The sequence below is a fragment of the Brenneria nigrifluens DSM 30175 = ATCC 13028 genome (assembly GCF_005484965.1).
Lineage (GTDB): Bacteria > Pseudomonadota > Gammaproteobacteria > Enterobacterales > Enterobacteriaceae > Brenneria > Brenneria nigrifluens.
In genome coordinates, this window is record NZ_CP034036.1 from 3,844,724 (window position 1) to 4,075,409 (window position 230,686).

206 protein-coding genes, 7 tRNA genes, 1 other RNA gene and 7 pseudogenes (2 of these 221 cut by a window edge) are annotated in these 230,686 nt (G+C 56.4%); 78 read left to right on the top strand and 143 right to left on the bottom strand.

Features of this window, described 5'->3' with window-relative positions:
• Positions 1-1,641: the 3' portion of a MacB family efflux pump subunit gene (locus EH206_RS18045; protein ID WP_009114317.1), read on the top strand. 312 nt of this gene lie to the left of the window's left edge; only the last 1,641 of its 1,953 coding nucleotides appear in the window; the start codon falls outside the window, past its left edge; the stop codon is at positions 1,639-1,641.
• 14 nt (positions 1,642-1,655) lie between these two features.
• Here the strand turns inward: EH206_RS18045 and cysM are convergent, their stop codons facing one another.
• The 7 genes from cysM to EH206_RS18080 form a co-directional block, all read right to left on the bottom strand.
• Positions 1,656-2,537 (bottom strand): cysteine synthase CysM, encoded by an 882-nt coding sequence (cysM, locus tag EH206_RS18050; protein ID WP_009114318.1) that lies wholly within the window; start codon positions 2,535-2,537, stop codon positions 1,656-1,658.
• A gap of 42 nt (positions 2,538-2,579) precedes the next feature.
• Positions 2,580-3,470 carry a sulfate/thiosulfate ABC transporter permease CysW gene (gene cysW / locus EH206_RS18055; protein WP_009114319.1) on the bottom strand — a complete coding sequence of 297 codons (891 nt, stop codon included), beginning with the start codon at positions 3,468-3,470 and terminating at the stop codon, positions 2,580-2,582.
• Positions 3,471-4,304, bottom strand: a complete 834-nt coding sequence (gene cysT, locus EH206_RS18060; protein ID WP_009114320.1) for a sulfate/thiosulfate ABC transporter permease CysT — start codon at positions 4,302-4,304, stop codon at positions 3,471-3,473. It abuts the gene before it with no gap.
• A complete protein-coding gene (locus EH206_RS18065) occupies positions 4,304-5,332 on the bottom strand; it encodes a sulfate ABC transporter substrate-binding protein (RefSeq protein ID WP_009114321.1) in 1,029 nt (342 codons plus the stop codon). Before EH206_RS18065 ends, cysT begins: the two co-directional genes overlap by 1 nt.
• 656 nt (positions 5,333-5,988) lie before the next feature.
• Positions 5,989-6,888: a Dyp-type peroxidase gene (locus tag EH206_RS18070; protein WP_009114322.1), complete on the bottom strand. Its 900-nt coding sequence runs from the start codon at positions 6,886-6,888 to the stop codon at positions 5,989-5,991.
• Positions 6,889-7,101: 213 nt separating this feature from the next.
• Positions 7,102-7,689, bottom strand: a complete 588-nt coding sequence (locus EH206_RS18075; RefSeq protein ID WP_009114323.1) for an RpoE-regulated lipoprotein — start codon at positions 7,687-7,689, stop codon at positions 7,102-7,104.
• 174 nt (positions 7,690-7,863) lie between these two features.
• Positions 7,864-8,289, bottom strand: a complete 426-nt coding sequence (locus tag EH206_RS18080) for a GNAT family acetyltransferase (RefSeq protein ID WP_009114324.1) — start codon at positions 8,287-8,289, stop codon at positions 7,864-7,866.
• A gap of 186 nt (positions 8,290-8,475) precedes the next feature.
• Here EH206_RS18080 and hemF point away from each other — a divergent pair, with 186 nt between their 5' ends.
• Both hemF and EH206_RS18090 read left to right on the top strand, forming a co-directional pair.
• Positions 8,476-9,405, top strand: a complete 930-nt coding sequence (hemF, locus tag EH206_RS18085; protein WP_009114325.1) for an oxygen-dependent coproporphyrinogen oxidase — start codon at positions 8,476-8,478, stop codon at positions 9,403-9,405.
• Positions 9,405-9,851 (top strand): YaiI/YqxD family protein, encoded by a 447-nt coding sequence (locus EH206_RS18090; protein WP_009114326.1) that lies wholly within the window; start codon positions 9,405-9,407, stop codon positions 9,849-9,851. Before hemF ends, EH206_RS18090 begins: the two co-directional genes overlap by 1 nt.
• Positions 9,852-9,912: 61 nt before the next feature.
• Here EH206_RS18090 and maeB read toward each other — a convergent pair whose 3' ends face one another.
• The 4 genes from maeB to grpE form a co-directional block, all read right to left on the bottom strand.
• Positions 9,913-12,192, bottom strand: a complete 2,280-nt coding sequence (gene maeB, locus EH206_RS18095; RefSeq protein WP_009114327.1) for an NADP-dependent oxaloacetate-decarboxylating malate dehydrogenase — start codon at positions 12,190-12,192, stop codon at positions 9,913-9,915.
• Between the two features lie 187 nt (positions 12,193-12,379).
• On the bottom strand, positions 12,380-12,976 hold the full coding sequence (gene nudK, locus EH206_RS18100; protein WP_009114328.1) for a GDP-mannose pyrophosphatase NudK: 597 nt from the start codon (positions 12,974-12,976) through the stop codon (positions 12,380-12,382).
• Between the two features lie 68 nt (positions 12,977-13,044).
• Positions 13,045-14,283 (bottom strand): Nramp family divalent metal transporter, encoded by a 1,239-nt coding sequence (locus EH206_RS18105; RefSeq protein WP_009114329.1) that lies wholly within the window; start codon positions 14,281-14,283, stop codon positions 13,045-13,047.
• Between the two features lie 224 nt (positions 14,284-14,507).
• Entirely contained in the window at positions 14,508-15,086 is a 579-nt protein-coding gene (gene grpE, locus EH206_RS18110) for a nucleotide exchange factor GrpE (protein ID WP_009114330.1), read from the bottom strand.
• A gap of 132 nt (positions 15,087-15,218) precedes the next feature.
• Here grpE and nadK point away from each other — a divergent pair, with 132 nt between their 5' ends.
• The 3 genes from nadK to bamE all read left to right on the top strand — a co-directional run bounded on the left by nadK (position 15,219) and on the right by bamE (position 18,369).
• On the top strand, positions 15,219-16,097 hold the full coding sequence (gene nadK / locus EH206_RS18115) for an NAD(+) kinase (RefSeq protein ID WP_009114331.1): 879 nt from the start codon (positions 15,219-15,221) through the stop codon (positions 16,095-16,097).
• Positions 16,098-16,181: 84 nt separating this feature from the next.
• The gene (gene recN, locus EH206_RS18120) at positions 16,182-17,843 is read left to right on the top strand and encodes a DNA repair protein RecN (RefSeq protein WP_009114332.1); all 1,662 of its coding nucleotides are present in this window, start codon (positions 16,182-16,184) and stop codon (positions 17,841-17,843) included.
• 190 nt (positions 17,844-18,033) lie between these two features.
• A complete protein-coding gene (gene bamE / locus EH206_RS18125; RefSeq protein ID WP_009114333.1) occupies positions 18,034-18,369 on the top strand; it encodes an outer membrane protein assembly factor BamE in 336 nt (111 codons plus the stop codon).
• Positions 18,370-18,385: 16 nt separating this feature from the next.
• Here bamE and EH206_RS18130 read toward each other — a convergent pair whose 3' ends face one another.
• Together EH206_RS18130 and EH206_RS18135 are read right to left on the bottom strand one after the other, a co-directional pair.
• Positions 18,386-18,670, bottom strand: coding sequence for an RnfH family protein (locus tag EH206_RS18130; RefSeq protein WP_009114334.1), 285 nt, complete (start codon positions 18,668-18,670; stop codon positions 18,386-18,388).
• On the bottom strand, positions 18,663-19,097 hold the full coding sequence (locus tag EH206_RS18135) for a type II toxin-antitoxin system RatA family toxin (protein WP_009114335.1): 435 nt from the start codon (positions 19,095-19,097) through the stop codon (positions 18,663-18,665). Before EH206_RS18135 ends, EH206_RS18130 begins: the two co-directional genes overlap by 8 nt.
• Positions 19,098-19,252: 155 nt before the next feature.
• Between EH206_RS18135 and smpB the strand changes: the two genes are divergently transcribed.
• From smpB to EH206_RS18150, 3 genes and pseudogenes are all read left to right on the top strand, one after another.
• Positions 19,253-19,735, top strand: a complete 483-nt coding sequence (smpB, locus tag EH206_RS18140) for an SsrA-binding protein SmpB (protein ID WP_009114336.1) — start codon at positions 19,253-19,255, stop codon at positions 19,733-19,735.
• 50 nt (positions 19,736-19,785) lie between these two features.
• Positions 19,786-20,149: a transfer-messenger RNA gene (gene ssrA, locus EH206_RS18145) on the top strand.
• Positions 20,150-20,333: 184 nt separating this feature from the next.
• Positions 20,334-20,637 (top strand): annotated as a pseudogene (locus tag EH206_RS18150) (integrase arm-type DNA-binding domain-containing protein); the annotation flags it as partial.
• 93 nt (positions 20,638-20,730) lie between these two features.
• On the opposite strand, the gene grxB reads toward EH206_RS18150, so the two are convergent.
• The 3 genes from grxB to EH206_RS18165 all read right to left on the bottom strand — a co-directional run bounded on the left by grxB (position 20,731) and on the right by EH206_RS18165 (position 22,573).
• On the bottom strand, positions 20,731-21,366 hold the full coding sequence (grxB, locus tag EH206_RS18155) for a glutaredoxin 2 (protein WP_009114338.1): 636 nt from the start codon (positions 21,364-21,366) through the stop codon (positions 20,731-20,733).
• 136 nt (positions 21,367-21,502) lie between these two features.
• Positions 21,503-22,147: a metallophosphoesterase gene (locus tag EH206_RS18160; protein ID WP_009114339.1), complete on the bottom strand. Its 645-nt coding sequence runs from the start codon at positions 22,145-22,147 to the stop codon at positions 21,503-21,505.
• A gap of 111 nt (positions 22,148-22,258) precedes the next feature.
• A complete protein-coding gene (locus EH206_RS18165) occupies positions 22,259-22,573 on the bottom strand; it encodes a hypothetical protein (protein WP_009114340.1) in 315 nt (104 codons plus the stop codon).
• A gap of 340 nt (positions 22,574-22,913) precedes the next feature.
• On the opposite strand from EH206_RS18165, the gene EH206_RS18170 reads away from it, so the two are divergent.
• The 3 genes from EH206_RS18170 (at position 22,914) to nifJ (ending at position 27,444) form a co-directional block, all read left to right on the top strand.
• Positions 22,914-23,504: an FAD-binding protein gene (locus EH206_RS18170; RefSeq protein WP_009114341.1), complete on the top strand. Its 591-nt coding sequence runs from the start codon at positions 22,914-22,916 to the stop codon at positions 23,502-23,504.
• A complete protein-coding gene (locus tag EH206_RS18175) occupies positions 23,492-23,710 on the top strand; it encodes a hypothetical protein (RefSeq protein ID WP_040343415.1) in 219 nt (72 codons plus the stop codon). The genes EH206_RS18170 and EH206_RS18175 overlap by 13 nt, the downstream gene beginning before the upstream one ends.
• Positions 23,711-23,910: 200 nt before the next feature.
• Entirely contained in the window at positions 23,911-27,444 is a 3,534-nt protein-coding gene (gene nifJ, locus EH206_RS18180) for a pyruvate:ferredoxin (flavodoxin) oxidoreductase (RefSeq protein ID WP_009114343.1), read from the top strand.
• A 102-nt stretch (positions 27,445-27,546) separates the two neighbouring features.
• Here nifJ and EH206_RS18185 read toward each other — a convergent pair whose 3' ends face one another.
• Together EH206_RS18185 and EH206_RS18190 are read right to left on the bottom strand one after the other, a co-directional pair.
• Positions 27,547-27,822 carry a type II toxin-antitoxin system MqsA family antitoxin gene (locus EH206_RS18185; RefSeq protein ID WP_009114344.1) on the bottom strand — a complete coding sequence of 92 codons (276 nt, stop codon included), beginning with the start codon at positions 27,820-27,822 and terminating at the stop codon, positions 27,547-27,549.
• 92 nt (positions 27,823-27,914) lie between these two features.
• Positions 27,915-29,246, bottom strand: coding sequence for an aminotransferase class I/II-fold pyridoxal phosphate-dependent enzyme (locus EH206_RS18190; protein ID WP_009114345.1), 1,332 nt, complete (start codon positions 29,244-29,246; stop codon positions 27,915-27,917).
• A 145-nt stretch (positions 29,247-29,391) separates the two neighbouring features.
• On the opposite strand from EH206_RS18190, the gene EH206_RS18195 reads away from it, so the two are divergent.
• The 6 genes from EH206_RS18195 to EH206_RS18220 all read left to right on the top strand — a co-directional run bounded on the left by EH206_RS18195 (position 29,392) and on the right by EH206_RS18220 (position 35,199).
• Positions 29,392-30,372 carry a substrate-binding domain-containing protein gene (locus tag EH206_RS18195; RefSeq protein WP_009114346.1) on the top strand — a complete coding sequence of 327 codons (981 nt, stop codon included), beginning with the start codon at positions 29,392-29,394 and terminating at the stop codon, positions 30,370-30,372.
• A gap of 1 nt (position 30,373) precedes the next feature.
• Complete coding sequence (locus EH206_RS18200) at positions 30,374-31,168, top strand: deaminated glutathione amidase (protein ID WP_009114347.1); 795 nt, start codon at positions 30,374-30,376, stop codon at positions 31,166-31,168.
• 73 nt (positions 31,169-31,241) lie between these two features.
• Positions 31,242-32,135 carry an ABC transporter substrate-binding protein gene (locus EH206_RS18205; RefSeq protein WP_009114348.1) on the top strand — a complete coding sequence of 298 codons (894 nt, stop codon included), beginning with the start codon at positions 31,242-31,244 and terminating at the stop codon, positions 32,133-32,135.
• 48 nt (positions 32,136-32,183) lie between these two features.
• Positions 32,184-33,104, top strand: coding sequence for an amino acid ABC transporter permease (locus EH206_RS18210; protein ID WP_009114349.1), 921 nt, complete (start codon positions 32,184-32,186; stop codon positions 33,102-33,104).
• Positions 33,097-33,906 (top strand): amino acid ABC transporter ATP-binding protein, encoded by an 810-nt coding sequence (locus EH206_RS18215; RefSeq protein WP_009114350.1) that lies wholly within the window; start codon positions 33,097-33,099, stop codon positions 33,904-33,906. Before EH206_RS18210 ends, EH206_RS18215 begins: the two co-directional genes overlap by 8 nt.
• A gap of 210 nt (positions 33,907-34,116) precedes the next feature.
• Positions 34,117-35,199, top strand: coding sequence for a L,D-transpeptidase family protein (locus EH206_RS18220; RefSeq protein ID WP_040344100.1), 1,083 nt, complete (start codon positions 34,117-34,119; stop codon positions 35,197-35,199).
• Between the two features lie 59 nt (positions 35,200-35,258).
• On the opposite strand, the gene EH206_RS18225 is transcribed toward EH206_RS18220, so the two are convergent.
• Complete coding sequence (locus tag EH206_RS18225) at positions 35,259-36,269, bottom strand: AI-2E family transporter (protein ID WP_009114352.1); 1,011 nt, start codon at positions 36,267-36,269, stop codon at positions 35,259-35,261.
• Positions 36,270-36,759: 490 nt separating this feature from the next.
• Complete coding sequence (locus tag EH206_RS18230) at positions 36,760-37,152, bottom strand: hypothetical protein (RefSeq protein ID WP_009114353.1); 393 nt, start codon at positions 37,150-37,152, stop codon at positions 36,760-36,762.
• 703 nt (positions 37,153-37,855) lie between these two features.
• On the opposite strand from EH206_RS18230, the gene acs reads away from it, so the two are divergent.
• On the top strand, positions 37,856-39,823 hold the full coding sequence (gene acs / locus EH206_RS18235; protein ID WP_009114354.1) for an acetate--CoA ligase: 1,968 nt from the start codon (positions 37,856-37,858) through the stop codon (positions 39,821-39,823).
• A 109-nt stretch (positions 39,824-39,932) separates the two neighbouring features.
• Positions 39,933-40,253, top strand: coding sequence for an RpnC/YadD family protein (locus EH206_RS18240; protein ID WP_009114355.1), 321 nt, complete (start codon positions 39,933-39,935; stop codon positions 40,251-40,253).
• A 105-nt stretch (positions 40,254-40,358) separates the two neighbouring features.
• Here EH206_RS18240 and EH206_RS18245 read toward each other — a convergent pair whose 3' ends face one another.
• From EH206_RS18245 to EH206_RS23110, 26 genes are all read right to left on the bottom strand, one after another.
• Positions 40,359-40,619: a helix-turn-helix domain-containing protein gene (locus EH206_RS18245; RefSeq protein WP_040343422.1), complete on the bottom strand. Its 261-nt coding sequence runs from the start codon at positions 40,617-40,619 to the stop codon at positions 40,359-40,361.
• A 100-nt stretch (positions 40,620-40,719) separates the two neighbouring features.
• Positions 40,720-42,879, bottom strand: coding sequence for an efflux RND transporter periplasmic adaptor subunit (locus EH206_RS18250; protein ID WP_071778490.1), 2,160 nt, complete (start codon positions 42,877-42,879; stop codon positions 40,720-40,722).
• Positions 42,880-42,881: 2 nt separating this feature from the next.
• Positions 42,882-44,222: an efflux RND transporter periplasmic adaptor subunit gene (locus tag EH206_RS18255; protein ID WP_009114358.1), complete on the bottom strand. Its 1,341-nt coding sequence runs from the start codon at positions 44,220-44,222 to the stop codon at positions 42,882-42,884.
• On the bottom strand, positions 44,219-44,965 hold the full coding sequence (locus EH206_RS18260) for an efflux RND transporter periplasmic adaptor subunit (RefSeq protein ID WP_009114359.1): 747 nt from the start codon (positions 44,963-44,965) through the stop codon (positions 44,219-44,221). Before EH206_RS18260 ends, EH206_RS18255 begins: the two co-directional genes overlap by 4 nt.
• Positions 44,965-46,677, bottom strand: coding sequence for a TolC family protein (locus EH206_RS18265; RefSeq protein ID WP_009114360.1), 1,713 nt, complete (start codon positions 46,675-46,677; stop codon positions 44,965-44,967). Before EH206_RS18265 ends, EH206_RS18260 begins: the two co-directional genes overlap by 1 nt.
• A 62-nt stretch (positions 46,678-46,739) precedes the next feature.
• A complete protein-coding gene (locus tag EH206_RS18270; protein ID WP_009114361.1) occupies positions 46,740-56,072 on the bottom strand; it encodes a beta-propeller fold lactonase family protein in 9,333 nt (3,110 codons plus the stop codon).
• A gap of 37 nt (positions 56,073-56,109) precedes the next feature.
• Entirely contained in the window at positions 56,110-57,753 is a 1,644-nt protein-coding gene (locus EH206_RS18275) for a TadE/TadG family type IV pilus assembly protein (RefSeq protein WP_232216532.1), read from the bottom strand.
• Positions 57,743-58,342, bottom strand: a complete 600-nt coding sequence (locus EH206_RS18280) for a TadE/TadG family type IV pilus assembly protein (protein WP_009114363.1) — start codon at positions 58,340-58,342, stop codon at positions 57,743-57,745. The genes EH206_RS18275 and EH206_RS18280 overlap by 11 nt, the downstream gene beginning before the upstream one ends.
• The gene (locus EH206_RS18285; RefSeq protein WP_009114364.1) at positions 58,332-58,832 is read right to left on the bottom strand and encodes a TadE/TadG family type IV pilus assembly protein; all 501 of its coding nucleotides are present in this window, start codon (positions 58,830-58,832) and stop codon (positions 58,332-58,334) included. The genes EH206_RS18280 and EH206_RS18285 overlap by 11 nt, the downstream gene beginning before the upstream one ends.
• Positions 58,833-58,837: 5 nt before the next feature.
• Positions 58,838-59,686 (bottom strand): tetratricopeptide repeat protein, encoded by an 849-nt coding sequence (locus tag EH206_RS18290; RefSeq protein ID WP_040344107.1) that lies wholly within the window; start codon positions 59,684-59,686, stop codon positions 58,838-58,840.
• A 90-nt stretch (positions 59,687-59,776) separates the two neighbouring features.
• Positions 59,777-60,736 (bottom strand): type II secretion system F family protein, encoded by a 960-nt coding sequence (locus EH206_RS18295; RefSeq protein ID WP_009114366.1) that lies wholly within the window; start codon positions 60,734-60,736, stop codon positions 59,777-59,779.
• Between the two features lie 19 nt (positions 60,737-60,755).
• Positions 60,756-61,736: a type II secretion system F family protein gene (locus EH206_RS18300; RefSeq protein WP_009114367.1), complete on the bottom strand. Its 981-nt coding sequence runs from the start codon at positions 61,734-61,736 to the stop codon at positions 60,756-60,758.
• An 18-nt stretch (positions 61,737-61,754) separates the two neighbouring features.
• Positions 61,755-63,152, bottom strand: coding sequence for a TadA family conjugal transfer-associated ATPase (locus EH206_RS18305; protein WP_009114368.1), 1,398 nt, complete (start codon positions 63,150-63,152; stop codon positions 61,755-61,757).
• Positions 63,153-63,178: 26 nt separating this feature from the next.
• On the bottom strand, positions 63,179-64,378 hold the full coding sequence (locus EH206_RS18310; RefSeq protein WP_009114369.1) for a CpaE/TadZ family protein: 1,200 nt from the start codon (positions 64,376-64,378) through the stop codon (positions 63,179-63,181).
• Between the two features lie 14 nt (positions 64,379-64,392).
• Positions 64,393-65,055 carry a CpaD family pilus assembly lipoprotein gene (locus EH206_RS18315; RefSeq protein WP_009114370.1) on the bottom strand — a complete coding sequence of 221 codons (663 nt, stop codon included), beginning with the start codon at positions 65,053-65,055 and terminating at the stop codon, positions 64,393-64,395.
• A gap of 45 nt (positions 65,056-65,100) precedes the next feature.
• Positions 65,101-66,525, bottom strand: coding sequence for a type II and III secretion system protein family protein (locus tag EH206_RS18320; RefSeq protein ID WP_009114371.1), 1,425 nt, complete (start codon positions 66,523-66,525; stop codon positions 65,101-65,103).
• Positions 66,526-66,607: 82 nt separating this feature from the next.
• Positions 66,608-67,558 (bottom strand): Flp pilus assembly protein CpaB, encoded by a 951-nt coding sequence (cpaB, locus tag EH206_RS18325; protein WP_009114372.1) that lies wholly within the window; start codon positions 67,556-67,558, stop codon positions 66,608-66,610.
• A gap of 46 nt (positions 67,559-67,604) precedes the next feature.
• Positions 67,605-68,159 carry an A24 family peptidase gene (locus EH206_RS18330; protein ID WP_009114373.1) on the bottom strand — a complete coding sequence of 185 codons (555 nt, stop codon included), beginning with the start codon at positions 68,157-68,159 and terminating at the stop codon, positions 67,605-67,607.
• A 5-nt stretch (positions 68,160-68,164) separates the two neighbouring features.
• A complete protein-coding gene (locus tag EH206_RS18335) occupies positions 68,165-68,389 on the bottom strand; it encodes a Flp family type IVb pilin (protein WP_009114374.1) in 225 nt (74 codons plus the stop codon).
• A gap of 231 nt (positions 68,390-68,620) precedes the next feature.
• Positions 68,621-70,078, bottom strand: a complete 1,458-nt coding sequence (locus tag EH206_RS18340; RefSeq protein ID WP_009114375.1) for a sensor histidine kinase — start codon at positions 70,076-70,078, stop codon at positions 68,621-68,623.
• Positions 70,056-70,766, bottom strand: a complete 711-nt coding sequence (locus EH206_RS18345) for a response regulator transcription factor (protein ID WP_009114376.1) — start codon at positions 70,764-70,766, stop codon at positions 70,056-70,058. The genes EH206_RS18340 and EH206_RS18345 overlap by 23 nt, the downstream gene beginning before the upstream one ends.
• Before the next feature lie 330 nt (positions 70,767-71,096).
• Complete coding sequence (locus EH206_RS18350) at positions 71,097-72,743, bottom strand: Na+/H+ antiporter (protein ID WP_009114377.1); 1,647 nt, start codon at positions 72,741-72,743, stop codon at positions 71,097-71,099.
• A 294-nt stretch (positions 72,744-73,037) separates the two neighbouring features.
• Positions 73,038-74,387, bottom strand: a complete 1,350-nt coding sequence (locus EH206_RS18355; RefSeq protein ID WP_009114378.1) for an NCS2 family permease — start codon at positions 74,385-74,387, stop codon at positions 73,038-73,040.
• 775 nt (positions 74,388-75,162) lie between these two features.
• Positions 75,163-76,086, bottom strand: a complete 924-nt coding sequence (gene lpxP, locus EH206_RS18360; protein ID WP_009114379.1) for a kdo(2)-lipid IV(A) palmitoleoyltransferase — start codon at positions 76,084-76,086, stop codon at positions 75,163-75,165.
• Between the two features lie 351 nt (positions 76,087-76,437).
• On the bottom strand, positions 76,438-76,656 hold the full coding sequence (gene cspA, locus EH206_RS18365) for an RNA chaperone/antiterminator CspA (protein WP_009114380.1): 219 nt from the start codon (positions 76,654-76,656) through the stop codon (positions 76,438-76,440).
• A gap of 363 nt (positions 76,657-77,019) precedes the next feature.
• Positions 77,020-77,187, bottom strand: coding sequence for a hypothetical protein (locus EH206_RS23110; protein ID WP_156803281.1), 168 nt, complete (start codon positions 77,185-77,187; stop codon positions 77,020-77,022).
• A 228-nt stretch (positions 77,188-77,415) separates the two neighbouring features.
• Between EH206_RS23110 and EH206_RS18370 the strand changes: the two genes are divergently transcribed.
• The 3 genes from EH206_RS18370 to pfkB all read left to right on the top strand — a co-directional run bounded on the left by EH206_RS18370 (position 77,416) and on the right by pfkB (position 80,861).
• On the top strand, positions 77,416-78,030 hold the full coding sequence (locus tag EH206_RS18370) for an EAL domain-containing protein (RefSeq protein WP_232216536.1): 615 nt from the start codon (positions 77,416-77,418) through the stop codon (positions 78,028-78,030).
• A gap of 630 nt (positions 78,031-78,660) precedes the next feature.
• Complete coding sequence (locus tag EH206_RS18375; protein WP_009114383.1) at positions 78,661-79,371, top strand: EAL domain-containing protein; 711 nt, start codon at positions 78,661-78,663, stop codon at positions 79,369-79,371.
• Between the two features lie 542 nt (positions 79,372-79,913).
• Positions 79,914-80,861, top strand: coding sequence for a 6-phosphofructokinase II (gene pfkB, locus EH206_RS18380; RefSeq protein WP_009114384.1), 948 nt, complete (start codon positions 79,914-79,916; stop codon positions 80,859-80,861).
• A 55-nt stretch (positions 80,862-80,916) separates the two neighbouring features.
• Here pfkB and EH206_RS18385 read toward each other — a convergent pair whose 3' ends face one another.
• The 4 genes from EH206_RS18385 to EH206_RS18400 all read right to left on the bottom strand — a co-directional run bounded on the left by EH206_RS18385 (position 80,917) and on the right by EH206_RS18400 (position 85,340).
• Positions 80,917-81,222: a chaperone modulator CbpM gene (locus EH206_RS18385; protein ID WP_009114385.1), complete on the bottom strand. Its 306-nt coding sequence runs from the start codon at positions 81,220-81,222 to the stop codon at positions 80,917-80,919.
• A gap of 2 nt (positions 81,223-81,224) precedes the next feature.
• On the bottom strand, positions 81,225-82,175 hold the full coding sequence (cbpA, locus tag EH206_RS18390; RefSeq protein ID WP_009114386.1) for a curved DNA-binding protein: 951 nt from the start codon (positions 82,173-82,175) through the stop codon (positions 81,225-81,227).
• Positions 82,176-82,396: 221 nt separating this feature from the next.
• The gene (locus tag EH206_RS18395; protein WP_009114387.1) at positions 82,397-84,601 is read right to left on the bottom strand and encodes a TonB-dependent siderophore receptor; all 2,205 of its coding nucleotides are present in this window, start codon (positions 84,599-84,601) and stop codon (positions 82,397-82,399) included.
• 665 nt (positions 84,602-85,266) lie between these two features.
• A tRNA-Gly gene (locus tag EH206_RS18400) sits at positions 85,267-85,340 on the bottom strand.
• 270 nt (positions 85,341-85,610) lie between these two features.
• Between EH206_RS18400 and EH206_RS18405 the strand changes: the two genes are divergently transcribed.
• Complete coding sequence (locus tag EH206_RS18405; RefSeq protein WP_009114388.1) at positions 85,611-86,789, top strand: 5-methyltetrahydropteroyltriglutamate--homocysteine S-methyltransferase; 1,179 nt, start codon at positions 85,611-85,613, stop codon at positions 86,787-86,789.
• An 80-nt stretch (positions 86,790-86,869) separates the two neighbouring features.
• Here EH206_RS18405 and lysS read toward each other — a convergent pair whose 3' ends face one another.
• The 5 genes from lysS to xerD all read right to left on the bottom strand — a co-directional run bounded on the left by lysS (position 86,870) and on the right by xerD (position 93,027).
• Positions 86,870-88,387 carry a lysine--tRNA ligase gene (lysS, locus tag EH206_RS18410; protein WP_009114389.1) on the bottom strand — a complete coding sequence of 506 codons (1,518 nt, stop codon included), beginning with the start codon at positions 88,385-88,387 and terminating at the stop codon, positions 86,870-86,872.
• 9 nt (positions 88,388-88,396) lie between these two features.
• A protein-coding gene (gene prfB, locus EH206_RS18415) for a peptide chain release factor 2 (protein WP_009114390.1) occupies positions 88,397-89,495 on the bottom strand; the annotation gives its coding sequence in 2 pieces (ribosomal slippage) (positions 88,397-89,419 and positions 89,421-89,495; 1,098 coding nt in all).
• 98 nt (positions 89,496-89,593) lie between these two features.
• Positions 89,594-91,327, bottom strand: coding sequence for a single-stranded-DNA-specific exonuclease RecJ (recJ, locus tag EH206_RS18420; protein ID WP_040344116.1), 1,734 nt, complete (start codon positions 91,325-91,327; stop codon positions 89,594-89,596).
• 7 nt (positions 91,328-91,334) lie between these two features.
• Positions 91,335-92,051: a bifunctional protein-disulfide isomerase/oxidoreductase DsbC gene (gene dsbC, locus EH206_RS18425; RefSeq protein WP_009114392.1), complete on the bottom strand. Its 717-nt coding sequence runs from the start codon at positions 92,049-92,051 to the stop codon at positions 91,335-91,337.
• Between the two features lie 76 nt (positions 92,052-92,127).
• Positions 92,128-93,027: a site-specific tyrosine recombinase XerD gene (gene xerD, locus EH206_RS18430; protein ID WP_009114393.1), complete on the bottom strand. Its 900-nt coding sequence runs from the start codon at positions 93,025-93,027 to the stop codon at positions 92,128-92,130.
• Between the two features lie 317 nt (positions 93,028-93,344).
• Here xerD and EH206_RS18435 point away from each other — a divergent pair, with 317 nt between their 5' ends.
• Both EH206_RS18435 and fldB read left to right on the top strand, forming a co-directional pair.
• A complete protein-coding gene (locus EH206_RS18435; protein WP_009114394.1) occupies positions 93,345-94,670 on the top strand; it encodes an MFS transporter in 1,326 nt (441 codons plus the stop codon).
• A gap of 122 nt (positions 94,671-94,792) precedes the next feature.
• Positions 94,793-95,311: a flavodoxin FldB gene (gene fldB / locus EH206_RS18440; RefSeq protein WP_009114395.1), complete on the top strand. Its 519-nt coding sequence runs from the start codon at positions 94,793-94,795 to the stop codon at positions 95,309-95,311.
• Between the two features lie 6 nt (positions 95,312-95,317).
• Here fldB and rlmF read toward each other — a convergent pair whose 3' ends face one another.
• The 3 genes from rlmF to sdhE form a co-directional block, all read right to left on the bottom strand.
• Positions 95,318-96,268 (bottom strand): 23S rRNA (adenine(1618)-N(6))-methyltransferase RlmF, encoded by a 951-nt coding sequence (gene rlmF / locus EH206_RS18445; RefSeq protein ID WP_009114396.1) that lies wholly within the window; start codon positions 96,266-96,268, stop codon positions 95,318-95,320.
• 65 nt (positions 96,269-96,333) lie between these two features.
• Positions 96,334-96,699 (bottom strand): protein YgfX, encoded by a 366-nt coding sequence (locus EH206_RS18450; RefSeq protein WP_009114397.1) that lies wholly within the window; start codon positions 96,697-96,699, stop codon positions 96,334-96,336.
• Between the two features lie 19 nt (positions 96,700-96,718).
• Positions 96,719-96,985, bottom strand: a complete 267-nt coding sequence (sdhE, locus tag EH206_RS18455; protein WP_009114398.1) for an FAD assembly factor SdhE — start codon at positions 96,983-96,985, stop codon at positions 96,719-96,721.
• 216 nt (positions 96,986-97,201) lie between these two features.
• Here sdhE and ygfZ point away from each other — a divergent pair, with 216 nt between their 5' ends.
• The 3 genes from ygfZ to EH206_RS18470 all read left to right on the top strand — a co-directional run bounded on the left by ygfZ (position 97,202) and on the right by EH206_RS18470 (position 98,804).
• Positions 97,202-98,188, top strand: a complete 987-nt coding sequence (gene ygfZ / locus EH206_RS18460; protein ID WP_009114399.1) for a tRNA-modifying protein YgfZ — start codon at positions 97,202-97,204, stop codon at positions 98,186-98,188.
• 141 nt (positions 98,189-98,329) lie between these two features.
• Positions 98,330-98,572, top strand: coding sequence for a DUF4160 domain-containing protein (locus EH206_RS18465; RefSeq protein ID WP_009114400.1), 243 nt, complete (start codon positions 98,330-98,332; stop codon positions 98,570-98,572).
• Positions 98,556-98,804 carry a DUF2442 domain-containing protein gene (locus EH206_RS18470; RefSeq protein ID WP_009114401.1) on the top strand — a complete coding sequence of 83 codons (249 nt, stop codon included), beginning with the start codon at positions 98,556-98,558 and terminating at the stop codon, positions 98,802-98,804. The genes EH206_RS18465 and EH206_RS18470 overlap by 17 nt, the downstream gene beginning before the upstream one ends.
• 104 nt (positions 98,805-98,908) lie before the next feature.
• Here EH206_RS18470 and trhA read toward each other — a convergent pair whose 3' ends face one another.
• The gene (trhA, locus tag EH206_RS18475; RefSeq protein WP_009114402.1) at positions 98,909-99,556 is read right to left on the bottom strand and encodes a PAQR family membrane homeostasis protein TrhA; all 648 of its coding nucleotides are present in this window, start codon (positions 99,554-99,556) and stop codon (positions 98,909-98,911) included.
• Between the two features lie 311 nt (positions 99,557-99,867).
• Between trhA and EH206_RS18480 the strand changes: the two genes are divergently transcribed.
• Positions 99,868-100,476, top strand: coding sequence for an HD domain-containing protein (locus EH206_RS18480; RefSeq protein WP_009114403.1), 609 nt, complete (start codon positions 99,868-99,870; stop codon positions 100,474-100,476).
• Positions 100,477-100,556: 80 nt separating this feature from the next.
• Here EH206_RS18480 and EH206_RS18485 read toward each other — a convergent pair whose 3' ends face one another.
• The 12 genes from EH206_RS18485 to budA form a co-directional block, all read right to left on the bottom strand.
• Positions 100,557-101,864 (bottom strand): ABC transporter substrate-binding protein, encoded by a 1,308-nt coding sequence (locus tag EH206_RS18485; protein ID WP_009114404.1) that lies wholly within the window; start codon positions 101,862-101,864, stop codon positions 100,557-100,559.
• Positions 101,857-102,945 (bottom strand): ABC transporter ATP-binding protein, encoded by a 1,089-nt coding sequence (locus EH206_RS18490; protein ID WP_009114405.1) that lies wholly within the window; start codon positions 102,943-102,945, stop codon positions 101,857-101,859. Before EH206_RS18490 ends, EH206_RS18485 begins: the two co-directional genes overlap by 8 nt.
• Entirely contained in the window at positions 102,936-103,769 is an 834-nt protein-coding gene (locus tag EH206_RS18495) for a phosphodiesterase (RefSeq protein WP_009114406.1), read from the bottom strand. The genes EH206_RS18490 and EH206_RS18495 overlap by 10 nt, the downstream gene beginning before the upstream one ends.
• Positions 103,770-103,779: 10 nt before the next feature.
• Entirely contained in the window at positions 103,780-104,625 is an 846-nt protein-coding gene (locus tag EH206_RS18500; protein WP_009114407.1) for a carbohydrate ABC transporter permease, read from the bottom strand.
• On the bottom strand, positions 104,615-105,487 hold the full coding sequence (locus EH206_RS18505) for a carbohydrate ABC transporter permease (RefSeq protein ID WP_009114408.1): 873 nt from the start codon (positions 105,485-105,487) through the stop codon (positions 104,615-104,617). The genes EH206_RS18500 and EH206_RS18505 overlap by 11 nt, the downstream gene beginning before the upstream one ends.
• A 227-nt stretch (positions 105,488-105,714) precedes the next feature.
• Positions 105,715-108,588, bottom strand: coding sequence for an aminomethyl-transferring glycine dehydrogenase (gene gcvP / locus EH206_RS18510; protein WP_009114409.1), 2,874 nt, complete (start codon positions 108,586-108,588; stop codon positions 105,715-105,717).
• Positions 108,589-108,651: 63 nt separating this feature from the next.
• Positions 108,652-109,044, bottom strand: coding sequence for a glycine cleavage system protein GcvH (gene gcvH, locus EH206_RS18515; RefSeq protein WP_009114410.1), 393 nt, complete (start codon positions 109,042-109,044; stop codon positions 108,652-108,654).
• Between the two features lie 62 nt (positions 109,045-109,106).
• Complete coding sequence (gene gcvT, locus EH206_RS18520; RefSeq protein WP_009114411.1) at positions 109,107-110,210, bottom strand: glycine cleavage system aminomethyltransferase GcvT; 1,104 nt, start codon at positions 110,208-110,210, stop codon at positions 109,107-109,109.
• 372 nt (positions 110,211-110,582) lie between these two features.
• Positions 110,583-112,049 (bottom strand): alpha/beta hydrolase, encoded by a 1,467-nt coding sequence (locus EH206_RS18525; protein WP_009114412.1) that lies wholly within the window; start codon positions 112,047-112,049, stop codon positions 110,583-110,585.
• A gap of 91 nt (positions 112,050-112,140) precedes the next feature.
• A complete protein-coding gene (fhuF, locus tag EH206_RS18530) occupies positions 112,141-112,935 on the bottom strand; it encodes a siderophore-iron reductase FhuF (protein WP_009114413.1) in 795 nt (264 codons plus the stop codon).
• 145 nt (positions 112,936-113,080) lie between these two features.
• A complete protein-coding gene (alsS, locus tag EH206_RS18535) occupies positions 113,081-114,760 on the bottom strand; it encodes an acetolactate synthase AlsS (RefSeq protein WP_009114414.1) in 1,680 nt (559 codons plus the stop codon).
• A gap of 39 nt (positions 114,761-114,799) precedes the next feature.
• Complete coding sequence (gene budA / locus EH206_RS18540; protein ID WP_009114415.1) at positions 114,800-115,582, bottom strand: acetolactate decarboxylase; 783 nt, start codon at positions 115,580-115,582, stop codon at positions 114,800-114,802.
• A gap of 129 nt (positions 115,583-115,711) precedes the next feature.
• Between budA and EH206_RS18545 the strand changes: the two genes are divergently transcribed.
• Positions 115,712-116,605, top strand: coding sequence for a LysR family transcriptional regulator (locus EH206_RS18545; RefSeq protein WP_009114416.1), 894 nt, complete (start codon positions 115,712-115,714; stop codon positions 116,603-116,605).
• A 106-nt stretch (positions 116,606-116,711) separates the two neighbouring features.
• A complete protein-coding gene (locus EH206_RS18550; RefSeq protein WP_009114417.1) occupies positions 116,712-117,002 on the top strand; it encodes a DUF1435 domain-containing protein in 291 nt (96 codons plus the stop codon).
• 41 nt (positions 117,003-117,043) lie between these two features.
• Here the strand turns inward: EH206_RS18550 and EH206_RS18555 are convergent.
• The 5 genes and pseudogenes from EH206_RS18555 to EH206_RS23655 form a co-directional block, all read right to left on the bottom strand.
• Positions 117,044-117,130: transfer RNA gene (locus EH206_RS18555), tRNA-Leu, on the bottom strand.
• A gap of 46 nt (positions 117,131-117,176) precedes the next feature.
• Positions 117,177-117,263, bottom strand: a tRNA-Leu gene (locus EH206_RS18560).
• Between the two features lie 82 nt (positions 117,264-117,345).
• Positions 117,346-117,432 (bottom strand) — tRNA-Leu (locus tag EH206_RS18565).
• 117 nt (positions 117,433-117,549) lie between these two features.
• Positions 117,550-117,756 (bottom strand): annotated as a pseudogene (locus EH206_RS18570) (LysR substrate-binding domain-containing protein); the annotation flags it as partial.
• Complete coding sequence (locus EH206_RS23655) at positions 117,683-117,880, bottom strand: helix-turn-helix domain-containing protein (RefSeq protein ID WP_369750598.1); 198 nt, start codon at positions 117,878-117,880, stop codon at positions 117,683-117,685. The pseudogene EH206_RS18570 and the gene EH206_RS23655, both read right to left, overlap by 74 nt.
• 75 nt (positions 117,881-117,955) lie before the next feature.
• On the opposite strand from EH206_RS23655, the gene EH206_RS18575 reads away from it, so the two are divergent.
• Positions 117,956-118,948: an aldo/keto reductase gene (locus EH206_RS18575; protein WP_009114418.1), complete on the top strand. Its 993-nt coding sequence runs from the start codon at positions 117,956-117,958 to the stop codon at positions 118,946-118,948.
• 3 nt (positions 118,949-118,951) lie between these two features.
• On the opposite strand, the gene rsmC is transcribed toward EH206_RS18575, so the two are convergent.
• Complete coding sequence (rsmC, locus tag EH206_RS18580) at positions 118,952-119,995, bottom strand: 16S rRNA (guanine(1207)-N(2))-methyltransferase RsmC (RefSeq protein WP_009114419.1); 1,044 nt, start codon at positions 119,993-119,995, stop codon at positions 118,952-118,954.
• A gap of 130 nt (positions 119,996-120,125) precedes the next feature.
• Here rsmC and EH206_RS18585 point away from each other — a divergent pair, with 130 nt between their 5' ends.
• Positions 120,126-120,563 (top strand): DNA polymerase III subunit psi, encoded by a 438-nt coding sequence (locus EH206_RS18585; protein WP_009114420.1) that lies wholly within the window; start codon positions 120,126-120,128, stop codon positions 120,561-120,563.
• Positions 120,508-120,951, top strand: a complete 444-nt coding sequence (gene rimI / locus EH206_RS18590; RefSeq protein WP_009114421.1) for a ribosomal protein S18-alanine N-acetyltransferase — start codon at positions 120,508-120,510, stop codon at positions 120,949-120,951. Before EH206_RS18585 ends, rimI begins: the two co-directional genes overlap by 56 nt.
• A gap of 524 nt (positions 120,952-121,475) precedes the next feature.
• On the opposite strand, the gene EH206_RS18600 is transcribed toward rimI, so the two are convergent.
• A complete protein-coding gene (locus EH206_RS18600; protein ID WP_009114422.1) occupies positions 121,476-123,716 on the bottom strand; it encodes a TonB-dependent receptor in 2,241 nt (746 codons plus the stop codon).
• A gap of 232 nt (positions 123,717-123,948) precedes the next feature.
• Here EH206_RS18600 and EH206_RS23660 point away from each other — a divergent pair, with 232 nt between their 5' ends.
• Positions 123,949-124,191: a hypothetical protein gene (locus EH206_RS23660; protein WP_425456680.1), complete on the top strand. Its 243-nt coding sequence runs from the start codon at positions 123,949-123,951 to the stop codon at positions 124,189-124,191.
• 44 nt (positions 124,192-124,235) lie between these two features.
• On the opposite strand, the gene deoD is transcribed toward EH206_RS23660, so the two are convergent.
• From deoD to EH206_RS18630, 5 genes are all read right to left on the bottom strand, one after another.
• Positions 124,236-124,955 (bottom strand): purine-nucleoside phosphorylase, encoded by a 720-nt coding sequence (gene deoD / locus EH206_RS18610; RefSeq protein ID WP_009114423.1) that lies wholly within the window; start codon positions 124,953-124,955, stop codon positions 124,236-124,238.
• Positions 124,956-125,150: 195 nt separating this feature from the next.
• Positions 125,151-126,374 (bottom strand): phosphopentomutase, encoded by a 1,224-nt coding sequence (deoB, locus tag EH206_RS18615; protein ID WP_009114424.1) that lies wholly within the window; start codon positions 126,372-126,374, stop codon positions 125,151-125,153.
• 61 nt (positions 126,375-126,435) lie between these two features.
• Positions 126,436-127,767, bottom strand: a complete 1,332-nt coding sequence (deoA, locus tag EH206_RS18620; protein ID WP_009114425.1) for a thymidine phosphorylase — start codon at positions 127,765-127,767, stop codon at positions 126,436-126,438.
• A 65-nt stretch (positions 127,768-127,832) separates the two neighbouring features.
• Positions 127,833-128,612, bottom strand: coding sequence for a deoxyribose-phosphate aldolase (gene deoC / locus EH206_RS18625; protein ID WP_009114426.1), 780 nt, complete (start codon positions 128,610-128,612; stop codon positions 127,833-127,835).
• Between the two features lie 215 nt (positions 128,613-128,827).
• Complete coding sequence (locus EH206_RS18630; protein WP_009114427.1) at positions 128,828-129,892, bottom strand: cation diffusion facilitator family transporter; 1,065 nt, start codon at positions 129,890-129,892, stop codon at positions 128,828-128,830.
• A gap of 142 nt (positions 129,893-130,034) precedes the next feature.
• On the opposite strand from EH206_RS18630, the gene EH206_RS18635 reads away from it, so the two are divergent.
• A complete protein-coding gene (locus EH206_RS18635) occupies positions 130,035-130,361 on the top strand; it encodes a GIY-YIG nuclease family protein (protein WP_040344118.1) in 327 nt (108 codons plus the stop codon).
• Here EH206_RS18635 and EH206_RS18640 read toward each other — a convergent pair.
• Together EH206_RS18640 and ubiT are read right to left on the bottom strand one after the other, a co-directional pair.
• Entirely contained in the window at positions 130,320-130,829 is a 510-nt protein-coding gene (locus EH206_RS18640; protein ID WP_009114429.1) for a GNAT family N-acetyltransferase, read from the bottom strand. The genes EH206_RS18635 and EH206_RS18640 overlap by 42 nt on opposite strands.
• Complete coding sequence (ubiT, locus tag EH206_RS18645; RefSeq protein WP_009114430.1) at positions 130,823-131,347, bottom strand: ubiquinone anaerobic biosynthesis accessory factor UbiT; 525 nt, start codon at positions 131,345-131,347, stop codon at positions 130,823-130,825. Before ubiT ends, EH206_RS18640 begins: the two co-directional genes overlap by 7 nt.
• 306 nt (positions 131,348-131,653) lie before the next feature.
• On the opposite strand from ubiT, the gene ubiU reads away from it, so the two are divergent.
• Together ubiU and EH206_RS18655 are read left to right on the top strand one after the other, a co-directional pair.
• Positions 131,654-132,649 (top strand): ubiquinone anaerobic biosynthesis protein UbiU, encoded by a 996-nt coding sequence (gene ubiU, locus EH206_RS18650; RefSeq protein WP_009114431.1) that lies wholly within the window; start codon positions 131,654-131,656, stop codon positions 132,647-132,649.
• An 11-nt stretch (positions 132,650-132,660) separates the two neighbouring features.
• Positions 132,661-133,539, top strand: a complete 879-nt coding sequence (locus EH206_RS18655) for a U32 family peptidase (RefSeq protein ID WP_009114432.1) — start codon at positions 132,661-132,663, stop codon at positions 133,537-133,539.
• A gap of 30 nt (positions 133,540-133,569) precedes the next feature.
• Here EH206_RS18655 and EH206_RS18660 read toward each other — a convergent pair whose 3' ends face one another.
• Genes EH206_RS18660 through EH206_RS18670 form a run of 3 tightly spaced genes read right to left on the bottom strand, consistent with a single transcriptional unit; the run spans position 133,570 to position 136,810 of the window.
• Positions 133,570-134,706 (bottom strand): ABC transporter permease, encoded by a 1,137-nt coding sequence (locus EH206_RS18660; protein ID WP_009114433.1) that lies wholly within the window; start codon positions 134,704-134,706, stop codon positions 133,570-133,572.
• Positions 134,703-135,857, bottom strand: coding sequence for an ABC transporter permease (locus tag EH206_RS18665; protein WP_009114434.1), 1,155 nt, complete (start codon positions 135,855-135,857; stop codon positions 134,703-134,705). The genes EH206_RS18660 and EH206_RS18665 overlap by 4 nt, the downstream gene beginning before the upstream one ends.
• A complete protein-coding gene (locus EH206_RS18670; RefSeq protein WP_009114435.1) occupies positions 135,839-136,810 on the bottom strand; it encodes an HlyD family secretion protein in 972 nt (323 codons plus the stop codon). Before EH206_RS18670 ends, EH206_RS18665 begins: the two co-directional genes overlap by 19 nt.
• 286 nt (positions 136,811-137,096) lie before the next feature.
• On the opposite strand from EH206_RS18670, the gene EH206_RS18675 reads away from it, so the two are divergent.
• Positions 137,097-138,110, top strand: a complete 1,014-nt coding sequence (locus tag EH206_RS18675) for a luciferase-like monooxygenase (protein WP_009114436.1) — start codon at positions 137,097-137,099, stop codon at positions 138,108-138,110.
• A 221-nt stretch (positions 138,111-138,331) separates the two neighbouring features.
• On the opposite strand, the gene EH206_RS18680 is transcribed toward EH206_RS18675, so the two are convergent.
• The 20 genes from EH206_RS18680 to EH206_RS18775 all read right to left on the bottom strand — a co-directional run bounded on the left by EH206_RS18680 (position 138,332) and on the right by EH206_RS18775 (position 159,767).
• Complete coding sequence (locus tag EH206_RS18680; RefSeq protein ID WP_009114437.1) at positions 138,332-140,197, bottom strand: DEAD/DEAH family ATP-dependent RNA helicase; 1,866 nt, start codon at positions 140,195-140,197, stop codon at positions 138,332-138,334.
• A complete protein-coding gene (yrbN, locus tag EH206_RS23665) occupies positions 140,190-140,264 on the bottom strand; it encodes a protein YrbN (protein WP_099049240.1) in 75 nt (24 codons plus the stop codon). The genes EH206_RS18680 and yrbN overlap by 8 nt, the downstream gene beginning before the upstream one ends.
• Positions 140,265-140,371: 107 nt before the next feature.
• Entirely contained in the window at positions 140,372-141,256 is an 885-nt protein-coding gene (nlpI, locus tag EH206_RS18690; protein ID WP_009114438.1) for a lipoprotein NlpI, read from the bottom strand.
• A 123-nt stretch (positions 141,257-141,379) separates the two neighbouring features.
• Entirely contained in the window at positions 141,380-143,503 is a 2,124-nt protein-coding gene (gene pnp, locus EH206_RS18695; RefSeq protein WP_040343436.1) for a polyribonucleotide nucleotidyltransferase, read from the bottom strand.
• 252 nt (positions 143,504-143,755) lie between these two features.
• On the bottom strand, positions 143,756-144,025 hold the full coding sequence (rpsO, locus tag EH206_RS18700) for a 30S ribosomal protein S15 (RefSeq protein ID WP_009114440.1): 270 nt from the start codon (positions 144,023-144,025) through the stop codon (positions 143,756-143,758).
• A gap of 128 nt (positions 144,026-144,153) precedes the next feature.
• Entirely contained in the window at positions 144,154-145,092 is a 939-nt protein-coding gene (gene truB, locus EH206_RS18705) for a tRNA pseudouridine(55) synthase TruB (protein WP_009114441.1), read from the bottom strand.
• Positions 145,092-145,490, bottom strand: coding sequence for a 30S ribosome-binding factor RbfA (rbfA, locus tag EH206_RS18710; RefSeq protein ID WP_009114442.1), 399 nt, complete (start codon positions 145,488-145,490; stop codon positions 145,092-145,094). The genes truB and rbfA overlap by 1 nt, the downstream gene beginning before the upstream one ends.
• 74 nt (positions 145,491-145,564) lie before the next feature.
• Positions 145,565-148,270 carry a translation initiation factor IF-2 gene (infB, locus tag EH206_RS18715; protein ID WP_009114443.1) on the bottom strand — a complete coding sequence of 902 codons (2,706 nt, stop codon included), beginning with the start codon at positions 148,268-148,270 and terminating at the stop codon, positions 145,565-145,567.
• A 25-nt stretch (positions 148,271-148,295) separates the two neighbouring features.
• On the bottom strand, positions 148,296-149,807 hold the full coding sequence (nusA, locus tag EH206_RS18720) for a transcription termination factor NusA (RefSeq protein WP_009114444.1): 1,512 nt from the start codon (positions 149,805-149,807) through the stop codon (positions 148,296-148,298).
• 21 nt (positions 149,808-149,828) lie between these two features.
• Positions 149,829-150,281 carry a ribosome maturation factor RimP gene (gene rimP / locus EH206_RS18725; RefSeq protein WP_009114445.1) on the bottom strand — a complete coding sequence of 151 codons (453 nt, stop codon included), beginning with the start codon at positions 150,279-150,281 and terminating at the stop codon, positions 149,829-149,831.
• A gap of 220 nt (positions 150,282-150,501) precedes the next feature.
• A tRNA-Met gene (locus EH206_RS18730) sits at positions 150,502-150,578 on the bottom strand.
• Positions 150,579-150,973: 395 nt separating this feature from the next.
• A complete protein-coding gene (locus EH206_RS18735; RefSeq protein WP_009114446.1) occupies positions 150,974-151,402 on the bottom strand; it encodes an ExbD/TolR family protein in 429 nt (142 codons plus the stop codon).
• Between the two features lie 8 nt (positions 151,403-151,410).
• Positions 151,411-151,833: an ExbD/TolR family protein gene (locus EH206_RS18740; RefSeq protein WP_009114447.1), complete on the bottom strand. Its 423-nt coding sequence runs from the start codon at positions 151,831-151,833 to the stop codon at positions 151,411-151,413.
• Position 151,834: 1 nt separating this feature from the next.
• Entirely contained in the window at positions 151,835-152,761 is a 927-nt protein-coding gene (locus EH206_RS18745; RefSeq protein ID WP_009114448.1) for a MotA/TolQ/ExbB proton channel family protein, read from the bottom strand.
• Positions 152,762-152,814: 53 nt separating this feature from the next.
• The gene (locus EH206_RS18750; RefSeq protein ID WP_198008302.1) at positions 152,815-153,399 is read right to left on the bottom strand and encodes an energy transducer TonB; all 585 of its coding nucleotides are present in this window, start codon (positions 153,397-153,399) and stop codon (positions 152,815-152,817) included.
• Between the two features lie 63 nt (positions 153,400-153,462).
• A complete protein-coding gene (locus tag EH206_RS18755) occupies positions 153,463-153,873 on the bottom strand; it encodes a GNAT family N-acetyltransferase (protein ID WP_198008303.1) in 411 nt (136 codons plus the stop codon).
• 27 nt (positions 153,874-153,900) lie between these two features.
• Complete coding sequence (hisC, locus tag EH206_RS18760; protein ID WP_009114451.1) at positions 153,901-154,995, bottom strand: histidinol-phosphate transaminase; 1,095 nt, start codon at positions 154,993-154,995, stop codon at positions 153,901-153,903.
• 23 nt (positions 154,996-155,018) lie between these two features.
• Positions 155,019-156,053, bottom strand: a complete 1,035-nt coding sequence (locus EH206_RS18765; RefSeq protein WP_009114452.1) for a glutathione S-transferase C-terminal domain-containing protein — start codon at positions 156,051-156,053, stop codon at positions 155,019-155,021.
• Positions 156,054-156,094: 41 nt separating this feature from the next.
• On the bottom strand, positions 156,095-158,389 hold the full coding sequence (locus tag EH206_RS18770; RefSeq protein WP_009114453.1) for a TonB-dependent receptor: 2,295 nt from the start codon (positions 158,387-158,389) through the stop codon (positions 156,095-156,097).
• A gap of 88 nt (positions 158,390-158,477) precedes the next feature.
• On the bottom strand, positions 158,478-159,767 hold the full coding sequence (locus tag EH206_RS18775; protein WP_009114454.1) for an MFS transporter: 1,290 nt from the start codon (positions 159,765-159,767) through the stop codon (positions 158,478-158,480).
• Between the two features lie 247 nt (positions 159,768-160,014).
• On the opposite strand from EH206_RS18775, the gene EH206_RS18780 reads away from it, so the two are divergent.
• The 5 genes from EH206_RS18780 to cptA all read left to right on the top strand — a co-directional run bounded on the left by EH206_RS18780 (position 160,015) and on the right by cptA (position 166,989).
• Positions 160,015-161,166: an AraC family transcriptional regulator gene (locus EH206_RS18780; RefSeq protein WP_009114455.1), complete on the top strand. Its 1,152-nt coding sequence runs from the start codon at positions 160,015-160,017 to the stop codon at positions 161,164-161,166.
• 692 nt (positions 161,167-161,858) lie between these two features.
• Positions 161,859-162,614: a YaaW family protein gene (locus EH206_RS18785; protein ID WP_009114457.1), complete on the top strand. Its 756-nt coding sequence runs from the start codon at positions 161,859-161,861 to the stop codon at positions 162,612-162,614.
• A gap of 116 nt (positions 162,615-162,730) precedes the next feature.
• Entirely contained in the window at positions 162,731-164,401 is a 1,671-nt protein-coding gene (locus tag EH206_RS18790) for a flagellin N-terminal helical domain-containing protein (RefSeq protein WP_009114458.1), read from the top strand.
• A 204-nt stretch (positions 164,402-164,605) separates the two neighbouring features.
• Positions 164,606-165,196 (top strand): YrbL family protein, encoded by a 591-nt coding sequence (locus EH206_RS18795; protein WP_009114459.1) that lies wholly within the window; start codon positions 164,606-164,608, stop codon positions 165,194-165,196.
• A 92-nt stretch (positions 165,197-165,288) separates the two neighbouring features.
• Complete coding sequence (cptA, locus tag EH206_RS18800; RefSeq protein WP_009114460.1) at positions 165,289-166,989, top strand: phosphoethanolamine transferase CptA; 1,701 nt, start codon at positions 165,289-165,291, stop codon at positions 166,987-166,989.
• 135 nt (positions 166,990-167,124) lie between these two features.
• On the opposite strand, the pseudogene EH206_RS18805 reads toward cptA, so the two are convergent.
• The 7 genes and pseudogenes from EH206_RS18805 to rlmE all read right to left on the bottom strand — a co-directional run bounded on the left by EH206_RS18805 (position 167,125) and on the right by rlmE (position 174,087).
• Positions 167,125-168,229: pseudogene (locus EH206_RS18805) on the bottom strand (tyrosine-type recombinase/integrase).
• A gap of 210 nt (positions 168,230-168,439) precedes the next feature.
• Positions 168,440-168,526, bottom strand: a tRNA-Leu gene (locus EH206_RS18810).
• A 63-nt stretch (positions 168,527-168,589) separates the two neighbouring features.
• Positions 168,590-168,931: a preprotein translocase subunit SecG gene (gene secG / locus EH206_RS18815; protein ID WP_009114461.1), complete on the bottom strand. Its 342-nt coding sequence runs from the start codon at positions 168,929-168,931 to the stop codon at positions 168,590-168,592.
• Between the two features lie 241 nt (positions 168,932-169,172).
• Complete coding sequence (gene glmM, locus EH206_RS18820; protein ID WP_009114462.1) at positions 169,173-170,510, bottom strand: phosphoglucosamine mutase; 1,338 nt, start codon at positions 170,508-170,510, stop codon at positions 169,173-169,175.
• Positions 170,511-170,518: 8 nt separating this feature from the next.
• Positions 170,519-171,352 carry a dihydropteroate synthase gene (gene folP / locus EH206_RS18825; RefSeq protein ID WP_009114463.1) on the bottom strand — a complete coding sequence of 278 codons (834 nt, stop codon included), beginning with the start codon at positions 171,350-171,352 and terminating at the stop codon, positions 170,519-170,521.
• A gap of 123 nt (positions 171,353-171,475) precedes the next feature.
• Positions 171,476-173,401: an ATP-dependent zinc metalloprotease FtsH gene (gene ftsH / locus EH206_RS18830; RefSeq protein WP_040343441.1), complete on the bottom strand. Its 1,926-nt coding sequence runs from the start codon at positions 173,399-173,401 to the stop codon at positions 171,476-171,478.
• A gap of 56 nt (positions 173,402-173,457) precedes the next feature.
• Entirely contained in the window at positions 173,458-174,087 is a 630-nt protein-coding gene (gene rlmE / locus EH206_RS18835) for a 23S rRNA (uridine(2552)-2'-O)-methyltransferase RlmE (RefSeq protein WP_009114465.1), read from the bottom strand.
• Between the two features lie 144 nt (positions 174,088-174,231).
• Between rlmE and yhbY the strand changes: the two genes are divergently transcribed.
• Positions 174,232-174,525, top strand: coding sequence for a ribosome assembly RNA-binding protein YhbY (gene yhbY, locus EH206_RS18840; protein ID WP_009114466.1), 294 nt, complete (start codon positions 174,232-174,234; stop codon positions 174,523-174,525).
• A 128-nt stretch (positions 174,526-174,653) separates the two neighbouring features.
• Here yhbY and greA read toward each other — a convergent pair whose 3' ends face one another.
• Positions 174,654-175,130 (bottom strand): transcription elongation factor GreA, encoded by a 477-nt coding sequence (gene greA / locus EH206_RS18845; RefSeq protein WP_009114467.1) that lies wholly within the window; start codon positions 175,128-175,130, stop codon positions 174,654-174,656.
• A gap of 322 nt (positions 175,131-175,452) precedes the next feature.
• Here greA and dacB point away from each other — a divergent pair, with 322 nt between their 5' ends.
• On the top strand, positions 175,453-176,886 hold the full coding sequence (gene dacB, locus EH206_RS18850; RefSeq protein ID WP_009114468.1) for a serine-type D-Ala-D-Ala carboxypeptidase: 1,434 nt from the start codon (positions 175,453-175,455) through the stop codon (positions 176,884-176,886).
• 61 nt (positions 176,887-176,947) lie between these two features.
• On the opposite strand, the gene EH206_RS18855 is transcribed toward dacB, so the two are convergent.
• Positions 176,948-178,447: an NCS1 family nucleobase:cation symporter-1 gene (locus tag EH206_RS18855; protein WP_009114469.1), complete on the bottom strand. Its 1,500-nt coding sequence runs from the start codon at positions 178,445-178,447 to the stop codon at positions 176,948-176,950.
• 145 nt (positions 178,448-178,592) lie between these two features.
• Here EH206_RS18855 and EH206_RS18860 point away from each other — a divergent pair, with 145 nt between their 5' ends.
• The 3 genes from EH206_RS18860 to puuE are packed head-to-tail and all read left to right on the top strand — an operon-like array spanning position 178,593 to position 181,060.
• A complete protein-coding gene (locus EH206_RS18860; protein ID WP_009114470.1) occupies positions 178,593-179,309 on the top strand; it encodes a GntR family transcriptional regulator in 717 nt (238 codons plus the stop codon).
• Between the two features lies 1 nt (position 179,310).
• Positions 179,311-180,066, top strand: a complete 756-nt coding sequence (gene hpxA, locus EH206_RS18865; protein ID WP_009114471.1) for an allantoin racemase — start codon at positions 179,311-179,313, stop codon at positions 180,064-180,066.
• Positions 180,059-181,060 (top strand): allantoinase PuuE, encoded by a 1,002-nt coding sequence (gene puuE / locus EH206_RS18870; RefSeq protein ID WP_009114472.1) that lies wholly within the window; start codon positions 180,059-180,061, stop codon positions 181,058-181,060. Before hpxA ends, puuE begins: the two co-directional genes overlap by 8 nt.
• 12 nt (positions 181,061-181,072) lie before the next feature.
• On the opposite strand, the gene cgtA is transcribed toward puuE, so the two are convergent.
• The 4 genes from cgtA to rplU form a co-directional block, all read right to left on the bottom strand.
• On the bottom strand, positions 181,073-182,245 hold the full coding sequence (gene cgtA, locus EH206_RS18875) for an Obg family GTPase CgtA (RefSeq protein ID WP_009114473.1): 1,173 nt from the start codon (positions 182,243-182,245) through the stop codon (positions 181,073-181,075).
• A 280-nt stretch (positions 182,246-182,525) separates the two neighbouring features.
• On the bottom strand, positions 182,526-183,485 hold the full coding sequence (locus EH206_RS18880; protein ID WP_009114474.1) for a DMT family transporter: 960 nt from the start codon (positions 183,483-183,485) through the stop codon (positions 182,526-182,528).
• An 89-nt stretch (positions 183,486-183,574) separates the two neighbouring features.
• Complete coding sequence (rpmA, locus tag EH206_RS18885) at positions 183,575-183,832, bottom strand: 50S ribosomal protein L27 (protein WP_009114475.1); 258 nt, start codon at positions 183,830-183,832, stop codon at positions 183,575-183,577.
• Between the two features lie 19 nt (positions 183,833-183,851).
• Positions 183,852-184,163 carry a 50S ribosomal protein L21 gene (gene rplU / locus EH206_RS18890; protein WP_009114476.1) on the bottom strand — a complete coding sequence of 104 codons (312 nt, stop codon included), beginning with the start codon at positions 184,161-184,163 and terminating at the stop codon, positions 183,852-183,854.
• Positions 184,164-184,427: 264 nt separating this feature from the next.
• Here rplU and ispB point away from each other — a divergent pair, with 264 nt between their 5' ends.
• A complete protein-coding gene (gene ispB / locus EH206_RS18895; protein ID WP_009114477.1) occupies positions 184,428-185,399 on the top strand; it encodes an octaprenyl diphosphate synthase in 972 nt (323 codons plus the stop codon).
• Positions 185,400-185,422: 23 nt separating this feature from the next.
• Here ispB and EH206_RS18900 read toward each other — a convergent pair whose 3' ends face one another.
• Positions 185,423-185,794 carry a DNA-binding protein gene (locus EH206_RS18900; protein ID WP_040344121.1) on the bottom strand — a complete coding sequence of 124 codons (372 nt, stop codon included), beginning with the start codon at positions 185,792-185,794 and terminating at the stop codon, positions 185,423-185,425.
• Between the two features lie 237 nt (positions 185,795-186,031).
• On the bottom strand, positions 186,032-186,418 hold the full coding sequence (locus EH206_RS18905; RefSeq protein WP_009114479.1) for a DNA-binding protein: 387 nt from the start codon (positions 186,416-186,418) through the stop codon (positions 186,032-186,034).
• Positions 186,419-186,605: 187 nt separating this feature from the next.
• Between EH206_RS18905 and EH206_RS18910 the strand changes: the two genes are divergently transcribed.
• Positions 186,606-186,869, top strand: coding sequence for a helix-turn-helix domain-containing protein (locus EH206_RS18910; RefSeq protein ID WP_009114480.1), 264 nt, complete (start codon positions 186,606-186,608; stop codon positions 186,867-186,869).
• A gap of 80 nt (positions 186,870-186,949) precedes the next feature.
• Here EH206_RS18910 and mdh read toward each other — a convergent pair whose 3' ends face one another.
• Entirely contained in the window at positions 186,950-187,888 is a 939-nt protein-coding gene (mdh, locus tag EH206_RS18915) for a malate dehydrogenase (RefSeq protein WP_009114481.1), read from the bottom strand.
• A gap of 515 nt (positions 187,889-188,403) precedes the next feature.
• On the opposite strand from mdh, the gene argR reads away from it, so the two are divergent.
• Positions 188,404-188,874 (top strand): transcriptional regulator ArgR, encoded by a 471-nt coding sequence (gene argR / locus EH206_RS18920; protein WP_009114482.1) that lies wholly within the window; start codon positions 188,404-188,406, stop codon positions 188,872-188,874.
• 88 nt (positions 188,875-188,962) lie between these two features.
• Here argR and tsaD read toward each other — a convergent pair whose 3' ends face one another.
• Positions 188,963-189,976, bottom strand: a complete 1,014-nt coding sequence (gene tsaD / locus EH206_RS18925; protein ID WP_009114483.1) for a tRNA (adenosine(37)-N6)-threonylcarbamoyltransferase complex transferase subunit TsaD — start codon at positions 189,974-189,976, stop codon at positions 188,963-188,965.
• 440 nt (positions 189,977-190,416) lie between these two features.
• Between tsaD and rpsU the strand changes: the two genes are divergently transcribed.
• The 3 genes from rpsU (at position 190,417) to rpoD (ending at position 194,519) form a co-directional block, all read left to right on the top strand.
• Positions 190,417-190,632 carry a 30S ribosomal protein S21 gene (rpsU, locus tag EH206_RS18935; protein ID WP_001144069.1) on the top strand — a complete coding sequence of 72 codons (216 nt, stop codon included), beginning with the start codon at positions 190,417-190,419 and terminating at the stop codon, positions 190,630-190,632.
• Positions 190,633-190,772: 140 nt separating this feature from the next.
• Positions 190,773-192,527 carry a DNA primase gene (dnaG, locus tag EH206_RS18940; protein WP_009114484.1) on the top strand — a complete coding sequence of 585 codons (1,755 nt, stop codon included), beginning with the start codon at positions 190,773-190,775 and terminating at the stop codon, positions 192,525-192,527.
• A gap of 156 nt (positions 192,528-192,683) precedes the next feature.
• Positions 192,684-194,519 (top strand): RNA polymerase sigma factor RpoD, encoded by a 1,836-nt coding sequence (gene rpoD, locus EH206_RS18945; RefSeq protein WP_009114485.1) that lies wholly within the window; start codon positions 192,684-192,686, stop codon positions 194,517-194,519.
• A gap of 49 nt (positions 194,520-194,568) precedes the next feature.
• On the opposite strand, the gene mug is transcribed toward rpoD, so the two are convergent.
• A complete protein-coding gene (gene mug, locus EH206_RS18950) occupies positions 194,569-195,072 on the bottom strand; it encodes a G/U mismatch-specific DNA glycosylase (RefSeq protein ID WP_009114486.1) in 504 nt (167 codons plus the stop codon).
• 143 nt (positions 195,073-195,215) lie between these two features.
• Between mug and EH206_RS18955 the strand changes: the two genes are divergently transcribed.
• The 4 genes and pseudogenes from EH206_RS18955 to EH206_RS18970 form a co-directional block, all read left to right on the top strand.
• Positions 195,216-195,291 (top strand) — tRNA-Ile (locus EH206_RS18955).
• A gap of 593 nt (positions 195,292-195,884) precedes the next feature.
• Positions 195,885-196,040: a DUF3892 domain-containing protein gene (locus tag EH206_RS23455; RefSeq protein ID WP_232216613.1), complete on the top strand. Its 156-nt coding sequence runs from the start codon at positions 195,885-195,887 to the stop codon at positions 196,038-196,040.
• Between the two features lie 242 nt (positions 196,041-196,282).
• Positions 196,283-196,811 (top strand): annotated as a pseudogene (locus EH206_RS18965) (IS256 family transposase); the annotation flags it as partial.
• 140 nt (positions 196,812-196,951) lie between these two features.
• Positions 196,952-197,092: pseudogene (locus EH206_RS18970) on the top strand (transposase); the annotation flags it as partial.
• Positions 197,093-197,198: 106 nt separating this feature from the next.
• Here the strand turns inward: EH206_RS18970 and EH206_RS18975 are convergent.
• The 4 genes from EH206_RS18975 to EH206_RS18990 are packed head-to-tail and all read right to left on the bottom strand — an operon-like array spanning position 197,199 to position 205,074.
• Complete coding sequence (locus tag EH206_RS18975; RefSeq protein WP_009114487.1) at positions 197,199-198,242, bottom strand: Wadjet anti-phage system protein JetD domain-containing protein; 1,044 nt, start codon at positions 198,240-198,242, stop codon at positions 197,199-197,201.
• 24 nt (positions 198,243-198,266) lie between these two features.
• Positions 198,267-202,703: a coiled-coil domain-containing protein gene (locus tag EH206_RS18980; RefSeq protein ID WP_009114488.1), complete on the bottom strand. Its 4,437-nt coding sequence runs from the start codon at positions 202,701-202,703 to the stop codon at positions 198,267-198,269.
• A gap of 2 nt (positions 202,704-202,705) precedes the next feature.
• Complete coding sequence (locus tag EH206_RS18985; protein WP_009114489.1) at positions 202,706-203,602, bottom strand: hypothetical protein; 897 nt, start codon at positions 203,600-203,602, stop codon at positions 202,706-202,708.
• A 2-nt stretch (positions 203,603-203,604) separates the two neighbouring features.
• The gene (locus tag EH206_RS18990; RefSeq protein WP_009114490.1) at positions 203,605-205,074 is read right to left on the bottom strand and encodes a hypothetical protein; all 1,470 of its coding nucleotides are present in this window, start codon (positions 205,072-205,074) and stop codon (positions 203,605-203,607) included.
• A 175-nt stretch (positions 205,075-205,249) separates the two neighbouring features.
• On the opposite strand from EH206_RS18990, the gene EH206_RS18995 reads away from it, so the two are divergent.
• Positions 205,250-206,143: a BrxR family helix-turn-helix transcriptional regulator gene (locus EH206_RS18995; RefSeq protein WP_009114491.1), complete on the top strand. Its 894-nt coding sequence runs from the start codon at positions 205,250-205,252 to the stop codon at positions 206,141-206,143.
• Positions 206,144-206,631: 488 nt separating this feature from the next.
• Positions 206,632-206,790 carry a hypothetical protein gene (locus EH206_RS19005; protein WP_009114492.1) on the top strand — a complete coding sequence of 53 codons (159 nt, stop codon included), beginning with the start codon at positions 206,632-206,634 and terminating at the stop codon, positions 206,788-206,790.
• Here the strand turns inward: EH206_RS19005 and EH206_RS19010 are convergent.
• Positions 206,787-207,401, bottom strand: a complete 615-nt coding sequence (locus EH206_RS19010) for a Fic/DOC family protein (protein ID WP_009114493.1) — start codon at positions 207,399-207,401, stop codon at positions 206,787-206,789. The genes EH206_RS19005 and EH206_RS19010 overlap by 4 nt on opposite strands.
• 4 nt (positions 207,402-207,405) lie before the next feature.
• Positions 207,406-208,697, bottom strand: a pseudogene (locus EH206_RS19015) (tyrosine-type recombinase/integrase).
• Between the two features lie 495 nt (positions 208,698-209,192).
• On the opposite strand from EH206_RS19015, the gene EH206_RS19025 reads away from it, so the two are divergent.
• A complete protein-coding gene (locus EH206_RS19025) occupies positions 209,193-209,450 on the top strand; it encodes a hypothetical protein (RefSeq protein ID WP_009114494.1) in 258 nt (85 codons plus the stop codon).
• A gap of 239 nt (positions 209,451-209,689) precedes the next feature.
• Here EH206_RS19025 and spy read toward each other — a convergent pair whose 3' ends face one another.
• Positions 209,690-210,175, bottom strand: coding sequence for an ATP-independent periplasmic protein-refolding chaperone Spy (spy, locus tag EH206_RS19030; RefSeq protein WP_009114495.1), 486 nt, complete (start codon positions 210,173-210,175; stop codon positions 209,690-209,692).
• A 238-nt stretch (positions 210,176-210,413) separates the two neighbouring features.
• Entirely contained in the window at positions 210,414-210,710 is a 297-nt protein-coding gene (locus tag EH206_RS19035) for a hypothetical protein (RefSeq protein ID WP_009114496.1), read from the bottom strand.
• 235 nt (positions 210,711-210,945) lie between these two features.
• On the opposite strand from EH206_RS19035, the gene EH206_RS19040 reads away from it, so the two are divergent.
• Complete coding sequence (locus EH206_RS19040) at positions 210,946-212,949, top strand: NADPH-dependent 2,4-dienoyl-CoA reductase (RefSeq protein ID WP_009114497.1); 2,004 nt, start codon at positions 210,946-210,948, stop codon at positions 212,947-212,949.
• Between the two features lie 7 nt (positions 212,950-212,956).
• On the opposite strand, the gene rlmG is transcribed toward EH206_RS19040, so the two are convergent.
• The gene (gene rlmG, locus EH206_RS19045; RefSeq protein ID WP_009114498.1) at positions 212,957-214,096 is read right to left on the bottom strand and encodes a 23S rRNA (guanine(1835)-N(2))-methyltransferase RlmG; all 1,140 of its coding nucleotides are present in this window, start codon (positions 214,094-214,096) and stop codon (positions 212,957-212,959) included.
• A 449-nt stretch (positions 214,097-214,545) separates the two neighbouring features.
• On the opposite strand from rlmG, the gene EH206_RS19050 reads away from it, so the two are divergent.
• Together EH206_RS19050 and sstT are read left to right on the top strand one after the other, a co-directional pair.
• On the top strand, positions 214,546-215,499 hold the full coding sequence (locus tag EH206_RS19050) for a TerC family protein (RefSeq protein ID WP_009114499.1): 954 nt from the start codon (positions 214,546-214,548) through the stop codon (positions 215,497-215,499).
• Positions 215,500-215,821: 322 nt separating this feature from the next.
• Positions 215,822-217,069, top strand: coding sequence for a serine/threonine transporter SstT (gene sstT / locus EH206_RS19055; RefSeq protein WP_009114500.1), 1,248 nt, complete (start codon positions 215,822-215,824; stop codon positions 217,067-217,069).
• A 60-nt stretch (positions 217,070-217,129) separates the two neighbouring features.
• Here the strand turns inward: sstT and EH206_RS19060 are convergent, their stop codons facing one another.
• From EH206_RS19060 to uxaC, 4 genes and pseudogenes are all read right to left on the bottom strand, one after another.
• Entirely contained in the window at positions 217,130-217,672 is a 543-nt protein-coding gene (locus EH206_RS19060) for a YgjV family protein (protein WP_009114501.1), read from the bottom strand.
• A gap of 91 nt (positions 217,673-217,763) precedes the next feature.
• On the bottom strand, positions 217,764-217,964 hold the full coding sequence (locus EH206_RS23460; RefSeq protein ID WP_281280153.1) for a UxaA family hydrolase: 201 nt from the start codon (positions 217,962-217,964) through the stop codon (positions 217,764-217,766).
• Positions 217,965-218,282 (bottom strand): annotated as a pseudogene (locus tag EH206_RS23125) (mannitol dehydrogenase family protein); the annotation flags it as partial. It lies immediately after the preceding gene.
• Between the two features lie 109 nt (positions 218,283-218,391).
• On the bottom strand, positions 218,392-219,801 hold the full coding sequence (gene uxaC / locus EH206_RS19070) for a glucuronate isomerase (protein ID WP_009114503.1): 1,410 nt from the start codon (positions 219,799-219,801) through the stop codon (positions 218,392-218,394).
• A 295-nt stretch (positions 219,802-220,096) separates the two neighbouring features.
• Between uxaC and exuR the strand changes: the two genes are divergently transcribed.
• From exuR to EH206_RS19115, 9 genes are all read left to right on the top strand, one after another.
• On the top strand, positions 220,097-220,876 hold the full coding sequence (gene exuR / locus EH206_RS19075; protein WP_009114504.1) for a transcriptional regulator ExuR: 780 nt from the start codon (positions 220,097-220,099) through the stop codon (positions 220,874-220,876).
• A 462-nt stretch (positions 220,877-221,338) separates the two neighbouring features.
• Complete coding sequence (locus EH206_RS19080) at positions 221,339-222,013, top strand: DedA family protein (RefSeq protein ID WP_009114505.1); 675 nt, start codon at positions 221,339-221,341, stop codon at positions 222,011-222,013.
• Between the two features lie 2 nt (positions 222,014-222,015).
• Positions 222,016-222,396, top strand: coding sequence for an EnvZ/OmpR regulon moderator MzrA (gene mzrA, locus EH206_RS19085; protein WP_009114506.1), 381 nt, complete (start codon positions 222,016-222,018; stop codon positions 222,394-222,396).
• A 25-nt stretch (positions 222,397-222,421) separates the two neighbouring features.
• Complete coding sequence (locus tag EH206_RS19090; RefSeq protein WP_040343448.1) at positions 222,422-222,781, top strand: DUF1090 domain-containing protein; 360 nt, start codon at positions 222,422-222,424, stop codon at positions 222,779-222,781.
• Positions 222,782-222,968: 187 nt separating this feature from the next.
• A complete protein-coding gene (locus tag EH206_RS19095) occupies positions 222,969-223,274 on the top strand; it encodes an ElaB/YgaM/YqjD family protein (RefSeq protein WP_009114508.1) in 306 nt (101 codons plus the stop codon).
• A gap of 14 nt (positions 223,275-223,288) precedes the next feature.
• Complete coding sequence (locus EH206_RS19100) at positions 223,289-223,684, top strand: phage holin family protein (protein WP_009114509.1); 396 nt, start codon at positions 223,289-223,291, stop codon at positions 223,682-223,684.
• Positions 223,681-223,965 carry a YqjK-like family protein gene (locus EH206_RS19105; RefSeq protein WP_009114510.1) on the top strand — a complete coding sequence of 95 codons (285 nt, stop codon included), beginning with the start codon at positions 223,681-223,683 and terminating at the stop codon, positions 223,963-223,965. Before EH206_RS19100 ends, EH206_RS19105 begins: the two co-directional genes overlap by 4 nt.
• 233 nt (positions 223,966-224,198) lie before the next feature.
• Complete coding sequence (locus EH206_RS19110; protein WP_009114511.1) at positions 224,199-224,594, top strand: DoxX family protein; 396 nt, start codon at positions 224,199-224,201, stop codon at positions 224,592-224,594.
• A gap of 92 nt (positions 224,595-224,686) precedes the next feature.
• A complete protein-coding gene (locus tag EH206_RS19115; protein ID WP_009114512.1) occupies positions 224,687-225,688 on the top strand; it encodes a glutathione S-transferase family protein in 1,002 nt (333 codons plus the stop codon).
• Between the two features lie 128 nt (positions 225,689-225,816).
• Here the strand turns inward: EH206_RS19115 and EH206_RS19120 are convergent, their stop codons facing one another.
• On the bottom strand, positions 225,817-226,713 hold the full coding sequence (locus EH206_RS19120) for a LysR family transcriptional regulator (RefSeq protein ID WP_009114513.1): 897 nt from the start codon (positions 226,711-226,713) through the stop codon (positions 225,817-225,819).
• Positions 226,714-226,823: 110 nt separating this feature from the next.
• On the opposite strand from EH206_RS19120, the gene EH206_RS19125 reads away from it, so the two are divergent.
• Together EH206_RS19125 and zur are read left to right on the top strand one after the other, a co-directional pair.
• Positions 226,824-227,525 (top strand): pirin family protein, encoded by a 702-nt coding sequence (locus EH206_RS19125; protein WP_009114514.1) that lies wholly within the window; start codon positions 226,824-226,826, stop codon positions 227,523-227,525.
• Between the two features lie 109 nt (positions 227,526-227,634).
• Entirely contained in the window at positions 227,635-228,144 is a 510-nt protein-coding gene (gene zur / locus EH206_RS19130) for a zinc uptake transcriptional repressor Zur (RefSeq protein WP_040343450.1), read from the top strand.
• Between the two features lie 57 nt (positions 228,145-228,201).
• Here the strand turns inward: zur and EH206_RS19135 are convergent, their stop codons facing one another.
• The 3 genes from EH206_RS19135 to EH206_RS19145 form a co-directional block, all read right to left on the bottom strand.
• Complete coding sequence (locus EH206_RS19135; protein WP_040344122.1) at positions 228,202-228,411, bottom strand: CsbD family protein; 210 nt, start codon at positions 228,409-228,411, stop codon at positions 228,202-228,204.
• Between the two features lie 495 nt (positions 228,412-228,906).
• Positions 228,907-229,515 carry a transcriptional repressor LexA gene (gene lexA / locus EH206_RS19140; RefSeq protein ID WP_009114517.1) on the bottom strand — a complete coding sequence of 203 codons (609 nt, stop codon included), beginning with the start codon at positions 229,513-229,515 and terminating at the stop codon, positions 228,907-228,909.
• A gap of 110 nt (positions 229,516-229,625) precedes the next feature.
• The gene (locus tag EH206_RS19145; protein ID WP_009114518.1) at positions 229,626-229,991 is read right to left on the bottom strand and encodes a diacylglycerol kinase; all 366 of its coding nucleotides are present in this window, start codon (positions 229,989-229,991) and stop codon (positions 229,626-229,628) included.
• Positions 229,992-230,119: 128 nt separating this feature from the next.
• Between EH206_RS19145 and plsB the strand changes: the two genes are divergently transcribed.
• On the top strand, positions 230,120-230,686 hold the start of the coding sequence (gene plsB, locus EH206_RS19150) for a glycerol-3-phosphate 1-O-acyltransferase PlsB (RefSeq protein WP_009114519.1). 1,911 nt of this gene lie beyond the right edge of the window; only the first 567 of its 2,478 coding nucleotides appear in the window; it begins with the start codon at positions 230,120-230,122; the stop codon falls past the right edge of the window.

A 230,686-nucleotide genomic window follows, 5' to 3' on the forward strand; every position in this document is an offset into this window, starting at 1 on the left:
CTGGGCAACGTGGAGGTTCCCGCCATCTATGCGGGGAAAGCGCGTCAGGCGCGGCGGCAAAGGGCGGCGGAGCTGCTGGGCCGGCTGGGGCTGGAGGAACGGCTGAACTACCGCCCCAGCCAGCTTTCCGGCGGGCAGCAGCAGCGGGTCAGCATCGCCCGGGCGCTGATGAACGGCGGCAGCGTCATACTAGCCGACGAGCCCACCGGCGCGCTGGATACCCACAGCGGCAATGATGTCCTCGGCATCCTTAACGATCTGCACGCCCAGGGGCACACGGTGGTGATTGTGACCCATGATATGCAAATCGCGGAGTTTGCCCAGCGCATTATCGAGATCCGCGACGGCGAGATCATCGCCGATCGCCAGGTAAAATCATCACCGACGCCGCCCCCGCCTTTGCCCGTCGCGCCGCCGGCGGCGATATCAGCGCTTAATCAGGCCAGGGACCGCTTTATCGATGCGTTTAAAATGGCCCTGCTGGCGATGAATGCGCAGCGCATGAGAACCTTTCTGACCATGCTGGGGATCATTATCGGCATCGCGTCGGTGGTGTCCGTGGTGGCCTTGGGAAAAGGCTCGCAGCAGCAGGTGCTGGCGAATATCAGCGCCATGGGCACCAGTACGCTGGAGATTTTCCCCGGCAAAGACTTCGGGGACATGCGCTCCAGCGCGATTCAGACGCTGCGCGCCACCGATATTTCGCCGCTGGCCCAGCAGCCTTATGTGCATAGCGTCACCCCTTCGGTATCCACCAGCATCACGCTGCGCTACCGCAATATCGCCGTTTCGGCGAACGTCACCGGGGTCGGCGAACAGTTCTTTACCGTACGCGGTTACCAGCTTGACCAGGGCATCACCTTCCCGGCCAGCAGCGTGACCAACCTGGTGCAGGACGCCGTCATTGATAAAAACACCCGCGATAAGCTCTTCGCCAACGGCGAGGATCCCATCGGTCAGGTGATTTTACTCGACTCGATGCCGAGCCGGATTATCGGCGTCGTCAGTAAAAGCCAGTCCGGATTCGGCAGCGATGAAAACCTGAACGTCTGGGTGCCCTATACCACGGCGATGAAGCGCATGATAGGCCAGTCATATCTGAAAAGCATTACCGTGCGGGTAAACGACGACGTCGATCTGAGCGTCGCCGAACAGGGCATTACCCAAGTGCTGACGCAGCGCCATGGCACCAAAGACTTTTTTGTCATGAACACCGACAGCATTCGCCAGACCATTGAGAAAACCACCTCCACCATGACGTTGCTGGTCTCCATGATCGCCCTGATCTCGCTGCTGGTCGGCGGCATCGGCGTAATGAACATCATGCTGGTTTCCGTCACCGAGCGAACGCGGGAAATTGGCGTACGCATGGCGGTCGGCGCCAGAACCAGCGACATCATGCAACAGTTTTTGATTGAAGCGGTGCTGGTCTGCCTGTTCGGCGGAACGCTGGGGGTGATGCTGTCGCTGGCGGTGGGGGTGGTATTCGCCGAATTCAGCACCAACTTCACCATGGTTTACTCCAGCGGGTCGATTATCGCCGCCTTCCTGTGCGCCAGCCTGATCGGCATCATCTTCGGCTTCTTCCCGGCGCGGCGCGCGGCGCAAATGGAACCGATCCACGCGCTGGAGCGGGAGTAGCGGCGCCGTCCGGCCTAATCAAACACGCCGGTGGATAAATAGCGATCGCCGCGGTCGCAGGCGATCGCCACGATCAGGCTGCCGGGATTTTGCGCCGCAAGGCGCAGCGCGCCCGCTACCGCGCCGCCGGAGCTGACGCCGCAGAAAATACCTTCCCGGCGCGCCAGCCGACGCAGCGTTTCTTCCGCCTCCGCCTGAGACACATCCAACGTGCGGTCCACCAGGTCGGCGCGGAAAATGCCCGGCATATAGTCCGCCGCCCAGCGGCGGATGCCGGGAATATGGCTGCCTGCGGCGGGCTGCATCCCCACCGTGACAATCTCGCCGCGCTGCGCTTTCAGGTAACGGCTGACGCCGGAAATGGTGCCGGTGGTGCCCATGCTGGAGACAAAATGCGTTAATTTACCTGACGTCTGCCGCCAGATTTCCGGTCCGGTAGTCAAAAAATGGGCGAGGGAATTATCCGGGTTATTAAACTGATCGAGGTTTTTGCCCTCGCCGGCCAGCGCCATTGCTCGCGCCACATCGCGCGCGCCCTCCATGCCCGCCTCCCGGCTGACCAACACCAGCTCCGCGCCGTAGGCGCGCATCGCCGCCTGGCGCTCGTGGCTCATGTTTTCCGGCATCAGCAGCTTCAGCCGGTAGCCCTTGGCCGCCGCGATCATCGCCAGCGCAATCCCGGTGTTGCCGCTGGTCGCCTCAATCAGCGTGTCGCCCGGAGTAATCTCCCCGCGCAGCTCCGCCTGATGGATCATCGACAGCGCCGCGCGATCTTTTACCGACCCGGCCGGATTGTTCCCTTCCAGTTTCAGCCACACCTCGCTGTCCGTTCCCTGCGTCAAACGCTGCAATTTCACCAGCGGCGTATTACCAATACAATGTTCAAGCGTCGTCACGAGTTAAACCCTAAAAAAAAACCCCATCATCGGCGGTAAACGTTAATGTTGATCGGGCGGACGATTTTCCCGCCCGCGCGCCAGCTGCCGGGCAACGCGCCACTGTAACGCGCTTTTGACGAACAGCGTCAGTATCGCCATCACCGTGAGTAACGCCGCGGCGGTAAAGGCGCCGACGGTGTTATAGTCCTGATGCAGCAGTTCCACCTGCAACGGCAAGGTGTAGGTTTCGCCGCGGATCGCCCCTGAAACCACCGACACCGCGCCAAATTCGCCGATAGCCCGCGCATTGGTCAATACCACGCCATACAGCAGCGCCCAGCGGATATTCGGCAGCGTCACCTTGCAGAACATTTGCCAGCCCGACGCGCCGAGCAGCACCGCGGCTTCCTCCTCCTGGCTGCCCTGATTCATCATCACCGGCACCAGTTCCCTGACCATAAACGGGCAGGTAACAAAGATGGAGACCAGGGCGATACCCGGCCAGGCGAACATCAGTTGCACCCCATGCGCATCCAGCCAGCCGCCGACCGCCCCGTTGGTGCTGTAAAATAACAGATACAGCAGGCCGGCCACCACCGGCGAAACGGCGAAGGGGATGTCGATCAGCGTCAGCAACAGCTGCCGCCCCGGAAACTGAAAGCGCGTCACCAGCCAGGCCAGCAGCGTGCCGAATACCAGATTGACCGGCACGGCGATCGCCACCACCAGCAGCGTGAGGCCTATCGCATGCAGCATGTCGGGATCGCTCAGGTTACGCCATACGCCGCCGACCCCCTGCGAGAAAGCGGCGGCGAAAATCGATAGCAGCGGAATGACCAGCATAATCAGCGATAATATCGCCCCCAGCGTAATCAGCGCCCATTTTCCCCAGTTGCGCGACGGGCGGGCGGGACGCTTCGGTTGCTGAGTCACGGTGGAAAGATCGGCCATTTAAACGCTCCGGGTTCGCTGGCCAAAACGGTTTTGCACTACGTTGATGGCGAACAATAGCAGCAAAGAGGCCGCCAGCACCACGGAGGCAATCGCGCTGGCGGCCGGAAAATCAAACTCCTGGAGACGCATAAAGATCATCAGAGAGATCACCTCCGTCTGCCAGGCCATATTGCCGGCAATAAAAATGACGGCGCCGAACTCCCCCAGACTGCGGGCCAGCGACAGCGCGGTGCCGGTTAACAGCGCCGGGGTCAATTCCGGTAGAATCACGTAGCGAAAGCACTGCCAGCGATTCGCCCCCAGCGTTTGCGCCGCCTCTTCATATTCCGGCCCGAGATCCTCCAGCACCGGCTGCACGGTGCGCACCACAAAAGGAATGCTGGTGAACGCCATCGCCACCGTAATCCCCAGCCAGGTATAGGCGACCTTGATGCCGTATTCCGCCAGCCAGGCTCCATACCAGCCTGTGGTTGAAAACAGCGCGGCCAGCGTCAGCCCGGCCACGGCGGTGGGCAGCGCAAAGGGCAAATCCATCAGGCCGTCCAGCAGCGCGCGTCCGGGAAAGCGATAACGCGTCAGGATCCAGGCCATCAGCAGGCCGAAGCCGGCATTGAATAGCGTGGCGACCCCCGCCGACAACAAGGTAACTTTATAGGCGGCGACAACCTGCGGATAGGAGATCACCGCCCAATACCGCGCCCAGCTCATATCCGCCAGTTGCATCGCCAGCGCGCTCAGCGGTAATAACAGAATCAAACAGATAAACAGCAAACTGCTGCCCAGACTCAGCGCGAATCCCGGCAGCACCCGCTTACTTGCTACGGAAGGCATTATTGGCGACCGGCCGCCAGCAATTTATCCAGCTCGCCGCCGGTTTCAAAATGGGTTTTCATCACTTGCGGCCAGGGGCCGAACTGATCTTCCACCTGGAACAGTTTGGTAGCGGGAAAACGGGATTGCAGCGTTTGCATCAGCGCCGGGTTGTTCACCCGATAGTAAAAATCGGCGATTATCTGCTGCGCTTCCGGGCTGTAGAGGTAATTCAAATATTCCTTGGCCGCCTGCTCGGTGCCGTTGCCGGCAACGTTCTTGTCGATCCAGGCTACCGGGAATTCGGCGCGCACATTCACCTTCGGCACGATAACCTCATAGTTCTCCACGCCGTACTGCTGGCGAATATTATTCACCTCCGACTCAAAGCTGATCAGCACATCGCCGAGCTGACGCTCGACAAAGGTGGTGGTCGCGCCGCGGCCGCCGGTATCAAACACCGCCACATTGGCCAGAAAACGTTTTATCCAGTCGCGGGTTTTCGCCTCATCCCCGCCGTTGGCCTGACTGGTGGCGCCCCAGGCCGCCAGATAGGTGTAACGGGCGTTGCCGGACGTTTTGGGGTTAGGGAAAATCAGCTTAACGTCGTCGCGCACCAGATCGCTCCAGTCATGAATTCCTTTCGGATTACCTTTACGCACCAGAAAAGCCATGGTCGAGTAGAACGGAGAGCTGTTATTCGGTAAGCGGCTCTGCCAGTCGGCGGGGATCAACTGCCCGCGATCGTGCAGGATCTGCACGTCGGTCACCTGATTGTAAGTGACCACATCCGCTTTCAGTCCTTGCAGAATAGCCAGCGCCTGTTTGGAGGAACCGGCATGGGATTGCTTGATGGTCAGCGGATCGTTCGGGTGCTGCGCCAGCCACTGCTTTTCAAACCCCGGATTTAACGCGGCGAACAGCTCCCGGGAAACATCATAGGAACTGTTTAAAATCTCGGTGGCGGAGACATATCCCTGCCCGCCCAACAGTAATGACAGCGCCAGAGAACCCTTTACCAACCAGTTTGTTATCGGTTTTTTATTCATCATTTTTTCCTGCCAGAGTTATTGTCGGAATCGTTTTTTAAGAGACCAGTGTATGTGCAGGTTGGGGTCGGGCCAGGCAATTTATATAGAATATTTCGGGATTTTTAAGCACCAAAACGCATAAAAAATTGCCGGGAGCAATTTTTAACGTCGCTTGCGACGGCCCGGAGGGTCCCCACAACTCAGGGAAAGGAATGTCTGTAAGCGCAGTGAGGGTTTCGTGCGCACTAACCTCAGTCGATTTCTGCGACCGTCGAAGCACGCGCCCGACATGGGGCGGCTCAGGCGCCGCCGCCCCATGACCCCGGGCTTTTCGCGAAATGATGAACCCCGTTGGGGTTCACCCTACGGGCCAACGCAAGCGTTGTTCCATTTTGCGTTGCAAAATGGTGTCGTCGCTACGCGATGCCTTCGGCGTTCGTGACCGCTGGTCGGGCCGCCATTGACGCGGGATACTCGTCCCATCCATGGGACTCGCCCTAACGGGCCAGCACAAGTGCTGTTCAAAAACGCTCCCCGCGTTTTTGTCCGGCGCGGCACTGGCTTTCGCGGCGTCCGTGCCGCTCACCCGGCGGTCACGCCCACCTCAGCGCGATTTTTTACGCGAAGGAAAACCTTAAAAAAACAAATCGCCTGCGGGAGCGACTGGGCCGGGATTACAGCGCCAGCAGGCGCTCCAGCGACGGGGCGAAGAAGTAGCTGCCGCTCACCGCGCGGGTGAAACGCAGCATATCGTCCCGTTTGCCGTCCCGTTCGCCAAACATGCTCAGCAGCTGCTGCTCGATATTGTGCAGGCTGGCGCAGTAGGCGATGAAATAAAGCCCGTGCTTGCCGCTGGCCGTGCCGTAGGGCAGGCTCTGGCGCAGAATCTTCAACCCCTCGCCGTCTTCTTTTAAATCAACGCGGCTGACGTGCGAGGTAACCGGACGCTGTTCGGAAGAAAGCTCTTCGTTATCCTGCTTGGTGCGGCCGATAATCTGCTGTTGCTGTTCAACGCTAAAGCGCTGCCACTGCTTGAGATTGTGCTCCCAGCGCTGGGTAAAGACATAGCTGCCCCCGGCATCCGGCTGGTCGTCGGGAATGATCGCTACGCCGCGGCGGGCATCGCCCTGCGGGTTTTCCGTCCCGTCGACAAAACCGCTCAGATCGCGGTCCTCAACCCCGCGGAAGCCGTGAATTTCCTCTTCCACATGGATGGCGCCGCCAAAAGCGGCCAGCGCCGCCTGCGCCAGGCTGAAATTCACGTCGTGGCGTAATGACTGGATATGAATCAGCAGGTCGCGCTGGGTGGCGGGCGCCAGCCCTTTGCCTAACGGCGTAAAAGACTTGAGTTGCCGCGCGGAATTCCGGCAATCCAGATCGCGCCACACGTCGCTGCCAAACGCCAGCACCGCGCCCAGGCCGGCATCGGGAAATTGCTGTTGCAGTTCGATCAATGCCTGACAAAACTTTTTGCATCCCTGCCTGATGGCATCAAATTCCCCCTGGACCATGGCTTCCATAAAAATGGCAAAACGGCGATGCTCCGGCAAAATACCGCTCTGAATAGGTGTCATCTGTGCTTCCTCAATCTAAGCATGCTTCTTTGTTGTTATTTATGATGGAATTAGCTGCGATTCCGTCCGCGCAGCATCGCTATCATACCGGAAGAAATGAGGTTTTTACTTTGCTTAAACGCAAAATCGTCACAGACGCCACCTTCGCGCCTTATGGAGATCGTTTTTTGACCGGGAACCCTTGCTGCCGCTGATGCGACACCGGCAAGGCGATCAGTCGCGGGCCTGCGCATGCCAGACGATCTTGCTCACCCGCCATGTTTTGAGGATATCGTCAGGAGGCATCAACCCTTCAGGGCCGTTCCAGTCGCCGGAAAACAGGTAGCTGACGTGTTTGCTCTGCGGCGCCGCACATTCGACGCTTTGCGCATCGTCGCCCTGCCCCGGCTGACATGCGCCGAACGCCTTGCTGTATGAGTCGCTGAAGGCATCGCCGATCTTCACGCCCCACGCGCTGTCGATGGCCGCATCCATCACTTCCACTTTCCGGACGTTGCTATTCGGCTGTCCGCTGATCGTCAGCTTCACCTCTTTGCCGTCCAGCGCCTGATAAAACGCCACCAGTTGACCGTTTGCCGTGCCCATTCCGCTGCGCAGGCGATAATTGCCGTTCAGCGCTTTGTGCAACACCGGTTCGGACAATGGCGTTCCGGCATTGATATCGCCGACGCCGGCGTCCGACACCTGAAGCGAAGAGCCGAACCAGTTAAACGGCGACAGGCTGGACCAGGAAAAACCAGACGTGGAACCGCAACCGGCCAGTATCAGCGGTAATCCCAGCAACAGCGGGCGAAATCTCATGATATTTACTCCTCAATATTGGGCGGCCTTGCTTTCCAGCCGTTATATTCCGATGTGGATTGGAGTACAAGAGCGCCGGAAAGTGCCGTACAACGGCGGATAATCGGGCTTAATAATGCGGGAAGGCCCAGTCACCCTGGGCCATTGATAAGAAGATGCGCATCGGGCAGCGGATCAGTACTCCTGATCCTCAATCAGCCGTTTTCCCAGCGTGACGATGTCGGCGATTTCATAATCCAGCTTTTCATACATGCCGATCACCGCGTCGTTATCTTCACGCACCATCAGGTTGATTTTGGGGCAGCCGCGGGCGATGAGTTTCTTCTCCAGGCGGCTGATCAGCGCATTGGCGATGCCCCGGCCGCGGAAATCCGGATGCACGCCGAGATAATAGGCCGAGCCGCGATGGCCGTCATAGCCGCCCATAACGGAGCCGACCACTTCGCCGCCGACTTCCGCCACCAGAAACAGATCGGCACCGTGGTTCAGCTTGCGTTCAATGTCCATTTCGGGATCGTTCCACGGGCGCAGCAAATCGCAGCGTTCCCAAAGGGTGATCACTTCTTCAAAGTCATCTTGCCGGAATATGCGGATTTCCATCACGTTTACCACTGTGCAATTAGGTAAGGTCTGATTATCGCGTGATTTTTGTCAGACGCAATATCAAATTGCGCATGGGCCATGGAAATTCCCCGGTAAGTTCAGCGACGGGGATATTATTTATTAGGCGGCAATAATCGTTATACTGAGCGCCTTTAGCGACCCAGGACACGAGAACGTTAGCCTATGCCGAACATTCAGGCGGTAACATCCTTTCTGCGCGCGTTGCAGGACGATCTCTGCCGACAGCTCGCCGCCGCGGATGGCGCCGCGAACTTTGATGAAGACCTCTGGCCGCGCGCGGAAGGCGGCGGCGGACGCAGCCGGATATTATCCGGCGGAAAGGTATTCGAACGCGCCGGCGTCAACTTTTCCCACGTCACCGGCGGCGCATTGCCGCCGTCAGCCAGCGCGCACCGCCCCGAACTGGCAGGACGCAGCTATCAGGCGATGGGCGTCTCGCTGGTTATTCATCCGCAAAATCCCTACGTTCCCACCGCTCACGCCAACGTACGCTTTTTCATTGCCGAAAAACCGGGCGAAGAAGCGGTATGGTGGTTCGGCGGCGGCTTCGATTTGACGCCGTTTTATGGTTTCAGGGAAGACGCGGTGCACTGGCATCAGACCGCGCGCGATCTGTGCCGGCCTTTCGGCGCGGACGTTTATCCGCGCTATAAGAAATGGTGCGACGACTATTTTTATCTCAGGCACCGTAACGAAGCCCGGGGCATCGGCGGCTTGTTCTTCGACGATCTGAATACGCCCGATTTCGCGACCTGCTTCGCCTTTATCCGCGCCGTCGGCAACGGATTTGCGCCGGCCTATCTGCCGATTGTCGAGCGGCGCAAAAACCTGCCGTGGGGCGAGCGCGAGCGCGAATTTCAGCTTTATCGCCGCGGGCGCTATGTGGAGTTCAATCTGGTATGGGATCGCGGTACGCTGTTCGGGCTGCAAAGCGGCGGGCGCACCGAGTCGATTTTAATGTCCATGCCGCCGCTGGCGCGCTGGGAATATCAGTATCAACCACAACCCGACAGCCCGGAAGCAGCGCTGTACCGGGACTTTTTACCCGTCAGGGATTGGCTTGACGACAACAACAGCGGAGTAACCGAGTAATGCAGATTTGGGTCGATGCCGACGCCTGCCCCAACGTGATCAAAGAGGTGCTGTTCCGCGCCGCGGAAAGAACGGCGACGCAAACCACCCTGGTGGCCAATCAAGCATTAAAAGTACCGCCGTCGCGCTTTATCCGCACTCTGCGCGTGGCCGCCGGTTTTGACGTCGCGGATAACGAAATCGTGCGCCGGGTTGAAGCGGGCGACCTGGTGGTCACCAGCGATATCCCGCTGGCGGCGGAAGTGATCGAAAAAGGCGGCGTGGCGCTGAATCCGCGCGGCGAGCGATATACCCCGGACACCATCCGCGAACGGCTGAATATGCGCGATTTTATGGATACCATGCGCGCCAGCGGCATACAAACCGGCGGGCCCGCGACCCTCAATCAGCGCGACCGCCAGCAGTTCGCCAACGAGCTGGATAAATGGCTGCGGCAAGCCACCTAAGGCAAGATAAAAAAAGCCCGCCGGAGCGCATACTCCCGCGGGCTTTTTTAGCTCAGGCAGATTACAGCGGCTGGGTTTGCGCCTCAACCACCGCCAGCGCCACCATGTTGACGATACGGCGCACCGAGGCGATAGGCGTCAGGATATGCACTGGTTTGGACACGCCCATCAGCACCGGCCCGACCGTTACGCCTTCCGAGGACGACACGCGCAGCAGGTTATAGCTGATACGCGCCGCTTCCATATTCGGCATAATCAGGATATTGGCCGACCCTTTCAGCGGGCTGTCCGGCATCTGCTCGCGGCGGATCGCTTCCACCAGCGCGGCGTCGCCGTGCATCTCGCCGTCGACTTCCAGCTCCGGCGCCAGTTTGTTCACCAGCGCCAGGGTGGCGCGCATTTTCTGCGCGGTGGGCGAATCAGAAGTGCCGAAGCTCGAATGCGACAACAGGGCGACCTTCGGCTCAATGCCGAAACGACGCACGGTGTCCGCCGCCATCAGAGTAATTTCGGCCAGTTGCTCCGGCGTAGGATCGGAGTTGACGTAGGTATCGGCAATAAACGTATTCCCGCTCGGCAGCATCAGCGCGTTCATCGCGCCGGCCACGTGCACGCCCTCGCGGTAGCCGAACACTCTCTCCACCACGTCGAAATGCTCTTCGTAGGTGCCGATGGTGCCGCAGATCAGCGCATCCGCCTCGCCGCGCAGCACCATAATGGAACCGATCAGGGTCGGATTGCCGATAACCTCGCGCTGCGCCTTTTCCTGCGATATGCCGCGGCGCTTCATGATCTCGAAATATTCGCTCCAGTACTCTTTGAAGCGCGGGTCGGATTCGTTATTCACCACCTCAAAATCTTTGCCGATGGTCAGTTGCAGGCCCAGCTTCTGCAAACGCATTTCGATAACGTTCGGGCGGCCGATCAATATCGGGAACGCCAGCCCCAGGGTCACCAGTTCCTGCGTCGCATGCAGTACGCGCGGATCTTCCCCTTCGGCCAGCACCACGCGGCGCGGCTGCTGACGCGCCTGGGAGAAAATCGGCTTCATAAACAGGTTGGTTTTATAGACGAACTGGGTGAGTTTCTCGATATAGGCGTCGAAATCCTCGATCGGCCGCGTCGCCACGCCGGACTCCATCGCCGCTTTCGCCACCGCCGGCGCGATTTTGATAATCAGACGCGGATCGAACGGTTTCGGAATCAGATACTCCGGCCCGAACGACAGGTCCTGATCGCCATAGGCGGAAGCCACCACTTCGCTCTGTTCCGCCAGCGCCAGATTGGCGATGGCATGCACACACGCCAGCTTCATCTCTTCATTGATGGTGGTGGCGCCCACATCCAGCGCGCCGCGGAAGATGAACGGGAAACACAGCACATTGTTCACCTGATTCGGATAGTCCGAACGGCCGGTGCAGATAATGGCGTCCGGGCGCACTTCTTTCGCCAGCGGCGGCAGGATTTCCGGCTCAGGGTTGGCCAGCGCCAGGATCAGCGGGCGCGGCGCCATGGTTTTCACCATCTCCGACGTCAATACCCCCGGACCGGAACAGCCGAGGAAAATATCGGCGTCGGGGATCACGTCCGCCAGCTTGCGCGTGCCGTTATCCTCAATGGCGTAGGCCGCTTTGGTTTCTTCCATATTTTCATCGCGGCCTTGATAAATCACCCCGCGCGAATCACAGACGACAATGTTATGTTTCTGAAGTCCCAGCGCCACCAGCAGATTCAGACAGGCAATGGATGCCGCGCCGGCGCCGGAAACCACCAGACGCACATCGGAAATGTTTTTCTCCACCACGCGCAGACCGTTCAGCACCGCGGCGGTACAGATAATGGCGGTGCCGTGCTGGTCGTCGTGGAACACCGGGATTTTCATGCGCTCACGCAGTTTTTTCTCAATATAGAAGCATTCCGGCGCCTTGATATCTTCCAGATTGATGCCGCCAAACGTCGGCTCCAGCGCGGCGACAACGTCGATCAATTTATCTGGATCCAATTCGTCCACTTCAATATCGAATACATCAATACCGGAGAACTTCTTAAATAGAACGCCCTTGCCTTCCATCACCGGCTTGCCGGCCAGCGCCCCGATATTACCGAGGCCGAGCACGGCGGTGCCGTTGGAGATCACCGCCACCAGATTCCCGCGCGCGGTATATTTATAGGCGGCCAGCGGATCCTCGGCAATTTCAAGACAAGGGGCCGCGACGCCGGGAGAATAGGCCAGCGCCAGATCGCGCTGGGTAGCCAACGGTTTCGTCGGCGAAACCTGAATTTTCCCTGGAACCGGAAACTGATGAAAATCCAATGCGCTCTGTTTCAATTGATCGTCCATTGTTACACCCTTTACCTATTTTCATTATGGAGAATTAATGAGATTACAAGGGGCCAGTATAATGTGTGTGGTTTGTTAAACTTTGAAGGGCGGCAAAAAGCGGGATTTAATTTCGCTTAATATAATTAATATAATTAATTTACAACTCGATTTTGCCGCCGACGCGGGTTGTCGCTCATGCCGCCGGTTAACGTCCGGCGACTCCCCATTCGGCGAACCAGCCCTCAATATAGGCATGCTGCAACAGCATAATGGTTTTCGCGTCCTTGATACGGCCGTCTTTCACCATGTCCATCGCCTGCGCGAAAGGCAGTTCCAGCACCTCGATATCTTCATCCTCTACGCCCCCTCCGGCGTTTTCCCGCAGGGATTCATCGTACTCGGCGGCAAAGAAGTGCACCCGTTCCGTCACGCCGCCGGGCGACATATAGGCGTCAAACAGCTTTTCGACCTTGCCGATCGTATAGCCGGTTTCCTCTACCGCCTCGTTGCGAATGCACTCTTCGGGGGAATGGTCGTCCAGCAAACCGGCGCAGGCTTCCAGCAGCATGCCGCTTTCATTGCCATTCAGATAGGTGGGAATACGGAACTGGCGCGTCAGAATGACGGTGCCCTTCTCGCGGTTATACATCAGGATGGTCGCCCCGTCTCCGCGGTCGTACACTTCGCGGATCTGGCGTACCACGCCGCCGTTTTTTCTTTTTAAATCATAGATATATTTATGAAGAATAAACCAGTGGTCGGACAACAGTTTCTTTTCGATAATGGTAATTGGCGACGACATAACGGAACCCTAACAAGGAAGAATCAGTGTCCGATGATAAGACGCTACGTAGCGGAATGCACGTAGCGTCATAGCCCGAAAGCCGTACTGACGAGCAGATAAGCATTGAGCGCCACGACAATAAAAACAATCGCTTTTCCGCTATTTTGCACCAGACGGCCGTTTACCATGCTCCCCATTAATTCCCGGTTACCGGTAAATGAGAGCAAAGGAACCAGCGCCAGCGCGATACCGAAGCTCAGCACCACCTGGCTCAGCACCAGCACCCGGGTGGGATCCATCCCCGACCAGATAACGACAAAGGAGGGTAGCATGGTCACGGTACGCCGAACCCACAGCGGAATATGGAAATGAACAAAACCCTGCATCACCACCTGCCCGGCCAGCGTGCCGACCACGGTCGAGGAGAGTCCCGCCGCCACCAGGCTCAGGCCGAAAATGGTCGCCGCCGCCTGGCCCAATAACGGTTCCAGCGTCAGATAGGCGCGATCCAGATCGGCAATATCCTGATTGCCGCTAAAATGGAACGCCGCGGCGGCCGTCGCCATCATCGCCAGATTGACGAACCCGGCTATCGTCATGGCTATCGCCACGTCCACTTTAGTTGCCGCATAACGTTGCGCGCGGGTATGTTTACCCTCGCGCTGCGTCAGGGAAGAATGCAGGTAAATAACATGAGGCATGATGGTTGCGCCCAGCACGCCCGCCGCCAGAAAGACGGCGTCGGACGTCGGCAGGCTGGGGAGCGCCATCCCTTTGGCCAGCGCCGCCATTTCCGGACGCGAAAATACCAGCTCGACGATGTAGGCCGCCGCCACAAACAGCAACAGGCCGCCAATCACCATTTCCAGCGGCTTCTGCCCGCGACTTTGCAGCATGAGAATCAGAAAGGTGGCGATACCGGTCAGGATGGCGCCCTCAAGCAGAGAGACCCCCAGCAGCAGTTTAAAACCGATGGCCGCCCCGATAAATTCAGCCAGATCGGTGGCCATGGCGATAATCTCCGCTTGCACCCAGTAGGCCCAGACCACGGGCCGCGGAAAACGATCGCGAATCAGTTCAGCCAGGTTTTTACCGGTGGCGATTCCCAGCTTGGCCGACAGCAATTGGATCAGCATCGCCATGATATTGGCCCAGACCACCACCCACAGCAGGGTATAGCCATAGGCGGCGCCGGACTGGATATTGGTCGCAAAGTTACCCGGATCGATGTAACCGATCGCCGCGATAAAGGCCGGTCCCATCAAAGAAAGCTTTATCTTTCTCGATCTACGGCTGGCTGACTCGACGACACGGCTATCCGGCATAATATGCCCCTTCTAACGCTGTTGTTTTACTACCCTTACATAAACGATAATGATTATCAAGCGCATTTATAGCGGCAGTGCCGATTCTTCTGATAGCCTAAGATGATGATTCATACAGAAAATAAAAAACACCTTTTTATATCAATCAACATTAATACAGTATAAACAAAAAACCCCACGCCGGAGCATGGGGTTTGCAGCAAGGTAAATTGAATAAAACCCAATCACTCTTTCGCTTTAGATACCGCCACCATCGCCGGGCGCAGCAAACGTCCGTTCAACGTGTAGCCTTTTTGCATCACCAGCATTACGTGATTAGGCTGATGATCGGCTGATTCCAGCATCGTCATCGCCTGGTGGACTTCCGGGTTAAAGGGAACGTTAACCTCTTCAATCACTTCGATACCGAACTTGCGCACCGCATCCAGCAGCGATTTGAGCGTCAGTTCGACGCCTTCAATCACCGGCGCCAGCGCCTCGTTGGATTTATCAGCCGTATCCAGCGCACGTTCAAGGTTGTCAATCACCGGCAACATTTCGCTGGCGAACTTCTCGACGGCGAACTTATGCGCCTTTTCGACGTCCATTTCCGCCCGGCGACGGATATTGTCGGCTTCGGCGCGGGCGCGCAGTACATTATCGCGCTCACGCTGTTGCAGCTCGTTCAATTGCGCCGTCAACTCGGCGATACGCTCATCACGCGGGTCGGTCGAGCCCGACTCGGCTTCCGCTTGTTGCCCTTTTGCCGTCTCCGTTTGATCCAAGACTTGCTCGTCGGGCGTATTCTGTTCTTTACTACTCATGAAATTCTCCGCGTTTTAGCATTAATCCCGCTAGTTGCTTATTATGGGGATCAAAACCGGGGATTCAAGGGAATCAGTCACATATTGGCTGCAACCCGCTCCGGGCACATCACGCTGAGGATAACGACAGCAATGAATAAACCGTTTAATTGCATTGGCATAGTCGGCCACCCGCGCCATCCCACCGCGCTGGCGACCCACGAAATGCTCTATCATTGGCTGACCGGCAAAGGTTATTCGGTATTGATTGAACAGCAGATCGCCCGCGATCTGAACCTGAAGGATGCCCGTACCGCCAGCCTGGCCGATATCGGGCAACAGGCCGATCTGGCGGTAGTGGTTGGCGGCGACGGCAATATGCTGGGGGCGGCGCGGGTATTATCGCGCTATGACATTCAGGTTATCGGCGTTAACCGCGGCAATCTCGGATTCCTGACCGATCTGGATCCCGACCACGCGCAGCAGCAGTTATCCGAAGTATTGAACGGCCGTTATCTGAGCGAACGCCGCTTTATGCTGGAAGCGCATATCTGCCGTGCCGATCAGCCCAGCAGCATTAGCACCGCCATTAATGAAGTGGTGCTGCATCCCGGCAAAGTGGCGCACATGATCGAATTTGAAGTCTATATCGATAACAACTTTGCCTTCTCGCAACGTTCGGACGGACTGATTATCTCCACGCCGACCGGCTCTACCGCCTATTCACTATCCGGCGGCGGCCCGATCCTCACGCCCTCGCTGGATGCCATCGCCATCGTGCCGATGTTTCCCCATACGCTCTCGGCCCGGCCGCTGGTCATCAACAGCAGCAGCACCATCCGGTTAAAATTTTCCCATATCACCAGCGATCTGGAGATCAGCTGCGACAGCCAGATTTCACTGCCGATACAGCAAAAGGAAGAGGTGCTGATTCGCCGCAGCGAATACTGCCTTAACCTGATACATCCTGAAAATTACAGTTACTTCAATACATTAAGCACAAAACTCGGCTGGTCTAAAAAATTATTCTAAAATTTTCACTCACTGCTTTACTGTATATAAAACCAGTTTATACTGTATGCAATTACACCTTGTTATTACATACAGGAAATTATCATGCTGGCGCAACTCACTATCAGTAACTTCGCCATCGTGCGCGAATTGGAAATAGATTTTCAGTCAGGAATGAGCGTCATCACCGGGGAAACCGGCGCCGGTAAATCCATTGCGATTGATGCTCTCGGCCTGTGTCTGGGAAACCGTTCCGACGCCAGCATGGTAAGGCCGGAAGCCGCCCGCGCGGATATCTGCGCCCGTTTCTCGCTGGCCGATACGCTCGCCGCCCGCCGGTGGCTGGAACAAAACCAGTTGGATGACGGCAATGAGTGTCTGTTACGCCGGGTGATTGGCGCCGACGGCCGCTCCCGCGGTTTTATCAACGGCACCGCGGTGCCGCTCTCGCAACTGCGCGAACTCGGCCAGCATCTGATTCAACTGCACGGCCAGCACGCCCATCAATTACTGCTCAGACCCGACCACCAGAAACATCTGCTGGATGCCTACGCGGATGAACCCCTGTTGCTTGGCGCCATGCGGCAAATCTGGCAGCAGTGGCACCAGAGCTGCCGGGCGCTGGCGCAGTTGCAGCAGGCCGCCATCGAGCGGGAGGCGCGACGCGAGCTGCTGCAATACCAGTTGAAAGAGCTGAACGAGTTTGCCCCCCAGCCCGGCGAATACGAACAGATTGACGCCGAGTACAAGCGTCTGGCGAACAGCGGACAGCTACTGGCGCTTAGCCAGCAGACGTTACAGCTGCTCAGCGATGACGAAGAGCAAAACATGCTCGGCATGCTGCACGGCGTCAAGCATCGGCTCGGCGAGTTGGTCGCCATGGACGATAAGCTGTCCGGCGTACTTTCCATGCTGGAGGAAGCGGGGATCCAAATCAGCGAAGCCAACGATGAGCTGCGCCACTACAGCGAACAAATGGATCTCGATCCGATCCGGCTATACGAACTTGAGCAACGGCTATCCCGCCAGTTATCGCTGGCGCGTAAACATCATGTGCCGCCGGAAGGGTTGCCGACACTCCATCAACAGCTATTGGAAGAGCAGCAGCTACTGGATCAGCAGGAAAACGATCACCACGCCCTGAGTCGCGCCGTAAGCGAATATCATCAACAGGCGCTGCATATCGCCGAGCAATTGCACGTTCGTCGGCAGCATCACGCCGGTGAACTGGCTCAGCTCATCACCGCCAATATGCACGATCTGGCGATGCCGCACGGGCGCTTCACCATTGAGGTAAAGTTTACCCCCGAGCATTTAACGGCCAGCGGCGCGGACAGCATTGAGTTTTGCGTCACCACCAATCCCGGCCAACCGCATCAGCCGTTGTCCAAGGTGGCGTCAGGCGGGGAACTTTCCCGTATCGCGCTGATCATTCAAGTTATTACCGCGAGAAAAATGGATACACCGGCGCTGATCTTTGATGAGGTCGACGTGGGGATCAGCGGCCCGACCGCGGCGATTGTCGGCAAAATGCTGCGCCAGCTCGGCGAATCGACACAGGTGATGTGCGTCACCCACCTGCCTCAGGTCGCGGGCTGCGGTCATCAGCACTTCTTCGTCAGCAAACAGACCGACGGCGCGGAAACGGAAACGCTGATGCAACCGCTGGACAAACGCGCCCGGTTACAGGAACTGGCGCGCCTGCTAGGCGGCAGCGCCGTGACCAAAAATACCCTGGCGAACGCCAAAGAACTGTTGGCCGCGTAAACCCACGCCCCACGGACGGGGCCAGTCATTCCCCGTCCCCATATTTTAAACCGTCCGAAGAGATAGCCCGCTATATCAAAAAATCCCAACTTTTTTGCTTTCCCGGGGTCATACTGGGGTCTTGCAGGTTTTCAATTCAGGCAAGGTCTATTATCATCGTCAACCTATGCCCTTAAGGAATATAATCACTATGCGCTGTAAAACGCTGACCGTCGTCGCTGCGGTGGTTGTTATGCTGACTGCCGGCTGTTCCACGTTAGAGAAAGTGGTTTATCGGCCAGACATCAATCAGGGAAACTATCTGGCGCCGGGCGATGTCGCCAAAATTCATACCGGAATGACCAAACAGCAGGTCGCTTACACACTGGGAACGCCGATGATGCAGGATCCCTTCGGCAGCGATACCTGGTTTTACGTATTCCGCCAACAGCCTGGTCATGAGTCCGTAAAACAACAAACCCTGACGCTGACGTTTAATAGCGGCGGCGTATTAACCAATATCGATAACAAAGCCGCGCTGAATTAATCTGGCGCCGGGCGCCTTATTTTTTTGCGCGCTCGGCGCGCTGTCGACGCAGCTCTTTCGGGTCGGCAATCAGCGGGCGGTAGATCTCGACGCGATCGCCATCGTTAAGAATATCGCTCAGTTTTACCGTTCTGCTGTAGATACCGACCTTGTTGCTCTGCAGATCAATGTCTGCCCGTAGCTCCAGCAGACCGGATGCCGCAATCGCCTGTTCGACCGAGCTGCCTTGCGCTAACGTTACCGTGCGCAAATATTGCCGTTCCGGTAACGCATAAACCACCTCCACGCGGATATCAGGCACTGTAAACCTCTTTGGCGCGCTGCGTGAACGCCTGCACCATATTTCCCGCCATCTCTTTGAAAACTTTGCCGAAAGCGATTTCAATCATCGCATTGGTGAATTCAAAATCAAGGTGCAGTTCCACCTTGCAGGCATCATTGCTCAGCGGTGTGAAATGCCAGTCGCCGCTTAGTTGACGAAAAGGCCCACCTACCAGTTGCATATTAATATTCTGGTTATTGGTCAGGGTATTGCGCGTGGTAAATGTCTTGCGGATCCCCGCTTTGGAAACATCAACGGCGGCGGTCATTTCGTCCGGCGTAGCAGACAGCACCCGGCTACCGGTACAACCCGGTAAAAAAGCAGGATACGAAGAGACATCATTAACCAACCGGTACATCTGTTCCGCGCTGAACGGCACCAGAGCAGAACGACTTATTTTGGGCATACAATTTTCCGTGATTCATAAAACGCGCAAAATAATAGCACCGATATGCCGACAGATAAAAATTCTGCGCGCACTATCGCACAATATCATTAACAATAGCGCAGACGCATGGCGGGGATTTCATTCCCTTTTACATCCGGTATAATGACGGCACTATGACAAAGAAAAAAGCGTACAAACCCGGCTCCGCCACCATTGCGCAAAACAAACGCGCCCGCCACGAGTACTTCATTGAAGAAGAATTTGAGGCCGGTCTTTCGTTGCAAGGTTGGGAAGTAAAATCACTGCGTGCGGGCAAAGCCAATATCAGCGACAGCTACGTAACATTTATAAGCGGCGAAGCGTATCTGTTTGGCGCCACCATCACGCCGCTTAACGTTGCCTCTTCACATGTTGTCTGTGACCCGACGCGTACACGTAAACTGTTACTCAACAAACGGGAACTCGATTCTCTGATAGGGCGCGTCAGCCGTGAAGGCTACACCGTGGTGGCCCTATCAATGTACTGGAAAAACGCCTGGAGCAAAGTCAAAATTGGCGTAGCGAAAGGCAAGAAAGATCACGACAAGCGTGATGACATCAAAGAGCGTGAATGGAAATTAGACAAAGCCCGTATCATGAAGAACGCAAACCGCTAAGCCGGTGGCTTAAGTGATATAAGTTCTGGTATACTGGCGACAGTTTCTTGGGGGCTGATTCTGGATTCGACGGGATTTGCAAAGCCCAAGGTGCATGCCGAGGGGCGGTTGGCCTCGTAAAAAGCCGCAAAAAAATAGTCGCAAACGACGAAAACTACGCCCTAGCAGCTTAATAACCTGCTAAGAGCCCTCTCTCCCTAGCCTCCGCTCTTAGGACGGGGATCAAGAGAGGTCAAACCCAAAAGAGATCGCGTGGATGTCCTGCCTGGGGCTGAAGCGTTAAATTCAATCAGGCTAGTTTGTCAATGGCGTGTCTGTCCGCAGTTGGCCGGCGAATGTAAAGACTAGACTAAGCATGTAGTGCCGACGGTAGAGTAATTCCGGACGGGGGTTCAAATCCCCCCAGCTCCACCAATTTAGACACCGGTTATTACCAGATAAGGCCGGTGAAGTATGAAAAAACCGCATGGCGCAAGCCCTGCGGTTTTTTTTACGTCTGCTGGGTGCGGATACTATGGCGATCCTGTGACTTCCACAACTTTTAGGTACCCGAAAGGCAAGTACCCATCCAATGGGTACCTAAATGATGGAGGTATCTATGGCACGGTTAACAAAACGCCTCACCGATACGGAGATCAAAGCCGCCAAGCCACAGGATGCGGATTACACACTGCATGACGGCGACGGTCTGCAACTGCTAATTAAAAGCAGCGGCAGGAAGGTCTGGCAGATGCGCGACTACCGGCCTTTAACCAAAAAGCGCGCCAAACTGATTTTCGGGCCTTATCCCGAAGTCACTTTGGCAACGCCGTACAGCGGTCCGCGTCCTGCTGGTAAAAGATATTGACCCTTATGAACACCAGCTTTCATTGCGCAAGCAAGCGCTGGAAGCCGAAGCATCGCCCTCCGCGGCATATTTTTTTGACGATGGTTTCGCCCGCAAACTGGATTTTAAGGCGCATCCTTAGCACGCCAAAGGCTTGGCGGCCTGTTGTTCACATCGCCTGAGCGGTCAGCAGATCAACGTCGCTCGCGCCGGCGACGCGCTCGATATAAGCGGCGACGTTCGGACCGAAGCCAACGCCTTGCACAAGGGTCAGTGAGCGGAGGATGGGGAACAGAATAAAATCGCTGGTGGAGATATCCCGTTTATGCGCCAGCAACTGCTCAAGCTGCACGAGCTGTTGCTGAACCTGGGATAGCAGCGCGGGGGTGTCGGCCAGCAGCGCGTTCAGGTCGCCGAAGGCTTTTTCTTCCCGTTGCCGGTAAGCCGTGCGGGCTTCCCCGGTAGCGAGTTCTTTAAAATCAGCCCTGGTGAAACGCGGCACCGCCAGTTTGAAAACCGCGCCGGAGGTGGCCTGGCACCAGGCTTCAATCGCGGGATCGACGGGTTTATCCGCAATTAAAGGCGCTTTCAGGCTATCGATATAGTGAACGATATCCATACTTTCCGGCATAAAGCCGCCATCGTCTTTTTGCAGAATAGGCGCCACCTTACGTCCGACCATACGCGTCGGGGTTGCAACGTCTCCCTCCATAAGGACGGACAGTTCAAACGGAATCTCCTTTAGCCCGAAAATCATTCTGGCCCTGACGCAAAACGGACAGTGTTCATAGATAAAAAGTTTCATTGCATAGCCCCTTGATGATGTAAAACGTCAGGATACGGCTTTATCCCAACACCATATCGTCAGAGTAATACCAGCAATAAGCGGTGGTAAAGAAAATGTAGCCCGATAGTTGCGGCGCCGGCGGCGTTATTTACCTTCAGCGCAGTTCGATTAACGTCAGCGGGCCGCCGAATACCGCGCCGGTATCGATGTAGAGCTGGTTAAAAAATATCAGGGGTTTGTGAAGCGGCGTATGGCCGAAGATAAGCAGATGCGCGCCGGCGATGCGCTGGCCCTTCCCCGCCATGGCTCGGGTGATGCGGGTTCGCCCCCAGACCAGCTCATCCGCATCGACCGCCTTGCCGAACGCATAGTTATCCGACGGATAATCCGCATGAGCAATCACATAGCGGCGGCCGCCGATGTTCACCTCGATAACCAGCGGCAACCGCGCCGTACGGGCTATCCGCCGCGCCGCTAATGGTTGATCCGCTTGATTGAGCGCGGCATACCAGGAACCGCCATTGCGCGACCACAACCAGCCGTTGTCCTCATTCAGCGCCTCACGCGCCATTTGCTCATGATTGCCGCACACGGCGGTAAACCAGGGGGCATCCAGCAACGCCAGGCAGGCCATGCTTTCGGGCCCGCGATCGATCAGATCGCCCACCGAGATCAGCAGATCGGTCTGGCGATTGAATTGCCGGGCGGCCAGCGCATCCAGCAATAGCTGGTGGCAGCCGTGGATATCGCCGACGACGAATATTTTCCGATAGTCATCCCCACTGATGGCGCGATACATCAATTTCTCACCTCCCGCTGCCGGACATTCGCCCTTGCTGCGCGTTGAGACAAGTATGGCACTAACACGCCGGGGGGAACGACTCTTCCGCGGGCTGATGCGGCGGCGTCATTAAGTCCCTGCCGCTCCGCCGCTTGCGCGCGCAAGCTCGGGGAAAAGTCCGCGCAGCGTATCGGCGATGGCCTGTCGGTCATAACCCAGTTGCTGCAAAATAATGGCGACTTGCCGGGCGGAAATCGCATCCTGATACACCGAATGGAGCACATCGGCAATCATCCCGGGAGTAATCACGGAAATGAGGGAAATATCCTGCGCCGAACCGCCCCACGCCTGAAGGATATGCTCAAGCGCCTGTTCCGGGGTCATGCCCTGTTCATGTAGCGACGCCACCACCGCGATCAGCTTATCTTTTATTTCATTCGCCAACGTTTGGCTCCTTGATCAACGGGAGCTTCTCCTCAATCCCCGCCAACCGTCCATTTACCACAACCGGGAAACCTGTCCGGCTCCGGCTCGCCACAACCTGAGGTTGTAGCAACCACAAATAAAGGTTTTTTTCCAATATATCTCAGATGGTTATAGTGAAACCACCTCTTGTTATCCCCCGGAAGCCGTACCGATATCAGGGCGGATAGTCATTTGGACGCGTCCAGACCGTTTATCCGGCTGCATCAGGACTCTCTCTCATCATACAACATGCAGGCGATATCACCAGAAAACAGCACGAGGATTAGGTATCCCCTTACCATAACAGGAAGACAACACTATGAGCAGATTAAGAAAAAATACCGCTATCGGTTGCTTTCTTTTCATCTTCAGCCTCTCCCTCAGCTACGCGCAAGAGCGCAAAATGGAAACCGACGTTGTCGTCGTCGGATTCGGCGTGTCAGCCGCGGTGTCGGCGGCGGAAGCCGGACTGAAAGTCATTGCACTGGAAAAACAGGCGATAGACGGCGGCAGTTCCAACTTTGCCGAAGGACTCTTTGGCGTCAACACCGACCAAACCCGTAAAAACTCAGTCGCCATAACCGCCGAGGAGGCCTACCGCACCGCAATGGAGTTCAATCAGTCCTACCGGGTGAATCCCGCGCTGGTGAAAAGGTATCTGGAGGAATCCGCCGCCACGATCCGCTGGCTGGAAAAACAGGGCGTCAGAACCGGGATGGGCGTCATTATTCCGGTGATGAAGAAACTCACCAATGTGAAAAAAGAGATCGACAACGCCATCAGCGCGGGCAGCGCCAAGGTCATGAAGGCCAGCTCGCTGGACGATCTGGCCAAAAATATCGCTGTCGATCCCAAACGACTGAAAGCGTCCGTCACCCGCTATAACCAGATCATGATTTGGTCACGCTGAACAAAGGCGTTTTTGTGTTTGTCGAAGGGCTGGCCCGTCCTTTGTTACGTGAGGACATGGTGTGTATTCCCCTGTTGGACAGCGGCATGAAATGGGATATCAGTCTGATCGTCGGCCATGAGTCCTCGGCGTTTTCACCGAGGCTGCTCAATTTCGTTAGCCGTTTTCAGCAGGAAATCGGCGGCACCTGCCCATTACTTATCTGAAATCACGCGTCTTTTCGCCCGCTTGCGCTGAAAATGCTCAGGAGACGGCAATTACCCGCTACCGGTGTATAATATGCGCAAATATTAAAAATAGTTTGAAACAACTCCGCCAACATTGAGTCATTCTCTTCGTTCTTTGAGATGCGATAATTCCCCAAATAAAAAATCGAATTTCATTCTGTGAGCAAAAAGGCCAAGCCATGATCACCACCGACGGTAACAACACAGTCGCTTCTGTCGCCTGGCGGACAAACGAAGTCATCGCCATCTATCCTATTACGCCCAGTTCCACCATGGCCGAGCAGGCGGCGGCCTGGTCGAGCGACGGAGGAAAGAATATATGGGGAGACACGCCGCGCGTGGTTGAAATGCAGTCGGAAGGCGGGGCGATAGCCGCCGTGCACGGCGCGTTGCAAACCGGCTCTCTGGCGACCACCTTTACCTCGTCGCAGGGATTGCTGCTGATGATCCCCTCGTTGTATAAACTGGCCGGCGAACTGACGCCTTTTGTGCTGCACGTGGCCGCCCGTACGGTGGCGACCCACGCGCTGTCCATTTTCTGCGACCACTCCGACGTAATGGCCGTACGCCAGACCGGCTGCGCCATGCTCTGCGCCAGCAACGTGCAGGAAGCGCAGGATTTCGCCCTGATCGCGCAGATAGCCAGCCTGAACAGCCGATTGCCGTTTATCCACTTTTTCGACGGTTTCCGCACGTCGCATGAAATCAACAAGATTGAACCGCTAAGCGATGACGCGCTGCGCCGGCTGCTGCCCCGGCAGGCGATTGATGCGCATCGTGAGCGAGCGCTTACACCCGAACATCCGGTGATCCGCGGCACCGCCTCCAACCCGGATACCTTCTTCCAGGCGCGCGAAGCCGCCAACCCCTGGTATAACGCCGCCTGCCGGCACGTTGAACAGGCGATGAACGACTTCGCCGACGTCACCGGGCGGCAGTACCGGCCGTTTGAGTACTACGGCCATCCCGAAGCCACCCGGGTTATCGTGCTGATGGGGTCCGGCGTCGGCACCGTTGAAGAAGTGGTCGATACGCTGCTGACGCGCGGTGAAAAGGTCGGCGTGGTCAAGATTCGCCTGTATCGTCCGTTTTCAGCCAGGCATTTGCTGGCGGTTATTCCGCAGACGGCGCAAAACATCGCCGTGCTGGATCGCACCAAGGAACCAGGCGCGCTGGCGGAGCCGCTCTATCTGGACGTGATGACCTCGCTGGCCGAGGCGTTCACCAACGGTGAGCGCCCACAGATGCCCCGCGTCATCGGCGGACGTTACGGTCTGTCGTCCAAGGAGTTCACCCCGCAGTGCGTACAGGCCGTTTTCAATGAGTTAGCGATTGCTAACCCGCGGTCGCGCTTCACGGTTGGTATCTACGATGATGTGACCAACCTGTCGCTGCCGCTGCCCATCGAGCATCTGCCGGGCAGCGCCTCGCTGGAAGCGCTGTTCTACGGGCTGGGCAGCGACGGTACGGTATCGGCCGCCAAAAACTCGATTAAAATCGTCGGCGACGCCACCCCGATGTTCGTGCAGGGCTACTTTGTCTACGACTCCAAAAAGGCCGGCAGCCTGACCGTATCCCATATGCGCGTCGGCCCTCACCCCATCAACTCCGCGTACCTGATCGATCAGGCGGATTTCGTCGCCTGTCACCAGTGGCAGTTTATCGACAAGTACAGCATGGTCGAGCGGCTGAAGCCCGGCGGCGTATTTCTGATTAACGCCCCTTACGCCAGCGACGATTTGTGGCATCGCCTGCCGCAGGAAGTACAGGCCGGCTTAAACCAGCGTCAGGCGCGGGTTTACTGTATCAACGCGGCGAAAATCGCCCGCGAATGCCAGTTGGGCGCGCGCATTAATACCGTGATGCAGATGGCGTTCTTTCACCTGTCGCAGATCCTGCCGGGCGAAGAGGCGGTGGAAAAACTGCGCACGGCGATCGCCAAAAGCTACGGCAGCAAAGGCCAGGAGCTGGTTGAACGCAACTGGCGGGCGCTGAACGCCACGCTGGAGGCCCTGGCCGCCGTGCCGCTGGAAGCGGTCAATGCGCACAGCCCGCAGCGGCCGCCGGTGGTTTCCGACGCCGCCCCCGACTTTGTGAAAACGGTGACCGCCGCCATGCTGGCCGGATTAGGCGATACCCTGCCGGTTTCCGCCCTGCCGCCCGACGGCACCTGGCCGACCGGCACCACCAAGTGGGAAAAACGTAATATCGCCGAGGCGATCCCGCTGTGGCAGCCGCAGTTGTGTACCCAGTGCAACCACTGCGTCGCCGCCTGCCCGCACTCCGCCATCCGCGCCAAGGTGGTGCCGGCCGAGGCAATGGAATACGCGCCGGCGTCGCTGCAGTCGCTGGATGTCAAAGCCCGCGATATGCGCGGCCAGAAATATGTGTTGCAGGTGGCGCCGGAAGACTGCACCGGCTGTAACCTGTGCGTGGAAGTCTGCCCGGCGAAAGATCGCCAGGATCCGACGATCAAAGCCATCAATATGGAATCCCGGCTGGATAATCTGGCGGTCGAAAAAGAGCACTTCGACTTCTTTATGACTCTGCCGGAAATCGACCGCTCCAGGCTGGAACGTATCGATATCCGCACTTCGCAGCTGATTTCACCGCTGTTTGAATATTCCGGCGCCTGCTCCGGCTGCGGCGAAACGCCGTATATCAAACTGCTGACGCAGCTGTATGGCGATCGTCTGCTGGTGGCCAACGCCACCGGCTGTTCGTCCATTTACGGCGGCAACCTGCCCACCACGCCGTGGACCACCGACGCCAACGGCCGCGGCCCGGCCTGGGCCAACTCCCTGTTTGAGGATAACGCCGAGTTCGGGCTGGGTTTCCGCCTGAGCGTCGACCAGCATCGCCAGCGCGCCGTGCGTTTACTGCACGACCTGGCGCCGCGGTTGCCGGCCGATTTGGTGGCGGCGTTGCAGGAAGAGGCCATCGCCCCGGAACTGCGCCGTCAGCAGATTGAGCAACTGCGAACCCTGTTGGCGACTATCGGCGGCGACAAGGCCGCCGCGCTGGCCGCCGCCGCGGATCATCTGGTGGATAAATCCATCTGGCTGATTGGCGGCGACGGCTGGGCTTACGACATCGGCTACGGCGGTCTGGATCACGTCATGAGCCTGAGCGAAAACGTTAACGTGCTGGTGCTGGATACCCAGTGCTACTCCAATACCGGCGGGCAGCAGTCTAAGGCCACCCCGCTGGGCGCGGTGACCAAGTTCGGTGAGAAAGGCAAACGCAAGGCGCGTAAAGATCTCGGCATTAGCGTGATGATGTACGGCCACGTTTATGTGGCGCAGATATCGCTGGGCGCACAGTTAAACCAGACGGTGAAAGCCATTCAGGAGGCCGAGGCCTGGCCGGGTCCGTCGCTGATTATCGCCTACAGCCCCTGCGAAGAGCACGGCTATGATCTGGCGTTCAGCCACGACCAGATGCGCCAGTTGACCGCCACCGGCTTCTGGCCGCTCTACCGCTTCGATCCGCGTCGTACCGAAGAAGGCAAACCGGCGCTGGTGACGGACTCCCGGCCGCCGTCAACCAGCCTGAGCGAAACCCTGCTGCACGAGCAGCGTTTCCGCCGCCTGAACAGCCTGATGCCGGAAGAAACGGCGCTGCTGTATGAAGAGGCCGAAGTGGATCTGCGCCGCCGTTATGATTTTCTGACCATGATGGCGGGTAAAGCGGAGAAAAATCCGCAGGAGTAATGAGAGGATAGCCATACGGATATCCTTTGCGACAGGGTTCTAACCCCACCCCAACCCTCCCCTTCGCAGGGGAGGCCGGGAAGGGTCATTAATGTCAAAGCGCTAACCCGCAAATCCATTCCCGCCAGCGCGCTTCCGCTTTTTACGAACACGACTAATGTACGCCGGTTCAATTGTTTCTTTGATAACCGAATTTTTGAAAGCAACGACTTTTGCCAGGTACGACGCAGACTCGTCCTTGCTCATCGTGACTTCATTACAGATCGGACAGTGCAGCCCCTCTACGGCCGGCAACATGGTTTTTTTCCCGCGAAATGAGTAGGGCACATCTTTTGCTCCCTGTACCAGTTCGGCACCGCCGCAGTTAGGGCATTTCATATTATTTCTCCTTAATTAACCTATTAGGTTAAAAGGGGTCGAATACGTAAATGATAAATAAAGGGTTAACCGATTGCCGGGACGAACGGCCATTAGCGATAAATCTGACTTACCGCCTCCGCAATCGTCTCTATTAGCGATTCCTGCAACTGCGAAATACTGAGCCGCACATAATGTCCGTTTTTCATACCGAAACGCTCTCCCGGCTGCACGGCGACGCCATGGGCGGCCATGGTGATCAACGCATAGCGCTCCGACGGCACCGGCAGCCAGATACACAGACTGTCATTTTCCGGCACGTAGATCCCCCGCCGCGCCAGCGCATCCGCCAGCCATTGACGCCGCTGGTGATAAACCTGGCGGGCATGTTCAATCCCCTGGTGCGTTTTCTCATCGGCGAGCAGAAAAGCCAGCGCGCCCTGTAATATACGGCTGCTCCAGCCGGCGCCGAAATTACGAAAGGACTGAATCTTGCCGATGATTTCCGCCGAACCAGACAGCGCGGCCATACGCAGATCGGGGCCGTAGGCTTTGGAATAGGAACGAACATAAATGGTCTGCGCCGGATAGTACGCCCCCATACTCAGCGCCGGGTGGGACGAGATTTCACCGACGCCGTCGTCTTCAATAATCATCGTCATCGGGCTGTTGACGAACAGCGCGGCCATCGCCGCCATGCGCGCCGGGCTCACCGAATAGCCGGTATGCGAATGGGTTCTTGGCTGATAGATAAACGCGGCGGGCTTATGCTGCAACGCCTGCCTCAGCGCCTCCACGACCGGCCCCTGCTCATCACATGCAACCTGAATGATGTTGATGCCGATATGATCCAGCAAATCCAGCAGCCGCGCCGCGGTCGGGCTTTCAATCACCACCGTGGATCCGGGAAAGATCAGCGTCTGCAATGTCAGATTCACGCCGTCAAACCCGCCGTCAGACGTCATAAACGCCTCCGCCGCATACGGCCAGTTTTTGCGCAGTTGCTCCTCAAGTTCGGCAATGATCGGTGTGCGCTGATAGCTATTTAAATTCTTAACCTGAGCGCCATACAAAAGCGCCTCGCCCAGATCCGGCAACAAGGCGGGGTCGGGCGCTGACAAGGTGAGGTCGGCAATGATGGCATCGCCAAAGTTGCCGATCTTCTCAAAACGCTCCGGGCGGGGCGACGCCTGCTGACCATAGACCCACATACCCGTTCTGCCGCGTCCCGCAATCACTTTCTGTCGCCGCAGTTGGCTCCAGGCGGCGGAAATCGTCGCCGGACTCACGCCCAGCGCGTCGGCCAGTTCCCTCACCGGCGGCAGTTGACTGCCAATTGCAATTTTTCCGGCCCCGATAAGCGCCGACATATCCATCGCAATGCCGCGGATACTGTGATTGTGTAGCTGCGCCGCCAGCCAGTGGGTATCGATTGATTTAGCCATAAACAATATTTTGTACAATAACAAAAATATTATTGTACATGTACGAACATCGATCTAGTATCAAAAAAACGCACATTCTGTGCAAATATCAGACATATTTGTTATATGCGAGTTAGCTCGCTCCTTCAGCAGGGAATCACTAACGTTGACTATCACAATCAGACTGGCAGTGAGGGATTGGGATTATTTCACCCCACTCGCCTTGGGCGATATAAAACCTGAAGGGTTTGAGTTAAAAATAGATCGGGTCGGTACGCTGCCGGATAACCTGGCGACCAGCAGCCAATATGATGCGGGAGAGGTGTCATTCAGCCGCTATGCGCAAAGCCGTGCTCACGGCGATGAAAGCTTAGTCGCCCTGCCGCACTTTCTGATGCGGGGTTTCCGCCAGCGCTGCATTCTGACCAAGCAGGACAGTCCGCTGACCGGGCTGTCGCAGTTGGCGGGTAAGAAGATCGGCCTGACGGGCTGGCAGGACTCCGGCAACACCTGGACGCGCGCACTGCTGCGCCGTGAAGGCATCGGCAATGACGACGCCTACTGGTATGTCGGCCGCCTGACGGAGGCGCATCCGATCGTCGATCGCCTGGGAGGGTTCGGCCGGCCGGGTCGCATAGAAGCCGCGCCGGGCGAGCAGCCGCTGATCACTCTGCTGAAGAGCGGCGGTCTGGACGCCATCTTCACGCCGTTCATGCCGGACGGATTTTTTAACGGCAACTCCGGCTTACGACAGTTGCAACCTGATTTTCGTCAGGCGGAAATCGACTATTTCCACCAGGTCGGCTATGTGCCGGGCATGCATGTGCTGGCGATAAAGCCCGCGCTGGCGGCTGAACATCCCTGGCTGCCACAGGCGCTCAGCGAGGTCATCGACCAATCATATAAGGTGTGGATGGGCAAGCGCATCAAATATGCCGATACCACTCCCTGGCTGTTGGACGATCTGCGCCGAACCACTCAGGATTTACCCGTTCACTGGAACGACAATGGCTTTGCCATCAATAAAACCATGATCGCCGATTTCGCCAGTGAGCTATATGAACAGGGGATCACGGCGCAGCGTCTGACCCCGGAAGCGTTGTTCCCGTGGGCGTGCTCTTTTTCGCCTATAGACAAGAGGGATTAATATGAAAGTCGCACTTGGCCAGTTTGCCGTGGATCGCGAATGGCAAAACAACGTCGTCACCGCGCTGAAGCTGATGTCGGACGCGCAACAGGCAGGCGCCGACCTGCTGGTGCTGCCGGAAGGCGTATTAGCGCGGGATATCACCAATCCCCAACTGGTGTTGACCGCCGCCCAGCCGCTGGACGGCCCTTTCGTCAGCCAATTGCTGGCGGCCAGCAAAGGCAGCCGGATGACCACCATGATGAGCATTCATGTGCCGAACGGCGCAGACAAAGTGTGGAACGTGCTGATTGCCATGCGCGACGGCGAAATCATCTCCCAGTACAAGAAATTGCATCTGTACGATGCGTTCTCCATGCAGGAGTCGGAAAACGTCACCCCCGGCGATGAAGTACCACCGCTGGTCGACGTTGCCGGACTGAAAGTCGGCCTGATGACCTGTTATGACGTGCGTTTCCCCGAACTGGCCCGCCGTTTGGCGTTGGATGGCGCTCAGGTGCTGGTGCTGCCGGCCGCCTGGGTCAAAGGGCCGCTGAAAGAGTCTCATTGGGAACTGCTGGTTCGCGCCCGCGCGCTGGAGAATACCGCCTATGTCGTGGCGGTTGGCGAATGCGGCGTGAGAAATATCGGCAACAGCATGGTGGTCGATCCGTTGGGCGTGGTGGTGGTTCAGGCGCCGGAAACCCCGGCGCTGGTCTACGCCGATGTGGATCCTGCACGTCTTTCCTATGCGCGGGAAGTCTTGCCCTCACTGGATAACCGCCGTTTTGCTACGCCGCGTCTGCCGAACGAGTAACAGCCGCTTTTTATTCTATTCATATCAACGCCACACGCCGCCTGCTTTTCATCAGGGCGAAGGAGATTGAGCAATGAAAATAAAACGTTTAGGGCGGACGGCCCTGCTAACCGGATTACTCTTTTCCGCCGGCGTGTTTGCCGCAGAGGCGCCGAAGATTGCTCCCCAGCAGGTAAATAAAGATCTGCATGCCCGTCTACCGGACGATATCAAAAAGGCCGGCGTGCTTAAGGCGGTGAACAATGGCTCCTTTCCTCCGTATGAAATCGTCAGCGGGACACACTCGCTGGATGGCGCCAGCGCCGATCTGGCAAAGGCATTAGGTGAAATTCTGGGCGTCAAGATTGAGCACGCCTCCGTCAGCGGCCTATCCAGCCTGCTGAGCGGTATCCAGTCAGGCCGTTATCAGTTCGGCATCGGGCCGATCGGCGATTTCCCGGCGCGTCAGGAAAAGAATGATTTCGTCGATTTCGTGCGCGAATTCGTGGTGTTTGCCGTGCGTTCCGGCAACCCGGAAAAAATCAACTCGCTGGAAGATACCTGCGGCAAACGCGTTGCCGTGATGTCCGGCGGCTCGGCGGAACAGGTGATTGTAAAACAGTCGAAAGCCTGTACCGATGCGGGAAAACCGGCGGTGACCATCCAGTCTTATGCCGATCAGCCTACGTCTATTCTGTCAGTCCGTTCAGGGCGGGCCGACGCCTTCTTCTCTTCACAGGCGCCGCTCACCTACTTTGTTGAACAGACCAACGGGCAGTTGGAGCTGGCCGGCACCGGTCAGCACAATGGCTTTAACGACCTGTATCAAGGTTCTGTTTTCGCCAAAGATTCCCCGCTGGCGCCCATCGTCCTGGAAGCCTATCAGCAGTTGTTCGATAACGGCACCTACGCCGCCATCATGAAAAAATGGCATCTGCAAGGAAACATGCTGCCGGCGCCGGGTATTAACCTGGCGGGAAAACAGTAACGCGGCGGTTATGGGCCATAACGTCAACAACAAGGGGTTTTTTCTACTGTGGATGCGCTGAGAAACGTTGCCAGAGCCCAGGCGCCCGGCCGCTTCAGACAGCGGCTGTCGTGGGCGTTCACGCTGATTATCGCGGCTTATGTTATATGGTCAGTCAGCACCAATAAAAACTTTGAGTGGCCGGTGGTTTATCAGTGGTTCACTGAAAAAACAATTATGGAAGGCTTAAGCGTTACCCTGGGACTGACGGTGGTTTCCATGGCGATCGGCGTGGCGCTCGGTCTGCTGCTGGCGGTAGCCCGGCTGTCTACGAATGTACTGCTGAGCGGACTTTCCGGCCTCTATATCTGGTTTTTCCGTGGTACGCCGCTACTGGTGCAGCTGATTTTCTGGTACAACCTCTCCACCCTTTTTCCCCGCGTATCGCTGGGCATCCCGTTCGGTGCGGAGTGGGTAAGCTGGAACACCAATGACCTGATCACGCCGCTGACGGCGGCGATTGCCGGTCTGGCGCTGAACGAAGCCGCCTATATGGCGGAAATCATCCGCGGCGGGCTGTTATCCGTGGATAATGGCCAGGTGGAAACCACCCAGGCCTTTGGCATGAGCCGCAGCCGCGCGCTGCGACGGATCATCATTCCCCAGGCGATGCGCGCCATCGTGCCGCCGACCGGCAACCAGTTGATCAGTATGATTAAAGCGACGTCGCTGGTCAGCGTGATAGCGATGGGCGATCTGCTCTACTCGGTACAGGCTATCTATAACCGTACGTTTGAAGTGATCCCGATGCTGATGGTCGCAGTTATCTGGTATTTATTTATCACGTCGCTGCTGAATATCGGCCAATCCGCCATTGAACGTTACTATTCGCGCGGCGTTCGTCGTCCGGCGTCGGAAACCCGCCGCAGCGCGGCGGCAAAAGCGAATATGTTGAATGATGCGATCGGCAAGGACCAACCCCATGAATAGACTTCATCATCTCTGCGCCGGGGAAACCGTTCTGACCGGCGATCGGCCGCTGATAAGCGCGCGTAACGTCCATAAATACTTTGCTGATAACCACGTTCTGCGCGGGATTGATTTAGACGTTTACACCGGTGAGGTGGTGGTGGTACTGGGACCATCCGGTTCAGGAAAATCGACCTTCCTGCGCTGTATCAACCATCTGGAAGAGATGGATGAAGGCTATATCATGATGGGTGACGAACAGATCGGTTATCAACTGCGGGGAGAGAAACTCTATCCGTTGTCACCCCGTGAGATCGCCCGGCAGCGCAGCGAGATTGGAATGGTTTTTCAGCAATTTAACCTTTATCCCCACATGACCGTGCTGCAAAACATCATTGAAGCGCCGATTGGCGTCCATAAGAAAAACCGTCAGCAAGCGCGGGCCTATGCGCTGGATCTGCTTGAGCGCGTCGGGCTCAGCCATAAAGCGGACGCCTATCCCCACCATCTGTCCGGCGGACAACAGCAGCGCGTCGCCATCGCGCGGGCGCTGGCCATCCGTCCCAAACTGATGCTGTTTGACGAACCCACCTCCGCACTGGACCCCGAACTGGTGGGAGAAGTTTTATCCACCATGAAAGACCTGGCGTTGCAGGGGTTAACCATGATTGTGGTTACGCATGAAATCGGTTTTGCCAGGGAAGCCGCGGACCGGGTGGTTTTCATGGATCAGGGCGTGGTGGTGGAACAGGGCAAGCCGGAAGATATGCTGTTCAATCCGCAGCATCCGCGTACCCAGGCATTTCTTAGCCGTTTTATTTAATACATGGTGATGGAATATCGCCGTGTTTTTTTCGATATCAACAATAAGTAAGTACATCCCTACGGGTTGCAAAAAAGTGTGATTAGTTACACATGTTGATTCCCTCTTACGCCGTTCTGCACATATAATGCGCATCCGGTCCTATGGACCGGGAATAAACCAGAGTCACCATTTCTGGTATGGCATCTACCACTCAATAAAGACATGAAAATGAGTATTCGCGCGATCCTAACTTTCGTTGTGGCTGTGACGGCATTCAGCCAGGCCGCCTTTGCCGTTGTCTATCCTCTGCCGGCGCCCAACAGCCGGCTGGTGGGCGAAAACCTGGAATTTACCATCCCGACGGACAGTACGTTGCCGTTGGAGCATTTTGCCGCCCAGTTCCAGATGGGGTTGAGCAATATGATGGAAGCCAACCCGGGGGTTGACGCCTATCTGCCCACGCCGGGCAGCACCCTGACCATTCCCCATCAGTTGATTCTGCCGGACGCGCCGCGCGAAGGCATCGTGATTAACAGCGCGGAAATGCGTCTGTATTACTACCCGAAAGGCAGCAAAACCGTGGTGGTGCTGCCGATCGGTATCGGCGAGTTAGGTAAGGATACGCCGATTAACTGGGTCACCTCCGTGCAGCGGAAAAAGGCCGGCCCGACCTGGACGCCGACCGCCGCCATGCATGCGGAATATGCCGCCCGCGGGGAAACCTTGCAGAAAGTTTTCCCGGCCGGCCCGGATAACCCGATGGGCCTTTACGCTCTGTATGTCGGCCGGCTGTACGCCATTCACGGCACCAACGCCAATTTCGGCATCGGCCTGCGCGTCAGCCACGGTTGTGTCCGCCTGCGGGCGGATGACATCAAATATCTGTTCGATCACGTCCCGGTCGGCACCCGTGTGCAGTTTATCAACGAGCCGATAAAAGCGACGGTGGAGCCGGACGGTTCGCGCTATGTGGAAGTCCACCACCCGCTGTCGCGTACCGTGGAAGAGTTTAACTCCGATGCGCCGGCGCCGCTCACCATCACCCCCGCGGTGGGTAAAGTGGTGGCCGATGCCAGCGTCAACCAGAGCGATCTTGACAAGGCGCTGCAGGAGCGCTCCGGTATGCCGCTCAAGATTAACGGCCTGATTGAAGAAAGCGCGCCGACGCTGCCGGTTGAGTCCGTCGCGGCGCCGGAAACGGTGAATCCGGACGCCCTTGTCACGCCGGAAACGGCAACCCCTGACGCAGCAGCCCCTGTGGCGCAGGAAACGGATGCCGCGGCGTCAGAATCCAGCGCCGATCGTTCTTGATTTACCCGCCCAATGAAAAATGGCACGGACGCCATTTTGCAACCTACCCGGACGAATCATCAAATCAGCGCCGCTTCTTTTAGCTCACTTTTCAGATAGGCGTAATAAATCGGTGCGGCGATAACGCCGGATAAACCGAACGCCGCTTCAAATACCAGCATCGCCAGCAGGATTTCCCAGGCGTGCGCTTTAATTCTGGTGCCGACAATCTGCGCATTCAGGAAGTATTCGAGCTTGTGGATCAGCATCAGATACACCAGGGCGATCAAGGCGATGGGCAGGGAAATGGATAAGGCGGAGATAAACACGATAGCATTCGAAATCAGGTTCCCGATGACCGGCAATAAACCGAAAACAAAGGTCAGCACCACCAGCGTTTTCGAGAAAGGCAGATGAATGCCGAAAGAGGGAAATGCGCCAAGAATAAAAATGGCCGACAGCACGGTATTTACCGCGGAAATTTTTACCTGAGCGAAAACAATGTTGCGAAATGAAGCGGACAACAGCGATACCCGACGCAGCAATTCCGCTTTCAGCAGCGGCTTTTCCGTATCGCTCTCCACATTGTATAGAGAGATAATCGCCCCCAGCACCATACCAATCAGCATAGTGACGAAACCATGCAGGAAACTTTTCCCCATGTTTTGCAAGATCGCGATATGCTGTTGAACCCATTGTAAAAACTCGTGTTGCAGTTCTTCCACGCTGACCGGCAAATATCCCGGTAAAAACAGCATCAACTGCTGCTGGATGTCGTTAAGGATATAGGCGATGCGCGTATTAAATGCCGTGGTGTCTTTCATTTCCTGCATCAGCAACCCCACCAGGCTACCGAAAAGCAGACTCAGCAAACTAACCACCAATGTGCTGATAATCGCCACCACCATCCAACGGGCGCGCTTGCCGCTGATCACTTTTTGAAAATAAGGCGTCAGCAGATTAACGATTTCATAAACAAGAAAACCGGCGATAAAACAGGTTAACAGACGCAGGGGCAACAACAGCAACAGGCCCCCCATAATAAAGAAAAAGCTCAAAAAACGGGCTTGTTTCAGATTCAGTAACTGCATGATGACGTCCCGTGTGTAAAACCAATGCTAATATGTCAAAACCGACGTTTTAAGCCGTCATTCTTAGCGTTTTACCGCAGAAACACCAGCGGGTTTTGACCTCACCGGTTATCACTCCGTCAGGAGACGCGTCCCGTTCTCTTTATCAACAAGCCGCCCTACCATTTCCTTACGGTTTCCTTGCGATTTCCTTACAATTGCCTTACGGTTTCCTTATATAGCCAATAGCATAAGAATAATAGCGGCCAGCATATTGAAATATATCGAATATCATTTTTTCACATTAAGAAACCGGTCAATAAAAATAAATCAGATAGCACAACCAGCTCAATTAAACAATGAAGCGGAAAAATAGACCGGCAACCAATAACGGAGGGTCATTCCATTATTTTTTATAAAGTAAATGCAGTTGGAAATAAACAACCGCCACCCTGAGTAGGGTGGACGCCAACAGTCCGAAGCAGACCAGTTCACACCGCATACCGGGCGTTTAACTAGCCAGGTTTGCGGGTGATTCCATCGGCTCCTGATTCAGGATCAATAAGGACAACACACGATTTTCAACATTCAATTTAGAGAAAGAGAGCGTACCCAGTTGCTTGCGGGTAAAGCCGTCGGACAGCAGGCCTGAAACCACGCGCGTACTTAAGACGCTGGAATCAGTGATGAAGTCTTGATAAGCGAACTTCACATTAATCGGCAGTACATCGTCAATAGAAACTGGCGTGCTCATTTCGGAACGCAGTCCAAAATGGGCATTAAAAGCAGAATTGGCGCAAACCACCTTACACTTCTCGTCAATCACCGCGGCAGCCCGCCGTTCATTCTGAACGGGTTGGCTAAGCATACCTATGATCTCATTTCGGCCAAATATCAGACTCATTATTCCCTCTGCCTCATGCTATGTAGAAGACACCATCAAGCGCTGTCAGGCAAGCTGTAGCCCGCAGTAACCCGTTGATAAGCATTCAACCCGCGCCGATTCGCCGGCATAGTGTAATTATCTAAGTGTTTAGTTTTAGAAACCGAATGTTACTGAATAAAAAACAAAAATATAACAATTCGCTTTTTTAGGTCTGATGGACAAACGCTTTGCTTCTGCTGCTGGCCGAAAGAACGGCGTTTTGCTCAGCACATCGCCTCGCGCCGCCGATTATCCATACTTATCTGCATGTTGATAATCAGATAAATCCAAATAGCGATGACGGGTAAAAATATACCTGAAACAGTATTGTCACTATCGGCGGAATAAGAGAGATCTTTATGCCGTTTGATCGTAAAAGACGATCAAAGTAAGAATAACAATAGATAATATCTATTGAAAACAATAAATTGATCGTTGTTCTCATTGTACTATAGATAATAATTCTTATAATTCTCCTAATTGTGACATATATATCTATTGATGTAGGACGACTTGCGCGTCTATTTACTTATTTCCTGCACATTCAGGGATTATTTAAGTCATTTCTTATCTCTTTTCGCCCATTGCGTGATCCATCGCTCAAAAAAGAAACAAATGTTGCGGGATTACTACAATTAACTATTTGTTGACATATCCTTAACATGTTTAAGGAGAAGTACACATGACTCAACATCATAAACATGCCATACCAGCCGCCATTGCGGAAAATGCCCTGATAAACGCCGACCAATATCAGCAGATGTATCGACATTCCATTGACGATCCTGCCGCTTTCTGGCGTGAGCAGGGAAAAATTGTTGATTGGATGAAACCTTATCATCTGGTAAAAAACACATCATTTGATCCCGGTCATATTCGGATTCGCTGGTTTGAAGACGGTACGCTAAACGTGGCGGCCAACTGTCTCGACCGTCATCTGGCCGAACGCGGCGATCAGACGGCGATAATCTGGGAAGGCGACGATGCCAAAGAAAGCAAAAAGGTTACCTACCGCGAGCTTTACCAGTCGGTGTGTCGCTTCTCTAATGTACTGAAATCACTGGGAATAAAAAAAGGCGACGTGGTCGCCATCTATATGCCGATGGTGCCGGAAGCGGCGGTGGCCATGCTGGCCTGCGCCCGCATCGGCGCCGTTCACTCGGTGATCTTCGGCGGCTTTTCCCCGGAAGCCATCGCCGGGCGCATTATCGACTCCAGCGCCAGACTGGTGATTACCGCCGATGAGGGCATCCGCGCCGGACGCGTTATCCCGCTCAAGAAAAATATCGATGAAGCGCTGAAAAATCCGGGCGTCAAAACCATCGCCAACGTTATCGTTTTCCATCGCACCGGCAAACAGGGGGAATGGCAAGCCGGCCGCGACCTCTGGTGGCACGATCTGATCGAACAGGCGGACGATCGCTGTCCACCGGCGGAGATAAATGCGGAAGATCCGCTGTTTATCCTCTATACCTCCGGCTCCACCGGCAAACCCAAAGGGGTGCTGCATACCACCGGCGGCTATCTGGTGTATGCCGCGCTGACTTTCAAATACGTTTTTGACTATCATCCGGGCGATATCTATTGGTGCACCGCCGACGTCGGCTGGATCACCGGCCACAGCTATCTGCTGTACGGCCCGCTGGCCTGCGGCGCCATTACTCTGATGTTCGAAGGCGTGCCCAACTGGCCGGATGCCCGGCGCATGGCGCAGGTGGTCGATAAACATCAGGTTAATATTCTCTACACCGCCCCCACGGCGATCCGCGCCCTGATGGCGGAAGGCGACAAGGCCATTGCCGGCACCTCGCGCGCTTCGCTGAAAATCATGGGTTCCGTCGGCGAGCCGATCAATCCGGAAGCCTGGGAGTGGTATTTCAACAAGATCGGCAACGGCAAATGTCCGATCGTCGATACCTGGTGGCAAACGGAAACCGGCGGTTTTATGATCACCCCGCTGCCCGGCGCGATTGAGGCCAAGGCGGGTTCGGCGACCTACCCTTTCTTCGGCGTTCAGCCGGCGCTGGTGGATAATCTGGGTAATCCGCAGGAAGGAGCGAGCGAGGGCAATCTGGTGATTACCGACTCCTGGCCCGGCCAGGCGCGCACCCTGTTCGGCGATCACGATCGGTTTGAGCAAACCTATTTTTCCACCTTTAAAGGCATGTACTTCAGCGGCGACGGCGCCCGCCGCGACGAAGACGGCTACTACTGGATCACCGGACGCGTCGATGACGTGCTGAACGTATCCGGCCATCGGCTGGGAACGGCGGAAATCGAATCCGCGCTGGTGGCTCATCCCAAAATCGCCGAAGCGGCGGTGGTGGGCATCCCGCACAGTCTGAAAGGTCAGGCGATTTATGCCTATATCACGCTGAATCACGGCGAAGAACCGTCCAGCGCGCTGTATCAGGAAGTTCGCAACTGGGTACGTAAAGAGATCGGCCCGATTGCCACCCCCGACATCCTCCACTGGACCGACTCGTTGCCGAAAACGCGATCGGGTAAGATCATGCGCCGTATTCTGCGCAAAATCGCCGCCGGAGACACCAGCAACCTGGGGGACACCTCAACGCTGGCCGATCCCGGCGTGGTCGAAAAACTGCTGGAAGAAAAACAGGCTATGAGCGCCCGTCCCCGTCCCCAATAACCATCCGACCCAGCCTGCAACGCCTCCCGCTAAACCTCACACCGGCTTTAGCAGGAGACTCAATCTGAAATCACGTGTCCGGCCTAAAATTACTGGAGACTCACGATGAATGACGCCATTTATCAACGGATTGGAAGTAACCCCGACACAGAAAAGAGCGTTACTGCTTTATATTGTGAAAAGCGGCAACACATCCAGACCAGCAGATTTTATTAAAACAGTGGCTGAGCCGCAGTCAGCGGATCGGGAGGAACTCATGACCATCGCTCAGCAACTGAAGCAGATCGGATTTGAAGAAGGTATGAAAACCAGCGCGCGGAATATCGCTCGCGAACTACTGCAAAGCGGAATGGAAAGCGATCGCGTTCAGCGGATCACCAAACTTTCCGCCGACGAGATGCGGCAATTAATATCATCCGGCGACGAATAATCGGGTTTCCGTGTTGCGATAGAGCACCGCGCCGCTGGGCGAGTGCCTGAGTATAACCGATAGTAAAATGTTATCCCGCAACCCGCTGGCCTGGTCATTACAGGGTTAACGACCAGCGGCCAGAGCCGATATAACGTGTTCAGGATCCCGCTTAATAGCACGCAACAAGGCTTTTGCCGGCCCGGTAGGATCTCTACGCCCCTGTTCCCAGTTCTGGAGCGTTGCAACGTTAACATCGATCAATTTGGCAAACTTGGTTTGAGAAAGTCCCGTTATGTGGCGAATAGCCTTTACCTGAACCGAGGTCACAATGGTCTGTGCCGCTGGTTTACGCTTACCGTCAATCATCTCATTCATTTGGCCCATACTCTGGGTAGTCGAATGTGGGAAGCAGAGACTGTATAAAAATAAATCACGCTTAGAGTCTACCCCGGTATACGTCAATGGCGCATAGTCAGAATAATGACTAAAACGACACTTCACGTATCAATACCGCCGAGACCACCTTCCAGCCGCGCGCCAGCAGGCTTTGCGCTTCGCCGTCCATTACCACCGTACCGGGTAAAACCTGACGCTGGCCGCGGCCGCCGTCGGGCAGCCGCAGCAGCACCCGGTAAACCGCCTGCTCAGGATGCAGTTTGCGCTGCGCGTCGCTCAGCGTGGCGATATCGCCGCCGTAGGTCGAGGCCAGCTCCGGCACGGCGCTCAAATCGCGGGTGGCGGTATGGTCGATATCCGCAATAGTGACAGGCAGCGCGGCACTACCGACGTCACGAGGATAAAAATGACCCCGGCCGCCCGTTCGCAGCCTCTGCCAGTCTTTTTCCGACACGAAGGCCTCCACCAGCCCGCCGCCCGGTTTGGCAATCACCGCCAGCCATTCTCCCTGCGCCAGCCACTCTCCGGCTGCCAGCGGCACCGCCATATCCGCCACCACGCCGCTTATCGGCGCGCGCACCGTCAATTGCGCCGACTGGCGTTGCAGCACGCCCAGCTTTTGCCGGGCGGCGTCTCGTTCCTGCTTCACCCGCAGGTGTTCGGCCGCCGCTTCTTTATTGAATACCTGAAACGCCCCCTGCCAGTTCAGCGTAGAGATTTGCCGCTCCAACTGCCGCTGTTCATGTAAAAGCGCGTCGGCCGACAGCGTAAATAGCACCTGACCGGCCTCAACCGGTTGACCGACTTCAACATCAATACGGTCAATCATGGCGGGCAGCGGCATATAGAGGCTGCTTTGCTGTTCGGCGCGCAGCAGCGCCGGCGCATACACGCTGCTCTGCCAGGGGATCGCCAACAGCAGCAGCAATACGCAGCCTGAGGTCAGCGTCACGATCATATTCCGGTTCATACGATAATCCTTACGGCGTTTACTCCATTCACGCAGTTCATTCACCACCGGCATCACCACAAAATAGCCGATTTCAACGGCGAACAGCAGCATCCCCAGCAGTTTGAACGCCATGTGATAGACCAGTATGGCGATACCGGTAAACAGAAAGAAACGGTAGATCCACGTACAGAAAGCGTAACCCGCCAGCGTGCGCCGTAGCCAGCGGGGAAAGGATTCCGGCGCTTCATCCCCCAGCCCGAACAGCCATTCGCGCATTTGCCAGCGGCCGATGGCGAAGCCGCGGTTTTGCAGGTTAGGGATCTGAAGCCAGTCCGACAGCAGAAAATAGCCGTCAAAACGCATCAACGGACTGAGGTTGATCGCCAGCGTCATAATCCAGGTGGTGGTGGCCAGCATAAAGGCCGCACTGCGCAGCATGCCGTCCGGCAGGAAGCTCCAGGCCAGCGTCGCCCAGGCCGCCAGCGTCAGTTCGGCCGCCATGCCGGCGGCGCCGATCGCCATCCGCTGGCGGCGGCGGGTCAGTTTCCATGAGCCGGAGGTATCGGTATACAGCACCGGCATCATCACTAGAAAGGCCACGCCCATGGCGGCGACTTTAGCGCCGAAGCGTTTACAGGTATAGGCGTGTCCCAGCTCATGCAGGATCTTGGTAAATACCAGCGTCAGCCCGGCCAGCGACGCCCCTTCCAGGGTAAAAAAATGCAGAAAAGTATGCTTGAAAGTTTCCCACTGACGCCCGGCCAGAAACAGACCCAGCAGCGCCGCCATCAGCGTCAGCGTTAAAAAAAACCGGCTGAAAAACGGCGCCGCCCACGGCAGGGTACGTTGCAGAAAGCGATCCGGATGCCACAGCGGAATGCGGAAAAACAGATAATTCTTTAGCAGCTTGCGCCACACCGAGGTCTGTGTCGCCGCCAACTGTCGGCCAAACTGCGCCAGCGCCTCATCGCCCGATGCCCGCGTCAGGCTGTTGGCCTGCAAAAAGCGGCTGAAATAGTGCACGTCGCTATCGTCGATAGTCAGCGGCAACGTCTGGTTCACCTGCGCCACAATTTTCGCCGCCTCCCCCAGCGACCAGCGCGACAGCATCGCCATTTCCGCCCAGCCGATGCGGAAAAACAGGCCGCGCAACGGATCCTCCAGCGTCCAGCTTGGCGATCCGTCGCGGTTGGCGGGTCCGGCATGCAGGATCAACTCATCCCGCAACGGGCTAAGCCGGGGAGGCGCCGGACGCGGGTTCATGTCGTTGACGGCTGACGCGGACAGACCCGGCATCGTCACACGCCCAGCCACACGCGCAGCGTCGCCAGCGGCTTACGCAGCAGATAGACAATCAGCACCGTGCGCTGACCGTACAGTTTCGCCGTGCCTTTCAACCCCACGCGCAGTAGCGGATCGTCCTGGGTAAAGCGGGCGCGCAGCCGATAGGCCATAATATTGTCCGGCGTGGGAGCGGAGCGGTAGCCGATCAGCTCCAGCCGCGCCGGCTGCGCCGAGTTTGGGGCCACGTTCAGGAACAGCCGCACATCAGCGCCCTTCTCCAGCGCGATGGCGTCGGCGGCGGGCAGTTGGATCTCCAGTTCGACATCGTGCGGATCGGCAATCATCATGATACGTTCGCCAACCGCCACCGAGCGTCCGATCCAGTCGCTGGCGTCGTCAAAGATCGCCACCCCGTCGCGTGGCGAAACCAGTTGCATGCGTTCCAACTGCCGTTGCAGAAAATCCATCTCGCTCTGCGCCTGCTCCCGCCGGCTTTGCAGTACCGCCAGGCTGGCTTTGCTATTAGCGTCGAACAGCGCCTGTTGCTGCGCCTGCCGGTACTGCGCATCGGCGGTGGCGAACATCTGCCGCGCCGACTCCAGACGGTTTTCCAGTTCGCGGGCATCCAGCCGCACCAGCGGTTGATTGGCCGCGATCTGCTGATTGGGGCGCACCAGAATATCGTCCACCACCCCGGCCACCGGCGCCCGCACCATCACCGGACGGTGCGCCACGATCTCCGCCGGCGCCAGTACCGACTGGCGCACCGGCAGCAGCATAAGCAGCGACAGCGCGACCGCGCCCGCCAGGATCAGGCGGCGGCGATTGGGGCGGACGTCGGTTTTAGCCCGCCGATTTTTGCCTAAACCAATCCAGGCGTGGGAATAGGCGTCGGCCAGCTTCTCCAGCAGCACCCGTTCGGCGGGTTGCCACGCGCGGTCGCGCGCCAGGATCAGCACCAGCGGCGTTTCCCCTTGCGGACGCCGCAAAGGCAGCCACAATAAAAACTCCGGCAGATGTTCCTGCCACAGCAACTGGTCGCTGGCCGGCAGATCCAGCCAGCGTAACGACTGGGTCTGCCGTTGTTCCTGCTGCCACTGGCGGCACAGGCGGCTGAACTCGCTGCAAAAGGGCGCGTTAGGATCAATCGCCGCCAGCCCGGAAGCGGCGCGCAGCCGCTGTTTTTCACAGTCCCACAGCAGCGCCTGACGATATTTCACCAGATTGTGCGTGTCATTAACGATTAAAAACGCCAGCTCTTCCTGCGTTTCCCGCGCTCTGGCGCGGCTTTGCAACTGCAATAGCTCGGCCAGCAGCGCCAACCGGCTATCCTGCTCGCTCAGGGTTTGGCTCATGGCGCGCCGACGCCTGCCGCGGGCGGGGCAATCTGCGCCACCCCGCTCATCCCCGGCAGCAGTCCGGCGGTGGATTGGGTGATGCGCCCAAACACTTTGACCGACTGGCTGACCGGCTCCACCGCCGAAGAGATGCGGCTGATTTCAGCCGGATAGCTCAGCCCGGTTTCATCCAGCGTCACCTGAAAGGCATCGCCCTGCTTTAACCACGCCAGCCAGCGGGACGGGACGATCATTTCCAGCTCGAAGGCGCTGTCATCGTAAATCGACAGCAGTTCCTTACCTTCCGGCACCGACTCCCAGCGCTTCACTTTGCTTTCCGTCACCCGGCCGGAGAACGGCGCTTTGATGGCGCAGCGTTGCAGCATGGCGCGGTTGACGCCGCTTTCCGCCTGCGCCATGGACACCGCCGAACGCGCCTGATCCACTTCCGACAGGCTGATCGAATTGAGCTTATCCAACCGGTTGGCTATGGCCAGTTTTTTACGGGCGGCATTTTCGGCGGCGGCGGAATAGTTCAGTTTTTCCTTCAGTACCGTGCAGTCAAAGGTCAGCAGCGTATCGCCCTGTTTGAAGTGTTCGCCCTCTTTTACCGCAATATCCGTCACTTTACCGGCAATTTCGCTGGAAAGCGTGGTGTAACGCAACGCGCTGAGCTGAACGCGAATATCGCCGTCACCGGCCGCCTGCGCCCACAGGGGCGTCAGCAACGCCCCGGCCAGCAGAAACCGCTGCGCCTTCATCAGTGGGAGCCCCCGGCTTGCAACGATTGCAGGTTATCCCACATATCGGTGTTTACCGTGCGGTAGGGTTTCCCGACGATGGCGGCGGGCGTTGCCGCGACGGCGACAGGCTGCGCGATCGCCGGCTGCGCCGTTGCCGCCACCGCGGCCGGGACGGCCAGCGACAGACGCGGCACCGGCACGCCGCCGGTTTCGATATTGCTGGTGCTGCGGGCGATGGTGTTGCTCAATGCCGCCAGACTGGTATCGCTGACGTTATCGGGCAGCACATCCAGACCGGCGGCCTGATACACCGCGCCCAGCGCGTTCTGTACGTCGGCAAAGCTGCGGTCGCGCGCGCGGGTGGTGAGGATGGTTTCCGTGCTGACGCGCACCTGTTCCATCTGCGTCGCCGCCTGATTGCGCACGCTGAGCTCGGTCTGATTCAGGATGCCGCGCTGAATGCGCGCCAGTTCCTGATAGCGGCTGAACATGCGCGTACTCTGCTGATACTCCTGCCAGGCGACGTTCACCTGAGTCAGCACCGCCATACGCAGCGCCTGGCGCCGCGCTTCCGCCAGCTCTTCATTCGCCTCCCCGGCACGCTTCACCGGCGACCAGGAGAGCACATTCAACAGGTTGCCGCTGACCTGCAATCCGGCGCTGGCCCACTGGCGGTTCACCAGATAGCTGTTGCTGTCGCCGTTGATGCCGGCGAACAGCGACACGCCCGGCAACAGCCGCAGCAGCGATTTACGGGTTTCCAGCACCGAATTACGCGCCAGATAGCTCTCTTCGCGCACTTCGGGCCGTTTCACCATCGAGAAATTTTCCAGATCGTCGAGGGTGTAGGCCATTTTCGGCGCCACCAGACTACTTTCGCTGGGGACGGATACATCAAATTTGCTGGCGGGCGGTAAGTTCATCAGCGAAGCCAGACGAGATTTGGCCATCACCAGATCGCTGTCGACGATCTCAAGCTGGCGCACCATTTCCAGCATATTTTTCTGGAAACGCAGGGCTTCCACCGGCGCCAGCAGACGCTGTCGCTCGGTTTGGCGGGCATATTCCAGCGCCTGGCGCGCGTCGACCAGCGCCGCCGTCACCTCCGGCTGCAAACGCTGGGCGGTAGCCGCTTCCCAATAGGCGGTGCGCACCTGACGGGTAATATCGGCCACCACGCGACGGCGGCGCTCTTCGGCGGCCAACGATTTGTTCGCCTGCATCTTGGCGTTGAAATAGCTGATGCCGAAATCCAATACGTTCCAGCTCAGCGACAGATCCGCCGTGCGCAGGGTTTTATCCTGACTGGTGGAGGCTTCCAGCGACTGTTCGCCGGTGGTCACCGATTCGCTGCTGGAGCCGGCCACGTTGTTGCGCGTTTGCAACCCGGCCCGCGCCGCCAGTTTGGGCAGCATATCCAGGCTGGCGACGCCGATCAGGTTATCCTCCATCGCCTGTTCCATCAGCGCCACTCGCTGTTGCAGGTTGTATTTCAGCGCGCGGGCAATGGATTCATCCAGCGTGATGGTGCCGCGTACCGGTTCCTGATTGGCGAACATCAGCGTCCGATCGCTCAGCGCCTGTTGAACCTGTTGTTCCGTCGTCACAGGTTCAGGCTTTACCGCACACCCGGCCAGCCCCAGACAGGCCAGGGTTACCGCCAATTTCAGAGCCTGGGAACCGGCGGACTTTTGTTTGCTATCCCAGAGTTTTGCTATGTGCTGATTCACCAGGGTTCTCCCCATCCAATGTTGTGTGTTGATATTGTTATTTATGCTGCGCAAAATTTACGTTACTCCGCGGGCGAAGCGTTTTTTTCCGCCAACTGATTCAATGCGGCCAGTAACTGGTCGAACCCCGCCTGCTCCTGTTGCAGTTGCGCGGAGAAAGCGGCCTTGCCCTCCACGCCCTCCGCCAGCGGCGAGCGTAACCCAGACGGCACATTTTCCGCCGCCGCGTTAGCCCCGCGCGTCGCTGAAAAGTCCACTTTTTCCAGCTCCGGCATCAGCGTTTCCATAATAGGGTCCAACTGCCAAGGGGTTGCGGCGTAGTCCATTTTCCCGTTCACCAGCGGATAGTTTGAGGTCGACAATGCATCGCCCGCCGGCGGCGCAGTCTCTGCCGCCGGGCCGGACGCAGACGGCGTTGGCCGGGCCGCCGGTCGGGCGAAGCCCTCCGTCCGGGGCGCGTCGCGCCGCTCCAGATCTTCCCGCCAGCTTGCCATCATGCCGAACGCATCGAACTCAGGCAGAACCACCGGCGAAGCCGAATGCTGATTAACCAGCAGCGAAATTTCTCTGCTGGCGGCGGCGCCCAGCGCGTCGCGCGCCGTCAGCACCAGTTGCACGCTGCCGGTGGCGAGCGGCGTGCCGCTGATGGTCAGCGTATCGGCGTCGAAGCTCAACCCGTCCGGCAGTCCTTCAATGCTCCAGCTCAGGCTGTCGCCGTCGGCGTCGGTAAACAGTTCGTCCGGCAGCGTGACGAGATACTCGACGCCGCGGGTAGCCGCAGGCAGGGCGATCTCGGCATCGGTCGCCTGCGGCGCGCTGTTGACCACATTCACCGTGGCGGCGATCGACAAGGCGCTGGTGTCCTGACCGCCAGCCTCGGCGCCGCCGTTGTCCCGCACCGCAATCAGGCTGACGATGCGCTCGCCGCCGGAGACGGCGCCGCTGGCATTGGCGTAAGTCAGGCCGTCGATCAGCGTCTGAGCGGCAGCCGCGCCGAGCCCGTCGCCGCTGGCGATAACCAGCGTGGCCGTACCCTCATCAAGCGCGACCGTCACGGACAAGCCGCTTGCGGTGGTTACGCTCACACCATCGGCCAGCGTCACCCAGCTACCGTCGATATTCAGACGCTCGACGGCATCGACCACGCCGGAGACGGTCAGCGTCAGCGCGGCAATCGACTGCCCCGCTTCCGGCGTGGAAACCGCCGTATCGCCGAACAGCGGCGCGGCGTCGCCGCTGGCCGCATAGGTGGCGTCGGCAGGCGTCGTCGTCAGCGTCGGCGCGTCGTTGACTGCAACCACGCTGACGGTGGCGGCAATAGCAAGCGCCGTGCCGTCGGGGCCGCCGCCATTGTCCTGTATCGCGCTCAGCGTAACGGTGCGCGCGCCGGCCGTCGGGTCTTCACTGGTGTTGGCATAAGCCAGACCGTCGACAAGGCTGGCGGCGTCGGCAACGGCAATGCCCGCCGTGCTGGAGATGACCACGGTGGCGCTGCCGTCGCTTAGCGAAACGCCGTAGGCATAGCCATTGGCGGTAACGCCGGAACCGGCGACCAGCGCAATCACGGTGCCGTCGACGGTCAGCGTCTCGCTCGAACCGTCGCTCACACCGGAGACGGTAAGCGTCAGACTGGCGATAGCCTGGCCGGATTCCACGGTAGAGATGAGCGTCTCGCTAAACAGGCCGACGGCGTTATCACCTTCGGTATAACCGGTATCCGCCGGGATGGCGGTCAGCGTCGGCGCATTGTTGACCGCCGCGACGGCGACGGTGGCGGAGACGGCGAGCGTCGTGGTATCCGCGCCGCCGTCGGCCGTACCGCCGTTATCCTGAATGGCGGTCAGCGTCACGGCGCGCGTACCGACTGTGGGATCGTCGCTGGCGTTGGCGTAAGCGAGACTATTGACCAGCGCGGCGGTATCCGCGGCGGAAATGCCAGACTCGCCGGCAATCACCACGCTGGCGATGCCGTCGTTGACCGACACGCTGTAGGCGTAGCCATTGGCGGTAACGCCGGAACCGGCGACCAGCGCAATGACGGTGCCGTCGATGGTCAGCGTCTCGTTTGAACCGTCGCTCAGGCCGGAAACGCTTAGCGTCAGGGCGCTAATCGTCTGACCGGCCTCCACGGGGGAGACAACCGCGTCGCTGAACAGCACGGCGGCGTCGCCGCCTTCGGTGTAGACGGCGTTGGCGGCGGCGGCGCTCAGCAGCGGCGCGTCGTTGATTTCGGCGACGCTCAGCGCCAGGGTGACGCTGCCGCTGGCGCCATAGACGTCGGTCACGGTCAGCCGCAGGCTCACGCCGGCGTCCGGATCGTCGCTGGCATTGGTGTAGTTAATCTGTTGCAGCACCCGATTGGCGACAGCGGTGGTCACATCCGCGGTAAAGGTCAGCGTCAGCGTACCGTCGTCGTCGGTGAAGGCGGCGATAGCCGCGCCGTCCAGATAGAGCGTGCCGTCCGCCAGCGTCAGGCCGTTGCCGTCAACGAAGCCATAGCCATCGTCGCCGCTGGCGCCGCCGTCACGCGCCAGGGTAATGACCGCGCCGTTGTAGTTGCCAGCGCCGTCGGCCAGCGCGTCGTAGTCGGCGTCGCTCAGCGTAATAACCCCGGCGAGCAGTACCGTTCCCTGCTCGGTGTAATCGATGGCGATTTCCGTCAGCGTATCTTTGAGGCTGACCACACCGCCGCCGCCAATCACCGCCACCGCGCCGTGGGCGCCGGTAGCCACGTTCAGGGCGCCCGCCAGCGCCGCCACGTCAACGCCGGTGAACGTATCGACCAGCGTCAGCGCGCCGCCGTCGGCGTTGTAGCGGCTGAGGCTGCCGTCCGCATGGGTGAGATACAGCGTGTCGTCATCACTGGATAAGGCGATGTCGGTAACGCCGGACAAGCCGCCGACCGCACCGAGATAACTCAGCGCGCCGCTGGCGGCGTCAAAGCTGAACGCGGCCACGCCGTTCTCGCTGGCCACATAAATCGTGCCGCCGTCGCTAGCGACGGAGACGGCCAGCGGACTCGGCATATCGACGGCGCTTTCGCCCGCGTCGGCGCCGTCGCGCAGCCAGGCGACGGCGCCGAGCGTACCGTCCGCCGCGCGTTGATAGACGATCAGGGTGTTGGCGACCGACTCAGCGGCCGGATCGGTGACCACATACACATAGTCGCCCACCACTTCAATACCGACGGCGGTAAACAGATAGGGTTCGCTGTCGGTGGAAGCGCTGATGGACTGGCTCAGCGCATACTGGCCGCTGTCGGCGTCGCGGCTGTAAACCAGCAGGCCGGAGTAGTTGCCATCCACCACATACAGGGCGCCGCCGTCAGCGGACATCGTCAGATCGACGACGTTTTCCGTGGTCAGCGTCTGTAGTAGCGTCAGGCCGCCGTCGGCGCCGTCACGGCTGAAGAGCGTGACGCTATCCCCGCCAGCGCCAAGAATATAGACCGTGCCGCCGTCGCCGCTGACTTCAATGCGCGAAGCGGATAAGACGCCGCTCTCCTGAGTCTGCAACAGCGCCAGTTCGCCGGTGTTGGTGTTGCGGCTAAAAATGGCGATATTGCCGCTGCTGTCGATGACATACAGATAATCGCCCCCCGCCGTCAGCGTGCCGGCGGCGATATCGGCAAGGCCGCTGATGGCGGTCAGGCTGGCGGCCGCCTCCAGGCTGGTGTAATCGGCGCTGGCGCCAAGCTCGGGCGCCGAGTTGTTCACCACGTCAATGGAAGCGAGCGCTTCCAGCGTGGTGGTATCAAAGCCGCCGTCGTCCTGGCCGCCGCTGTCCCGCAGGCTAAGGCTGATGATGCGTTCGCCGGCGCTCTGGGCATTGCTGAGGTTGGCGTAGCTTGTCTGCTCGATCAGCGTGACGGCGTCGGCGGCGGCGATGCCGTCGGCGCTGGTGAGGGTCACCGTGGCGCTATCGCCGTCGAGCGTCACGGTATAAGCGTAGCCGTTGCCGAGCGTGCCGCTGCCGTCGACCAGCGCAATGCGCGTGCCGGAGACGATGAGCGTCTCGCTGCCGCCGTCGAGCAGGCCGGAGACGGTAAAGGCGATGGCCGAGAGGGTCTGAGCGCTTTCCACCGTCGAGATGGCGACCTCGCTGAACAGCGCGGCGCTGCTGCCGGAAGTGGCGTAAATGACCTGCGCCGCCGTGGCGCTGACGATCGGCGCGTCGTTCACCGCCGCCACCGTCACGCTCGCCGCAATGGCGAGTAACGCGGTATCGGCGCCGCCGTTGGCCGTGCCGCCGTCATCCTGAATGGAGGTCAGCGTGACGGTGCGCGTGCCCGCCGTGGGATCGTCGCTCAGGTTGGCGTAGGCCAGCCCGGCGATCAGCGCGGCGGCGTCGGCCGCGGCGATGCCGTCGCTGCTGTAGAGGTATACCGTGGCGGCGTCGCCCTCAAGGGAAACGTAGTATATATAACCGTTGGCGGTTTCCCCGCTGGCTTCCGCCGTCAGGGGAACGCTGACGCCGTCGATGACCAGCACTTCGCTTGCGCCGTCGCTCAGGCCGGACACGGTCAGCTCAACGTTGGTAATGGCCTGCCCCGGTTCGCCCGTCGATACCGCAACCTGATTGAACAACGCCGCCGCATCGCCATTTTCGACATAGCGGGCCTCGGCGTCGGTGGCCGTGACCGTGGGCGCGGCGTTGATCAGGCTGACGGTAACCGTGGAACTGATTGAAAGCGCGGTGGTGTCTATGCCGCCGTCGCTGGTGCCGCCGTTGTCCTGAATGGCCGTCAGGGCGATGACGCGATCGCCGACTGTCGGATCGGCGGAATAACTGGCTGAGGTGTTGATATAGGCGATGTTTTTGACCAGCGTCGTGGCCAGCTCCGCCGGCAACCCGCCGTTGCTGCTGACCGTGACGGTGGCGACGCCGTCCGTTACGCTGACCGACGCCGTCACAGAGTAGCTGTAAGTATTGATGCTGCCGTCGCTCTCCACCACGTCCACCGAAACCGAGCCGCTGACATTGGCGCCGTCGACCAGCGTCACGTAGGAGCCGCCGATGACCAGCACTTCCCTTGCGGCGTCTGCCAGACCGGAAACGGTCAGGGTAAGGCTGCTAATAGCCTGATCGTCTTCCCCGGCCGATACGGCGATATCCTTGAACAGCTTCACGCCGTTGCCGCCGCTGGTATAGGTAACGTCCTGCCCGCTGGCCTCCAGTACCGGCGCGTCGTTGATCTGCGTAACCGCGAGCTGGATGTCGGTCGAACCGGCGCTGTACCGATCCGTCACCGACAGCCTGAGCGTAATGCTGCCGCCGGGGTTGCTGCTGGCGTTGCTGTAGGTAATCTGCTGCAGCACCCGATTGGCGGTGGCGGTGCTGACGTCGGCGGTGAAGGTGATGGTCAGCGTGCCGTCTGCGTTGGCGACGTTGGCGATGGCGCTGCCGTCAAGGTAGATCACGCCATCGGCCAGCGTCAGGCCGTTGGCGTCGGTAAAGCCGTAGGTATCGTCGGCATTGGCGCCATCGGCGCGTACCAAGGTAATGGTCGCGCCGTTATAGTTACCGCTGCCGCCATTGAGTGCGTCGTAATCACTGTCAGACAAGGTGATGCTGGCGGCGGGAGTGATGGTGCCAAGTTCAGAGTAGGCCACGGACATGCCGCTGGCTCCCACCATGCTGAGGCCGGGGGAAAAATACAGATTCTTGCCGCCGTAGATGAAGCGGCCGTCATCGCTGACGACCAGCCGCGATACGGCGCTGGCCATCGTGACCGTGTTTGAAAGCGTCGGCACGCCATCCTCGCCGACGGTGTAAATAGCCATTTTGGTGCTGGCGGCGCTGCCGACGTAGAGGGTCGTTCCGTCCCCGGAAATGGCGATGCCATGCGGATATTGCCCCAGCGGACTGAAGGCATCCTGGGCGTTGGTCAGCGTCAGGGTGTTGGTCGCACTGTCGTATTGCAGCGTGGTCAGAAAGCCGTTGCTGGTCGTAAGGTAGATGTAGCCGGCGTCGGAAACGACGAACGCGTTGGCGCCATTGAAAGCGTTGCCATTGCTGACGGCGCCCGCCGTGGCGGCGGTACCGTCGGCCTCGGTCCAGGTCAGCGTGGTGCCGCTGCGCGTCAACTGGCCGGCGTAGTCCAGGCCGCCATCGGCGGCGGCGGCGGTGTAGATGGTCAGTCGTCCGCCGCTCAGCACGTAGACGGTGCCGTCGTCGTCGATCTGCATAGCGACGGCGGTGCCGAAGCCATTGTCAGGCGTATAGGCGCCGATCGCCGTGAGCGCGCCGTCGCCGTCGGTGCTATAGGCATAGACGGTGGAGGCGGAGAGGGCGTAGAGCGTACCGCTGTTTTCCGCGACGGCGATCTGTAGCACTTTCTCGGCGATATCGGCCACTTGACCAACCAGAACTAACGCACCGTCGTCACCGACGCTGAAAACGCTAATCGAATAGGTGCTGGCGCTGCCGGTGGAAGAGTACCCGGACAGGTAGAGCAGGCTGCCGTCGCTGGAATAGGCCACGGAGGTGATGCCCGACAAGCCGTCAAGCTCAATGCCGTTGCTGGCGTCGCCATCGTCGGTCGTGCCCTGGGTGAAGGTCTGCACGAGGGTCAGCTCGCCGCTGGCGGTATCGCGGCTGTAAACATACAGGTAGCTGGTACCGTTGCCGTTGTTATTGTCGCTGGCGGCGATCAACAGTGTGCCGCCGTCGCCGGACAGCGTGATGCTGTTGACGTACTTGCTGAAACCGCTGAGCGAACCGTCGCTGCTGTAAGTCAGGGTGCTGGCGTCGGCCGTCAGCGCCGGCGCGCTGTTATCCGCCTCGACCGTGGTGATCACCCGCAGCGTCAATTCAGCGCTGGCGCTGGCGCCCGACTGGTCGGTGGCCGTTACGATCACGGTGTAATCCCCCACCGTGCCGGACGTGCCGGAGAGGGTCAGGGTGGCGGCATCGAAGGTCAGGCCGTCCGGCAGCCCGCTGACGCTCCAGCTCAGGCTGTCGCCGTTGTAGACGCTGTCCGCGTCGCTGAACAAGTCAGGATCCAGCGTGGTGCTATAGACCCTGTCCTCGGTAGCCGGATCCAGGGTGGTCGCGGCGTCTTCATTAACCGCCGGGGCGCGGTTGGCGATCTGCTCGACCGCCAGATCCAGCGCCAAAGAAGCCGAGGCTCCGGAGGCGTCGGTGACCGTGACGGTAAGGGAGAACGCGCCGGTCTCGGTGGCCGCGCCGGAGATAGTTCGGGTCGCGGCGTCGAATGTAAGGCCGTCGGGCAGGCCGTCGACGCTCCAGTTCAGGTTGTCGCCGTCGGCGTCGCCGAACAGGCCGGCGAACAGGGTGAAGCTGTAGGCGGTTTCGCTGGTGGCGCCGTCCAGCACATAGCCGGTGGCGGCGTCGGTGTTGACCTGCGGCACGGCATTGACGCGCAAAGTGAGCGCCACGGCGCTGCCGGCCAGCGCCGCGTCGCTGGCGATCACGCTGAGCTGGATAAAGCTGCCGGCCGTGGCGCTGGCGTTACTATAGGTGAGCTGGCGCAGCACCTGATTCGCCACGGCGGTGCTGGCGTCGGCGGTGAAGGTCACGCTCAGCACACCGCCGCTCACGCCAAGGGTGGCGATGGCGCTGCCGTCCAGGGAGATCACGCCGTTGGCGTAGCTCAGCCCGCCGCCGTCGGCAAAACCGAAGCTGCCGCCCTCGACGCTGGCGCTGACGCTGAGGCTGGCGCCGTTATAGTTGCCCGCGCCGCCGCTGAGCGCATCATAGTTGCTGTCTTTCAGCGTCAGGCCGCCGGCGAAGGTCAGCGCCTCGCCCAGAACCAGGGTCTGCGCGCCGCTGTAGCGGCTCACGCCGCCGCCGGCCACCAGAATCGACAGGCCGTCGCCGGACACTGCGATATCGCTGCCGCCGGTGCCGCCGGCCAGGCTGCCGCTCAGGGTCAGGGTGCCGTTGCCGGCGACCGTATAAATTCCGATCGTGCCATCATACGCGGCGGCGTAAAGCTGACTGCCGTCGTCGCTCAGCGCGATGCTCGCTACGCCGTCGACGGTGAGGGTAGAAAGCCGAGTGAGTGCGCTGCCGCTGAACTGATAGATCGCGACTCCGCCTGTGTCTGGATTGGCGACGTACAGGTTCTGGCCGTCGTCAGACACTGCCAGACTATAGTCCACGGCGCTGTAGCCGCTGTCGCCGGTAAGCAGGGTAGCCACGGTGCTCAGGGTGCCGTCGTCGTTAAGCTGGTAGACCAGGATGGCGTGGCTGCCGGAGGTGTAGATAACATAGAGATAGTCGCCGGCGGTGGCGATCACGCCGTTGCGACTGTTGCTGTAGATACTACCGTCTTCGCCCGGCACCCGGTCCACGTAGGTAAGCGCGCCGGTGCTGAGGTCGCGGCTAAATCTCGCCACGCCGTTCCATTGAGTACCCACGTAGACCCAGGCGCCGTCTTCCGAGATCGCCAGTCCGCCGCTTGCATCGCCGTTGCCGGTATCGACGGCCGAGACAAAGCTGAGCGCGCCGTCGTCGGCAACGCTGAAAACATAAACGCTGCCGCCGCCGTCAATAGCGTAGATCGATCTGCCGTCCGCACTGATCGCCATCTCGCTGACGCTGCCCAGATCGGTGATGCCGGTCAGCGTCTGCGCCAGAGTCAGCCGCCCCGTGTCGTCGACGGAGAACACCGAAATCGCGCCGTCTCCGGCGGCGTAAGCGTAGCTGCCGTCGCTGGAGTAAACCACTTCCGTGCTGTCGCCGAGATCGTCGATGGTGAAGGACTCGGCGGCTTCAAGCGCGCCGTTATCGGCTATCACCGGTGCGACATTGATATTGCTGGTGATGGCGATGGTGGAGCTGATGCCCAGTTGCGCCGTGTCGCCGCCGTCATCGCTCAGACTTTCCAGCGTTACCGTGACGGTGCCGCTTTCCACCGTGTCGTCCAGCGTCCGGTAGGCGATGCCGTCGATCAGGCTGGCCGCGCCGGCGGCGGTATAGCCGGCGTCAGTGCCCGACGAAGCTATGCTGAGCGTAATGGTGGTACTGTCGCCGCTGACCGATACTGAATAAGTGTAGCCGTTGTCCGCCGTGGTGCCGGGCGTCGTCGTGGCTTGCAGTACGATGGCGCTGCCGTCGATCACCAGCGCCTGATTACTGCCGCTGCTGCTCACGGTGATCGTCAGATCCGTCAGCTCCTGGCCGGCGCCGTCGGTAAAGACGGTGACGCCGCTGAACAGATCCACCGACTGCGCGGCTGAGCCGTCATCAATGCCGATCGTGGCTTCGGCGCCGCTGGCGGTGACGCCGGGCGCGCTGTCGGTGGCGGCCACGACGGCTTCCGCCGTGGCAACGGCGGCGGCGTCGAACATCATACGCGGCTCCAGCGCCCATGCCTGTTGAGGAAGGCGCCGATGTTTCGCGCGCGAAGCGGAGCGGGAATAGGTCATGGTGTCATATCCTGTCAGTCAAAGGGCACATGGGCCGTTACTCAATCAGTCGGACGAAACCGCTTTTCTGATGCAGTTCGTCAGTAATTTCACTCAGGCGATCCCTGATCTTGCTTTCCGACGCGACGAAATCGGCGCCGTGGTAATAGGTGAGATCGGCGCTTTTCTCGGCGCAGCCCCCCAACCCCGCATCGGCGACCTCGCGGAACGCCGAGGCGCTGGCGATGGTTTCGTTGTTCGATTCGTTCTCCGCCTCGTCGTTGCCGGTCACCACCAGAAAGAAACGGATATTGCGCTCACGGAAGCTGGTGCACAGATTGGCGAAGCGCTCGGTAATCAACTGTTCGTCAGAACAGCCGTCGTTCGCCGTCGTCGTCCCTGCGCTACAGCCATCAATGGGTTTACCCACGTACGCGTTGTAGGAATCGCTGTCGAACCACAGCATGTCGCTGGAGTTGACCAGCATCACGATGGCCTTGGTGCGCCGTGCGTTGCCCTCGTCGAAATCTTTGGGCAGTTCGTCGTCCAGCCCCCAGCCGGCGCTGCCGCGGAAGTTAGGCGCCAGCGCCATTGCCGCCCAGCCGATGGCGATGGCGTAGTTGACATTAAAACCGGTGCGCATCTCGTCGAGCCGCCCGGCGATCTTGTCCAGATCGTTGGTCAGCGGCAGCAGCGGCGCGTAGGGACAGCCCATGTCAACCACCAGAGAGCGCGTGTCGTTGGCGCCGGTGGCCTGACCGAAATTCGGGTTCGGCCCGACCCAGGAGATGGAGTAGCTCTCGTAGGCGTTCGAAACATTGCTGTCGTAGCGGTAGTAGATACGGAACTGCCCGGCCGGTTCCTCATCCCAGAAGTAATTGTCGCCCCGGTTCAACCCACGGTACATGCATAGCAGGTTGTAACGGCGATCGGGCATGCGGCGATCGGCCAGACTGCCGTAGCCCGACTGAAACAGGGAGGTGAGTTCCACCGGATTGAGCGCGCCCGATTCGGCCCACTGGCGGATGCGCTCGCTCTGATCGGCGTCATAGACGCTGACGGCCTGACTATGGGGCACCAGCGCCAGCCAGATGTTTTCGCGCCCGCCGATCAGGTTTTCCGCGAATTCGTTGCCGATGCGGCGCAGGGCGGCCAGATTGGCGCTGTTCTCTTTCGCGGTGTTGGGCAGGATCAGCGCCACCTCCGTCGAACGGTTCAACACCTCGACGGTGGAGTAAACCTGCTGTTCGGACTCCGCCAACTGGAGCAGTTCGGGCGCGGTGGTAAAGCTGGCGGTCACGGTATAGGTCGGATAATCATTATCGCTGCGTCCTTCGCTGACGCTTACCTTGTCGAGCGTCAGCTGTTCGGCCAGCTTGCCGTTCAACCCCAGATTGGCCTTGACGTAGTCGAACGCCAGTTCCTGCATCTGCTCCTGGTCGTACTCTCTATTTTCATTGCCGCTGATAACCGCCTGGTGCCCCACCGCCAGCGCCGCCGCGTCGGTGGCGCGCTTGATTTGCGTCGCATCGCCGGTTGAGGTCGAGGTATCGACGATAAAGGCGGCGCTGACCAGCAGGGCCATGGTGCCCAGCACATAGAAAACGGCTCCCGCGCCGCGCTCCTGGCGCAGAAAGCGGCCGGCGGCTCTCCGCCCGCCGCTCATCAGCGCGCTTAGGGTTCGATAGACACTATTCATCATCTTCTTCCGGCATTCCCGCTTCCTGCATTAATGTTTCATCCAGCGCGATAACGCCCCTCGCCACGCGATTTACCGAGGTAACGTGCAGCAGGTTGCTCAGCGACAGCCCGCCTAGCAGGCTGATGTCTTTGCCTTCGCGGCACAGTTCCACCACCACCATGGAAATGTCCTCTTTGCCGTCTTCCGTCTCTTTTTCCGGTAAATCGCCCGGATAGGTTTCGCCGTAACCGGCCTGATTATCGGTACACAGATCGTCCGCATTGCCGCGCTCAAGCTGCCAGTACAGCGCCCCGGTCTGACGCACATTGCTGATCAGCAACTGGTAATTACCCAGCCCTTCCTCCGGCAGCACACTGTCCAGCAGGCCTTGCAGCCCCTCTTGCGTCAGTTCCTGCTGCATGCCGAGAATGGAGACGATGGCGCCGGCCCGCTGCTCCAGCCTTTCCCGTTCCAACCCGACGGTATAGATATCCGCGCACAGCGTGCCTACCGCCAGCACGATGGGCAGCGCCAGCGCCGTTTCCACCGCGACGGACCCCCGTCCGGCGCGGCAAAAGCGGCGCAGCAGCGCCAGGCGGTTACTCTTCACTGTGCAGCTCCGTGCCGAAAACGTGTTTGTACTGATAGCGGAAGGTGTCGCCCAGCGTCAGCACTTCCGGCAACGGGGTCAGAAACGCCTTTTTTATCTGTACCGTGACCGACCAGACGGGCAGCGTATCCGACACGGCGCCGTCATCCTCGTCGGAAGAGATTTCCAGCCCGCCAAGCTGGCTCAGACTATCGAAATGCAACACGCTGACGGTTAAGTCATCCTCTTGCAGATAGCCATACGAGGCGCCGATCATCCGCTCTTTCAGATCCGTTCCCATCGCAGAGGCGCTGCTGTTGTTCAGATCGTCGAGACGAAATGTCTGCACCGCCTTATCCAGCGCCGCGCTGCCGACGGCAATCACCAGCCCGATGCGCGCCAGTTCGAACAGCATCATCACCCCGACCAGCACCACCGGCACCAGAAACGCCACTTCTACGGCGATCGCGCCGCGCGTGCCGCGCCAATCCAGATCGTTACGCCAGCGCATCTTCATCACTCGGGGCTGCTAAGTTGCAAACGCTGACGGCTGGACAACAGCAGCGTTTCGCCGCGGCTATTGTCCTGACGCATCTGTTGCAGACGCTGGTTGAGCGCCGCCATCAGTTCGTCAATACGCTGCGGCTGCGCGATGGCGGCCAGCGTGCTGCGCGCCTCCTCCTGACGATCGGCGTAGAGGTAGGCCAGCGCCAGATTCAGCTTGCCGTTGGCGTTGTTGTCCTCCACCGAACGCAGCAGGCCGATGGCTTTATCCGCCTCCCCGCTCACCAGCCAGGAAAGCGCCAGGTTGTTCATCGCCGCCACATCCGCCGGGTTGACGTGCAGCGCCTTTTCAAACAGCTGGCGCGCTTCGCCGTGCCTGCCGGCCGCCTCCATCACCACCCCCATGCCGTTGAGGGCGCCCGCGCTATCCGGCCGCGCCTGCAGCGCACAGGCAAAATCTTTCTGCGCCATCGCATGACGCCCCAGCGCCAGCTGCGCCCGCCCCATGCCTAAACAAATGGCCAGCGCTTCCTGCGGTTTCAGCCCGTCGCCGCCGCCCAGCGCCTGCCGGGCGCGGCCGTACAGCTCCAGCGCCTGCTGCGGCGGACGCACCGTCGCCGCCACGCTGGCATATTCCAGCAGTTCATCGCCTTGCAGTTCCCCGCGGCTGTCGAGACGGGCATAGACTTCCGTCGCCGCTTCGATGCGGCCCTGATCGCGCAGTAAACGCGCCAGACGCAGCCCCTCGTCCTTGGTGCCTTTAATCGCCGTGGAGCCGGCGCATCCCGCCAGCAGCACGCTCATGACCAGCAACGCCGGCAGCGGCAGACTGCGTCTCTGTTTTGCCATCAGAGCGACCATCGTCGAAAACTTCATTCGTTGTTACCTTTCTAGTTACGGCCAATTGAGTGAGAGGCAATTGCGTGGAAGCAATGTGCCGGGAAAAGCGCTTTACTGCGTCAGCAACCGAATCACCCGCACCAGCGCCGGCGAGGCCATAATGGCGATAATCGGCGGCAGGATCAGCGCCATCAGCGGCACGCTGAGCTGCGCCGGCAATTTGCCCGCTTTCTCTTCCAGCCCCAGCAGCAGTGTTTTCCGGCTTTCGTCGGCGATGGTGCGTAACGCCTGCGACAGCGGCGTACCATAGCGTTCGGCCTGAATCAGCGTGGCGACCATGCTTTCTATTTCCGCGACCCGGGTTCTTTCCGCCAGATGCATCATGGCCAGCGTGCGATCGGAGAGGATCTGCAACTCGGCGGCGGTATAGTGCAGCTCATCGGCCATTTCCGGCGACGACAGCCCCAGCTCTTTCGATACCACCTGCAACACCCGGCCGATCGGCAAGCCGGCCTCGGCGCAGACCACCATCAGATCCAGCGCGTCCGGCACCGCCCGCGCCAGCTTCTCTCCCCGGCCGGCGGCCCGCCATTTCAGCCACCCTTCCGGCAGCAGCGTACCGACGAAAAAGCCAATCAGCCCGGCGGCAATACCGGTCAGGCCCAGCCGATCGGCAGGCGGCAGCCAGCCCTGCACCAGCGCCACGGCGCACAGCAATCCCACTGCGAATTTACCCATCACCAGCCAGCCCAACGCTTCGTTACGGCGGAACCCGGCCAGATCAAGCAGGCGGCGTAAGTTAAGACGATCCCGATCGGATCCGGAGAGGCGATAGCCCTGTTGCGCTATCGGTAAAAGAATTTTTTCCATCCAGGGAGTTATTGTTGTTCCCTGGCCTCTCAGGATAGTATCCTGAGAGGCCGCCCCTATAGGGGCGGCGGGCAAATGCGCCTGCATCCGCTCCGCCAATTGTTTGTAGCGCCGCTGGCTATTGTGGAAACGGGCAAGATAGAGCCCCGCGCCAATCAGCCCCAGCGCCAGCAGCAATAAGGGATCGCTAAACATCGTCATCTTGGTTTCTCCCCCGCCCTTAGCTTATCCGCTTGACCATAAAATGCGTCACCAGCATGCCGAGCGTGACGCTGCACAGGGCGTAAATCAGCACCGTTGTCCCCACCGGATCGGAAAACAAAAAGCTGAAATCGTCCGGGGAACGCATATACAGATAGGCCAGACAGCAGGGGAACAGCGCCGCCACAATTTTGGCCGATGCCCGCGCTTCCGAGGTTTTCGACTGCACCTTAAGCTGTAGCTCGCGGCGCGCGCGCAGGGTGGCGGATAGCCGCTCCAGCGTTTCTCCCAGCCGCCCGCCGGCTTCCTGGTTAATAATCAGGATCACCACGAAGAAACGATACTCCGCCATCGGCACCCGGCCCGCCGAGGTCTGGATCACCTGACGCAGCGGAATGCCCAGCTTCAGCCAGTGGTCGATGGTTTTAAATTCATTGGCCAGCGGCCCGGTGAGATGCTCCGCCACAATCGCAAAAGTATTCGCCACCGGCACCCCCGCCCGGCAGCTGCGGGTAATGGCGTCAATGGCTTCCGGCAGACTTTCACGTAAGGCTTTCAGGTGTTTTTGCAGCGCGGAACGAAACAGCAAGGTTCCGATAGCGATAAACAGCAGCAGCGCGAAAACCAGCCCCAGCGTCAGCGGCAGCAGCGTTCTTTGCCCGAGGATCATACCCAGCGTCAGGCACAGCGCCGCCAGAATCAGCGCCCGCTGGCGCAGGTTCTTTTTCCAGCCGATAAACGCCAGTTGCGACCAGATCCCGGCCAGCCAGCGCCCCAGCAGCGGCACGTTCATCAGCGGCGTTTTGATCTCATCGCGCAGAATGGAACCGGAGAGCGGTTGCGCCGGCCGCGGCTCCACCTCCGCTAAAATCCGCTGCCAGCGCTGTTCACGCCGGGCGCGGCGCTGACGCGCTTTTTGCCAGGCATAACAGGCGAAACACAGCAGCAGTACGCAGCAAAACACCAGCAGCGTAATCAGATTGAGGCGTAAGTCGGTCATCGGCGTCTCCTCGGTCGATCACGGCGCATCAAACAGATGCGCTTTGTCGCTGTAGAACTGCGGGCGCTGGATGTGCTGGATGTAGTCGCCGGTCAGCATGCCCTGCGCATCCTTGCCGGTGATCTGGAAAGTGAACAGATCCTGTAGCTGGATCACCTCGTTTTCCATGCCGCAGACTTCGGTGATCGACACCACGCGGCGCACCCCGTCGCGCATACGCTCGATCTGCACGATCAGATGTACCGCGCTGGCGATCTGGCGGCGGATCGCCAGCAGCGGCAGTTGCATGCTGGCCATCATCACCATATTTTCCAGACGCTGGATCGAATCACGCGAGGTGTTGGCGTGAACGGTACACAGCGAACCGTCGTGACCGGTGTTCATCGCCTGCAACATGTCGAAACTTTCGCCGCCGCGCACTTCGCCGAGGATGATGCGATCGGGACGCATACGCAGGGCATTGCGCATCAAATCGCGCTGGTCGATACGGCCGGTGCCTTCGGCGCTGACCGGGCGGGTTTCCAGCCGGATCACATGCTCCTGCTGTAATTGCAGTTCGGCGGCGTCCTCAATGGTGATGATGCGTTCGTCGCTGCCGATTTTTTGCGACAGCGCATTGAGCAGCGTGGTTTTACCGGCCCCGGTACCGCCGGAGACAATCACGTTAATCCGCGCCTGCATCGCCTTATTCAGCACATCGGCCATGGCGTACGACATACAGCGGCTTTCCGCCAGCGCTTCCAGCGACAGGTTGCGGCGCATGAATTTACGAATGGAGATAGTGGTGCCGTCGATGGCCAGCGGATAGGTGATCACATTGACGCGGCTGCCGTCCGGCAAACGGGCGTCCACCATCGGGCTGGCCTCGTCGATACGCCGCCCGACCGCCGCCGCGATACGCTGGGCGGTATTGAAGACATGCTCTTCATCGATAAAGGTGATCGGCGAAAGTTCCAGCTTGCCAAAACGCTCGACGAACACCTGATGGGCGCCGTTCACCAGAATGTCGTTGACCGTATCGTCCGCCAGCAACTGCTGGATCGGACCGATACCGGTCATCTCGTCCAGCATTTCCGCCGCGATAGCTTCTTCTTCCTGACGGGAAAGCTGCAAACGCTGTTCGTCGCAAATACGGCGGATCACGGTTTCAATCTGCACCAGCAGCTTGTCGCGCCCCATCATGGCGGCTTTGCCGGCATCGATCTGATCGTAGAGCTGCGCGCGGATCAAACGCCGCTGGCCGGTGCGACTATCCGCCTGGCGCGCGGCCGGCGTCGATGCCGCTGGGGCGCTCGCCGCAGGCTGCGCCCGGCTTTCAACCGGCGGACGCGCTTTCAGTTCGGTCACATTGGCGGCGGGTTGGGGCGTATTTTTATGCGCCTCGCCTTTTTGCTGGTTATTTCTACGAATCAGCATAATCTGTTAACCCTTTATGACAGCCATCACGCCCGCTTCAGCCAGCGTGAAAACCAGCGTTTTTCCACCGGCCTGGCGCGCACGCCGCACGCCAGATCGGCCAGTTGGCGTAAACCCTGTTGGAAAGCGGGCGCCAGCGCAAAATTCAGCGCCCCCAGCGTTAAGCTTTGCGCCAGCGCATGACCGGCGTTCGGCAGCACGGCGTCGATCCTGCGGCCGGTGAATTGCTCGAACTGCTCGCGGCTGAGCGGCGGCGTCCCGGTAAAGCGGCTTTGGTTATGCACCAGCAGCAGCCGCTGTCCTTCGCTTTCATCGCCGATTTCATGCAGTACGCGCCGGACATTGCGCGCGTCCTGAAGCGTCAGTTCGGTGACGATGATGCGCAGATCCGCATAGGTGAGCACATCCAGCGCGCCCGGCGGGTAGCTGCCGGGTAAATCCCAGATAACCTGATTAAACATGCGGCACAGCGCGCCGCCGAGATTCAGCACGTTATCCACCTCCACCGGGCTTAATTCGCCCAGTTCGGGTTTCTGCGCCAGCAAATGCAAACGGGAGTCGATACGCAGCATGGAACGCTGCAACAGCCGGGTATCCAGCTCCTGCGTCGCCAGCACCGCGGCCAGCCCGGCGTCGGCGCTTTGCCCCTGCAACAGCAGTTGAACGCCGTTGCGGCGGTCGAAATCCACCAGCGCCACCGGCAAATGACGCTCGCCGGACAGCAGCCTGCTCAGGCCCATGGCGACCGTACTGCCGCCGCTACCGCCGCTGGCGCCGACCACCGCGATGGTGCGCCCCATGCGCGCGTACTCCGGCCCGGCCTGCCGGCCTTCGCACTTCGCCAGCGTCGCCGCCAGCAGATCCAGCGTGAACGGCTTGAGCAGATAGTCCACCACGCCGAGTTGTAACAGCGCCCGGTACAGACCGACATCCTGCTCTTTGCCGATGGCGATAGCCTGCGTCGTGGGGCCGCAGATGCCGAGCAACCCTTCCAGCTCGGGCAATGGCCAGTGGACGCCTTCCAAATCCACCAGCAGGATGCGCGGCGGAACATTTTGCTCGCACCACTTACGCGCCGCGGCGATGCCGCCCGCCATCACCGGCACATCCTGCTGTTTCAGGCGGGTAAACTGGTCGCGCAGATCGACCGCCTCATCTCCGGCATGGACAAACGCCACCAGCGGCGCGCTCGTTTCTTCGTTGTCGACCAGGGGAATTTCACTCATTGGCTGCCGCTCCCTTAGTCTTCATCAAAATCAATATCGATAAGATCGGTCACGTCATTGGCGTGATAACGTTCGATGCTGTTGACCGCCGCCACGCCGTCCGCGTCATCCAGGGTTTTCGCCTGAATCAAATCCCGCGGTTCCGCCACCATCAGCGCCAGATTGTTTTGCGTGGCGCAGCCCAGATAGCCCATGCCCTCAAAGGGTTTCACCATCAGCAAATCCGGGTCGTTCACCTGGCAGCGGGTGGTTTTTACCGCCAGCGCTTCGGAGATCACCTCCAGATCGCCGGACTGGCCGGCGGCGGAAGAGATACGCATCTGTTTCACTTTGCGCGCATCGGCGCCGGCATTTTTCAATACGCCGGCCAGCCGTCCGGCCATCTGTTCGCCGCGCACGCTGCGCGGGATCAGCGTCAGCGTCTGTTTGGAGAGCCGCCCCTGATCTTTGAGCATCACGTTGAGCTGCCTGAGCGATTCCGGGGTAAAGCCGCGCCCATTGGCCGCCACCTGTAGCGTGACCGCCAACGAGGAAGGACGGACTTCGATCGGCGCCAGCGCCGGCTGCTGGTAACGCTGCATACGCTGGCTGTTCACCGAACGATCGCCGCAGGCCGCCAGCAGCAAACAGACGGCGCAGAGCGTCAGGCGCAATAGCGGGCCGGCTGACGATTGCATTGCGTTGTGTTGGTTATTCATTTTTTCACCGTTACTTCATCAGGTTCAGTAGAGGTAGCCCACGGCGCCGTAGCTTGGCATCACCGAGTCCAGCGTTTTGACCCCCTGCCCCGGCGTCTGAAGATCGCCCGCGTTCACCGGCTCCACCACATAGGCGGTGGCGATAATCACCAGTTCGGTTTCCTCATGACTTGTTGATTCATTTTCAAATGCCCGACCGATAACCGGGATGCTGCTTAAACCCGGCACGCCGGTCACCGTCTGGCTGTTGGCGCTGCGCAACATGCCCGCCAGCGCAAAACTCTGCCCGCTGGCCAGTTCCACCGTGGTATCGGCGCGGCGTACGGTCAGCGCGGGAATGGTCGATCCCCCTTCCAGTTGCACGGAACCGACCGAGGTCAATTCGCTGACTTCCGGCGCGATATGCAGGCTGATGCGGTTGGCGGAGAGCAGCGTCGGCGTCATGCGCAGGATCACGCCGTACGATTTGTAGTCGATATTGACGTTGTTATTGGTAATGATGACCACCGGCACTTCGCCGCCGGCGGCAAAGGCGGCGGTTTCGCCGGACATGGCGGTCAGGTTCGGTTCCGCCAGTATCGACGCCATGCCCTGTTTGTTCATGGCGGACAGCAGCCCGCTGAGCGACCCTTCGCCGCCGCCGACATTGGCGCCGAAGAAGCTGCTGCCCTCCACGCCGGTAAAGGCGCCGGTGCTGGAATCAAAAAAGCCGCTCACCGTACCGGTACCCAGACCAAAGTTGGCGCTGCCCCGGTTAAGCGAGGCGTCCCAGTTGAAGCCCAGTTCGTGCGTCAGATTGCGCGATACTTCCACCACCCGTACGCGAATATTGATTTGCGACGGGGTTTTGATTTTTAGCTGGTTGATGACTTTGCCGGACGTTTCGCTGCTGCCGGGCAGCCCCTGTCCGCCGCCTCCACCGCCGCCGGACGGGGAGGAGGAAGAGGCGGCGATATAAGCCTGTACGCTGTCAATCACCCGTTTGGCATCCTGCGGGGTATCGACGCTGCCGCGCACGATAACGCCGCTGGGGATGCCGGCTTCCAGTTGGATATCCGCCGCCGGGAATTCCCGTTTCAGGCGCTCTCTCAGGGCTTTCAGGTCGTGTTCGGAAACGATGCGGATGGCATTGATGACATTGCCGTTTTCATCCATTGCATACAGCGTGGTGCTGCCCACGCTCTTGGCATAGATAAACAGATTGCCCGGAGAAGGCAGTTCAAAACTGGCGATCTCCGGATCGGCCACCAGTACGCTGTCCGGCAAGCCATCCAGTTGCAATAAACGCCCTTGATGCACCGTCATATGCACCACGTTGGTTTCCGCGACTTCGGAAATGCCCGCGGCGCAAACTGTCACAGGCATCAGCATGGCGAGCCAGCAGGCGGCCAGCAATCGTTTGCCGGTATCCCAGAAGTCCGATTTCAAAAACAAGGAAAACATCGTCATTTACTAATTTCCGTAATGGGCTTTATTTGTTCCATGAGCAACCTTCAGGTTATTCACAGGCTGCCGGGTGAATAGTTCCGCCCTATCGGGAGGGGAACGTCAGTACGTCTTTCTGCGCGCCCCGGAACACCTTGACCTGATGGCCGCTGCCGGACAGGCCGTTATAGATGCTGGTGCTTTGCGAGAGCGTGGTTACCCGCCGCGCCGTATCCTGACCAAGATCTTCCTGTTCGTCCGGCGTTGCGCTGCGTAACGCCAGATGCAGCATGCCGACCTCTTTCGCCACCGCCAGCACCTCGGCCTGTTGCGGTGTGACCTCGACCGTTACCGTCTGGTAACTGACGGTACGCGGCCGATTGTTGGCGGCAGAGGCGCGGCTACGGGTTGAGGCATCCGTCTCGCCGCTATCTTCCAGCACTACGTCCTGCCGGGGGCGAACGTCGGTATCGGTCTGATTGTTCAACGCCAGAACGCGTAAATCGCGCACGATGGTTTGCGATGCCAGCAGAGGTAACGCGATCGCTTGCGTGCGGCTTGCCTGCAACTCCGGCTGTTCGTCTTTTTTCAGGCTGAGAATGATGTCCACCCGATCGCCCGCCGCCACCAGACCGGCGTTACTCGCCACCGCATTCGTGGGAATAGAGATTGCGCGCATCCCCTTACGCAATACGGCGGCGACGAAACCCGGCTCATTGGGCTTCACCACCACATTGCTGGTGAGCGGCGTGCCTTCGGTCACCGTTTCGCGCAGCGTGGCGCCCAGCAGCAGCGTCTGGCTGTCTTTGCCGCGAATGAAATTAAACGTGCGGGATACCGGCTCTGCCGTCACCTGCCAGCGCAGCGAGGAGGCGTCGAGAAAATCGCCGGGATGCAGATCTTTGGCGGCGACCAGAACAGCAATTTGCTCCGGCGCTTTTACCACGGCCTGCGGTGGAGCGGGCCGGGGGGACGACAAATGACCGCGCACCAGCAGCGCAATAATCCCTGCCAGGATTAACGCCCCTGCCAGTACATATGTAGAGTTAACTTTCATGCAACTTACCTTACCCTGCGTGCGCGTCTTAAAAACGGCGAAAAAACTAAAACAAGGGGAAAATCAGGACGTACATCGCGCCGAATGCAATGGCTACCCCGTAAGGGATCCCCTGCAAAAGATCGGCGGGCAACGCGGGCGGTATGGGTAACCGGCTTTTAAATATCCGGTTGGTGGTTTGAATACCCATGGCGACCGCCGTCGGTACGGTATTGAGCAGGGGCAGCCCCAGCGCCAGCACGCCCCCCGCCAGCGCGGTGATCATGACGAAGACGATCTGGTGTCCATATCCCACCCACAGACATAACACGCTTATCAGCTTCACATCGCCGGCGCCAAGCCTGCCGGTGAGGAAAAGCAGGAAACCGACAACCAGAACAAGCGCCGCGCCCGGCAACGCCCACAGCGCCTGCCATAGCTGCGGCATATCCGGCCCGCCGGCTTGCAGCACATCCAGCAGACGGAACAACAACCAGCCCGCCAATAAAATCAATATCGCCTGATTGGGGATTTTGCGCGCCAGCAGGTCGGTGCCGATGCACCACAGCAAACATCCCGCCAGTAATGCCGTTTGCAGCCAGTGCGCGTAATACGCCGCCACTGGACTTATTTCGCCGTTCCCGACGTGCCGGAACCGCTGGTGCCTGCGCCGGTAATCTGGTCGGCGATTTCGCTGAACTTTTCATTCAGCGCCTGCACAAAGATCCCGTCGCTGCCGAAAATAGCGCCGATAGCCGCCGCCATCGCCGCCGCCAGAATGCCGTATTCGATTGCCGTCACACCGCTTTCATCACGTAGAAAAGCGCGCAGTTTGGTTTTCATATTATTCATGGGGAGAATCTCTTATCCGCAGCCAAAGGAATCATGGCGAATAACGGGAGCCATGATGCTAACAGCATCAATAATGAGACTTATTATCAAGAACAACAAGAAGCAGTATATTAATATTCGTTAATCTTTCCATACGGAAAATTATCAATATAAATCAAATAGTAATATAACCATACGCCAGGAATGGCGATGCGGTATTTACCGTTTTTTTACAGGGATATTGGTACGGATTTAACAACGTTTAAGGCATAAATAGACCGTCAGCCCCGGATTGGCGGACTCGAGACACAGCTTGCCGCCGTGCAGATCCGCGATCGCTTTCACCAATGACAGGCCCAGCCCATAGCCAGACTGAGGCGGCCGGGTATCCAGCCGCTGAAAACGCTGTAGCGCTTTCTCATGCTGCACCGGCGGGATGCCCGGCCCGCGATCGGCAACGCTCAGCGCGATCCAGCCCTGATAGAGCTTCACGCCCAGGGTGATCTCTTTACCCTCAGCGGCATACTTCAGCGCATTCTCCACCAGATTGGCCAGCGCCTGAAATAACAGCGCCCGATCGCCAAACAGCTGGATGCCGGCATTAATCTCCAGCAACAAACGGCAGCCACGCTCTTCCGCCAATGGCTGATAGTATTCGTTGACCTCGGCCAGCAACCGCCGCGCCTCAATCTGTTCGAACTGATGGATACAGCGCCCGCTCTCGATTTCGCCAATCCGCATCACCGTACGGAACAGCGCCAGAACCTTATGCACTTCCCCCGCCGCCAGGTTCAGCTCATCACGGATGTCGGCATCCAGACCGCTGCGCTCGGTCAAATTAAATAACCGGTTTTGCAGGTGGGTCAACGGCGTGCGCAGCTCGTGGGCGATATGGCTGGAGGTACTGCGCACCTGCTCCATCAGGCGTTCAATGCGTTCCAGATTCTGGTTGATCTCCGCGCTCAGGCTGTCAAAGTCGTCGCCGTAGGGCGACAGCGGCATCCTGACCTGCTGCTCGCCGGTGCTGTAGCGGTGCAGCGCGCTACGAATTTGCTCCACGCTGCGTAAACTCTGCAGGCTGAAATGACGGCTGACCAACAGGCAGAACAGCAGCACGACGAACAGCCCGGCTCCCGCCACCAGCGGGATGGTTCTTACCCGCTCCAGCATGGGCCGGATGTTATAGGCGGTAAACAGTATCCCGCCGTCATTCAGCATGACGGATAAACCAATCAGGTTCGGATCGTTGTTGCCGGAAAGGATATTTTTCAGACACGCCACGTCCATATTGCAGTCGGTGCTGTGCAAATTTTTTAGCGGATGATTGTGGTAAAGAATATTGCCGCTTTTATCCGTCACCAGAAATAGCGGTAGTTCATCATTCTCCGCCAAATTATCCTGGCGAAGTTGCGCAATCAGACTGTCGGCGCTGGTTAAACGCGACTGCATGGAATAATCATAAATATTACCCAGAATAACTTCGCGCACATGCGTTCTGATTAACGTCTCGCTTAATGAACTGAAGCCGACAATACTCATCAACATCATTAATAAGAATAAAAAAACAATGGTGATCGCCTGCCGGAAATTAGCGGTACAGACAAAGCCAGGATATTGGCTTGCCCCCACTAATTGCCAGTGTTTTATTTTTAGCTGCCAGCGGCGTCCCAGCTTCTTTATTTTTATTTTATTCAGTGTAGCTGCCGGCATCCGTTCTATCCTTGTCAACAGAACCCAACGCATAACCCATCGCTCTTAGGGTTTTAATTAACGGCCGCGGGAAACCTTTATCAATTTTCGCCCGCAGTTTCGACATATGGACATCAATCAAATTGGTCTGCGGATCGAAATGATAACCCCATACGCGCTCCAGCAGCATGGTACGGGTAATCGCCTGGCCGGGATTTTCCATGAGTATAATCAATAGCTTGATTTCTTTATCCGTCAGGTCGATACGCTGACCGCCGCGCCAGGCGACCCGTTGCAGACGGTCGAGCTGCAGATCTTCAAACGTCAGAACCGAGGAATTATCGGCATGGCGTTTACCACGCCGCGCCATAATATCCAGACGCAATCTTAATTCATTAAAATTAAAAGGTTTGCCAAGATAATCTTCCGCGCCAAGCTCCAATCCCATCACCCGATCAACGTCCCGGTCTAATGCGGAAAGCAACATAATAGGCGGGTGACGCGATCCCTGTAATTCACGCAAGACGCTAAAGCCGTCCATAATCGGCAGCATCCTGTCCAGCAGCACCACATCATAAACCTCATCTTTTATCGCTTTTAATGCATGTGCGCCATCGTGGACCATACGACAAGAATGACCGTGTGAATGTAATTTAGAGCCTAACCAATGGCACAGAACGGAATCATCATCAACCACCAGTACGCGCATAACTTTCCCCTGCTAAAATGTCGCTATTCACATATTTCTTTTATGGGTAATACCCAACAACAAAGAAAATGACATACCCATTTATTATTTCAGACGCCCATAGCGGTACGCCAATTCTTCACGCCCGCCGCAAACGGCATAGGCAGAAAGTATCATCTGAGCATTATTAGCTGGATAATAACAATCATTATCATTTGGTGACAAGCCATTTACAATCGCACAGGGCGATTCGGTATGTAAGGATTTAGAAAAGATCCCCGCCGCCTGAGCGATGGGGATTAACAGAAAAGGGAAAAGATCAATAAAATACGGGTATTAGATACGCCGATGTTACTCGTGTTCGCTCAGCACGGCTTCCAGCAGATCCAGTTCCCGCAGCATCTTTTGCAGCGTTTCGTTGCTGATTTGCCGGGTGGCGCGCAGGTGATACAGTTCGGCACGTTCCGAATTCAGCGCCGTCAGCCGGAAACGCCGCTCCAGATTTTCAATCATCAGGCTGTGGTCCATGTCGCTCTGCCCGGTCACCTGCCGGCGTAAATTGCCAATCACCCTGGCGCTGACCTCTTTCAGCACCTGCTCGTCAATATTCTCTTCACGATCGGCCGCCAGACGCTCTTCCATTTTATGCAGACTGTTAATCGCCACTTCGGCCATTGAGCTGCGCGCCATGCGCTCCTCTTTGGCGTAAGCCGCTTTATCGGCCACCACAATTCCGCGCAGCAGTAACGGCAGCGCCAATACGCCGCACAGCAGGGAAAACAGAATGACGCCGGTGGCGATAAACACCAGTTGGTAACGAGACGGAAAAGCCGTGCCGTCGGTCAGCAATAGAGGGATGGACAGTACGCCGGCCAGCGTAATGGCGCCGCGTACGCCGGCGAAAGAGGCGATCCACAGTTCGCGCGTCGTGAACTCGGCAAACACCATCGGCTTCTTTTTCTGAATATGCAGGCTGTATCTTTTCATTACCCATAGCCAGCTGAAACGCAGCAGCAACAGCGCGGCATAGATGATGGCGATATCGGTAAACAGCATCCAGGTTTCCACCGTCGGATCCAGCTCCGCCTGGGTAATCGAGGTTTCCAGAATGCCCGGCAATTGCAGCCCCAGCATAATGAACACCATGCCGTTAAACACAAACTCCAGCATCGACCAGACGCCGTTCGCCCGCAGCCGCATCGTCAGCGGCGCGTTGCGGATCACGCCGGCTTGGCTGATGGTCATCCCGGAGGCGACCGCCGCCAGGATACCTGAAACCCCGATGTGTTCGGCAATCAGATAGGCCGCGAAGGGCAACAGCAGCAGTAAAACAATTTGGGTCGCGGCGTCATTGCCGCTCCAGCGGCTGAGAAGACGCAATGATTTACTATAAATCCAGGTCACCGCCACACCGGCCAACAGCCCGCCCAGCGCGACTTTGATAAACGCCAGCGTCGCGCCCGAAACCGTGAACACCATGGTGCCCATGGCAATGGCGACGGCAAACTTCAGCGATACCAGGCCGGAGGCATCGTTCATCAATGCTTCGCCCTGAAGGATACCCATCAGCTTTTTCGGGATTCGACCTTCACCCACGATGCCGGACAGCGCGACGGCATCGGTCGGGGACAGCACCGCGGCCAGCGCGAAAGCGGCAATCAGCGGCATGCCCGGCGCCATCCAATAGATGAAGTAGCCGACGCCCACCACGGTAATCAACACCAGAACCAGCGCCAGACCGATAATTTCACGCCCGTAATGCAGGAATTCACGGGTCGGCGTCTTCCAACCGTCGGCAAACAGCAGCGGCGGAATAAACAGCACCATAAACAGCTCGGGATTGAAATCAACGTGCAAACCAAACTGAGGGATGGCAAGCACGGCGCCAACGGCGATTTGCATTAATGGGAGAGGTATCTGAAAAGGTAAAATTCGTGTCACCACCCCTGATAGAGAAACCACCAAGGTCAAAATAAGAATAGTAAAAAAGATTTCCATGCTTTCCTTAGACTCTCTCCTGCAATAGAAAAAGACGGGTTATCCCGCCTGATATTCAACGCATTTATTCTGGCATTAAAATGCCTTTCCGAGGGGGAAAAATTCATTTTTTTCGCATTTTCACACGCCCGACTTCAACCGGGGGCAGATGAAGTCTCAGTACAAAACGGGAAGATTACGGACAGGAAGAAAAATGCGGTTCCAACTGGCGAAAAGCGTCGGATTGACGATAGTGCGGAGATGGCGAATTCGTCGTCGTTCGAGGGGGCGACGCCCCCTCGAACGCCAAGCCGCTTAGAGCGCCCAGCCGCCGGCGTAGAACACCACCAGCGCAATGGCGATAAGCACGGTGCCGATATTCAGCTTGCGCCATTCGCCGGAAAAAATACGCCCCAGAACCAGCGAACCAAAACCCAGCATAATACCGGTCACAATATTACAGGTCAGCACGATAAATACCGCGCACACCAGACCCGACATCGCATCGACGAAATCGTCAAAGTTCAGCTTGGTCACATTGCCCAGCATCAACAAACCGACATACATCAGCGCCGGCGCGGTCGCATAGCCGGGAACCAGATAAGAGAGCGGCGACAGGAACAGAATCAGCAGGAACAACACGCCGACTACCGTTGCGGTCAGACCGGTTTTACCACCGGCCGCCGTACCCGCGGCGGACTCAATATAGACCGCCGCCGGAGAGGTGCCGACCAGGCTGGAAAGGATACTGCTGACGGAGTCGGAGGTCAGCGCTTTACCGCCGTTGACGATTTGACCGTCCTTATCCAGCAAATTCGCCTGACCGGCAACCGCGCGGATAGTGCCGGTCGCATCAAATACCGCCGTCATCACCAATGCCAGCACGCTGGGCAATATCACCGGCTGCAATGCGCCCATGATATCCAGACTGAAAATCAATGAAGTACCGTCTTCGCCGCTTAGACTCGGCCAGGCAAACCAGCCCTGATAATTCACGTTTGGATCGAAGATCAGACCGATAATGGAAATGGCGACGATCACCAGCAAAATGCCGCCCGGAACACGACGCTTTTCCAACCCGATGGTGGCCGCCAGCCCCAGCAACGCCATGATAACCGGGAAAGAAGTAAAATCGCCCAGCGCAACCGGCAGACCGTCAATCGGATTTTTAATCACCAGACCGATGCCGTTGGCGGCAATAATCAATAGAAACAGACCGATGCCGATCCCGGTGCCGTGCGCCACCCCGAGCGGGAGATTGCGCAGGATCCAGGTACGGATCCCGGTGGCGGAAATGAGAGTGAACAGAACCCCCATCAGAAAAATCGCCCCCAACGCGACCGGAATGCTAATCTGCTGACCCAATACCAGGCTAAAGGCCGTGAAGGCGGTAAGAGAGATGGCGCAACCGATAGCCAACGGCAGATTGGCCCACAATCCCATCAGTAATGAACCGAATCCGGCCACCAGACAGGTGGCGACAAACACCGCGGCCGGAGGGAAACCCGCTTTACCCATCATGCCCGGTACAACGATAACCGAGTAAACCATGGCCAGAAAGGTGGTTAACCCCGCCAACACTTCCTGGCGCACGCTGCTTCCGCGCTGCGTTATTTTAAAAAATGCATCAAGCGCGCTATCAGCCCGACGAGTGGTATTTGACATGGTGGTATCCCCTGAGATGTCATCATTTAAGGTAAAGGCGGTTCTGTTCCCCCGGCCTTGCACCGGGCATAATCAGTACAAGTCGACACACCATGAACCATAGGGCAGTGCAAGCAAACGATTACCCCGTGCGATGCAAAACCACAAAATTGTGCCAGATTATGCGAAGCAAACGATTATCCTGCTTCCCCGGCGTCCATTTCAACTGCTAATCAACACTATTTACCTATAGTTGCTGCATAATCATGCGTCAGCCATTCCACCGATAAAAAACGACGTCGGCAGAAAGTCGGGAGAGAAACAGCCAATGGGGAAAGGTTTTTGATGGGATAGGATAAATCGAAACGGTAGTTTATTTCAAACAAACTCATTATTCATTTTTTGTGATTTACCTCACAAAAAAAATTGACCAGCCATACCAACGCGCGTATGCTTTAAAACGTGATGAGAATCACAAAAATAAATTCGCCAACGAGGAATCTGCAAAATGAAACTGCTGAACAAAATCGTCGCCGTGTTTGAAAACATCAACGTAAGTTTTGGTACTTTCAACCTCTGAGAGCAGCAAGCGTGAAGAGGATAAAGATGAGTGTTGTCCGTAAAATCAATAAACTATTAAAAGCGCTGGGCAAAACCTACTGCGGTAGCAACCCCCTCGCCATTTTCCGTTAATCGTACCGGGTGATTGCCGCCCGGCCAGATTACCGATGCGTCGCTCTGGCGCCCGCCCCGCTATAACGGCAAGCGCCAGAGTACCGTGCAGCAAACAACCCTCTCAGGCATACAGCGAGACTTCCCCGCTGGGGCGGGTTTTGAAACGGCGATGCAGCCAAAGATACTGCTCCGGCGCCCGCATGATTTCCTTTTCTATCACTTTATTCATATAACAGGCGGCTTGTTGCTCGTCATGATACGGATAATCCTGCAACTCAGGCTGAATCACCAGCTTATACCCGGAAGCGTCGGGCTTGCGGATAAGCACCGTGGTGACCATCGCCGGCTTGGCTAAACGCGCAATGGTAAAAGTGCCGCTGGTAGTCGCCGCTTTCTTCACGGCGAAAAACGGCGCAAAAACGCTGCCTTTCGGACCGTAGTCCTGATCCGGAGCAAACCATACGGCTTCGCCGCCTTTCAGAGCGCGAGCCATGCCGCGCAGATCCTTACGATCGATCATTACCTTGTTGGAACGGGTGCGCCCCCAGGTTTGTACCAGCTCCATCACTTTATTGTTATGCGGCCGATACATCGCCATCATCGGCTGGCACAGCCCCATCGCTCTGCCGCCCAGTTCCAGCGACATAAAGTGGATGCCAATCACCATCACCCCGCGATCTTTGGCGCAGGCTTGCTGCAAATTTTCCAGTCCCGACACATCAAACCAGTGGCGAACACGGCGATCCGACCAAAACCAGGCCATACCCGTTTCCACCAGCGCCATACCCAGCGAGGAGAAATTATTGACGATCATCGCTTCCCGCTCTGCGGCGGCAATAGCGGGAAAGCAAAGTTCAAGGTTACGCCGGGCAATCGCCACTCTGCGTTTAAGAAAAAAACGGGAAAAACGACCGACGCTGCTGCCGATTTTCATCAGCAGCGGATAGGGAAGTTGAACCAGCAGAAACAGGATGCCGAGACCGAACCATGTGATCCAGTAGCGAGGATGGAGTAAAGCCCTGGTAAATTTTTGTTTAATTCTCATGAGACTCATCTGTATGTGGTCAAAGCGCGTACCGCATAAAAAATCACCCTGCGCGTTACATCGACTATGACACTATCTACCGTACAATAGTTGCCGAATTACATGAAATCGCCCTAATCGCTATGGTTAAAGCCAAAGTATGGAAAGCAGGTCTGGAGGGGTGTGGGAAAGCGCTCGAGTCCAGCCGCCAATCGGCAACAGCTGCAAGCATGATACTCGATTCAGAATATAGGAGTAAAATAATTAAGCCCCTCAGAATATCTGCGGGGCTTAAAGCATAATCAGGCATTTTCAGCGATGAACCGGGCGAAAGCGCTAAAACCAGGCCAGGTTATCATCGGCGGAAGACCATTAGATTACGGAAACATTCACTGCTGATGGGCCTTTCTGGCCGCTTTCAACGCTGAATTCCACTTTCTGGCCTTCGTCCAGGCTTTTGTAGTCGTTACCCTGGCCTTGGATGGCGGAGAAGTGAACGAATACGTCTTTGCTGCCGTCAGTCGGGGTGATGAAACCAAAACCTTTACCAGCGTCAAACCATTTTACCAATCCAGTCATTTTATTAGACATAGATAATTTCCTTTATATATTTAGATAGCCACTATAGGGCGAAGATGGTCTGTCACAGTGATTACTTATGGGCACTTATAAGAAGGAAATTCGTCGGATAAGAGACTGGGTGCATCGCTTGAACTAGGAACCACTTAATTACAATGTCTTTCATAAATAGGTCTGTATTCCAGGCCGTTGAAGCTATTAACGCACGAACGAATTTTTATAGCAAGCCTTTCTTGCAAAAATCCTGGATGCCCGTCAACACAGTCAATGACCATTCAGATTCGCATACCGTGCGGAGATCGGGATAATGCAGAAAGAAATATCACCCATATTTATGATAACTATCGCTTTACTTTTAAATAATCCATTTCCCCATCAGGCGTCGTTAATATTGGTCATAACCATCTCGCCGATACTCTCAGTGGCGATATCCGAGGTTAGTGTTAGAACGGTGCCGGCTTCAACCCGTACCAGCGAACCCTTCAAACTTATCAGCGTGCCGGTTAGACGCTGAGAAATCAGGCCGTAATCAGCCTCTGCCAAAATAATTCAAAATGATCAAAGGTTTAACCTATCAAATAGCCAGGATTGATCGATAAATCAATCGTTTTATCCGGTTAATACATTTATATTGATCGTTTTTACCGATCGATCAATAATGCTCAAAACGGAGCCAAAGAGGGAATTATGATGGCCGTGAAGTCAATCTCATATGCTAAGAAGCACTATGTTATGGAACCCATCTATAGTTGCCAGAACCGGCTATTCGCGATGGAACTGCTTACTCGTTTTAATGACCAGGGGCTATATTCGGAAAAATACATTCAGCAAATGAGTTCATCTGAAAAGCAGGCATTACTGATGGATCAGTTGGAATCTATTACAGAAAAGCAATGCTATTTTATAGATAACAGCATACTTCTATCGGTAAACATTGATTTCGCCATGGCGACGTTTTTGTCCCGGGATTCTTATAGCAGAAATTTATTGGATAAATTACCCTTTATTCGTCTGGAAATAAGCGAAAACTTCCCAAATCTTAGTGATGGGCGACGTAATCCACTGCTTACGAAACTCTATGAACGTTACCCGCTTTGGCTGGACGACTTTGGCAGCGGAAACGCCAATATTTATGCGCTCAGCCAGTCTACATTTAGCTACGTCAAACTGGATAAGCATTTTTACTGGGAAATGATAAGAAGCGAAAAGAAATATACCTTTCCTGTAATGATATCCAATATTAAAAAATACTGCCATGGCGTCATTATAGAGGGAGTACAAAACCATTCAGAATATTTTCTTTTAAAGGCTTGCGGCATAGATGGAATGCAAGGGAATATTTACCCAAGCTATAGATTAGATGATTTGCCAATATTAAAAAAATGAGCCTACCGATCATATTATTAGCATCAATTTTAATTACTATTTATTCCTTCATAAAATACCGTAAAAATATAAATAAAGATAAATTAATCAAAAAACGGAAAGTGAGAAAACGAAGGTTGCATAGATAATGACTATTATCGTGCCATCGCAATGGCGGGAAATCGCCCTGTTCCCTGTCGCCGCCGCCCATCGGCCAGACAACCTGGCGGTCACTTTTGCGCCGGGTAGTAAAGCGTTGCGTACATAGGATTGACGGCATCAGAAGTCGACCAAACTGCCTGTACAATTGTTTAGCGTCACGCTGAAACTTCGCAGTCGAATTATTTTTTTAAATACATCTAGGCCGCAAGCCATAAACTGTTTCAGCAGAGTCCGCAGCATGACAGTTCAACGGAAAAAATTTCCGCTTGGTGAAATTACATATTGATAAATAATATTTTATTGCAAATAGCTCCCTGAGCTCTTTCTGTATCGCTCAAAATTTTTCCTATATCACTCAACGGCCTAACCTATCAAATAAGCCTGATCGATCGGCCAATTAATCATTATAAGCAATCGATAATCACATATTGATCAGTTTTACTGATCGATCAATAATGCCCCACACCTTCGTCAACAGGAAGTCGGAAGATGGTCGATTCAGTATTAAAATTAAATGACAGAAGATACTATGTTACCCAGCCTATTTATAATTGCCAGTACAAAATGTTCGCCATGGAATTGCTTGCCCGGGATAAGGATGGATGGCTGAGTACCGAAAAACGCATTCAGGCCATGAGCTCGTCGGAAAAGCAAATCTTATTGATTGAACAACTGGAATGTATTTCAGAAAAACGGTCATACTTCATTGATAACGATATTCTGGTAACCGTAAATATCGATTTCGTCACGGCGACTTTTCTACTACGGGATCGCTACCTGAGTGATTTACTGGATAAATCCCCCTTTATCCATCTGAAAATAGATGAATTATTTCCAAATCTTAACGATGGGAAGCACAATCCGCTGCTGGCGAAATTGCACGAACGTTATCCGCTCTGGCTGAATGATTTGGGCAAAGGCAACGCCAGCCTCTTTGCCGTTACCCAGTATGTTTTCAGCTATATCAAATTGGATAAAAATTTCTATTTAGAGATAATGAAAAGCAGCAAAGATCATATTTTCCCGGTGCTGGTGAAAAATATAAAAAAATTCTGCCGCGGCGTCATTATTGACGGCGTACAAGACTATGCAGAATATGAGTATTTGAAACGCTGCGGAATAGAGGGGATGCAAGGAAACATTTACCCGACATACCTGCTTGATAACTTACCGGAATTGCCAACACAAGCCAACATGTGACCGCCATGGCGCACATGATGTGAAAATCGTTTCTTTCTACGGTCTGCCGTTCGCTATCCGCTGCTGTTCAATCAGAACATACCCGTCATACTGCAATCTGCAGGAGACTTAAGCGTTTTTCCTCCATAATCAATTAATCCGCATAACGCCTCTCGCGGGTAAAACGGCTGACGGAACGCCTCTTCATCAAACAGGATCGAGCCTAGTGAATAATATTAAATACCATTAAAATCAAATATATATATACCCTAAATAATTCGAGTTGCAGGAAAGCGGCAAGGGAAGGACAAATTCATCGGGAACGAATTTGACCAGCGAACGGCTGGCCTCCGGTGAGAGACAGGATGTCTCTCATTTAATCCCGATGAGCTTACACAGGTAAATGATTCGGGTGACTGACAAATCTGCCTGGAGCAGATTTGAACGCTGCTTGCAGCGGCCCCAACGGGGCGAGGCCCAGGGAGGGGCCGAGTAATGCAGCCAACGCATCTGCAGCTTGAAGTATGACGGGTATATTAATAAATCTAAATGGAGGACACATTATGCCGCAGATTTTTACGCTCACCCTTGCCCCTTCTCTGGATTGCGCCACAACCACGCCTAGAATTTACCCTGAAGGAAAACTACGCTGCACGGCTCCGGTGTTCGAACCCGGAGGCGGCGGCATTAATGTTGCCCGGGCCGTTGTCCATCTGGGGGGAGAAGCCCGGGCAATTTTTCCGATTGGCGGTCCTACCGGCGAGCACCTGGCCGAGTTGCTCGAACAGGAAGGCGTCGCCACCGAAACGCTGCACACGCAGGACTGGACGCGGCAGAACCTGCACGTTCACGCCGATAATAGCGCTGAACAGTTCCGTTTTGTGATGCCCGGCGCCAGGCTGGCGGCAAGCGAGTTCAACCAGTTGGCCGAACTGATATTGAAGATCCCCGCGGGTTCGCTATTGGTCATCAGCGGCAGCCTGCCGCCCGGTTGCGACGTCGAGAAGCTGGCCCATCTGGTGAAACAGGCCCAGGGCGGCGGGTTAAGCTGTATCGTCGATAGCTCCGGCGCCGCACTGCAAGCCTGCCTGCAACTGGGGGGACTGGCGCTGGTGAAACCTAATCAGAATGAGCTGTCGGCCCTGATTGGACACCCGCTGGAAAGCCCGGATGACGTCTATAACGCGGCGGCTGAACTGGTGCGCAACGGCGCGGCTGAGCGAGTGGTGGTGTCGCTGGGTCCACAGGGAGCATTGGCAATCGACCGTAAAGACTGCATCCAGGCCGTTCCGCCGCCGGTGAAGAAAATGAGCACCGTCGGCGCGGGGGACAGCATGGTCGGCGCCATGGCATTAAAGCTGGCTGCCGGCGCCGGACTGGGCGATATGGTGCGCTATGGCGTCGCCGCCGGGACAGCGGCGACGCTGAACCAAGGCACGCGTCTGTGCGCGAAAGACGATACGCAGCGCCTGTATGAGTATATTTGCCAGAGTAAGGCATTATCCGCGTAAATGGGGTTGATGCTGCCGGGGCTGAACGGTAAATATTTCAGCCCCCGTTAACGCCTTATGACGAGAGCAAAAAGCGATCAAGATGCCGGCGCAACTGCTCATTCTCTTTCTTGAGTTCGTCGATTCTATCCAGCAAGGTCAGCGTCATTGCAATGCCCGACCAGTCCAGATCCAGCTCGGCCTGTAGCCGCCGTGCGCGGCGCAGGCAGCTCACCGCATCATAATCAAAAACCCAGCGTGGTTTATCCGGCTCCAACGGCGCAATAACGCCCAGCCCGACGACTTCAATCAGCTCGTCCTGAGAGATATTTACTGACTGACACAGTTCCACCACGGTAAATGTCATTTCTGCAGCCATCATATTTACTCCCATCCATCCCGAGGATTAAACGCAGCCTGCTCGGCCAACTGTTTCCACAGGGCGCTGGCCTTTTCATCCGGTTTCGGGGGCATAACCACTTTCAGGGTGGCGTACATATCGCCCTCCCCTTTCTTGCCGACCAACCCTTTACCCTTAATCCGCAACCGCTTGCCACTCTGGCTGCCGGGCGGCACCGTCAGCGCAATCTTGCCCGTCAGGGTCGGCACTTCGATAGTGGCGCCCAATGCAGCTTCCCAGGGAGCCAGCGGCACCACGATATGCAGGTCGTGACCGTCAATATCAAACAGCGGATGCGGAGCAATGCGGATAATCAGAAATAAATCACCGTTCGGCCCGCCGCCGACGCCGGCGCTCCCCTGTCCTTTCAAACGGATACGTTCGCCATTTCCGACGCCCGCCGGAATTTTCACATTCAACGTTTTGGTTATTTCTTTCGTCTGGCGACCCAGCTCGTCATAAACCGGCAAACGATAGGAAATCGGTCGCGTTTGCTCGACCAGCGTCTCCTCTAAAAACAGGGGCACTTCCATTTCGAAATCCTGGCCGCGACCGCGGTGGGGAGCATGCGCGGAAGCTCGCTGTCCCGCTCCGGCGCGAGCGCCAAAAATGGCTTCAAAGAAATCGGAAAAATCATGCGTGCCGCCTGGCGAAGAACCCTGCCAGGCCTGCTCGCGACCGCCATAGTTCGGCGGCGGTTCGGAAAAGCGGGGATCGTTGCGGTGCAGCCTAAGCTCATCGTATTCGGCGCGGCGCTCGCTGTCTTTCAGCACCTCATAGGCTTCGGCAACTTCCTTGAACTTGCTTTCCGCATTCTGTTCCGAGCTGACATCGGGGTGATATTTACGCGCCAGCCTGCGATAGGCCGTTTTGATCGTTTTCAGATCGGCGGACGGGTCTACTTCCAATGCAGCATAGTAATCTTTAAATTCCATGCGATAATACCCTCAATTCAATGGGTTATGCGATAGAAATCATTTTTATCTATTCGATATGCTACTTATTCTGTATGTTGTTAACTTCGATCATACACTTTTGATAAAGCGTCTACCTCCCTTAAAGACATAGACAATCAGCCGATATGCAGAAAGAGATAGCGTTGCGAGCTTGAGGATATTGCCCGGCAAAGCCGGGCATGGCGATTAAAGCAATACGATCAGAAGTTGTAGGTTACGCTGGCGTGGTAGGCGCGGCCCGGTTCGTTGTAGGTCGATGCGCCCTCGTTTTCACGATAAACACGTTTATCCAGCAGATTGCTGACGCCCGCGTTAAGCCGCACGTTTTTCGTCACGTTATAGTTCACGTCAAATCCCACCACGGAGTAGGCGCCGATTTCTTTGTCGGACAGGTTGCTGACATCGCTGACGGTTTCCGCATTCTGGCGCGGTTTCTGGCGGCCGTACATGGTCCAGGCCACGTTGGCGGAAAGATCTTCGGTTACCTGCCAGTCCAGCATGGTGTTAACGGTATATTTGGGGATCACCGACAGCGGGTTGCCGGTGTCTTTATTTTTGGATTCGATCATATAGGTGGCGTTAGTGCGCCAGTTCAGCGTATCACGCAGCACCGGCACCGTCAGATTGGCTTCCAGCCCTTCCACCACCGCCTTGCCGCCGTTTTCCCATTGCAGGACGTTACCAGTACCTTCAGAGGTATATGTATTACCGATGACCTCCGTACCGGAGACGATCTTGTTTTTATAATCGTTGCGAAAATAGGTGATACCAGCATCATATCCATTGTTGCTAAATGACAGGCCGATTTCCTTGTTGACGCTGATTTCCGGCTTCAGATCGTCATTGCCAATCAGATAACATCTTGATAAGCCGATCGGGCAGCCGTTACCACGCGTCGCCAGCAAATATCCTTCCGTGGACTGATACAGGTTAGGCGCCTTGAATACCCTAGCGATCCCCGCTTTCAGCTTGAAGTAGTCGCCCAGTTCCTGGGATGCGTTCAGGCTGGGACTCCAGTTGCTGCCGAATTTGTTGTGATAGTCGAGGCGCAGGCCGGGAATGATATTGGTGCCCGGAGCCGCCTCGATATTATCCTCGAAATAGAGCGCGCTCAGTTCTGCGCTGTTTTTGGATTTACGCGTACTCGGATCCCCTGATACGCCGCCTATATTCGCGGGATTACCAATTTCATCCACTACGCTGGTAGCCTGTATCGATGCCGGATCGTTCAGCTCTTCGCGATTCCACTCGGCACCAAAGGTGGCGGTCTGTTCCGCCAGCAGATGGAACGGAATATTTAATTCGCCGTTGGCCTTATAGTTTTCCAGCCGACTGGTCTTATATTCGGAACCATCGTTAATCATCCCCTCGACTCGGCCCGTCGTTCCTTCCGGTAGCCGCGTATTATTGGTCTTCTCATAGTAGAGGCCCAGACGCGACTGGCCCCAATCCCAAATGCCGTTATGGGTAACGCCGTAGGTCTGGCGATACATACGGTTGGTTTCCTGACCGTACAGTGACTCCACCAAGCCGTTGGGAGAGATGTTGCCGTTACTGAGCTGGGTATCCCCGGCGTAGATATTACCCTGACGGCTGTAGCCATATTCAAAGTCCAGGATTTGCTGAGGATTGATCTTCCATGACAGCAGCGTATTGATATCCTTGTTGCGCACCCCTTCGCGTCCGGCGGCGTAGGAACCGTTCTGCGCATTATTGATATCATCGGCGTCGGCGTCGGTTCTATTGATATTGCCGTACAGGCGCATGGTCAGCACATCGTCGATCAGCGGACCGCTCAGGCTGAAGTTGGCGCGCCGGGTATCGCCTTCTTTCGAGTCTTCCGGCTGGTTGGTGTACAGGGAAAGCGAGCCGTGCCAGTCGTTGGTGGGGCGTTTGGTAATGATATTCACCACGCCGCCGGCGGCGCCGGAACCGTAGCGCGCGGCGGCCGGGCCGCGCAGCACTTCAATGCGCTCCACCATTTCCACCGGCACCCAGTTGGTATCGCCGCGAGTGTCGCGTTCGCCGCGCCAGCCATAGCGTACGGAATTGCGCGAAGTGACCGGCTTGCCGTCGATCAGGATCAGGGTATTTTCCGGCCCCATGCCGCGAATATCGATCTGGCGGTTATTACCGCGCTGGCCGGTGGCGCTATTGCCGGTCAGGTTGACGCCGGGCATTTTGCGGATAAGATCCGACAGGTCGTTAACCGGCGGCTGTTTTTCGATATCTTCTTTGGTGATAATGGAGACACCCGGCTGCTGCTTCAGCGCTTCCTCGGCCGTTGCCTGCACAACCATGACGTCTTCCTGCTGCGTCTCTTCCGCCGCGTAGGCATGGCTGCCCAAAATACCTGCCAATAGTACGGCCAATGGTCGCTTAATGTAATTAGTTGTTACGCTCATTAAAGTTATCCCCATTTATGTACACCATTGTAAGCGAACACTTATGATAATAATAATTATTATCATTGTATATATAGGCTAAAAATCCTCACATTTTCTCCATAATGTTAAGATAGCGATAATAAAAGCAGCATTAACGATGGCGACGTATAGACGACAGGTTATAGAAATATGCTTATAAACAAATAGTAAATAAAAAACAGATCAAAAGCGCCGGTATGACCCATAGGCGGTAATAATGAGGACGATTCGCGAGAGATATCGTATCTATATCCCTGACACCCTGTTTAGCATTGTTAAAGGATTACTTTGCCGATCAGTTAAGGATCGGTTGATCGATTCTTAGACTGCGGCAATATAACGGCTTCCATAAATAGGGAGCCGTTTTTCTATGCCACTACTCGATTACCTGCTCAGTTTTAATGCTCAGCCTTTGCTGCCGCCACCTTCCGCTTAGCATTTTGCGGAACACCTTCCTGTTGAGGTTGTTTCGGCAGACTGCGCTGAACTGGGGCGCTGAACGCTATCCGGCAAAGGTGGCCGCAGAGCTGTACCACTCCCGTAGGGAAATAGAAGTCGTTTTTCGCAACATGACGCGAAGAGGCCAATAAAAGCCTGTTAGCATTGATTTTATTGAGTTCAGGAGATATACAGAGAAGAGAACTTGGAGCGAGTGAAGGGAATCGAACCCTCGTATAGAGCTTGGGAAGCTCTCGTTCTACCATTGAACTACACTCGCGCCGGAGATGCGCCTGGCATTATAGCGTTATCCCGTTGCCGGGCAAGTAAAAACCCCGGAAAACTGCTGGTAGAATAATCAATCAACTCATATGACAACGCGTTAAAACGTTGATGGCGCATGCAGCGAAACGGGTCAGCCGTCCGATCGTGCATTTTTTTCACTTTTCCTCGGTATGTTGAATTTCTTTCATATCCCCACGCGATTCAGACATGGTATTTTCAAAAGTTGTATAAAAAATGTGGTTCCCACGAAAAAAAGAGATCAGCGATGGAAAACCTGAAAACCGTTACCCCCCCATTTCGCGCCGACGTTGTCGGCAGTTATTTGCGTCCGGATTATTTGCATGCGGCGCGCGCGCAATATACCAAGGGCGAGATCGATCATGACGAATTAAAACGCGTTGAAGATAAGGCCATCAGCGAATTGGTCGCCAAACAGAAGGCGGCCGGTCTCCAAGTCATCACGGACGGCGAATTCCGTCGCAGTTGGTGGCATCTGGATTTCATGTGGGGGCTGAACGGCGTTGAAAAGGCGAGTTTGTCGCGTGGTTACAATTTCGCCGGTACGGAAACTCGTCCCGAAACCGCCAGGTTGACCGGCAAAATCAGCGGCGACAATCATCCTTTCATCGATCATTTTCGCTTTCTGCTGACGTTCGCCGAAGGCGGCATCGTTCCTCGTCTCACGATCCCCGCTCCCGCCCAGTTTCTGAAAGAGCTATACCGGCCGGATAACCGGGAGAGCACGCTGAAATACTATCCCCGCCAGAGCGATCTGGTCGCGGATATCGCCGCCGCCTATCAGACCTTTATTCGTGAAGTGTATGCGGCCGGCTGCCGCAGCCTACAGCTCGATGATTGCACATGGGGCATGATGGTGGACGCGCGTTATAACAACGCCGGCGTCGCCGTTAAAGAAGAAGGCGCGTGTGGTTGTGCTCAACACGCCGATCATACCGTCATCAGCGATAACGTTCAGGAACTGGCGGAGCTGCTGCTGGAGGTCAACAACGCGGCGATTGCCGGCGCGCCGCAAGATCTGGCGCTGGCGACGCACGTTTGCCGCGGCAACTATCGCTCGACCTGGGCGGCGAGCGGCGGTTATCAACCTATCGCCGGTATCCTGTTTGGAAAAGAAAACGTTGCCGCCTACTACCTTGAATTCGATACCGAGCGTGCCGGCGATTTTTCTCCCCTGGCGGAAGTTTCCGGCGACAAGCAGGTCGTATTGGGACTGATTTCATCCAAAATCGGCGAGCTTGAAGATAAACAGGCGGTTATCGCGCGTATTAAAGAGGCAACCCGCTATCTCCCGCTTGAACGCCTGTGTTTAAGCACCCAATGCGGTTTCGCGTCGACTGAAGAAGGCAATGCGCTGACGGAACAGCAGCAATGGGCCAAGATCGCGCTGGTTAAAGAAATCGCCGACGAAGTATGGGGCGGCTAATCGCGATTCCCCCAATCAGGCGGTAAAAAAAACCGGCGCCCAAGGCGCCGGTTTTTTATTTCAGCCAACGTGGCCGCGCGTTACTTCTGCGGGCGCATCGCCGGGAACAGAATCACGTCGCGGATGGTGTGGCTGTTGGTGAACAGCATAATCATACGGTCGATGCCAATGCCCAGACCGGCGGTCGGCGGCAAACCATGCTCCAGCGCGGTGACGTAGTCTTCGTCGTAGAACATGGCTTCGTCGTCGCCGGCGTCTTTGGCGCTGACCTGCTGGGCGAAACGCTCCGCCTGATCTTCCGCGTCGTTCAGCTCGGAGAAACCGTTGCCGATTTCCCGACCGCCGATAAAGAACTCGAAGCGATCGGTGATTTCCGGGTTCCGATCGTTACGGCGCGCCAGCGGAGAGACTTCCGCCGGGTATTCGGTAATAAAGGTCGGCTGAATCAGATTGCTTTCCGCCGTCTCTTCAAAGATCTCGGTGACGATGCGCCCCAGCCCCCAGCTCTTCTCGATTTTAATGCCCAACGACTCGGCAATCGCCGTGGCTTTCGCCAAATCGTCCAAATCGGCGACGTTGGTTTCCGGGCGGTATGTGCAGATGGCTTCGCGCATGGTCAGCTTGGCAAACGGCTTGCCGAAATCGAAGGTCTGATCGCCATATTCGATGGTCGTGGTGCCCAGCACGTCCTGCGTCAGAGTGCGGAACAGCGTTTCCGTCAACACGATAAGATCTTTATAGTCGGCATAGGCCATATAAAGCTCCATCATGGTGAACTCGGGGTTATGGCGCGGGGAGATGCCCTCATTGCGGAAGTTGCGGTTGATTTCAAACACCCGTTCAAAACCGCCCACCACCAGGCGTTTCAAATACAGCTCCGGCGCAATACGCAGATACATATCGATATCCAGCGCATTGTGATGGGTTACAAACGGACGCGCCGCCGCGCCGCCGGGGATCACCTGCATCATCGGCGTTTCCACTTCCATAAAACCGTGGTCGACCATAAAGCGGCGGATCGCCGCCATCACCTGGGAGCGGATACGGAAAGTATGGCGGGATTCTTCATTGGCGATCAGATCCAGGTAGCGCTGACGGTAACGGGTTTCCTGATCGGCCAGGCCGTGGAATTTATCCGGCAGCGGACGCAGGGCCTTGGTCAGCAAGCGCAGTTCGGTACAGTGCACCGAAAGCTCGCCGGTTTTGGTTTTGAACAGCTTGCCGCGCGCGCCGAGAATGTCGCCCAAATCCCACTTTTTGAACTGCTCGTTGTAGACGCCTTCCGCCAGATCGTCGCGGGAAACGTACAGCTGAATACGCCCGCCCACGTCCTGCAGCGTGACGAAAGAGGCTTTGCCCATAATGCGGCGGGTCATCATGCGGCCGGCTACGGTCACTTCGATGTTCAGCGCTTCCAGCTCTTCGTTTTCTTTGCCGTCGTAGTCGGCGTGCAGGCGATCGGAGGTGCTGTCGCGGCGGAAATCATTGGGAAACGCGATGCCGTGCTCACGCAGCGTCACCAGCTTTTCACGGCGCGCTTTCAGTTCGTTATTAAGATCCTGCGCCTGATCGGCACCCTGTGATTGTGATTCAGCCATGTGAATTCCTTATAATCCCGCTTTTAAACTTGCTTCAATAAATTTGTCCAGATCGCCATCCAGCACCGCCTGGGTGTTGCGTGTCTCCACCCCGGTGCGTAAATCCTTGATGCGCGAATCATCCAGCACATAGGAGCGAATCTGGCTGCCCCAGCCGATATCCGACTTGTTGTCTTCCATCACCTGCTTCTCAGCGTTTTTCTTTTGCATCTCAAACTCGTACAGCTTGGCTTTCAGCTGTTTCATCGCCTGATCTTTGTTTTTGTGCTGGGAGCGGTCATTCTGGCACTGGGTGACGATATTGGTCGGAAGATGGGTAATACGCACCGCGGATTCGGTCCGGTTTACGTGCTGACCGCCGGCGCCCGAGGCGCGATAAACGTCAATACGCAGGTCGGCCGGGTTGATTTCGATATCGATATCGTCATCCACTTCGGGATAGACGAAAGCGGAACTGAACGAGGTATGACGGCGGCCGCCGGAGTCGAACGGACTTTTACGCACCAGGCGATGGACGCCGGTTTCGGTGCGCAGCCAGCCAAAGGCGTAGTCGCCCATAATCTTGATGGTGGCGGATTTGGTGCCGGCCACTTCGCCGTCGGACTCTTCGATAATTTCGGTTTTGAACCCTTTGGCTTCCGCCCAGCGCAGGTACATCCGCACCAGCATGCTGGCCCAGTCCTGGGCTTCGGTGCCGCCGGAACCCGCCTGAATATCCAGATAGCAGTCCGCGCTATCATACTCGCCGGAGAACATGCGGCGAAATTCGAGCTGACCCAGTTTATTTTCCAGCGCGTCCAGTTCGGCCGCGGTTTCATTGAAGGTGTCTTCGTCGTCTTCTTCCACCGCCAGTTCCAGCAGGCCGGCGACATCCTCCAGTCCCTGCGTCATCTGATCGATGGTGTCGACGATGGCTTCCAGCGAGGAGCGCTCTTTACCCAGCGCCTGCGCGCGTTCCGGCTCGTTCCAGACGTCAGGCTGCTCCAGTTCGGCGTTTACTTCTTCGAGGCGTTCTTTCTTGGCATCGTAGTCAAAGATACCCCCTAAGGACGGCCGTACGCTCCGACAGGTCCTGAATGCGGTTTTTTACCGGATTAATTTCAAACATGATTTTTATTTCTTACGTTAAGTCGTTGACAACGGAATGATGTAAACCCGCCATTCTAGCGGATTAAACGCGCGTTTTATACTCTTTCGTCAGCCAGGTTACAGCGGCCACAGGTGCTGGATCAGCAGTTGCACCGAACGCTTGCCGCGAAACTCGTTGACGTCCAGCTTATAGGCCAGCTCCGCTTCGCGCACGCTGCTGTCCGGCCATATGCTGGTATCGATGTTAAAGGCGATGCCGTCCAGCAGCGGGCCGCCGTTTAGCGGTTCCACCATCACTTTCAGGTGACGCTCACCCACCAGCCGCTGTTGCAGAATGCGAAACCGTCCGTCGAAAGTCGGTTCGGGAAAAGCCTGTCCCCACGGCCCGGCGTCGCGCAGCATCTCCGCCGTGGACAGACACAGCTCCGGCAGCGCCAGTTCGCCGTCCGACCAAACCACGCCTTCCAGCTGCGAGGCATCCAGCCATTCGCCCACCAGTTCGCCAAAGCGCTGGCGGAAAGGCTCAAACTGCGTCTCTTGCAGCGTGAGTCCCGCCGCCATCGCATGGCCGCCGAACTTGTCCATCATCCCCGGATAGCGCGTATCCAGCCGCTCCAGCGCATCGCGCAGGTGCAGCCCGGCGATGGAGCGTCCCGACCCCTTCAGCATGCCGTCCCCCGCCGGGGCAAAGGCGATCACAGGTCGGTGAAAGCGATCCTTGATGCGCGACGCTAGAATGCCCACCACCCCTTGATGCCATTCCGGATGGTACATCGCCAACCCGTAGGGCAGCGCGTCGCGGCTTTGCTCCAGCGTTTCGCACAGGCGCAGCGCTTCAACCTGCATTCCTTGTTCGATTTCACGGCGCGTCTGATTCAGGGCGTCCAGATCGCTGGCCAGCATGCGCGCCTGCACGATATCGTCACTGAGCAACAGCGCCACCCCGACCGACATATCATCCAGCCGTCCGGCGGCGTTAAGCCGCGGCCCCAGCGCGAAACCCAGATCGCCGGCGACCAGTTGACCCGCTTCGCGGTTCGCCACTTCCAGCAGCGCCCGGATGCCGGGCCGGCACCTTCCGGCGCGAATGCGGCTCAGCCCCTGCGCCACCAGAATGCGGTTGTTGGCATCCAGCGGCACCACGTCCGCCACCGTGCCCAACGCCACCAGGTCCAGCAGTTCGGCCAGCTTCGGCTCCGCCAGCCCTTGTTCGGTAAACCAGCCGCTCTCCCGCAGGCGCACGCACAGCGCCATCATCAGATAAAATGCGACGCCGACGCCCGCCAGCGCTTTCGACGGAAAGGCGCAGTCGCGCAGGTTGGGGTTAATCATGGCATCGGCGGCGGGCAGGGTTTCTCCCGGCAGATGGTGGTCGGTCACCAGCACCGCGATGCCGCGCCTGTGCGCCTCCTCCACCCCGGCATGGGAGGAAATACCGTTATCTACCGTGACGATAACCTCGGCGCCCAGCTCGGCGGCCTGCGCGACCACTTCCGGGCTTAACCCGTAGCCATCCTCAAAACGGTTCGGCACCAGATATTTCACGTTAACGCCGCCCATGCCGCGCAGCGCCAGCACCGTCAGCGCGGTGCTGGTGGCGCCGTCGGCGTCGAAATCGCCGACGATCACCATGCAGCGCCGATCCGCCAGCGCCCGCCGCAGAAAATCGACCGCCTCATCGATGCCGTTCAACAGACGGTAGTCCAGCAGACCGCGCAGGCTGCGCTCCAGCTCCTGCGCGCCTCTGACGCCGCGCTGCGCGTACAGGCGGCGCAACAGCGGCGACAAAGTCGCCGGTAAATCACTATCCTCCGCCAGCGGACGCCGGCGCAGTTGGGTTATCAGTTCCACAGTGTAATCAACCACCCGTCTTCAGCGACGCGTTGTGCGCGTCCAGCATCGCCAGCATCTCTTTCGGCCCCTGATAGCCGGCCACCACCGTGCCATCTTCCAGTACGATGGCCGGGGTTCCCTGTACGCCAAACTGCACGCCAAGCTGATAGTGAGCGGCGATAGGGGTTTTGCAGGTAGCGGGGGAAATCTCTTCGCCTTTCAGCGCGTCATCAAACGCCTTGTTGCGGTTCGCCACGCACCAGATGGACTGCATATCCTTTTCGGCCTGCGAGTTCAGCCCCTGACGCGGAAAGGCCAGATAACGCACGGTAATACCCAGCGCGTTGTAATCTTTCATCTGCTCGTGCAGCTTGTGGCAATAACCGCAGGTGATATCGGTAAATACCGTGATCACATGTTTTTCCTGTGGGGCTTGGTAGACGATCATCTGCTCCCGCAGCGCATCCATTTTTCCCTTCAGCAGCTGATTGGTCACGTTGAGCGGCGCTTTGCCGCCGACGTCGTACAACGGGCCTTGTATAAGATGCTTGCCGTCGTCGCTGATATAAAACGCGCCGCTGTCCGTCAGCACGGTTTTCATGCCGGAAAGCGGCGACGGCTGTATCTCGGCAGCCGGCATCCCCAGGCGGGTCATGGTCTGTTTTATCGCCGCATCGTCGGCGTGGGCAAAACCGGCAGCCGTTGCCGCCAATAGAGAAAGTAGTAGTAACCCTTTTTTCATTTCATCAATCCTGTTTCGGTTTATCGCCTAATCCGCCGTGGTAATCCGCTGCCGACCGACACGCCGGTGACGGCCGTTACGCCCGCGGATGATGCAGCTGATGGAGTTGTTTCAGACGTTCCGTCGCCACATGGGTATAAATCTGCGTCGTGGAAAGATCGCTGTGTCCCAGCAACATCTGCACCACCCGTAAGTCCGCGCCGTGGTTCAATAAATGGGTGGCGAACGCATGACGCAGCACATGCGGAGAAAGTTTTTCGCTATCGATCGACGCCAGAATCGCATAGTGCTTGATACGATGCCAGAAGGTCTGACGCGTCATCTGCTGCGCGCGGTTGCTGGGAAACATCACATCCAGCGCGCGCCCGTTAAGTAACCACGGCCGCCCATACTCCAGATATTGCTCGATCCAGTACACCGCTTCTTCGCCCAGCGGCACCAGCCGTTCTTTATCGCCTTTCCCGACCACCCGCACCACCCCCTGACGCAGGCTGACATCGCTAATCGTCAGCCCCACCAGTTCGGAAACGCGCAGCCCGGTGGCATACAATACCTCAAGCATGGCTTTATCGCGCAATTCCAGCGGCTGATCGACGTTGGGGGCGCGCAGCAGCGCTTCAACCTGAGCCTCGCTCAAATCTTTCGGCAAACGCTGCGGCAGCTTGGGGGATGACAATACCGCGCTGGGATCGTCACCGCGGATTTTTTCCCGGTAAAGGTACTGGAACAGCCGGCGCATGGCGCTTAACAAACGCGCCGAACTGCTTGCCTTATAGCCGCCTTCCAGGCGCTCGGCCAGGAAAGATTGCAGATCGCCGGCCTGCGCTCTGAGCAGGCCGCTATCGTGATGCGCCAGCCACTCTGCCAGCGAGCGTAAATCCAGGCGGTAAGAGGCCAGCGTATTTTCCGCCAGGTTACGCTCCAGCCACAGCGCATCGAGAAATTGCTCAATAAATGCCTGATCCTGCTCGTGCATCGCGCCGTCCCCTTTCACTGATGAACCGCTATTATGCCTGAGCAATCCGCTAAGGCGCTAATCACCGTGGCGATCGCGACGAATAATCGCAGCGATTACCGGATCTCACTTATCCCGTTATATCTGACATCGCCATAACATTCTCTGGTAAAAACATCATACGATAAGATTATATTTTACGTATTGCGGATATGTCGGAATAGGCTCCACGCGCCGGTTTTCGTCCCGTTATCTCCCCACGGAATCTCCGTTGAAAAGCGCTTTTTTCTATGCATAGAATAGTCGTTCGTGTTGTTGAAAAAGATGAATGAATTACCATGCAAGCCACCATCACTCCCGCTATCGACGCCGAGGCCGACGCTCCGCCGGTAAATTCCAGAGGTAAAGTTATCATTGCCTCTCTGGTGGGAACCGCGATTGAATTTTTTGATTTCTATATTTACGCCACCGCCGCCGTGCTGGTGTTTCCACATATTTTCTTCCCGCAGGGCGACCCGGCCGCGGCCACGCTACAGTCGCTGGCGACCTTTGCGATAGCCTTTATCGCCCGGCCGATCGGCTCGGCGGTCTTTGGTCATTTCGGCGACCGCGCCGGTCGCAAGGTCACGCTGGTGGCGTCATTGCTGACCATGGGCATTTCAACGGTGCTGATCGGCCTGTTGCCCAGCTATGAAACCATCGGCATCCTTGCTCCCATCCTGCTGGCGCTGGCCCGTTTCGGCCAGGGTCTGGGGCTGGGCGGCGAATGGGGCGGCGCGGCGCTGCTGGCGACCGAGAACGCCCCGGCGCATAAACGCGCGCTGTACGGTTCATTCCCGCAGCTCGGCGCGCCGATCGGCTTCTTCTTCGCCAACGGCACTTTCCTGCTGCTTTCCTGGCTGCTGACCGATGAACAATTTATGCAGTGGGGCTGGCGCGTACCCTTTATTTTCTCCGCCGTACTGGTGCTGATCGGCCTGTACGTGCGCGTCTCCCTGCATGAAACGCCGGTATTCGCCAAAGTCGCCAAAGCGGGCAAACAGGTGCGCATTCCCATCGGGACGCTGCTCGGCAAACATATGAAAGCCACCATCCTCGGCACCTTCATCATGCTGGCGACCTACACGCTGTTCTATATCATGACCGTCTACTCCATGACCTACGGCACCACGCCGGCGCCGAACGGGCTGGGCTTTTCGCGCAACGCTTTCCTGTGGATGCTGATGATCGCGGTGATCGCTTTCGCCGTTATCATCCCGCTGTCGGGCTATCTGGCCGATGCTTTCGGGCGGCGTAAAACCATGATTACCGTGACCTGCCTGATGCTGCTGTTCGCCATGCTGTTCCCGTCGATGCTGGGTTCCGGCAATCAGACTCTGGTGATGGCCTTCCTGATCTGCGGCATGGGCATGATGGGGCTGACGTTCGGCCCGATGGGCGCGCTGCTGCCGGAGCTGTTCCCGACGGAAGTGCGCTATACCGGGGCTTCTTTCTCTTATAACGTCTCGTCCATTCTCGGTGCGTCCGTCGCGCCCTATATCGCCACCTGGCTGACCGTCACTTACGGTCTGTTCTACGTGGGGGTTTATCTGGCGGCGATGGCGTCGCTGACGCTGATTGCACTACTGCTGACTAAAGAGACGCGCCATCAGTCTCTTGACTAAGCCGGAGCAAAGCGGTGAAGGCTGCGGCCTTCACCGCGCCTTTCTTTCCCCGGCCGGTCATTCTAGAATACCCGCTTGCGACTCATCATTTACATCGATCTGAAACGACACCTCCGACGCCTATGAAAATTGGTCTGTTTTACGGCTCCAGCACCTGCTATACCGAAATGGCGGCAGAAAAAATCCGCGACATCCTGGGTGAGGATCTGGTGGATCTGCACAACGTCAAAGATGTCTCCCCGCAACGGATGGAAGAGTACGGCATATTGATTCTGGGCATTCCCACCTGGGATTTCGGCGAACTTCAGGAAGACTGGGAGGCCGTCTGGACGCAGTTGCCCACGCTGAACCTGAGCGGCAAGATCGTGGCGCTGTACGGCATGGGCGATCAGTTGGGATACGGCGAATGGTTTCTGGACGCGCTGGGGATGCTGCACGCTCAACTACAGCCGCTGGGGGTGAAATTTATCGGCTACTGGCCGACGGAAAGCTACGAGTTCACCAGTCCGAAACCGCTCGCCGCCGATGGCAAACAGTTTGTCGGCCTGGCGCTGGATGAGGTCAATCAGTACGATCTCAGCGACGAGCGCATTGAGCAATGGTGCGAACAGATTTTGCTGGAAATGGAACCGCTGCTCTAAACGCCGTTATCGTTTCTGTAACCACCATTTTGCGCGCGCGGACGCGTCAAAAAAGCTCCAGGCCACAAAGCGGCTCTGTTTCTGCCCCTGCGCCATATTGATGGTCGCGACTTTCTCCGTGCCGACGTTTTCCAGCGCCCGATACAGCTCGGGCAGGTTTTCTTTACGCGACACCAGCGAGGTGAACCACAGGCACTGGCGGGCAAAGCCGGCGCTCTCGTTAATCATCTGACTGATAAATGCGGTTTCCCCGCCTTCGCACCACAGCTCTTCCTGCCGGCCGCCGAAGTTGAGCGGCGAGTTTTTATCCAGGCCAAGATTATGCAGCTTGCGCTGCGACCCCTGACGCGCCTCGGCGGCGGAAGCGTGGAACGGCGGATTACACAGCACGGCGTCGAAAATTTCGTTCTTATGAATAATACCGGTAAGAATCGCTTTGCTGTTTTTCTGGCGGCGTAAACGAATGGCCCGATTCAGGCCGGGGTTCGCCTCGATGGTGGCATTGGCCGCCTGCATCGCCTGCGGATTAATTTCGCTGCCGGTAAAACGCCAGCCATATTCACGATGGCCGATCAACGGATAAATGCAGTTGGCGCCGCAGCCAACGTCCAGCACCGACGCTCCGCGCGGCACCACGGATTGATTATCCTCCGCCAGCAGATCGGCCAGATGATGAAGGTAATCCGCCCGGCCGGGCACCGGCGGACAGAGAAAACCGTCCGGAATAATCCAGTGTTCAATCTGGTAGAAATGGTGCAACAGCGCCTGATTCAGCACCTTGACGGCCTGCGGGTCGGAGAAATCCACCGACTCGTCACCGTAAGCATTCACCTTAACGAAAGGTATCAGCGCCGGATGGATTTGCTTCAGCGCGGTAAAATCATAGCGACCGCCGTGGCGGTTACGAGGGTGCAGCCTGTTTTTCTGCGCGGCATGGTTATCTTTGGGCGTGGTCATCGGCTTCTCTCTTGTTGAATGGCGCGTAAGATACCCGCTGCGCTAAGCCGCGTAAATCATTGCCGTCAATTTCTCTGCTGCAACAGCAATTGGCGCAGATGGCGCCACTCGTCGTTTCCCATGCTGTCCGACGCCAGCCACAGACGCTGCCGTTCTTTACCATCCATCGATTTCAGCGACAGCAGAATGCCGCTCTTCAGCACCCACGGACGTTTGATAATCTGCCAGTCCCGCTGCTGCCAGCGCAGGTGCGTTGCTCCGCGCAGAGCAATCTCCCCCTGGCGAACCTTGATGTTGCGCTGGCTGCGGATAAAACCGAACACCACCAGCGTCACCAGCCCCAGCCAAAGCGCGGTATAGCTATCGGGCCAGGGAGCCAGCAGTATCAGTAAAACCAGTAATCCGTGTACAACCAGTGAGAACAGCTGCATACGCCAGGAAACGCGAAGGTCACATTGCCACTGGGCCACGGGCTTTATTTCGCGTCTGGATAAGGGAGATCATACGTTTCAGATCCTGATCTTGCGGTTCACCGTGATTCATCAGCCAGTTAAACAGATCCGGATCGTCACACTGCAGCAGGCGGACGAACGTCCGTTTGTCGCCATCGCTTAGCGCATCATACTCATGCTCAAAAAAAGGCATGATAGAAATATCCAACTCACGCATACCCCGCCGACATGCCCAGTGAATGCGTGATTTATTATCGATTTCCATGCTTATACCACCTTGTTTATCGATGCTGACTATCAGTGTAACCCTATTTACGCTGCGAATGTTCAACCAATAGTAACACTTTGACATATTTTAGCGGTCGGTTGACCGCCATAACGCAGGCTTACGATGCCCCTCGCACAATAACCGCTTGCAAACCCCGGGCGCTCTTTTACCATTAGACCATTCGCTTATTGCCCAAAGCAGCAGGATAATACTATGGCTCCTCAACCCGCTTTCGCCTCACAACCACCGTTCGCCTCCGCCCAGTTACCCGCGACGCTGATTTCGCTTGATGACTGGGCGCTGGTCGCCTTGAGCGGCCCCGATACCGTCAAGTACCTTCAGGGACAGGTCACCGCCGATGTGGATGCGCTGCCCGCCGACCAGCATGTACTCTGCGCGCACTGCGACGCCAAGGGAAAAATGTGGAGCGGCCTGCGCCTGTTCCAGCGCGGGGAAGGTTTCGCCTTTATCGAACGGCGCAACCTGCGCGATACCCAACTCAACGAGCTGAAAAAATACGCCGTTTTTTCCAAAACCACGATAGCGGCAGACGACGATGTCATTCTGCTGGGTGCCGCCGGCGCGCAGATCCGCGAACGCCTGCAGCCGATTTTCGCTGTTCTGCCGGACGCCGGGCATCCGGTGGTTCAACATCAGGGCGCCACCCTGCTCCATTTTTCGCACCCGGCGGAGCGTTTCCTGCTGGTGCTGGACGCGGAACAATGCGCAACGCTGCTGCAACGTCTGGCAGGCCAGACCGAACTAAATGATAGCCGCCAATGGCTGGCCTTGGATATTGAATCTGGTGTGCCGATCATTGACAGCGAAAACAGCGCGCAGTTCATCCCGCAAGCGGCTAATTTACAGGCATTAAATGGGATAAGCTTCAGCAAGGGATGCTACGCAGGGCAGGAAATGGTCGCCCGCGCCAAGTACCGGGGCGCCAACAAGCGGGCGCTCTACTGGCTGGCCGGACAGGCAAGCCGGGTTCCCGAAGCCGGGGAGGATCTTGAATTACAGCTGGGGGAAAACTGGCGCCGCACCGGCACCGTGCTGGCGGCCTGCCGCTTGCGGGATGAAAGCGTCTGGGTGCAGGCGGTGCTGAACAACGATCTGGAGGCCGGCAGCGCCCTGCGCGTGCGCGACGATGCCGACGGCAAACTGACGATCCAGCCACTGCCTTATGTTGTTGAAGGCTGAATGCCCTTTCAGATGACTGGCCGTTTGCCCGCTTGATTTAAGCGTTCCCAGCCATGCTTTATGCCATTGCGTAACCTGTGCGCCAGACTTTGACTGGCGCATTTTTATTCATCATAATCCAGAGTAATGAAAGGGACGCCCATGCCTGTGATACTGAGATTCAGAGGTTTTACGTTTTTCTTCTACTCGAATGAGGGCAATCCTCAGGAACCAGCGCATATTCATGTAAGGAACTCAGAAGCCGAGGCCAAATTCTGGCTAACGCCAGAGGTTAAACTTGCTCGAAATGACGGGTTTAATGCCCGGGTATTGAAGGAGCTATCTGAGATTATTGATACTAATAAAGCGTCATTTCTGGAGGCCTGGAGTGACTATTTCAGCTAAGAAGATTCATTTCGATGAATTTAATATGTGGGTAGAGCTTAGTGATGCCCGAACCCTTGGCGTACCGTTAGCCTGGTTTCCCCGGTTGTTGCATGCAACGGAAGCGGAGCGGAATAGCTATGAGTTGAGTCCTCGTGGAATCCACTGGGACAAGCTTGACGAAGACATTTCCGTTGAAGGTTTGCTGGATGGCCGTGGCGATGTGACCCACCGCCCTCATAGTGCAGCTTAATCTTTTGTCGGGTTATATGACAGCTGCGAGCTGCTGGCAAGGAATCACGGCTTGGTAAAGCCTGTGCGATAGAATAAAACGTCGTTCGTCAGCCGTTACCGAACTTACACGTACAGATAAATCGCCAGAAAGTGGCAGACGCTGCCGCCCAGCACAAAACCGTGCCAGATAGCGTGGTTGTAGGGAATGCGATTGCAGGCGTAAAAGATCACCCCCAGCGTATAAATCGCGCCGCCGACGGCCAGCAGCGTGATGCCGGTAATGGACAATGTCATCGCCAGTTGATAGATCACCACTAACGATAACCACCCCATCACCAGATAGGTGATCAGCGAGAGCGCTTCAAAACGGTGGGCAAACGCCAGCTTAAAGATCACCCCCAGCAGCGCCATACTCCAGATAACCACCATCAGCCCCTGGGCCAGCGGCGAATTAAGCCCCACCAGCAGGAAAGGCGTATAGGTGCCGGCAATTAGCAGGTAAATCGCGCAGTGATCAAACTTCTTCAGCCAGTGCTTGGCGCGCGGCGAAGGAATGGCATGGTAAAGCGTCGAAGCCAGAAACAAGAGAATAATACTGCCGCCGTACAGGCTGTAGCTGGTGATGGCCACGCCATCCGCGCCATTATTCACCGCCTGCACCAACAGCAACACCAGACCGACAATACCGAAAACCAGGCCGATTCCGTGGCTGATGCTGTTGGCGATCTCCTCCGCCACCGAGTATCCCGACTCCCACAAATTCTTTGACATGTTGCCCTTACTTATCAATAACACCGGCCGCTAAGGCCCGATAAAACAGAGGTTAACGCGCCGCATGCGTAACCTTTGAGCAGCTTAGACGAGAATAGTTTCAGTGTACACTTGTAAGCTAAAATAATTACCTGACATTACATTTCGCTTTTAACCGCAATCATGCGTATAAATCTCCGGTTACTTCCCCTACAATTACCCACTTTTAAAGCTCACCTATTGTGAAGCGATATCCTGCTTTGATAACTATCGTTTTGACGCTTTCCGCGCCTGTAATCACTTACCCGTTTTAACTGAAAGAGGTTGTTCCCATGTCGTTTGCTCCCGCCGTTCTCGATTTCGGTTCACTGACCGAGGTGATCGCTTTTCTGATGGAAATCGACAAGCTGAAAAGCGTGCAGCGCCGTTCAAAAATTATTGGCAGCCCGCGCCATGAGGACTCCGCCGAGCACAGCTGGCATTTTGCCGTCGCCGCCATGAGCCTGGCGCCATACACCGGGAAAGAGGTCGATATCAACCGCGTTATTCAAATGGCGCTGATTCACGATATCGTCGAAATCGATGCCGGCGACGTCATGGTTTACGACCTGCCCGCCCGCGCCGCGGTACAGGCTCAGGAAGCGCTGGCCGCCGCGCGGATTTTCGGCCTGCTGCCGGAACCGCAGCGCCAACGGTTCCACCAGCTGTGGCTGGAATACGAAGCGGGCGAAACCGCCGACGCCCAATTTGCCCTGATGCTCGATCGCGTGCTGCCGGTACTGATGAACCTGCACAATCAGGGTCAAAGCTGGGTGGAGAACGGCATCCGGCTGGATCAGGTTCTGGGCCGCGCCGAGTTTATCGCCGGGATTAACCCGGAGCTGTGGCGGCACCTGAAACAGCATCTGCAAGACGCGCAGGACAAGGGCTGGCTGCTGTAACCTATTCACGGGTTTTGCCGTTGCCGCCATAATTTCAGCCACCGGTCTGGGTTCATAGGGCAAGCGGCGTTTGAGCCGCCCTATTCCGCCTGCTTCAGCGCCGTCCTCTCCACATACGGCTTCATAATGCCGTCCGCCTCCTGCTGGGCGCGGGCCGCGGCGTCATCCACCTTGGCGGCGGGATCGTTAAGCAAGGCCGCCAGCTGATTTTCCATCGCCTTACGCACGGCGACGGTCTCGTAGGTGGCGTACCACGGATGGGCGTACTGCAACTGCGACAGCGCCGTTTTCGCCCGCGGATCCTGCGCCAGATAGTTTTTCATCTCCGGCAGATCGTAGGCGGCCATGCGCGGGGCGAAATAGCCGGTGAAGCGGCTCCAGCTTCCGTTCACTTCCGGGCTGACCAGATAGCTCAGAAACTGCCAGGCGGCTTTCTTCTGTTCTTCGGAAATGCCTTTAAAACTCACCAGGCTGGCGCCGCCGATGGTTACGCTGCGGCGCTCTTTCTCCGGCATCATCGCCACGCCCAGCGGAAAATCTTTGGTGTTCTCGCGCATAAAGCCCAACGCCCCGGTACTGAGCATCGCCATGCCCAGCTTGCCGGAGAAGAACGCGGCGCTGATCTGCTTGGAATTAAGTACGCCGGCGGGCATCACCTTGTGGCGATAAACCAGGTCGCGCCAGAACTGCAACGCCCCTTTGGTGGAGGCGGTGTTGTAATAGACTTCACCGGGATAGTCGGCGTTATAGTAAGCGCCGCCGTTGGCGCGCGTCAGGGAAGAGAGCATCCAGCCGCCGTAATCATCGTTGGTGGAGGGGATCATAATACCCCACTGCCCTTTGGCCGGATCGGTCAGTTTTTTGGCTACCGCGACCACCTCGTCCCAGGTCTGCGGCGGCTGGTCGAATCCGGCCTGCTTCAGCAGAGTCTCGTTGTAGTACAGGATCGGCGTGGAGTTGTGGAACGGAATGGCGTAGGTCACCCCCATCACCTGCGCGTTCTGATGCAGCGCCGGCCAGAAATTTTCGCTCAGAAACGGCGTGGCTTGCCCGTCGCCGTATTTAAACAGCTCATCCATCGGCAGGATCTGATCCTTGATAACCAGATCGGCGGTGAAGTTGGCCGACATGATCACCAGCGCGGGCGGATCCCCCGCCTTCGCGGCGGCTTCGGCCTTTACCTTGGTGGTGTCGTAGCCGCCGGTAAAAATGCCACGCACCTCCACCCCGTCCTGCGACGCGTTGTAGTCGCTAATGATCCGTTTCATTTCCATCGTCAGCTTGCCGTCCACCGGCGCGGGAAACATAAAGTCGATACTCTGTCTGGCCAGCGCCTGGCTCGCACTGAGCAGCGCGACGGCCAGCGCCACGACACGGTACTTACGCATGTTTTTTCTCCTGGGATAAATTACGGGCGGTGCGCCCGGAAAACCAATGACAATCCTGTAGCGAAAAGCTCAGCGTCAGCGCGGCGCCGACCGCCGGCACGCCCTGGCGATTGGCGCGCCGGTAGCGCAACGCGCCCAGCGGGGTATCCACCTGCATCAGGTATTCCGCGCCAAACAGCTCGCGCTGCGTCACCGTGGCCGGCAGTTGCACCCGCCCCGCCGCCGCGCCCTGCTCGGTAATATGTTCCGGGCGAATGCCCAGCAGCACCGTCGTCAACGCGCGGGTTTCGTCCGTTTCCGGCAGAGCTATGTGTTGATCGAGCAGTACGGCCTGCCCCGACGCGCAGGGCAACGAGATCATATTCATCGTCGGGGTGCCGATAAATCCCGCCACAAACACGTTGGCGGGATGGGCATACAGCTGTTCGGGCGTGCCTACCTGCTGCAATTCGCCCCGATCCAGCACGGCGATGCGATCGGCCATGGTCATGGCCTCAATCTGATCGTGGGTGACGTAAACGGTGGTGGTTTGCAACTGCCGATGCAGCGCCATAATCCCGTCGCGCACGTCGCTGCGCAGCCGGGCGTCCAGGTTGGACAGCGGCTCATCCATCAGAAACAGGCGCGGATTGCGGACAATCGCCCGCGCCATCGCCACCCGCTGACGCTGGCCGCCGGAGAGTTTTCCCGGCTTGCGGCTCAGCAGATCTTCAAGCTGCAACAGCCCGGCGACCCGGCGCACCCGCTCCGGATACTCCGCTTTCGGCTCGCCGCGCATACGCATGCCGAAGGTGATGTTCTGCTCCACGGTCAGGTGGGGAAACAGCGCGTAGTTCTGAAAGATCAGCGAAAAATTACGCTGCTTCGGGCTCCAGCCGGTGATATCTTCCGCGCCGAGCAGAATTTGCCCCTCGCTGACGCTCTCCAAACCCGCCAGCATACGCAACAGGGTGCTTTTGCCGCAGCCGGACGGACCGACCAGCACCAGAAATTCCCCGGCGGCGATATCCAGCGACAGCGATTGCAACGCCGGGGTCTGTTCGAACCGCTTGCTGATATTGCGTAACCGAATCACAGCCATGGCTCATCCACCGGGCAGCTGATCCGCGGATCGTAGCGATAAGGACCGGCAAACGGCGCCAGCGACTGGCAGTAGCTGACCAGACCGGTAAGCGGAACGTGGCGGTGCATAACGAAAGAGGCCGGTTCGAGATTGTAGTAAGGCGCGTCGTCATGATGAAAATAGGGCACCTGATGCACCGTGCCCGGCACGGTGGCGACGATCGCCTGCCGATATTGGGTAACGATCAAACGATGGTTATGGCCGCAGAACACCCGCGTCAGCTGCGGGAAGCGCTCGATCAACTGCAATATTTCACGGCCGTTTTCGCAGGCGATGGGATCCATCTGCGCCGACCCCAGCGGCAGCGGCGGATGGTGCATGAAGATCGCGCTTTCCCGCTCCTGATGTGCCGTTAGCTGCTGCTCCAGCCAGTCAAGCGTCGCCGGCGTCAGCCAGCCTTTCGACTGCCCGGTCAAACTGCTGTCGATAAACAACAGCCGTAGCGGGAAGTCGTCCACCACATAGCGGATATTTTCCGCGTCGTTCCCCAGCTGCGGGCACAGCGGACGCATGGCGTCGAGAAAATGGTGTTTGTCGTCGTGATTGCCCGGGATCACGTAGAGCGGATAGTCCAGCATCTGCAGCACGCGGCGCGCCACCTGATACTCCCGCGGGCAGCCGCAGTTGACGATATCGCCGCTCACCACCACCGCGTCCGGCCGCTCCGTCAGCGCGTTCAGCTGACTGACCACCTGCGCATTCTGACCGTTAACATCAATAAATTCATATAACTTGCGCCCCTCACTGCGAAAATGCAGATCGGAAATCTGTGCCAGCAACATGGCGTTTCTCCTACTTGATACCCGAAAAACCAAAACTACTCAGAAACTGTTTTTGGAACAGCACGAACGCCAGCATCAGCGGCAAACACACCAGCAGCGTACCGGCGCAAATCAGCCCCCACTGCCCGCCGGACTCCGCGCCCATGGCGAACGACACCAGACCGATGGTCAGCACCTGTTTATCCGGGTCGTTGAGCACCATCAGCGGCCACAGGTATTCGTTCCAGTGGTAGGTGATGCTGACGGTGGCGAAAGCCAGAATCGACGGCCAGGTCATGGGGATCAGTACGTGGAACACAACCTGCCACCAGCGGCAGCCCTCCATCAGCGCCGCCTCTTCAATTTCTTTGGAAATATTGAGAAACGCCTGGCGCATCAGGAATACGCCGAACGCCGAGGCAAAATAGGGCATCATCACCCCGGTCAGGGTATTGAGCAGGCCCAGCTGTTTCAGCGTCATCATGTTCGGCACCATCATTACCACCGGCATGATCATCAGTTGGATCAGCAGCAGGTAGAACAGCAGGGTTTTGCCGCGAAACTGGTGGTAGGCGAAGATATATCCGGCGGTGGTGATGGTCGCCAACTGCACCACAAAGGTGCCCAGCGCGAAAATCAGCGTGTTGGCGTACAGGCGCGGCCAGTCGGCGCTGCTCCACGCCTCGCGGAAGTTATCCAGCGTCAGCGGAAAACGGGGCAGCAGTGAAGCCATATCCGCGCCAAAACTGCCGGTGCTGACGGACGACGACAGCATCCACAGAAAGGGGCTGATCCACAGCAGCGCGGCGCAGATCAACAGCAGCGGCAGCGTCAGGCGGCTGGTCGCCCGCAGCGGGCGGAAACGCTCAGCGCTCATAGTGCGCGCCTTTTTCCAGCACCCGCAGGTTCAGCACCGAGAACGCGAACAGCAGCAGCAGCGTGAGAAAGGTGGCGGCGGAGGCCTTGCCGAGATCGTGGGTATCGTTCGCCAGATCCTGAATGTAATACAGCAGCACGTTGGTGGCGTTGTTCGGCCCGCCGCGCGTCATCACCGCCACGTGGTCGATCTGGGTAATGGCGTAAATAAAGGCGATGGTGACGACAAAGGCGATGGTCGGCCGCAGCAGCGGCAGGGTAATATGGAAAAAGACCTGCCGTTTCGACGCCCCTTCCATAATGGCGGCTTCGCGCGCCGAGGTGGAAACAGACTGCAATCCGGCGAGGAAAAACAGCATGTAGTAACCGGCGAATTTCCAGATGCCGATGACGCTCACCGCCGCCAACGCCGTATCGCTCATGCCCAGGTAGTTATTGTTCATCGGGCCGAAAATTTTCGCCAGATAGTAATCCAGCAGACCCAGTCCCGGCATAAAGATAAACAGCCACAGCGTCGCCGCGCTGACCAGCGGCACAATCATCGGAAAGAAAAAGGCGGTGCGCAGCCAGCGGTTGACGGGGGTGTTTTCCCACAGCACCACCGCCAGCAGCAAGGCCAGCAGCACCCCGGGGATCACGGTCAGCAGGATATACAGCACATTGTTCCACAGCGCCTGCCAGAACACCGTATCCCGCAGCAGGCGCGCCATATTGTCCAGCCCGACGAACTGTGGCTGGCCTGCGTTCATCCGGGTGTCATAGAGACTGTCGATAGCCGAACGCAGCAGCGGGAAATAGGTAAAGGCGAACAGAAAAATCAGCGTTGGCAACAGCACCAGATAAGGAAAATATTTTGCACGCATAACGCATCAGTCACTAAGAGTAAAACACCAGAGATCACCATAAAGGGACGATATGTCAGCGGGGAGACAGTTCAGTGACAGTTTCTTTGTGAGAGAATATTTTTCTTATTAATAATAAGAATGCTAATCAATTTGCCGTATCGACGCCCGAGGGTATTTCGCCGGGGAATGCATCTTGGCCGCATAGCCATCACCCCGCCCGTGACACGACGGGGTGATAAGGCCGGTTACCGGTAATCCTCCAGCGGCACGCAGGAACAGAACAGATGACGGTCGCCGTAGACATCGTCCAGCCGTTTTACCGTCGGCCAGTATTTGTTTTCGCTGCCCGCCGGGAATACCGCCAGCTCGCGGCTGTAGGGATGCGGCCACTCCGCGGCCAATTCGTCCTGGGTGTGCGGGGCGTTCACCAGCGGATTATCTTCCAGCGGCCACTCGCCGTTAACCACGCGATCGATCTCCGCGCGAATCGCCAACATGGCGTCGATAAACCGATCCAGCTCGGCCTGACTTTCCGACTCTGTGGGTTCGACCATCAGTGTACCGGCCACCGGGAATGACATGGTGGGGGCGTGAAAACCGTAATCAATCAGCCGTTTGGCGATATCCATTTCGCTAATGCCGCTGCGCTCCTTTAGCGGACGGATATCCAGAATGCATTCATGGGCGACGCGCCCGTCCCGTCCGCTATACAGCACCGGATACGCCGACTGTAGCCGCGCCGCGATGTAGTTGGCGTTGAGGATCGCCATCTGGCTCGCCTGTTTCAGCCCTTCCGCGCCCATCATGCGGATATACATCCAACTGATGGGCAGGATGGAGGCGCTGCCGAACGGCGCGGCGGATACCGCGCCCTGCCCGGTCAGCATACCGTCGATTTTGACCACCTGGTGCCCCGGCACAAACGGCGCCAGATGGGCTTTTACCCCGATCGGTCCCATGCCCGGACCGCCGCCGCCGTGCGGAATGCAGAAGGTTTTATGCAGATTGAGATGGGAAACGTCGGCGCCGATATAGCCCGGCGAGGTAATGCCAACCTGCGCATTCATATTGGCGCCGTCCAGATACACCTGGCCGCCGAACTGATGCACGATCTGGCACACCTCGCGGATAGTTTCCTCATACACGCCGTGGGTGGACGGATAGGTCACCATAATGCAGGACAGCCGTTCGCCCGCCGAGCGCGCCTTTTCCCGCAGATCGTGCAGGTCGATGTTGCCGTGCTTGTCGCAGGCCACCACCACCACGCTCATCCCCGCCATCTGCGCCGACGCCGGATTGGTGCCATGCGCCGAACTGGGGATCAGGCAGACGTCGCGGGCGGATTCGTTGCGGCTGTGGTGATAACGCCGGATCGCCAGCAACCCGGCGTATTCTCCCTGCGCGCCGGAGTTAGGCTGCATGCACACCGCGTCGTAACCCGTCAGTTGCACCAGCCAACCGGCAAGTTGTTCGATCATCTTGTGGTAGCCCTGCGCCTGCTCAGGCGGACAGAACGGATGCAGTTCGGCGAATTCCGGCCAGGTAATCGGCAGCATTTCCGCGGCGGCGTTGAGCTTCATGGTGCAGGACCCCAGCGGGATCATCGCCTGATTGAGCGCCAGATCCTTGCGTTCCAGACGATGCAGATAGCGCATCATCTCGGTTTCGCTGTGATAGCGGTTAAACACCGGGTGGCAAAGAATGGCGTCATCCCGTTGCAAAGCGGCGGGAATCGACGCCGCCTGTCGGCCGACCGCCGCATCGAGCGCATCGATATCCAGCCCGTGGGCGTATCCCAGCAGGATGGAAAACAGCGTCAGCACGTCTTCCCGATCGGTGGCTTCATCCAGCGAAATCCCCACCGCGCCGTCAAGATCGGCGCGCAGGTTGACGCCAAAGCTTAGCGCCCGGCTCAATACCGCCTCTTTGTCCTCCACCTCAACGGTCAGGGTGTCGAACCAGCTGTGGTGGCGCAGCGTCAGTCCGCCCCGCCGCAGCCCGAGCGCCAAAATATCCGTCAGCCGATGGATGCGCCCGGCGATGCGCCGCAACCCTTGCGGGCCGTGGAATACGGCGTACAGGCTGGCGATATTGGCCAGCAGCACCTGCGAGGTGCAGATATTGGAGTTGGCTTTCTCGCGGCGGATATGCTGCTCGCGGGTCTGCATCGCCATACGCAAAGCGGTATTGCCCGCGGCGTCGCGCGACACGCCGATAATCCGCCCCGGCATGGCGCGTTTGTATTCGTCCCGACAGGCGAAGAACGCGGCATGCGGCCCGCCGTAGCCCATCGGCACACCAAAGCGCTGGGCGGAACCGAAGACGATATCCGCGCCCTGTTTGCCCGGCGCGCTCAACAGCACCAGCGCCATGATATCGGCGGCGACGCAGCTGATGACCTTGCGCTGCTTCAGTTCGGCCATCAGATCGCGGTAATCATGCAGTTCGCCGCCGGTCCCCGCCTGTTGCAATAACACGCCGAACACCGCGTCATCCGCCAGCGCCTCTTGCGCCTTGCCCACCACCACCTCGAAGCCGAAGGTCTGGGCGCGCGTGCGCACCACGTCCAGCGTTTGCGGGTGAACGTCATCGGCGACAAAGAAACGGTCGGCCTGCTTCAGCTTGCTGATGCGTTTGGCCATCGCCATGGCTTCAGCCGCCGCCGTGGCTTCATCCAGCAACGAGGCGGACGCCAGTTCCAGACCGGTTAAATCCTGCGTCACCTGCTGAAAATTAAGTAATGCCTCCAGACGCCCCTGCGACACCTCCGGCTGATACGGCGTGTAGGCGGTGTACCAACCCGGATTTTCCAGCACGTTGCGCAAAATCACCGGCGGCATCAGCACCGCGCCGTAGCCCATGCCGATATAGCTTTTGTAGCGCTGATTCCGGCCGGCGATATCCTTCAGTTCCGCCAACGCCTGATACTCCGTCGCCGCGTCGCCCACCGCCGGCGGACTGGGCAACTGGATATCGGCGGGCACAATCTGGCGGATTAACTCATCGAGCGACGCCGCGCCGACCGCCGCCAGCATATGCCGGCGCTGGCCGGCGGAGGGACCGATATGGCGTTCAACAAAAGCGCCGTTATATTCAAGCTGACTGAGAGTCTGGGTCATTACGAAAATTTCCTGCATCACACAAAATAAAACGCCCGGCTCGGCAGAGTCCGGGCGCCGGCATTATTCGTCTTCTTCCAGCGTCGCCTGATATCCCTCGGCATCAAGCAGTTCATCCAGGTCGGACTCGTCGGACGAGCGGATACGGAACAGCCAGCCATCGGTATAGGGGGCGCTGTTAACCAGCTCGGGGGCGTTTTCCAACTCGTCATTGACTTCGATAATTTCACCGCTGATCGGCGCATAGATATCGGAAGCCGCCTTGACCGACTCGGCGACGGCGCAGTCATCGCCCGCGGCGACGATGGTGCCGACCTCCGGCAAATCGATAAACACCATATCGCCCAATAACTCCTGCGCGTGTTCGGTGATGCCAACGCTATATACGCCTTCGCCTTCGGACAATACCCACTCATGGGAAGCAGTATATTTTAGTTCTGCTGGTACATCGCTCATTGCCACTCTCTCCTTTCCTTCACAAAACGGTTAAAACCGGCCGGTTGATGAATACTGAATCATCAGTTAATACTGAAAACGGGTTTTCCGCCACGGACAAAACCGGGTTTGGTGACATGCACAGGGAGTTCGCGGTTGCGGATCTGCACAATCGCCTGTTTGCCGATGCCGACCGGGACGCGCGCCAGCGCGATACTCAGCCCCAGCGTAGGGGAAAAAGAGCCGCTGGTAATGACTCCTTCCCGCATCACGCCGTCGCCATCAGTAAAGCGCACCGGCAGACCATTACGCAATACGCCTTTTTCCGTCAGCACCAGCCCGACCAACTGCTCGGTGCCTTTTTCCCGTTGGCGCTCCAGCGCCTCGCGGCCGATAAACTGACGATCCTCAGGCTGCCAGACGATGGTCCAGCCCATATTGGCGGCCAGCGGCGAAATGCCTTCGTCCATATCCTGACCGTAAAGATTCATCCCGGCCTCCAGCCGCAAAGTGTCACGCGCCCCCAGGCCGCAAGGCTTGACGCCCTCGGACAACAGCCGCTGCCAGAGGCCGACCGCCTGCTCCCGCGGCAGCGCGATTTCATAGCCCGCCTCGCCGGTATAGCCGGTCGTGGCGATGAAAAAGTCATCGGCCTGCACGCCGAAAAAGGGCTTCATGCCCGCGACCTGCTCACGCTGGGCGTCATTCAGCAAGCGCTGCGCCTTTTGCTGCGCCTGCGGTCCCTGAACCGCCACCAGCGCCAGATCGTCCCGCACGCGGATATCCAGCATAAACGGTTCGGCGTGCCGGGCGATCCAGGCCAGATCTTTGTCGCGGGTGGCCGAATTCACCACCAGCCGGAAATAGTCTTCCGCCAGAAAATAGACGATCAGATCGTCAATCACGCCGCCGGACGCATTCAACATGCCGGTATAGAGCGCCTTGCCCGGCTGGGTGAGCTTCGCCACGTCGTTCGCCAGCAGGTAGCGCAGAAATTCGCGGGTTCGCACGCCGTGCAAATCCACGATGGTCATATGGGACACATCGAACATGCCGGCGTCGCGCCGCACGATATGGTGCTCATCAAGCTGGGAGCCGTAATGCAGCGGCATCATCCAACCGTGAAAATCCACTATTTTGGCGCCGTCCGCCAGGTGCTGCTGATACAACGGAGTCTGCTTTGCCATCTTTTTCCTCTGTGCGGTGCATTGCGCTCAGGCGGTAAAAAACGCCGCGCAAACGATATCCTGCCAATGAACTTACCACTGAAGCGCGGGTTAAACTATCCCCACAGACATAAGTTAAACTATATGGCAACCACCTGAAAAGCAGGATGACACAAGGGCTATAAACAGTCAGATAGTCCAAATATAGCTAAATATAAAGCATAAATATTATGTAATAAGGGAGGATTAGCGAATGATTGATATGAAAAATGGCCGAGCAGATCAGCAGTGGGCGCAAAAAAAAGCGCCATACATTAGTTAAAATAATGCGAAAAAAGCGCTGAAATTAGATTATTTCAATCAAAAAGCCGCCGCGTTTCGCTCCTCCCTCGACTACTGCGGCAACCCCTGTTCAATACGCTGTATCAGATAGGGGAAAAACGGATTGGAGGAGAGACGCAGCAGCGTGTCCAGATCCACCACCAGCACCGAGCGTTCGCCGCGGGCGGCGATCATCCCCAGCGGCAGGCCGAACTCGCGGGGATTTTGCGAGAAACGTCCGTAAAGAGAGTCGCTATCCGGGAATGGCAGCGCAACGTGCGATAGCGAGTAAATATCCGGCGGATAGTCGATGCCCAGATCGCGGGAATACTCCCGCTCCGTTCCGGCTTTTACATCAAAGGCGACGGCATGGGCGCTGTCCGGGGCGGCATTGGTGATTACCGTGGTGTCATAATGGCGCGGCGCGGCGGGCAGTAGCTGACTAACGGCGCCGTTGGCCGAATCACGCAGTAAAGGGCCGAAGTTAATCGTGCGGTTGACGTCAAACAGCACCAGTTGGCTGCCATTGGCCGGCAACAGATTATAAAATGACGACACCACCGCCCGCGTGCTCACGGTGAAATCCATCACCGACTGAAAGGTCAGCACCGGAGGCAAGCCCGCCAGCGCCTGGTTTTGCGCTTTGCGGGTCAGCTGACGCTGCAACTCATGGGTCAACAGCCAGGACTGCCGCGCGCCGTTAACCGGAAACGAATTGTATTTGAACGGGTTGAATTCCGGCAAAATGCCCAGCCATGCCGCTTTGGCGAACGCGGGAAAGAGCGCGGGCAGCCCGGCGAGACCGGCAAAGCGGGCGTAGTTGGTAACGCCGATCATCGGCGAAATCAGTATCAGCCGCTCAGGACGGCTCAGCGCAGGATCGTCCAGCGCATCCAGGGCGTATTTCAGCGCCAGCGCCCCGCCATTGGAAAACCCCACCATATGCAGCGGTAACGGCTTACCCGAATCCTGCGCCAGATAGCGGCCGGCCTCACGCACCGCCAGACGGGTGGCCGCCAGCCAGTCTTCCCAGTGAATATCCGTCAGCGCGCCGGGAACCGTACCGTGAGCGGGCAGACGAATGCCGACCACCACAAAACCGCGCTGGCGATAAAGCCGCGCGATATGCCGCAGGCTATAAGGAGAATCCGTTAATCCATGCAATAGCACCACCGCGCCTTTCGGCGCGCCGTCCGGCATCAGCTGGTAGGAACGATTCCAGTCATGCTGAAACTTGCCCGGATACACCGGGCTGCCGGCAAAATAACGGTTAATGGGCCGTTGTTCGTCCTCGTCCAGCTCCTGGGTGACATGCTGGTTGATCTGCTGGAAAATGGTCTCTTCCGCGCGCAGATAAGCCGGCCAGTCCGCCCGGTCAAGCTCCTCCGCCGACAGTTCATCCGGCACAAAGGTGTGCCAGGGCGCCAGCGCCGGCCCGCGCTGCGTATCATAAATACGGATGGCCAGCAGCGTTATCGCCGCTACCGCTACAATAATCACCGCGCGTTTAATCATTCGCCTGACGGAGCCGATCAGCATGCTAATGTCCCTTCCCGTTTGCCGTTTCGCCGCCCGTTTTCAACGCGGACCGCACGTCTGAAAGCGTAAACCATCCCGGCCGCCGATGGTATTAAACTTCGTTCAGTGTACAGTCCCCGCAGCGGGCGACATCGGGAATACGGTAGCGTTGGCAACAGCTGCGGCGCCGCATAAGGCCGCCGCGGGGAATAATGGTGCGATAGAGGGGATTTTCACCGCCGTCCAGCAGTGAACGGGAAAAGAACAGATCGTGGCGCAGCTGGCCGAGTTGGTCCGGCGCTATCAGCGGCGCCATCTCCCCCAAAAACCAGTGCATAAGATAGCCGGTATTATTCCAGGTAAGCCGGGCGTTAAGCGCGCCGAAGCTATCCAGCGTGTTGATGACCGGCGCGATATGCTGATGCAGCAACCGCTCCAGCCGCGCCCGCGGCGAGTCGCCGGCCATTTCCGGCGCCAGCGCCTGCGGCGCGATATAAAACACCGCCGGGTGTCCTTTACTGGCGTGGAATTCGACATATATCCGGCTCGGAGAGCAGTCCAGCAGCACGACGTGTTTCAGCGATACCAGCATCAACGGCGGCACCAGCAGCCCGAAATACCACTGCGCCCATAATGATTGCAGCGGCTTTTCCTCATGCGGCTTGTCCGGATGTTGCCGATACAGCTCATTACCGTAGCGCCGCACCAGCCGCTGAAACGCCTCGGGCCGCGACCACTCGGCGAGCGTCATGGCCCCCTCCGGGGGAACCTCGCCGAACTTGACGCTATCCAGACAGTGCGGGCGATAGCGGCGCAGCAACGCGTTTAACTCGGCGGCCAGCCGCCGGTCGCCGCCGGAAAACGCCGGGTGCGCAACGGTGCTGACGATATTTTTGACGGTTGGCATAGGCGGTTCCGCTAGGGTAGGCGAATAAACGGGAAACGAAATGATAACTATTGCCAATAGTATCCGGGTTTATCGCTAATGACAAACCGCGCGCTTCCCGTTAATGCCTCCGCCGTCGGGACCGGCCGGCGCCCAACGCGCAGGGCTAGATAAGCTGGCTGATATTCAGATCTTCCATCAAACGCTGATTGTCGGAATAGTCCACCGGAATGGCGATCACCGCCGGCCCCTGAACATCCATCGCCTGGCGCAATTTACTCACCAGCTCGTCCTCCGCTTCGACCGCAAAGCCTTGCGCGCCGAACGCATCCGCATAGGCTTTAAAATCGATCGGCCCAAATTTGACGCCGGAAGAGCGGTGATACTTTTTCTCTTCCTGGATCTCGACCATGTTATAGGCGTTATCCACCCAGATAATATGCAGCACATTGCTGTTCAGACGCACGGCGGTTTCAAGCTCCATACTGGACTGCATAAAGCCGCCGTCCCCTGAAACCGAAATCACTTTCTGACCGGGGTGAATCAGCGACGCGGCAATCGCCCACGGCAACGCGACGCCCATCGTTTGCTGACCGTTGGTCATCAGCACCTGCCGCGCCCGGAAGCTGTACAGATAGCGCGCCAGCCAGATATGGAAACTGCCCATATCGACGCACAGCGTGACGTCATGGTTGACGATATCCTGCATCGCCCGCACCAGCCGCAGCGGATGGATCGCAAAGCCGCGCATATTCATGCCGCGCGTCGCCAGATCGCGCCGTTGCTGACAGAGGTCGCGCAGAATAGCCTGCGTCTGCGGCGAAAGGGCCAACGGCGCACGGATACAGCCGGCCAGAGCATCGACGGTGGTGGTGATATCGCCAATCAGCTCCACGTCGGGCAGATAGGCGCTGTCGATACTGGCGGGCAGCACGTCGATATGCACCAGCGCCGCTTTGCCGCTGTTCCACAATACCGGGTCATACTCCACCGGGCTGTAGCCGACCGTAATAATCAGATCGGCCTGCTGCAGCAGCTTATCGCCCGTCTGATTATTGAACAGGCCGACGCGCCCGGCGAAATGGTCGAAACTTTGCTGGTCAACGGCGCCGGCGGCCTGATAGGTGCTGGTTACCGGCAGTTGGCTTTGATGCAGCAAGCGGCGTAGCGCCTCGGCGGTTTTCGGCTGGCTCGCCATCAATCCCAGCAGCAAAACAGGATTTTTGGCCCGCTGGATCATCCGCGCGACCTTGTCGATCTCCGCCTGGGGCGCGCCGTTCAGCGCGGGCAGATCGGGGCGGACCAGTACGGCGCTGGTCACCGGATCGTTGATGATATCCTGGGGCAGGCTGATGAAAGAGGCGCCGGGGTGTCCCGTTTCCGCGGCGCGGAAAGCGTTCGCCAGCACTTCGGAAATCGCCGACGAGGCCCTGACCTCCGCGCTGAATTTGGTTACCGGCTGGAACAGGCTGACGGTGTCCAGGCTTTGATGCGTCAGCTTAAGGCTCTCCGCGCGTTTCACCGCGCCGCCGATGGCTACCAGGGGGTCGCCCTCCGAGGTGGCGGTCGCCAGTCCGGTCACCAGATTACAGCAGCCCGGCCCGGAGGTCACCAGCGTCACGCCGGCTTTACCGCTCAGTCGTCCGATTGCCGCCGCCATAAAAGCGCCGTTGGCTTCATGGCGCACCGGGATGGTTTGAATCGGCGAGTCTTCCAGGGCATCAAAAACGCGATCGATTTTTGCTCCCGGAATACCAAATACATATTGCACCCCCTGCTGCTCCAGATGTTTCACCACCAGGGCTGCGCCACAGTTCCAGCTCTGCTGACCTGTTGAATTTTCCATTGCCTCACTCCTCTGAGATGTTGCGTATTCTACCGTTGCTTAACTTTCCACTGCCTGGATAGCGCTATCGAGATTTTCAGGTGACAGATCCGCGCTGAGAAAATCCCGATCCTGCGGCAGGTCGATAATCAGTTTGGAGATAACCCCAAACGTCAGAACGCCGCGTTCCATCTCATAATCAAGGATGTGTCCTCCTCCCTGGCGATCGTCGGTAATAAAATGCTCATGATAGCCGGCAACGTTGATGCCCTGCGTATAGGCCGGACTGCGAAAACCGATGACGCTTCCCTGACAATGTTCAAAATGGAACGTCGGCTGCCGGGCGATGGCTTCCAGCATCGGTTTATACGGGCGTTTCTGGCGCGGCACGGTACGGGTTTCAACGTACTTGAAACGGCCGTCGATGCGCAGGGCGCAAAACAGATTATCCGTACCCACCAGGCTATCTATTTTCTGGTGCAGACGGTGACGACCAATCGGACTGTTGAAATGGACTTCTTCCGTCGGGCGGAAAAACGTCATCACCGCGAAAGGGGTCTTCTGGTGCGGCTTGGCCGCCCGCGCGCTGCCGTCAGAGCGCAGTTGGAAAATAAGGCGGTTGAAGGCTACCAGTTCGCCGTCCAGATTGTTAAACGTTCCTAATCCAAAGTCGCCATACTGCAATAACTCCTCCATCGTCCGGCTACCTTCGTACACGCCATTGATTAAACCACTCATTAGTGATGTTTGATAAATAACGCACTCCGGATGGTGCTGCCGATGTTGAAGCGCATAGGTTGCGATCTCTTCCACGCAAGGATTTACGCCACTATCTTCTTTCATATGCTTTCTCTTTCGATGGGTTATTACTTAAATGTTTCTAACTCATTCTTAAAGATTGACGCCAACATAGACAAAGTTCCAATATACAAACCTCGTCATTTGAAGATCTGAAAAATATGGAGCCCGCTAATGGAATTTCGTTACCTGCGCTACTTTGTTGCCGTCGCCGAGGCCCGGCATTTCACGCACGCGGCGGAAAGCCTGGGCATATCGCAGCCGCCGCTCAGCCAGCAAATCAAAAAACTTGAACATGAAATAGGCACGCCGTTATTCAAACGGCTGACGCGCGGCGTTGAAATGACGGAAGCGGGAAAAGTGTTATATGAAGATGCCAGCCAGATCCTGAAACTGACCGATGCCGCCGTTGACCGCGCCAGAAGCATCGCCAGGGGAGAAGAAGGGAATTTCAACGTCGGTTTTTCCTCATCCGCCTCTTTTCATCCGGTGGTGCTACGGCTACTACACGCCTATTGCCAGCGCTATCCGAATGTGTCGTTAAGCCCGCGGACGGATAATCCTCCGCAGTTGCTTACCGAACTGCACAACAGAAATATCGACGTCGCCTTTCTTCGTCTGCCGTGCAATATCGGCCGCGAATTCAATAGCGAGTTTCTGGCCGAGGAGCCGATGAAACTGGTGCTGCCCGCCGATCACGCGCTGAATAACAAAAAACGCATCCATTTGAGCGAGCTGAAACAGGAATCGTTGATCACCTTCCCGCAGGAAATTTGTCCCGGATTACACGATATGATTATTCGCGCCTGCTATTTATCCGGCTACGAACCCCGGCTTAGCCAGCAGGCGCCGCAGCTAACGGCCACCATCGGCATGGTGTCGGCGGGCTTCGGCATCGCCATCATTCCCGAGTCGCTCTCCTGCATCAAAATAGGCAATGTGTCCTATCACGCCATAGAAGATATCCGCCTGACTACCCAGATCATCATGGTCTGGCGCCAGCACGAGCATACGCCGATCGTCATGAATATGGTGCAGTTGTCGCGCAGTCAGCGGCGGGCCGGCTGACTATTTCCTCGCCGCCTGCTGCTGACAAAGCGCCGCCAAAAGAGTGGTAATTGATATAAATTATTATATGCTATTGGTTATCATTATCATTCTTGGCGGATATGAAATGCTGACAGCGATGATTACCGCATGCGGTTTATGGGGCGTTAGCTGGTGTATGGGAAAACAGCTGTCGAGCGCCTGGGGGGTATTATTGCCCTGCGCCGTCATGCCGTTACTGGCCGCGCTTGATCTTAACCTGATGCATCTGAAAATGATTATCGCCGTCGCCCTGTTGGCGACGCTGGCAATGTTATTTCATCACCGTCTGCGACACTATTTGCTTTTGCCGTCCTGCATTGCATTGGCTGGCGGAGTGGCGGCTATGTCCCTGGCGTTTAATTTAACGCTGGGATAAGCGGGTAAATAATCAAAGAGGGAAAAAGATTAACAGAGAAGTGGTGCGAAGAGAGGGACTTGAACCCTCACGCCCGTTAAGGCACTAACACCTGAAGCTAGCGCGTCTACCAATTCCGCCACCTTCGCACAGGTAAAGCTTAATTTGCGCCGCCGACCGACCCGTACCACCGCATGGTGCGAAGAGAGGGACTTGAACCCTCACGTCCGTTAAGACACTAACACCTGAAGCTAGCGCGTCTACCAATTCCGCCACCTTCGCAATGTTTGCGATACGAATTTACCGTGAAGCACAGTTACAGTTATTGTGCGGCACATTACTATGAAACACAATCGTGGCGATGTGGTGCGAAGAGAGGGACTTGAACCCTCACGCCCGTTAAGGCACTAACACCTGAAGCTAGCGCGTCTACCAATTCCGCCACCTTCGCAATCCAGCAACACTGCCTTACGCAGTGCCACCACGGAGGCGAATTCTAGAGGTTTTAGCGTCAAGGTCAATGATTATTTCCTCCGAAATGCGGGGGTTGCTGCAAAATTCATCACCTTCAGGATGACAATGGCCGGGCAAAGCGTTCATTCAGCCATTCGATAAATACCCGGATGCGCGGAGCAAGGAAACGCCCCGGCGGATACATCACATACAGCGGCATATCCGGCGGCGGCGTATCCTTAAGAATTTCAACCAGTTCGCCGCTGTCCAGCCAGCGCCGCAAACTGTGGCGCGGCGCCTGAATCAGCCCTAATCCGGCGCGGCAAAGACAGCATTTCGGCCGCGCGGCTAAAGCTCCCCAGTTCCGCGATACGCACAAAGATGCGCATCGCCTGAATCTGATCCATCACGCCCCCATTGTTGTTGATTTTTGAATAGTGTTGCATGAAATGGGTTATTTATCTTTATCCAATAAACAACCACACTGATCCGGCTTTCCACCCCCACATGAGGACGACAGGATGCAACAACGTCAACTAGGTCTTAACGGCCCGTCGGTTTCCGCGCTTGGGCTAGGCTGCATGGGAATGAGCGATTTTTACTCCACCGCTCAGGATGAAAAAGAGGCCATCGCCACGCTGCACCGAGCATTGGAGTTAGGCATAACGCTGCTTGACACCGCGGATATGTACGGTCCCCATACCAATGAGCAGTTGGTCGGCAAAGCCATCAAGGGAAAACGCCAGCAGGTTTTCCTGGCCACCAAGTTCGGCATTCTGCGCGATCCGACCGACCCCGATCTGCGAGGCGTCAGCGGCAAGCCGGAGTACATCCGCCGGGCGATTGAGGGCAGCCTGTCGCGGCTGGGCGTAGAGGTGATTGACCTCTACTATCAGCATCGCGTCGACCCGACGGTGCCGATTGAAGAGAGCGTCGGAACCCTGGCCGACCTGGTCAAGGAAGGGAAAATTCGCTATATCGGCCTGAGCGAGGCCTCCGCCGAAACGCTGGAACGCGCTCATCGGGTGCATCCCATCACCGCCCTGCAGAGCGAATACTCGCTATGGACGCGGGATGTGGAAACCGACATCCTGCCCGCCTGCCGGCGTCTTGGCATCGGGTTCGTGCCCTACAGCCCGTTGGGCCGCGGTTTTCTTACCGGTGCCATCCGCAGCCCGGACGACCTGGCCGCCGATGATTTCCGCCGTAGCAACCCACGTTTTGCCGGAGATAACTTTGCCAAAAACCGGCAATTGGTGGACAAGGTGAATCAGTTGGCTAAGGAAAAAGGCGTGGCGCCCTCACAGCTGGCGCTGGCCTGGGTTCTGGCGCAGGGAGAGCATATTGTGCCGATCCCGGGAACCAAACGCCGCCGCTATCTGGAGGAGAACATCGGCGCGCTGGACGTCGCCCTGAGCGAGGAAGAGCTGGCGGCGATCGAAGCCATCTTTCCTTTCAATGCCGCGGCGGGGGAACGCTACAGCGCCGAGGGAATGGCGACGCTCGATCGCTAAGGCTTAGCGGCGGCCTTTGGCGGCGCGCGGCGGACGGCCGACCGTCGCCTGATAGACCTTGAAACGCCCGGTTTGTGCCAGCACCTCGTGGCTGCCGAACGCCGCATCCAGCAGCGCCGGATAAGGCAGAAACGCATTGGCGACGATGCGCAGCTGCCCGCCGATCGGCAGATGGGCCACCGCGCCGCGGATCAGCATTTCCACCGCCTGCAGACTGGTTTGCAAACCGTCGTGGAACGGCGGATTGGAGACGATCAGGTCGAAGCGGCCGTTAATCTCCGAGTACACGTTACTGGCGATAACCTCCCCTTCAAGCTGATTCGCCGCCAGCGTCGCCCGGCTTGAGGCCAGCGCCCCGGCGCTGACGTCGCTGAGCGTCAGGCGGAGTTTCGGCGACCGCTGCGCCAGCACCGCGGCCAGCACGCCGGCGCCGCAGGCGATATCCAGCACTTTGCCTTTCATGTGCGGCTCAAAGGTGGAAAGCAGCAGTTGACTGCCCGGATCCAGCCCGTCGCGGCTGAATACGCCGGGCAGCGCCTTCACGGTCACGCCGTCAATCACATACTCTTCCCACCATTCCGCCAGGTCGAAGGTAGTCTGTTTTTCAATCCGTCCGTGGTACAGCCCGCAGCGCCGGGCGCTGTCGATTTTGGTTAACGGCGCGACCTCGGCCAGCATATTTTCCGCGCTGCGTACGCCGCTGCGGTTTTCCCCCACCACAAAGATTTCACAACCGACCGGCAGCAGCGACAGTAGGTTAAACAGCTGAAACTCCGCTTCCTGTTTACTCTTCGGCCAGTAGTAGATCAGCGTATCGCAATCCACCGCCAGCGCGGCATCCGCCAGCAGGCCGTAGTGAATATTATCCTCCAGCGAGCGCTGCAGTTGCTGCCAGTGATGAAACTGGGTGGCGTGGACGCGCACGGCGGCGGCGTCGAACTGCGCGGGCAAGGTGTCTTGTAAATCACCGGCAAACAGGACCCGGCGGGGGATAAATTCGTCGCTATGGCGCAGTATGACTTCACTGGCTGGGGTTAATGCGGACATCAGGCGGAAGCTCCTTAATAATTGAGCGGGGATTATATACTCTTCATCCCCGAAGTTGCAGCGATGTTGGCGCATGTCGGACGGGTTTGCTAGCATAGACGGCACAAACGCGATCCGCACGGGATAAAGCATGGCATCAAGACGTGACTGGCTGCTACAACAACTGGGTATTACGCAGTGGACGCTAAAGCGCCCGGCGGTGTTGCAGGGTGAAATCGCCGTCAGTCTGCCCGCTCAGGCGCGTCTGGTTATCGTGTCATCCGAACCGCCGGCCGACGACGATCCGCTGCTGGCCGACGTGCTGCGCAGCCTGGCGCTGACGCCCGAGCAGACGTTCACCCTGACGCCGCAGCAGGTGGTGATGCTCCCCGACGACGCCCGCTGCCACAGTTGGCGCCTGGGCGTTGATCAACCGCTGGCGCTGCAAGGCGTTCAACTCACCAGCCCGGCGCTGGCCGAGCTTTACCACAACGCCGACGCCAAACGGGCGCTCTGGCAGCAGATTTGTAAACATGAATGTGATATCACCCCTGACGCCAGCCGATCTGGCGCAAGCCTTTCAGATTGAACAAGCCAGCCACGCCTTTCCCTGGACGGTAAAAACCTTTGCCGGCAATCAGGGCGAACGTTATTTCAACCTCAAGCTGAGCCATAACGGGCAGATGGCGGCTTACGCCATCACCCAGGTGGTGCTGGACGAAGCCACGCTGTTCAACCTTGCCGTTCACCCGGACCACCAGCGCCGCGGTTTTGGCCGCCAGTTGCTGGAGCATGTGATTAACGAGCTGGAGCAACGCGGCATTGTTACGCTGTGGCTGGAGGCACGCGCCTCGAACCAACCGGCGCTAGCGCTGTACGAAAGCCTGGGATTTAACGAGGTATCGCTGCGGCGCGACTACTACCCCACCGCCGCCGGCCGTGAAGACGCCGTAATTATGGCGCTGCCGCTGGGGTAACGTTTTAGCTCCTCCCCCTAACAAGCTGTCTCTTAGTCACATATTTACTGTTAACGGTATATGTGAGTTCAGCGCTATTTCGTGCGCTAGAAGGCCGTCATTTCTCTGCTATGTCGCAGCACGCGCCCGACGCAGGGTGGTTCAAGCGCCACCACCCTCCGGACCCGGGCTGTGGCTGAAATCACGTCGCTGACGCGATGCCTTCGGCGGACGCCCCCGCGAATGCGCCGCTTCCCTGCGGCGCATTCGCGGGGGCGTCCACCTCAGCGTGATTTCTTACGCCGACGAAAAGCAAAGAACAAAGAACAAAGAACCAAGAATGAACCCAAGACCAGAATACACATGGCCTCTAGAGGTTCCTTGGATTTGTGTATAAGAGATAGCCCTAACAAGGGGGAGGCCGGGAGGGGGTGGCGGCAGGCGTCGCCTGTAGTGTTTCACCCCACCCCGACCCTCCCCTTCACAGGGGAGGGAGTTGGCTCCTCCCCCTGACAAGGGGGAGGCCGGGAGGGGGTGGCGACGATTTAGAAATCGATCGACATCGACAGCTTCAGCGAACGCGGGTCGCCCTGGTAAAGATAGGTGCCGTCATCATTGACGGATGACCAGTAGTTCTCATTGGTGACGTTTTCGATATTGGCGCGCCAGGTCAGCGTCTGGTCGTTTAGCGGCATACTGTAGCGCACGCCGAGATCCAGTCGCGTCCAGGGCTTCAGCTTCAGGGTATTATCCTGGTTGGCGTATTGCGAACCGGAGCGGATCACCGTGCCCGTCGCCGTCAGCCCTTCCAGCGGTTTGATATCGTATTCCGCCCCCAAGACCAGCTGATAACGCGGTACGCCGATAACATCCTTGCCGTCGTTGTTGCCGTCCTGCGTTTTCGTCTGCTGCGCCGCAATCCAGGTGGCACTGCCGTTCAGGCGCAGGCCGAACGTCGGCTCGCCGAAGACGTTCAACTCCATCCCTCGATGGCGGCGCTCGCCAAATAGGCCGTAGTTGCCCGTTTGGCTATCGATATACTCATTCGGCCTTTCTATTTCAAACAGTGCCAATGACCCGCCTACGCGTTGGTAATCAAATTTCACGCCCACTTCGTTTTGTTTGGCGACATAAATTCCGGTTACCTGGCCGACATTCGCCGCATTATACGGCGCGGTTTTTCCTGGCGACAGCGCCTCGATATGGTTGGCGTACAGCGAAATATGTTGCCACGGTTTAACCACCAGACCGTAGGCTGGCGTTACCTTGGTGCGGTTAAAAGCGCTGTCCCTCTCTTCGACGCCATCATAATCATAGTTACGCACCATCACTTCCTGCCGCCGCAGACCGAGCGTCAAAGCCACTTTATCGTCCAACACCGACAGCGTGTCGGACAAGGCGATACCCGAGCTTCTGATCCGGGCGCGCACGTTCGGGTTATTCATATCGCCATCCGCCCATTCTGTTGGTGGATACCCGATGTCGCCCGGACGGTAGATATTCGTCGGCCCGACGGACTCAGACATGGTATAAGCCGTCTTGTTTCTCGTGTACACGCCTGAATAGCCCAGATTGACCTTATGCTTGATAAAACCGGTATCAAACTGCCCGCGAATACCCAACATGCCGGAGAAGGTATCGCGCTCCAGAGGGACGCTTAACCGGGACAACGTTGCGTTGCCGTTATTGTCGCTTAACGTCGGCGAGGCGTAATTCCCTTCTTCATCCGCGCGACTGCTGCCGACCCCGGAATAAATCGTCCAGTTATCGGCCACGTCATATTCGCCGCGCCACATGCCGAAGGTGGTTTTCAGATCGGTATAAACCCAACTGGGACTGGAGTTCAGCGTGGCGTCCGGCGCCTCCGGAATGCGGGTGGCGCTGCCGACCCCGACGCCGATGCGCCCGCCGTGAACGGACTGATGCTGGTAGCCGGCGTCCAGCGAGGTGCGGAAACGATCGCCGCGATAATCCAGCCCGACGGAGGCCAGCGACATGCGCTCTTTCTGGTTGTGGATGGCGCTCTCCCCTTCGCGGTGCAAGACGTTGACGCGCACGCCGAACGCATTGTTATCGCCAAAACGCCGGCCGACGTCCAACGCGCCGCCCACCTTGCCTCTGGATTCATAGTCAACGGTCGCGCGCGTCAGCGCATCGTCGGCGGCGTGCTTCGGCTCTACGTTGACCGAACCGCCGACGCCGCTGCCTACGCCGCCGCCGGACACGCCGTTAACAAAGGCATTCGCGCCCTTAAACACTTCCACCCGCTCGATCATATTGGTGGAAACCATCTGACGCGGCATTACGCCGTACAGACCGCCGAAGGTGATATCGTCGCCGTCCATCACAAAACCGCGAATGCGATAGGTTTCCATAAAATTGCCGTAGCCTTTCAGCGTTTGGATCGAGGCGTCATTCTTCACCACGTCGGCCAGCGTTTCCGCCTGCTGCGAAAGGATCATCTTATCGGTATAGCTGATGACGTTAAACGGCACGTCGCGCGCGTTTTGCTGCCCCAGAAACCCCACCCGTCCGCCATTGGCGATTTGGCCGTCCAGATACGCGGGAACCAGCTCATCGCCGCCGGAACGGAAATTATCTTCCGGTTTGGCGATAACCGTGATGGTGTCTTTACTGCCCGATGCGCCAGGCTGCGGCGCGGAAGCGGAGGTCTCCGCCGCCAGCGGCATGGCGACGCCGGCGGCGGCCGCGCCGATCAGCAACGCAAGCAGCGTCGGCGCGCTGCGGGGAATTACCGCCTGTTTGGATATTTCTGAAATTGTCATGGGGGGTTCCGGGGAAAGTTAAATATAAATAATAATTATTTGCTTTCGCGATTATGCGAATGATTGCAATTATTGCAAGCGACATAATAATTTCCCTGCAAACTTTTTTACCGGGATCGACTTTCCTGATAACCGGGAGAAATAAAGCCCGGCAAAATGGGCCGCCGCCAGGATATGACGCGGCATTTTTGAACGGCTATGGCTGACCCATGGCGCCCACTACCGGCTCAGCCTGCGCGGCGAACCGGATAACCCCGATCAGCGCATCGCCGAGGATATCCGGCTGTTGATTGAGCAAAGCCTGGAACTGCTGCTGTCGCTGTTGAAAAACATCGCCCGCTTTTTCTCCTTTATCGTTATCCTGTGGCAGTTGTCCGGCGGCGAGCAGCAGCGGCTGTCGCTGCCGGGACGATCGTGCTGGCCGCGAGCCATCGGCCCGCGGTGTGCGCCCGGTTCGAGAAGCACTTTTGTCTAACGCCCTGCCACCGATAGCCGGCCGGCAGGGCGGGTACGGCCGGATTACTCGCTATCGCCCAGCAGAACGGATTCCAGTGCGATTTCGATCATCTCGTTAAACGTGGTCTGGCGTTCTTCGGCGGTGGTTTGTTCGCCGGAGCGGATATGGTCGGAGACAGTGCAGATAGCCAGCGCCCTGGCGCCGAACTCCGCCGCCACGCCGTAAATGCCGGCGGCTTCCATCTCCACGCCCAGAATGCCGTACTTTTCCATCACGTCGAACATTTGCGGGTCCGGCGTATAGAACAGGTCGGCGGAGAAAAGATTGCCGACGCGCACGTTCACACCTTGGGCTTTGGCGGCATCCACGGCGTTACGCACCATGTCGAAATCCGCGATGGCGGCGTAGTCATGGTCTTTAAAGCGCAGGCGATTTACCTTGGAGTCGGTGCAGGCGCCCATGCCAATCACCACGTCGCGCAGTTTTACGTCGCCGCGCACCGCGCCGCACGAGCCAACGCGGATGATTTTCTGCACGCCGAACTCGGTGATCAGCTCTTTCGCATAGATGGAGCAGGAGGGGATCCCCATGCCGTGGCCCATCACCGAAATCTTGCGGCCTTTATAGGTGCCGGTGAAACCCAACATGCCGCGCACATTGTTGACTTCGCGGGCATTTTCCAGAAAGGTTTCGGCGATATACTTTGCGCGCAGCGGGTCGCCCGGCATCAGTACCACGTCCGCAAAATCACCCCTTTCCGCATTAATATGTGGCGTAGCCATGCTTTTATTCCTTATTAATCAACATAAAATCACTCGCGCTCCAGCAGGCGCAAGGTTAAAAACACCTGTCGCGCCAGGCGCGACGTAAGTTCAGCAATCGTTTGACCCGACCCCACCCCGGCCCTCCCCTTCGCAGGGGAGGGAGAACGCCCGCCCTGGCAAGGGGGAAGCCGGGAGGGGGCCGCGGTAAGCGTTTTACAATATCGACTTGCCGTAATCCATCGCCGATAACCCGAAATACTTCGCCACCGTCTGGCCGATATCCGCAAACGTATCGCGGTGCCCGTAGGAACCGGGTTTCACTTTCGGGCCGTAAATCAGCACCGGCACATTTTCGCGGGTATGGTCGGTGCCGTGCCAGGTCGGGTCGCAACCGTGGTCGGCGGTGAGGATCAGGATGTCATCCCCGGTCACCCGCGAGAGCATTTCCGGCAGGCGACGATCGAACAGCTCCAGCGCGGCGGCATATCCCGCCACGTCCCGGCGATGGCCGTAGGATGAGTCAAAATCGACGAAGTTGGTAAATACGATGGTGTTATCTCCCGCTTTGTCCATTTCCCGCAGGGTCGCATCGTAAAGCGCGTCAATTCCCGTGGCCTTCACTTTTTGAGTAATACCGACCTGCGCATAAATATCGGCAATCTTGCCCACCGACACCACCTCGCCGCCCTGTTCTTCCACCAGCTTTTTCAGGATGGTCGGCGCCGGCGGCTCCACGGCCAGATCGTGCCGGTTGCCGGTGCGCTGGAAGTCGCCGGGCTTATCGCCGACGAACGGACGGGCAATCACCCGGCCGATGTTGTAACCGCCGGCGGTCAACTCTTCGCGGGCAATCTCACACAGCTCGTAGAGTTTCTCCAAACCGAACGTCTCTTCGTGACAGGCAATCTGGAATACGGAGTCGGCGGAGGTGTAGAAAATCGGCTTGCCGGTTTTCATATGCTCTTCGCCCAGCTTATCCAGGATCACCGTGCCGGAAGAGTGGCAGTTGCCCAGATAGCCCGGCAGATTGGCGCGTTGCACCAGCTTATCCAGCAGTTCCTGCGGAAAGCTGTTTTCTTCATCCTTGAAATAGCCCCAGTCGAACAGCACCGGCACCCCGGCGATTTCCCAGTGGCCTGACGGGGTATCCTTGCCTGAGGAAATTTCACTGGCGTACGCGTAGGCGCCGATAATATCCGCCTGCGGATCCAGACCCGCAGGAAAAGCGCCGGTGGACTCCTCGGCCGCTTTTCCCAGCCCCAAGCGGCTCAGGTTGGGCAAATGCAGCGGCCCTTCGCGCCCCTGGTCGGCCTTGCCCGCCGCGCAGGCCTGGGCAATATGGCCCAGCGTATCCGAACCAGCGTCGCCAAAGCGCTCCGCATCGGCGCTGCTGCCGATGCCAAACGAGTCGAGCACCATAATATAGGCACGTTTCATTATTTATCTCCTGCATTGTTACACGCGGCAGGCACAGCCTGTCGGCGTTGGAAAATAGAGATCACACCTCGTCCGCGTTCATGCGGCGATAGATAACCGGCGTTGTCGGCGCCGCTTGCTCGCCCACAGCGATCGCCGCGCGCACGTCGTTCGCCGCCTGCCGCCATTGCGCTTCCGTATTGGCGTGGATCACCGCCAGCGGCCGCTGGCCGTCGACGCGCTCTCCCAGGCGAACCACCTCATTCAGCCCCACGCTGTAATCAATGACATCGCCGGCCTGGCGGCGTCCGCCCCCCAGCGTCACCACCGCCATGCCCAGCGCCCGGGTATCCATGGCGGTCACAATGCCGTCATGGTCGGCAAAAACCGGCTTGCTTAACGTGGCGGCCGGCAAATAGCGCGCATAATGATCGACAAAATCGGCGGGACCGCGCTGCGCCGCCACCATCCGGCCGAACACCTCCGCCGCCTGGCCGTTATCCAGCACCCTTTGCATCTGGGCGCGGGCGTCCGCGGCGCAGTCGGCCAGCCCGCCGGCCAGCAGCATCTCTTCGCACAGCGCCATCGTCACCTCATATAGCCGCGGGTTGCGATGCTCCCCGGTAAGGAAACGCACCGCCTCGCGCACCTCCAGCGCATTGCCGGCGCTGGAGGCCAGCACCTGATTCATATCGGTCAGCAGCGCGCTGGCGCGGCACCCCGCATGATTGGCGACCCCGACGATCGCCTGCGCCAACTGCTCCGAAAGCGCATAGGTCGGCATAAAGGCGCCGGAACCCACCTTGACATCCATCACCAGCGCATCCAGCCCTTCAGCCAGTTTTTTCGCCAGAATGGAGGCGGTGATCAGCGGTATCGAATCCACCGTGGCGGTAATGTCGCGCGTGGCGTAAAAACGCTTATCCGCCGGCGCCAGCGAGCTGGTCTGGCCGATAATCGCCACGCCGACCTGCTGGATGATGCGCCGGAAAGCGGCGTCATCCGGGAAAATATCCAGCCCGGGAATGGATTCCAGCTTATCCAGCGTGCCGCCGGTATGACTCAGCCCGCGCCCGGAGATCATCGGAACGTATCCTCCGCAGGCGGCGACCATCGGCCCCAGCATCAGCGAGGTCACATCCCCTACGCCTCCGGTCGAATGTTTATCCACCAGCGGCCCGTTCAAATTCAGGCGCTTCCAGTCAAGCACCGTGCCGGAGTCGCGCATCGCCAGCGTCAGGGAAACGCGCTCCGCCATCGACATATCATGGAAGTAGATGGTCATCGCCAGCGCGGCGATTTGCCCTTCCGACACCGTGTTATCGCGGATGCCGTTAACAAAGAAGCGGATCTCTTCGTCGCTCAAGGGATTGCCGTCACGTTTCTTGCGAATGATTTCCTGAACCAGAAACAAAGCATGCTCTCCTGATGAGTGAATAAAAGCACCGTTTATATTTTGCAATCGCTGGTGGCGCGCGCTCAATAACCGCCGTGCCGGACCGTTGACTGATGGCCCAACGCCGACAGCAGATTGGCCAGCAAACTTGATGCCCCGAAGCGGAAATGCCGCGCGTTAACCCACTCCGGTCCCATAATCTCATCGGCCAGTTGCAGATAGATTGCCGCCTCCGCCGCGGTGCGCACGCCGCCCGCCGCCTTGAATCCCACTCGTTCGCCCACGCCTTTATCACGAATCGCCCGCAGCATGATTTCCGCGCTGTGCGGCGTGGCGTTGACCGCGATTTTGCCGGTGGAGGTTTTGATAAAATCGGCGCCGGCGTCAATGGCGATCTCGCTGGCCTGGCGAATCAGCGCGTCCTGTTGCAATTCTCCGGTTTCAATAATCACTTTCAGCAGCACATTGGCCGCCTCGCAGGCCGTTTTACACGCCCGCACCAGATCAAACCCGATTTGCGCGTCGCCGGCGATCAATGAACGGTAAGGGAAGACCACATCCACTTCATCCGCGCCGTAGGCAATCGCCGCGTTGGTTTCCGCCAGCGCGATAGCGATGTCGTCGTTGCCGTGGGGGAAATTGGTTACGGTGGCAATACGGATCTCCGGGGCTCCCTGCTCGCGCAGTACCTTGCGCGCCAGCGGAATAAAGCGCGGATAGATACAGATAGCGGCCGTTTTGCCCGCCGGGCTGTTCGCCTGCCGGCACAGCGCCGTCACTTTCTCATCGCTATCGTCATCGTTAAGGGTGGTTAAATCCATCAGCTCCAGCGCGCGTTGCGCCACAGCGGTTAACATTGTCATACAACTCTCCAACTGGTCAGCCGGTCCGACCGGCGAGGGATTATGGCTAGGTAGATATTGGATAACATCATGGGTATTTGACCATGCCGCGCCGGGCTATTTTGCGTTGCCATTCACACTTAATGTAACAATGATGTAATAGGGTGAGATTATATGTGATCTGGGACACATATAATGCACTATTCCTGATTTATTGCGCCAATTATAGGTTGCGGCTATCCCCCGCCGGCGACGTTGATTTCCACCGTGATATGAACCAGCCCTTTATGCGCCGCCAGACGCAGCTTGTAATAATCCGGGCTGACCGGCTGAGCGGTGGTCAAACTCAGGATACAGGCGTATTTAGCCGTTCCCACCCGCCATACGTGCAAATCGGTAAGTTCGGCGGCAATGGGACTGGCGGTAATAACCTCCCGGATTTCGTTCACCACCGGCGCATCCATTTCGGCATCCAGCAAAACGCGGCTCGTCTGGCGAATCAACCCGTAGGCCCACACGGCAACAAGCCCCGCGCCCACCATGCCCATAACCGGATCCAGCCAGGCGGCGCCCCAGAGCTTGCCGCCGATCAGCGCCGCAATCGCCAGAACGGAGGTTGCCGCATCGGCAATCACGTGAAGGTAGGCCGAGCGCAGATTCAGATCCTGATGCCTTTCATGCGCTGGCGGCTCATGGGCGTGGTGATGGCCCGATGCGGCATGATCATGGTCTGCGTGGCGATCTTGATGCCTATGTTGATGATGCATATGCTGATGATGTGCGGCACGATCGCCGTGAGCATGATGGTCATGATGGTCATGATGGTCATGGTGGTCATGGTGGTCATGGTGGCCGCGCAGCAGCCAGGCGCAGGCCAGGTTAACCAGCAGCCCGCCCACGGCAAGCGCAATGGCCTGATTGTATTGAATGGCGGCCGGATAAAATAGCCGCTCTACCGACTCGTACAGCATCACGATGGCGACGAGCACCAGCAAAATGGCGCTGGTAAATCCGCCCAGGACTTCGATCTTCCAGGTGCCGAAGGTAAAACGGCGGTCCGCCGCCAGCCGCCGGGCCGCGGCGTAAGCCATCACCGACAGTCCCAGCGCCAGCGCGTGCGAACTCATATGCCAACCATCCGCCAGCAGCGCCATGGAGTTGAAGTACCATCCACCGACGATTTCCGCCACCATCATCACCGCAGTCAACAATGCGGCATATCGGGTGTTCCTTTCCGCCAGAGGATTGCCGGCGTCAAAAACGTGAGAATGCGATCCGTATGTTTGTGGTATTTGCGACATCTCTTCTCCGCCCCTGACTCATGGGTACTGAAACTGAGTATAACGCAGCGCCGGTCGGCGAGCATCGACACCCGTCGCCCGTCACCGTAAAATGCCGGGACCCGATGCAACAACAGCGATAACCATGAGTGATAACCATGCCATGACCGAACGCCCCGCCGACCCCTGCTGGTATCTGTATATGCTGCGTACGACAAGCGGCCTGCTCTACACCGGCATTACCACCGATGTGGCGCGCCGTGTGGCTCAGCATCAGGCGGGAAAAGGCGCGAAGGCATTGCGGGGAAAAGGCGCGTTGACGCTGGTGTTCCAGTGTCCGGCGGGCAGCCGCTCAAGTGCGTTAAAGCTGGAGTACCGCATCAAGCAGTTGAGCAAAGGCCAGAAAGAGAGGCTGGTGCGCGACCAGCCTGCGTCGTTGTCCGATGGCCTATGCCAGAAAACGATGGAAGGGCTCGGCATACTCCACTAATCCGCTCGCGCCTTCAAAATGGTTATCCGTCAGCGGATAAACCTGAAAAGCCGCGGCGCCCTCCGGCCAGCGGCAGTGCAGCTGTTGCTGCGCGGCGGAAACAAAGCCAAAACGGCCATAGTAGGCCGGATCGCCGAGTACCACCACGGCGGTGTAGCCGAACTCATTCAGCGCATCCAACCCCTCGTACACCAACTGCTGACCAATCCCCCGGCGGCGCAGGCTTTCCTCCACCGCCAGCGGCGCCAGCGCCACCCACTGGCGGTCTTCCCCTTCGAGCAGCACCGGGCTGAAAGCGGCGTATCCCACCACCCCGCCCTCATCATCCGTCGCCACGATCCCCAGCGTCAGCTGACCGTCTTCGCGCAATTGATGAACCAGCTCGGCTTCGGCGTCGGTCGGAAACGACCGCCGCAACAGACTGTCGATCCCTGCGGCATCCACCGGAATTTCAACGCGCACTAACATGAAGCGGGCGCGTGATCGGTCGATTGCACCACGCCCTCCCGCAGCCCCGCTTCGACAAAATCAGCCAGTTGCAGCAGCCCAATGCGCAGCGGCGCGGGCATGGCTTCCAGCTCGATGGCGTCCATCAGGTTTTTTACGTACAGCCCGAGTTCGGTATCGCCCTCGATGCGCAAACGGCGCTGGAAAAACAGCGTGTCGGGATCTTCCTTACGCGCCGCGATCAGCACAAGATCGTTGGCATCGGCGCTGAAGCTGACATCCGCCGTTTCCTCATCGCTCACCGCCAGCCGGTTATCGCGCAGCGTCATAAACCACCGCAGCCCGACGTCCCGCACCTCTATCCTCAACCAGCGACCTTCCAGAAACGCCAGTTCGCCCTCTTCCAGCGCCTGGCGAAACTGCCAGCGCAACATTTGTTCCAGAACCTGACGCCGTATGGCAAAAGGAGTGAACTTTAATGGCTTGCCCAATAAGCCCGGCCCTTGACGCACAATCCGCGCCCGTAGTTTTTCCAACACTGGCGTACTCCTCTTAAAGCAATCCGACGGTTCAGATAATCTGCACTCATTTTGCCACATCGCGCCAAAGCAGCCGAGGTCTATGTCAATAATTTAGCCGGTTCTTCACCGCTGCCGACAGCGCGGATGCAAGGCTTAGCCGTTCATTACACGATTAGCTGGTTTAAATCAAAGTCCTGCGCTGACGGCTTAATTAACATCATCTATTGTTAAAAATATTTATCGACTGATAAAAATTTCATTGATCCACCAACATCATTGATCGCCTCGGCGCGTTCGAGTGCTTTGATTAATGAAGGAAAGTGTATGGAACTGCTTTGCCCCGCCGGAAACCTTCCGGCACTGAAAGCCGCTATCGACAATGGCGCGGACGCGGTCTATATCGGCCTGAAAGACGACACCAACGCCCGCCACTTCGCCGGACTCAACTTTACCGACAAGAAACTGCAGGAAGCCCGCGATTACGTGCACCGTCACCGGCGCAAACTGCATATCGCCATCAATACCTTTGCCCACCCGGACGGTTACCAGCGCTGGGAGCGCGCCGTGGATATGGCGGCGCAAACCGGCGCGGACGCGCTGATCCTGGCCGATCTGGCGATGCTGGAATACGCCGCGCGTCGCTACCCCGAGATTGAACGACACGTCTCGGTGCAGGCTTCCGCCACCAATACCGAGGCGATTCATTTTTACCAGCGCCACTTTGACGTCTCGCGTATCGTGCTGCCCCGGGTGCTTTCCATCCATCAGGTAAAACAGCTGGCGCGCACCAGCCCGGTTCCGCTGGAAGTGTTTGCTTTCGGCAGCCTGTGCATTATGGCGGAAGGGCGCTGCTATCTTTCCTCTTACCTGACCGGCGAGTCGCCGAATACGGTGGGCGCCTGCTCGCCGGCGCGCTTTGTGCGCTGGCAGCAAACCGCGCGCGGGATGGAGTCGCGCCTGAATAACGTGCTGATCGACCGCTATCAGGATGATGAAAACGCCGGCTACCCGACGCTATGCAAGGGACGCTATCTGGTGGACGGGCAGCGCTATCACGTGCTCGAAGAGCCCACCAGCCTGAATACGCTGGAACTGCTGCCCGAACTGCTGGCGGCCAATATCGCGTCGGTAAAAATAGAAGGGCGCCAGCGCAGTCCCGCCTATGTCAGCCAGATCACCCGCGTCTGGCGGCAGGCGATTGACCGCTGCGTCGCCGACCCCGCCGCATTCAGCCCGACGCAGGAGTGGATGGATACCCTCGGCGCCGTGGCGGAAGGCACGCAAACCACGCTGGGCGCCTATCACCGCAAATGGCAGTAGCAGGAGACAAGATGAAATATGCACTGGGCGCCATCCTCTACTACTGGCCCAAAGACGATATCGCCGTGTTCTATCAGGCCGCGGCGCACAGCGGCGCGGACATTGTCTATCTTGGCGAAACCGTTTGCAGCAAGCGGCGGGCGATGAAAGTCGCCGACTGGCTCGAGCTCGCCCGGCAGCTCGCCGCCAGCGGCAAACAGGTGGTTATTTCCACACTGGCGTTGCTCCAGGCGCCGTCGGAGCTGAACGAGCTGAAACGCTACGTGGAAAACGGCGACTTCCTGCTGGAAGCGAACGATCTCGGCGCCGTCAATATGGCGGCCGATCGCCATCTGCCGTTTGTCGCCGGACACGCCCTCAATTGCTATAACGCCTATACCCTGCGCCTGCTGAGCAAACAGGGCATGATGCGCTGGTGTATGCCGGTCGAACTGTCCCGCGACTGGCTGCAAAACCTGCTTAACCAGTGCGACGAGTTGGGGTTCCGCAACCAGTTTGAGGTTGAAGTGCTGAGCTACGGCCATCTACCGCTGGCGTATTCCGCCCGCTGCTTTACCGCCCGTTCGGAAAACCGCGCCAAGGATGAGTGCGAAACCTGCTGCATCCATTACCCGCAGGGGCGCAAGGTGCTGTCTCAGGAAGATCAGCAGGTGTTCGTGCTCAACGGCATCCAGACGCAGAGCGGCTACTGCTATAACCTGGGCAACGAACTCCCCGGCATGGCCGGACTGGTGGATATCGTGCGTCTGTCGCCGCAGGGGATGGATACGCTGGCGATGGTCGACGCTTTCCGCGCCAACGAAAAGGGTCAGGCGCCGCTGGCGCTGGAAAAAAACGCCGACTGCAACGGCTACTGGCGCCGGGTCGCCGGGCTGGAGCTGGTGCCGTAAGATTCGGGCTGTTGCGCTGCCGGGCCCAAATCAGGCCCGCCGGCGCAACAGCCGGCGCAACTGCGCGGTGTTATGCAGCAGACCCACCCCAATGCCGAGCAGGGTATAAACCATGCCCAGCGCCAGCAGCATCACCACGTCGCGCCCCACCTCGCTCAGCGGCAGATTCATCTGGTTAACGCCGGCGATGGCCCGAGTCGCCCAGGTTGAAGGCAGCATGGATGAAATCGCCCGTACCCAGCCCGGCATCGACTGTACCGGCCAGGTGGTGCCGGAAAGGTAAAACACCGGCATGGTGATAAACGATAACGTCAGATAAATCATTTCCACGCGCCGCAGGCACTCCGTCAGCAGCTTGCCCAGCCCCAGCACCGCCAGCAGAAAAGGAAACGTCAGCAGCAGAATTTCCGCGATATTCGCCGTCTGCCGGTAGCCCAGCACCCAGGGCCACAGCACAAACAGCACGATCGACAGAAAAAGCCAGATCGGCAGCAGCGCCGACAGGCCGCCGAGGTAAACCGGTATAGAGGGTTTGCCCTGCGGGGAACTTTTCAACGCAATGCTCACCCGCACGCAGGCAATCAGCAGGGAGTGCTGCAACAGCATCACCAACAGACCGGGGAAAACGATCGCCGCAAAACTGACGCCGGGATTAAACAGCCCCCGCGTCTGCCCCACCACCGGCATCAGCACCACCTCGGCCTGCCGTTCGCTAAACCCGCTGCGCAACAGCTGCTCCCGGTTATAGTCCGCCAGCAGTTGCTGCCAGGCGGCCAGCACGTCCTGCTGAATCTGCCCGTTCGCCAGACGATTGGTGGCATCGCCGTAGGCGGGGATGGTAACGGTCTCGCCGGCCAGGATCTTTTTTTCCAGATTCGGCGGCAGAATAATCACGGCAAACAGCTGGCGCCGCAGCAGATCGCGCTGCGCCTCCGGCAGATTACTGTAACGCTTTACCGCGATTTTCGAGCTGGCGTCCAGCTCGCGGCTCAGTTGCCGACTGGCGCTACTGTGATCCTGATCGATCACCGCCACCGGCAAATCCCACACCGTGTGATTGGCGTAAACCAGACTCATCACACAGAGCGACGCCAGCAACATCATCCACATGGGACGTTCCAGCATCCCCATCAGCACCCGGCTGAACGTCCGCCAGTAACTTTTCACGGCCCTTCCTCCCGCCGGCTTAAGCGCTGATAAAGACGGTTGCGCACCAGCAGGCCCGTCGCCAGCGGATAGAGCGACAGCAGGCAGCACACCCCGAGGATCGCGAAGAGCGATACCTGGCGCAGGAAGATATCGAACATCGCGTACAGCGCGTGCGTCAACGGCTCGATTTGCGCAATAATCCGCGCCGGCAGCGGCATGGAAAGTTCGGGCACCGCCAGACCGGAAAACGTCAGCGCGATACTGACGATGATCCCCATCATGGTATAGGCGGTCAACGCCGTGCGGGTAAAGGTAAACAGCAGCACGCCGATGCTCTGCGCCGCCATCACATAGAAAAACCCCACCAGCAGCATATACAGCGGATTACCGTTTATATGCGCATCGGAAACCCATACCAGGACGGCCATTTCAACCAGCAGCAACAGAGTGTAACACAGGGTGTAAGGGGCCAGTTTTCCCAGCATGGCCGGCGCAAAAGGGCGGCGGTTGACGATATCTTTGCTGCGTTCCAGCACGTAGATCATACAGGTGACGGCAAACAGCTGTATCAAATGAATGGTGGCGGCGAACTGCTGGTAGTAAACGTAGCTGCCGCTGGCGTTGAACAGACTGCCGTACGCCATGCCGACGTCGGCCAGCGCCGGCAGAGTATCGCCGGACTGCGCGGCGATAATGCCGCGATAGCGGTCGTTGAATTCCGCCATCAGCGTGCTGAAATCCTGCGTGGAATAGAGCCCGGCGCCATAAAACAGCGCGTTGTAATAGAAAATCACCCTGGGTTGCCGCCCCGCCAGCACCTGCGCTTCAAAATCCACCGGAATATAGAGCAGGCCGTAATCCTGCGCGCTGCGTAATCGCTGCAGCGCCTCTTCCAGACCGCCGGAAACCGGCACGATGCGGGCGTGGGATCCGGCATCCAGCTTACGGATCAGATCGCGGGACAGCGTGCTGTGATCGTTATCGATCGCCGACACCGGCAAATCCTGCATCGTGCCGACGGAAAAAATGCTGCCAAGCAGAATAAACAGCAGCACGGGGAAGCACCAGCCCAGCCAGTGCACCACCGGGCTGCGCAGCGCCGTGCGCACCTCCAGGCGGAATGAGGCGCTGAAACCGCGCCAGGCGGCGGTTACTCTTGCCACTGCCATAGCGCGCTCATTCCCGGTCTCAGTCCTTCCTGCGGCTGTAGCGGGTACAGCCGCACCTCAAAGGTCTTCAGATCGAAATCGCCCGTCGCCCGCGTGGCGCGCTTGGTGGCGTAGTCGCCCAACGGCGCGATATAACGCACCTCGGCGTCGATCATCCGGTTATTCAACGCCGGGACGCGCAGGGCGATGCGGTCACCTTTGCGCACGCCGGCCAGAATATCCTCACGCAGATTAAACACGAACCAGGACTGCGGTACGCGTACCAGCGTGATCAGCGGACTGGCGGCGTTGAACAGCACCCCCACCTCCGCCGGGATCGGCCCGACCTCGCCATCCACCGGCGCCCTCACCTGCAGTTCATCCACCAGGACGTTGATTTCCTGTAACTGCTGCTCGGCCTGACGCAGGGCGGCGGCATAATTCGCCCGTTGCTCAGGCCTGTCGCCGTGCAAGCCCTGATCCAGACTGGCCTGTGCGGCCTGTACCTGCTGCCAGGCGCTATCTCGCGCCTGCCGGGCGCTGTCCAGCGCCGAGGCCGAGGCGTAGCCTTTGGTGGCGATATTGCTCTGACGGTCATACTCATGCTGCGCCTGGCGGTATTCCGCCTGCGCCTGGGCCAGCGTGGCCCGCAAATTACGAATACTCTCTTCCCGGGTGCCGTGTTCCGACTGCTCCAACAGCGCTTTCGCCTGATCTCTGGCGGCTTCCGCCGCGCGCTGCTGGGCGATCAACTCGGCATTTTCCAGAGAAATCAACAGTTGTCCGGACTTCACTTCATCACCGCGCCGCACATGATGCTCCGTCACCCGCCCGGAGGTTTTGGAAGCCACAATCACCTCCGGCGCATCCACTTCGCCCTGTAGCAGGATATCCTGATTATTGGCCCTGAATAGCACGGTCAGCGTAATGACCACCACCATCAGCAACAACGTAAATCGCGTCTTTTTGTTCACTTATCAACTCCAGGCTTATCCTGCGCGGAACCCTTCATTGCGCTCCGCGGCACGCCTCTCCGCCATTATATAAAAACAATTAACCAACATTGAAAACAAACCGGTTACATTGTAGCGCGATACCGACTCCCGGTTTAAATATAAAACTGTATGACGATTTTACTTCGCGTCGATGCGCCTTCCGCTCAGCCGGTTGATAACGCTAAATTCCGCTCCGGGGTGTCAAATTGCGCCAAACGGCGCAATACTCAAACCTATCTGGAACCTGATAAAGTGAGCTTTCGCTATGTCCGTTGATCTTCAGTCCGTCCCCTTTTCTGTTCTGGATCTGGCGCCGATACCGGTCGGGCTTACGGCGCGGGATGCCTTCAGCCACTCGCTGGAGTTGGCGCAACACGCTGAAAACTGGGGCTACCACCGTTACTGGCTGGCGGAACACCATAATATGACCGGGATCGCCAGCGCCGCCACCTCGGTGCTGATTGGCTATCTGGCGTCGGGCACGCAGCGTATCCGCCTCGGCTCCGGCGGCGTGATGCTGCCGAATCACGCCCCGTTGGTGATTGCCGAACAGTTCGGCACGCTGGAGTCGCTCTATCCCGGCCGCATCGATCTCGGTCTCGGCCGGGCGCCGGGCACCGATCAGAGAACCATGTTGGCGCTGCGGCGGCACCTGAACGCCGAAATCGACGATTTCCCCCAAGACGTACAGGAACTGCAACGCTACTTCGCCGACGTGCGGCCGGGACAGGCGGTTCAGGCCGTGCCCGGCCAGGGGTTAGGCGTTCCCGTCTGGCTGCTGGGTTCCAGTTTATACAGCGCGCAGCTGGCCGCCTCTTTAGGGCTGCCTTTCGCCTTTGCCGCCCACTTCGCTCCCGATATGCTGTTGCAGGCGCTGCAGGTTTATCGTGAAACCTTTCAACCCTCGGCAGCGCACGCCAAACCCTATGCCATGGCGTGCGTTAACGTGGTCGCCGCCGACAGCGACCGCGACGCCCGCTTTCTGTTTACCTCGATGCAGCAGCAGTTCATCAACCTGCGCCGCGGCACGCCCGGCCCGCTGCCCGCGCCGGTGGAAGATATGGATGCATTCTGGTCCCCGGCGGAGCAGTTCGGCGTGGAGCAAACATTACGTCTGTCGATCGTCGGCGATCGGGCGAAAGTCCGCCATGGTTTGCAGAGTTTGCTGCGCGAAACGCAGGCGGATGAAGTAATGATCAACGGCCAGATTTTCGACCATCAGGCGCGCTTGCGATCGTTCGAGATCGCCATCGGCGTTCGGCAGGATAGGCCGCTATAGCCGGGAAGAAAGAGATGAGCTGCATGGCCCCGGTTGGTTAGCGCCGATCTATCACTCCCTAAACATAATGTGGCGGTGTTTCGCAGACCCGTTCACCATGGTCGGAAAAAAAAACATAAAAAAAACGGCCATGGAACAGGGCCGTTTTGTCGCTTATAGCAAAATATCAGGCGATTAAATATCTACAGCAAAGATATTTTATTTCCTGGTGTAACACGCCATTAAGCATCAGCCGGACGACGGCGCGGAGCGCGCGGCGCGGCATCACGGTTGAAGGTGCGTTCACGACGCTCGCCGCCGTTCCCTTCGCGGCGTTCGCCGTTACTGTAGGAACGACGAGGCGCGGCGCCCGCGGGACGACCGCCACGGCGTTCGCCGCCGTTGCCACGTTCATGCGGCTGGGCATCGCCCAGTAACTGCATGTTCAACGGTTTGTTCAGAATGCGGGTACGGGTAAAGTGAGATAACAAATCACCCGGCATCCCTTTCGGCAACTCAATCGTCGAGTGGGAGGCAAACAGCTTGATGTTGCCGATATAGCGGCTGCTGATATCGCCTTCGTTGGCAATCGCCCCCACGATGTGGCGAACTTCCACGCCGTCATCACGGCCCACTTCAATACGATACAGTTCCATATCGCCCGCATCGCGACGTTCACGGCGCGGCGGACGATCGCCATCACGGCTTTCGCGCGGCTCGCGACGGCGGTCGCCGCGCGCATCGTCACGATCGCGGAATTCACGACGCGGACGACGATCGAATACCGGATCCGGCGGCAGAATCAGCGGACGTTCGCCCTGCGCCATTTTCAGCAACGCCGCGGCCAGGGTTTCGATATCCAGCTCTTCCTGCGGCTGCAATTTAGCCAGCAGCGCGCGGTACATATCCAGATCGCTGCTTTCCAGCTGTTGCTGCACCTTGGCGGCAAACTTCGCCAGACGGCGCTGTCCCAGCAGTTCGGCATTCGGCAGTTCAACTTCCGGAATGGTCAGCTTCATGGTGTGTTCAATGTTGCGCAGCAGACGGCGTTCGCGGTTTTCCACAAACAGCAGCGCGCGACCGGCGCGACCGGCGCGGCCGGTACGACCGATACGGTGGACATAAGACTCGGAATCCATCGGAATGTCGTAGTTGACCACCAGGCTGATGCGTTCGACGTCCAGACCGCGGGCGGCCACGTCGGTGGCGATCAGAATATCCAGACGACCGTCTTTCAGACGTTCCAGCGTCTGCTCGCGCAGCGCCTGATTCATATCGCCGTTTAGCGCGGCGCTGTTGTAGCCGCTGCGCTCCAGCGCTTCGGCCACTTCCAGCGTGGCGTTTTTGGTGCGCACGAAAATAATCGCCGCGTCAAAATCCTCGGATTCCAGGAAGCGAACCAGCGCCTCATTTTTACGCATGCCGGAAACCGTCCAGTAGCTCTGGCTGATATCCGGACGGGTGGTAATGCTGGACTGAATGCGCACTTCCTGCGGATCTTTCATAAAGCGGCGCGTAATACGGCGGATCGCTTCCGGCATCGTCGCGGAGAACAGCGCGGTCTGATGTTCCGCCGGGATCTGGGCCATGATGTTTTCCACATCGTCAATAAAGCCCATACGCAGCATTTCATCGGCTTCATCCAGCACCAGGCCGCTCAGGTTGGACAAATTCAGCGTGCCGCGCTTCAGGTGATCCAGCAGACGTCCCGGCGTACCGACCACGATCTGCGCGCCGCCGCGCAACGCGCGCAGCTGTACGTCGTAACGCTGGCCGCCGTACAGGGCCACCACGCTCACGCCGTGCATATGTTTGGCAAAATCATTACAGGCTTCGGCAACCTGCACCGCCAGTTCGCGGGTCGGCGCCAGCACCAGCATCTGCGGCGCTTTCAGCTCGGGTTTAAGATTGTTGAGCAGCGGCAGCGCAAACGCCGCGGTTTTACCGCTGCCGGTCTGTGCCATACCCAGCACATCGCGACCGCTCAGCAGGTGAGGAATACATTCCGCCTGAATTGGCGATGGTTTTTCGTAGCCCAGATCGGTAAGGGCATTAATGATTGGAGCAGACAGCCCCAACTCAGCAAAAGTGGTTTCAAACTCAGTCATGTACACGTGCCTCATAAATGGCGGCCAGTCTACATAACTCGTCGAGAAAATTTTCAGTCATTTTCATTGAAAAGTGTGAACCGGCTCAAATTGGATTAAAAAGCGAACAAAAAAGCCCTCACCCGTAACAGGTGACAACCGAAGTTTTTTCAGGCTGAAATAGTTGTTCGTCAGCTATTGCTGGTCCGATCCTGATAGGTCGTCTTGCTCTTGGCCTAATAGCGCCAATTCCAACAATGCATAGCGGTGCTCAACAAAATTATGGACATTGTTGGCAACCGTCAGCTTGAACAGCGCCGAAGCGGTGTTCTTGTCCCCCAGACTTAGGTAGTGCTTACCTAAATAGAAGTCAGTTTCACTGAGATGCTCAGCGAGCGAAGTGTTATCCGTTGCTTCTTCCTGCAAACGCGCCATCAGCACTTTTTCGCTGATTGCGTTCAGGTAGAATTCGACAATATTCCATCCCCACGGTCCTCTCTGCGCCTCGTCATAGCGTTTCTGCAACGCTAATTCGGCCGTCTGCGGATTGATTTCTCGCTCCACCAGATACAGCCACAACGAACGGAAAGGATCATTTGGATCGTCTCGATAAAACGCCAGCAGATCATCATGCGCTAACAGGTAACGACCGCCATAGTACAAAGCGATGCCCCGGTTTAAACGCGCGTAATTGTAAGTTGGATCAAGCTCTAGTACAGAATCAAACGCTTCATAGGCAGCATCAAAATTGCCTGCCTGCGTTAAATAGATACCCAGATAGTTAAAAACCTCTGGAATATCAGGGCGAATCGCCAGCGCTTGTGAAAAATCATTTCGCGCCAACGCCCTCAACCCGAGGCTATCATACAGCACTCCGCGCTCATATAATAGCTGTGCTCGCTCATCATCGGTTAATGCCCGGCTGGCAAGGATCTGTTCCATGCGCGCCAGGATTACTTCCTGCTGCAAAGTAGGCTGTAATGGAATTGCCAATACCGCGTCTTTACGCCAATCCGTGTTGCTGCATCCTGCCAGCATGAGTGCTGTCGCAACATAACACCAGCGCAAGAAAGGCTTCATTTCCCACTCCCGAAGACAAACATTGGATGAACATCCTGTCCCGGTCAGCTCAGTATAAGGACATCCGCTCCTTACGATCACGGCTCCTTACATTGTAAGGAGCCGTACTGCTTTTTTTAACAGTTATTCACCTTCAGAAGGCGCTACGGCCGCTTCCTGAGGTTGAGCATTTGCTTCTTTAATGCTTAAACGCACGCGTCCCTGACGGTCGACTTCCAGTACCTTGACCGGTACTTCCTGACCCATTTGCAGGTAGTCGGTCACTTTCTCAACGCGCTTATCGGCGATCTGAGAAATATGCACCAGGCCTTCCTTGCCGCCGCCGATGGCGACAAAAGCGCCGAAGTCGACGATGCGCGTCACTTTACCCTGATAGATGCGGCCCACTTCGATTTCAGCGGTGATCTCTTCGATACGGCGAATCGCGTGTTTGGCTTTTTCACCGTCGGTGGAGGCAATCTTCACCGTACCGTCGTCTTCAATCTCGATGGTAGTGCCGGTTTCCTCGGTCAGCGCACGGATAACCGAACCGCCTTTACCAATCACATCCTTGATCTTGTCGGTGCTGATCTTGATGGTATGGATACGCGGCGCGAATTCGGAAATATCGCCGCGCGGCGTGCTGATCGCCTGTTCCATCACGCCCAGAATGTGCAGACGGGCGCCTTTGGCCTGGTTCAAGGCAACCTGCATGATTTCACGGGTAATGCCTTCGATTTTAATATCCATCTGCAACGCGGTGATACCTTCACGGCTGCCGGCCACTTTGAAGTCCATATCGCCCAGGTGATCTTCATCACCAAGAATATCGGACAGCACGACAAAGTTGCCGCCTTCTTTCACCAGCCCCATCGCAATGCCGGCGACGGCCGCTTTAATCGGCACGCCCGCATCCATCAGCGCCAGAGAAGCGCCGCAGACCGAGGCCATGGAAGAAGAGCCGTTGGATTCGGTAATTTCGGAAACCACGCGTACGGTGTACGGGAATTCGTTGGCTTTCGGCATCACCGCCAGCACGCCGCGTTTCGCCAGACGGCCGTGGCCGATTTCACGGCGCTTCGGCGACCCCACCATACCGGTCTCGCCAACGGAGTACGGAGGGAAGTTATAGTGCAGCAGGAAGCGATCGGTACGTTCGCCGGTCAGTTCGTCGATGTTCTGCGCATCACGCTCGGTACCCAGCGTGGCGGTAACCAGAGCCTGAGTTTCCCCGCGGGTGAACAGCGCGGAGCCGTGGGTACGCGGCAATACGCCGGTGCGCACGTCCAGACCGCGGATCATGTCTTTTTCGCGACCGTCGATACGCGGCTCGCCGCGCAGCACGCGGCTACGAACCACGTTTTTCTCTACGCTGCCCAGGATGTCTTGGATTTCGCCAGCGTCCAGCGTTTCATCTTCCGCCAATAGCGCCGCGGCAACGTCAGCCTTGATGGCATCAACCTGCGCGTAGCGTTCCTGTTTTTCGGTGATGCGGTACGCATCGCCCAGGCGCGCTTCGGACAGAGCTTCCACACGCTGCTGCAGGGAAGCGTTAACTTCCGGCGCGTGCCATTCCCACTTCGGTTTACCGGCTTCGGCAACCAGCGCATTGATGTTTTCGATAACGACCTGCTGTTGCTCATGGCCGAAGACCACGGCGCCCAGCATTTGCTCTTCGCTTAACAGGTCCGCTTCGGATTCCACCATCAGCACAGCGCCTTCGGTACCGGCGACCACCAGATCCAGACGGCTCTCTTTCAGTTCGTCGGTGGTCGGGTTCAGCACGTACTGATCGTTCAGGTAACCGACGCGCGCCGCGCCGATCGGCCCGCCGAACGGAATGCCGGACAGGCTCAGCGCGGCGGAGGCGCCGATCATCGCCACGATATCGGGGCTAACCTGCGGGTTAACGGAAACCACGGTGGCGATAACCTGAACTTCATTCAGGAAGCCTTCCGGGAACAGCGGACGAATAGGACGGTCAATCAGGCGGGAAATCAGAGTTTCGCCTTCGCTCGGACGGCCTTCGCGACGGAAGAAGCCGCCAGGAATACGTCCGGCGGCGTAGGTGCGTTCCTGGTAGTTAACGGTCAGCGGGAAGAATCCCTGACCGGGTTTAGCCTGTTTGGCGCCGACGACGGTAACGAATACCGCGGTATCATCTATGCTGACCATAACGGCAGCGGTGGCTTGTCGAGCCATCATACCGGTTTCTAAAGTGACGGTATGCTGACCATATTGAAATTTACGAACGATCGGATTCAACAAAGTAATATCCTTAACTAGGGCGCATCACGCTTATTCAGCATAGACGCGTCGATAAATCTCCGATCTTTGCACTACATCCTCACGACTAATGACAACCTTTACCCTGCCCATGCAGATAAAGCCTCTCATTAGCCGCGCGAACCTCTGCAATGAAAGATCATAATTAAAACAATACTACATTACCCTTTCTTACCGGCGCATCCTAGAAGAAAGGGGCCCAAAGAGGCCCCTTCCCACCGAAACCCGGAAGACTTAGCGACGCAGACCCAGACGCTCGATCAGACTGGTGTAACGTGCCACATCTTTACGCTTCAGGTAGTCCAGCAGCTTACGGCGCTGAGAAACCATACGCAGCAGACCACGACGGCTGTGGTGATCTTTTTTGTGCTCGGCAAAGTGACCCTGCAGATGGTTGATCTGCGCGGTCAGCAAAGCAACCTGAACTTCGGTAGAGCCACTGTCGTTAGTGCCACGACCAAATTCCGCAACGATTTTCGCTTTCGCTTCAACACTTAGAGACATAGTAATACTCCAAACATTATAGATAAAAAAACAGGCGCCGATCTCTAATTCAGCCACCTAATAGTCAAGCCGCGCTATTCTACTCTCAGCATCTTGCGATAGCAAGGCGACAACGATTTGACTTATTCCTAATACTCGACCACCAAACGGCGGGGAGCGACGCGTCCGTCGCCGTCGATTTCACCCATGCCGATGAACTTGCGCGCTTCGCCTTCGGTGATGCGCACCATGCCGTTCAACGGGGCGTTTGCCGCCTGCACCGGCTGGCCCTGCTTGAGATAACCGGCCACCACGGGCAATAAGTTCACCTCGGGGAAAATCATCACCGGACTTTCCATCGGCATCAGCAGGGGGTCAAGACTCAGGGCCGGCGCACGCTCCTCGGCCTGCGCCTGTTCCAGCAGCACATTCAACTGCTCCAGCGTCACCATTTTCTCAACCGGGTAGGTCGCAACCTGCAGCCGGCGCAGATAAATAACGTGCGCGCCGCAACCCAGCCTCTCGCCCAGATCATCGATGATGGTGCGAATGTAGGTGCCTTTCGAACAGTGTATTTCCAGCTCCAGCTCATCCCCTTCCCAGCGGATAAACTGCAACTCATACACGGTGATTTCGCGCGCCTCGCGCGCAACCGTCTGCCCCTGACGGGCATACTCGTACAGCGGACGCCCCTGATACTTCAAAGCGGAATACATTGAAGGCACCTGCAGCGTGGTGCCGCGAAAGCCGTCCAGCGCCCGTTCCAACTGCGCCGCCGAAAAACCGACCGGCCGCTGCGCAATCAGGATGCCGTCCGCATCCGAGGTGTCCGTGCGCTGTCCCAGCCGGGCGATCACCCGATAGCGCTTATCCGAATCCAGCAGGTACTGCGAAAACTTGGTGGCCTCTCCCAGGCAGATCGGCAGCATGCCGGTCGCCAGCGGATCCAGCGCGCCGGTATGGCCCGCCTTATTGGCGTTAAAGATCCGCTTTACTTTCTGCAATACGTCATTGGAAGACATGCCCTGCGACTTATCCAATAACAATACGCCGTGTACGTCACGGCCGCGGCGACGAGGACGACTCATTAATCCTCCTGGTCTTCACCCGAGGTAGAACGACGCGCCGCGTCATTCCGGACCACGTTGGTAACCAGGTTGGACATGCGCATCCCTTCTACCAGCGAGTTGTCGTAGGAAAACGTCAATTCGGGAACGACGCGCAGGCGCATCGCTTTTCCCAGCAGCACGCGGATAAAGCCCGAGGCGTCCTGCAACGCCTTCAGCGCGGTCTTCACCTGCTCCGGCTCATTATCGTTGAGAAGGGTCACAAAAACTTTGGCGTAAGCCAGATCGCGTGAAACTTCAACGCCGGATACCGTCGCCATACCGATGCGCGGATCTTTCACTTCCCGTTGAATAATAATGGCGATTTCTTTTTGCATTTCCTGCGACACGCGCTGGGTGCGGCTGAATTCTTTTGCCATGTTGAAATCCTCAAGTAAAAATCGGGGGGCGCAAGGCCCCCCATAAGTAACTTATCGCATCGCTTAACGCCGACTTAAGCGATCGTGCGTTTGATCTCGATCGTTTCAAAGACTTCAATCACGTCGCCGGCGCGAACGTCATTGTAGTTCTTCACGCCGATACCGCATTCCATGCCGTTGCGCACTTCGTTGACGTCATCCTTAAAGCGACGCAGCGACTCCAGCTCGCCTTCGTAGATGACCACGTTTTCACGCAGTACGCGAATCTTGTTATGACGTTTAACCACGCCTTCCGTCACCATACAGCCGGCGATGGCGCCGAATTTCGGTGATTTGAACACATCGCGTACTTCCGCCAGGCCGATGATTTCCTGTTTGTATTCCGGCGCCAGCATACCGCTCATCGCCTGTTTGACTTCATCGATCAAATCGTAGATGACGGAATAGTAGCGCAGATCCAGACTTTCAGCTTCCACAACGCGGCGGGCGGAGGCATCGGCACGCACGTTAAAGCCAAGGATAATCGCGTTCGACGCGGCCGCCAGCGTGGCATCCGTTTCCGTGATGCCGCCCACGCCGGAACCGACGATCTTCACTTTCACTTCGTCGGTGGACAGTTTTTGCAGCGAATCGGAGATGGCTTCACAAGACCCCTGAACGTCGGACTTCAGCACGATATTCAGCTCGGAAACTTCACCTTCCGTCATGTTGGCAAACATGTTTTCCAGTTTGGATTTCTGCTGGCGAGCCAGCTTGACCTCACGGAATTTGCCCTGACGATACAGCGCCACTTCGCGGGCTTTCTTCTCGTCACGCACCACGGTCGCTTCATCGCCCGCCGCCGGCACGCCGGACAAGCCGAGGATTTCCACCGGAATCGACGGGCCGGCTTCGGTGATTTCACGCCCCAGTTCGTCGCGCATCGCGCGAACCCGGCCGTATTCAAAGCCGCACAGCACGATATCGCCTTTGTTCAGCGTACCTTCGCGCACCAGCACGGTGGCGACCGGGCCGCGGCCTTTATCCAGGAAGGATTCAATCACCACCCCGCTGGCCATACCGCTGCGGATTGCCTTCAGCTCCAGCACTTCGGCCTGCAGCAAAATGGCGTCCAGCAGTTCGTCGATGCCGGTGCCGGCTTTGGCCGATACGTGCACAAACTGCGATTCGCCGCCCCACTCTTCCGGCATCACGCCGTACTGGGACAGCTCGGTTTTCACCCGATCGGGATCGGCTTCCGGCTTATCGATTTTGTTTACCGCGACAACCACCGGCACCTGGGCCGCTTTGGCGTGCTGGATAGCTTCGATGGTCTGCGGCATCACGCCGTCATCCGCCGCGACGACCAGCACCACGATATCCGTCGCCTGGGCGCCGCGGGCGCGCATCGCGGTAAACGCGGCGTGTCCGGGGGTATCCAGGAAGGTGATCATGCCGTTATCGGTTTCAACGTGGTAGGCGCCGATATGCTGGGTAATGCCGCCCGCTTCGCCGGCGGCGACTTTGGTTGAACGGATATAGTCCAGCAGCGAGGTTTTACCATGGTCGACGTGCCCCATGATGGTCACCACCGGCGCGCGCGATACGGCGGAGGCGCCGGTATCGCGGTCGCTCATTACCGCTTCTTCCAGTTCGTTTTCACGACGCAGGATGACCTTGTGGCCCATTTCTTCCGCCACCAGCTGTGCGGTTTCCTGATCGATAACCTGGTTAATCGTCGCCATGGCGCCCAGTTTCATCATCGTTTTGATGACCTGAGAGCCTTTCACCGCCATCTTGTTGGCCAGTTCGGCAACGGTCACCGTTTCACCGATCACCACATCGCGGTTGACCGCCTGGGCAGGCTTGTTGAAACTCTGCTGCAGCGTACTTGGCTTACGCTTGCCTTTACGGGTAACGGCGCGCGCCTCTTCACGGTCCGCTTTCGATTCGGACTGGCGGTTGCCTTTCTTCTGTTTGGTGGTTTTGGCGGCGCGGGTGCGGGTACGACGCTCGCCTTCAACCTGGCGATCGCTTTCATCTTCCGCTTGACGGGCGTGATGAGAGGTCGTCACATGATAATCGGCTGACTCTTCGGGTTTGGCGGCGCTTTCCGCTTCCCAACGGCCGGCATTTTCTTCCGCCATACGACGGGCTTCTTCCGCGATACGTCGCGCTTCTTCCTCAACCTTAACGCGAGCGGCTTCTTCAGCTTTACGTTTCAGTTCCGCGGCTTCGGCTTCCCGGCGGGCTTTTTCGGCCTGGGCAGGCTTGGTAATGCTATCGTTTTGTTGATTGGTCACTTTTTCTTTTTCCGCTACGTCACGCTTAGCTATTTCGGCGGCCTCACGTTTGGCTTGCTCGTCGGCAGCACGTTTCGCTTTCTCAGCGGCCTCGCGGCGGGCTTTTTCTTCAGCCTCGCGTTTAGCCTGCTCTTCAGCAACGCGTTGTGCCTGTTCTTCCGCTTCACGCCGTGCATGCTCTTCCTCTTCCGCCTGTTGGGCATCCAGAGGATCGCGTTTTACATAAGTGCGTTTCTTGCGGACTTCGATCTGCACTGACTTACTCTTGCCGCCGGTGCTGGGAATATTTAACGTGCTACGCGTTTTACGCTGTAGTGTCAACTTACCTGGCGCACTTCCGCGCTCACGGTTCAGATGCGCCAATAAGGTTTCTTTTTCATGCTGAGTCACAGAATCTGCTGCGGACTTGGTAATTCCCGCATCAGCAAACTGCTGTATCAGGCGGTCAACCGGAGTCTGAATCTCTGTGGCCAGCGATTTTAAGGTTACATCTGTCATGCTGTTCCTTTCCTGCTACAGTTCGTTATTCGTTGTCGTCGCCAAACCAACAGATATTACGGGCGGCCATAATCAGCTCGCCGGCTTTTTCATCATTAAGCCCTTCGATATCCGTCAGGTCGTCAACGCCCTGCTCAGCAAGATCTTCCAGCGTGCAAATACCGCGTGCTGCCAGCTTAAATGCCAATTCACGCGACAGACCAGGTAAACTGAGCAAATCGTCTGCGGGTTGGTCGTCACCGCGACTTTCTTCCTGCGCCAACGCCAGCGTGGTTAACGCCGCCTTGGCCCGCTCACGCAATGCTTCCACCGTCTCTTCATCAAGACCGTCAATTGCCAGCAGCTCTTTGATTGGCACATAGGCCAGCTCTTCAAGCGAGGAGAAACCTTCTTCGACCAGCACGGTGGCGAACTCTTCATCGATATCCAGATGCTTGGTAAAGACATCGATGGCGGCATGCGCCTCGGCCTGATGTTTGGCCTGAAGGTCTTCCACGGTCATGACGTTCAGTTCCCAACGGTCGTCTGAACGATGCTGTTTCAGCAGTTGGGAAGCCAGACGCACGTTCTGGCCGTTGCGACCAATCGCCTGGGCCAGATTGCTGGACTCGACGGCGATGTCCATCGTACAGGTATCTTCGTCAACCACGATGGAAACCACATCGGCCGGGGCCATGGCATTGATAACAAACTGCGCGGGATTATCATCCCACAGGATAATATCAATGCGCTCGCCGCCAAGCTCGCTGGATACCGCCTGAACGCGCGCGCCGCGCATGCCTACGCAGGCGCCGACCGGATCGATGCGCTTGTCGTTGGTTTTTACCGCAATTTTCGCCCGGGAACCGGGATCGCGGGCGGCGGCCTTGATCTCAATGACCTCTTCGCCGATTTCCGGCACCTCAATACGGAAAAGCTCAATCAGCATTTCCGGGCGGGAACGGCTGACGAACAGTTGAGCGCCGCGGGCTTCGGGGCGAACGGCATACAGCACGCCGCGGATGCGATCGCCGGGGCGGAAGTTTTCCCGCGGCAACATATCTTCACGGCCGATGACCGCTTCGGCGTTATTACCCAAATCCAGAGAGATATTATCACGGTTAACTTTCTTCACCACACCGGTAACAATCTCGCCTTCCTGTTGGCGGAACTGATCGACAACCATGGCGCGCTCGGCTTCGCGGACTTTCTGTACGATAACCTGTTTGGCGGTTTGCGTGGTAATACGGTCAAAGGTGACGGACTCGATCTGATCTTCGACATAATCGCCGACATCAAGAGCAGGATCTTCAAACTGCGCCGCATCCAGCGTAATTTCGCGCGTTGGCTGGGTAACCTCGTTCACCACCAGCCAGCGGCGGAAAGTATCGAAATCACCGGTTTTACGGTCGATACTGACGCGAACATCAATTTCCTGCTCATATTTTTTCTTGGTTGCTGTCGCCAGCGCGGTTTCCAGCGCTTCAAAAATCTTCTCACGCGGGAGGGCTTTTTCGTTGGAAACTGCTTCAACAACAGCCAGAATCTCTTTATTCATCCTAGTTGCCTCATCCAAACTTTAAAAGTGGGGTACCAGGTTCGCTTTCTGGATGTTGCTCAGCGCGAACACTTCGTCTTTTCCTTCCACTGTTATGGTGATCATCTCGCCCTCAACGGCTTTGATGACACCCAACCATTTACGGCGATTCTGGACTGCCATACGCAGCACCACCGTCACCTCTTCACCAATGAAACGCACATAATGCTCTGCCGTGAACAATGGACGCTCAAGACCCGGAGAGGATACCTCCAGGTTGTAAGCGACAGTGATGGGATCTTCAACATCCAATACCGCACTGACCTGGTGGCTGACATCAGCACAATCATCAACAGTGATGCCATCTTCACTATCGATATAGATACGCAGCGTCGATTGGCGACCCCGGATGAACTCAATACCGACCAATTCATAGCCTAATGCTTCGACCGGTGCTGAAATCATCTCTGTTAATTTTTGCTCTAACGTGGACAAGCCCACCCCCAAGACATAAAAAAAGGGCCTAATAGCCCAGTAATTCTGTTACCAAATAACAAAAAACCCCGATATATCGGGGCTTTATGCAACTGGACCCTATTACCGCCAAACAGCGCGGCCTAACTTTCGGTTAAGGATTCTTTCAAAAACGACTGTGAAAGCGACCGAGACTTACCAAACAGCCCGTTTGAAAAAAAACCCTACCAGGAAAGTTAAGTGGTTGCGGGGGCCGGATTTGAACCGACGACCTTCGGGTTATGAGCCCGACGAGCTACCATGCTGCTCCACCCCGCGTCCGAAATCGTGGCAAATACTACGCCGACAACCGTTAAAAAGCAAGTTATCTCTGGGATTGGTATGAGGATGGGGCTTGCGTATTCAACCTATTGTATTGACACATAAAGGCATCAATCAAATCCGTATTGCAATCTGCCCTTACTGCTATTTGTACCCGTAAGCCAGAACGCCAAACGTGCGCAGCATGATACCCATGATGCGGGAAGAAATCAAAGCCCGCTTTTACTTTCGCTGATAAACATTAACCACACTATTCATTAAAATCACTCATAGATATGACCCGGCAGCCAACCCGCCCGCTGAAACAAGGCTGATAAGCCACGGCCGGGAAAGCGCAACTGGCGCGTTACGTTTTCCCGGCCCTCGCGGGCGCCGAAGCGATTCGTCCTGGTTTAGTGCTCGAACCGCTCCAGCCCGACCAGTCCGATCCGGGTAAGCCTGTGGCGCTGCACCGCGGCCATCACCGCCACCACCTGGCGGTAGATGGCGGCCCGATCCGCCCGGATATGCAACTCCGGCTGCCGCGCCTGCGCCGCCGCAAGCCGCAGCTTCTGTTCCAGCGCATCAGGCGTTACCGTCTCATCGTCCCAGCGAATAATGTTGTCCGCTTCGATGCTGATGCGCACTACCTGCGGCTCCTCCTCCTGCGGCGGGGGATTCTGTCGCGCCGTCGGCAGGTTCAGATCCACCGAATGCAGCTGCGCCGGAATGGTGATAATCAGCATGATCAGCAACACCAGCATCACATCGATCAGCGGCGTGGTGTTGATCTCCATCATCACCTGCGGTTGCGCCTGTTTTTTTCCTCTCTTGAGCGCCATCGTTTTCCTCACTGCTTCCCTTGCGGCTCGGTGATAAAGCTCAGCCTGCGGATGCCCGCACGCTGCGCCGCCAGCACCACCCGGCCGACCGGTTCATAACTGGCCGCTGCGTCGCCGTGAATGTGGATGGCGGGCTGCGGCTCGCTTTGCGAAATGCCCTTGAACCGCGCCAGCAACGCCTCCAGCCCGGCCACCGGTTCGCCGTTCCAGTACAGCGCGCCGTCTCCGGCGACCGAAAGATTGACGTTCTCCGGCGCGGTCTCGCGCGGCTGATTATTCAGCTTCGGCAGTGTTATCGGCACGGTATGCGTCGCCACCGGAATGGTGATCAGGAAGATGATCAACAGCACCAGCATCACGTCCACCAGCGGCGTGGTATTGATGGCCGAGACGAGATCGTCCGCGCGCTCCTGACCGACGTTCATCGCCATGTCAGCGTCCTCCCAGACTGGCCGCCGACTGGCCGCCCAGCAGCACGGTGTGCAGTTCGCTGCCGAAGCCGCGCACGTCGTCGAGGGCCGCCTTGTTGCGCCGCACCAGCCAGTTGTAGCCGAGTACGGCGGGTACGGCCACGGCCAGGCCGATGGCGGTCATGATCAGCGCCTCCCCCACCGGGCCCGCGACTTTATCGATACTGGCCTGGCCGGCGATACCGATGGCGGTGAGCGCATGGTAAATGCCCCAGACGGTGCCGAACAGACCAATAAACGGGGCGGTGGAGCCAACCGTGGCCAGCACGGCCAAACCGCCCTGCAGGCGCTCGCCCACGGCGTCGACGGCCTCGCCGATGGATTGGCTTAGCCAGGTGTTGCGATCCACCTCCCGGGTGAGTTCGCCCGTATATTGCTGATGAGCGATGAGACCGGCATCGGCGACGAAGCGGAATTCGCTGCCGCGCTTGAGTTGCGCGCTGGCCTGGCGCACGTCGTCTTGCCGCCAGAAGCTGCGTTTGACCTGACGGGAGCGGTGGCGCAGACGGCTTTGTTCGATAAGCTTGACGACGATAACGTACCAACTTGCCGCCGACATAAGCGCCAGGATAAGCAAAGTGCCGCTGGATACCCAGTCACCCTGTTGCCAAATGGCCGTAATACCGTAAGGATTGTCGGTTGCGACCGGTTGCGGACCTGGGGGCGTGGCGGAATGCGGCGCGGCCGGAGGTTCGGGTAGCGCGGCGGCGGCGGCGCTTGATGCGGTTGGTATCACCGGCGCGGCTGACGCAGGTGCGGCGCTGTCTGCGGCCTGTTCGGCCGGCGCGGCGCTCTCCTGCGCCAGGGCGCCGCCCAGCGGGGCGAGCAGCCCGCTCAGGACCAGCAGCGCGGCCAGCAGGCGATAGGTAAAAGACAAAGATGTGAGCATAGGGTTCTCCATATCAAAAATACGGCAGTGAATGCGCTAACAAGGCCGGGCGCTCAGTTAAGGGTAAATTCAAACGGTACGCGTACCCGCACCGCCGACCTCTGGCCGACGCATTGGAAGCGCCTCACGGCCTGTAGCACGACGTCGTTGAAGACGGCGTTGCTGGAACTGGCGATGCGCACGTTCTCAATGACGCCGCCGGCGCTGACGGTAAACTCGGCGACAACCTGTCCTTCCAGGCCCCGGCGCATGGCGCGGCTGGGATAGGGCACGCTGGCGCGTACGCGGATATGGTTGGGACAGGCCATGCCGATGGCCACGGCGGGCGCAGGCGCCGTGACCGACCTGGGCGGCGCCGATTGCACGGTGACAATGGCCGGGGCGGCCGAGACCACCTCGGGCGGCGGCACGTAGGCAGCTCTGGGGCGCGGCGGTTTGGGCGGCGGCGGTTTGGGCGGCGGCGGCGCGGGCGGCGACGGCGACGGTGGCGGTTCCGGCGACGGTGGCGGTTCCATAACCACCGGCTTGGGTTCTTCGATCAGCGCCACCTCCAGCGGTTCCTTGAAAACCTGATCGACCGCCTTGCGCGCCAGACCGTTGAGCAGCGCCCAGCCCAGCGCCAGATGCAGCAAGACCATGAACGCCAGACCGGGCAGCCGTTCACTCAAACTCTTGGCGGGAAGTTTGCGCGTCATACGGATTCAGGCCAGTTCCTTGGTAAGGCGCACCAGCGGAAAGAGCCCGGTTTGCGTCACCGCCCCGTCCGTGACGTAGCCCAGCTTCAGGTAAAAGTCACGCACCTCCAGCTTGCCCGTGACCAGCGCCCGGCGCAGACCAAGCTCGTAAGCCCATGCTTCCAGCCCCTGCATCAACAGGCGGCCGATACCCTGCCCCTGGCGGTCGACCGCGACGGTGATGCGTTCGAACTTGGCCTGGCTTTCATAATGGCGCAGTCGGCCGGTGGCAACCGGCAGCGTGCCGTCCGTAATCAACAGGTAATCGACCCGATCTCCCGGCGTCTCGTCGATTTCCCCCGCCAGCGGAATAGCCAGGCTCAAGGCCACCTGGATGCGCAGATAATGCACCGCGGCCAGTTGCCAGGTCTCAGTCACACGGATGATTTCCATGATGCTTTCCTCTTATAAGCGATGGTCCGCGGCAAGACGCCGCAGCACGGCGAAAACGCGGAGGTTTTCCTCGTCGTTGCCGATGGTGACGCGGATCCATTGCGGCAATCCGCTTTCGCGTCCCGAGCGCAGTACGATGCCGGCATCCAGGAATTGCTGCGCCGTCTCATCGCCGTCGCGGTCGAGATTGATCATCAGGAAATTGGCGAAGCTGGGAATATAGCCCAGCCCCAGCGCGTCGCAGCAGGCGTAGTAGTCGCTTAGCCCCTGCCGTACGGCGGCGACCGAACGTGCGAGAAACGCCTCGTCGTCCAACGCGGCGACGGCGGCGATCTGCGCCAGATGGTTCACATTGGGCGGGGTCTTGACCTTGTGCAGCAGCGCTATCGTCGCCGCGTCGGCGATCGCGTAGCCGATACGCAGGCCAGCCAGACCATAGGCTTTAGAGAAGGTACGCAGTACGATCAGGTTGGGATAGCGGCGAGTGAGGGCGATCCCGTCCGGGAAGTCCTCGCTCGCGGCATACTCGCCATAGGCTTCGTCGAGCACCACCGCGACGTCCGGCGGCACGCGTTCGAGAAATGCCCGCAGCCCGCCGTCGGCCACGATGGTGCCCATCGGGTTATGGGGATTGCACAGCCAGACCAGCCGTGTGCGCGGACCGATGGCCGCCGCGACCGCGTCAAGATCGATGGCATATTCCCGCAGGGGAATCGCTACGATGCGTCCGCCGCTTACTCTGCTGGCGACAGCGTACCAGCCGAAAGAAGGTTCCGGGATGACGACCTCGTCGTTTTCGCCGACGAACACCGAACCGATCAGCGACAGGATCTCGAAGATGCCATTGCCGAACAGAAACCGCTCCGCTTCGAGAGCGTGGCGGTGCGCCAGTTTGTGGCGCAAGGCGCTACAGAAGCTATCCGGATAGCGTGAGGCTTCGCCGCGCGCCGCCGACGCCGCCAGCGCCTGCGCCACGCGCGGCGAGTAGCCCAGGCTGTTCTCGTTAAGCGCCAGATTGGTCAACCGGCCGTCGGGTTGGCCTGCCGCGGATGGCGGATGGAATCCGCGCAGGGTATCCAGACAGGGGCGATGTTTGATGCTGCTCATGGGTTCTCCTATTGTTTTATGGTTTACACCGCCGCCGGATCGCCCCAGCGCCACAATCCAGCCGTACCGGCCGCCCCCGGCCCCGAACTCAGCGCCGCACCGCGCAGGGACTCGCGCCCATGCGGCGCCAGCCAGGGCGCCAACGGATCTTCGTCCGGCGTTATCTCGTCCCTGAAGCCGCGCCGGTACTTACCGTTTGGGTTCGGCAGCAGCCCCAGACTGACCTGCTCGTGTTCGTCGGTGAAGCCGGGCGTCTGGAACAGATCGCGCGCATAGGCCCACAGGTGGGGGAAATCGATGATGCGCCTGGCGGGGCCGAGTTCGGTTGGGAAATTCGGCCGATAGTTGGTATCGAAAGAGGCCAGGGTCACGAACAAACGGACATCGGCGTCGGTCAGTTGCTCGCCGAATAGATAGCGTCGGCTTTGCAGGCGGAAGTCCAGATCGGCCAGGCGGGCCTCGAACACCGTTTTGGCCGCCGCCGCGGCATCGATGGCGGTGGCGAACAACACCTTGTAGGGGCCGTTGTTGATGTCATCGAATATCTGTTGGTTAAGCAGGTCGATCTGCGAGCGCAAAGCCCGTGGATAGAGATCCGGCGCGCCCTGGCGATGTAGCGGCGCCCACGCGGTTTCCAGATCGATGCTTAAGGTGTGGTAATCGTTGGCGACCACGCGCCCGGTCGCCGCCTCCGCCAGGGCCGGCACCGTGCCTCGCCGGTCGTAGCCCGGCAGCGCGCGCCGATACAGTTCATTGAGGCGGGCCACCTTGAACACCTCGTCCACCCCGCCGGGCTGGCCGTCGAACTCCCAGCCGTCATCGCCGCGTGTTTTTACATAGCCGACCGAGATCGCCTGTTCCAGTCCCAGCAGACGGCGCACGATCAGTTGACGGCGCGACCAGCCGCAGCCGGTGGATACGATCAGGCGATAGCGGCCTCCCTCCACCGGCAGTTGTCCCGGCCCATGGCCGAAACGTTGCGTGAAGACGTTGCCCTGCCGCACGAAAGCGCCGTCGTGGCTCTGTTCGACGGTTTTTTCCGGAAATACCGTTACCATGTCATTCTCCCGGTCAATATGGAATGGATGTTTGATGTCGCTCAGAATCTGTAGGCCAGGCTGACGCCGAAGGTGCGCGGATCGCCGTAGCCGGTCGGATAGTGGCCGTTGGTGGCGTCGGTGCCCCCCTGATAGAGCATCGCCTGATTCTTGTAGCGCCTGTCGGTCACGTTGTTGACGTAGGCGCCGATGATCACCTGGTCGCCCGGTAGCGTATAGCTGGCGTGGACGCTGCCCAGCCAGTACGCCTGCTGTAAGGCGTAAAGGTCGCTGTCGTCGGTGACGTTGAAGTGATGTTTGCTGGTGTAGCTCCAGTCGGTGCCGAGCGCCAGCGTGCCGCCGGCCAGCGGCGTACGGTAGTCGATGCCGAGCAGCGCGGTCGTCTGCGGCACGCGGGCGAAGCCGTAGCCCTTGTAGTTCCTGCCGCCGGCCAGCAGTTCATCGAACTCGGTGCGCAGCCGGCTCAGGTTGGCGCGCAGGCGCAGCGATTCGGTAAGTTGGAAGGCGGCTTCAAGCTCGATGCCGTCGACCTCGCCTGAACCCGCGTTCATCAGCGTGGGATAGAAAATGTTGTTCAGCACCTGGTTGACCACCAGTTGCATGTTTTTATAGTCATAGTGGTAGGCGGCGGCGTTGAAAACCAGACGCTGGTTCAGCCAGGCGCTTTTATAGCCGATTTCATACGATTTCAGCTTCTCCGGATCGACAACCGAGAATTGCGATACGCCCGACACGCCGTTGGGGGTAATGTAAGTGTTGTAGTTGCCGGAACGGAAGCCGCTGGCGTGGCGGAAATAAACCAGTTGGTTGTCGTCAATCTGATACTCGGGGGTGATGTCGTAGCCGAGGTTGGACCAGCTTTTTTTGATCCGCCCGCCGGTCGAATAGTACGTCGACAGTCCGGCATTCTCCAGCGCGCCCGGCGACCACCAGTTGCCGTTGACGACGTAGGGCGAGGCGCCGGCGGCGTATAACGTCGTCAGGTCGATGCCGCTTTTTTCATAGGTATGGCGCAGGCCGCCGCTGAGTTTGAACCGTTCGGTGAACTGAAAGCCGACGCTGCCGAACAGCGCGGCGCTGGTGGTGTCCTGCTCGAAGGCGGTCGCGTTGAAGGACTGAGTGGCGGCATCGCCGGTGAGCTTGGCGCTCGCGCTGTAGGATTCGTTGTCGTCGCGGAACAGGTAGGTCCCGGCGATCCAGGTAAAACGCTCCTCGGGCGGCGAAACAAGACGCAACTCCTGGCTCCTCTGCGTCACTTTATTGCGCGAATAGGAGCGTGAGCCGCCGCCGGTCGCATACTCGTATGGCGTGTAGTCGCCATCCACCAGTCCGCTGCGCCGGCCGTGGTCGAACGCCGTTACCGAGGTCAGCGTGAAGCCGTCGATATCCCAGTTGAAAGTGAGGCTGGCGCCTTCGGTCTCGACCTCGAGCGGCAGGTCGAAATTGTAGGCGACATGCTCGCGGTCGCCGTTACCGTCGCCGATCGGGGCAACGTAGCCGTTGACGTCCGGCGCGCCGTTGCGGGTAACCGAATACCACGGATTTTGCGTTCCGTCGAGCCGGCGTATGTGTACGTTGAGCAGTGCGTCGAGTTCGGGTGAGAGAAGCGCCAGCAACTGGAAGCGTCCGGCAAAATCTTCATAGTCGCCGACGTCGTTGCCGGTGGTGGTGTTCTTCGCCAGACCGCCGCGTTCCTCATAATGCAACGCGGCCCGGCCGGCCAGAACATCGTCTACGAGTCCCCCGCCGATGGCGCCCTGAAACAGTCTGGAATCCAGGTTGCCGAACTGCAGCTTTGCATTGCCGTCAGTCTCGAAAGCCGGCTTGCGCGAAATGAAGTGGAAGGCGCCGCCGGTGGTGTTCTTACCCCACAGGGTGCCCTGCGGGCCGCGCAGCACTTCGACCCGCTGCAGGTCGAACAGCGGCGTGCCGGTGAACAGATTGTTGTTGTAATACACTTCGTCGGCATAAAAGCCGATCGGATTGACCGCATTGTTGGTGGCCTCGTTGGAGCCCACGCCGCGGATAAAGAAGCGCGGGCGGGCGCGGCTTTCGGTGTTCCAGCCCTGCGCGCCGGGGATGAACTTGGCGACATCCTTCGTACTTCGCAGATCGCCCTCCTCAATCTCCTCGCTGCTGACCACGCTGATCGCCGCGGGGACCTTCTGCAGACTCTCGGCGCGCCGGGGCGCGGTGACGATCACCGGGGCGAGCTGTTCATTGTGCTCGGTTTCCTGCGCCGGCGCGGCGACGGATATGGTGGCGAAGAATGCGCCGGCGACGAGGGCCGCGCCGGATGTTTTTTTAAAGCGAACGATTCGGGGCTGATGCTGCATAGCGTCCTCCGGGAATATCTGCGTTGGTGAAAGTGGGTTAAATTGTTTCGGGGCCGGCAAACCAGCCAAAGCGGCGGCGCGCCGGCCGTCAGGCAGGTTCCTGCATATAACGCCCGAGCCAGATGGCGAGAATGATCCACAACAGTCCGGCGATGGCATAACCGGCCGGCGCCACGAATACCGCCACGGCCAGGGTATGGGCGTCGGACAGGCGCCCGACGAGTTCCGGACCGACAATGCCGGCGATGCCCGAGGTCAGCACGATGGACCACGCGGTCGCGCTGTTGCGCAGATAAGGCGGCACCGTTTCGACGATAAGCGTCGTCAGGGTGCCGGCGCTGAAGCCGAAGAGGGCGATCCCGGCGGCGATGCAGGCCCGAGTGAACGTCAGATCCCGGCTGCCGTAGGCGGTGGCGAAAGCCGCGCAAGCCAGCAGCGAGGTGGTCGCCAGGAAAGCGGGAAAGCCCCAGCGGAAAGGCCGCAGCGCCACGCTGGAAAAATAGCCGCCGATCAGGCCCACCGGCAAGGTATAGAGCAGAACCTGGGCAAGAAAGTCGGAAGCCTGCTGGTTGCTGAGATCGAAGACGCGATGCAGATAGGCCGGGATCCAGATCTGCACCGACATGGCGATAAAGAAGAACAGCAGCGCCAGCGAATGCAGGATGTAGCCGGGATAGCGGAAGACCGCCAGACTCTCGCGCACGCCGGGTTTGACGGCGGCAAGGGAGGCGCCTCTGACATCGTCGTGCGCGCCGATGGCCGGCTCCCTGACCCACAGCAGCAGGAACGCGAGCAATAACCCGGGCAACCCGGCGACAAAGAAAGCGGTGCGCCAGCCGTATTCGGTCGCCAGCCATCCGCCGAGCGCCAGCGCGGCGGCCGTGCCGATCTTGTTTTTCAGCATGTACAGTGAGAACACCAGATTGCGCCAGCGCGGACGATAGAGGTCGGCCAGCCAGCTCGGTGCGAGCGAGTTGTAGGCCGCTTCGCCGAAACCGGTGGCGACGCGCCAGAACAGCAGGCCGAGAAAGCCGACGGCAAAGCCGGTGGCGATTGACGACAGGCTCCAGATGGCTATCCCGGCCAGCAACACCGGCTTGCGCCCGAAACGGTTGGCCAGCACGCCGAAGATCGGCGCGCCGATAAGTCCCGCCAGCGTAAACATCGAGGACAGACGCCCGATCTGTTCGTCGGTGAAGCCGAACTCCGCTTTGATCGGCGTCAGTAGTGATGCGATGATCATGGCGTCCAGCACACAGACGATGCCCAGCAGCCATATCAGGGTCAACTGCGCATGGCTGTTGTTTTGCCAGCCCCCGGCAACCGGCGGCGCGGCGTCAAAGGTGTCGGTCAGCGTTTTCTCCTGCGGGATGGTCATGGCAATCAGCTTCCTAGGTTGACCGTTCGCACGGCTCGCGACGGGTAAAAGGAGGTCATGGGATGCGATCGCGGCGCATCCGGATTAGGGGCTATTATTCAATGCGGGGCGGGAGGTTCAGAAGGACAATCCGTGTCATGTATAGATAAATATTGCATTAATTTAGATATTTTATCGGCTTGTCACCGGCCGGCCGCCTGGCTTAGATTCAGATTTCCCGATCGCTGATAAAAGGACATGCAGGGAAATGAACCGACCCATGAAATATCCGCCGACGGACAATTCGTGCCAGTCCCGCAGCATGCCTTTCATCGCCGCAGAGAGGGAGCGAAGCGGCAGATCGCCATCCACGAATCCACGCTGTATCGGCATACATGACCGGGAGTTCACGCTGTTTCAGGTCTCCGGCCTGCTGCTGGCGGCGCAGGAGCAAAATAGCCCGGTCAAAGGGCTGCAACGGGATCTCGGCATCGACCTGATGCGGGGAGACTGGCCGGCCGCGACCGTATCCTATATGGAACTACGCCAGGTTTTCGAATATTTGTGGCTGATAGGCGACAGGGCGGAACTGCTGTTCGATCATGCGTCGCGCATCAATTTCGCCAGTTTCGGCACCTCCGGCATGGCGGCAATGGCGCTAAGCGACTGCAAAGCAGGCATCCGCTTTTGCGCCGGTCATTTCCGCACACCGTGGAATGCCGTGCCGGAAAGCCGGGGCGACGGCGGTATGAGCTTGCTGCATATTCCCAAGTTCTATGATCCCGAGTTTCGCACGGCGTTCGAGCATTTCCATTTTGTCAATTGCTTCGCGGTAGCCCGCTCCAAGACGCCGGGCATGCGAATCGCCGACGCGGTGCGATTTACACGCTCTGGCGGCATTTCCAAGTCGGCGTTGGAGCATTATTTCGGCTGTCCGGTCTATTTCGACGAGGATATCGCCCAAATCGAATTCAGCCGGCAATGGCTCGACCATCCCATGCCGTTCATCGATAGCGGCCTGCGAGCCAGGCTGGCGCGGCTTCTTGAAGAGGTTCTGGCCGGGGATACGCTGCGCAGGCAGAGTACCCTCCAGTTTTTAAGCGCACATTTGGACGAAGTCAGATCGTCCGAGGATTTGGCGCGGCTGCTCGGCATCAGCCGCCGTACGCTGGCCCGACTCCTCGATCGCGAAGGCGTCAGCTACTCCGTTCTGTCGCGCGAGGTGCGCCTGACCGAGGCCCGCCGCATGTTGCGGCACGGTATGAGTATCTCAGCAATTGCCGAAAACCTGGGGTTTGCCGATGACCGCAGCTTCCGGCGGGCCTTTCTCCGCTGGGGAGGAACCAGCCCTTCCGAATACCGGCGGAGCTGGGAACAGGTCGGCAAGGAGCTCGGCGATCGTCTGGACGGTCACTTCTGAGAAAAGGCATTTACACAAAATCCAGTAGAGATTCCCAAATGGCCCATGCCTGGATGCGTCTTATCCGCCTGGGAAAATCCAAACTGTTAACCTGCTTCATCCATTGACCGACATTCTGCTAAGCGAGTGCAACCGCATGCGGCAAGATGAGCTAAGCCACGCTCTGCAACAGTTAACACTATCTTGCATTATCCCCGGTGTAACAGAACAACTGACATTAATCTGCTGGCATGGCCTGATTAAGGGATATGGCGCGAATGACATTCTCTCTCTGGTAGGTAAACCGGCATATGGTATCGACGACTTTCTTCAGCAGTGGAGGAAGCACCATCCTATTCTGTTCTCACAAATTGAGGATTATGTATTCTTTGCCTGTGTCAGTAACTGGTCCACTTACCGTTAGCTTGATTTTCAACCTCTTACAAATACCACTAACAATGAGCGTTCGATCGTTATCACCGATCGATAGGATCGAATCGATCTATAAAAACGATTATCTTTTGATCAAAAACACGGATAGGATATTTCTTAAAACACTCATAACCACATGTGTTTAAAAGATTTATTCCCATTCTTGGGAAGGGGGATGGCGTGTTCTTTATCAGACGAAAATCCAAACCATAAACCGTTACGCCGATTGCTGGCGGCAACGAACCGCTTTGGATAATGAAAATATGAATCAGGAGCCTCCTGTGAAAACGATTATTAATAAATGCACAGACGATGATTTCAAATACCTGTCGGAGATCCTTGATAGTTATGTTTCATTTACGAATGATAAGCGCAGAAAAAATTTACTGGCTGAAAGTAAACACAATGCCAACTCAAAAACTCAGTTAGTCAATCTGATAGACAGCCAAATTAAATACTATGGTTCATCTGATATTGCCTACTTGAAGAGAAAACTTCTTCAGGGTAATGGCGGCACCGAAGCCAGGGAAATTGTCGAAGATGCATGTAATAAACTAAAAGTAAAAATAAAACACGGTGGGTCGACAGAGTCTCTGCTTGAGCGTCTTGTGTATGCAGTGGTTGAAAAAGAGCTTATCAGCAAAACCCCTGAAGAATTATCACGTTCATTTAAAACTATGGGACTTGATGAGGCGGACAGAGAGCTGATCTTGACTCATTTGAAATCCAGCGGGAAAGTCCTCGTATTGCCGATCCTCCTTAAAGTACTTGGTCAAAAGATCACGTTGGGGATAATTGAAACCATCATCGTCAGTCTGATTACGCAAATTATTGGACGCGAGGCAGCCAAGGTACTGGTAAAAGAAATAATGAAGAGAAACCCCTGGATAAATGCCCTGGGGCCAGCCGTTTGGGTTCTTTCCGGCGCATGGCTTGCATTCGATCTTCAAGGTCCCGCGTACCGTAAAACAATTCCTATTTGTTTATATTTAGGCATTGTCGCTTTACGTGATGGTAAAGAGGATGCCGAAGAATAGTGCTGAACAGATAATCGTATCAATCCGGTAATAATTGCATTCGCTGCGAAATAATGGCATCGCGGCCAGTGCCAAAAAGAAACCAGATATTTTTATAACCTCTGAACAGGTGTCCTATGATCCCGGTTAATACCCTCTATTTAACGATTCTTAATCAGCAGGGTAAATCATCCAGCAGCCTGAGTCAGGCGATTGAACGTCTGGCTTCTGGTATACGCATCAACAGTGCAAAGGATGACGCTGCGGGTCAGGCAATCTCTAACCGGATGACCAGCCAGTACCATGGACTCTCCCAGGCAAAGAACAACGCAAATGACGGCATTTCCCTGCTTCAGACGGCGGAAGGCACGCTGGACGAAATCAATAGTCGTCTACAGCATATACGTGAACTTACCGTTCAGGGGTTGAATGGAACCTATAGCCAGGAACAATCGGATGCTATCCAGGCTGAAATCAACATGAATTTGAAAGAGATAGATCGCCTGACTTCCCAAACCAGCTATAACAGCCTGACCCTGCTTGATGGCAGTTCAGGTCAGGTGGATATACAGGTTGGCGCGAACGATGGCGAAACCCTATCGCTGGATTTTTCTCCGCCGGGATTCAGCGTTGACGAACTTGGGCTGACTGATCTGGTGATCAGCGGCATCAGTGGAGAAGTGTATGATGAAAATACGCTAACGGGCGCGGCCTCAAATATTATTCTGGACAGCACTACGACTACGACAAGTTATTATTATCCGGACAGTCCATTAACCTCGCCGACATTTGTACGTAGCGGCAGTAACAACCGGTATTATATTCAGGCGCAGGATGAACAGGGAAAGCCGGTTTATTATCTGGCGGCTTATACTGCATCGCATGATACGGCGACAGGAAATAGCACGGCGACTATCCGGGCAGTTGCGTCGTCCGAACTTTACACGCCGGTGACACGAATTGATGACCAGGATATTACTACCGCAACATTGTCATTTACAGACAGTAATGGGAATACCATTGATTCGGAGAACGCCAGATTATTACAGCAGGGCAGCCAGTATATTCTTGAAGTCGATGATGGCTCGGGAAACTATCAATACTATAATGCTGCGGTTACCGTAAAGACTGACGGCACCGATGTGCAGGTCGATATTGTGGCAAGTAGTGGTACGGCAATTAACACATTTTCTGATGTCGCCAGTGTGAGCGGCACGTCCAGCATCACAATTGACTCAGATAATGTCGTTGTCAATTATACCGATAGCGAAGGTAATCAATATAGCAACGTATTGACAGAAGACGCTGATGGGAATTATGTCATGAACATATCCGATGACGGCGTATCAGGCTATAAAAGCGCGACAATCGTCAGTCAGGCAGATAATAGCCTTTTGCTCAAAACAATAAACGGCAGTGGGGAAGTTCAAATCTATTATGAAATGAATTACACCGCTTATACCGATGCCAGTACTAATCAGACCGTCATTAACATCTCCGAAGTGGGAGAAGGAATTAGACTGCGTAATCCTGAAAACCCATTGGCCGTAATTGATAACGCCATCGCCCTGGTGGATGAAAAACGCAGTAGTCTGGGCGCAATGGAAAACCGTCTGGAGTCAGTGATGAATGTTCAGACGAATACAACCGAGGCGATTAGCGCCGCCCGTTCCCGTATTACGGACGCGGATTATGCCGCCGAGATATCTGCGATGGTCAGAGCTCAAATTCTGCAACAGACAACCGTTTCCATGTTATCTCAGGCCAACCAGCAGTCGGAAATTGTTTTAACGCTATTGCAAGAGTAACAACAAAAATCCCTGAGGGAAAATCGGGATATATCTTCGAGAACCTTCTCATTATAGGTGTTTTTATATAAATGAATAACAAAATAAAAAATCTTTCAGATTATCGAGCCGCCATTTAATTAGCAATGGTGCGGAAAACATCAATATCGATATGCCGAGGGTTTAACCAGCGGTAAAACTCAACTATTAATATAATTAACTTGAATGACAATAATTTATCTTGACGTCAGTCTTCTAATATCTCAAGGCCAACACAGGGCATGCTATCGCCATCCATTAATGCCGGAAAAATGTATCAAGGTGCATTTAAACGGAGAATATAATCGGGAAACCATCAGGGAAATTAAATACTATAAAAAGATTGCCAACAAGATATTTTCAGAGCAAGTCATAGCACAATATCACGGCACGGATAAAACCAATCTGGGACTGGGCTATGTTTTTGATCTGATAAAAGACTACAGCGGAGAAGTATCAAAAACGCTGTCGTATTACTTATCAGAAAAAACGCTGAGTGAAAAATATAAGACGGGAATATCTCAGGCTTACGACCGCATGAAAGCACTGGCAGAACAGCATGCCATCGTCACCATGACGTTGAAACCTTACAACATCCTGTATAGATTAAGAAATCAGGATGAGGGGGATTTAATTATTATCGATAATCTTGGGTGCGCAAATTTATTTCCTCTGGCTTATTATTCCGAGTTTTTCGCCAGACAAAAACTATCCCGCCGCTTTAATGATTTTGAAAAAATGCTGATGCATGAATATGGCATAACGCTTTCAGGTTAATCGCCGTGAAAATTTAAATAATTATTACGTGATGCTGCAACCATTCTATCTCTCTTAGGTATTAATTAACTCACAACAGGAATAATAAGAAAATGCGCATTTCTTCCGTCAGGGATAAGTTTTCATGGTCATCCCTTACATGGCTTTTGCTGTTTTTCTGGTATTTCTCATGCACGCTGCAACTGGTTATTCTGTTTTCCGGACACAGCGGATTTAACGGATTAAGGGATGCGTTGCTGTACAGCCTACTATGGCTCATCCCGATATTTTTCTTTCCGCGTCAGACGCGTTATTTTACCGCAGTGCTCGGTATTATCCTGTGGGCAACGGCCTGCGTTGCACTGGGCTATTACCTGATATACGGGCAGGAGTTTTCCCAAAGCGTACTGTTTGTGATATTTGAGTCCAATACCACAGAAGCCGGGGAATACGCCAGCCAGTATCTCAGCTTTAAGCTGATTGCCGCTATTCTGCTGTATACCGCTGCCGCTGTTTATCTGTGGACCCGGACACGCCCGGTCTGGCTACCGGTACGTTATCGCCTCGTTTCCGCATTAGTCATTCTCACAGTACTGTTTGGCGTACCCGTCCATAAAAAAATGATAAAGCAGCATCTTCCGGGAGAAGAAGCCGTTGCCTACCTTGCCGGACGCATGGGTACCACCGCGCCGTGGCAATTTGTCGGCAGCTATCTGGAATACCTGCACCAACTCGCCAGCATGGAATCCCTGTTGCAACAGAACGCTGCTTTACCGCCCTTGCCGAATCTGAAAGACGCCAACGGCGATATTCCCCGCACGCTGGTGCTGGTCATCGGCGAATCCACCACCCGCACCCGGATGAGCCTATACGGCTATCCCCGCCCCACTACGCCCCGCCTCGACGCATTGCGTAAAACCGCTCCTAATTTGGTGGTATTCAACGACGTGATAGCGCCGAGACCTTATACCATCGAGTTGTTGCAGCAGGCGCTGACCTTTGCCGACCAGCAACAGCCGGATCGTTACCTGACCCAACCATCGTTAATGAACATGATGAAACAGGCCGGGTATAAAACATTCTGGATCACCAATCAGCAAACCATCACCAAACGCAATACCATGCTAACGGTTTTCTCGCAGCAGACCGACCGACAGTTTTATCTGAATAACCAGCGTACACAGAGTTCCCGACAGTATGACGATGTGGTTCTGGCACCCTTTGATGAGGTATTACGCGATCCGGCAGAGAAAAAATTTATTGTGGTTCATCTGCTCGGGACGCATATGAAATACCTGTACCGCTACCCGGAAAGCTTTGCGCGCTTCAATGATCGGAAAGGCATTCCCGCCACGTTAAGTGACCAGCAGGCGGAGACTTATAACAGTTATGACAATGCCGTGCTGTATAACGATTTTGTTGTCAGCAGCCTGATCGAAACCTTTGCCCGCCATAAGCCCAACGGTTTTCTGCTTTATTTCTCCGACCACGGCGAGGATGTGTATGAAACCCCGCCACATAACGTGCTGGGTCGTAACGAGGGAGCGCCAACCCGCGCCATGTACACTGTTCCGTTTATTTTGTGGCTGTCGCCCGAATGGCAAAAAAGCCATCCCCATCAGTACACTACGGATGTTGACCGAAAATACAGTATCGCCCATCTCATCCATACCTGGGCAGATTTAGCGGGGCTAAGCCACGACTTCTACGAACCGGGGAAAAGCCTGGTCAGCGAGGAGTTCAGGCCGACAGCACGCTGGATCGGTAATCCATATGAGAAAAACGGATTGAAGGATTTTGATGCGTTGCCATAGCCCATAAAAAAATAAATTTGGCACCCCTATGCCACCGACGGTTTCGACAAAAAAATAAAAACAGTCACTACCTCAAAAATAAAGACATCCAGACGCATGGAGGTCTGGATGTCCATTATAGCTAAGCACTTTTTATTACTCTTCCCCGCCCCTGCCATTTATTTTCCCAAAATCAAACGGACTCACCGCCCTCTCCCGATTCGCATCCAGAAAATCCGCCCACCATTGCAGCATCAGCTTACGCTCGTCCAGATGTTCCGCCTTGTGGATATACGCTGCCCGGACACCGTTACGCTCCTGATGGCTCATTTAATGATCGCCAATAAAGACCAGTTCACAGTGACCACTGATTTCCCGTATTTTCTTGAGGATCGCCAACGCCTGACGACTTAACGGCACCAGATGCGGCGTGTGCATTTTTGAACCGCGTTCAGAAAACTTCACACCGGGAATCGGTTTACGTTCTGGGGGGATCGTCCATATGGCATTCTCGAAATCGATTTCCGGCCATCGGGCAAAGCGCAGTTCACTGGAACGGATAAAAAGCAGAAGCGCAAGGTTAATGACTAATTTGGTAAACTTCCCGTCCTTTATATCCATCAATCTTCGCCAGAAGCTCAGAGAAACGATTAAGCGGCAAGGCGGGTCGATGCATGACTTCTGCACCAGCCATGTCCTGCGCCGGGTTATAGTCAATCAGGCCATTCTGTACCGCATAGGTCATGATAGCCGTGACACGCTGCTTCAGGCGTGTGGCAACCTCCAGCCGTCCCGAACGTTCTACCGCTTTAATAGGCGGTAACAGATCTTTTGTCCTCAGATCCGCAATAGGTCTTTTACCGATATAGGGAAAGATATGTTCAACTAACCCCTTCAGGATACGTTCGCTGTGCAGTTCCGACCATTTTTTGTTATCGGCATGCCAGGCTCTGGCTACCGCTTCAAACGTTTTGGCCGCATCCTGTAGCTCGGCCTGCGCCGCTTTCTTGTGCTCACGTGGGTCGATGCCTGCCGCGACCAGCTTTCTCGCCTCATCGCGTTTCTGACGCGCATCTGAAAGGGAAATTTCGGGATAGACGCCCAGCGCCATCAGGTGTTGCTTACCGGCAAAACGAAATCGCAGCCGCCAGTATTTGGAACCATTGGGATGAACCAGCAGGAACATGCCGTCACCGTCCGTCAACGAATACTCTTTTTCTTCTGGTTTTGCAGAACGCACTTTTATATCTGTCAGGGCCATTATCAATGTCCTCGCATGTGCTTGCGGTGAGGGTTGAAGTATATAAGACATCATAGCGCCAAAATATATACTCAGATATATACTCGCCAGCATGTTGATGTGGGTTGAATCAGGTTGACGTCGGGAGAGTAACAACAGAAGGGAAAGTCGGTAAATCCGTGGGGTTGAGATAAAAAAATAGACGTCCATTGACGTCTATTGATTTTGTATTGGTACCGAGGACGGGACTTGAACCCGTAAGCCCAATCGGGCACTACCACCTCAAGGTAGCGTGTCTACCAATTCCACCACCTCGGCATCACAATAACTGCTATGCAACAGCAGTGGCTGGCACTGCTGTCAAAACTACTTTTACAACGATTACTTTGGAATATCGCTTGCAGGTGCCGAAGGCGCGGCAGGCGTGGTGCTCTGCTCCGCTTTCTCAGGCTGGCTCAGATTATCCCATGCCCCGCCGCCTCGGTTACTACTCTGCAGCGAACTCATGTTACCCAGCACCAGACTGATAATGAAGAACAGCGTCGCCAATACCGCCGTCATGCGAGTCATGAAATTCCCGGAGCCGCTCGAACCGAACAAAGTGGCAGAAGCACCTGCTCCGAACGAGGCTCCCATATCAGCACCTTTACCTTGCTGCAGCATAATCAAGGCAACCAGCCCGATCGCTATCAACAGGAAAATCACCAAAAGAGCTTCGTACATAGTTGTACCTGTAACCGTTTTCCCCATCATTGATGGAGATTTTAAATTCTTGCGGCAACGCCGCGTATAGTCCGCCTGGTCGAATGAATACCTTCATCCCTTGCCAAGCGGGTCTGAATACTAACCAAAGGCTGTAGCGTACGCAAGGGTAATTTAGCCGCCGTTTGCTGATTGAAGAAAAAAAGAGCGGCTCTTTCGTCATCCTCGCTCCGCTGGCGATGCTGAGCGGGTTTAACCGTCGTTAATCCACCGCTTTTACCGCGTCGGCGATGCGATTAGCCAGCTCAATCACCGTCGCCTCATTCTCGCCTTCGACCATAACGCGAATAAGCGGCTCGGTGCCTGATTTTCTCAGTAATACCCGCCCCCGGCCGGTCAGCTCTTGCTCCACGTCCTGGGTGATCTGTTGCACCCTTTTGTCCTCAAGCGGGTCATTTTCACCCGAGAAACGGACGTTAACCAGAATTTGCGGGAATAGCTTCATGCCGCTGCACAAGTCATACAGGCTCATATGGTTTCTGACTATCGCGGTAAGCACTTGCAACCCGGCGATAATGCCGTCGCCCGTGGTGGTTTTATCCAGCAGAATAACATGGCCGGAGTTTTCGGCGCCGATACGCCAGCCTTTCGCCTGCATGGTTTCCAGTACATAGCGATCGCCGACTTTGGCGCGCGCAAACGGAATGCCCAACTGCTTCAATGCCAGCTCCAGTCCCATATTGCTCATCAGGGTTCCGACCGCGCCGCCGCGCAGCTGGCCCTGGCGCAAACCTTCGCGGGCGATGATATACAGGATCTGATCGCCATCGACTTTGTTGCCCAAGTGGTCGACCATAATCAGCCGGTCTCCGTCGCCGTCAAACGCCAGCCCGACATCGGCTTTTTCCGCCACCACGCGCGCCTGTAGCTGCCTGACGTCGGTCGCGCCGCACGCTTCATTGATGTTCATGCCGTCCGGCGCGCAGCCAATGGAAATCACGTTAGCGCCCAGTTCGCGCAATACGCTGGGAGCGATGTGATAGGTTGCGCCATTCGCGCAGTCGACCACTATTTTCAGGCCGTTAAGGTTCAGCTCGCTGGGGAAGGTTCCCTTGCAGAATTCGATATAGCGCCCGGCTGCGTCGACAATACGGTTTGCCTTGCCCAGCTCAGCCGATTCCACACACGTCAGCGGTTTTTCCAATTCGGCTTCGATCGCCTCCTCCACCTCATCGGGCAATTTGGTGCCGTCGATAGAGAAGAATTTAATGCCGTTATCATAGTAAGGGTTGTGCGAAGCGGAAATAACGATACCGGCTTCCGCTCTGAAGGTGCGCGTCAGATACGCGACGGCCGGCGTCGGCATCGGACCGGTAAAAGAGGCGGACAATCCCGCCGCGGCCAGCCCGGCTTCTAACGCGGACTCCAGCATGTAACCGGAAATGCGGGTATCCTTGCCGATGATGATTTTACGCGAACCGTGTCGCGCCAAAACCTTGCCCGCGGCCCAACCCAGCTTCAGCACAAAATCGGGGGTGATCGGGCTGTCGCCCACCTTTCCCCGCACGCCGTCAGTGCCAAAATATTTACGGTTACTCATAATAGTTTTTATTCCTTCGCTGAAAGAGTGGCTTCCACAATGCGCATCGCATCTACCGTTTCTTTTACGTCATGAACGCGAATAATTTGCGCGCCTTGCATCGCCGCGATCACCGCACAGGCCACGCTGCCCTGAACCCGCTGCGCGGGAGGGACCTTGAGCAGTTGTCCGATCATCGATTTTCTCGACATTCCGACCAGCAGGGGCAATCCGAAACGGTGTAATTCGCCCAGGCGTGCAAGAAGCTGATAATTATCAGCCAGATTTTTACCAAATCCGAACCCGGGATCCAGCAAGAGACGACTTTTCGGAATATTACCGTTCACGCAGCGATCGATCTGCCGCTGCAAAAACGCCCCCACTTCCGCCATCAGGTCATCGTAGTGCGGGTTGTGCTGCATGGTTTTTGGCAATCCCTGCATATGCATCAGGCAAACCGGCAGACCGGTCGCGGCGGCGGCGGCCAAAGCCCCCGGCTCTTGCAAAGAGCGAATGTCGTTAATCAAGTGAGCGCCCGCTTGCGCCGCAGCCGTGATGACCTCAGGCTTGGAGGTATCGACGGAAATCCATGCGTCAAAACGCCGGGCCAACGCCTCAACGACCGGGATCACGCGCTCCAGTTCCTCTTGCGTACTGACTTCATCCGCACCCGGGCGGGTGGACTCTCCGCCGATATCAATCAGCGTGGCGCCGGCGGCGATCATCTCCTGGGCATGAAACAGCGCCGCATCCAGCGTGTTATGTTTGCCGCCGTCGGAAAATGAATCGGGAGTGACGTTGAGAATGCCCATCACCTGGGGACAAGAAAGATCCAGGGTCGACCCTCTGGCGATCAGTTGCATGATTTTTCCCTCAAAATCGTTGCTCTCTTCTAAAACCTATCCCGCGGGCCATTCAGTAAAAAACCCCGGACAAGTCCGGGGTTTTACAGGAATAACAACGGGCAATACTAAACACCGGCAAATTTATTTTTGCTCGGACATCGTGCCACCCGGATTCGGCGTGTGGGGCTCATCAACCGGCGTCGGCGCCTTGGGTGTGCCGCCATTGCCGGAATTACTATCCGAGCTTTGCTCTTCCCAGCCCGCCGGCGGGCGAACCTCTTTACGCGACATCAAATCGTCAATCTGCGGCGCATCAATGGTTTCATATTTCATCAGCGCATCTTTCATTGAATGCAGGATGTCCATATTCGCCATCAGCAACTCGCGCGCACGCTGGTAGTTGCGCTCAATCAGCGATTTGACTTCCTGATCGATGATACGCGCCGTTTCGTCAGACATATGTTTGGCTTTGGCGACGGAACGGCCCAGGAACACCTCGCCGTCCTCTTCCGCATACAGCAGCGGACCGAGTTTTTCCGAGAAGCCCCACTGCGTAACCATGTTGCGCGCAATGGAAGTGGCGACCTTGATGTCATTCGACGCCCCGGTAGACACTTTTTCCACGCCGTAGATAATCTCTTCCGCCAGACGGCCGCCGTACAGAGTGGAAATCTGGCTTTCCAGCTTCTGACGGCTGGCGCTGATGGCGTCCCCTTCCGGCAGGAAGAACGTCACGCCCAGTGCGCGGCCGCGCGGGATAATGGTCACTTTATGCACCGGATCGTGTTCCGGCACCAGGCGACCGATAATCGCATGGCCCGCTTCGTGATAGGCGGTGGACTCTTTCTGCTGTTCCGTCATCACCATGGAGCGGCGTTCAGCCCCCATCATGATCTTGTCTTTGGCTTTTTCAAACTCGACCATCGACACCACGCGCTTGTTGCCGCGCGCGGCGAACAGCGCCGCTTCGTTGACCAGGTTGGCCAAATCGGCGCCGGAGAAGCCCGGCGTACCGCGGGCGATAACCGATGCGTCAATATCCGGGGAGAGCGGCACCCGGCGCATATGCACTTTCAGGATCTGCTCGCGGCCGCGCACATCCGGCAGCCCCACCACCACCTGGCGGTCAAAACGGCCGGGACGCAGCAACGCGGGGTCAAGCACGTCGGGACGGTTGGTTGCGGCGATCACGATAATGCCTTCATTGCCTTCAAAACCATCCATCTCAACCAGCATCTGGTTCAGAGTCTGTTCACGTTCGTCGTGACCGCCGCCCAGACCGGCGCCGCGCTGACGGCCCACCGCATCGATTTCATCGATAAAGATGATGCAGGGAGCGGCTTTCTTCGCCTGCTCAAACATGTCGCGTACGCGGGACGCGCCCACGCCGACAAACATTTCGACGAAGTCCGAACCGGAGATGGTGAAGAAGGGCACTTTCGCTTCGCCGGCAATCGCTTTGGCCAGCAGGGTTTTACCGGTCCCCGGCGGCCCGACCATCAGAATACCTTTCGGTATCTTGCCGCCCAGCTTCTGGAAACGGCTGGGTTCACGCAGATATTCGACCAGTTCGCTGACTTCTTCTTTTGCTTCGTCACAGCCGGCAACGTCGGCAAAGGTGGTTTTGATCTGATCTTCCGTCAGCATCCGCGCTTTGCTCTTGCCAAAGGACATGGCGCCTTTACCGCCGCCGCCCTGCATTTGACGCATAAAGAAGATCCAGACGCCGATCAGCAACAGCATCGGGAACCAGGAAATAAAGATTGAAGCCAGCAAGCTCGGCTCTTCCGGCGGCTCGCCAACCACTTTCACATTCTTCGTTAGCAGGTTATCCAGCAGCTTGGGATCGTTGACAGGAATATAAGTCGTGTATCGGTTGCTATCTTTTTTGATAACACTGATCTCACGCCCGTTAATACGTGCTTCGCGGACCTGATCCTGATTCACTTCAGTCAAGAAGGTTGAATAATCCACCCTACGGCCATTCGACTCGCTGGGCCCAAAGCTCTGGAAAACGGACATCAGCACAACTGCGATGACCAACCAGAGAATCAGGTTTTTCGCCATGTCACTCAAGGGATTAACCTCATATTACAACTGTGTTAAAAAACAGCGTTAGGGTACTACAGTTTGCGCCCTGTCGCTACGATATACACTTCACGCGACCTGGCACGCGAAGCGTCTGGCTTACGAATCTTGACCTTCGTAAACAGGGAGCGAATTTCCCGCAGGTATTCGTCAAAACCTTCTCCCTGAAACACTTTAACCAGAAAACTACCACCTGGCGCTAAGACATCCCGACACATATCAAGTGCTAATTCAACCAGATACATCGACTTCGGAATATCAACTGCTGGTGTACCGCTCATGTTCGGCGCCATGTCAGACATCACCACCTGAACCTTGTCGTCCCCCACCCTTTCAAGAAGGGCTTTAAGAACGACTTCATCACGAAAATCCCCTTGCAGGAAATCGACGCCAACAATAGGATCCATCGGCAAAATATCACAGGCGATAATACGCCCCTTACCACCAATCTGCGTCACCACATACTGCGACCATCCGCCTGGGGCGGCGCCCAAATCAACCACCGTCATGCCGGGTTTAAACAGTTTGTCGCTCTGCTGTATTTCATCAAGTTTAAACCAAGCGCGGGAGCGGAGCCCCTTTTTCTGCGCCTGTTGCACATATTTATCGCTAAAGTGTTCCTGCAACCAGCGACTGGAGCTTGCAGAACGCTTTTTATTAGCCATCTGTTTTCCAACTATTCTCTGTAAAGCGCTATCCGGTAAGCGGAAACTTCTCGCATACAGCCAATCCGTAACGCCAAATTGGTTATAATGATGAGATGGCGGTAGAATGAACCGTTTTCAATCCCAACCTAAGCAAAAAAGACAATGAACCTAAGCAATAAACAAAAACAGCACCTGAAAGGTCTGGCCCATCCGTTAAAACCGGTCGTCATGCTGGGCAATAACGGCCTCACCGAAGGTGTTCTGGCTGAGATCGAACAAGCATTGGAACATCACGAACTGATCAAAGTGAAAGTCGCGAGCGAAGACCGCGAAACCAAGACCCTGATTATTGATGCCATTATACGCGAAACCGGGGCCGGTAACGTTCAGGTTATCGGCCACACCCTGGTGCTGTATCGTCCGGCGAAAGAACGTAAAATCGTGTTGCCACGATAACACTTTTTATTTCAGGATACGCAGTTTTAACGGAAAGGTGCCACGCCTGCCCGTTAGAGAAAAGGCCGCAAGCGGCCTTTTTCCTTTCTTTACAAACTTTGCTGTTTTAATCAGCAAAACAGCAACGTTTACAGATAGTCAACGCTGAGGATTTCGTACTCCACGTTGCCGCCCGGCGTCTGGATCACCACAATGTCATCCGGCTCTTTGCCGATAAGACCGCGGGCGATAGGCGAGTTCACCGAAATCAGATTCTGCTTAAAATCAGCCTCGTCATCGCCAACGATGCGGTAAGTCTGTTCTTCTTCGGTATCCAGATTGATAACCTTGACGGTGGCGCCGAAAATGACGCGTCCGGTGGCGGACATTTTCGTCACGTCAATCACCTGCGCATTGGAAAGCTTGGCTTCAATATCGCGGATACGCCCTTCGCAAAAGCCCTGCTGTTCGCGCGCGGCGTGGTATTCGGCGTTTTCTTTCAGGTCGCCGTGCTCGCGGGCTTCAGCAATCGCGGCAATAATTTCAGGCCGGCGCACGCTCTTTAAAAAATCCAGCTCTTCGCGTAATTTTTCGGCGCCACGCAACGTCATCGGAAATTGTTTCATAATTGTCTATACCTCTAAAAAATCCGTACGACTCAAATAATCGTCATCCTGACGCGTTAATAATCAAATACGACGGAGTTCTACTCTATCTTTCAAACCGCCCGAACCTTGGCTTGCGGCGGATTGAACGCTATGGGATGTACATGCCGGCGTTTGCGGCAATTAAACAAAAGTAACCAGCCCCGGAACAAATTTTCCAGGCCAGCAACGATTTTGCATTTTGATACGTATTTTAACCCAGAGTTCCATGGGGGTCATCGTTTACTTTAGACCTTATTGCGCCGTAGTATGACCACACGTTACCCTGTTGTTAGCTGAGATTATGCGTTTTTCATCGATTATTTCCGGACTTGCCTGCGCTTTTGTTCTGCATGCCAATGCAGCGACGGTCGAAGAACATACCCAGTATTTACCCGATGGCGCCAATCTGGCGCTGCTGGTGCAAAAGGTTGGCGCCACCACGCCGGCAATGGCCTTTAACAGTCAACAGATGGCGCTGCCCGCCAGCACGCAAAAGGTACTGACCGCGCTGGCCGCACTCCTTCAGTTGGGTCCAGATTATCGTTTTATCACCACGATGGAAAGCCACGGTCCGGTGACGAGCGGCATATTGCGCGGCAATCTGATCGTCCGCTTTAGCGGCGACCCCACCCTGAAGCGCCAGCAAATACGCAACATGGTGCAGGAATTGAAAAAGCGCGGCGTGCGGGAAATCTCCGGGGATATCATGATCGACACCTCGGTTTTCGCCAGCCACGACAAGGCGCCCGGCTGGCCCTGGAACGATATGACGCAATGCTTCAGCGCTCCGCCGTCAGCGGCGATCGTCGACCGCAACTGTTTTTCCATTTCGCTCTATAGCGCGCCCAACGCCGGCGACAACGCGTTTATCCGCGTCGCGTCCTATTATCCGGTACAAATGATCAGCGAGGTTCGTACGCTGGCCAAGGGCTCTCCTGACGCACAATACTGCGAACTGGACGTGGTCCCCGGCGAGCTGAACCGCTTTACGCTCACCGGCTGCCTGCCGCAACGCGCCGATCCGCTACCGCTGGCTTTCGCCATTCAGGACGGCGCCAGCTATGCCGGGGCGATCGTCAAAGACGAACTGTTGCAGGCCGATATCGGCATCAAGGGCAGCCTGCGCCGTCAGACTCAGCCCGGCCCCGCGGGCAGCGTACTGGCGCAAACCCAGTCCGCGCCGCTGAGCGACCTGCTGACCGTGATGCTGAAGAAGTCCGACAACATGATCGCCGATACCGTTTTCCGCACCATCGGCCATGAGCGCTTCAAGGTTCCCGGCACCTGGCGCGCCGGCGCCGATGCCGTCCGCCAGGTATTGCGCCAGAAGGCCGGCGTCGATTTGGGTAACAGCATTGTTGTTGACGGCTCCGGTCTGTCCCGCCATAACCTGATATCGCCGGCGACCATGATGCAGGCGTTGCAGTATATCGCCCAGCACGACGGCGAACTCAATTATATTAAGATGTTGCCCCTCGCCGGGTACGACGGCACCTTACGGTATCGGGGCGGATTGCATGAAGCGGGCGTAAACGGTAAGGTTTCCGCCAAAACCGGCGCGCTGCAAGGGGTTTATAATCTGGCCGGATTTATCACCACCGCCAGCGGCCAGCGCATGGCTTTCGTACAGTTTCTGTCCGGCTATGCCGTTCCTCCGGAAGATCAGCGTTCGCGCCGCGTTCCGCTGGTACGTTTTGAAAGCCGCTTATACAAAGATATTTATCAGAACAACTGAATCGCATCGCGAGTTTGATGGCCTCCCCCGCCATCAAACTCCGCCCGCCCGAATGCCCGTCTTACTCTTTCTGCATCGCCATCTCCCGGCGGCGATAGCGCCCGGCGACCGCGCCCGCCCGCTCGTCACGGGCAATCCAGCGGTAGCATCCCGCCGACAGCGCCGCGCCGATAAACCAGCTGAAATTCGCCACCGCGTGCAGCGACGGAATAAAGCTGATGACCAGGCAAATCGCCACCGACGGCAACAGCGCCGAGATGGCCTTCGGATTGAAGCCCCCGCGATACCAGTAGCGGCCTTGCGGCGTGGCGTTGAACAGGTCGTCCACCGCCACCCGGCCGCGTTTGATTAGATAAAAATCCGCCAGCAGGATGCCGAACAGCGGACCGATAAAAGATCCGAGCACATCCAGCGTGTAGTGAATCAGTTCGGGAGAATTAAACAGGTTCCACGGCGTTAACAGTACCGATCCCACCGCGGCAATCATGCCTCCGGTGCGGAAGCTGATGTTCTGCGGCGAGCAGTTGGAAAAGTCAAATGCGGGAGAAACGAAGTTCGCCACGATATTGATGCCGATGGTGGCGATAATCATGGTCAGCAGCCCAATCGCCACCGCCAGATCGCTGCCGACGTGGCTGACGGTTTCAATCGGATCGGTCATCATTTTGCCGAACAGCGATTGGGTGCCGGAAACAATCACCACCGTCACGATGGAGAACAGCAGGAAATTAAACGGCAGTCCCCAGCGGTTGCCGCGACGGATTTCCCCCATGTTTTTGCCATAACGCGCGAAATCGCCAAAATTCAGCAGCGGCCCGGAGAAGTAAGACACCACCAGCGCGGTCGCCGTCAGCATCTGGAACGCCTGTTCGCCGCCGCTCAGCTGTTTGCTGCTCAGCGTAAAGGAGATACCGTCAAAACCGGTCTGGTATACAATCCAGCCGGCCAGCGCCAGCATCACCACATATACCGCCGGCCCGGCGATATCAATAAAGCGCTTGATGGCGCTCATGCCGTGCCAGAACACCATCGCCTGCAATAACCACATAATACCGAAGCACAGCCAGCCAAGCTGAGATAGCCCGAGCCATGATACCTGGGTCATGGGCGTCAGCGCCGGCCAGAATTTCAGCGCCACCAGCATCAGCGCGTTAGCGGCCAGATAGGTTTGGATGCCGTACCAGGCAAAGGCGATCAATCCGCGGATCACCGCGGGAATATTGGCGCCAAAGACGCCAAAAGCCTGACGGCAAATGACCGCGTAGGGCACGCCTGCCATCTGGCTGGGTTTGGCCACCAGATTGGCGCACAGTTGCACAATACAAATTCCCAGCAGCAAACACAGCAATACCTGCCAACTGGCCAGTCCGAGAGTGAAAAAGCTGGCCGCCACCACGTACCCTCCCATACTGTGTACATCGGACATCCAGAAAGAAAAGATGTTGTACCAGTTCCAGTTCTGATTGCGCGTCGGGGCGAGATCGTCATTACACAGCCGCGGGCTGTAGTTTGCGTTGGCTTCGGATGCCGACGCCGCATCGATAGGTTGACTATTTGGCATGAAACCTGCTCCTCTGAATTTAATAAAGTAACCCTGTACACAATTCGGGTATTGCAGGATCCAGGCCAAATTAATCTTTTTGTATACAAAAACTATTTTTAATGTATACGATTCACACATGCATTGGCGTTTACCGGAGTAGGTAATGAAGAGCGAAATTGGCCTGAAAGCGGCCTCCGACTTGAATGATAAAGACGAACCCATCTATCAGGCGTTGATGGCCGCCATCGTGGAACATCAATTGCCGCCGGGCAGCAAGCTGCCGGAAGAGGCGCTCTCCGAGGTGTTTGGCGTGAGCCGTACCGGCATCCGTAAAGTGCTGCAACGCCTCGCGGCAGTGCAAATGATCACCCTGACGCCCAAACGTGGTGCGCAGGTCGCCACGCCCGGCGTGGAAGAAGCGCGGGATATTTTCCACACTCGGTCGCTGATTGAATGCGCCAATCTCCCCGCGGTTATCGCCCACTGCCAGTCAACGCATCTGGTGGCGCTGGAGAAGCTGAACCGGCAGGAACAGCAGGCGCATCACGACCTCGACGGACCGGCGGCCATCCGCCTCTCCGCCGCCTTTCATATTCAGTTGCAGGCGATTTCCGGCAATCAGGTGCTGACGGAAATGGTCACGCGCCTGAGCCAGCGCTCTTCGCTGGTGGTCGCCGCCTATGGCGTTCCCTGGCAACAGGGCTGCCGCTGCGACGATCACGATCGTCTGATCGTCCTATTGCGGGAAAAGGCGCTACAGCCGCTGACCGAGGCGCTGCGCCACCACTTTGAACATATCCTCGCCACGCTGCATTTTGAGCGCAGCGGCGAAACGCTGCCGGATTTCGCCCGCCTGTTTGCCAATCTACGGGATCGTTAGCATGGAAAAACACCTTATCCAGGTCATCAACCCCAACACCAGCCTACCGATGACCGAAACCATCGCCCGCGCCGCTCGGGCTGCCGCATCGCCGAACAGCGAGATCGTCGCGGTGTCGCCAGCCCAGGGCGTGCCCTCGATTGAAAGCCACTTTGACGAGGCCGTCGCCGCGGTCGGCGTGCTGGAACAGATCAAAGCCGGACGGGCGCAGGGCGTCAGCGGTCACGTTATCGCCTGCTTTGGCGATCCCGGTCTGCTTGCGGCGCGGGAACTGGCTCAGGGGCCGGTGGTCGGCATTGCGGAAGCGGCGATGCATATGGCCACTCTGGTCGCCACCCGCTTTTCCATCGTCACGACGCTGCCGCGCACCTTGATCATCGCCCGTCACCTGCTCAGGCAATATGGCTTCGAACACCACTGCGCGGCGCTGCACGCCATCGACCTGCCGGTGTTGGCGCTGGAAGACGGCAGCGGTTATGCGCAGCAGAAAGTGCGCGAATATTGTATACAGGCAAAACGGCAGGACGGCAGCGGCGCCATCGTGCTGGGCTGCGGCGGCATGGCCGATCTGGCGCGGGAACTGACGTACGAACTGCGTATGCCGGTGATTGACGGCGTAGGCGCCGCGGTCAAGATGGTCGAGTCGCTGCTGGCGCTGGGGCTGTCCACCAGTAAACACGGCGATTTGGCGTCGCCGCGCCGAAAAACGCTGACCGGCGCTTTTAGCTCTCTGAATCAGGACGATAATCATGAATAACCAGACGGCAGAAGAAACCTACGATTTTAACCGCGACTACCCGCGCGACCTGCGCGGCTATGCGGGCCAACCGCCCCATGCCGCCTGGCCAGGAGGCGCACGCATCGCCGTGCAGTTCGTGCTGAACTACGAAGAGGGCGCGGAGAATAACGTATTACACGGCGACGCCGGTTCCGAACAGTTTCTTTCCGATATCATCGGCGCCGCCAGCTACCCGGATCGCCATATGTCGATGGACTCGCTGTACGAATACGGTTCCCGCGCCGGCTTCTGGCGCATTCATAACGAATTCGTCAAGCGCGGTTTACCGCTGACGGTGTTCGGCGTCGCCATGGCGCTGGCGCGCCACCCGGAAATTGTGGCGGCGATAAAAGCGGCCGGCTACGACGTGGTCAGCCACGGCTGGCGCTGGATCCACTATCAGGGCATGGATGAGGAAACCGAGCGCCGGCATATGCAAAAAGCGATCGATATCTTTACCGACCTGTTCGGCCTTGCGCCGACAGGCTGGTATACCGGCCGCGACAGCCCCAACACCCGCAGGCTGGTGGTCGAACAGGGCGGCTTCAGCTATGACAGCGACTACTACGGCGACGACCTGCCGTTCTGGACCCGCGTTGCCTGCCGGGACGGCCGTCGCAAACCGCATCTGATTATTCCCTATACGCTGGAAACCAACGATATGCGTTTCGCCACGCCGCAGGGATTCAACACCGCGGAGCAGTTTTATACCTATCTGAAAGACAGTTTCGACGTGCTGTATGAAGAGGGAGAAAGCGTACCGAAAATGATGTCGGTCGGAATGCACTGCCGGCTGTTGGGGCGCCCGGGACGTTTTCGCGCCCTGCAGCGTTTTCTGGATTATATCCAGCGGCATGAAAAGGTGTGGATCTGCACCCGTCAGGAGATCGCCGACCACTGGATTACGCATCATCCCGCGCCCAAAGCTGAGAGCGGGACCGGCAAGGGCGTTTATTCCTGCGGCAAGGAATAAACGCCGGCTTGGTTAGCGCTGATAAACGGTTTCGACGCCTTCCTCGTCTTCGTCGTCCCAGTCATCATCCCAGTCGTCTTCAGCTTCGCTTTCCGCCGCCGCCAGTTGCTCACGGTGATAGTCATCCCACATGAATTCGACTTTCTCCGGCGCGCTCTCTTCGACGGCCATGGTTTTCGGCTGAACCTTGAGGAAGTTCATCACATCCCAGCACAGCGCGTTCACGCCTTCGCGGTTAGCGGCGGAAATCAGGTAATACTTATCTTCCCAGCCCAGCGCCGCGGCGATTTCTTTAGCGCGCGCTGCGGCTTCGGCTTTATCCAGCAAATCGACTTTATTGAACACCAACCAACGCGGTTTTTCAGCCAACGCGGCGCTGTATTGCTGCAATTCATTGACGATCACCTTGGCGTTTTCCACCGGATCGGACTCGTCAATCGGCGCCAGGTCGACCAGGTGCAGCAGCACGCGGCAGCGCTCCAGATGCTTCAGAAAACGAATGCCCAAACCGGCCCCGTCAGACGCCCCTTCAATCAAGCCGGGGATATCGGCGACCACAAAGCTTTGTTCGCTGTCCATGCGCACCACGCCGAGGCTTGGCACCAGCGTGGTAAACGGGTAATCCGCCACTTTCGGCTTGGCGGCCGAAACGGCGCGGATAAAGGTGGATTTACCGGCGTTGGGCAGCCCCAGCATGCCCACATCCGCCAGCAGCAGCAGTTCCAGCATCAGTTCGCGCTCTTCGCCCGGCGTACCGTTGGTTTTCTGGCGCGGCGCGCGGTTGACGGAAGATTTAAAGCGGGAGTTGCCCAGTCCGTGCCAGCCGCCTTTGGCGACCATCAGTTTCTGCTGATGGCGCGTCATATCGCCCAGCACTTCGCCCGTTCCCTGATCCAGCACCCTGGTGCCGACCGGCACTTTGATGGTGATGTCCTTACCGCGTTTCCCGGTACAGTCACGGCTCTGTCCGTTTTGTCCGCGTTCCGCGCGGAACGACTTTTCAAAGCGGTAGTCAATCAGGGTATTCAGGTTTTCATCCGCCAGCAAATAGACGTCGCCGCCGTCGCCGCCGTCGCCGCCGTCAGGGCCGCCATTGGGAATATATTTTTCACGGCGGAAGCTTACGCAGCCATTACCGCCATCACCCGCCACCACCAGAATGGTGGCTTCATCTACAAACTTCATGAATTCTCTCCGCAAAAAACCAATAGAGCATATCTACTTGTTTTAGGCTGTTTATTGGCTCTTTTTGGCGTAACATTTTGATTTTAATGGCTGTAGCATCTTTTACCCACCACCATTAAAAATCGACGCGCCAGAACCTGCTCCGGCAAAGGGGCGAATTGTACCCGCTTAGCGCAATATTTTCATCTGTATTAAAAATAAACAGTACAGATGGGATGTCAAAACCGCCTGTCGCGGACCGCCGCTGTTCCCTATTGTCTGACTGGTCCGGGCGCCGCACCTATTTGGGCGCCATCACCGAAGCGGGATCCTTTCTTCCGGGGAAAAAACGGTGCCCGATAGCGGAAAACATGGCCCCCGCAACGACCACGAACGCCCCAGTATACCCCACAACATTCAGCGGCGGCGCGGCAAAAAACGTTGGCCAAGCCCATGCCAGCAAGCTGGAAAAGAGCAAGGTGAATAACGGCGTGAGCGTAATCACCGCGCTTACCTGAGCGGCCTGCCAACGCGCCATGGCCTCCGCCAGCGCGCCATAACCTATCAGCGTATTGGCGCCGCAAAACAGCAGACAGATAAGCTGCCAGCCGTTGAGTTGCAGAATAACCGCCGGGCGGGCAAACGGCGTGATGGACAGAACGCACAGCACGTACAGCAGGAACAGAATCTGCTGCGACGTCAGGCGGCGCAACAGCACCTTCTGCGCCACGCCATAGGTCACCCACACCGCGGCGGCGCAAACGCCCAGCAGCACCCCCAGGGTGTAATCGGTCAGGCGGGTGAAAATTTCAATCAGGCTGGCGTTAAAAAACAGCACCAGTCCGCAAACCAGCATCACGGCGCCGATAACCTGCGTAATCCGCATCTTTTCTTTTAAGATGAGTACGCTGGCGAACATCATGCCGACCGGTGAAAGCTGGCCGATAACCTGAGACGCGGTCGGACTCAGATATTGCAGCGACGAACTGAAAAAGACGAAGTTTCCCAGTAAGCCATAGGTGGCTATCAACAACAAAATCCACCACCGAGGGCGCCGGAAAACCTGCAGCGGCGGCAATTGGCGGCGTGAAAACAACACCATCCCCAGCCCAACGGAGGCGATGAGAAATCGATACCAAACGATGGTGTACGGCTCCATCACCACCAGCACCTGCTTCATGGCGATGGGCAGCGCGCCCCAGCAGATCGCCGTGGTCAGCGCCAGACTGAGGCCGATGCCCGTCTGTTGTTTAGTATTCATGCTCGTCTCGGCTGAGGACCAGGAAGCGGAATGTAAAAAGCCCCGCAACGAATTGCGGGGCTTATGTCCTTGAGGCCTAACGCGAAAAATTATTCAGCAACGATACTGATATATTTACGGTTTTTCGGGCCTTTCACTTCGAACTGAACTTTACCGTCAGACAAAGCGAACAGCGTGTGGTCTTTACCGCAGCCTACGTTGCTGCCGGCGTGGAATTTGGTCCCGCGCTGACGAACGATGATGCTGCCGGCTAATACCGCTTCGCCGCCGAAACGTTTTACGCCCAGGCGTTTGCTTTCTGAATCACGGCCGTTACGAGTTGAACCGCCAGCTTTCTTGTGTGCCATTAATCCGCTCTCCTAAATCTTAAGCGCTGATGCCGGTGATTTTCACGTCAGTGAACCACTGACGATGGCCCGCTTGCTTACGGTAGTGTTTACGACGACGAAACTTAACAATCTTAACTTTCTCGCCGCGACCGTGAGCAACAACTTCAGCTTTGATCTTACCGCCATCGACGAAAGGAACGCCGATTTTGATTTCTTCACCATTGGCAACCATCAGAACCTGATCAAACTCAATAGCTTCACCGGTTGCGATGTCCAGCTTTTCCAAGCGAACGGTTTGACCTTCGCTTACTCGGTGTTGTTTACCACCACTTTGGAAAACTGCGTACATAAAAAACTCCGCTTTCCGCGCACTCAACGTATGATTATCCAGAGCGCGCTATAAATATTCACAATAGGGCGCGAATTCTACGCAAAAAACCTGAGGATGACAAGTGCAGAATCGAGCGATGTGAAGAAAAAGAATACAACATATCAACTGCCGTTTATCTCTCTCATTTTTCCAGTACAATCGGCTCAACAAGTTCCATCACATGCCGATATAAAACAGCAATCTTATTTACGGCAATGCTGAAGAAATTAGCTGGCGCAAACAATGAATCTAGAAAAAATCACAGCGTTAACCACTCATGACATGACAGCCGTTAATGAAATAATTCTTGAGCAACTGAACTCGGATGTCGTTCTCATTAACCAACTCGGCCACTATATCATCAGCGGCGGCGGTAAGCGTATCAGACCGATGATTGCGGTACTCGCCGCCAGAGCGCTCTCCTATGAGGGACGCAAGCACATCACCGTGGCCGCGTTGATCGAATTCATTCATACCGCCACGCTATTGCACGATGACGTGGTGGACGAGTCCGATATGCGCCGCGGTAAAGCGACGGCCAACGCTGCGTTCGGCAACGCCGCCAGCGTACTGGTCGGCGATTTTATCTACACCCGCGCCTTTCAGATGATGACCAGTCTGGAGTCGCTACGCGTACTGGCGCTAATGTCGGAAGCCGTCAACGTGATTGCCGAAGGGGAAGTGCTGCAGTTGATGAACTGTAACGATCCCAACATCACTGAAGAAAGCTATATGCGGGTGATTTACAGCAAAACCGCGCGCCTGTTTGAAGCCGCCGCCCAATCATCGGCGATTCTGGCCGGCGCGACCTCCGGGCAGGAAAAAGCATTACGGGATTACGGCCGCTATCTGGGAACCGCTTTCCAGCTTATTGATGATTTACTCGATTACAACGCCGACGGCAAAACGCTGGGTAAAAATACCGGCGACGATCTCAATGAAGGCAAACCCACCTTGCCTTTGCTGCATGCGATGCATCATGGCAACGCCGAACAGAGCGCCATGATTCGTCAGGCGATAGAAGAAGGCAACGGACGCCACCTGCTTGAACCGGTACTTGCCGCCATGCAGCAGTGCGGCTCGCTCAGCTATACCCGTCAACGCGCGGAAGAAGAGGCCGATAAAGCGATTGATGCGCTACGGCCATTACCGGATACCCCTTTCCGCTCGGCGCTTGAAGGCCTCGCTCATTTAGCGGTGCAACGAGATTTCTGACCGCGTTGCCTGCCAGCTAATCATTATGCCGTCTGGTCATCCGCGGTATTTTCCAGACGGGACAGCATAGCCAATGCGCCTTCGCGCAGGATAAAATTAATCAGCCTGGACTGCTCGCTTTCCGAAAGCTGCTGGAAAATATGTATCCATGACGCCAGTAACGTCGGTTCTTGTCTGGTTTGATATTCCGCTACCGCGCGCTCTTTCAGCAACAGCGACTTTCTCACTTCCTGCGGCAAACTGCGAATGGAATACTCGACGCCGCGCCCCTGGACGCCTTTGCGCCTGCGCTTCTCCCAACCATCCTCACGCGCCCGTTTGTTTAATCCTTGCGGCGTTTTAGGCAACCCGCCAACGCCGGTCAATTCATTGGTTGCAAACCACTCTTTATCCATACCCATCACTCCCTTGTTTATTCCCCGGGCAATTTCACCGGCCGCCCTAATCGTTTCCAAATAATAAACCATAATTACCTAAACATCTAACTTTATCCTGTTATTGGTTCACATAATAGATCGGGAATTACGATAAATGCCGACAGGGCGGCATAAAGAGAGGAAGGAAAAATAATGGAAACACCGGGAAAATACCATCATGGCGGCAAAGGCGGATGGCACTGGCGAAACGGCGGGTTATTCGACGTCGGTCGGCGCGTCGGACTGCGCTTCCGTCACCGTAAGCCCAAGCTGGCACAGCATGGTCGATACGCCGACGCGAAGAACGTAGGCAATCAGGTCATCTCTCTCTTTATCTGAAAGCTGGTGGTAAATCTGCATCCAGATGGCTTGGCTGGCGGGCTGCAGAGGCGCATAATCCGGAGACTCGCTCTCCTGCAACAACGATTGTTTCACCGGTCCGGGCAGGCTGTGAAGGGAATATTCCACCCCTCTTCCCTGAACGCCTTTACGACGGCGCTTTTCCCATCCGTCTTCACGAGCACGCTTGTTCAATCCCTGTCTTGTTTTCGGAAGGCCGCCAATGCCAACCAGTTCGCTGGTAGCAAACCACTCTTTTTTCATCGCCTTTCATCCTGATAGTGCCATTCCTAACAAAAACGGACTCATTTGGAAATTAATTGAGAAATTAATAGAAAATTGATGCTATATTATTTCCAAATAATGGTAACACGTTAGCCTGGCATATAACTAACATTCGTTATTTATACCACTAATACACAGTCGTCTTATAGCAATAAAAGGAAGGATTATGACTTTAAGGAAACATGACTGGCATCCCGCTGATATCATTGCCGCTTTGCGCAAAAAAGGCACGACGCTGGCTGCGGTATCACGTGCTGCCGGATTAAGTTCATCAACGTTGGCCAATGCACTATCGCGTCCATGGCCGAAAGGGGAGTGGTTAATAGCCGATGCGTTGGGGATCCATCCATCAGAGATCTGGCCGAGCCGATATTATGATCCGGAAACCAACCAGCTTATTGACAGAAAAAAACTTATTCGGCCCCAATAAGTAAAAAAGCCGGAGGTAAAATCTCCGGCTCTGACTACTCGTATCACGAAATTCCAAGCCCACTAAATTTTACGCGCTGATTAACCTTTGACAAAAGACTCGCCTAATTCGATATCCTGATTCAGCGTATCCAACATATTTTTAAGCGCCGCTTGCTCAAACGCACTCAGCGTACCGATCTCTTTGCGTTCAACAATACCGTTTTTACCCAGCAGGACCGGCTGGGCGAAGAAGCGGGCATATTGGCCATCGCTTTCCACATAGGCGCATTCGACCACGCCATTTTCCCCTTGTAGCGCCCGGACCAGAGACAGGCCGAATCGAGCGGCCGCCAGCCCCATCGACAAGGTTGCGGATCCGCCGCCTGCTTTCGCTTCAACGACTTCGGTGCCCGCATTCTGGATACGTTTGGTCAGATCCGCCACTTCCTGCTCGCTGAAGCTCACGCCGGGGATTTGCGACAACAGGGGAAGAATGGTCACGCCGGAGTGCCCGCCGATGACGGGGACGTTGACATCTTCCGGTTGCTTGCCTTTGAGTTCGGCAACAAAGGTATTAGAGCGGATGATATCCAGCGTGGTTACGCCGAACAGTTTATTTTTGTCGTAAACGCCGGCCTTCTTAAGCACTTCGGCCGCAATGGCAACGGTCGTATTGACCGGGTTGGTGATAATGCCGATACAGGCTTGCGGACTGGTACGGGCAATTTGCTCAACCAGGTTACGAACGATACCCGCATTGACGTTGAATAAGTCCGAACGGTCCATACCCGGCTTACGGGCGACGCCGGCGGATATCAGCACGATATCCGCGCCGACCAGAGCAGGCGTGGCGTCTTCGCCGCTATAGCCCTTGATTCTGACCGCGGTAGGAATATGGCTCAGATCGACCGCAACGCCCGGGGTTACCGGCGCGATGTCATAGAGAGATAATTCTGAACCTGAAGGAAGCTGGGTTTTGAGGAGGAGCGCAAGGGCCTGACCAATGCCGCCTGCCGCACCAAGAACTGCAACTTTCATCCTAAACTCCTTATTATCGTAAAGTACAAAAATGCCGTTAATTCATTTAGTTATAGAATAAACATCAGAAGAAAAACAAAGCGTATTTACTTACCGTCAGCGAAAATAGTTGCCTAAAGACTGAAAACACCCTATGTCTATAATAATAAACCAAAAAACGCTATTAATTAGAAAGGTAAGTAAAGTTAATGAGCATTTGGACTAATAATGCAGCGCGCATTTATGATCGGTTAACCTGGGAGCGATAGTACACCGATCGAGAGTAGCTAAATAACATCATTTTGATAACATTTAATTCACCTTTATGTGACGTATGACGCATTTTTCAGACACGCCGCAGAGATAGTTTTGTTATGGCGGACTATCCCTTGCCCGCCCCCCTGCGGGCCGCCGCAAGCGGCGATTTTTTGAACCGTCAACAGCGCCGATTGGCGATATAATAGGCAGCATAGTTGCATAAAAATTCACTAATCTGCATAATAACGCCACAGATAACCATATGAATCCGGTGCGGAATGCGTAACTCGACAAAACAGGAAGACTTAGTTAAAGCGTTCAAGGCGCTGCTGAAAGAAGAAAAGTTCAGTTCTCAGAGCGAGATCGTCCAGGCTTTGCAGGAAGACGGATTTGAAAACATCAATCAGTCCAAAGTCTCCCGCATGTTAACCAAGTTTGGCGCCGTGCGTACCCGTAACGCCAAAATGGAAATGGTTTACTGTCTGCCAACCGAACTGGGCGTGCCCACCACCACCAGTCCGCTCAAAAACCTGGTGTTGGACGTCGACTTCAATGATTCCGTGGTGGTTATCCACACCAGTCCCGGCGCGGCGCAGCTGATTGCCCGCCTGCTGGACTCCTTGGGTAAATCAGAAGGGATCCTCGGCACCATCGCCGGCGACGATACCATCTTCACCACCCCAGCCAGAGGATTCAGCGTTAAGCAGCTCTACGAGGCGATTCTGGTATTGTTCGAGCAGGAACTCTAGCCCGACGGCAATAACCGACGGGCAAGGGATAGCCCGCCATACGTAAAGCCGTTATCGCCAGTAACGCCGGCTACCGATGATTACCCGTTCAAAGGGCGGGCAATTCGGCCAGAGGCCAACGCGGGCGCACGCTGATGCCGAGTTCCCGGCTTTCACCCTGTTGCAGGCGAACCGTTCCCGCGTAGGCGATCATCGCGCCATTGTCGGTGCAAAATTCCGGCCGGGCATAAAACACCGCCCCGCCCCGTTTTGCCATCATCTCGCCCAGACGCTGACGCAGCGTACGGTTGGCACTCACCCCGCCCGCCATCACCAGCCTTTTGAACCCCGTTTCATCCAGCGCGCGACGGCATTTAATCGCCAGCGTATCCACCACGGCATCTTCGAAAGCGCGGGCGATGTCCGCCCGGGTTTGTTCATCATCGCCGTTATTGCGGATAGTGTTGGCGGCAGAGGTTTTCAAACCGGAGAAGCTGAAATCCAGCCCGGGGCGATCGGTCATGGGACGCGGGAAGGTAAAACGCGCGGCGTCGCCGGCCTGCGCCATTTTTGACAGCATCGGCCCGCCCGGATAATCCAGCCCCAGCAACTTGGCGGTTTTATCGAACGCTTCGCCCGCGGCATCATCGATTGATTCGCCCAGCAGCCGATACTCGCCAATCCCGGTCACGCTGATAAGCTGCGTATGGCCGCCGGAAACCAGTAACGCCACAAAAGGAAACTCGGGCGGATTGTCTTCCAGCATCGGCGCCAGCAGATGCCCTTCCATATGGTGCACCGCCACCGCCGGCACGTTCCAGGCGAAGGCCAGCGCGCGCCCTACCGTCGCCCCGACCAGCAACGCGCCCGCCAGTCCGGGACCGGCGGTATAGGCCACGCCGTCAATGTCGCCGGCGGTTAAATCCGCTTCACGCAGCGCCGCCTGGATCAGCGGCACCGTTTTACGCACGTGATCGCGCGAAGCCAGTTCGGGAACGACGCCCCCGTAATCGGCGTGGAGTTTTACCTGGCTGTACAACTGATTAGCGAGTAAACCGGCCTGCGTGTCATAGATGGCCACGCCGGTTTCATCACAGGATGTTTCAATACCCAATACGCGCATTGCGGTTCCTACTTTTATTAGGGACAAGCCCGCATTAATATGCGGGAGGTTACTGACAAAGTTGCCTGTAAGCCTGAGATACCCGGGCCTACCGTACCGAGGGGCTATTATGGGACACATCCTTGTGTCCCACCCTGGTGGGCCAGCATAAATGCTGTTCAAATTTGCTCCCGGCAAATTTGTCGGCGGCTTGCGCCGCTACGGCCCCTCGGTACGCTCTCCCTAATAACGAGCTTTGTCGATGTCAATGATCTGCGGCATGCTTCATGCGGCGGATAGTCTACCATAAGCCTCCCGGTTTCTGCGCCGGCGAAGGCTGCGCGTTTTATGATCGTCCTGCCCCTTTACAAGGGCGCCCTGTTTGCAGTAGAATTCCGCACCATTTTGAAAAGGCTGGCACAAGGCCAGCGGCAAACCGAATTTATTGAGGTGAGAGGCACATGCCGGTAATTAAAGTACGTGAAAACGAGCCGTTCGACGTAGCTCTGCGTCGCTTCAAGCGTTCCTGCGAGAAAGCGGGTGTTTTGGCTGAAGTTCGTCGTCGTGAGTTTTATGAAAAACCGACTACCGAGCGTAAGCGCGCTAAAGCGTCCGCAGTAAAACGTCACGCGAAGAAACTGGCTCGAGAAAACGCACGCCGCACTCGTCTGTATTGATTTTCCGGAGGTTCTTCCTCCACCGCGTGATTAATCCGCAGACTTAGTAGTTGCATACGAAGGCCGTGCATTTCCGAAAGGAATGCGCGGCTTGTTGTCGTTTATAAGCTGTCGTTTATAAGTTTAAGAAACAGGGGCTTATGGCTGGACGAATTCCACGCGTATTTATCAATGACCTGCTGGCTCGCACCGACATCGTCGATCTTATCGACGCGCGCGTCAAACTGAAAAAGCAGGGCAAGAATTATCATGCGTGCTGTCCGTTTCACCACGAAAAAACCCCTTCATTCACCGTAAATGGCGACAAACAGTTCTACCATTGCTTTGGCTGTGGCGCTCACGGCAACGCCATCGACTTTTTAATGAATTACGATCGTCTCGAGTTCGTTGAAAGCATTGAAGAACTCGCCACCATCTACGGCCTTGAAGTGCCATATGAAACCGGCACCGGGCCAACCCAGCTTGAGCGCCATCAACGACAAAGCCTGTATGCGCTGATGGAAAAACTGAGTTCGTTCTATCAGCAAATGCTGAGTCAAGCGACCGGCGCTCCGGCATTGCATTATCTGCAACAGCGCGGCCTGAGCGCCGAGGTGATTAGCCATTTCGCCATCGGTTTCGCGCCGCCAGGCTGGGATAACGCCTTAAAGCGTTTCGGACGCAATAATGACGATCGCAGCGCATTGAACGATGCCGGCATGTTGGTGACTAACGATCAGGGCCGCAGCTACGATCGTTTTCGTGAACGGGTGATGTTCCCTATCCGGGATAAACGGGGACGGGTTATCGCCTTTGGGGGACGGGTATTAGGCGATAGCGTGCCGAAATATCTGAACTCGCCGGAAACTGAAATCTTCCATAAAGGCCGCCAGCTCTACGGCCTGTATGAAGCGCAGCAAAACCACCCGGAACTTAAGCGATTACTGGTGGTTGAAGGGTATATGGATGTGGTTGCCCTGGCGCAGTTTGGTATTGATTACGCGGTTGCGTCGCTGGGAACCTCCACCACCGCCGACCATATTCAGCTACTCTTTCGCGTCACCGATCAGGTCGTCTGCTGTTACGACGGCGATCGGGCCGGACGGGAAGCCGCATGGCGAGCACTGGAAACGGCGTTACCCTATTTGAACGACGGCCGCCAACTGCGCTTTATGTTTCTGCCGGATGGTGAAGACCCCGACACGCTGGTGCGTAAAGAAGGCAAAGTCCTTTTTGAACAGCGCATGGAGCAGGCGTTACCCCTGTCGCAGTTTCTGTTTGAAACCTTGCAACAGCAGGTAGACATGAGTTCGCCTGATGGGCGGACCAAGCTCAGTTCACTGGCGCTGCCCTTGATTGGTCAAGTGCCCGGTGAAACGCTACGCTTGTATTTGCGCCAGCAGTTGGGCAATAAACTGGGGATTCTGGATGACAGCCAGTTGGACAGGCTGTTGCCAAAAGTGGCCGATCATGCTCAGCCCTACCAGCCGCCCCAGCTAAAAGTCACAACTATGCGTATACTTATAGGGCTTTTAGTTCAGAACCCTAGACTTTCAGCAGAAGTGCCTGAACTGGCGCTGGAAGACATAGAAGAAAGCAAAGTGGCCGGCCTGTCGCTGTTTCGGGATTTGGTAAAAACCTGCAACGCCAGCCCCGGAATGAGTATGGGTCTGCTGCTTGAGAAATACCGCGACAGTAAATACCGCAAACAGCTTGAAACCATGGCTTCCTGGAACCATATGATCGAAGAGGATGAACTGGACGATAAGTTCAGGATAAGCCTGGCGGAACTCTACGATCAACTGCTGAAACAACGTCAGGAAACATTAATCGCCCGTGAGAGAACCCACGGGCTTAACGCCAAAGAGAGAAAAGAACTTTGGTCGTTGCAACTGGCTTTAACCAGAAAAAACTGATTACCGAGGCTTAATTGCCGATAAATAGCAGGGTAGAGCCCTGCAAAGTGCCGCTACAGGGGCCGCGGCGATAAGAAAAAACACCCTAAATGCTATTGTTGGCGAACTACGCCGACCGACACCAACCCAAATACTCTGAAGTGTGGATACCGTCTTATGGAGCAAAACCCGCAGTCACAGCTAAAGCTACTTGTCACCCGTGGTAAGGAGCAAGGCTACCTGACCTATGCTGAGGTCAATGACCATCTGCCGGAAGATATCATCGACTCCGACCAGATCGAAGACATCATCCAGATGATTAACGACATGGGCATCCAGGTGATGGAAGAAGCGCCGGATGCCGATGATCTGTTGCTGGCAGAAAATACCAATGACGCAGACGAAGACGCGGCGGAGGCTGCTGCTCAGGTGTTATCCAGCGTTGAGTCCGAAATCGGCCGCACCACCGATCCGGTGCGTATGTATATGCGTGAAATGGGTACCGTCGAACTGCTGACTCGCGAAGGCGAGATCGATATCGCCAAGCGTATCGAAGACGGTATCAACCAGGTGCAGTGCTCCGTCGCCGAATATCCGGAAGCGATCACTTACCTGTTGGAACAGTACGATCGCGTCGAGGCGGGCGAAAGCCGTCTGTCCGATCTGATCACCGGCTTTGTCGATCCCAACGCCGAAGAGGATATCGCGCCAACCGCGACCCACGTCGGTTCCGAGCTCTCCAGCAAAGAAATAGAGGATGACGAAGAAGAGGAAGATGACGACGACAGCGACGACGATAACAGCATCGATCCGGAACTGGCGCGTCAGAAGTTCAACGACCTGCGCGAGCAATATGAAACCACCCGTCAGGTGATCAAGGCCAACGGCCGCAGCCACGCAAAATCGGCCCAGGAAATTCTGAATCTGTCCGAAGTCTTTAAACAGTTCCGTCTGGTGCCTAAACAGTTTGATTTCCTGGTCAACAGCATGCGATCCATGATGGATCGCGTGCGCACTCAGGAACGGCTGATCATGAAGCTGTGCGTGGAACAATGTAAAATGCCGAAGAAAAACTTCGTCACGCTGTTCTCCGGCAACGAAACCAATGACTCTTGGTTTATCGCCGCCATTGCCATGTCCAAGCCGTGGTCTGAAAAGCTGCATGAGGTTGAAGACGACGTCAAGCGCAGCCTGCAGAAATTGCACCAGGTCGAAGAAGAGACCGGTTTAACCATTGAACAGGTTAAAGATATCAACCGTCGCATGTCGATTGGCGAGGCGAAGGCCCGCCGCGCCAAAAAAGAGATGGTTGAAGCCAACCTGCGTCTGGTTATTTCCATCGCCAAGAAATACACCAACCGCGGGCTGCAGTTCCTCGACCTGATTCAGGAAGGCAATATCGGCCTGATGAAAGCCGTGGACAAGTTTGAATATCGCCGCGGCTATAAGTTCTCAACCTATGCCACCTGGTGGATCCGTCAGGCCATTACCCGTTCCATCGCCGACCAGGCGCGCACCATCCGTATTCCGGTGCATATGATTGAGACCATCAACAAGCTCAACCGTATTTCACGCCAGATGCTGCAGGAAATGGGCCGCGAGCCGACGCCGGAAGAGCTGGCCGAACGCATGCTGATGCCGGAAGACAAAATCCGCAAGGTGCTGAAGATCGCCAAAGAGCCGATTTCGATGGAAACCCCGATCGGCGATGATGAAGATTCGCATCTGGGCGACTTTATCGAAGACACCACGCTGGAACTGCCGCTGGATTCCGCCACCTCGGAAAGCCTGCGTTCAGCGACGCACGACGTACTGGCCGGTTTAACCGCGCGCGAGGCGAAAGTGCTGCGTATGCGCTTCGGCATCGACATGAACACCGACCATACGCTGGAAGAAGTCGGCAAGCAGTTTGACGTGACCCGTGAACGTATTCGTCAGATCGAGGCGAAAGCGCTGCGTAAACTGCGTCACCCGAGCCGCTCGGAAGTGCTGCGCAGCTTCCTGGATGACTAATCCATTTCTCAATGCTTACATCGCTGAAATAACCCCGGGCCTGCCGGGGTTATTTTTTTATATGTAGCGCCTGGTGCAACGCCCGATAAGACGCCACCAGCGACTCCAGCGTCGCGCGATTTAGTCCGCTGGGGTTCGGCAGTACCCAAACCTGCGTTTTGCCGATGGTCAACGCCTGACGCCCCCACGCCACCTTCTTGATACCGAAAGCCTGACTGAACGCCTGCTTGCCCAATACGGCAAGCGCCCGCGGCTGGTAGCGCTTTATCTTTTCAATAACGGCTTCACCGCCCTGCAAAAGCTCATTCCTTTTCAATTCGGTCGCTTCCACCGTTGCCCGATCCACCAGCATGGTAATGCCGCATCCGGTATCCAACAGATGCCGCTCCTCTTCCGGCTTAAGCAAACGCTCGGTGAATCCGGCCTGATGGATCACTTTCCAGAACCGGTTATTCGGATTGGCGAAATGATAACCATGATGAGCGGTCGATAATCCCGGATTGATGCCGCAGAAAACGACCTGCAGGTTGGTTGCCAGAATATCCGTGAACATAACTTCCCCTTTATGGCGTGCTTTCCGCCGTTATCGCAAAATCTAACAATAATAACAACAAGCTATCCTGCATAGAAAACAGACATCCGGCCGAACAGCTATAGACCTTTCCCCGCACATTACCGTATAATCGTCGCCCGTCCGGCCCCTTAGCTCAGTGGTTAGAGCAGTCGACTCATAATCGATTGGTCGTTGGTTCAAACCCAACAGGGGCCACCAGAATTTCAATAACTTACAAAAAAACGTGAGTTATCTTCATTATCTAGGATACCTATAGGATACTCGCAATAGGTATAAGCTAGTAACGATTTGGCCAAAAGCCTAAACGTGCAGTTGGGTCGTGGCAGCCGGAGTAACTGCTTTTAAAGATAAAAGTGCCACGGGTCTGAACTCTTACTCCCAACTCATCAAGAGACGGTAGGAACCATGATGGAGGTCAAATGATCGACTCTGTTATGGGCTCAGACCTGCTATCTAAGCGTGCACAAGCTGTTGCTGTGCTGTTTACGGCATTCGCTACGGGGGGAATATCTCCGCTCATAGCAGTGTTATTAGCAGTCGGGCTCACTTATGTTTTGCATAGATAGCGTACGGGCAACCTTAATCATGCTAATAATTATCAATGGTAAGAAGCATCACTGGTTTCAACTCATTATTTCACAGCAAAAAGGAGTTGTTTTATAGTCGATGTACGTATTACTTGCATTACCCTCTCAGACACTAATGCAGTTCACGAACATATTACTCATGTGGGCAGCCCCCAATTTACCCCATAAGGTAGCAAATGGACTGTAGCCCAAGTAATAAATACAATAGAAAGTAAACAACACACTTTCTATGTTTCTGACAGTAATGGTAATCGCGCAGACGTAGGTGTAGTTGATCCCGGAAACGGTAGGAAAAAATATATACGAACGTATGCAGATGGAAAGTGGAATAATAATTTGCTCTCTTTACCACTTTGTTAAAGTCGATAAATAGAAAGCATCCTTTTCATTTTATTTTTAATATTTACAGCATGAAACGGTCGACTTAATATCTATTCCACCAAAGGCGTTAATGAATATCTTTAGCGCCTTCTTATAATGTTTATAAAATTTCCAAACGATACCGAAAGCACAAACACAAAATAGGGCCGCATAAGCGACCTTTAAAGACAGCCAAACAGTGAAAGTTACAGCCCCATAGACTTCTTGACCAGTTCACCAATGATGGGCCACACCGTTTCCCGGAAGCGATAAACAGCATTTACCCGCAGACCGAAGTGCAGTTGTGCAGTTGTGCATCATCCATCAGATACGCAATTCCATCAAATATGTGGCGTCGAAGCACCACAAAGCGTTTATGGCCGACCTGAAGCCGGTTTACCGCGCGGTATCGAAAGCGGCGGCGGAAACCGCGCTGGATGAGCTTGAAGCCCGATGGGGTCAGCAGTACCCGGTGGTTATCCAGTCATGGCGTCGGAAATGGGACAATCTGTCGGCGTACTTCAGCTATCCATCCGATATTCGCAAGGTCATTTATACCACCAACGCCATTGAGTCGGTGCATCGGCAGTTCAGAAAGTTGACGAAAAAAAAGGCGCATTCCCTAACGAAAACAGCCTGTTAAAGCTACTTTATCTAGGGCTGATGAATGCGCAGGAGAAATGGACAATGCCTATCCAGAACTGGAATTTGACATTGTCACAGTTAGCCATTTATTTTGACGGGCGACTGAATAACGTAATTACGCTGTAATGATTTTATCGTGACACAGAATTCTGAACGCTTCGAAAGAACTAGCTGAGCTGGACGAGTCCTTGGATTAATTAACCCAAGAATATATTAGCAACCTATGCAGACAATTTGGCGTAGTCTCTCAGACTATAGCAACATCGCTGATAGTGGCAGGTGATAATCCGGTCCGCCTGAAAAGCGAAGCCGCACTAGCAGCACTTTGTGGTGTCAATCCGTTGCCAGTATCTTCTGGAAAAACGGTCAGGCATCGATTAAATCGTGGCGGCTCTCGTGAAACGAATATACGAGGGTTTGCAACTTGGGAGCAACAATACAGTTTTAATTAGCATGAGGGTCTTCCTGTTTGGTGAGCGCTCCCCATGAGACGGGCATACAAAAAGCACCAGGCTATATGACCAAACCCAAAGATGCCACCCCCTCTTGAGGCAGACGCTGATGGGTCGCGAGCAGCATCTTCATTTCTCGTAAAACAAAGCGCGGCATCCAACCACACAGCGACTCAAAATCAAACCGTTCGCTGTTGGCATTTCCTTCAGGCGTCACCCAGCAATTTAAGATCAGCTCATCATAGAGCCACCCATCCAATTGCAGGCTGATATCGTAATCGCTAAGTAGCTTACAGTGCAGCTGATGGGCGATTTTTAAGCCCGCCACATCCAAATCGCCAAAATAGAGCAGTTGTTTTACCTGTTCGACCTTGAGAAGTTGTGACACGCACTCTGCTTGGCCTGACACTTTGTTACCCGCGCCATAAATAACCAGTGACCAGTGAGTCTGAACTCGATTAAGTTGGCAAAGTCGATAATACACATCAGAGTTTTCAACAATAATAGCCGGAAGATCGCGGCAACCTGATGACTCATACGGTAAAGGCGGAGCACGTCGAAACGCGCCCATATCAGCCAAAGTCAGTGTGACATGCTTCCAGCCGTCAGGCGGCATGGAATCCAGTGCTTTTTCATCACCAAATATTAGCAGAGACCGCTCACGGTGTCCGAGCAAGCCCGGAAAGAGTGGCTTGTCGCCCTTAGTTTGGTGAAAGAGATATGTATTCAACTGCTGTAAACGTGCCTTGATTGGCAGTGTCAGTTGCCCTGTAATACGTTGCGCCAACCAAGGATGCCAGGCTATTTCTGATGCAGTTTTCGTAGGGACGATGGCACCTTCGTAAACAAAAATATTTGGTAGGTTCATACCCCGCCAGTAGCGATGCCAGCTAGCTTTATGCTTAGGCTGAGCCCGCCAGTCCCCTTCAAGCAGTTGCGTAACGGCCTGACTCAGTAAACCTGGAACATCCTGGCGCAAAGCCTCTTGGCTATGTGCTCCTAATACCTCATCCAGAACCGCATTGGCTTTAACTGTTCGGACGGCCTTACCGGCGGCAAGACGGTGCTTATTTGCTGTCGACTCCAGCCGGGATAGCCAGATCATTACGCTACTCATACCATACCTACCTTAAAAGACTGACTCGAACTTTGGCTTAGCAACCAGGGAAGCCGACCACAGGGCGTGGCGTTCTTTATCAACGGTTACCAGATCGCGCCGCCTCAGTTTCTGAACTTTGTTCAGGAAGAGATGGTTATCAAACATCGACTGGGCGTTTTCATCCGAGATGCCAGTCAAGTAGATGAGCTGGATTTTATAAGCCCTGGCCATTTGGGTTTGAATTCGCATCAAGTCATCAGCATTCGATTTACCCAACGGGTTGTCGGCCAGTAAGAATCCTGCACTTGAAATACCCGTATCGTATTCACGCACTTTGCCGACCGTCACAAACAGCAAAAAGGCAGATGTGAGGCGCTGCCCACCTGAGCCTTCGAGCCGGGTGACAGGAGTCCATTGTGGACGACTGGCATTCGTCTTCAGCAGACGAACTTCCAGCTCCCCTTCACCAAATACCGACTGAACCAAATCTGCTGTCAAGGCGTCCCGGTTTGGCGCACGGGGTACCTGCCCTCGGGCTATCCACTGCTGTAAGCGGCTACTGGCAAACCCCCTGAGATCAGCGGTGACATCACGGAACCGGTCAGTCATTTTGATAATGGGGCGACCAGGCAGTACAGGGCAGTCATCAGGAATTTTGACCGACATCGCGCGCTTGAGGAGTTTAATCGCCCCCTCCAGATGTGCAGTCAGATGGGTGACAGTCAGTTCAATCGAACGCTGGAATTGTTCCAAGCTGTCCTGCACCGCTTCGAATACCTGCGTGATCCCTGTACCGACCCTGTCCAAATCGCCCAGAACTTCATGATAAGTTGCGATTGAGTCCAACTGTCGTAAGTATTCCTGACTGGCTCGGATATCTGGATCCTTGACCAACTCTTCTTCGATTCTTTTGCGGAAGTGTCCCCAGACCGTAGCGACACGTATATTTTGCTGTTTAAGCGTTTCTTTTAGGCTTGCGTACATTTGGCATTGCCTACTCAGCGCGTCAGCATACTCAGTGATACTCAGAATCCTGCCAGGCAGACCCGCCGCAGAACTCGGAGTGATGGACTGGATCGTCGCCTGAGCTGTTTTGGCGTTCTGTAGTCGTTCTTTCACATTTTCAATCTTTTTCAACAGCAGCGTTTTTTGCTCCAGTTGGAGTTTGAGCTGGTATTCAGTTTCATGGAGGCTGTTGGCGATTTCAGCCAAAGACGTTTGGATTGCCTCTATCTCGACGGGTTTCTCTTCCCACACAAAGTCCTCATCAAGCGCGTTGCGGGCATTCGCGCAATTTTGGGACAAATTTTGCAGAGTTACCTGCGAGTTAATTAGATTCTGCGTGAATTGTTTCTGCTGTTCGTTAAGGCGTGCGATGCTGTTGTTAATTACCGCTAGCTCATTGATAGCCGCCGCTTTTACCTCATCCGGATATGCACTGTAGATGGGTTGAGCTGTCAAACGCTCAGAGGCGTAACATTGTGCCTGTTCAGCATCTTTCCGTTGTTGCTTGAGGGCGGTTACCTGATCACCGTTGGCTGCTTCGAGTAATTGTTTGAACGCCTGAGCAGCCTTCTCATGGGCATCTTTGGGGCTTCGTCCTTCCATACCTTCAGTCGCCGTAATCTCTGAATAGAACGGCTCGTTGCATAGTTTGTTCCATTCGCTAATCTGGATACTGATATAGGTTTGTTCGGCGCGCTTGTTATCCGCGAGCTCTTTCTGCCGCTCTTGCGCCTCCCTCAGGTTAACAAGAGTCTCCTCGCTTCGCTGAATCTGCTCGGCTAGCTGTTCCAGTTTCATTATCGCCGTTTCACGCTTCGCCCATTCCATTTCAACAAAACGGCTCAGTTTATCATGTGCTTTTTCGGCCTGAATTTTTTGCTGTTGGGCACTATTTAACCGCGCCAGAGCATCCGCTTTCTCGTCGCGCAGTGTTTGCGCATAATGCTCCGCCTGCTTAAGTGCTACATCAGCATTTTCCAACATTAAGCGGGCCTGCTCGCGGTGGTCAACCAGTTTTGCCCAATGTTTACCATACTGATCGTAATGCAAACGCCAGTCCCCCCTGAAAGATTCCAGTATATTAAAGGCGCCCTCCGCAGCCTTCACACAGGTCTCCTGCGACGCTACAGCGTTCTCCAACTCTTGCAACCGGGCTTCGTAAGCGGCCTTGCTATAACCGTGTTTATCGGGGTTTGAGAGGACGACCTGCACCAATTCAGGCGTTTCTCTGCGGAGATCCTGTGCTTCATCCAGCAGATAAACAGCAATAGGCGCTTTCTTCCAGGACAGTTTCTCACTGATTTTGTGGACTAACTCAAAAGTTGCATCGTCGAGTGCGACTAGGCTCAGGTAACGGCCTGGATCATGATCGATCACTGCAGCGATACTCTCCGCCTCATCGTGGAAAACAGAGGCCAGATAGTGGGGAAATGCCCAGAGCTTATCCCGTGCAATGCCCGACGCATAGAACGCTTCAAGCGCCTGATTGTTCTGCTTAGTGACCAGTTCATGCCCCGTCAGTTTTAACTCTTCCAGTTCGTGCTGTGCTTGCAGTAAGCGCTGTTTCATTCCATTCAGCGTTTGAGCATTCGCATTTAATACCTTCTCGAGCTGTAATCCGCACCGCTCGCTGTGCCAATTTATGTCCTCAACGTCAAGATCATGTTGCGTTGACGCTGGTAGTGTTTGATAGGTTTTTACTAAACCCTGCGCGCTATCCATTGCCGACTGGTGCTTTAGATCTGCTTGAGTGCACGTCTGCTGGGCCTTACTTTGCTCAACTAACGCATTTGTCACTACATTCTGCTGCGCTTCCAGCGCCTGCTCTTTCTGATAATGGGCAGTATTAGCCAGCTCTTCACTCTGCTGCGCATCATGTAAGGTTAATTCCAGTCGGTATTGAGCAGCACCAGGCGTTTCTCCCTTTTGGATCAACCCAACTTCACATAGTTTTTCCCGTTGCGATTCGCCCTGGCGTTTGTCTCTTTTATATCTGTCACGATCCGCCTCCAGGCCGCCCAGCGTCTTTTGTAGTTTGTCGTATGACTGTCTAAGGGCATTACTTTCCTTGCTTATCTGCCCCTGCTCTTCCGCAAGCTTCGCCTCCTGCTGGCGATGCCTGTTGATTGCCCACCCTAATACGCCCAAGGCCTCGCCAGCAGTACGTTCAAAAATCACCTGCAGTGGCCTTTCCGTTTCACTTTGGAATACCTTCAGATCTTCGTCTGCCTGACGGTATGCATCCAGAGCCTTCGCATAAGCTTTGTAGTCTATAGCGGTACGAGTAATCTCAATTTGACGTTGATTGGCATCGGCTTCATCTTTAAGCGCGTCGACCCTAGTTTTTTGTTTGTTGAGCTGATGCTGTGCGAGATCATATTCAAGCAGCGCTCTGCGCTTGCCCAACAGTTCAAGCAAAAACCCCTTCTGGTCAATGTGTTTTTGCAAGTTTCCCGTGTCATCTTCTAGCTGTATCTGTTCAATCTGAGCTTCCCCAATAAAAGCTGTGAGATCGCGCATTGATTCGCGGAAGCCGTCATCCAACAGTTGCTGCTGCGTCTGAGTGCTTTCCAGTTGTTTGGCGGGTTCAAGAAACGTCTGCCAGTTAGCCAGCACGTCCTTTAGAAATGACTCGTTACGACGGATCCCTTCTAGCTCTCCCTGACGTTCAACTTCATGCGCTACCAGTTCCCGCAGCCGCTCAGTTGCATCTTTAGACATGGTGCAGGCAAAGAACGCACCAAGGAAATCATGCTCAGTTTTGTATTCAATAAAACGGGTCAGGCCACCTTCTTCGGAGTTGAAGGTCACCATTGTTTTGATGAGATCAACGTTGATTTGTTGTTCCAGCAAAAATGCGCGCCATTCGCTCTGCCTGGAGGTTTTGCGCCAGTGCATCCCCCCCTCGCTGCCCGCTTTGAGATTAAGCCAGCTTTCGAAGCTGTGCAGGCTATTAGCGTAGGAACGTAGCTCAGAATCGCGTTCCGCGCGGGAATAAGAAGGGACTTCGTCAAACGGCGCCCCCAACAGGGAGTCAGGCTCATCACAAATAAACAGCGTGCGGTCAACATCATCCCCATTGCGCTGATGAGCATGCCCCAGTAATAACGTTTGGCCTGATTCATTGACCATCTCTACCAGGATAACAGAGAGCTCTTTATAGAAGTAATTGCGGTAGTGGTATTCACTTTGCCGACGGTTAGCCAGGTATTGGGTGAAATCACTAACGGAGGGCTCAAAAATCGATAACAGCAGTGCGATGTAGGTTGACTTACCGCCCCCATTAACAAGCTGCTGATAGGTACTGGTCACCACCTTCGCATTCCTGACGGGCGAGCGCTGCCGTTCAATAGCAGGACTATCGACCGCTTGAGACAGGCCAATATAGTCCAGCGTGAGGTCTTTGTAGAAGGCTTCTTCATGGCCTGCGCCATCTATATAAACCCGTTTAATCAGCCACATATTTAAATCTCCAGCAAGCGTTGCGTATCTGAGGTTCCAGTGGGGGCAGGACGTTCATTGACCGGAGGGAACCTCGGGGTGCCTACTAATGCAGCGATATCGCTTTCAACTAGATCTAACGACCGATCTTCTGTGGCTGGACTGATGCTCGTCACAAAACGCACCGTCTCTTCGATACCGGTATGGCGCAGATAGTGTTTGAGCTTTTGGGTCGGATACCAGTCGGACTCACCCGACAGACTGCTGTCTTCGGCCAGAAAACCTTCCTCCTGAAGCAACTGTATCCAGCGCGTCGCCATTTCTGTTTGTGAGCGAATACTCGAGACACGACCCACCTTTTCGTCGTGAATGCGAGGAATGCGTTCTTCCTGCACAAACCTGGCCACCGTTAGTAGACCGTCGACGGTATCGTCGCCCTCGACCTTGCGTTGTGCAATTACCTGGTCGGCAACATCATTGAGCCTGGCCACTACCGAGGCAGCATTAATGGCACTACTCTGACCGAATTCGACACGAACCGTGTCCGGGGTTGGAAACAGCTCGGCCAGCAGCGCAATCAGGGTTAAGCCTGCAAACAGTCGCTGCTCTTTGCGTTCTTTACTCAACTGCTCCCCCGTTATTTCTGGCAGCAGGCGCTTGTTCAGCCAACCTAAAGACGAAGCAAATGGGCCTCGGCCATCTGCTGCCAGTAATACCCCGTACGACTCATGAATCCCGAGGTACCGCAATTTCATGCCTGCCGCGACGCCACGGATAATTTCAGCAAACAGGGCATCACCTTGCAGGTCTAGCGCACGTTGGATCGGCTCATCTCCCATTTTGTATCCCAGTGAGTTCATAATTGCCTGTGTGGCAATCTCGGCGTAGCGTTTAGCTTGTTGATGCGTGTTGTCGGACATAACTACTCCTCAACGGGGTGTACGGGAGCGATCGTTAACAGTTTTAAATTGCTAGCCCACCATCGCGCTGTTTCGATAGCGTCGCCGCTTATCTCCACCTCTATTGTGGGATCACTGTTAGCCGCCACACTGCCAATATGAAGTAAACAAACCTGTTGTTCTTGTTCGGACAATTCGTCGCACTCATAGGCGTCGAAAACATCTCTAAAGCTCACATGCCCCCGATTCTTCAACCGGTCACTCACCCAATCGCTGCATTTCTTAATGACAGACTCAGGGATCCCACACAGGTTGGTTTCAATAGCTACGGGCTGGTCGGTAGGGTCCTGTATCTCATGGGGCAGCGCTTGTTCAAATCTATCAAGATAGAGGTTCAACAGCGCCTCAAGGTCAAACAGGATGTGTCGATCATCATCCTGACTTCGGGGAGCCAGCGCGCGTGTGATGAGATCATCTATTTCCTTTTCGACAGTGTCGGGGGAATGTAACAGCAAGGGTTTGAGTGCACCTTTTTCCAGCGTTTCACGAAAAAGGGTGTTATCTCTGGGAATAATGAGTTTCAGGCGAGCTCGCTCAAAATCTTTGTTCACATCATGTAAGCAGTCTTGATAGCGCTGAGTAAAAATGCAGACATCGGCAAAAATCTCTTGCGCATTACGCAGCTTATTTAATTTATCGGGGTGTAATTCTGAGCGTCCATCAACGAGCATTTCCGTAATCGCCGACATCGTGGTCCGAATATGCTCCAGCACTTCCCCAGTCTTATCAAAGGAGTCATTAAGTACCGGACGAATATCCCGCGCATAGGATGCACTCAAATCACCAGACTGAGCGGCGCGTACTTTCATCCGCATCCCAATCAGATATTGCTCCAGTTGCCTCTGAGTTGACTGAATCTGATGCACTGCCTTGTCGATCTCACCGCGACGGATGGTTTTTAACGTGCGCCAGGCCAGAATAGCCGCGCGTTCAATCGGCGTTTCATCCAAACGGAGGGTATAGAACAGCATTCCTTCATCGGTCAGTGACCAGAGAATTTCATCTGAGCCGGATAGCTGGTCGTAGCGGACCAGACGGACTATCTGTTCTTCGGAATGCGTTCGTTGCGTGAAGTCGTAATAACGGAGACGGAAAGGGTCTTTAATCGCTGCAAAAATCTTGCTGGCAACCTGCGCGTAGACCGAGGCTTCTTGTCCCGGATATGCTTCATTGAGGTGCCCAACCAGGCATAACTCCGCTTCTTTCCGCGTCATACCGGGTTGGCGCTCGCGGTCAGCATAATAAAGCATGGCGTCAAAGAGATGCATGATAGCCGCCAGCGCATCAAGCTCGACGCCTTCCCACGGATTGCGCTGTAGGATGCGATAGATTGAATCCAGAGTCCGCACGACCAGCAATGCATGAGACTGAATAGTCAGCTCGCGGCGTGCCATAGATTCATTACGAGCCTGCTCCAAAAACTCTAGCGACATAGCATTCTCCCTAAGTAACAGGGCCACTATAGTACGGAAAAACAATTTATACAAAGAAACTTTGCCTAAATTTTTAAAGTGGCAATGTTATTTGTTTTGAAGCAGTTCACCTACTATACTGAATCCATACATCGGATCGCCAATAATTAACCCGCAAAGACAAAACAAAACTGGTATGTATTACTCAACGTTTCTTGAGAAACACAAAACATCCCTCAGCCACGCACAGTGGTTGCGCTTGCGCTATATCGAGCGCCAGCTACTGTGGGAGCGAAAAGTCACTTCACGCATGATTGCTGAAGAGTTTGGTGTCTCAGCGCAGCAAGCCCGTACCGACTTACGAACCTACCTTGAGGTAGCGCCAGGTAATGCTTTCGAGCAGGGAGGTGGCCGAAAGGGATATTTTCCCAGTGCGACATTTGTGCCTGTTTTGCTGGGAGACAACGACCTAATATGGCGTGCGACGGCCGAGTTTCAATCGCCACAAACGGCTCACGCGCAGGAAATTCCACTCATACATCGCGCAGTGCATAGCCGCACACTGGCAATTTTTTTGTCAGCGATCGAGCAGCGGGGCCAGGTGCAAGTGGCCTATGCGTCAATGGAAAACCCGGAAGGCACGTCCCGTACACTGACCCCTACGGTTATTATCACCGTCAATGGGCGTCAGCATGTACGTGCCTATGACTGGGGCAGTTCGACGTTTAAGGACTTTGTTTTGGCGCGATTTCTGGGCTTACCGGAACTGATTGTCCCAGCGGCAGCCCCACCGCGTGAAGACACTGCGTGGGAGATCGCGATCCCTGTACGTTTTATTGTCAACCCAGCTCTAAGCAAGGCGCAGCAGGAGGTGATTAAGCGGGACTACATACTCGAACCACGTGAGTTCAGTATTCGCGCACCGATGATTTTTTATTTGTGCCCCGAGAACAATCTGCCTAAAACCGACGATGAATATGCACAGGCTACTGATCCCAGTGGTCAAGGCCCCTTTGTCTATCCAGTTCTTGCTGTACATACCCAAACAGGTGAGCCTATTCACAAATACCGCCATGCAGGCGAGAGATAGATAGCCCTTCTGTTTGCTAATTTATTACCATGCGCTGTTACTGGGCGGATGATGGCCTGGAGACCTGAGCGGAGATCACGACCGTAGAGGATATCATCTCTAGCATATTCATGTAGTTGCATCGGAATGCAACGCCTGATCGTACAGGGTAGACTATCGCTACCGAAGTGAATGTAAAGAGGCAGCCTTTCGTCAAGCCACGCCTTAATGAACACATCAGCATCCACACCAAAGCGAGGGGCCATTTCCTCCAGAGAGTAAAAATCTTGCGCCATATCTTTCCCCTAAAACTATAGAGTAGTTAGCGCGCATATTTTACACGTAACTTAATAATTAATCAGTACTTTTAGCAAGATCTGGAAATCTCGGTGCATCTGATTAATCCCATGAGAAACCCAAGTTCCCCTTAGTAACAACCAACAAATAACAGACTTGCTAGCCCACCCTATCCGAACTAGAATCAGGACTGAAACAACGAGGCTTTCCCCATGACAAAAAAAACCGTACACAATCAGATCACTAAAATGCAAATCTACCGCGCCGTTGCCAGCTCAACCGCAATCGAAACCGGTGTTTCTGTGCAAAAAATTGAGCAACAACTCAAAAAAAATCAGGCGCAGGCGAAAGCCGTTGGCCTCGCTCGTTAATCTGGCAAGATGTCGCCCACCAGTTGCATCATGGGACTGTAGTTCCCTGATACGCCTGCTTGTATTGCCTTGAAGTAAAAAGCCTTATGCTCATCCCATAAGCTGTAATCCAACAAGCCCTTTCCCGCCAGAACCGACAGTACATCGCAAAGCAGTCGCGACAAACGCCCGTTACCTTCTCTGAATGGATGGATCAAAATAAATTCCACATGGCATTCAGCCAGATAACGAACCAGCTCAGGACGAGCCAGGGATTTCAGCTCACCAGACCGGGAAAGATACTGCTTCTCGAAACCATCAAGAAGAAGCGGAATCCTGTCGGCAGCGGCAAACTGAAAACCGTCTTTAGTCAGGTTGGCATTGCGTAATCTTCCTGCCCAGTCATACACATTCCCCAACCATTGGCGATGCCACCCATTGATGTGCTCAAAAGCCAGCGCCGCAGGCGGCTGGCCTTCGATAAATAGCTGTTCATAAAGCATTAGCAGTAGGCCAGACTCCAGCGCCTCCATTTCCTGTTCATCAATGATCCCCAGTTTATTAGCAAGCACCAGGTCACCAGAGCCCGGCTGATACCGCTCTTCTGCTGAATTAAGCTCATATTTTGACAAGCTCTTACCTCCACCCAAACAAGTTCACAACGTTATTTCCCTGCTGCCGTTGATAGTTGTTAACCCGATCATCCCAGATCTCAAGCGACCTGCGCTTTTCTGTCAGGTAATCATAACGGTCATAGTGCTTCGAGCTGACGTCGTTCAAAGCGTGATTCTGGATACGGTCACGGATCTCTTTGCTGCTCCCCGCCTCCCCCCATCAGCGTTTTACAGGTGCGACGTAAATCTCGCGCTGTGAAAACTTTAAACTCAGGATTAAATACATGATAGAACGCGCCAGGCTGTCGGTGCGCACTGGGCGCTCACCGTTTGTCGAAAGTGGGAAGATGTAGGAACTGTTACTATCCTTAGTGAGCTCTTTCACTAAGGCTAATTCCTGTAGTGCCGATTCAGTCAGCGTGGTCAGGTGTTCACGCTTGTTTTTCGATACATCGGCTATAACCAGTAACGTCTTTTGCTGCCAGTCAATCGTGCTCCACTGGCTGGCAATCATTTCAAACGGACGTTGCCCGCCAGCATAAACGCAGAAGCGGATAAGATGCTGCATCAACGGCCCAACGTTGGTTGCCCGAACTGCTCCATGACAAAACGAAGCTCTTCCAGCGTTAACCATGTATCACCCACTTTTTCCGCCGAAGACTGCTTCGGTATTGCCGACACAGGGTTAACTTCAAGGCCAAACGTGATACCCACACTGGTATTCATCGGATCGTTATCGGCTTTCAGACCGCAGTTAAATGCCGCCATCAGGTAGGAACGAATTCGGTTTGCATGGACCGCTGGATAATGCTTGAGAGAATGGTTTTGATCTGTAGAGGTGTGACATCCTTCGCTTTGGTTTCGCGAGGAATGACAGAATAGCACTCTTTTTCAAGACGCTTCAGAACATCGGCTCAGGTCCGCTTATTGTCGAGCTTCATCTTGTTAACGTAGCCATGCACCAGTTCTTTAAACGATCCCTGCGAACGTGAAGCTGCATGATGTGCTGCTCGGCCAGGCGTTGTTGCTCAAGCTCTTGCTGGGGATCTTTTCCTTCAACAAGCCAGGCACCATACTTTTTCGCCAGCTCATTGGCCGTCACCAGTTTTATCTCAGGCCAGATGCCTAACTGAATGAATCTCTCTTTTTCCCTTTCTCAACGTAGTAACGGAAATAAAAAACCTTGCTGCCTGAAGGCTGAACTTTGACGCCAAGCCTGCCGGTACTGCGCTGAGCGCTGTTGCTCCACACGTAATACGACGTGCTTTTTGTCTTCAAACCACGTATAGCAGTCTTGGTAAGATTAGCGGCCATTGAGGTTACCTTTCTAAGGATAAGCGTTACCTGACCCAACGCCCATTTTGGGTCAGGTAATGGGTCAGGTAAGGATAGTACAATGGGGAAACGAGACAACCAACCAGAAACGAAAATAACTTCATAACTTATTGATTATAAAAAATTAAAAATACAATAAGCGTCAATAGCGAACGATTAGAAACATGCCGATTTTATGACTCATAATCGATTGGTCGTTGGTTCAAACCCAACAGGGGCCACCAGAATTTCAAGGAGTTACGTCAATCGCGTGGCTCCTTTGTTTTTTCGGGGATAGGCCGGGGATATTTTGCAGGGGTAATATAGTGTTTATCGTCTGTTTTGTGCTCACTCCATATCCTCGCCCCTTACCTTGTAACGATAGCCGCCATTTAAATAATCCCACCTTGGGTATCGGAAAATTTCGCTTTCAATCTGTCTCTGTTACCTCGCCGCAGACCTTGCCCTGCGCGGGCTACGTCTGAGGGGCGTGACATGGCGATCGGGGTGTGGCTGGTGTGTGCGTGGTCGGCGCGCTTTACTGAACCTCTGAGCGCGTTCTATGGCAGGCGCAAAAAAGCCCGCACATGGCGGGCTTGGCTTTCCCTGATGTCATTATTATTGCTTGAAATTCACTATCATCATGACATCGGGTACGTTTATTTTATAAACGTTTATTCAGATCGATTATGGATTATTGATCGGTTGTGTCAATCGATTCGTTATCAGACCGCCATTCCTGCTATGCGGTAAAAAGTCCGCTCGCGGCGGGTTGCCGGAGAGAGTGGCGGCGTCAGTATTTACCACATCATCTTGCTTGGTGCCAGCTGGCCGACTGGAAAAAAAGCAAAAAAACCTGGATAAAACAGCGTGTGGCGCACTGTTTTATCCAGGTTTCGCCCAGAAATAAGATAAAACCGCCGAACCTACCCACCGCGACGATAACCAGCAGCGATGAATAAATCCGGCGGTCTTAAGGGTTATGCGGTTGCTTACTCAGCCGGCAAGGGTTTAGCGTCCGGTTTTGGCAATTGAGTCAGACGCTTTTCGAAATTGTCGTTGTACTGTTTCTTCTGCTCAGGCGTCAGAATATTATAAATCTTATTCTGGGTTTCCAGTCTGCTCAGCTGCTGCGCCTTGCGAGCGGCGTCTGCCTTATCCAACTGCGCCTGCGCCTTTGCCGCGTCAAAAGTATCGGAGGCGATCAGACTGTGGATTTCACGGCGTTCCTCCAATATGGATTTACGCGCATCGTCATGAGAAGCCCGCAAAATCTCTTTCACCTGCTGTTTCTGGGCCTCGGTCAGGTTCAGCTCTTTGAACAGCGCCTCATGGTGCGGACCGCGGGGGCCTTTTCCGTCTTTCGATATTCTTGCTTCCGGATGACCATGACCTTTGGGCGCGTCATTCGCATGAGCAATACCCGTCATTCCCAGTGCCAAGGAAGAAGCCACCAGCAGTGCTGTGAATTTACGCATAATTTATCCTTCTCTCAGATTAACGCATTAACGACCGTTGTCGTTCTGTCGAAAGGAAGTATAGGCCCGACTACTTCAGTTAATTAGAGCAACGGTAAATATCTGCAAGGAATAACTTCATATTTCCGGAAAATGTGGAGAAGACGGGAGAAATGTGTAAGGAATCGGTAGCATTGCGTTAAACATTGCGTGAGATAGCGCACGGCTTCACCTGTCGCGCATCCAATCCGCTGGAGGGTCAGGGCAGCGAGCGGACAAAATCCGCCGCGTCTTTTGCCAGCGCATCAATATGTGCGCTGATGACTTTGACTTTCTGCAGCAGCGGATTGCGCGCCGGCGAGCTATCCATGGCGTTCAGCTTGGCGACAAGCTGCTCAATTTGCTCGCCAAGCTGCGCTTCCCGCTGTCTGGACTGCGCCAGCAACTGCTCCAACTGCTGATAATCACGCCGCCAGATCTGCTGTTGTCGCCGAACGCTGTGCTCCAGTTCCTGAAACGCCCCGTCCAGCCGTGTCTGCAACTCTTCAACCCACATAGAGATTCCTTCGCCTGCTAATCCAGCGAATTATAATGGCACACCGGCCCGACAACAAACAATCCGGCCGCTTATTAATGCAACGCTGCGTTTTCCCCTGCCAATGACAATGATATTAGTCACAATAAATAAACATAAATTTCACAATTTAGCCAAATACAGCTAGCTTTATGGCAAGAACTCATCAGACCAGTTGTGCCCTTTTATCCGCTGCGCCTGTATGCCGGAGATTGCAATGGCTGCCTACCCTAATCTGTTTTCGCCGCTCGATCTGGGATTCACCACGCTAAAGAACCGGGTCGTTATGGGTTCGATGCATACCGGTCTGGAGGAGCATCCCGACGGTACGCAAAGGCTGTCGGCCTTCTACCGCGAACGGGCGCTGGGCGGCGTGGGCCTGATTGTCACCGGCGGTATCGCGCCCAACCCCAAAGGCGCGGTGGTAAAAGGCGGGGCGTCGCTGCACGATGCGTCGCAGCTTGCCCACCACCGGGCGCTGACGCAGGCGGTTCACGCGGCGGGAGGAAAGATCGCCCTGCAAATTCTCCATGCCGGTCGCTACAGCTACCAGCCGCAGCCGCTGGCGCCTTCCGCGCTTCAGGCGCCCATCAGTCCGTTTGTGCCACTGGCCATGAACCGGCAAGAGATTGAGCGGACCATCGCTGATTTTGCCCGTTGCGCCGCGCTGGCCCGGCGGGCGGGCTACGACGGCGTGGAAATTATGGGTTCGGAAGGCTACCTGATTAACCAGTTTCTGGTCGCCCGCACCAACCGGCGTGACGACGAATGGGGCGGCGATTTTCAACGCCGCAGCCGTTTTGCACTGGAGATCGTCCGGGCGGTGCGTCGGATAACCGGCCCCGCGTTTATCATCATCTATCGTTTGTCGATGCTCGATCTAGTCGCCGACGGATCAAGCTGGCAGGAGATTGAGCAGTTGGCGCAGGCCGTGGAAAGCGCTGGCGCCAACCTGATCAATACCGGCATCGGCTGGCATGAAGCCCGCATCCCCACCGTAGCCACCCTGGTGCCGCGCGGCGCCTTTGGCTGGGTAACCCAACGGCTGATGGGAAAAGTCGGCATTCCGTTAATTGCCGCCAATCGCATCAACGATCCCGCCGTGGCGGAACAGCTACTCGCCGCCGGCTGCGCCGATATGATTTCGATGGCGCGCCCCTTTCTGGCCGATGCGGAGCTGGTGAACAAGGCCGCGGCAGGCCACGCTGATGAAATCAACACCTGCATTGGCTGTAACCAGGCCTGTCTGGATCGGATCTTTATCGGCGAGCTGACCTCTTGTCTGGTAAACCCGCGCGCCTGTCACGAAACCGTTTTGCCGCTGACGCCGGCGCAAGTCGCGAAACGGCTAGCCGTGGTGGGCGCCGGCCCGGCCGGTATGGCGTTTGCGGTGAACGCCGCCGGGCGCGGCCACCGGGTCACGCTGTTTGAATCCGCCGCGCACATCGGCGGGCAGTTCGATCTGGCGCGACAAATCCCCGGCAAAGACGAATTTAACCAGACTCTGCGTTATTACCGCCGCCAACTGGCGTTAAATAAGGTGACGCTAAGGCTGGGAGTACGCGCCGGCGTGGACGACCTGGCCGATTTCGACGAGGTGATCCTGGCCAGCGGCATCATGCCGCGCATACCGGCGATTGATGGGATCGATCACCCCATGACGTTAAGCTATCTGGACGTGCTGCGTGATAAAAAACCGGTCGGGCGGCGGGTGGCCATTATCGGCGCCGGCGGCATCGGTTTCGATACCGCCCACTATCTCAGCCAGCCGCCACAGGCCGACTTTTATGCCGAATGGGGCATCGACCGCCGGCTGCGCCATAGAGGCGGCCTGCTGGGCAACCACGCTCATACGCTTCCCCAACGCCGGGAGATAACCTTATTGCAGCGTAAAGCAGGAAAACCCGGCGCCAATCTGGGTAAAACCACCGGCTGGATCCATCGAACCAGTTTACTGCGCCACGGGGTGACTATGCTGGAGAGCGTGCGCTATCAACGCATTGATGATGATGGATTGCACATTGTGCATCAGGGGCAAGCGCGCTGCCTGCCGGTGGATAACGTCATCATCTGCGCCGGCCAGGAGCCGTGCCGCGAGCTTTACCTACCGCTGCAAGCGGCCGGGCGGCGGGTGCATCTGATTGGCGGCGCCGACGTCGCCCTGGAGCTGGATGCGCGCCGGGCGATAGAACAAGCCACCCGGCTGGCATTAGGCATCTGACCCCGGTTTACTTTGCCGCCGCCCTTTTCACCGCCCGCAGCACCACAAACTTGGCGTTGCCGGCGATCAGCTCCGCGTTGCCAAACAGACGTTTAAGCTTGTGGAAGTAATCCAGATGGCGGTTGCCGACGATACGCAACTCGCCGCCGACCTGAAGGCAGCGGCGGGAATCAAGAAACATTTGCCAGGCGATATTATCGGTAACGGCCTGCTGCTGATGGAACGGAGGGTTACACAATACCGCCTGCAAGCTGTCGCGCGCCACGCCGGACAGTCCGTGATTAACGGCAAAACCACAGCGCTCCCGATCCTGCGGGCAATTAATCGCAACGTTCATCCGGCTGGAAGCTATCGCCATATAGGATTCATCAAAGAAGCTGACGAAAGCATCCGGGTTGGCGGATAACGCCGCCAGCCCGATAACGCCGTTGCCGCAGCCTAAATCGACGATTTTACCGTCCAGTTGCCGAGGCAAATGCTGCATAAAGAAACGAGCGCCGATATCCAGCCCGCCGCGCGAAAAAACATTGGCGTGGTTGTGAATGCGATACCCGAAATCTTCCAGATCCCATTCAGTGGTTAGTGGCTGCTCACTCACCTTTAAATCTGCAACCTCACAGTGGATCAGACGCGCTTTTTTCCAGGCCAGCGAGGTTTTCGTCGGCCCCAGAATGCGCTCGAACAGCTGTAGCGTCGACGTATGGATGTCCCGGGCTTTGGCGCCGGCGATAATGCGGGTTTGCGGCGTCGCCACCTTGCGCAGCATACGCAGCTGATACTCCAACAGCGCCATGGTTTTCGGAATTTTTATCACCGCCAATGCAGGCGCCGCGGGCAAATCCGCCAGGCTGTCCAGCAGTTCCACCGACTCCGGAGCAAAACCGTTCAGCGCCAGATTATGCCGCGTCGCCAGTTGGCTCATATACGAATCGCTGATGCTGACCGGCGACTGAACCTGCAACCCGCAGGCCAACGCCCCGAAAGCGTCATTAAAAATCAGGCGGGGACCGGGCGCCGTTTCCGCGGATGAAAGCTCCCGCAGCAGAAACTCATCCGCCGCCTCCCACGCCTGCAGCGCCGTGTTATCGGCTACCGGAGGATAACGCACCAGCGTCAGATTACGCGTTTCCAGTTCGAGTTGGCTCATTCTCCCTCCTGAATCACAAAATTTGCGCTGTTTATCCCTTAAAATCACGCGCCAGTAAATGCTTTTCTCAGACGGACAGGCAATCGGCCTCGTTATCCATCCCTTAACAGTAACTAATCCGCGCGCTTTCCCGCGCGTCCGGGCAGGGCGAAACGCCGTCTCCGCTATCATGACGATATTTATTTGACCGGGATCAACTTTTCACCTATCTTTTGTGGCAGCAAAGGGGAGTAACTTTTCCGCCGGTCAATCGTCATTACGGTGCCATACCCGCCAGATTCAAGAGGTTGGGAAAATGCATCCGGTTACCGGGCAACCTTAAGCAGATTACCGCATTAACGTTGTAAGTGAGACCTTGCCGGGAGGCGAGGTGCATTTGCAGCTATAATGATTAGCGGCCAGCGTCTTCCGACGTTGGCCGTTTTAGTTTTTATTCAAAGGAAATTGCTATGCATACCATTGGCACGCCGTGGCTATGGGGCAGCTTTGCTGCCATTGTTATCATCATGCTGGCCGTCGACCTGCTCTATCAAGGGCGCAAAGGTTCGACGGTGATGACCTTTAAACAAGCCGCCGTATGGTCGGTTGTCTGGGTGACGCTATCCCTGCTGTTCAACGCCGGTTTCTGGTGGTATCTGGACGGCACCCTGGGGCGTGAAGTCGCCAATACGCAGGCGCTGGCCTTCCTGACCGGTTATCTGATCGAAAAAGCCCTCGCCGTCGATAACGTGTTCGTCTGGCTGATGCTGTTCAGCTATTTCTCGGTGCCGCCGCAATATCAGCGCCGGGTGCTGATTTACGGCGTACTAGGCGCCATCGTTCTGCGCACGCTGATGGTGTTTGGCGGCAGTTGGCTGGTGACCCAGTTCCAATGGCTGCTGTACGTATTCGGCGCGTTTCTGCTGTTTACCGGCATCAAAATGGCGCTGGCGAAAGAGGATGACGGCGCCATCGGCGATAAGCCGCTGGTGCGCTGGCTGCGCGGACATCTGCGCATGACCGACAACATTGAAAACGACAAATTCTTTGTTCGTCGCAGCGGCGTACTCTATGCAACGCCGCTGTTTCTGGTGCTGATACTGGTGGAAATCAGCGACGTCATTTTCGCCGTCGACAGCATCCCGGCCATCTTCGCCGTGACGACCGATCCCTTTATCGTCCTGACGTCCAACCTGTTCGCCATTTTGGGTCTGCGCGCCATGTACTTCCTGCTGGCGGGCGTGGCGGAACGTTTCTCCCTGCTGAAATACGGTCTGGCCGTCATCCTGATTTTCATCGGTATCAAGATGCTGCTGATTGACCTGTTCCATATTCCCATCGCCATTTCGCTGGGCGTCGTTGCCGGAATTCTGGCCGTCACCCTGCTGGTCAACATCTGGGTCAACCGCCGCGCGGGGCGGTAACCGCGCCGCTTTTCCGCTCTTGCCGTACGGCGTTTATGCCGTACGGCAATCCTCCCCCCGCCGATAAAAAAACGCCGGGAGCGTTTTTCAACGTCGTTTGCGACGGCCCGCTAGGGTGGCGGGCAGGACGCCCGCCATAAAAAACCCCGCCCCATAGCAGAAAAAGTGCCGCCGCCTCTTCTCCTGGTATAATTTTCTCATATACTGACACGCGCAAACATATTTCGTTACGGAATAGAAAGAAATCCGGCGTCCTGCCCGCCAGAGGTTTCGCATCTGTAAAACACAATCACTCAACGGAAACGGCCGCGCCGTCAATACTATGGAAAATCAACAGTCACGTTTTTTGCAGTACATTACTCGCGGTAGTCTGGTTCAACAGATACTACTGGGGCTGGTTGCCGGGATTATTCTGGCGTCGGTGTCGACCAAAGCCGCGATTGCCGCCGGTTTGCTGGGCACATTGTTCGTCGGCGCCCTCAAGGCCGTGGCGCCGGTGCTGGTTCTGGTGCTGGTCATGGCCTCCATCGCCAGTCATCAGCAGGGGCAGAAAACCAACATTCGTCCGGTGCTGATGCTTTATATGATCGGCACGTTCTCGGCGGCGCTGATCGCCGTGGTGCTGAGCACCCTCTTTCCTTCCACGCTGGCGCTCAGCGCGCAGGCGGAAGACATTACGCCGCCCTCAGGTATTGTGGAAGTGCTGGAGGGGCTATTGATGAGTATCATCGCCAACCCGATCCATGCGCTGCTGAACGCCAACTATATCGGTATTCTGGTGTGGGCCGTCGGATTGGGGATAGCGTTCCGCCATTCCGCTGCTAGCACCAAAACCCTGATTACCGATGCGTCCGATGCGGTCACCTTTATTGTGCGCGTGGTGATCCGCTTCGCGCCCCTGGGGATTTTTGGTCTGGTTGCCGCCACGCTGGCCGAAACCGGTTTTGGCGCACTGTGGGGCTATGCCCATCTGCTGATGGTGCTGATCGGCGGGATGCTGCTGGTGGCGCTGGGCGTCAATCCCCTGATCGTCTACTGGAAGACGCGCCGCAATCCTTATCCGCTGGTATTGCGCTGCCTGCGTGAAAGCGGCGTAACCGCCTTTTTCACCCGTAGCTCCGCCGCCAATATTCCGGTGAACATGGAACTGTGCCGTAAACTGAATCTGGATGAAGACACCTATTCCGTCGCCATTCCGCTGGGCGCCACCATCAATATGGCGGGCGCGGCCATTACCATCACCGTGCTGACCATGGCGGCGGCCAATACGCTGGGCATCCATGTCGATCTGCCCACCGCGCTGCTGCTCAGCGTGGTGGCGTCGCTCTGCGCCTGCGGCGCGTCCGGCGTCGCCGGCGGTTCGCTGCTGCTGATCCCGCTGGCGTGCAGCATGTTCGGCATCTCAAACGACATCGCCATGCAGGTGGTGGCCGTCGGCTTTATCATCGGCGTATTGCAGGACTCCGCGGAAACCGCGGTCAACTCCTCAACGGACGTGATTTTTATCGCCGCGGTTTGCCAGGCGGAAGACGACAAGCTGGCGAAACAGGAACGGCTGAATATGCTGTAACCCGGCGTTATCCCTGTTATCCCCGCCAAGGCGGGAATAACAGGGATCGACCACATGGTGTTATGCCTTGCCCGCCTTTTTCTTCTCCACCTTAAACGGATCGATCCCGCGTTTCTGCATCCGCCGGAAACGGATGATGTTAAAACCATTCATCAGCAGGAAACTGCCTTCAATCAGCGAGCCGCCAATCGACCCCAGCCAGATATTATGCGTTACCCAGCAGGCGGTAGAGCACCACATTACACTGCGTGTGGTTAAACCGGACGTCCGAAACAGCGCCCAGGTGCTGGCGACCGTTCCCACTATCGGCAGCAGTTCCACCATATGCCGTATACCGGGCAGGCCGAGCGCCAGCGTCAAAGCAATAAACACGAACATCACGGCGATATTATGCGTTTTAATCGATATCAGCGTACGGGCGGAATTCAGCATCGCACTGCTCCCCGCCGCATTCGCGCCCATCATAAAAAAGTGACAGCCGATAACCAGGGTGTAAACCGAGAGCTGTAGCTTAAATTTACGCTCGTCGCGATTAAAAAACAGAGTAATACCGACCAGAAAAGCCAATACCCCCACCGACTGGGCAAACCAGTAATACGCCATTGATCCCTGCCTTAAAATAAACGACCATGGAAAAGCAAAACGGCGCCACAATAATGGAACGCCGTTTTATTTTAATAAGAGCGCGGAAAGTTTACAATGTTACGCCACTTTTAAATATTGCCAATTCACGGAAGTCATTAATTTCATTTTTAGCCGCTTTACCATCGGCAATCTCGACGATCAAATCGACAAACCGCGCCAGCAGTTCATCCATCGTCATGCCGTGAATCAAACGGCCGGCGTCAAAATCGGTCCAATGCGCCTTTTTTTGCGCCAGTTCGCTTTTGGGCACCAGATACTCGTCAAACTGACGATAGGTATTGATTTCACGGTTGACGGAGCGGATCAGCCGCGATTCGCGCACCGCTTCGCCCTGTTCATTCAGGCCGCGAACGAGGGTGGTGTATAAACCATCCTCTCCGTTCAGCGCGGACGGGGAGTCGGCATCTCGCGGGCGCACCACCACGATCCCCGCATCCAGATCGGTATGTTCATTCAGCAGGTCCAGATGCCAGTCGATAAAGGCGCGCAGGAAATTGCCTTCGCCAAATTGAATGACCCGGTCGGGATGCCGGCGACCGGGGAAGTGATGACGGTTTAACGTTTGCATTAACAGGCTAGCTCGGGAGAGCGCTCGCATACGGGATGCGGCGGATGCGATGCCGCCGTCATCCTTACCTGAAATCACACCGCTGGATGACATGCAGCCCGCTCAGGGTTTACAGCTCAATGGCGAAATACTTTTCAGCGTTGGCGAAACAGACGTTTTTCACCATTTCGCCCAACAGCGGCAGGTCGGCGGGCGCTTCGCCCTCCTCCACCCAGCGCCCGATCATCTGGCACAGAATGCGCCGGAAATACTCATGGCGGGTATAAGACAGAAAGCTGCGGCTGTCCGTCAGCATCCCGACGAAGCGGCTCAACAGCCCCAACTGCGCCAGTTGGGTCAGTTGACGCTGCATGCCGTCCTTCTGATCGTTAAACCACCAGCCCGAACCAAACTGCATCTTGCCCGGCATACCTTCCCCCTGGAAGTTGCCCGCCATGGTGGCGATCACTTCGTTATCACGCGGATTCAGGCAGTAAAGGATGGTTTTCGGCAGGTTATCGTTTTTTGCCTGCGCGTCCAGCAGGCGGGAAAGCGGTTGAGCCAGAGGCCGATCGTTGATGGAGTCAAAGCCGGTATCCGGCCCGAGAAGCCGCAGCTGGCGGCTATTATTGTTGCGCAACGCGCCGATATGGTACTGCTGCACCCATTCGCGACGGTGGTATTCACCGCCCAGAAACAGCAGCACGGCGGTTTTAAACTGGGCCGCCTCTTGTGGCGTCGGCTGCACGCCGCTCAGCCGGCGGGAGAGGATCGCATCCAGCGTCGCCTCATCCGCTTCGCCGTACATCACCACGTCCAGCGCATGGTCGGATACCTTGCAACCGTGCGCGGCAAAGTGGTCCATGCGTTTTTTCAGCGCGGCGCACAGATCGCCGAAACGGGTAATGGCCGTATCGGATACCGCCTCCAGGCGCCGCATATAATCAGCAAAGCCTTCCGCTTCGATATTAAACGCGTTGTCCGGGCGCCAGCTGGGCAGCACTTTAACGGCGAAGCTGCCGTCCTGGGCGATGGCCTTATGGTGGCGCAGATCGTCAAGGGGATCGTCGGTGGTGCCCACCATTTTCACGTTCATTTGCCGCATAATGCCGCGCGCCGTGAAGTCGTCACGCTCCAGCAGGGCGTTGCCGCGCTGCCAGATATCTTTGGCGGTTGAAGGGGACAACAGCGTGCCGGTAATGCCGAACGGACGGCGCAGCTCCAGATGCGTCCAGTGATACAGCGGGTTGCCGATAGTATGGGGAACGGTCGCCGCCCAGGCCGCAAACTTTTCCCAATCGCTGGCGTCCCCAGTGCAAAAACGCTCGGCAACGCCGTTGGCGCGCATCGCCCGCCACTTATAGTGATCGCCCTTCAACCAGATGTCATACAGATTTTTAAAGCGGTAATTTTCCGCTATCTGCTGCGGCGGTAAATGGCAATGATAGTCAAATATGGGCTGACTGGCGGCATAGTCGTAATATAACCGGCGGGCAAACGGGCTATCCAACAGGAAGTCTTCGCTGAGAAACTGAGACATATTTTTCGTCCTTACCGTGCGACCGGTGCGGAAAATGAATTTGTTTCTTAAAGATATCACACCAATTATGCTTGATATCTCATACCATTAGTGAGGCCAGGATCTCAAAAAACCCACAAACGGAAGAATATAAACGCTATTCAGGCGAATCAGCGGCAATGGCGTATAACTGCGCCCCAAACCTTGGTGGCGGCGGTCATTAGGTGGTATAACAGATCACTCCCAAAGATTGGCGAGACAGGGCACCAGACCCTGACATCGCACATGGACCGTTATCTATCTAAGAGCAGGTATCATGGAACTCACAGAAACCCGGCGTCTATACCGGCAGCTTGCCGCGGAATTGAAGCTGCGTATCGAAAGCGGCGTTTATCAGGTTGGCGAAAAGCTGCCGGCGGAACGCTATATCGCCGAAGAAATGAATGTCAGCCGCACCGTGGTGCGCGAAGCGATCATTATGCTGGAAGTGGAAGGATACGTTGAAGTCCGTAAAGGCTCCGGTATTCACGTGGTTTCCAACCAGCGAAAAAACCTGGTAATCCATAATGATGACGTCGAATTCGCCACCGTCGGTCCGTTTGAACTCCTGCAGGCCCGTCAGCTGATTGAAAGCAATATCGCCGAATTCGCCGCTACCCAGGTTACCCGGCAGGATATCGTGCAATTGATGGAAATTCAGGAACATGCCCGCCAGGAAGACCGCTTCCGCGATTCACACTGGGATTTGCAATTTCATGTGCAGGTGGCGCTGGCCACCCAAAACTCGGCGATGGCGACCATCGTCGAAAAAATGTGGAGCCAGCGCATTCACAACCCATACTGGCGTAAACTGCAGGAACATATTGACGACAAATCGATTGAAAACTGGTGCGACGACCACGATAAGATCCTGAAGGCGCTGATTCGTAAAGACCCTTATGCGGCCAAGCTCGCCATGTGGCAGCATCTGGAGAACACCAAACAAATGCTGTTCCGCGCCACCACCGACGATTTTGAATTCAATGTGGATCGCTATATGTTTGCGGACAACCCGGTCGTCCACCTGGACCAGATAAATATCAGCAAGCCCTTATGACGTTTTAGCGCGGCCTCGCCCCGCTTCCTGAACCGGGACAAAGAGTCAAAAAGCGTCGATTTCTGTCAGCGAGTGTAAAATATGGCGGAAACACCACTATTTGTGCCATAACACGCCTAAAATCAACCTGGTCGCCATGATATTTTTCTATCTCAATACCGCCTGTTTTGTTACAGTTAGAGCGTTTTTTTACGCATAATTCGCAGCTTTGGTCGTAAAACGCGTCAGTGGCAGACAATCCATAACCAGAGGGTTTTAAGCGAATATCTGTCAGGTATGCAGAAACGCGATCGGAGGCCCCCGGACGCCGGCATTATCATCGGTATGGCAGCAAACAGATATTATCTTTCAAGAAACGTCGCTGGAATGGGCCGCCTGATGAACCGTATTCACCTTTGTCATGACCGGAAGCGCTTATATCGCCATGGGTTAAATGAAATACAGCTGTATTAGGAATAGCGGATGGATATTATTAAAGAACTGTTAAACGCACTCTGGCACCAGGATTTTGATGTTTTAGCCGATCCCAAACTGGTGTGGACCATCTATCTATTGCTGTTCTTAATCCTTTTTCTGGAAAATGGCCTGCTGCCCGCCGCTTTCCTGCCCGGCGACAGCTTACTTATCCTGGTTGGCGTACTGGTGGCCAAGGGCACGATGAATTTCCCCTTTACCATCGTCCTGCTGACGACGGCGGCCAGTCTGGGATGCTGGGTCAGCTATATTCAGGGGAAATGGCTGGGCAATACGCGAATAGTACAAAGCTGGCTGTCGCATTTACCCGCCCACTATCACCAGCGCGCGCATCAGCTTTTCCATCGACACGGACTTTCCGCGCTATTAATCGGGCGCTTTCTGGCATTTGTTCGTACACTATTACCAACGATCGCCGGCCTGTCAGGCTTAAACAACGCCCGTTTTCAGTTCTTTAACTGGATGAGTGGGCTATTGTGGGTATTGATTCTGGTTTCGCTCGGTTTCGCGTTGGGGAAAACCCGCGTATTTCTGAAATATGAAGACGAACTGATGTTTTTCCTGATGATGCTGCCGCTGGCGCTGTTGTTTATCGGCCTGTTTGGATCACTATTCGTACTTTGGCGTAAAAAGCGTACCGCTAACGCAGAAAAAGGAAATTAACGGTGTCAATCCGCCGGTTTTACCGCAAAAAAATATGGCGCATACTGCTGCTGGTGACGCTGCCGCTTCTGGCGCTGACGCTGTCGCCGGGCCGCTCCCAGAATGAGGCGATGCTGCATATCAAGCCGCTCTATCACGGCGCTGCGCTGCCTGACGGCTTCTATATTTATCAGCGATTGAACGAACACGGTATCGCCATAAAGAGCATCACCCCCGCGCAGGACAGCCTTGTCGTGCGTTTGGTTTCTCCCGAGCAGAGCGTTGAAGCCAGAAACGTATTGCGCGTCTCCTTGCCCAAAGCAAATATCACTACGCAGCAGGCCGCCAAACCCGCGCCCTACTGGCAGCAAAAGCTGACGCAAAAACAATCTAAACTGGGATAATAAATTGAAACTACATCATATTGTTATGGCAGTTCTATTGGCGTTCTCGGCCGGCGCCACGGCTCAGGCCGCCAATAGCCAGGGCGGCTGTTTGCAAAAACAGCAGGAAATTGAGCGCCAGATCGACCACGCCCGCAACCACGGCAATCAGCAGCGAATCGCCGGGTTGCAGCGCGCGCTGGATGGGGTGAAATCACACTGCACCGATGAAAAGCTGGCCGCCGAACATCAGAACAAAATTGCGGAAAAACGTGCGGAAGTGGCTGAACGCCAACGCGATCTGGACGAAAGCAAACGCGACGGCGATCCGCAGAAAATCCTCAAACGCGAGCAAAAACTGGCTGAAGCGAAACAGGAACTGCAGGCGGTGGAAAAAAATAATTAGCCCGAACGGCGGCCGTTATAAGTCGTTTCACCGCCGCTTGCATCGCTCATTTTATAACCGGATAGTAAATTACTAAAACTTACAATAAGTTATCAGAATTTTCCGGGCGCAGTTTAACAAGCATAAATTGAAACTTAAGCTATAGTTAAAATTCCTGCTTTATGACGACAAATAAGGGTTATTCAATATGGCTAAAGATCAGAACTCCGAGTATTTACGCACTGAATTAAAATCGCTGGCGGATACGCTGGAAGAAGTATTAAGCACCTCCAGCGACAAATCCAAAGCAGAACTGGACAAACTGCGCAGCAAAGCAGAAACGGCACTGAAAGAAACCCGTTCCCGCCTGAGCGATACCGGTGAGAAAATCGCCTCCCAGACTCGTGAAGCGGTGGGATATGCCGACGATTATGTGCGTGAAAATCCGTGGACCGGCGTTGGTATCGGTGCCGCGGTGGGTGTGGTGCTTGGCGTCCTGCTTTCCCGCCGTTAATTATCCCGATCATTATGACGGATAAACAACGACAAGGCCCCGCCAGCGGGGCTATAGCTTCAGTTCAACGCATCATCACCATTATCGTCAATATGGTGGAAACACGGGTCCGTCTGGCCGTTATCGAACTGGAAGAAGAGAAAACCAATCTGATTCAGTTGCTGATAATGGCCGGATTGACGCTGCTTTTCGCCACATTTGGTCTAATGAGCCTGATTGCATTGATTATATGGGGAATCGAGCCCCAATATCGCCTGTTTGCGCTGGGATGCATTACCGCGACCCTGCTTGGGCTGGCCGTCATTGGCGGCATCTGGACGCTGCTGAAGGTGCGGAGATCCACCCTGCTAAAGGCTACTCGCAAAGAGCTGGCAACCGATCGGACGCTGCTGGAGGATGAATCAAAATGAGTCATCAACCACGCGACGAAGAAAAAACCCGGCTTTTACGGAAAATCCAGCAGCAAAGGCTGGATTTATCGGCGGCGAAAAAACACTGGCTGGAAGCAACAGCTCCCTATGACCGCTACTGGCACAACCTGCTGCAATGGCGGAAATACTGGGTTGTCGGTTCCGGCCTTATCGCCTTTTATGGCGTACGCCACCCAAGCCGAATGATCCGCTGGGCGCGCCGCGCAGTCGGGCTGTGGGGAACCGTCAGGCTTTTCCGCAAAACCTTTTCCCTGCGCTAACTTTCTCTACCCCATCGCCAGATTCCGCCTTTCACCGTCTGGCGCTACGCTATGCAGCTCGATATGAACATCAATTTTTCTGAAAAAAACCAACAGTTTTACTCGCTGGCGCCCGAATTCATCTCTCTATACTATCTGTTCCATAGGCTGATATCAGGAAATATTTTCAATAATTCCCTGCACCTACCCCACGTCAGATCATGAATGTCAGTGAAAAACATATTGGAGAGATGATGAAAAATTTAGAAAGCACTGCCCTGTTGGTTGCGCGAATTTTAATGCCGATTCTATTTATCGTGGCGGGTTATGGAAAACTGGGTGATGCCTATGCCGGCACGCAACAATATATGCAGGCCATGGGTGTTCCGACTTTCCTGCTGCCGCTGACGATTTTGCTGGAACTGGGCGGCGGTCTGGCAATCCTGTTTGGTCTGCTGACCCGAACCGTTGCGCTGTTTACCGCCGGCTTTACGCTGCTGACGGCGCTGCTTTTCCACACCAATTTCGCCGAAGGCGTCAACCAGATCATGTTCCTGAAAAACCTGACCATCGCTGGCGGCTACCTATTACTGGCCGTTACGGGGCCCGGCGCCTACAGCATTGACCGCATCCTGAATAAAAAATGGTAACACCGGGAGTTTTCCCCTGTACTATTAGTCATTAAAAAGGGCGGCGGCATCAACCGTCGTCGTTCTGCATGGTTTAATCAACGGGAGGATTTATGGGACAACTGGTTGACGGCGTATGGCACGATACCTGGTATGAAACCAAATCTACCAGCGGTCATTTTAAACGTTCGGAGTCACATTTCCGGAACTGGGTTACCCCTGACGGCGAACCGGGAATCACCGGCGACGGCGGCTTTCAGGCCGAGTCAGGTCGCTATCATCTGTATGTTTCCCTTGCCTGCCCCTGGGCGCACCGCACCCTGTTAATGCGCCGGTTGAAAGGACTGGAAAACCATATTACCGTTTCCGTCGTTCATCCGTTAATGCTCGACCACGGCTGGACATTCGATACCGATTTCCAGGACACCACCGGGGATGCGCTGTATCAGCATGAGTTTCTCTATCAGCTCTATCTGCACGCCGACCCCGGCTACAGCGGACGCGTTACCGTTCCGGTACTATGGGACACCGAACGGCATACGATAGTCAGTAACGAGTCGGCCGATATTATCCGCATGTTCAATAGCGCCTTTGACAACATCGGAGCCAAGCCGGGAGATTACTATGCGCCGGCGCTGCGCGCCCAGATTGATGAACTGAACGGCTGGATCTACGATCAGGTTAACAACGGCGTATATAAAGCCGGTTTCGCCACCAGCCAGCCCGCCTATGACTCCGCCGTCAACGCCCTGTTCGCCGCGTTATCCCGGCTGGAATCGATTCTCGGACGCCAGCGTTACCTGACCGGCGATCGCCTGACCGAAGCGGACTTGCGCCTGTGGACGACGCTGATACGCTTTGACCCGGCTTATCACACCCATTTTAAGTGCGATAAATACCGCTTAAGCGATTATCCGCAGTTGTACGGTTTTTTACGCGATATCTACCAGTTGACCGGCGTGGCGGATACCGTCAATCTGGCGCATATTCGCCACCACTACTATCGCAGCCACCGCACCATCAATCCGCACGGCGTGATATCCGTCGGGCCGGTTCAGGATCTGGATAGCCCCCACGGGCGGGATAGGCAGTTTGCTCCGGCAATAAGCGAGTAACCGGCTGACAAAGTCGCCCGTAAGCCTGAGATACCCGGATCCCTCGCCACGCTCTCCCCAATAACAAGCTTTTCCCATGGCTTAAGGCGCGAGCTATCGCGCCTTTTCTGTATCAGGCGCGGAAAAACTCAGGACTGATGCAGCAGCTTGGGGATTTCGCGTAAAAACCAGGACTTCGCCTCGCCCATACTGTCGCGCCGCCAGGCCATAATAATCTGGCTTTCCAGCGAGTACTCGGGGCCGACGACGCGCAGGCGGCCTTCGGCGATATCCTGCGCCACCATCGGATAAGGCATGGTCGCCACCCCCAGCCCGGCCAGCAAGGCGCGGCGTTTATCATCAAGCGAGCTGAGGGTCAGACGCTGCTGCTTGTCCAGCAGTTGCACGGTCAATACCGGGCGCTCGCGGGCGGTGTCCGCCACGGCAATCCCGCGGTATTTCACCCTGGTCACCTCGGAAAGCGGCTCCGGCTCCTGATGTATCGGATGGTCGGGGCTGGCGACATAAACGTTTTTCATGGTATACAGCTTGCGGGTGTTCACTTCGGAAGAGGCGCGAAAATGCATATCCGGCGCAATAACGATATCCGCCCGCCCCTGCTCCAGGCGCTCCCAGGCGCCGGCCAATACCTCCGTCAAAAGTGAAACCTGGGTGTTGGCCTTCTGCGACAATTTATCCAGCAGCGGAAAGAGTTTGGTGGTCGGGATCAGCGCCTCGACGACGATGGTCAGATGGGTTTCCCAGCCGCGGGCCAGCGCTTCGGCATCGGTGGTAAGCTTATCGGCGGCTTCCAGCAGGATGCGCCCGCGTTCCAGCAGCATACGACCCACATTGGTGAATTTTGTGCGATGTCCGGAGCGATCGAATAACACCACATCCAGCTCTTCTTCCAGCTTTTGCATGGTATAGCTCAGGGCTGAAGGTACGCGCCCCAGCTCATCCGCCGCGGCGGCAAAACTTCCCCGACGGTCAATCGCATCCATGACTCTCAAGGCTTCCAATGTCAATGCTCGTTCTTTGGACATGTTGGCACTCATTCAGTAATTTTGAACATACCCACCAGATTAACTAGCTAACAATCGAGCGTCCACACAATTACTATCTGTTTAAGAAATAATTATCCGGGCTTACCACCATGATCATAAAAAGATCGGCAGAACAGTGCGGTCAAGCCGACTATGGCTGGTTGCAGGCGCGCTATACTTTCTCTTTCGGCCATTACTTCGACCCGCAACTGCTGGGTTATGCATCGCTGAGGGTGCTGAATCAGGAAGTGCTGGCGCCGGGCGCTTCGTTCCAGCCGCGCACTTACCCGCGCGTCGACATCCTGAATATCATTCTGCAGGGCGAGGCGGAGTACCGCGATAGCCGCGGCCATCATATCCACGCCCAAACAGGGGATGTGCTGCTGCTGGCGACGCAACCCAACGCCAGCTACAGCGAACACAATATCAGCGCGAACCAACCACTGACGCGTATGCAGCTGTGGCTGGATGCCTGCCCGACGCGGGAAAACAGCCCGCAGCAACGGTTGACGCTGCATAAAACCGGACTCAGTTTACTGGCCTCGCCGGAGGGGGAGCAAAACAGTCTGCAACTGCGTCAGCAGGTGTGGATCCATCATCTGGCGCTACAGGGAAATGAGCGACAGACCATTAAACTGAATGGCAATCAGGCTTATTTCCAGTTGTTGCACGGCTCGGCGGCGGTTAGCGGTAACAGGCATGATGGCGACAGGCTAAGCTGTGGCGATGGCGCGTTTATCCGCCAGGAAAGCGGGCTGACCATTCAGGCTGAGACGCCGCTGCGCGCTTTGCTGATTGATTTGGTGGTTTAAGTTTTCGCTATCCATCTTTACCGGCTGGTGAACGTCACCGGTTCTGCCTTTTCTTGCAGCCGTGGTAAGATATCGGCTTGGTTCCTTTATACGTCAGGGTGATATGGCAATGGATTCAACCAATCAGGACAAACTACTTGCCCAGGCTGAACAGATTTGTCAGCACCGCGGCGTACGTTTGACGCCACAGCGGTTGGAAGTGTTACGCCTGATGGCGCAGCAGTCCGCAGCGATCAGCGCATACGATCTGCTCGATCTGCTGCGCCTATCCGAACCGCAAGCCAAACCCCCGACGGTTTACCGCGCATTGGATTTTCTGCTGGAGCAGGGATTTATTCATCGGGTGGAGTCAAACAACAGCTATGTGCTTTGCCACCACATCGAAAATCACAACCATACTTCAGCGCTGTTTATCTGCGATCGCTGTGGCCTGGTCACCGAACGCCAGACAAAAGGCGTAGAAGACAGACTGCGTCAGTTGGCACAACAGGCAGGATTCACCTTGCGCCATAGTATTATTGAAGCACATGGATTATGTGAGGACTGTCAGGAAGTGGCATCCTGTAAACAGCCCAAATATTGCGATCACGACCACACGATTCCCATCAAAAAACGATAGCCCTCACGATCGCTCGTAAGGGCTGGCCGGGGTATCCCCTGGTAAGACGAACCTGAGTTACCAGTGGTATTTGTGACGACTTTCCCAGTCATTTACTTCTTTCTCTGCTTTTTCTTGCTCGTAACCATAGCGTTCCTGGATTTTACCAACCAGTTGATCACGTTTGCCTTCAATGACCGTTATGTCATCATCAGTCAATTTCCCCCACTGTTCTTTTGCTTTACCTTTAAACTGCTTCCAGTTTCCGCCAGCTTGGTCTTTATTCATAATATATATCTCCAATCTTGGGTTCAGATCGGCATACGCTAACCGGCTGCCTATGCCTCTTGTCGTCAGTTCCGGATCAATCATTTCAGTAAGCGCCATCATAAACTTCCTGTAAGTTTTCAATTGTTCACGATGACCCATCAACCAATATCGACAAATGTGCTTACCTTAATAGAAATTATAGACAATAATTTCGCATTATGTTTTTAAAGCGGAGTTTGACACCGAGTAATTAACTTTTTACAGCAAAACAATTAAAAAACATAAGGGAAACAGAGGATAGCTGTATTGCTATAGTTAACTGCCTGAATGTAACTAAATATACGGTGATGAGCGTGCTCAATAAGAGCGGGAGGGCAGAAGGCGCCGATATACAGACAACTCACTGAAATACAGATGATAAGGGAAATATTTAAATGACATCGCCCCGAAACCGAGGCGGTAGCTGAGAAATATCAGAACAAACAGTGTTACCGGCTAGTCAAAGACGTGAAATCAGCTCCAGTCGCCGTTGCGAATAACGCCGACCGCCAGCCCTTCAATAGAGAAATTCTGTTGCCGCAGGTCGACGACAATAGGGGAAAACTCTTCGTTTTCAGCCAGAAGATGTACGATACTACCTTGTTTTTTCAAGCGTTTTACCGTGACCTCATCTTCAATTCGGGCCACCACCACCTGTCCGTTACGGACGTCCTGCGTTTTATGTACCGCCAGCAAATCACCATCCATAATACCGATATCTTTCATCGACATTCCACTCACGCGCAGCAGGAAGTCGGCGCTTGGTTTGAACATGGACGGGTCAACCTGATAGTGACACTCGATATGCTGCTGAGCCAGCAGCGGCTCACCCGCCGCAACGCGGCCAATCAACGGAATGCCGGCCTCTTCTTCCATCAGCAGGCGAATACCGCGCGACGCGCCGGATACCATTTCAATGACGCCTTTGCGCGCCAATGCCTTTAAATGCTCCTCGGCGGCATTTGGTGACCGAAATCCCAGCTGCTGGGCAATTTCCGCGCGTGTCGGCGGCATACCGGTCTGTGCAAGATGATCGCGGATCAGGTCATAAACCTGCTGCTGTCTGGCTGTTAATGCTTTCATTCCGCCCCCTGGTTGTTTATACAGTCTTGCTGTGAGTATATACAGGTAATCAATAATTGGGAACCGAAGATATGAGTAAACCACGGTTTTTTATTAATTTATGCAATCCCTTATGCAAAATTCTGCCAAAGGATGCTGCCCCACACCACCGCAGCCAACAGAATGGCGACCAGCACCGCGGCCGAGCCCATGTCCTTTGCCCGGCCGGATAGCTCATGATGCTCAAGGCCGATACGATCGACCACCGCTTCAATCGCGCTGTTAGCCAGCTCAAATAGCACGATCAATACCACCGAGCCGATAAGCAGCAGTTTTTCAACCAGGGTAACCGGCAGCAGACAGGCGACGATCGCCCCGACAATCGTCAGCCAGGTTTCCTGACGGAACGCCGCCTCATGTCGCCATGCCTGCTTCAATCCCTGCAGGGAATAGCCGGTTGCCTTGATTATCCGGGTCATCCCCGTTGCCTTATTCATTCCTTCTCCAATTATTTATCAGCGATCGGTCGCATTTTAACGCGCAACCGTTGTCTCATCACAACAGATCTCCAGCGCAGTTTCTGGTATCCTTGCGACGCATTGCTAACAAGAGGCTTCAAGTTGTTATGTCAGGTTGGCGTAAAATTTACTATAACTTACTGAATTTCCCACTCAAACTATTAGTGAAAAGTAAGGTCATACCCACAGATCCCGTGGCTGAACTGAGGTTGGATCCCTCGCGCCCGGTTCTCTATGTATTGCCTTACAATTCGCAGGCGGATTTACTGACGCTCAGGGCAAAATGTCAGGCGCTAGGTCTGCCGGATCCGCTACAACCGGTGGATATCGGCGGCGTGCGGCTGCCCAGTCATGTTTTCATTAATGACGGGCCGCGGGTTTTCCGCTACTACGTTCCGAAACAGAAATCGGTAAAACTGTTTCACGACTATCTGGATCTGCACCAGGGCAACCCTGAACTGGACGTGCAGATGGTGCCGGTATCCGTGATGTTCGGTCGCTCTCCCGGCCGCGAAGGGCAAAGTCCTGCTACGCCGCATTTGCGGCTGCTTAACGGTATCGAGAAATTTTTTGCCGTACTGTGGCTGGGGCGGGACAGCTTTGTCCGTTTCTCCAGTCCGGTATCGCTGCGCTATATGGCAACCGAGCACGGCACGGATAAAACCATTGCCCAC

Coding starts and splice junctions, on each gene's coding strand:
- cysW (WP_009114319.1), bottom strand. CDS start 3,470: ATGGCCGATCTTTCCACCGTGACTCAGCAACCGAAGCGTCCCGCCCGC.
- cysT (WP_009114320.1), bottom strand. CDS start 4,304: ATGCCTTCCGTAGCAAGTAAGCGGGTGCTGCCGGGATTCGCGCTGAGT.
- EH206_RS18065 (WP_009114321.1), bottom strand. CDS start 5,332: ATGAATAAAAAACCGATAACAAACTGGTTGGTAAAGGGTTCTCTGGCG.
- EH206_RS18070 (WP_009114322.1), bottom strand. CDS start 6,888: ATGACACCTATTCAGAGCGGTATTTTGCCGGAGCATCGCCGTTTTGCC.
- EH206_RS18075 (WP_009114323.1), bottom strand. CDS start 7,689: ATGAGATTTCGCCCGCTGTTGCTGGGATTACCGCTGATACTGGCCGGT.
- EH206_RS18080 (WP_009114324.1), bottom strand. CDS start 8,289: ATGGAAATCCGCATATTCCGGCAAGATGACTTTGAAGAAGTGATCACC.
- hemF (WP_009114325.1), top strand. CDS start 8,476: ATGCCGAACATTCAGGCGGTAACATCCTTTCTGCGCGCGTTGCAGGAC.
- EH206_RS18090 (WP_009114326.1), top strand. CDS start 9,405: ATGCAGATTTGGGTCGATGCCGACGCCTGCCCCAACGTGATCAAAGAG.
- maeB (WP_009114327.1), bottom strand. CDS start 12,192: ATGGACGATCAATTGAAACAGAGCGCATTGGATTTTCATCAGTTTCCG.
- nudK (WP_009114328.1), bottom strand. CDS start 12,976: ATGTCGTCGCCAATTACCATTATCGAAAAGAAACTGTTGTCCGACCAC.
- EH206_RS18105 (WP_009114329.1), bottom strand. CDS start 14,283: ATGCCGGATAGCCGTGTCGTCGAGTCAGCCAGCCGTAGATCGAGAAAG.
- grpE (WP_009114330.1), bottom strand. CDS start 15,086: ATGAGTAGTAAAGAACAGAATACGCCCGACGAGCAAGTCTTGGATCAA.
- nadK (WP_009114331.1), top strand. CDS start 15,219: ATGAATAAACCGTTTAATTGCATTGGCATAGTCGGCCACCCGCGCCAT.
- recN (WP_009114332.1), top strand. CDS start 16,182: ATGCTGGCGCAACTCACTATCAGTAACTTCGCCATCGTGCGCGAATTG.
- bamE (WP_009114333.1), top strand. CDS start 18,034: ATGCGCTGTAAAACGCTGACCGTCGTCGCTGCGGTGGTTGTTATGCTG.
- EH206_RS18135 (WP_009114335.1), bottom strand. CDS start 19,097: ATGCCCAAAATAAGTCGTTCTGCTCTGGTGCCGTTCAGCGCGGAACAG.
- smpB (WP_009114336.1), top strand. CDS start 19,253: ATGACAAAGAAAAAAGCGTACAAACCCGGCTCCGCCACCATTGCGCAA.
- grxB (WP_009114338.1), bottom strand. CDS start 21,366: ATGAAACTTTTTATCTATGAACACTGTCCGTTTTGCGTCAGGGCCAGA.
- EH206_RS18160 (WP_009114339.1), bottom strand. CDS start 22,147: ATGTATCGCGCCATCAGTGGGGATGACTATCGGAAAATATTCGTCGTC.
- EH206_RS18170 (WP_009114341.1), top strand. CDS start 22,914: ATGAGCAGATTAAGAAAAAATACCGCTATCGGTTGCTTTCTTTTCATC.
- nifJ (WP_009114343.1), top strand. CDS start 23,911: ATGATCACCACCGACGGTAACAACACAGTCGCTTCTGTCGCCTGGCGG.
- EH206_RS18185 (WP_009114344.1), bottom strand. CDS start 27,822: ATGAAATGCCCTAACTGCGGCGGTGCCGAACTGGTACAGGGAGCAAAA.
- EH206_RS18190 (WP_009114345.1), bottom strand. CDS start 29,246: ATGGCTAAATCAATCGATACCCACTGGCTGGCGGCGCAGCTACACAAT.
- EH206_RS18200 (WP_009114347.1), top strand. CDS start 30,374: ATGAAAGTCGCACTTGGCCAGTTTGCCGTGGATCGCGAATGGCAAAAC.
- EH206_RS18205 (WP_009114348.1), top strand. CDS start 31,242: ATGAAAATAAAACGTTTAGGGCGGACGGCCCTGCTAACCGGATTACTC.
- EH206_RS18215 (WP_009114350.1), top strand. CDS start 33,097: ATGAATAGACTTCATCATCTCTGCGCCGGGGAAACCGTTCTGACCGGC.
- EH206_RS18220 (WP_040344100.1), top strand. CDS start 34,117: ATGAGTATTCGCGCGATCCTAACTTTCGTTGTGGCTGTGACGGCATTC.
- EH206_RS18225 (WP_009114352.1), bottom strand. CDS start 36,269: ATGCAGTTACTGAATCTGAAACAAGCCCGTTTTTTGAGCTTTTTCTTT.
- EH206_RS18230 (WP_009114353.1), bottom strand. CDS start 37,152: ATGAGTCTGATATTTGGCCGAAATGAGATCATAGGTATGCTTAGCCAA.
- acs (WP_009114354.1), top strand. CDS start 37,856: ATGACTCAACATCATAAACATGCCATACCAGCCGCCATTGCGGAAAAT.
- EH206_RS18240 (WP_009114355.1), top strand. CDS start 39,933: ATGACGCCATTTATCAACGGATTGGAAGTAACCCCGACACAGAAAAGA.
- EH206_RS18245 (WP_040343422.1), bottom strand. CDS start 40,619: ATGGGCCAAATGAATGAGATGATTGACGGTAAGCGTAAACCAGCGGCA.
- EH206_RS18250 (WP_071778490.1), bottom strand. CDS start 42,879: ATGCCGGGTCTGTCCGCGTCAGCCGTCAACGACATGAACCCGCGTCCG.
- EH206_RS18255 (WP_009114358.1), bottom strand. CDS start 44,222: ATGAGCCAAACCCTGAGCGAGCAGGATAGCCGGTTGGCGCTGCTGGCC.
- EH206_RS18260 (WP_009114359.1), bottom strand. CDS start 44,965: ATGAAGGCGCAGCGGTTTCTGCTGGCCGGGGCGTTGCTGACGCCCCTG.
- EH206_RS18270 (WP_009114361.1), bottom strand. CDS start 56,072: ATGACCTATTCCCGCTCCGCTTCGCGCGCGAAACATCGGCGCCTTCCT.
- EH206_RS18275 (WP_232216532.1), bottom strand. CDS start 57,753: ATGATGAATAGTGTCTATCGAACCCTAAGCGCGCTGATGAGCGGCGGG.
- EH206_RS18285 (WP_009114364.1), bottom strand. CDS start 58,832: ATGCGCTGGCGTAACGATCTGGATTGGCGCGGCACGCGCGGCGCGATC.
- EH206_RS18290 (WP_040344107.1), bottom strand. CDS start 59,686: ATGGTCGCTCTGATGGCAAAACAGAGACGCAGTCTGCCGCTGCCGGCG.
- EH206_RS18295 (WP_009114366.1), bottom strand. CDS start 60,736: ATGACGATGTTTAGCGATCCCTTATTGCTGCTGGCGCTGGGGCTGATT.
- EH206_RS18300 (WP_009114367.1), bottom strand. CDS start 61,736: ATGACCGACTTACGCCTCAATCTGATTACGCTGCTGGTGTTTTGCTGC.
- EH206_RS18305 (WP_009114368.1), bottom strand. CDS start 63,152: ATGCTGATTCGTAGAAATAACCAGCAAAAAGGCGAGGCGCATAAAAAT.
- EH206_RS18310 (WP_009114369.1), bottom strand. CDS start 64,378: ATGAGTGAAATTCCCCTGGTCGACAACGAAGAAACGAGCGCGCCGCTG.
- EH206_RS18315 (WP_009114370.1), bottom strand. CDS start 65,055: ATGCAATCGTCAGCCGGCCCGCTATTGCGCCTGACGCTCTGCGCCGTC.
- EH206_RS18320 (WP_009114371.1), bottom strand. CDS start 66,525: ATGACGATGTTTTCCTTGTTTTTGAAATCGGACTTCTGGGATACCGGC.
- cpaB (WP_009114372.1), bottom strand. CDS start 67,558: ATGAAAGTTAACTCTACATATGTACTGGCAGGGGCGTTAATCCTGGCA.
- EH206_RS18335 (WP_009114374.1), bottom strand. CDS start 68,389: ATGAATAATATGAAAACCAAACTGCGCGCTTTTCTACGTGATGAAAGC.
- EH206_RS18340 (WP_009114375.1), bottom strand. CDS start 70,078: ATGCCGGCAGCTACACTGAATAAAATAAAAATAAAGAAGCTGGGACGC.
- EH206_RS18345 (WP_009114376.1), bottom strand. CDS start 70,766: ATGCGCGTACTGGTGGTTGATGATGATTCCGTTCTGTGCCATTGGTTA.
- EH206_RS18350 (WP_009114377.1), bottom strand. CDS start 72,743: ATGGAAATCTTTTTTACTATTCTTATTTTGACCTTGGTGGTTTCTCTA.
- EH206_RS18355 (WP_009114378.1), bottom strand. CDS start 74,387: ATGTCAAATACCACTCGTCGGGCTGATAGCGCGCTTGATGCATTTTTT.
- lpxP (WP_009114379.1), bottom strand. CDS start 76,086: ATGAGAATTAAACAAAAATTTACCAGGGCTTTACTCCATCCTCGCTAC.
- cspA (WP_009114380.1), bottom strand. CDS start 76,656: ATGTCTAATAAAATGACTGGATTGGTAAAATGGTTTGACGCTGGTAAA.
- EH206_RS18370 (WP_232216536.1), top strand. CDS start 77,416: ATGGAACTGCTTACTCGTTTTAATGACCAGGGGCTATATTCGGAAAAA.
- EH206_RS18375 (WP_009114383.1), top strand. CDS start 78,661: ATGGTCGATTCAGTATTAAAATTAAATGACAGAAGATACTATGTTACC.
- pfkB (WP_009114384.1), top strand. CDS start 79,914: ATGCCGCAGATTTTTACGCTCACCCTTGCCCCTTCTCTGGATTGCGCC.
- EH206_RS18385 (WP_009114385.1), bottom strand. CDS start 81,222: ATGATGGCTGCAGAAATGACATTTACCGTGGTGGAACTGTGTCAGTCA.
- cbpA (WP_009114386.1), bottom strand. CDS start 82,175: ATGGAATTTAAAGATTACTATGCTGCATTGGAAGTAGACCCGTCCGCC.
- EH206_RS18395 (WP_009114387.1), bottom strand. CDS start 84,601: ATGAGCGTAACAACTAATTACATTAAGCGACCATTGGCCGTACTATTG.
- EH206_RS18405 (WP_009114388.1), top strand. CDS start 85,611: ATGGAAAACCTGAAAACCGTTACCCCCCCATTTCGCGCCGACGTTGTC.
- lysS (WP_009114389.1), bottom strand. CDS start 88,387: ATGGCTGAATCACAATCACAGGGTGCCGATCAGGCGCAGGATCTTAAT.
- dsbC (WP_009114392.1), bottom strand. CDS start 92,051: ATGAAAAAAGGGTTACTACTACTTTCTCTATTGGCGGCAACGGCTGCC.
- xerD (WP_009114393.1), bottom strand. CDS start 93,027: ATGCACGAGCAGGATCAGGCATTTATTGAGCAATTTCTCGATGCGCTG.
- EH206_RS18435 (WP_009114394.1), top strand. CDS start 93,345: ATGCAAGCCACCATCACTCCCGCTATCGACGCCGAGGCCGACGCTCCG.
- fldB (WP_009114395.1), top strand. CDS start 94,793: ATGAAAATTGGTCTGTTTTACGGCTCCAGCACCTGCTATACCGAAATG.
- rlmF (WP_009114396.1), bottom strand. CDS start 96,268: ATGACCACGCCCAAAGATAACCATGCCGCGCAGAAAAACAGGCTGCAC.
- EH206_RS18450 (WP_009114397.1), bottom strand. CDS start 96,699: ATGCAGCTGTTCTCACTGGTTGTACACGGATTACTGGTTTTACTGATA.
- sdhE (WP_009114398.1), bottom strand. CDS start 96,985: ATGGAAATCGATAATAAATCACGCATTCACTGGGCATGTCGGCGGGGT.
- ygfZ (WP_009114399.1), top strand. CDS start 97,202: ATGGCTCCTCAACCCGCTTTCGCCTCACAACCACCGTTCGCCTCCGCC.
- EH206_RS18465 (WP_009114400.1), top strand. CDS start 98,330: ATGCCTGTGATACTGAGATTCAGAGGTTTTACGTTTTTCTTCTACTCG.
- trhA (WP_009114402.1), bottom strand. CDS start 99,556: ATGTCAAAGAATTTGTGGGAGTCGGGATACTCGGTGGCGGAGGAGATC.
- EH206_RS18480 (WP_009114403.1), top strand. CDS start 99,868: ATGTCGTTTGCTCCCGCCGTTCTCGATTTCGGTTCACTGACCGAGGTG.
- EH206_RS18485 (WP_009114404.1), bottom strand. CDS start 101,864: ATGCGTAAGTACCGTGTCGTGGCGCTGGCCGTCGCGCTGCTCAGTGCG.
- EH206_RS18490 (WP_009114405.1), bottom strand. CDS start 102,945: ATGGCTGTGATTCGGTTACGCAATATCAGCAAGCGGTTCGAACAGACC.
- EH206_RS18495 (WP_009114406.1), bottom strand. CDS start 103,769: ATGTTGCTGGCACAGATTTCCGATCTGCATTTTCGCAGTGAGGGGCGC.
- EH206_RS18500 (WP_009114407.1), bottom strand. CDS start 104,625: ATGAGCGCTGAGCGTTTCCGCCCGCTGCGGGCGACCAGCCGCCTGACG.
- EH206_RS18505 (WP_009114408.1), bottom strand. CDS start 105,487: ATGCGTGCAAAATATTTTCCTTATCTGGTGCTGTTGCCAACGCTGATT.
- gcvP (WP_009114409.1), bottom strand. CDS start 108,588: ATGACCCAGACTCTCAGTCAGCTTGAATATAACGGCGCTTTTGTTGAA.
- gcvH (WP_009114410.1), bottom strand. CDS start 109,044: ATGAGCGATGTACCAGCAGAACTAAAATATACTGCTTCCCATGAGTGG.
- gcvT (WP_009114411.1), bottom strand. CDS start 110,210: ATGGCAAAGCAGACTCCGTTGTATCAGCAGCACCTGGCGGACGGCGCC.
- EH206_RS18525 (WP_009114412.1), bottom strand. CDS start 112,049: ATGCTGATCGGCTCCGTCAGGCGAATGATTAAACGCGCGGTGATTATT.
- fhuF (WP_009114413.1), bottom strand. CDS start 112,935: ATGCCAACCGTCAAAAATATCGTCAGCACCGTTGCGCACCCGGCGTTT.
- alsS (WP_009114414.1), bottom strand. CDS start 114,760: ATGGAAAATTCAACAGGTCAGCAGAGCTGGAACTGTGGCGCAGCCCTG.
- budA (WP_009114415.1), bottom strand. CDS start 115,582: ATGAAAGAAGATAGTGGCGTAAATCCTTGCGTGGAAGAGATCGCAACC.
- EH206_RS18545 (WP_009114416.1), top strand. CDS start 115,712: ATGGAATTTCGTTACCTGCGCTACTTTGTTGCCGTCGCCGAGGCCCGG.
- EH206_RS18550 (WP_009114417.1), top strand. CDS start 116,712: ATGCTGACAGCGATGATTACCGCATGCGGTTTATGGGGCGTTAGCTGG.
- EH206_RS23655 (WP_369750598.1), bottom strand. CDS start 117,880: ATGCAACACTATTCAAAAATCAACAACAATGGGGGCGTGATGGATCAG.
- EH206_RS18575 (WP_009114418.1), top strand. CDS start 117,956: ATGCAACAACGTCAACTAGGTCTTAACGGCCCGTCGGTTTCCGCGCTT.
- rsmC (WP_009114419.1), bottom strand. CDS start 119,995: ATGTCCGCATTAACCCCAGCCAGTGAAGTCATACTGCGCCATAGCGAC.
- EH206_RS18585 (WP_009114420.1), top strand. CDS start 120,126: ATGGCATCAAGACGTGACTGGCTGCTACAACAACTGGGTATTACGCAG.
- rimI (WP_009114421.1), top strand. CDS start 120,508: ATGAATGTGATATCACCCCTGACGCCAGCCGATCTGGCGCAAGCCTTT.
- EH206_RS18600 (WP_009114422.1), bottom strand. CDS start 123,716: ATGACAATTTCAGAAATATCCAAACAGGCGGTAATTCCCCGCAGCGCG.
- deoD (WP_009114423.1), bottom strand. CDS start 124,955: ATGGCTACGCCACATATTAATGCGGAAAGGGGTGATTTTGCGGACGTG.
- deoB (WP_009114424.1), bottom strand. CDS start 126,374: ATGAAACGTGCCTATATTATGGTGCTCGACTCGTTTGGCATCGGCAGC.
- deoC (WP_009114426.1), bottom strand. CDS start 128,612: ATGACAATGTTAACCGCTGTGGCGCAACGCGCGCTGGAGCTGATGGAT.
- EH206_RS18630 (WP_009114427.1), bottom strand. CDS start 129,892: ATGTCGCAAATACCACAAACATACGGATCGCATTCTCACGTTTTTGAC.
- EH206_RS18635 (WP_040344118.1), top strand. CDS start 130,035: ATGACCGAACGCCCCGCCGACCCCTGCTGGTATCTGTATATGCTGCGT.
- EH206_RS18640 (WP_009114429.1), bottom strand. CDS start 130,829: ATGTTAGTGCGCGTTGAAATTCCGGTGGATGCCGCAGGGATCGACAGT.
- ubiU (WP_009114431.1), top strand. CDS start 131,654: ATGGAACTGCTTTGCCCCGCCGGAAACCTTCCGGCACTGAAAGCCGCT.
- EH206_RS18655 (WP_009114432.1), top strand. CDS start 132,661: ATGAAATATGCACTGGGCGCCATCCTCTACTACTGGCCCAAAGACGAT.
- EH206_RS18665 (WP_009114434.1), bottom strand. CDS start 135,857: ATGGCAGTGGCAAGAGTAACCGCCGCCTGGCGCGGTTTCAGCGCCTCA.
- EH206_RS18675 (WP_009114436.1), top strand. CDS start 137,097: ATGTCCGTTGATCTTCAGTCCGTCCCCTTTTCTGTTCTGGATCTGGCG.
- EH206_RS18680 (WP_009114437.1), bottom strand. CDS start 140,197: ATGACTGAGTTTGAAACCACTTTTGCTGAGTTGGGGCTGTCTGCTCCA.
- nlpI (WP_009114438.1), bottom strand. CDS start 141,256: ATGAAGCCTTTCTTGCGCTGGTGTTATGTTGCGACAGCACTCATGCTG.
- rpsO (WP_009114440.1), bottom strand. CDS start 144,025: ATGTCTCTAAGTGTTGAAGCGAAAGCGAAAATCGTTGCGGAATTTGGT.
- truB (WP_009114441.1), bottom strand. CDS start 145,092: ATGAGTCGTCCTCGTCGCCGCGGCCGTGACGTACACGGCGTATTGTTA.
- rbfA (WP_009114442.1), bottom strand. CDS start 145,490: ATGGCAAAAGAATTCAGCCGCACCCAGCGCGTGTCGCAGGAAATGCAA.
- infB (WP_009114443.1), bottom strand. CDS start 148,270: ATGACAGATGTAACCTTAAAATCGCTGGCCACAGAGATTCAGACTCCG.
- nusA (WP_009114444.1), bottom strand. CDS start 149,807: ATGAATAAAGAGATTCTGGCTGTTGTTGAAGCAGTTTCCAACGAAAAA.
- EH206_RS18735 (WP_009114446.1), bottom strand. CDS start 151,402: ATGGCGCTCAAGAGAGGAAAAAAACAGGCGCAACCGCAGGTGATGATG.
- EH206_RS18740 (WP_009114447.1), bottom strand. CDS start 151,833: ATGGCGATGAACGTCGGTCAGGAGCGCGCGGACGATCTCGTCTCGGCC.
- EH206_RS18745 (WP_009114448.1), bottom strand. CDS start 152,761: ATGCTCACATCTTTGTCTTTTACCTATCGCCTGCTGGCCGCGCTGCTG.
- EH206_RS18750 (WP_198008302.1), bottom strand. CDS start 153,399: ATGGTCTTGCTGCATCTGGCGCTGGGCTGGGCGCTGCTCAACGGTCTG.
- hisC (WP_009114451.1), bottom strand. CDS start 154,995: ATGAGCAGCATCAAACATCGCCCCTGTCTGGATACCCTGCGCGGATTC.
- EH206_RS18765 (WP_009114452.1), bottom strand. CDS start 156,053: ATGGTAACGGTATTTCCGGAAAAAACCGTCGAACAGAGCCACGACGGC.
- EH206_RS18770 (WP_009114453.1), bottom strand. CDS start 158,389: ATGCAGCATCAGCCCCGAATCGTTCGCTTTAAAAAAACATCCGGCGCG.
- EH206_RS18775 (WP_009114454.1), bottom strand. CDS start 159,767: ATGACCATCCCGCAGGAGAAAACGCTGACCGACACCTTTGACGCCGCG.
- EH206_RS18780 (WP_009114455.1), top strand. CDS start 160,015: ATGAACCGACCCATGAAATATCCGCCGACGGACAATTCGTGCCAGTCC.
- EH206_RS18790 (WP_009114458.1), top strand. CDS start 162,731: ATGATCCCGGTTAATACCCTCTATTTAACGATTCTTAATCAGCAGGGT.
- EH206_RS18795 (WP_009114459.1), top strand. CDS start 164,606: ATGACAATAATTTATCTTGACGTCAGTCTTCTAATATCTCAAGGCCAA.
- cptA (WP_009114460.1), top strand. CDS start 165,289: ATGCGCATTTCTTCCGTCAGGGATAAGTTTTCATGGTCATCCCTTACA.
- secG (WP_009114461.1), bottom strand. CDS start 168,931: ATGTACGAAGCTCTTTTGGTGATTTTCCTGTTGATAGCGATCGGGCTG.
- glmM (WP_009114462.1), bottom strand. CDS start 170,510: ATGAGTAACCGTAAATATTTTGGCACTGACGGCGTGCGGGGAAAGGTG.
- folP (WP_009114463.1), bottom strand. CDS start 171,352: ATGCAACTGATCGCCAGAGGGTCGACCCTGGATCTTTCTTGTCCCCAG.
- ftsH (WP_040343441.1), bottom strand. CDS start 173,401: ATGGCGAAAAACCTGATTCTCTGGTTGGTCATCGCAGTTGTGCTGATG.
- rlmE (WP_009114465.1), bottom strand. CDS start 174,087: ATGGCTAATAAAAAGCGTTCTGCAAGCTCCAGTCGCTGGTTGCAGGAA.
- yhbY (WP_009114466.1), top strand. CDS start 174,232: ATGAACCTAAGCAATAAACAAAAACAGCACCTGAAAGGTCTGGCCCAT.
- greA (WP_009114467.1), bottom strand. CDS start 175,130: ATGAAACAATTTCCGATGACGTTGCGTGGCGCCGAAAAATTACGCGAA.
- dacB (WP_009114468.1), top strand. CDS start 175,453: ATGCGTTTTTCATCGATTATTTCCGGACTTGCCTGCGCTTTTGTTCTG.
- EH206_RS18855 (WP_009114469.1), bottom strand. CDS start 178,447: ATGCCAAATAGTCAACCTATCGATGCGGCGTCGGCATCCGAAGCCAAC.
- EH206_RS18860 (WP_009114470.1), top strand. CDS start 178,593: ATGAAGAGCGAAATTGGCCTGAAAGCGGCCTCCGACTTGAATGATAAA.
- hpxA (WP_009114471.1), top strand. CDS start 179,311: ATGGAAAAACACCTTATCCAGGTCATCAACCCCAACACCAGCCTACCG.
- puuE (WP_009114472.1), top strand. CDS start 180,059: ATGAATAACCAGACGGCAGAAGAAACCTACGATTTTAACCGCGACTAC.
- cgtA (WP_009114473.1), bottom strand. CDS start 182,245: ATGAAGTTTGTAGATGAAGCCACCATTCTGGTGGTGGCGGGTGATGGC.
- EH206_RS18880 (WP_009114474.1), bottom strand. CDS start 183,485: ATGAATACTAAACAACAGACGGGCATCGGCCTCAGTCTGGCGCTGACC.
- rpmA (WP_009114475.1), bottom strand. CDS start 183,832: ATGGCACACAAGAAAGCTGGCGGTTCAACTCGTAACGGCCGTGATTCA.
- rplU (WP_009114476.1), bottom strand. CDS start 184,163: ATGTACGCAGTTTTCCAAAGTGGTGGTAAACAACACCGAGTAAGCGAA.
- ispB (WP_009114477.1), top strand. CDS start 184,428: ATGAATCTAGAAAAAATCACAGCGTTAACCACTCATGACATGACAGCC.
- EH206_RS18900 (WP_040344121.1), bottom strand. CDS start 185,794: ATGGATAAAGAGTGGTTTGCAACCAATGAATTGACCGGCGTTGGCGGG.
- EH206_RS18905 (WP_009114479.1), bottom strand. CDS start 186,418: ATGAAAAAAGAGTGGTTTGCTACCAGCGAACTGGTTGGCATTGGCGGC.
- EH206_RS18910 (WP_009114480.1), top strand. CDS start 186,606: ATGACTTTAAGGAAACATGACTGGCATCCCGCTGATATCATTGCCGCT.
- mdh (WP_009114481.1), bottom strand. CDS start 187,888: ATGAAAGTTGCAGTTCTTGGTGCGGCAGGCGGCATTGGTCAGGCCCTT.
- argR (WP_009114482.1), top strand. CDS start 188,404: ATGCGTAACTCGACAAAACAGGAAGACTTAGTTAAAGCGTTCAAGGCG.
- tsaD (WP_009114483.1), bottom strand. CDS start 189,976: ATGCGCGTATTGGGTATTGAAACATCCTGTGATGAAACCGGCGTGGCC.
- rpsU (WP_001144069.1), top strand. CDS start 190,417: ATGCCGGTAATTAAAGTACGTGAAAACGAGCCGTTCGACGTAGCTCTG.
- dnaG (WP_009114484.1), top strand. CDS start 190,773: ATGGCTGGACGAATTCCACGCGTATTTATCAATGACCTGCTGGCTCGC.
- rpoD (WP_009114485.1), top strand. CDS start 192,684: ATGGAGCAAAACCCGCAGTCACAGCTAAAGCTACTTGTCACCCGTGGT.
- mug (WP_009114486.1), bottom strand. CDS start 195,072: ATGTTCACGGATATTCTGGCAACCAACCTGCAGGTCGTTTTCTGCGGC.
- EH206_RS18975 (WP_009114487.1), bottom strand. CDS start 198,242: ATGATCTGGCTATCCCGGCTGGAGTCGACAGCAAATAAGCACCGTCTT.
- EH206_RS18980 (WP_009114488.1), bottom strand. CDS start 202,703: ATGTGGCTGATTAAACGGGTTTATATAGATGGCGCAGGCCATGAAGAA.
- EH206_RS18985 (WP_009114489.1), bottom strand. CDS start 203,602: ATGTCCGACAACACGCATCAACAAGCTAAACGCTACGCCGAGATTGCC.
- EH206_RS18990 (WP_009114490.1), bottom strand. CDS start 205,074: ATGTCGCTAGAGTTTTTGGAGCAGGCTCGTAATGAATCTATGGCACGC.
- EH206_RS18995 (WP_009114491.1), top strand. CDS start 205,250: ATGTATTACTCAACGTTTCTTGAGAAACACAAAACATCCCTCAGCCAC.
- EH206_RS19005 (WP_009114492.1), top strand. CDS start 206,632: ATGACAAAAAAAACCGTACACAATCAGATCACTAAAATGCAAATCTAC.
- EH206_RS19025 (WP_009114494.1), top strand. CDS start 209,193: ATGGCGATCGGGGTGTGGCTGGTGTGTGCGTGGTCGGCGCGCTTTACT.
- spy (WP_009114495.1), bottom strand. CDS start 210,175: ATGCGTAAATTCACAGCACTGCTGGTGGCTTCTTCCTTGGCACTGGGA.
- EH206_RS19035 (WP_009114496.1), bottom strand. CDS start 210,710: ATGTGGGTTGAAGAGTTGCAGACACGGCTGGACGGGGCGTTTCAGGAA.
- EH206_RS19040 (WP_009114497.1), top strand. CDS start 210,946: ATGGCTGCCTACCCTAATCTGTTTTCGCCGCTCGATCTGGGATTCACC.
- rlmG (WP_009114498.1), bottom strand. CDS start 214,096: ATGAGCCAACTCGAACTGGAAACGCGTAATCTGACGCTGGTGCGTTAT.
- EH206_RS19050 (WP_009114499.1), top strand. CDS start 214,546: ATGCATACCATTGGCACGCCGTGGCTATGGGGCAGCTTTGCTGCCATT.
- sstT (WP_009114500.1), top strand. CDS start 215,822: ATGGAAAATCAACAGTCACGTTTTTTGCAGTACATTACTCGCGGTAGT.
- EH206_RS19060 (WP_009114501.1), bottom strand. CDS start 217,672: ATGGCGTATTACTGGTTTGCCCAGTCGGTGGGGGTATTGGCTTTTCTG.
- uxaC (WP_009114503.1), bottom strand. CDS start 219,801: ATGTCTCAGTTTCTCAGCGAAGACTTCCTGTTGGATAGCCCGTTTGCC.
- exuR (WP_009114504.1), top strand. CDS start 220,097: ATGGAACTCACAGAAACCCGGCGTCTATACCGGCAGCTTGCCGCGGAA.
- EH206_RS19080 (WP_009114505.1), top strand. CDS start 221,339: ATGGATATTATTAAAGAACTGTTAAACGCACTCTGGCACCAGGATTTT.
- EH206_RS19090 (WP_040343448.1), top strand. CDS start 222,422: ATGGCAGTTCTATTGGCGTTCTCGGCCGGCGCCACGGCTCAGGCCGCC.
- EH206_RS19095 (WP_009114508.1), top strand. CDS start 222,969: ATGGCTAAAGATCAGAACTCCGAGTATTTACGCACTGAATTAAAATCG.
- EH206_RS19100 (WP_009114509.1), top strand. CDS start 223,289: ATGACGGATAAACAACGACAAGGCCCCGCCAGCGGGGCTATAGCTTCA.
- EH206_RS19105 (WP_009114510.1), top strand. CDS start 223,681: ATGAGTCATCAACCACGCGACGAAGAAAAAACCCGGCTTTTACGGAAA.
- EH206_RS19110 (WP_009114511.1), top strand. CDS start 224,199: ATGAAAAATTTAGAAAGCACTGCCCTGTTGGTTGCGCGAATTTTAATG.
- EH206_RS19115 (WP_009114512.1), top strand. CDS start 224,687: ATGGGACAACTGGTTGACGGCGTATGGCACGATACCTGGTATGAAACC.
- EH206_RS19120 (WP_009114513.1), bottom strand. CDS start 226,713: ATGTCCAAAGAACGAGCATTGACATTGGAAGCCTTGAGAGTCATGGAT.
- EH206_RS19125 (WP_009114514.1), top strand. CDS start 226,824: ATGATCATAAAAAGATCGGCAGAACAGTGCGGTCAAGCCGACTATGGC.
- zur (WP_040343450.1), top strand. CDS start 227,635: ATGGATTCAACCAATCAGGACAAACTACTTGCCCAGGCTGAACAGATT.
- EH206_RS19135 (WP_040344122.1), bottom strand. CDS start 228,411: ATGAATAAAGACCAAGCTGGCGGAAACTGGAAGCAGTTTAAAGGTAAA.
- lexA (WP_009114517.1), bottom strand. CDS start 229,515: ATGAAAGCATTAACAGCCAGACAGCAGCAGGTTTATGACCTGATCCGC.
- EH206_RS19145 (WP_009114518.1), bottom strand. CDS start 229,991: ATGAATAAGGCAACGGGGATGACCCGGATAATCAAGGCAACCGGCTAT.